This window comes from Flavobacterium johnsoniae (genome assembly GCF_030388325.1).
Classification (GTDB): Bacteria; Bacteroidota; Bacteroidia; order Flavobacteriales; family Flavobacteriaceae; genus Flavobacterium; species Flavobacterium johnsoniae_C.
Window position 1 is genome coordinate 4,959,748 of sequence record NZ_CP103794.1, and the last position, 230,686, is coordinate 5,190,433.

Here is a 230,686-nt window from a genome sequence, read left to right on the forward strand (position 1 = left end):
TGAATTACTTGCAGATGAAAATTGGAGAGTGAAAAATTTTACAACTATAGCTAACAAAGCACCATTGTATATTATAGAAAGAATCAGGGATGATTTCAAGAATGCTGCTGTAACTTATACTCCAGCTAAAAATGATTATTTCCCTATACCATCGGTTGAGAGACAAACAAATAGTCAATTAAACAACTAATTTCAATACCACTTAAATTATGAAAACAAAACTTAAAATAGTAATTGCACTATTTCTTGTTGCAATAGGGTTATATTCATGTAGTGACATTTATGATTCTATCGATTTGAATGCGGCCAACAGCAGAATTATTGTTAGTTCACAAATGGACTATGGAAATAAAATTAGGGTAGGTAGCCACGAAACCTTTGGAGATATTTCAGCGGGGGTTGAGTCAAGACTTTGGACTTTTCCAGAAGGCGTTGTTGACATTGTAGATTCTGACAATGACGTTACTTCAACGGAACAGAATGTTAAAGCTATATTTAACGTTGTTGGAAAACATGAAGTAAAATTACATCAAGTTTTTAAAGGAGAAGCTTATACTACAGGAAGCACAAATCCTGTTGCCAAAGTATTAGATACTACGATAGTAGTAACCGTTTTAGCTCCAATAAGCATTGTTGTTAAAGCAAATTATTTAAATACAGACGGTACTTTAGGAGCAGAACTAAATGTAGTTAATGGTGCAAAAAATGAAGTACTAGCAGGAAGAACGATTAGATATACTTTGATTACTGAAGGGGAACCAGAAGCCTATCTTTGGACTATCGACGGAGGAGATCCTGCGACATCAACAACTGATACTAAAACAGTAGATGTAAGATATAAAAAACTAGGAACATTTGGATTTACTATCAAAGCCAATACCCCTCGCCCATTTGGTGAAGCAACAGTAATGCTTAAAGATTTTATCAACGTAATTCCATCGACTGACCCAGTTACCATGGATGACGCTCAAGTAATAGACGATCAAGGAAATATAGCTCTGAATTACAGTAGAGAAATGAATGCTGAAACATTAAAAGCATCTGATTTTTCTGTTACATTAAAAAACAAATCTGGTGCTACGCTACCTGTAACTATTTCTAGTGCGACAATAAGCCCAACTGAAGGTAATATTGTTCTTTTAAAATTAGCTGGGCAAACCTTGTACAACGACGACATTATTACTGTATCATACACAAAAGGATCGTTAACCACTGCAGATGCTGTTTTTGCTAGTTCATTTACAGATGTTGCTGTATCTTTCAAATCCGTTAATATTTTAGCTTCAACTACTTTTGATTATGGTTTTGAAACTTCAACTAGTGCTGACTGGGTATATCTTGGCTGGGGAGCTCCGTGGAACAAATTTACATCGGCGGTTACAAGTACAAAAGCACATGGCGGCAAAAAAAGCTTGTCCGTTCAAATAGATGCTCGTGGCGGTATGATTTTAGGTTATAATCATGGTGGCGATAAAGGAACTTTTAGACTTACTGCTGGCAAAACCTATTCTATGGGATCATGGGTTTATGTAGAAAGCTTAGGTGACAAAGCCTCTGTTCCTGATCTAAGATTATACTTTACTCCAAATACAGACTGGGGAATAGGTCCAAACCCTGGATTCTCAGCAGATTTTGCAGTTGGAAAATGGGTTTACAGTTCTGCACTAGTAAAAATCAATACAACTGCTGATTATAGTTTTATGCTTAGAAGTGACAACCAAGGTAACTCCTCTGCTTTAAAATTCTATATCGATGACATTACTGTTAGTGAAGCTAAATTAAGACCGTAACTAGTAATGATAATTTTAAACAAATAAGTGCAAGGGGCAGTAAATAATTTACCTATTTACTGCCCTTGCTTTCAAACAGACTTTCTAATACAAGCTATTTTTATACTCTCAAAATACCATGAAAAGAAACAAACGAATAGTGTTTCGTTACGCCATACTACTAGCGTGTGCCTTTCCTACTTATGCGCAAGTAAATGTAAATCTAAAACTTAACGTGAAACATTCCGTAGGAGGCATCTCTACTTTTGATCGTTCAAAATTCATAACAACGCATGCCAATCAAACAGAAACTGAATGGGATGGCGATAATGTTTCGCCCGATTTAAGAAATGAATTTTTAAATGGCCTAGATGTGTACCTAGGAAGAGATACAGGAGGAATTACTTATGTATTAAAAAATCAATTAAATCAAGATCCTGCCAGACCTGGTTTTGCGAATCCTACTCAAATCACTTCTCTAGGAAATTACAGTAAAAGTCAATATGCCCAAAAAACCAACCTTCATCAATACGAAAATAGAAAGAGTTTAGTTTTATGTGCTCAATTGCATCCGTTTTGGACTGGAACAGATCATCAACCCACTAATTCTGGCTGGTATTTAGCCAATGCCACTGCAACGGGTGAATATATGGGGCGTTACATCAACGCATTTAGTGGTGATGGAATTACAGGGCAAAAGAAACCCACTTATGTTGAAGTAATAAACGAACCTGATTATGACCTTTTAGGAGGATTAAAAGAATACACTAAATCGATAAAAGATATAGCCGACTTTCATAATGGTGTTGCTGATGCCATTAGAGTACAGGTCCCAAACGCTAAAATCGGGGGTTACACCAATGCCTTTCCTGAATTTGAAGTAGGAAATTTTCAGCGTTGGAACAATCGCGATAAATTATTTATGGACGTTGCCGGAAGCAAAATGGATTTTTGGTCTTTACACCTTTATGATTTTTCATCGATCAATAACGGAAAAAAACAATTGCGTTCCGGGAGCAATATTGAGGCTACTTTTGATATGATGGACCAGTATAGCGTAATGAAATTTGGTGTTACTAAACCCTATGTAATCTCAGAATACGGAGCTCAAACTCATGATTACAATAACAGTCAATGGAGTTCTTATAGAGATTGGTTGATTTTAAAAGCCATGAATTCCCAATTAATGGCTTTTCTTGAAAGACCCAATACTATTGATTTTGCTATTCCATTTGTAGTTACCAAAGCGGAATGGGGAATGTATAATGGAGTTCCATATTCTCATCGTTTGATGCGAAAAGCAAATGAACCAGCGAGTTATACCGGACAATGGGTTTATACGGACTTGGTAAAATTTTATCAATTATGGAAAAATGTTAAAGGTACACGAGTATATAGTAAGACGGATAATTTAGATGTTTTAACCAATACCTATATCGATGGTAATAAGGCTTATGTGATTCTAAACAATTTAAACTTCCAAGCAACTAAAGTAAACTTAAACCTTTTTAACATCAACAATACTGCCATTACAAGCATTAACAAAAAACAATTAACTCTTATAAATAACTTCGCTACACTAGAAGAAAGTACTGTGCCATCACCACTAACATCAGTTACACTAGGTGCCGAATCAACTATTATTTTAGAGTATACCTTTGCCAATGCCATAACAATTAATGAAACTTGCGACGAAACTAAATATTTTGCAACGACCTATTTGCAACCTATTAGCGCAAATCAGCCTATTAATTTTAGTGTAAATGGCGTTCAGAAAAGCACTTATGGAGATGCCGTATTAAGAATTGGTTTAGGAAGAGATCATGGACAATCTTTAAGTCCGATTGTCAAAGTGAACAATACTATTATCCCTGTGCCAACTAACTTCCGCGGTTATGACCAAGCAGAAAGAGATCGATTTTTTGGCGTTCTAGAAATTCCAGTGCCTTATAATCTTGTTACTGCAAATAATCAAATAGCAGTACAATTACCTGACACAGGTGGTCATGTGAGTTCAGTAGCATTACAAGTATATAATTTTAGTACTAATCTGTTATCAGTAGATCCAAAAACTTTCGAAAACGACAATACAATAACAATTTATCCTAATCCAGTTATTGACACCCTAACAATCAAAAATACGTATGCAAACGAATCAAACTCGACTGCAATGATATATGATGGTGCTGGGAAATTAGTAAAAAAAGAAATCCTTAGTAGTGCTAGAATTAATGTGAGTTCACTTTCAGAAGGGATTTATTATATCGTTTTTTTAAAAGAAAACAAGAAAATAGGGGCAGCAAAGTTTATTAAAAAGTAAAACACTCAATACTTTCTGTCCAGAACCATTTAGTTATCCCCTTCCCCTTAACTAAGAACTATTTGCATGATTTTTTCAAGCGTTTAACGAGTATAATAAAAAAACTTATAATTCATGGGAAATGTTTATATAAATAGTAGTTTACTTTCATTATAGTCTAGTTTTTGTCGAGTAACAAATTTACTTAAAAGAAAATTTAAACAATAATCTTACGAAAGAATAAAAGCATATACGCCATGCTTTTCTCAAAATATTAACAACTAAAACAAAAAAACCATGAAAAAAATTACATTATTATTAATTATGTTTGGCTTAAGTATAAGCACTACAAATTTGACTGCACAAGTTTATTATTCTACAACAATGAACGGAGGCAATACCTATGTTTCTAAGCCAGGTAGCTTTGCTGGTTATGCCTGGGGCGGAATTCCTAACTATACTTTTGATAATACAACTGCCAAAACAATAACTATTGAAATTACTAATTTTGACGCTACTAATCCTTCAGTTGGTAATACTATATATATAAATTTCTCTAGATCTGGTTTCGGAATAGCACCATTGGGTTGGGGTTCAGATAATTTAACTGTTTTAAAAACTTTATCCGCAGCAGACTTTACCAATGGAGCCGCAACTGTTGTTATCAGTTTACCTACTGGCACATTACCTATAGCTGAAACTCCTGGCTATGTACAAGGATATAATTATATTCTGCAAATTGTTGGATCTAATCCTTCAACCGATCAAAATTATGTAAATTACGTAGTAGGTGTAACGGAAACTTTAAGTACAAAAAAAACAAACAGAAACACTGTCGCTTTTTACCCAAATCCAGCTACTGAAGTAGTTACTTTTAATGCTGACTTAGAAACTAAAACTTATAAAGTCTTAAGTATGTCAGGTGCCCTAGTAAAAGAAACAGCAGCAACTAGTTCATTAAATGTATCGGATTTATCTAAAGGAACCTATATCATCGCTACAGATGCAGGTTCTGGAAAATTAATAAAAGAATAATTTCTAAATTGGTCTTTAACCACATAGCTCTGATTCGGTAATTAGAACTAAGAGGTTAAAGACAATTTGGTTTTAAAATAAAATAGCGAAATTCTAAACTACTTAAAAAATAGCACTTCATTCATTTGTCAAAAAGTGCTTAAAATTAACAAAACCAATTTTGTACTACTAAACTATAAATATAATAATCCTAAAATACGAAGCGAAATTCTTATATTTTCAACAATAAAAAAATATCCTTTTAGGATTAATTAGTTAAATTAAATAAAATGATTTTTAAACACGCCCTTACAGAAAAAACAAAATTTTTACTTATAGCTATAACATCTCTAGTGTATCTATGTAGTTGTAGCAGCAATAGTTCTGAGTCAGACATTATTCCTGATTACTCCAAACCTACAGCTCAAGACGATGTCCTTGTTGTTGATGAAAACAGCAGCACTGGAACTTCCAATCAGGTAAATGTTTCTTTAAATGATAATATCGGTCAAGATGGAGGTAAAGGAGATGATTATAGCCTATTATCTACTGCTAGCAACGGTACTGTAATAGAAGTTAAAGACGGTATTTTTGAATATGTTCCAAAAATAAATTTTTACGGATCCGATAGTTTTTCGTATACCTTAACAGATAAAAATGGAGACAAAGCAACTGCAAAAGTAAACATAACGATTAATACCCTAATTAAAGGCCTCACTGCAGAAGATTTCAAAAACATAGATCCAAATTATCCTTCATTTGTTTCAATTACAAATACAACTCCATCTGACATGAAATGGGTGAAGCAGGAAGACATGTCTGATGAATTTACAGCTTGGGATGCTACAAAATGGTATAAATCTACATGGAATTACGGTATACCCGTTTTCATGTCAACATCAAATAGCAACTCTGGTGTTACTGATGGTAATTTATGGATAAAAGCAACTTTAAACGAGAGTAATCCTGATGGAAGATGGTTTCAAACTGCTAGAATACATTCAAGAACTAAAATTAGCTATCCAATGTATACTGAAGCAAGAATAAAATCGGCTCATATTTCTGCATATAATACCTATTGGTTAAACAATGGAGACTCTTATAATAGGAATGAAATCGACATTATTGAGAATAATTCAAAACCATCATGCGGTTGTCAACCCAATTTTCCCACCCAAATGAATTCACAATATTTTCATGCTGATTCGGGAAAAACGCCAGGAGAAATTAGAAATTATGGAAACTTCAATCAAAGTGGTTTACTAGACGTAAATCCGTTGAAAGATGTAAAATGGAATGAAGATTACCATACGTTTGGAGTATGGTGGAAAGATTCCAAAAATATTCAGTTCTATTTAGATGGTGAGCCTGCTGGTAGCGTGGTGGTAGGTGTAGACAAATCTGGAAAAACCTATACCGATCGCGAGTTTACTAGAGATTTAGAAATCATTTTTGATTTATGGACGGCTGATGAAACGTGGTTAGGCGGATTAGCTTCAAAATCAGATCTGAATGATAATAGTATCAATACCATGAAAGTGGATTGGGTTAGAACTTGGAAACTTGAAAAAGACTGAGCGCTCATTCTTTGTCTTTTTCTTGTCAAAAGAAAGTCAACCATATTGCCTAATTTATCTAACAGACATTATTGAGAATAATTCAAAACCATCATGCGGTTATCAACCCAATTTTCCCACCCAAATGAATCCACAATATTTTCATGCTGATTCGGGAAAAACGCCAGGAGAAATTAGAAATTATGGAAACTTCAATCAAAGTGGTTTACTAGACGTAAATCCGTTGAAAGATGTAAATTGGAATGAAGATTACCATACGTTTGGAGTATGGTGGAAAGATTCCAAAAATATTCAGTTCCATTTAGATGGTGAGCCTGCTGGTAGAGTGGTGGTAGGTGTAGACAAATCTGGAAAAACCTTTACTGGACTTGATACTATTTCTGCGACAAAAAGTTAAGGTGGCCTCAATGAAAATTAAGAAAAACGAATTATCTACTTGAACTGAAATGAATCTTCTTTCTGACACAAAAAGCCAATATAATTCAATTCTATTTAAATTACTTAAAAGGTAATAAAATATTTGTCGCAGTTTGTAATAAAAAGGTTTACTTTTGTATTAGAATCAATTAAGAATTACAACTTAAATTTAAACGGATAATTTGCTCCGGAACTTTTCAAAATGCATAAAAACGCATAAAAAGTCCGTGGCAGAATCGTGGCGCAAAACAGAAAAAATATTAGAAATGCAGTATAAAAGCGGGACGCAGAATTTTTGTTCGAATCCCTCTTTCACCGCGGTTGACTTAAAAGGAAACTTTTCAAAAGTCTTCAAAAAGCCAAAATTTATGGCAGCCCTGTATTTAAAAAATTTATAATATATTTGTTAAACACAAAGAATAATAGAACTGCATGTTAATTCGTTAATTTTTAAAGTTTTGTGCATGATTTAATATTGAAATAGTAAAAATTGAATTTGGTGCAAAATCGGTGCACAGAGGTTCAAGACATAAATAAAAGTGGCATTGACAGCGGTTTCAAGCTTAAAGTTCGAATCCTGCTCTCCCCACAAAAATCCTAATCTTTAGATTAGGATTTTTTTTGCTATAAAACAAAACCTGCAATTCCTAGGATTTGCAGGTTTTTTTCGTTTTTAAGGCTGTTTTTCAATATTTATAAAAGCTTACAAAATTAAAGGTGCAGAATCGGTGTACTTTAATAATGCTATTTTCTGTTGTTCAACTAATCCAAGAAATTGATTTATTATTAATTCTTTTTTTAATCAATTAACTTAAACCCCTTATTTCTGATACTGAGAATTTGCACATTTGAATCCTCGTTTAAATACTTTCGAAGACGTGTAATGTAAACATCCATGCTTCTTGCGGTAAACGGACTATTATCGCCCCAAAGAAGTAATAAAGCTTTATTGCGATCTAATAATTGATTTTTATTTTGGATAAGCAAATCCAATAATTCTGATTCACGCTGCGAAAGATTAACAGATTTGCCGTCTATTGTCAATTCTAGTCTATGAAGATTGAATTGGAAGTTTCCTACTTTTATATTTTTGTCGGAAGTTATGGGATTTTCTTCAGCTGTATGTATGTATTTTCGTCGAACTAGCTTTTGTATTCGCAGAATAAGTTCTTCCATACTAAAAGGCTTTTTCATATAATCATCGGCACCTATTTTTAATCCTTTTAAAACATCCGTAATTTCATTTTTTGCAGTGAGAAAAATTATAGGAGTCAGCTGATCTATTATTCGAATATCTTCTACAAGCGAATAGCCATCTTTTCTGGGCATCATAATATCAACAACACAAATGTCTGGTTTCTTTCTCTGAAATAACTCCCAGCCTTCAATTCCGTTTTTAGCAATCGTAAAACTGAACCCTCGCAGTTCAAGAGTTTCTTTTATGATAGTCGACAGCACTTCTTCATCTTCTACCAGCAAAACATGAATTACTTCATTCATAATGGAAATTTAATAATAAAGGTTGTACCTGATCCTAAATAGCTGTTTACAATTATTTCGCCCGAAAGCAAACTAACGAGTTCTTTAACATAACTCAAACCAATTCCGTAGCCTTTTACATCGTGCAGGTCGCCAGATGTAATTCTATAAAATTTGTCAAAAATTAAAGGCAGATTTTCTTCACTTATTCCACTGCCGTTATCCTCAACTTCGAGCTGCCAGTATTTTGACCAACTCAAAATTTTTACACTAATTTCAGGAGAATCAGGACTATATTTTAAAGCATTATCTATAAGATTGGTCAATATCCCATCAATCATATCTTTATCCGTTCGAATGATTTCATTTTCTAATTCAGTACTAATTGTAATCTGATTATGATCATCTACTAGAAATTTTTCTACTATGGCACTTACTAATCCCGCAATATTTACATGAGTTAAATTTACATATTTTACACCTAATTCGTATCTCGTTATGTCCAAAAGACGATCAATATTATAATCCAGTTTATTTAAAACATCTGCATTAATTTTTAAATAACGTTTTGTTTTTTCCGGATTCGCCGCTTCTCCAAATTGTAATAATGCCTCATTAGTCGATTTAAGAATAGAGATTGGCGTTCGCAATTCGTGCGTAATATTGCTTATAAAATTATTCTTTTTTAAATCCAGTTGTTTTTGTCTATAAATTATCAATCCCAAATACCAAAGACTTCCTCCGGTTAAAATGATCAGAATTATAGATATCGAAATCGGAATTATATTATTTAAAAGAAGATATTTTTCCGTTTTAAAAAGTCTCGCTTCAATTACCCAGTTTTTTTCACTTGTTCCTAAAGGAACGCTAACCACTTCTTTAGAATCTAAAACCGATTTTTTTTGTAATGACAATTTATAGTTAATAGAAATTTTTTCTTTGTCGAGTTCTTTTCTAAAATCTTCTCTTACCAGTTTCAAATCAACATTTTGTTTATTTGATGAAGCTATTAATTTCACCAAAAACAAACGTACACTTGCAAGATTTGCCGTATCTATCTTTAGAGGCTGCATTCCTATTTTAACTGGCCCTGTCGTTTTTGGAAGATTACTTTTAAAGTTTACATTTTCTTTTTTATCATCAATAACCTCACTTATGATAGATAAATAAGGATCGTCATTAGATAAACTCATAGGAGTTCTGACCTTTTCTAAAAAGTACAAATCAACACTTCGCTGCAGCGCATTTTTGACTTTCGCCTGAAAATTTGCCTGGCTTTCCTCATAGGTTCTGTAAACCCAGAAAAGCTGAAATAATAAAATACTACAGGCCGTAATAGAAGTGATTAGAATTATTTTAAACTGATTTTTCATAACAAATGATTCTATACAAATATATCTTATTTAAGCAATCTCTCGACTCAGTTAACACTAGTTAACATTGGTTAAGAACGCTTTAACCTCCACACAAAAGATTAAAACTACTTTTGACTTGTACAACTGAAACAATAGAAATCATGAATAATAAAAAACTTTTAATATGTGCAGCTTCCTGTTTACTGTATGTAAATATGAAAGGCCAGACTTCAATTGCAGAAAATACTTCAAAAAAGTCAATTCAGTTTATTTTGCCAAATGGAAAAGTTCTTAAAAACCTCGACAGCCTTCAAAATGCATGGGGAAAAGATCAAATACTTTTTAAACATAATGAAGAAGATGACAAAAACGGCGTGATGCATCTTGTAAAGAAAACTTCAGAATTTAAAGATCAGGAATCTAAAAGTAAAAAAGCTTTAGCAGAAATGCTTAACACTCCTGCTCCTCAATTTGAAATTAAAGATCTTGAAGGTAAAGTTTGGTCTTTAAAAGAACTTCAGGGAAAAACAGTAGTTTTAAATTTCTGGTTTACCTCTTGTGCTCCCTGCATTAAAGAAATTCCGGAACTAAATAAATTAGTAGATGAATATAAAAATAAAGAGGTTGTTTTTCTTGGAATTACTTTCAACACTCCCGAGCATGTAGATGCATTTCTAAAAAAACGAGCTTTCAATTATGTTCAATTACCAAATTCAGATAAAATAATCAGTAAGTATAATATCTTCTATTTCCCAACTAGTTTCGTAATTGATAAACAAGGGATTATTAAAGGTATTCTTGAAAAAAGTGACAACATATATCAGGATTTAAAAAACATCGTCGATAAAGAGAGTTAAAAAAGGAAACTCAAAATTTTAAAATCATTTTCATTCAAAGTAAAAAAGATTTATTTTTAATAATTGTAATTGAAAAACAAAATAGTAATTATTTTAATTTTAACTTCAGCTGCATTTTATTAAAAGGCCGACATTAATTTTTTACTACTTATGAATGAACTGCGAAAACATATTGAAGAAGTTACGCCGCTCACGGATGAAGAATTTGATTATATAAAAACATTTTTTACTGAAAAAAAAGTGAAAAGACATCAATATCTTCTTCAGGACGGAGACAAAGTTTCTTCTGAATATTGGATCATCAAAGGTATTTTTCGGGCTTTTTATATTGATAAAGAAGGAAAAGAACATATTGTACAGTTTGCCTTAGAAAACTGGTGGCTCTCTGATTATAATGCTTTTTTTAATGAAAAGGAATCTGATATAAATATTGTTTGTATGGAAGATGCAGAAGTTTTATGCCTGACACTTTCTGGAAGAGAAAAAATAGCATCAGAACTTCATAAAATGGAACACTTTTTTAGAATGAAACTGACCAAAGGCTATTCGGCACAACAGCGTAGGATAATTTCACTTCTTTCAAACAATCCAAAAAAGAGGTATGAAGAATTTGCCAGTCTTTATCCGAACATTATGCAAAAAATACCTAAAAAATATATAGCCGAATATCTGGGAGTAAGCCGGGAAACTCTAAGCAGATTGTATTCTAACCATTAAAACTTTTTTTTAAAGTTTAATATCAGCACTTCTTTCTCAATAAAACCAATGTTATTTGCTTAAAAACAATAAACATTTAATTATCAATACTTTATACTTAAAAATTCTTAGTATATTTATTGATCTGTACACACCCTTTACTTAATTAAGATTTTTTTTCTTAACCCAAGTCAATGATTCCAAAAGAATCTCAGACCTACTTTTGCCTCATAAAATCATCAGAATTAACAGCTAAGTCTCAATTCTGATTTTAACCCCAAAATCTTTAACTCCTTTACATCTAAAGGCTTGTTTTAAAAATGTGATTCAAATCACACTTTTAAAGTGAGTTGACGCAACCTGTAGTTTTTACAGTTGGCGGAACTTTGTCATGGAAGTAAAGCTAATTATAGATCACAAATTTTGTTTAAAGAATTTAACCAATTAAAAAATAAAAATTATGAAAACAACAGCTTATAAATCAATTTCAAAAAAAGTACTGGCATTTGCAGCTTGCACTTTTTCTCTTATGACCGGAAATACAAATGCTCAAAATTCCTATAGAATAAAAACCGGAGTTTTAACAGAAGTAACTTCTAAATTAACTCAATATGAAGTTAATGAACAAAATACAACAGAAGTTCGTAAAGCATTAACAGATTATGTAACGGCATCGCTTTCGTCAAAAGACAACATTATGGCCGAAGCTTTTTATGAGCAGGACAAAACAAATGTTTTATGGCTGATTGAAAGATGGAACGGAAAACAACAATTGGAAAATTTCAGCAAAAAAGCTCCAGCGAAAGCATTACAATCTTTAACTGAAAAATTAAAAATTTCTCCTAAAATCTATTATGTAAAAGATTTAGAGCCTTTAACTAAAGAACAATGGCGAAAAACTTCTAAAAAAGAAGACAACCAACTGGTAATAATGCTTTTTGTTGACGGAAAAAAAGGAACTGAACAAAATTTTAAAGACACGTATCATATTGCGATGCCGCAATTTCGCAGCGAGCCGGGCGTAGTAACCTATCAGCTTTCTGAAATTGAAGGAGATGAGACAGAATTTGTAACCTATGAAAAATTCAGAAGTAACGATGCTTTTCAGTATCACCTCAACTTTCCTCCTATTAAACCGGTAATTGAATATCTGGAAACAAGTATTAAAAAACCGCCTTTTCAAAACGGAATTCATAACCTAATTGAATTTGCACCGCTTACAAGAGAATAAAACACAAATATAATTTCAAATAATAAATAATTAAAAATTAAAAGTCATGAAAAATTTAAAACAAATTATCGTAGCAAGTGCTTTAAGCGCAGTTCCAGCTTTGAATGCAGAAGCACAATCTTTAGATCACAAATTAGATGTGATGAATAAATTAGCAACACCTTCACATGTTTCTGTGATGCCTGTTTCACAATTATTGAATGCACCCGGAAACGAAGCTTTGAGAGATTTCTTTTTTAATCCTGTAAAAGACAAAACGGTTTTAAAAGGCAAAAAAATCGCAGTGCTTGCCGCAGATGGTTTTGAAGAAATAGAATTAACAGGACCAGTTTGGTACTTTAGAGAATTAGGAGCTCAGGTTGATATTGTGGCTCCAAAATACAATCCTGCTCCGGCAAGATATGGTTTAAGCGCTCCCGAAATGGCACAAACGCATATTATGGCTATTCAATATTTACAGCCTGTTGGATGGATCAAATTTGACAGAACGGCCGATCAGATTAAAGTGAGTGATTACGATGCAGTATTTATTCCCGGTGGAGCATGGAATCCTGATAACCTTCGTTATGATAAAGATGTTATCAAATTCATTCAGGATTTTAATAAATCAGGAAAACTAATTGCGGCTATTTGTCACGCTCCCGTTGTATTAGCTTCTGCTGATATTTTAAAAGGAAGAAAACTTACCGGATACTGGAATATTCAAATTGATCTTAAAAACGCAGGCGGAATCGTATCTGATCAGCCAGTAGTAGTAGATTCTAACATTATTACAAGCAGACACCCAATTGATGTTGCTGATTTTTCTAAAGCAGTTGAAAGCTGGTTAGCAAAAAAATAATTCATCCCATTACAATTAAAAAAATAACGGAAGATGAAAAATGATCTTCCGTTATTAAAACAAAAAATATAAAATTGAATTTTAGACACTAAAAACAATGAAAAAAAATATTTTTGAACCAGTTACTCTTGGTTCATTACAATTAAAAAACCGCATTTCGATGGCGCCTATGACAAGAGCAAGAAATGCAGACGGAATTCCGAATAATGACAATGCAATTTATTATTCGCAACGTGCCGGAGCGGGGCTGATCATTACAGAAGGAACAGCAATTTCTGATACTGCAAAAGGAGTTCTTTATATTCCGGGTTTATATACTGCTGAACAAGTTGAAGGCTGGAAAAAAGTTACTAAAGCGGTACACGAAAAAGGAAGTACTATTTTCACGCAGTTGTGGCATGTAGGTAGAGTTTCTCATACTTCAAATCAGCCAAACGGAATTGCTCCTGTTGGCCCATCAGATATTCAGGCTGCTACTTCTTTTGCGTGGGGTTATGATGAAAACGGAAAAGAAGGTCCAGTGATTTCTTCTAAACCAAGAGCACTTTCTACAAATGAAGTTAAAGACGTCGTTAATGATTTCGCGAAAGCTGCCAAAAATGCTATGAAAGCGGGATTTGACGGAGTTGAAATTCATGGTGCCAATGGATATTTGATTGAACAATTTTTAAATCCGTTTGTAAACAATCGTAAAGACGAATATGGCGGAACTATCGAAAACCGATCTAGATTTTTATTAGAAATTGTAGATGCTGTTATTGAAGTTCTTGGTAATGAAAAAACAGCAATCAGACTTACACCTTACGGTGGTTTAGGAGATTTACCTCATTATGATGAAATCGAATCTACTTATCAATACTTGGCGAAAGAATTAACTAAAAGAAATCTGGCTTATGTTCACTTAATGGATCAGCAGTCTAAAGGAAGTCACGCTTTGCCCGACGGTTTTTTGGAACGCTTTAGAAGTTGGTACGATGGTACGATAATCCTTGCCGGAAGTATGACGCGTGAAAAATCTGAAAAACTAATTAATGCTGGAACTATTGATGTGGCAGGTTTTGGTGAGCCTTTTATTTCAAATCCTGATTTGGTAGAACGTTTAGAAAACAATTGGGAATTGACTCCACCAGACCGAAATCTATACTACGGATTAGGAAATCAAGGTTATACAGACTGGGAGACTTACAAGAAAAATTAATTTAAAAAACATAAAAAAATGGAACATAGAAAATTAGGGGATTCTGATCTCCAATTATCTGCCATCACCTACGGAAGTTTTGCTATTGGCGGTACAATGTGGGGAGGAACAGAAAAAAGCGAAGCCAAAGAAGCTATTTTGGCTTCTATAAATCATGGGGTTACAAGTATTGACACTGCGCCTTTTTACGGATTAGGTTTAAGCGAAGAATTAATTGGCGAAACTATTAAAAACATTGATCGTTCTAAAGTGCAATTGTTGACCAAATTTGGAATGGTTTGGGATGGAAGTAACAACGGAAAAGGAGATTTTATGTGGAATCAGGAACATGGTGGCAAAAGTTATCCGCTTTATAAATATGCTTCGAAAACCAATGTTATAAAAGAAACTGAAGAAAGTCTTAAACGATTAAAAACCGATTATATCGATTTGCTTCAATTACATTGGCCAGATTCTACAACACCAATTGATGAAACTATGGAAGCACTTCAATTATTAATCGATCAGGGAAAAATTCGTGCTGCGGGTGTTAGTAATTACACTAAAAATCAAATGCTGGAAGCGCAAAAAACGATTCAAATTTCATCCAATCAAATGCCTTACAGTATGCTGAACCGCGGAATTGAAAAAGACATTGTACCTTTAGCGCTTGAAAAAAACATTGGAATAATTGCTTACAGTCCTTTGGAAAGAGGTTTACTAAGCGGCAAATATTTTAAAGGTGAAAAATTAAAATCAGACGATCACCGTCAGGATTATTTTGGTCAGTTCAATCCTGAAAAAGTAGAAGGTTTCCTTAAAAAAATTGAACCTTTAGCAGCAGAAAAAAAAGCAAGTCTGGCACAATTAGTTTTAAAATGGACAACGCTTCAACCTGCAATAACAGTTGTATTGGCTGGAGCTCGAAATAAAGAACAAGCCATTAGCAACGCAAAAGCGATAGACGTAAATCTAACAGAAAAAGATGTTCAATACATCAATAGCGAACTTGCACAACTTTCATAATTCTTCTCCATTTTACTTGCCAATCATTCTTTTGCGAAGTCTGCTCAGGGATTCTGGTTTAATGCCAATGTAAGATGAAAGCTGATTCTGTGATACCAGCTGAAAAAGATAAGGTTCTTTTTTTAATATGGTTTTATACCGTTCTTCGGGAGTTTGAAAATGAAGCATTTCTTCTCTTTCGATAATAATAAGGTAAGCAGATTCGGCTATTAATCTTCCAAATTTTGACCAATTGGGAGAACTGTCATACAGGCTTTCTACTTTTTCATATTCTAAAGCAATTACTTTTGAATCTTCCATCGCCCTGCAATAATACTGAGCTGTTCTCTGTGTAATAAAACTCGCAAAATCAACCAGAAAATCATCAGGTTTAGCAAACCTGCAGTTGATTTCGTTTCCTTTATAATCCACATAAAACATTCTAAAAAAACCGCTTTCTATAAAATAGATATGTCGGCAGATTTCTCCTTGCTGTAACAAGTCTGTATCTTTTGAAACTTCCCTTCTTTCTATAATCGGAAGCATCAAATTATACTCTTCATCAGACATAGGGACAAATGATGTTATGACATTTTTAATAGCATCCATAGCAGTACGTTAAGAGAAATAACTTGTTTAAAATTAGATTTTATTCTGCTAAGTACAAAATTCTTTCTCTTTAAAAATCAAAGATTCGTTCTTAACCAAAGTCAATGGCGTTACTGATTTTCCGTCTCTACCTTTGTCATGTAAATAATCTGAAAATCAAATAATTAAACTTTTATTTTAAAATAATCTTATTACTAACAATTAAAAAAACGTAATCATGAAAACCAGATTCAACATCGACACTAAGACAAATAAAAATCTAAAATTAGGATTCAAAATTCATTTTCTTGTCTTTTTATTAGCAACCCCAATAATCTTTATTACTTGGTATTTAACAGACACTACTTATCCATGGCCACTTTGGTCTACTCCTGCGTGGGCAGTTGGAGTTTTTTTTCACTATTTGGGTGTATATGTATTCAAAAAAAGTAAAATCTAAAACGGAGAAACCATGGAAACAAATACAACATTCAGACGTATCGTAACCGGACATAATACAGAAGGTAAAGCGATTATTATTTCAGATGAAGCTCCAACAAGAACTTATATGGTAGGCGGCGCAAACGGAGCCAAATTTCATGAGGTTTGGAACACGAAACAAACTCCAGCTTTAATAGATGCTGTTTCTAAAGATCCTGAAGAAACCGGACTTATTCTGGGGCCTCCAAAACAAGGAACAAGAATACGAGTTATCGATTTTCCGCCAGAAGGTGATGAAATACGAAATCTTACCAAAGAACAAGCTGCTGAGCATTTTAAAACCATGAATGGTGAACATGCTTCAAAAGCGGGCGGAAATGCACCTCACCCTTTAATGCATAAAACAGAAACGATCGATTACGGAATTGTTCTCGAAGGCGAGTTAAGCTTAATTGTTGACGAAGGTGAAACTATAGCAAAAGCAGGAGACATTATTGTGCAAAGAGGAACAAATCATGCCTGGAGCAATAGATCCGGAAAAGTATGCCGTGTTGTCTTCATCTTAATTGACGGGCAATTTGAAGATAATCTTCGTTAAACCTAACAAAAAATTATTATGCGAGTAAATCCTATAAATCCAGAAACAATGAACGAGGAAGTTCGATATGTACATGATGAAGTTTTTAAACTCATAACAAACAGTCAGGGACCGGTTTCAATGATTAATGATGAAGGAGCTTTAACCGGCCCATTTCCTCCCATGCTTCGTTTTCCTCAATTCGGAATTCCTGCTTTAAGCTTTGTACGTTCATTAGATAATCATGCAACGCTTTCTAAAAAAATTCGGGAAGTTGCCATTCTTACCGTTGGTGCTGCTTATGGTGCACGTTTCGAATTGTATGCTCACGAAATCATGGCTCGACATTTTGGTTTTTCTGCGGCAGCAGTAGCATCACTGGCATCGGGAATTCGTCCTGCTGAGTTAAATCAGGAAGAAGCCATTGCTTATGAAATCGCTTCTGTTTTATCAAAAGGCAGAATTATTCCTAACTCCGCTTATAATCTCGCAAAAGAAATATTAGAAGAAGATGGTTTGGCAGAACTTATATTTTTAATTGGAGCTTACACGCTTCTTGCAACAGTTTTAAATGGTTTTGATGTGCTTTCCTAATTCATAAAAGGCATCCAATTTTATAAAAATAAACACTAATATTAAATTTTAAAACAATGAAAAAATCGAAAATTAATACTCAGAATTCTTTAAGAACAATCCCAAAACTTTTTCTCTTATTGTTTACAGCAATTGCATCTGCATCCTGCACTAACGATGAAAATACAGCCAATACCAAAAAATCTCCCGTTGTACTTGTTCACGGCGCATGGCAGGCATCGTACGTATGGGATCAGACAGAAGCCGATTTAAAAGCGGCTGGTTACAATGTTACTGTTGTAAAATTGCCAGGACATGGAGACGACACTACTCCTGCTTACCAAGTTTCGTTTAAAGCTTATGTTGACGAAGTTAAAAAAGCAATCAATAGTTATGACGAACCTGTAATTTTAATAGGTCATAGTTTAGGCGGAGCTGTAATTACTCAAACAGCTGCAGAAGTTCCTCAAAAAATCAAAAAGTTGGTTTATGTGGCTGGTTTTATTCCACAAACTGGAAAAAGTGTTTTAGATTATTCTCAAATGGACAAAGCATCGCTTTTGCCTGCTTCTTTACAATTATCTGAAGACCAGACTTTAGCCGGAATTGTAAATCCCGAAGTTAATCTTCCTAAAATCTTTTCTCAGGATGCTACAGATGCACAAAAACAATTTCTTGTTGCAAAATACAAAGCCGAACCTACAATTCCGCTGGGAACACCTTTAGCTTATAAAACAGAAGATTATAATTTAGGAGGCAAAAAATATTACATTTTTACAACAGCTGATAATACTATAACATATCCTTTTCAGCAGGAAATGGCAAAAACAGCGGGTATTACCAATACTTATACGATCAATTCAGGACACAGTCCGTTTATATCTAAATCTGCAGAATTGACTAAGCTTTTAAAAGAAATTCTATCAAAATAAGCATAAGTCATTTTATCTTTCTACGAAAAAACAAAACCTGCAAATCGAAAGATTCGCAGGTTTTTCTTTATACTACTTTTTAAGTTTTGATAAGTATATTACATTTATCAGAATAAGAACATTACTTAAATATACTTCTAATCGCTTTACCTATTTCTACAAAATCATCATGACTACTTACAGATCTTTTTTCTGTATTATTTGCAGGAATTTTAGAAAAAGGATAAATAAGCATATAGTTATTGTTATTGAATCTCTCATTCAACAGATCTGGAATATCTCTCATTCGAGAAAAATACGAATGCATTCCCCTATCTCCCATCATAATAATCAAACCTTCATTTTCTTCAATGTCAAGCGCAGTTTTTTCTGCATCTTCCCAATTTAAGAAAACATCAAATGTGGATTCAATAGAGGCTTTTTTAGCTATTCTTTTTAAAATATTCAGTGTTTTATCTTTTCCGTAAAAACTCATTTTAGCGCCAGAATTACGACCAATATTCCAGATTCTTAACATCGAGTGAAAAAATCCTGCATCCATTTCTGCATCAGCTGGAATAAAAACTAGATATCTTTTAATAGTCGCTGCTGGCTGAACAGCGTGATACACCATTAAATTTATGCTTTTATTTCGCAAATATCCATTGTACAAATTATATACAAACGAAGCAGAAAAGCCTTTTCCTCCTTCCAATCCTACTATAAGATCAGTAATGTCTTTTTCTTTTATAACATTACTTATTCCGCCCGCAGTATCATTATCATGACGTGTAATCGGATGCAATTCTATATCTGCTGCCGAAGCTGCTTTAATGGCATTTTCTAATATTCTTTCCGCATTTTTTTCAGAAGATTCGTTAGCATCTTCGTTAATCACATTTACGGCATAAAGCTGTTTATTGGTAGCTGATTTAACCATTAGTCCAAGATTTACCATTTTTTCTACAGTAGCCTCATGGTTAACCGCAAGAAGTATATTTTCTTTTTCTTTACTATTGCCCGATACAGTATTATCTTTTTCTGCCTGTGCAATACGCTGTGCACTTGCCATAGAAACAAACGATGAAACGGTACAAGAAACTAGAATAAGGAGAATACTACCGTTAAGTACATGATCGTTTAAAAGTCTGATTGGTTCTCCTGCATCATTTTCGCCAATAATTATATTATATCCAACCATAACAGAAGCCAAAGTTGCTGCCGCTGATGCCGAACTCATTCCGAAAATTAGCTGTCCTTCATCATTGGTAAGTTTAAACGTTTTCTTGGTCAGCATGGCAGCAACATATTTTCCGCCAATTGACGCGACAAGCATAATTGATGCAACCCACAATGTTTCCCAACTTTGTATAAAGGCATTAAAATCTATCAGCATTCCAACACTTATCAAAAAGAAAGGAATAAAAATGGCATTTCCGACAAACTCAACTCTATTCATTAATGATGAAGTATGCGGAATTAATTTGTTTAGAGCTAACCCCGCAAAAAAAGCACCAATGATAGATTCAATTCCTGCGAGTTCAGCAAGAAGTGCTGCCAGATAAATCATTACAATTACAAAAAGATATTGGGAGATTTTATCTTCTACATTTTTAAAAAACCAGCGTGCTATAATCGGAAAAACAAGCAAAACAATTAGAGTAAAAACAATCATTGAAACCGATAATTTTACCCAAAAAGCTGTTCCTACTTCGCCTTGCGACATACCAACAATGGCCGCCAAAACTAAAAGCGAAAGAACATCTGTAATCATCGTTCCACCTACCGTGATATTTACAGAAAGGTTTTTAGCAATTCCTAAACCGCTTACCATTGGATAAACAATTAACGTATGTGATGAGAACAAACTCGCAAAAAGAATTGATGTAAGGAGTGAAAAATGAAGCAAATAATAACCGCCAAAAAGTCCTAAAGTAAATGGGACGGCAAATGTAAAAATCGAAAAAATGATACTCTTCCATTTATTCTTTTTAAAATCTGCCATATCGATTTCCAGACCTGCTAAAAACATGATATACAAAAGACCGGTAGTTCCTGTAACCACGACACTGCTGTCTCTTGAAAGTACTCCAAAACCATTTGGACCAATAATCGCACCTGCAATGATAAGCCCAAGTAAATGAGGTACTTTAATCTTATTTAATAAAAGCGGAATACATAAAATGATGATAATTTCGATAAGAAATTTCAAAAGCGGATCTTCAATCGGAAGAGTTATATGTTGTATACTCAGTTGCATAAATTACTTTTTGTTAGATGGAGTAAGTTCAACTGAAAATTTTGCGGTGCAGTTATCTTGCCCTGTAATAGTTTGGGTACCTTTGATGATATTTTTTTTAATATCGTCGAGCACTACGCTAACTTTTATCTTATTTTTTGAGGAAGTTTCTTTTGCAGAATCAAGTACTATTTTGTTTTCTAAATATTGTCCTGTAAAAACACGTTTAATTTGATTATTGCTGACAACATTAGTATACATTCCGGTGGAGTCGGATATAAATTCCCAAATCTCGTTGCGCTGATCGCCAATAACATAATTACTGCAATTAGATTCTCGGCAAATCATTTTACTGTTCCATTTAATTTTAAGGTTGTCTGGCCATTCTTGAATTTTAGGAACTGTATCTTTTACTGTAGAAATAGACAACAGACTGTCTTTCATTTTTAACAATTTGTCGTATTCTGCTTCTTTGTCTTCAAATTGTTTTTCGCGTTCTAAAAGTGCATTTTCACGAAGGGTAAGTTCCTGTTCTTTTTTATTGCTACAAGAACAAAAAATGAGTACAATAATCAGAAATAAAAGTCTTTTAAAAGTCATAAGAATCGATTTTGGATTCTACAAGTTAAGCAGAAAAATTCTTTTAACCCGCCAAAAACTGATAAAAAGTAGATTTGACTTCTAGTTTTCAGTATAAAAAACCTAGATTTATTTTTTTTAGTTTTTTGATATTCAATTTATTTAAAACAATTTATTCTATTATTAACCATAAAAAAAGCAGAGATTTAATCCCTGCTTTTTTTGTTGCTTCTTATCAATATTTCTGAAAAAGCACAAATACATTTTTTATTTCTAATTCAAGTAATTATAATTTTACATTGATGAAATTACGAATTCGCTTCGGCGGTTTCTAAGATGCTCCTCTTCAGAACATTTTACTCCATCTTTACATTTATTCAGAAGTCTGCTTTCTCCATAACCTTTTCCTTTCAAACGATCTGAAGCAATACCCTTTGAAGTCAGCCAAGCCACAATAGACTTTGCTCTTTTATCTGATAAAATCATATTAGATTTAGCAGAAGATCGGCTGTCTGTATGCGAACGGATATCAATTTTCATTTTAGGATATTCTTGCATTACAGCCAAAATTTTCTCTAATTCTACTGCTGCCTGATCTGTAATATTCCATTTTCCTAAATCAAAATAAATCATAGAAATATTAAGGGTTTTAGCTAAATCTGTTCCCACTTTTACCGTTTTCATAGCTGGAATTGGAATTTCAAAAGCTACAATTCTTTCTTTTTCCAAAGCAAAATCTAATCTGTTATCAACCGCAGATGCAACTGCAATCGAAGCTATCTTAATCGGATACATCTTTCTTTCGACCTTAACTGAATATTTCTTATCACAGTTTACTTTAAAACTGTAAGCACCATCTTTTGCTGTTTCTAAAACTTGCAAAACTTGATTGTTTTCGTCAAGCAAGGTTACATTCGCTCCTTCAATAACTTCATTAGATTTACTATCAGAAATGATTCCTATTAAGTTTCTTTCGCAAACCAATATTTTGGTTTCTGTAAATTTATAAATATCATCACTTCCGATTCCTCCTTTTTTATTTGAAGAGAAATATCCTTTGCGTGTTTTACTGTCAATGATAAAAGCAAAATCATCAAATTTAGTATTTACTGGTTCTCCAATATTCTGAACTTGATCAAAAGTTCCGTCTTCTAAAATTTTTGAAACCACTATATCAAGACCTCCAAGTCCTGGACGTCCATCGGTAGCAAAATATAATTCATTATCTCCTGAAATAAATGGAAAAGTTTCTCTTCCTTCTGTATTAATTCCCTTGCCAAGATTTTCAGGTTTTCCGAAAGTTCCGTCACTATTAATTGTTACACTATATAAATCAGATTGTCCTAATGTTCCAGGCATATCAGAAGCAAAATACAATTTCTTTTCGTCTAAACTCAACGCTGGATGCGCTGTGCTGTACTGATCGCTATTGAATGGAAGTTCTGTAATATTAGACCAGTTTCCGTCTACTAAAACAGCTTTATAGAGTTTTAGCAATGTGATATTTTTACTATCCTTTCCACGCTTCCCATCCAAATAATTATTTCTGGTAAAATACATTGTTTTGCCATCTTTTGTAAAAACAGGAGTAGATTCATTAAACTTAGAGTTGATTTCTTTGTTTAATAGTACAGGATTATTGGTATCACCGTTAGGTTTAATTGTAGCAATATATAAATTGGTAAAATTTTTATTATTCCATTTAAAAGTTTTTCCTTCTTTATTTTTAATTTCTCTTGCAGAACTAAATACCAAACTATTATTTAAAAACGCACTTCCGAAATCTGAATTCTCCGAATTTACATTGGCTGGAGAAATTTCAAAACGCCCAGAATTCATTTTAATCTGTTCCAGATAATTTCTGTTGTGATCAAATAAAACCCCTCTACTATCAGAGTTTTTATTGATATTAAATTGCTCCAGCATTTTGTCTGCTTTTGCATAATCCCCAACAGCTTTTAAAGATTGTGCATATCGATAGAAATATTCTGGCTCTTGTTTTGCATTTAAAGTAAAAAGTTTATCATACCAAACCGCAGCTTTTGTCAATTCGGCATTAAAATAATAAGCATTACCCAATCTCTGAAACATCTTTTCATCTGCTAGTCCTTTTGAAGCAAGCTTTTCATAAATTGCAATTGCATCGGCATAAGCGTAATTGTTATATTCTTTTTCTGCTTGATCCAGCAAAGCTTTTTGGGCTGTTGCATTAAAAAATAAAAAGCACAAAAAAACAGCGTATATAATTCTCTTAAGTTTCATAATTAGAAAAATCTTGGTGATGTAATTCGGTTATAACCTTTCATAAACTCAAAACGAAGGAAGATCTCATGAGAACCTGAATTATAATTATTCAGTTTTGTTGTTTCACGGTCATAAGCATATCCGATGTACATACTTTTGTTAATCTGAAATCCAGCCATTGCACTTAAAGCTGCGCTCCATCTGTACGAAACTCCTGCAACAAACTTATCATTAAACATAAAATTTCCTGAAATATCAATTTGCAAAGGCGAACCTTCGACCATCTTAACCATCGCTGCTGGCTTAAATTTGATCATTTCATAATGATCTAGATTGAAAACATATCCACCAATTAAATAATAATTAATCTGCTCTTTGTAAATAGCATAATCATTATCATCATAACGATTGGTCTGAATAAAATTTGGAACAGACAACCCAATATATCCTCTATCTGAATGATAGTAAACACCTGCTCCAACATTAGGAGTAAATTTATTTCTAAAATTTGCAAACTGCGGATCTCCTTCATTTTCCATTCTCAACTTGTTTGGATCAAGATTAAAAATATTACCTGATCCTTTGATCCCAAATGATAATTTGGCTTCCGCCGAAGTCTGAATAGAATAAGAAAGATCTACTGAAAAATCATTTTCGTTTGTAGGTCCAATTTTATCATTAACTAAAGAAAATCCTAATCCTAATCTGCTGTTATTTAAAGGTGTATTTACAGATAAAGTACTTGTTTCTGGTGCACCATCCAATCCTACCCACTGTGTTCTGTACAATCCAAAAACGCTTACAACGCCTCTCGAACCAGCATATGCAGGATTTATATTGATGGTATTGTGCATATATTGTGTATACTGCGCATCCTGTTGAGCAAAAGCTGCAACAGAACAAAACAATAGTAATAAAGCTAATTTTTTCATTTATATATTTTTAAAATAATGGCTTAACCTATGGCTAAGCCATTTTTATTTATATGGAAATATTATCTAGTCAGATACAGATATCCTGCCTCTTGTTTCGGTTTAGAATTATTATCCTTATATCTCAGGATATAATAGTAAGTTCCTTCAGGCAGTCCGTTTGATTCTTTAACAGTAACTCTTCCTTCTGAGTATCCTTTAAAAACAATATCATTATTGTTATAATGATCTCTTTCGAATACTAGAATACCCCAACGGTTATAGATCTGAACTGTATTTTCAGGATAACATTCAATTCCTCGTATGTAGAATCTCTCGTTGAACTTATCTCCGTTTAAAGAAACAGCGTTATAGATTTTTATGCTACATCCGTTTAGTTCAATAACTGTCGGATTATCACCGTTTACGTTTTCAGAATCTGACTGATCTGTTACCAGAATACCACTTTGAGTACTTCCTGAAACTGAAGCTTGATTAGTTACAGATCCCGCATTTATATCTGCTTGGGTTAAAGTATATGTTCCAGTAAATGTTATACTATCACTTTGTCCAACACCTAACGATATTGGTCCACCATTAATTACAATACCAGGCAGAAGATCAGCAATCGTCAAATTACTTAAAGCGACGTTTCCTGTGTTCGTAACTGTAAATGTATAAGTCAAGGTTTCTCCTGCTTCAACATTACCATTACCATTTTCGTCATTCAAAGTAACTTTCATAATTAAAGAAACTGATGGTGTTTCAACAAAAATGCGAACAGTTGCCGAACTACAGTTATTCTGATTTGCTTTTTCGCAAATCTGGTAAGTTAGAGTGTAGTCACCACCTTTAGTTCCTGGAGCAACATCAATTGTTCCATCTTGATTTAATGTAATTCCTTGTGGGAAATTATTTGCTGTTATAATAACATCCTCAGGATTAACAGGTAAACCATTTAATTTATCATTCGTTAAAACGTTGATAACTTCTAATGAACCATTTAATCCATCTGCTCTAGTTATATCATTATCACTTCCAGCTTCAATTCCGAACTGAGGTTTAGCATTACAACCTAATACCGCTGCAGGATAATTTACAACTACTGACTGAGTTGGATTCAATGTAAACTGCATTGTAACTGCTGGTCTTGTTAATTCAAAACCATCATTTCCTTCAATCCATTGTCCGTTAGTTAATATCCATCCTGGCCAATCTGTAGGCATATTGTTTGCATTTACTGTTGCACCTGGCCACAATACATTGCCACTTAATGGCATATTTGTTTGTGTTGCTACAATTCGATTTGCACTATCAATCCAATTAATAGTCAATAGACCAGTTGGAGTGAAATTATCTGCTTTCACGTTGTATGATACATACGGAGCATTATTTAAACAATAACTTTCTGCAGTAATAGTCATAGTTGGTGCAACCACCGTTACTGTAACTGAAGCCGAAGTACAGTTTCCTAAATTTGCTTTTTCGCAGATTTCATAAGTCAATGTATAGGTTCCCGCTGGAGCATTTGGAACTAACTCTGCTGTTCCATCAGGTTTCAACGTTAATACATTATTTGGATCTGGAGTCAGAATATTTAAATTAACATCATTAATAGTTAAAGGATTATTATCTAATGTATCATTATTTAAAACATTAATTACTTTAACTGTTTCATTAATACCAACAACTGAAATGTCATCCTTAAGAGCAATAAGCGTTCTCTTTTCAACAGGAATAGTAACTACCGCTGGCGTAGCATCTACAGCACCATTATTATCTGTCGCTGTAAAAGTAAATGAGTCATTTCCTGAGAATGTACCGCTTGGATCATAAGTCAATACCGCTGCTTCTACAGGTATTAAAACCTGACCAACAGTCACAGGTGTGCCATTTAAAGCTAATGTTCCATGTAATGGCAAACTCAATACAATATAATTTGCAATTGTTCCATCTGAATCTGTAGCACTCAAAGCTTTAATTGCTGTCGCTCCAGCACTTGATGGAATTGCTGTATTTGTATCATCATTTGCAACTGGAGCATTATTACCTACTGGAATAGTTATATTTCCAGGAGCTAATGCTGTTAAACCTAAATCATCTGTTGCTGTAAAAGCAAATGTTACATTTCCTGTAAATATTCCACTCGGAGTGTACATAATCATTGCTGCTTCAGCTGGTGTCAAGATTTGGTTTAAACTAATCGGATTTCCTGCTAAAGTTAAAGTTCCATTAGCTGGTAAACTCAAGATTGTATAACTAGCGATTGTTCCATCAATATCTGTAGCTATCAAGGCATTGATGGTTGTAGCTCCTGCTGTTGATGCGATTATATTATTTGTATCATCTTTTGCAATTGGTGCATCATTTACTGCCGTAACGGTGATTTCGATATCAGCCGTTGCCGTTAGAGTCCCGTCAGTAATAACATAAGGGAAGCTGATCGGTGCCGTTGAGTTGAAGTTCGCCGATGGCGTAAAAGTGATAACGCCAGCAGCCGAGATGTTCACCGTTCCGTTTGGAACCGCGATTGTCTGTGCTGCGCCTGTCAATGCCGTTCCGTTGATCGATGTGATGGAAAGCGTATCCCCGTCAACATCCGTATCGTTAGCCAGTGGTGTTAAAGTAACCGTGTTGTCTTCGGCAACCGTGTACTCGTCCTTCACCGCAACAGGATTGTCGTTCACGGCAGTTACCGTGATTTCGATGTTCGCTGTCGCTGTTCCGCTGTGCCCGTCATTGATCACATACGGGAAGCTGATTGGAGTTGTCGAGTTGAAATTAGCCGATGGCGTAAAAGTGATCGCGCCCGCAGCCGAGATGTTCACCGTTCCATTTGGAACCGTGATGGTTTGGGCAGCTCCTGTAAGTGCCGTTCCGTTGATCGATGTGATCGAAAGCGTGTCGCCGTCAACATCCGTGTCGTTGGCAAGAGGCGTCAGGGTAACCGCATTGTCTTCGGCAACCGTGTACTCGTCCTTCACCGCAACAGGATTGTCGTTTACGGCAGTTACCGTGATTTCGATGTTTGCTGTCGCTGTTCCGCTGTGCCCGTCATTGATCACATACGGGAAGCTGATTGGAGTTGTCGAGTTGAAATTAGCCGATGGCGTAAAAGTGATCGCGCCCGCAGCCGAGATGTTCACCGTTCCGTTTGGAACTGTTATAGACTGGACTCCGCCTGTTAAAGCCGTTCCGTTGATTGATGTGATCGAAAGCGTGTCGCCGTCAACATCCGTGTCGTTGGCAAGAGGCGTCAGGGTAACCGCATTGTCTTCGGCAACCGTGTACTCGTCTTTCACCGCAACAGGATTGTCGTTCACGGCAGTTACCGTGATTTCGATGTTCGCTGTCGCTGTTCCGCTGTGCCCGTCATTGATCACATACGGGAAGCTGATTGGAGTTGTCGAGTTGAAATTCGCCGATGGCGCAAATGTGATAACGCCCGCAGCCGAGATGTTCACCGTTCCGTTTGGAACCGTGATTGTCTGCGCGTTTCCAGTCAAAGCCGTTCCGTTGATCGATGTGATGGAAAGCGTGTCGCCGTCAACATCCGTATCGTTGGCAAGAGGCGTCAGGGTAACCGTATTGTCTTCGGCAACCGTGTACTCGTCTTTCACCGCAACAGGATTGTCATTCACGGCAGTTACCGTGATTTCGATGTTCGCTGTCGCTGTTCCGCTGTGCCCGTCATTGATCACATATGGGAAGCTGATTGGGGTTGTCGAATTGAAATTAGCCGATGGCGTAAAAGTGATAACGCCAGCAGCCGAGATGTTCACCGTTCCGTTTGGAACCGCGATTGTCTGCGCAGCTCCAGTTAAAGCTGTTCCGTTGATCGATGTGATGGAAAGCGTGTCGCCGTCAACATCCGTGTCGTTGGCAAGAGGCGTCAGGGTAACCGCATTGTCTTCGGCAGCCGTGTACTCGTCTTTCACCGCAACAGGATTGTCGTTCACGGCAGTTACCGTGATTTCGATGTTTGCTGTCGCTGTTCCGCTGTGGCCGTCATTGATCACATATGGGAAGCTGATTGGAGTTGTCGAGTTGAAATTAGCCGATGGCGTGAAGGTGATCACTCCAGCAGCCGATATGTTCACCGTTCCGTTTGGAACTGAGATAGACTGCGCAGCTCCAGTTAAAGCTGTTCCGTTGATCGATGTGATGGAAAGCGTGTCGCCGTCAACATCCGTGTCGTTGGCAAGAGGCGTCAGGGTAACCGCATTGTCTTCGGCAGCCGTGTACTCGTCTTTCACCGCAACAGGATTGTCGTTCACGGCAGTTACCGTGATTTCGATATTCGCTGTTGCCGTTCCGCTGTGCCCGTCATTGATTACATACGGGAAGCTGATCGGTGTAGTCGAGTTGAAATTAGCCGATGGCGTAAAAGTCATAACGCCCGCAGCCGAGATGTTCACCGTTCCGTTTGGAACCGTGATTGTCTGCGCGTTTCCAGTCAAAGCCGTTCCGTTGATCGATGTGATGGAAAGCGTGTCGCCGTCAACATCCGTATCGTTGGCAAGAGGCGTCAGGGTAACCGCATTGTCTTCGGCAACCGTGTACTCGTCTTTCACCGCAACAGGATTGTCATTCACGGCAGTTACCGTGATTTCGATGTTCGCTGTCGCTGTTCCGCTGTGCCCGTCATTGATCACATATGGGAAGCTGATTGGGGTTGTCGAATTGAAATTAGCCGATGGCGTAAAAGTGATAACGCCAGCAGCCGAGATGTTCACCGTTCCGTTTGGAACCGCGATTGTCTGCGCAGCTCCAGTTAAAGCTGTTCCGTTGATCGATGTGATGGAAAGCGTGTCGCCGTCAACATCCGTGTCGTTGGCAAGAGGCGTCAGGGTAACCGCATTGTCTTCGGCAGCCGTGTACTCGTCTTTCACCGCAACAGGATTGTCGTTCACGGCAGTTACCGTGATTTCGATGTTTGCTGTCGCTGTTCCGCTGTGGCCGTCATTGATCACATATGGGAAGCTGATTGGAGTTGTCGAGTTGAAATTAGCCGATGGCGTGAAGGTGATCACTCCAGCAGCCGATATGTTCACCGTTCCGTTTGGAACTGAGATAGACTGCGCAGCTCCAGTTAAAGCTGTTCCGTTGATCGATGTGATGGAAAGCGTGTCGCCGTCAACATCCGTGTCGTTGGCAAGAGGCGTCAGGGTAACCGCATTGTCTTCGGCAGCCGTGTACTCGTCTTTCACCGCAACAGGATTGTCGTTCACGGCAGTTACCGTGATTTCGATATTCGCTGTTGCCGTTCCGCTGTGCCCGTCATTGATTACATACGGGAAGCTGATCGGTGTAGTCGAGTTGAAATTAGCCGATGGCGTAAAAGTCATAACGCCCGCAGCCGAGATGTTCACCGTTCCGTTTGGAACCGTGATTGTCTGTGCTGCGCCTGTCAATGCCGTTCCGTTGATTGATGTGATGGAAAGCGTGTCCCCGTCCACATCCGTATCGTTGGCAAGAGGCGTCAGGGTAACCGCATTGTCTTCGGCAACCGTGTACTCGTCCTTCACCGCAACAGGATTGTCGTTTACGGCCGTAACCGTGATTTCGATATTCGCTGTCGCTGTTCCGCTGTGCCCGTCATTGATTACATACGGGAAGCTGATTGGAGTTGCCGAGTTGAAATTCGCTGATGGCGTAAATGTGATAACGCCCGCAGCCGATATGTTCACCGTTCCGTTTGGAACTGAGATAGACTGAGCGCTTCCAGTTAAAGCTGTTCCGTTGATCGATGTGATGGAAAGCGTGTCGCCGTCAACATCCGTGTCGTTGGCAAGAGGCGTCAGGGTAACCGCATTGTCTTCGGCAGCCGTGTACTCGTCTTTCACCGCAACAGGATTGTCGTTTACCGCCGTTACCGTGATTTCGATATTGGCTGTCGCTGTTCCGCTGTGCCCGTCATTGATCACATACGGGAAGCTGATCGGTGTAGTCGAGTTGAAGTTCGCCGATGGCGTAAAAGTGATAACGCCCGCAGCCGATATGTTCACCGTTCCGTTTGGAACCGTGATTGTCTGTGCTGCGCCTGTCAATGCCGTTCCGTTGATCGATGTGATGGAAAGCGTGTCGCCGTCAACATCCGTATCGTTGGCAAGAGGCGTCAGGGTAACCGCATTGTCTTCGGCAACCGTGTACTCGTCTTTCACCGCAACAGGATTGTCGTTCACGGCAGTTACCGTGATTTCGATGTTTGCTGTCGCTGTTCCGCTGTGCCCGTCATTGATCACATATGGGAAGCTGATTGGGGTTGTCGAGTTGAAGTTCGCCGATGGCGTGAAAGTGATAATGCCCGCAGCCGAAATGTTCACCGTTCCGTTTGAAACCGTGATTGTCTGCGCTGCGCCCGTCAATGCCGTTCCGTTGATCGATGCAATCGAAAGCGTGTCGCCGTCAACATCCGTATCGTTGGCAAGAGGCGTCAGGGTAACCGCATTGTCTTCGGCAACCGTGTACTCGTCTTTCACCGCAACAGGATTGTCGTTCACGGCAGTTACCGTGATTTCGATATTCGCTGTCGCTGTTCCGCTGTGCCCGTCATTGATCACATACGGGAAGCTGATTGGAGTTGTCGAGTTGAAATTAGCCGATGGCGTAAAGGTGATCACTCCAGCAGCCGATATGTTCACCGTTCCGTTTGGAACTGAGATAGACTGCGCAGCTCCAGTTAAAGCTGTTCCGTTGATGGATGCTATTGAAAGCGTGTCTCCGTCAACATCCGTGTCGTTGGCAAGCGGCGTCAGGGTAACCGTGTTGTCTTCCGCAGCCGTGTACTCGTCTTTCACCGCAACAGGATTGTCGTTCACGGCAGTTACCGTGATTTCGATATTCGCCGTCGCTGTTCCGCTGTGCCCGTCATTGATCACATATGGGAAGCTAATTGGGGTTGTCGAGTTGAAGTTCGCCGATGGCGTAAAGGTGATAACGCCAGCAGCCGATATGTTCACCGTTCCGTTTGGAACTGAGATAGACTGCGCGTTTCCAGTCAAAGCTGTTCCGTTGATGGATGCTATTGAAAGCGTGTCTCCGTCAACATCCGTGTCGTTGACAAGCGGCGTCAGGGTAACCGTGTTGTCTTCCGCAACCGTGTACTCGTCTTTCACCGCAACCGGATTATCGTTCACTGCCGTAACGGTGATTTCGATGTTCGCCGTCGCTGTTCCGCTGTGCCCGTCATTGATCACATATGGGAAGCTGATTGGGGTTGTCGAGTTGAAGTTCGCCGATGGCGTAAAGGTGATAACGCCAGCAGCCGAAATGTTCACCGTTCCGTTTGGAACCGTGATTGTCTGCGCGTTTCCAGTCAAAGCCGTTCCGTTGATCGATGTGATGGAAAGCGTGTCGCCGTCAACATCCGTATCGTTGGCAAGAGGCGTCAGGGTAACCGTATTGTCTTCGGCAACCGTGTACTCGTCTTTCACCGCAACAGGATTGTCGTTTACGGCATTAACAGTAATTAAAATATTGGCAGTTGCTGTTAATCTTCCATCTGTAATCACATACGGAATGCTTAATGCCGTTGTCGAATTAAAGTTTGCTGAGGGAGTAAAAGTAATTACTCCAGAAGCTGTAATGTTTATTGTTCCGTTTGAAACTGTAATACTCTGAGCTGCGCCAGTTACTGCTGTTCCATTAATAGAAACCAAACTAATCGTATTACCGTCAACATCGCTGTCATTAGTTAATGGCGTAAGTGTTACGGTATTGTCTTCATTTACTGTATATGGATCGTTTACAGCTGATGGCGCATGATTGACTGTTGGTGTAACCGAACCTGAATTATTTCCAGGAGTTGGATCTGTTTGTTCACCAGAGATTGAAGCCGTATTAGCATATGAACCTGAAGCATTAACTGTCACTGTCATGGTAAGAGTGGTACTTGCTCCGCTGGCAAGATTTCCAATAGTCCAATCTGGTGCGGACCAGCTTCCCGTAGATGGAGAAGCGCTCACAAAAGTATACCCTGCTGGAAGTACATCGGTTACTTTAACTCCTGTTGCCGCACTTGGTCCAGCATTAGAAGCAGTAATAGTAAAAGTAACATCACTTCCGGCATTTGGTGTCGTATTATCAACGGATTTGGTAACCGAAAGATTCGTTCGAACTACTGGTGTAGCCGTTGCTGAATTATTTGCAGTACTACCATCTGGGTTATTTCCAGAAATCGTTGCGGTATTTGCATATGCTCCTGTTCCTCTCACTGTACCTGTAATCTGCAGGGTAGCTGTTGCGTTGCTCGCAAGACTTCCTACGGTCCAGGTTGGAGCGCTCCAACTTCCTACAGAAGGAGTTGCGCTTACAAAAGTATATCCTGTCGGAAGTGCATCATTTACAGTTACTCCAGTTGCTTTGTAGGCTCCGTTATTTTTTGCTGTAATGGTAAAAATAACATTATCTCCAATACTTGGAGTGCTATTATTCGCCACTTTTGTAATCTCAAGATCAGCTGGACAAAGTGCTCCTTCAAAATTTCTGTTGGTTACTGTAGTTCCTCCGCACGATGTAGTAACTGTATATCGAACTTGAACTGTACCTACTCCTGTAAAACTTAAAGTGTTTCCATTTAAAGTTCCCGGACCGCTTATAAGCTCTAATACTCCTCCTGTAGGAGTAGGATTCAATAAAACTGGATCATCTATGCAATATTTAGAATCTGGTCCTCCTCCTAATGAAATAGGCTGAATAACTGGATTTGATTCTGCTCCGCAAATCTGTACATTGGCTGTAGCAAAAGTATAAACTGCTTCTTGCGATGTATCATCAGTACCATCTCCCATACTACCTCTAATTTTATGCCCCGCATAACCATACTTAGCCTCACAGGCTTTAACAATCATTGAAGTATGCCCTCCTGTTTCTACAGCTAAAATTCGATCAGAAGCAGATATACCGCTTGGCATAACAGGATTTACAGAATTTCCTGTAGTTCCAAGTAAATTATAATCATTTTGCCCAAAAGCATATAAATTATAACTACTGTTAATTACATTAATTGCTCCAAATCCAGTATCATGCTCTTGAACACTAATCCATTTAATATTATTCATAACAGGGCCAGCGGCAGATGTATACCTTGGTTGCACCCATGACAATCGATCCGTTGTTGTCCAATCACCTAATTGTCTTCCGGTATTTTCTCCTAATCCATATAAATTGCCATTAGTCGCCAAAACATAGTACGATTTTTCAGCACTAATACCTGTTGAGCCAATCATTTTAGGAGTTATAGAGGCCGGAAGAGTCATCTGTCTAGCAGTAGTTTGGCTGGTTACAATAGCAGTATTATCTCCTAATAACACATTGTTACCCCAAACGTAAACAGAACCATCTGCTCTTAAGGCCATAAGTCCTTCACTATTTCCTCTACATACAACAACATTTGTTAAAAATGGATTACCAGCTGCAGAAGTTCTCACCTTGTACCAAGTTACAGAATCTCCAGTTCCACCATTTCCTCGAACACTTGGTACTTGAGAAATCACCCATAAATCTCCACTACAAGTTGTAATTGCTAATGTTTGAAAAGTCGCAAACATCATTTTCACATCTCCTGGACTAACACCTGTCGGCAATCCATTTGAATTCCCTCCTATTGTTATTTTTTGAAAAGTTGAATTTGTAGTTAATGAACTAGCCAGAACATTTCCTACAGTAGACCAAGCATACAATCCATCTGTTGCCAAAAGTATTCCTTGTGCTCGATTAGCAGAATTACTTCCTAATGCAGCTTTAAGAGGTGTAGCTCCAGAAGTTAATGCAGGATAATTTGTTCTATTTATTGCTTGTGGCACTAATACATTAGCAGTACCATTATTTGCCATTCTTTCTCCCCAAACTTGAAGGGTACCATCTGAAGTTCGAACGATGGTACTATGAAAACTTGAAATAAAGTTATCATATTCTATTGATGATGCATCGTTATTAGAATCGGCACCAAAATTAGATAAATTGGTACCAGAACATCCTTGGACAGGAATGGCACATTGCGCATTCGATACCTGACTGAATATAAAAAAAGCAAAAAACAAAGCAATTGCCTTTTTTAAATTGAGTACGCTATTTAAAGTAAAGTAGTTTTTTATCATAAATAACTTGATTATTTTATTATCTGATGGAAATTGAAAGTCTGAGCCTGATTATTAAAATCATAAAAATCAAACATTAAATAAGTTTCTTGATTAACAACTCCCGATAATTTATATTTCAATAATTGTGTTTTATTGCCAATAACAATTTCTTTTTCTAATGCTTCAACCGTAAATGAAACTCCTAAGCCTGCAACCGACATTTTTGGTACAGACAATTTTGTAATAGAATTGTCTTTTGTAGTGATTTCCGCAGGAACAGTAATTATCAAATCTGTATAATTTCTTCCTCTCTCTATTTTCTCAGAAAAAGTGATTTTAGAAAAATCGAAAGACATTCTTACAGGCTCAACTTTTATCTTGAATCTTTCAGCAAATTGTGGATGATGACATTCTTCATCATGCGGTTTATTTTCCTGAAAATTAATCTCATATTCTCCTGGTTCCTGAAACACGTAATCGTTAATTTCGTTACCTCTCAAAGTTGTGTAGATATTGTTTTTGGCATTAGATACAGTCCAAGTTATGGTCTGGTCTATATTTTCAAAATCAATTTTTTCTCCGAAAGAGATTATTTTAAAATACTGGTTTGAATCTGTGCTGCCTATATTTTGTGCAACAGATTTAAAACTGCCAACTAAAACAAAAAACAAAAGAAATACAGTCTGTAATTTCCAAGACTTTAAACTTTCTTTTCTTATCTGCGTCATATCCTTATCAGCAGATAACAGCAATAAAGAACTGTCGGAAGAGTTTGGAATCCGTTCTTTATTCAACATTAAATTTTTTAGATAAGTAAAGTTCACCATATAATAAATAAATTAAGATTCGGGGCAAAAAAAAAGCACAACAAAGACACTACGCTCGATTTTTATATCGCCGCATTTTTTTTGATGTTTAATAAAATTTATAATGCTGAAAATTCAGCTAAGAGTAAGGATTGACGATCATATTAGCTGATCATGAAAAATGCCAATCCCCTTTTTTTCAGAGCCAAATGTAGCTGAAAATCTGAGCGATAGATAGTCAATTCGGACATATTTTGCAGTTTAGAAAAAATAAATCTAAAGCAAAAAAAATCTCACAAAAAACATATGCCTTAAAAAATTTAAATCACTGAAATACAAAACAGTAACTCAAATAGAAGAATATACTAATTGGTTATAAATAAGTAAGAAATATAATATTTTATGAAAAAAAGTTGGCATTACGTCGAAAAAAAACGTACTTCTGACGGAAGTTTCCCAAATCGTTTTTTGAAACTTGATGCAAATCTTCCCGCAGAATCATAGCCTGTTATAGCAGCTATTTCTTGAATATTAAATTTAGATTTTTCTATTAATTGCATTGCCAGTACAAGATTTTTTTCTTTGTGATATTGTAGCATCGAAAAACCAAAAACAGCTTTAAAATTTGATTTTAATTTCGTTGCAGACATGTTAACTTCTTTGGCTATAAACTCAATTCCTATGAATGGAAGATTTAAATGTTGCAGAATAATTTTTTCCGCTTTCGAAACATTCAAATAATCGATGTTGCTTAATGAAATATTATCGGTAATGCGGCTATCATTAAAAGCATTATCAAAAAAAATAATCATAAGTTTCATAATCTTTCTTCGCATTAATGCAATATCAGATTCTTCATTTTTCTCCCTTTCTAGTAATTGTGATAAATCTGCTGCAATTTCATGTGCTTTAGAAGAAATATCAAGCCAAGTATAAGAGCCTTTTTCTCCATTTAAAAAGTTTAAAATTGCTTTTCGTTCTTTAAACTTTTTAGAAGTAAAATTGTTTTTTACCCATTCTTTTGTCATTGCAATGGTAAAAAATTTACCATCAGATCCTTTATAGAAATAGCTAGAAATCTCCGTATTTGGTTTACTGATAGTCCAACATGTACTTAGAAGAGTTAAAAAATCACCATTTCCTAAAGGAAACTGATATTCGAAAATAGAAAAGGTTAACAGATAATAGTCACTCGATTTACTTTTATCATAACTTGACAAAGCCATGATATTTTCTCTCAGCGTCATGTAAAAAGTGATCAACCAGAAACCCTTTTCAAATTCTCTATAATACATCTTTGCACTGCATAAAGAGGTATTAAAATCAATACGGTTTTTTAATGGGAAATGCTTAATTATAGGAAGTTTCAGTATACTGTCAATCATTATCTGAGGCGAATTAGACAGGTAAGGAAACTGAAAAAAACCGTCTTTCAGCAGAAAAAGATATTTCTGAATATGTTTAGGCCAATTCTCTATGGTCATATAATAAAATTTTATAAAAATCTGCTGTTAGACAAATTTTTAAAGGCGTATAAACTAAAACATAAATTTTTCCTATCTAAGAAAAGAGAGGAACATATCACTAAAATAAGAAAAATTTCGGCAAACCGAAGCATTTCATATAAAAATTGCAGTAGGAAAAGTATTAAAAATATATTTTAAATAAAAAAAACAAACTTTAAATACTATAAAAATCTGGGGGTAAATTTTGCAGCAAAAATAAAAATATTATTTACAAAAATTAAATTTTTTCAAGCTTTATACTCACATTTTTTTTGCGATTACCAAAACAAAAATGACAATTTAAAGCTAACGTTATTCTTCCCACAAAAAAAATCCCAATCGTTTGATTAGGATTTTTAGACAATATTCTAAATATAATTTTTCAAAAGTTCTTTTTAAAACTAAAAATAAAGACTATTGAATCACTTCTTCATTGTATAAGGAATACTAAATTCATATATTCCTGAACCTGCTTTAACCACAATACTATTCTCTTTTTTCTCTACAATTTCAATTTCTTTACTTGCAGATAAATTCTTTCCGCTTTCTGTAATACCTTCCAATGATGACGCAGGAATATTTATGTAAGCTACGGTATTCGGTGGTATTTCGGTTTTTAAATTTAATTTATTGCCATTTATTTTCCAGTTTGAAGAAAGTTTACCATAAGGAGTTTTGTAATCGGCAGAAACATAATTAAAGTCGCCTCCTATATGCGGATGAATACGAATCTTTTTATATCCTATACCATCACCTTCTATATCGAGACCGGCAACAACTCTGTACATCCAGTCGCCAATAGCGCCATAGGCATAATGGTTAAAAGAATTCATGTCAGAATTCTCAAAACTGCCGTCAGGTTTAATTCCATCCCAACGTTCCCATATCGTTGTTGCATCTTTTGTAACAGGATATAACCAAGAAGGATAAGTTTTCTGCAACAACAATTCGAAAGCCAAATCAGTATAATTAAATCGGCTTAGCACATGGCAAAGATATGGTGTTCCTAAAAACCCTGTTGTTAGATGAGTATCATATCTTCTAATATTTGCAGCAAGTCTGTCAGCTGCCTGTTGGCGAAGTTTTTCAGGCAACATATCAAAATGAAGCGCCAAAACATAAGATGTTTGAGTGTCTGAAACTGTAGCGCCATTAGCAGTTGTATATTCGTTTAAAAATGCATCTTTAATTTCTTGAAGCAATAAATTATATCCTTTCACATCATCATTTCTGCCAAGCACTTCTGCCGTATTTATAAGTAATTGAACCGAATGAGCATAAAAACATTGTGCTATCAAATATTTGTTTGTAATAGCAGAATCTCCAAAAAGATCATCTTGAACATTATAAAACAGCCAATCGCCAAAATGTCTGCCTTGCTTCCAGAGATTATTTTTGCTTTGTGATTGAATATAATTTACCCAATTTTTCATGCTTTGATACTGTGTTTCAAGTATACGTTTGTCTCCATAAGCTAAATACATATTCCATGGAATTATCGTTGCAGCATCGCCCCAGCCACTACTTCCCCTTTCAAAATCGGCTAAGACATTTGGAACGACATGCGTAACGCTTCCATCAGGAAATTGATCTGCTGCGAGATCTTTCATCCATTTAACAAAAAAATTATTGACTCCTCTTAAAAAAGAGGCCGTACGAAAAAATACTTGAGCATCTCCAGTCCAACCAAGACGTTCGTCACGCTGCGGACAATCGGTCGGAACATCCAGAAAATTACCTTTAAGTCCCCATTCTATATTATGCTGTAATTGATTGATAAGTTCATTACTAGTAGTAAAACTACCCGTTTTTTCCATATTCGAATACAATGCACAAGCTTCAAAATCTTCTGGCTTAAGTTCTCCAGAAAATCCTTCTAACTTTACATAACGAAAGCCATGCCATGTAAAATGCGGCTCAAAAGTTTCTTGTTTTCCTCCTTTTAAAATATAAATATCTTGAGCCTTCGCTATTCGTAGATTTTCTGTATAAAAATTTCCATCTTTATCTAATACTTCTGCATGAGAAACTGTTATCTTTTGGCCAACCTCGCCTTTAACTTTAAGAGTAACCCAGCCAACAAGATTTTGACCAAAATCTATTATTTGATCACCTTTAGGAGTGGTAAAAATCTTTTTAGGAATAAATTTTTCGTGTCGTGTAACCGACTCATTGTATGTGCCAATTAATATATTTTTAGGAAAAGACTGCACCTTAACTCCAGACCAGTCCTTATCATTAAACTCTGGTGTAGCCCAGCCAATTTTTTCCAGACGCGCATCTATAACTTCACCTGCGTATATATTTGAACTTCTGACGGCACCTGTCGAAGATTTCCAACTTCCATCTGAATTTATAGTTTCTGTACTGCCGTCTGTATAGGTAATATTTAGCTGAAACAACAAACTTATGTCACTACCATAAATGTCTTTGAAATTTCCAAGCGAGAAATAACCTCGATACCAACCACTGCCCAGCATTACTCCTATTGCATTATTACCATTAATAAACATATCACTAACATCATAAACCTGATATTGAAGACGTTTTTTATAGCTTGTCCAACCTGGCGTAAAGTATTTATCGCCAATTTTTTTTCCATTGATCTGTGCTTCGTAAAGTCCGTGTGCAGTAATATAAGCAGTTGCAGATTTTACTTTTTTATTGATTTTAAATTCTTTTCTTAAAAGTGGCGATGGACGATCATTTTCTTCTGCGTAACCCGGAGATATCCATTGAGCTTGCCAGTCATTTTCTTTCAATAAACCCATCTGCCAATAAGCAACATTGCTCCATGTTGTTAATTTGCCTTTATTATCCCATATTCTTACCTGCCAATAATAACGTTTTCCAGCTTCTAAAGGTTTACCGCCATAAGGAATATGTATTGATTGATCGGATATAACTTTGCCTGTTGACCATAATAAATCTTTATTAAATCCAGTTTCACTTTCTGCGACTTTGATTTCATAGGCAAGCTGCATCGTATTACGTTGTTTAGCTATTAATTGCCAGCTAAAATGCGGTTGCAGATTATCAATTCCTAGCGGATTTGTAAGACCTTCTGTAGTTAGGCTCGTTACTTGTGTTTGTGCTTTTACCGTAACTATTTGTAGAAAAAGGCAAAGAAGAATTATTCTCTTAATCATAGAAATTGATTTTAATTTATTATGAAAAAATTATTTAGGATTTTGCTTTTTTGAAATAAGGCATAGAATTAAACACCTCGTATATGCAAAATAAAATAAGATAATCTTTACCTGTATTTACATATCGTGTTATTTTTCAACGAATCATGTCAAAAATCAATTTATTGGTATTAAAAAATGTGGATTTGATATAATTGCTTCGAATCTTGTTCTTAGCGCAAAAAAAAGTCCCAATCAAAAGATTGGGACTTTTTTGCATTCTTAAAGGTTTTCAAATATTTTAAAAATAATCTAAGCGAAATAATATTTCCCTATAAAAACAATACCATTGTAAATTACGTGAGCAATGAATGGCAGCAATATTGCACTTCTTTGATTTTTACCTCTTGTATATAAATAAGCAAACAGTAAACCTGTCACGAATGCATAGGAGAAATAAAAAAAATTGTAGAGATGAAATGCTGCAAAAGCAAAGGCAGACACAAGACAGCAATATTTCAATGCCATTTTTATACTCTTTGAAATTTCAATAACTGCATACTGGAACAACAAAGTTTCAATAAAGGGAGCAACAATAATAAATAAAACTATTTTTTCTTTAATAGTATAATGATCATTAAAACCTTCGTTTAAAGGAACATCAAATAAATCTGAAACAACAGAAAAAATATAGTTGTTTAAAAAATTTAAAAGAATTACAAGCAGTATAAGTTGCCAATGTTTAAGATCAAGTACAAAACTTTTTATTTTTGCAATCATTATGAACTAATTTTTTAAAAAAATATTGGGTTATTAATAATTAAATATTCGGCTTGTTTTTAAATTATATAAAAAAATAGAAGTACCCAAAAAGAATATTGTAGTAATAATTGATCCTTCAAAACCAAATTCACCTCCACTCCAAATAAATGGTTTTTGAGCATTATATTTTAAAATACTTTTAATTTTCATTCCACTAATATTACTTCCGAGTAAACACCCTATTGTAAAATTCCAAAAAGCATGAATTACGGTTACTAAAAAAAGTGAATTACTTTTTAAGTATATTAAACTAAAAAAGACACCCGCAAGAATAATATTAACAGCGCCAATAATAGTAATATTTGGATTGAATAAGTGAAATACACTAAAAAATAACGAAATTAAAAGTATCTTTTTGAGTGTAAATTCATTACTTAAAAAAGAATAAGGTATAAACCTAAATAATATCTCTTCTAATAAAGCCGAAAAAAATATCATTATAAAGAAAAAGAGAATATCAATATCCCAATGAAATTCTTTACTGATTCTTATAAGTTCTAGACCAATCAGAGAACAATAGATTGTAAACGGTAAAAAAAATGAAAATACGTAAGCTCTAAAATCAAATGATTTATAAAAAAGAGCTGTTTTAAAGGAGCCGTATAAATTATTTTTTTTGAATAAGTATATGATGTACACCAACTGAGGAAAAAAAGAACAAATCCAAATTTTATAGGTGAATTCATTTTTATTCAAATCAGGAAAAGCTAAAAAAATAAAAGGTATAGAAATAAAAGAAATCTGCAGAAATGCCTTAATATAAAAGCTGATTATTTTTTTCATACTACAAATATATATTTTGTAGTACGAAAAATACTAGTAATATTTTATTTTTTTTATTTCTATCTATTTCTTAAAACTTAAAAAAAGATTGTTCAATGATGAATTACAATATTTATTAAGAAACAGAAAAATTTCGCAACAAAGAAAAGTTTAAACTAACTCAATAAATCTTCTATTTTAGTTTTTAAGATTTCTAAATTTTGATGACCAAAATAATTTCCTAAAACATTATAATTATCATCAAAAATAACAAATGACGGAGTTCCTTTTAATTGATTAAGTGTAAAAGTTTCTGCTAATAAAGCTATCTCAGAATAAAATTCTTTTACTTTTTGCACTACAATTTCTTTTTCCTTTTCAGGAAAATTTTCAAAATTAGGAATGGCGTTACAAATCAATTCCACCTTATTTGAATTTATAAATTCTTCTGAAGAAATAATGCTATCAAAAGCGACTGGAAAATTCAGCGTTTCTCCATAGTTCGAAATTCCATAGTTTGTCGTGTAATATTTTTTTGTTTCGCCAACTAATGTTCCGTTTTCCAGCAGTAACTTTAGACTTTCTTCATTATTATATTCAAAATCTTCAAAAGCAGTAGCAATTCCGATAAAACCAACTTTATCACTAAATAATCTGTAAAGCTCGTTCGTAATGGGAATTCCGTAGATAAAACAACCGGGACAATTTACCTGAAAAACAAAAGCTATGTTTACTTTGTTTATTTTGAATTCCCCTTGAACTAATTCTTTTATATTGAGATGAAATTTTGACATGATTAAATTTTTTGATAGTAAAATTTTCTATTCAAAATTACTCAAGAACACTAACTTAATAATAGTCCAGTTTTTGCAATTATACTTCTTTTCTGGTTTTTATACTTACTATTTTGTTTTTAACACACCCGCAAAACCACCTCTTGAAAGGCAATCGATCTTAATGGCTTCTCCTTTTTTAACTTTTAATATTTTAGAATCTAAAGATTTACTATCTTTTGCATCAGTAATTAACAGCAACTCATAATTTCCATTTTCTAGAAAATTAAAATTAAGGGTCAAAGTCTGAGCGATGTCTTTTCCATTTAAACCTCCGATATACCAAAGATTATTTTTCTTGCGAGCCATAATTACTTTTTCTCCTGGAAATCCATCTATCAATTTTGTATCATCCCAAGCAGTAGGGAAATTTTTAAGAAACTCTTTTGGTGCTGTAGGCAAATCGTAATAAGCCGAAGGGCGATCTGCAAAATGCTGTAAACCTGACTCAAAAACTACAGATAAAGCTAATTCATGTCCAAAAGATGTAATATGAGGATGTTGGCTATCAGAAAAAGTGACAGGCGTATAATCCATTGAACCGACAACGTTTCTTGTAAATGGAAGTGTTGTATTATGAACTGCCGCCTTATCTGTTAAAACGGCTTTATTATTATACCATTCTGCGCCATAAACAGCTTCTGTTGTCATTAAGTTTGGATACGTTCTAGCCCAGCCGCGCGGAATAGTAGCTCCATGAAAGTTCACTATTAAATGATATTTTGCGGCATCTTTTAAAATATCAATATAATACTTCATCATATCTTGCTGATCTCCAGCAAAGAAATCTACTTTAATTCCGTAAATACCTATTTTATTCAGCCATTCAAACTCCTTTTTTCTTTTTTCGGCTGTAAGTAATCGATCTACCGGCGTTGGTTCTAGCCAGCTTGTTCCTGAATTATACCAAATAAGCGGTTTAATACCTTTGCTTTTAGCATAATTACATGCATCTTCTAAGTTACCTCCGTTAGCCATAACATCCCATTCCCAGTCAATTAACACATATGGCCATTTCATTTCTACAGCTAAATCTACATATTCAACCACTTTTTTATAATCTTTTGAGCCATGATTATACGCCCAATAAATCCAAGAAACAGCGCCTGGTTTAATCCAACTTGTATTTTTCAATTGAGTGGATTCACTAACATCTGTAACCAAATTTGATTCTACGATGTCCGATAAATTCCCAATCGCAAACGTATGCCACGGAGAACTCCAAGGTAATTTGGCTCCAGCTCCAATCTGCTTAAAATCATCTCTTACAGCAGGATAAGTTACTTTGTATTCAGATGGCTTTTGTGAATTATTAAGTATCGAAGCACAATGATTTTCTGTAATTCCTGCCTCAGAAATAAGTACCCAAACTGGCTGTTCATTTACTTTGTATAAAGCAGGAAAACCCCAATCAGCATTTTTTTGAGAATTGAGTCCTGTATTGCTTTGAGGAAAAAACTCTTCATATGAAACTTGATATGGTTGAATCCATCTAGAAGTTCCTTCTGGTATATTATAAGTTGTAAGTTCTTCTGTTATATTAATATTCTTTTCTGATTGATTTGGAAAAACATACTGAAACGCAACACCATTATTGTAAGCCCTAAAAACGACATCAAGCTTCTGGTTATTTTTGTTTTTAAAACTAAACTTTTTTTCGCGTCCAAAATTCTCGCAATGCGCGCGTTTGCCACAAATCATTTGATAATTATCGTGTATATCAATAACTTTTGATTCTCCGATAAATTTCAAACTATCAAAATGCTCATTTTTTTGTACAATTCCAAGTTGAGATTGTGGCAAAACTTCGGTATAAACGTCATTATTTTTATATGATATTTTAAAATAAACCCGATCAGCTTTTCCTTTTGCCGTTTTCAGTTCTACTTTAATTTTCTCATTCGGAGACACCAATTCTTGTGCATTTGAAAAAAAGAAATTCAATACAAAAATTAGAATCAGAATGTTTCTTGCTGCTTTCATTACGAATATTTTTTATAGACAAAATGTCCCATAAGGGACATTTTTTATTTTACATTAATGGTAACCTCAACTGGTTTTAGCCATTGACTTGTGAATTTAACTTTTATAGGTTCTGTCGAATCTCCTTTTGCCTGAATATAAGCGGCAATGTGTCCATGAAATACTCTTTGTACATTATCTGTATAATCGGTCATATCGCTGTTATTTCCTGCTTCAAGTCCCAACAAAGTTCCTGAACCAGAAATTGTACAAGTTACTTCATTATCAGAAAGCATTACTGGAAGTCCGTTTTGGTCTTTAACCTGAACCATAATTTTGGCAACTCCTTTATCTTTACTGATTGTGATATTTTTATCAGCAATCGTTAATTCAACTGGTTGTTGTGTCGAATTTATGGCGTAACGGCTTACTTCTTTATCGTTTTTATCTAAACCAATTGCTTCTAATTTTCCAGCTGCAAAAGGAATATCCCAATAAATAATTCCTGTTTTTTCGTCGTATAATTTGGTTTCTCCTACTACTTTTCCGTTCAATTCTAAACGTGCTTTTGTAGCATTGGTATAACAAACCACACGAATTTTTTGTCCGTTTTCATAATTCCAAATTGCCCACGCATCTTTAGAAATATCTTTTTCATTTACTAAAGGATAAGTTCCCACGTAAGCCATTGGTTTATCTGACCATAAAGACTGACGGAAATAACCTCTAGGTTTAATAACTCCTGCAAAATCAACTAAACCAGAATAAAATCCTCTTGAAGGCCATCTTCCAGATTCTCCTAAATAATCAATTCCTGTCCAAAGAAACTGACCAAAAATAAATTTGTTGTTTTTTACCGCAAGCCAAGGTTCCATGTCATGAACGTTTTCGCTACCGTAAATTACTCTTTTAGGATATTTTTCGTGATCTGATTTGTATTTACTTTCGGTATAATTGTATCCAGTAATATCCAAAGCGCCTGGATATTCTGTTTCGTTAGACATAGCAACTCCCGCTAAACCAGCCGTTGTCGGGCGTGATTTGTCGTATTTTTTTACTGCGGCAACCAAACGTTTTGCAATTGCACCAAGGCGCATGGCATCTGGCGCATCTTTTTTGTAACCGCCATAAGCCGCTTGTCCGAAACCGTCTTTTCCTTTATCTAAAACTGGATGAGAATACGGATCATTTGGATAATCTACTTCGTTACCAATACTCCATCCGAAAACGGAAAGATGGTTTCTATCACGGCGTACAAAATCTTCTAAATCTTTTTCGGCATAATCGGCAAAAATATCAAACGAACCTTGAAAACCTGGAGTTCCATAATTCCAGCCTTCCAGCCATTTACGTTTTGGAAATTCCCATTCGTCATAAGCTTCGTTTAAAACCAATAACCCTAATTCGTCGCAAAGTTCGTAGAAATCTGGTGCTTGCGGATTATGACTTGTTCTAATTGCGTTTACACCTATTTCTTTCAATGTTTGCAATCTTGTTTTCCAAACTTCTCTTGGAACTGCAGAACCTAAAACTCCAGCATCGTGGTGCAAACAAACCCCTTTCATTTTCATTCCTTTTCCGTTAAGGGCAAAACCATTATTTGGATCGAATGTAAAACTTCTGAAACCTGTTTGAGTTACTGTTTTATCAATTTCTTTTCCGTCTTGAAAAACCGTTGTTTTGAGTTCATACAAATTCGGATTGTCTAAATCCCATAATTGTGGATTTTTGACATTGATTTTTGTTGAAATTTTTCCGCTTTGATTGGCAGCAACTTCCACTTTTGAAGAGGTTTTTGCTACTGTTTTTCCGTCTTTTGAAAACAATTCGTTTACAACAGTTAATGCTGATTTTGAAGAAGATCCATTTTCTACATCAACCTCAACATTTAGAGTTCCTGTTCCTTTTTTAACTTCTGGATAAGCGTAAACGCCCCATTGCGCAATATGAACCGGATTTGCATAAACCAACCAAACATTTCTGTAAATTCCTGATCCAGTATACCATCTTGAATCGGCACTTTGACTGTGATCTACACGAACAGAAATGGTATTTTCTCCACCAAATTTCACGAAAGGTGTTGCATCATAAGCAAAAGAAATATAACCATTTGGGCGTTTTCCTAATGATTTTCCGTTGATAAAAACTTCACTTCTATTGTAAACGCCTTCAAAATACAAATACACTTTTTCGCCCGATTTGCTTTGCGGAATATTGATTGATTTTCTGTACCAAGCAATCCCACCAGGCAAATATCCCGTACAACTTGCCAGCGTTGGACTCAATTGCCCTTTTACGCTCCAATCGTGCGGTACATTGATATTCTGCCATTTATTATCGTCAAAAGTGGCATTTTTTGCATCGGAAACATCTTGAAGATTGAATTTCCAATTATCATTGATTTTTTTCGAATCTCCAAACGAAATCTGACTGCTTGCAGACAAACATGAAAAGAGTAAAACGGGGATTAGGATTTTCTTGGTTAACATATTTTTTTGTTATTTTTTTGTTTCAGGTTTCAAGTTTCAAGTTAGGTTTGGACGTGAAACCTGAAACTTGAAACAATTTTTCTACTATTGTAATTCTCCCACAAACGTCACGACCGATTTTGCAGGGATTTCTAAATTATTAATTTTCTGGGATTTGGCTCTTTTTAAATTTGACGTATCAGAAGTTATATAAGGAGTAAACTCGTTATTTTTTACAGTTCCTTTTGATAAATCAAATTTGTATTTCTGAGCTTCTTTTCCACAGTTTACTGCGACAACAATCAGTTTTTTGTTTTGAACATCTTTATAAGCCGTAAGCATTACATCATTTGCTGAGTCTAATTCTTTTTGGTTTGGAATATCAATTCGCTGCATTCCCGGACGTACAAAAAGCGAATAATTTCCTAAAGCCCACAGCAGTTTTGAATCGTGAAATTCTCCATCATTTTTTACATAATTGGGTTCAGTTCCTCCTTTGCTTTTTCCATCATCCAGATAAATTAAACCGTCTTTATAATCTACTCTTGTTATTGAAGTCCACCATTGCCATGAAGCTGCATTTGCTACCGCAATATCATTATGAATTAATCTCGCTACGAATAAAGCGGTCTGCATTCCTAAATCTCTTCCTCCACCCGATCCTCCCGGAATTTCATTTTCTCCTGGATTTTCTAAAATACAATATTCCGACTGCCAATATTTTAATCCTGGTTTTTGTTTGACTTCTGCCGCAATTAATTTACGACTTAAAACCTGTTTTTCAATTGGCCAAGTTGTAAAATAACTGTGTCCTAGAATTACATTTTTTACATTCGAGAATTTTGTCACATTGGTTTTTGCTTTTCCGAAAAAAAAATCGATTTGATTGTCACGATTTTCAGCGTTTACATTTTCATACAAATAATCGATTTGCGCTGCTTCTGCAATCACGATTTCGGTATTCATTTTTTTTGCCAACAGCTTTTCCGAAAGCGATTTGGTCAAATCATAAATTTCCTGATTGGTCGCTGGAGTTCCTTCTTGACTGTTGGTATCTCCACTTTTTGGCATCCATTCCCATTGCGGTTCGTTTATCGGACTTACATAGTCGAATTTGATTCCTTCTTTTTTCTCCAAACCTTGAATACTTTGAACTAAGAAATCGGCAAATTTTGGAATTGCACCATCTTTTAGATTCAGTTTATTCTTTTGAGAAGCGAAAGACAATCCGTTATTAGTCATAAAAACTGGCGGACTGTTAGTGAAAATTAGAAACTTTTCGACACCACGTTTTTTGGCAGCCTGCAAAAACCATCTTTGACCTTCTTGTTTAGAAAAATCATAAGTTCCATCAGCATTCAAGAAACATTCGCTTCTTCTCCATTCGTCAGAAACTTTACTACTTTCACCTTGTTCTGTGCTTCCTGCACCCAAATTAAATCGCCAGATCGAAAGTCCGATTCCTTTTGGATTTCCGTTTGCATCGATTTCTTTGCTGAATAGTAAATCTGCAATGGCATTTTTTTTCTGTTCTGGCCAATTCTTACCTACAAATTGTGTTCGCCAAGCATCAGAACCTCCAAAACCATCCATGGTTTGTACTACATTATCTGTGCTAATAGTAATTGTTCGCTGTGCAAAAGACAGCGAACTGATTACCAATAAAAGTGAGACGTATATATTTCTCATTTATTCTTTTTTTATCTTATTGACGTATTTTTTTATCGTCTAGTTTGTCATTCTGAGGAACGAAGAATCTTCGTAAGTAACTCCGTAATCTAAATCTCCAATCTTTGTCGAGCTACTTGCGGAGATCCTTCCTTCGTCAGGATGACAAGATTGTGGTTAATAGCTTTGTCAAAGTTTAAAACTTTGACAAAGCTTGTATTTTAAAACCTTAGAATCTTAGCATCTCAGAACCTCAGCATCTTATTTATAAGTACCCACATAAGTCACTACAGATCTGGCAGGAATTTCAAAACCAGAAACATCAACCGTTGTTCCTTTTTTCAAACTCAATGTTTCGGAAGTAATATAAGGCGTTAATTTATTATCTGTTAATGTTCCGCCTGCAAGATTTAGTTTATAAGCTTTCGCTGATTTGCTGATGTTAACCGCAACCATAACTAATTTTTTATTTGCTACATCTTTATAAGCCGTAACCATAACATTATTTAATTCTGCTGTATTATCAATACTTGGAATTTGAACTCGAACCATTCCAGGTTTTACGAAAAATGAAAAGTTTCCTAAAGCCCAAAGCGTTTTTGAATCTCTAATATATCCATCATTTTTGCAATAATCAGCATTTCCTGCTCCGTTGCTTGCGCCATCATCTACATGAATTAATCCGTCTTTGTAATCACCACGACTAATTGCCGTCCACCATTGCCAAGAAGTTACGCCTCCAACTGCAATATCAGTGCTAATAATACGTGCTGTCCAAAGTGCTAAAGGCATTCCTAAATCTCTTCCAGCTCCTGCTCCACCTGGAAGTTCTGCAGTTCCTGGGCTTTCTAAAACACAATATTCAGATGACCAAAGGCTTAATCCTCCAACAGATTGTATTCTCGCAGCTGCGTCTTGTCTTGAAGAAATCAAAGTACTTAAAGGCCATGCTTGCCAGTAACTATGTCCAGAAATAGTTCTTTTTACGTTGCTTAAATTTCCAATATTTTTAGAAGAATTTGCGGCAAAGAAATAATCAATCTGATTCGATCTACTTTCTTTTCCTGAAACTGTTTTATAAAGCGGTTCATAAGCTCCAGCTTCTCCTACAACAATTTTAGCTTGTAAATTTTTCGCTTGCAATTTTGGAGATAAAATGTTTACAAAACTGTAAATATTCGTGTTAGTAGCCGGAGAACCTTCTTGCCCCGATCCGTCCCACTCATATTGAGGTTCGTTGAACGGACTTACATAATCGATTGTTAAACCATGTTCTGTTTTTAATTTATCTAAAGATGTTGTCCAAAAGTCAGCTAAATCGGGCATTTTTCCATCCTTTAAATTATAAAATTCTTTGATAGAAGCGTGCGCTTTTCCATTTTGAGTCAAATAGACCGGAGCGCTGTTTGCAAAAGCCAATAGTTTATCAACTCCACGCTCTCTTGCGGCTTTCATAAACCAAACCTGACCCGCTTGTTTCGTCATATCATACGAAACTCCGTTTGTGGTAAAACATTCCGATCTTCTCCATTCGTCTGTAATATCACTGGCATCGCCTTGTTCTGCGCTTCCTGCTCCAAGGTTAAAACGCCATAAGGACAATCCGATTCCTTTTGGATTTCCGTCAGCATCTAAACCTTGGCTGAACAATAAATCGGCTATTTTATTTCTTTTATCAGTTGGCCAATTTTTTCCAATAAAATTACATTGCCAAGCATCCGAAGCTCCGAAACTTTCCATCGTTTGAAGATTCATTTCTAAACTAACATTCAATTCTGTCACAGCATTTTCTGAATCTGAATTTTCAGATTTTTCAGAATCGCAGCTTACAAAAAAAGAACTTGCGAAAAGTAAGCCTGCACAAAGCAGACCTACTTTATTTTGATTATACTGTTTCATCTTAGTATCCAGGATTTTGTTTAATTACACCACCGCTCAAATCGATTTCTAATTGCGGAATTGGCCACAATAAGTTTTTTGCAGGATTAAAATTGATTCCTTTATCCTGAGATTCTCTCAAGTTTGTTGTTTCGTAAGGATCTGTAGAACTCAAGTTGTATTGCACGAAAGTTCCGTTTGGTCCCATCAAAGATTCGATAACCGGTCTTCCTGTTGTTGGATCTTTTTCACGACGAATATCAAACAAACGCAATCCTTCAAAAGCCAATTCTAAACGACGTTCTTTGTAAATCTGTCTTAAAAGTGTAGGTCCTGAAATTCCTGTTTTCGGATCTAATTTTACACGTGCTCTGATAATATTAATATCTGCCAAAGCATCACCGCCCGTATGATAATTAGCTTCAGCTCTTGTTAAATACATTTCTGCCAAACGAATCAGCGGAATGTTTAATGGTAAGTGACCGTCTTTTTTATCTAATGCACGGCGTGTCGCAATTGGAATATAAGATTTACGGCAGATACGACCCGATTTATTATCGTTTAAACTGAATTTATGTGTTGGATTTAAAACCTCATCTCCGTAAGCTGCTTCTCCCCATTTTGTAATCGTACTTCTTCTGCGGATAACATCATTTTCAGACAAATATGCATTTTCTAAATCACTTGTTGGCATACACCATCCCCAACCATCAAGAACGTCGGCAGCATCATTACTTGGAAAATTCTTTTTGTCTTCTCCTCTTGCTCCAGATAAAGTTGGCAATGCCGCGCCTAAACTTCTATCCTGAACAGAAGACGACTGCGCTTCTAAAATAGATTCAATTCCGTTATGATTGTTAACATTCCAGATATTTAAGAAATCAGTTTCTAACTGAAAAGGACCTTCTGTAATTACTTTGTTAGAATATGTTTTTGCTTCTGCCCATTTTTCTTGGAACAATGACACTCGAGCCAATAAGGCATAAGCTGCCCATTTGTTAATTCTACCATTTCTTGCTACAGGAGCACTTTCTAGTTTTGCTGCTGCATCTTTAAGATCGGTTTCTATCTGAGTGTATACTTCTGCGGCTGTATTACGCGATAAGGTTAAATCTCCAGTTCCTAAAGATTTTGTATAAACCGGAACTCCTCCAAAAAGATTTACCAATTCATAATAACAATAAGCCCGTACGAATAAAGATTCGCCCATATACTGATTTTTTTGAGCATCGGTAAGTGGCGAAACAGCCATTCTTTCTAAACCAACATTTGCAGATTGAATCGTATAGAAATGTGCTGTATAGATACTATTCATATCGCCCATATTATCAGGAGTTATGATATATTGCGAACAAGGTCTATGTGCGCTATTGTCTTGACCTGTGTTTCCCATCCAAGCATCATCTGTAGACATTTCGTTGGTTACTCTAGGAGCCGTTAATACCCACCATTCTTTTGCTAATAATAAGCGTTGTGTTAATTCATTTGCATAATTCTCGCATTCTTGTACTGTTTGAAAATAATTTTCTAAAGTCTGAGTTCCTCTTTGATCTTTTTCTATAAAATCACTGCAAGATGCCGAAAATAGAGAAAAAGCTATTATTGATACTATTATTTTTTTCATGATCGTTTTGATTAAAATGCAACATTAAGTCCCATCAAGATTGTTGGCTGAACTGGATAATTCCATCCTCCAAAACCTGATCCTTTTACTCTGTCTCCATTATTTGGATCTCCTGCTCCAACTTCAGGCTCAACTCCTGAATAGTTAGTCCATGTCCATAAATTTTGTCCTGATAATGACAATCTTAATTTATCTAAACCAAATTTGTTGTAGAATGAATATCCAATTTGAAGGTTTTTCATTCTAACAAAAGATCCGTCTTCTACATAAAGAGAAGAGAATTTTGTAAAGTTCTCGTTGTTATCATCCTTTGATAATCTCGGAATATAGTTTGAAGTTCCTTCGCCATGCCAAGCCATTTGTTCCAATCCACTTACTTTGTTGGTCAAACTTGCACCATTGTATAAATCTGAAATGTTTTGATTAACGATTTCATTTCCAATACTTGAATAAAAATTCGCTACTAAATCGAAGTTTTTGTAAGCAAAGTTTAAGTTCAAACCAATATTGTAGTCTGCCCAAGGAGAACCAATTTTAGTTCTGTCTTTGTCATCAATTTTTCCGTCGCCATTTATATCTTTAAAACGAACATCTCCTACTTGCGCATAAGGCTGTAATTTAGTTCCGTGTTCATCAGTATGCGAATTTAATTCCGTTTGATTCTGGAATAATCCATCAGCAACATAACCGTAAAAATATCCAGGCTCATCACCTTTAACCGTTAAGGTTCTATTGCTTGAGCCGTATAATCTTTCTCCATCAGCAGATAAAGAAATCATCTCTACATCTACAGTTGTAAAAGTTAAATCTGCACCATATGAGAAATCTCCTTTTTTATCTTTAAATGAAATCAATAAATCGATACCGCTTGATTTCATTGAACCTACATTTGTCCACATAGTTGAATATCCTGGGAATCCGCTGTAAGTCGGAAATTGTTTTAAGAACAACATATCTTTTGTTTTCTTTTGATAATATTCAATAGATCCAGACAATTTGTTTTTCCAAAATCCGTAATCGATACCAAAACTCATATCTTCTACAGTTTCCCATTTAATATCCTTATTTGCCATAGTCGATGGATAAGAAGTATCTACCACCTGACCATCAATCACATAATATCCTTGTCCGATATTTGATTGATAAACCGCATCAGGCAAACCTTGATTACCTACTTTACCCCAACCTGCTCTAAATCTAAGATCGCTTAAAACATCTTTTGCAGATTCCATAAATCCTTCGTTTAAGATTCTCCATGAAGCTGATGCCGATGGAAAATTTGCCCATTTATTGTTTGCCATAAATTTTGAAGAACCGTCACGTCTAAACGTTCCTGTAAAATAGTACTTTCCGTCATAGTTATAAGAAAGACGTGAAATGTATGACATCAATGAACTTGACCAGCTAGTACCACTGCTATTACGATTTTTAGTAGCTGCACTCACTTCTCTCATTAAATCTGAATTATTAGGAACTCCTTCGCCGTAACCCCAAACATCATTTGCATTGTATTCTTCCATAGTACTACCAACCATAAAAGAAGCATTGTGTTTTTCGGCAAAAGTTCTGCTATAAGTTGCTGTAGTTTGCCAAGTCCAGTCTGCGTTTGTAGTGTTTTTTCTTTCTACACTATTAATTTCTGCTTTTTCGTGCGCTGCATCAATTATAAAATCTGGTCTGAAAATACTTTGTGTTTTATCACCAACTTCAATAGATGCCTGTGTACGAATTACTAAACCTTTTATTGGTTCGTATTGTAAATATCCATTTGTATTTAAGTTGTACTGGTTTGTAAAATCATCATATCTTTTTACTGCTGCAACAGGATTCCAAACATAAGAAGGAGAACGAGCATAAATACTGTATTCATTTTCTAATCCTGTTAACTGATCAGCTGGTTTGTAAATTGGTGTAATTGGATCAATTTTATCAAAATCTGCCCAATTGTTAGGAGAACCCCAAGTTTCGTAACGCGGATTTAAAGTAATTCCTGCTGAGAATTTATCAGAGAATTTGAAATCGTTAGCAATTCTCATTGTCACTCTTTCCCATCCGCCAACTTCATAAATTGATTCTGCATTATAATAGTTTAAACTAATGGCGTAAGTATGTTTATCAGAACCACCTGCCACACCAAAAGAAGCATTCGTCACGGGAGAAGCTTTTCTAATTCCTGCATTCCACCAATCTGTTGTTTTCCCTCTGTATTGAGATGGATTTGGCAAATAATCTGAATAACCCGAGTTGTTGTAAGCCGTATTCATAATCGTTGCATAACCTTCGGCATCAGCCATATTGTATGGATTATTCATCATCTGCATACCTGAACTCAAGTCAAAATTGAATCTTGCTTTACCAACTTTTCCCTTTTTCGTAGTAATTAAAATAACCCCGTTTGATGCACGAGAACCATAAATGGCACTTGCAGAAGCATCTTTCAGAACCTCCATAGATTCAATTTCATTATTACTCAAGAAATTGATGCTCGTTCCCATCGGAATTCCGTCTACTACATAAAGCGGATCTGTATTTAAGTTTAAAGTCGAAATACCACGAATTAAAACTCTAGGTTGAGCTCCCGGTCCTCCAGCCCCCGTAACTTGGACACCGGAAACTTTCCCCTGTAATGATTCTGTTACGTTACCAACAGTCATAGTCTGTAATTCTTTTCCTTTTACAGAAGAAATCGAACTGGTTACATCGCTCTTTTTAACAGCTGCATAACCAACTACAACTATCTCATCTAGTGCTTGACTTGATTCTTCAAGAATAACATTAATCTCTGTTTTATCTCCAATTGACTCTACTTTGGTTGTAAAACCAACAAAAGTAAATTCAAGCTGTGCATTTTTATTTGGAACATTTAGCACATAATTACCATCAAAATCAGTTGCTGCTGAAGTCGAAGTTCCTTTTACCATTACGTTTACTCCTGGAATCGGCACATTGGCTTTATCCTTAACAGTTCCTTTTATTTTTATTTGTCCAAAGGATACAGCAGTACACAAAAGGGCAATAAAAAATCCTATATATTTAAATTTCATATTAAGCTGTTTTATTTGTTAATTGTTACAACAAGAATGTGTAACCAACTATTTTTTTGTTATAAATACTCTTTCTAATTCGGTATCTAAAACCACTTTGTATACGCCTGGAGCCGCTGGATATTTTGCATTACCATTTTCTCCTGGAGACATTGTCGCAATTCCGTTTTTAATCAATCTCCATGATGGACTCCACCATTGACCTGTAAAAGTGGCTTCCATTGTACCTGTCAAAGTATATTCTCCAACTAACTGATAAGGATTTGCCGCATTATTTGATAAATGCAATCCTTTTTGCATCCATGCGTCCCAAGTATCCCAAGTTGCGCCTTGAATTCCGCCACCGCAAACACTTACGAAAGGTTTTCTCTGCGCTTCTACATCATGCCATAAACCGTTTGCAACATCTGCCCAAACTTTACTTGTTGGTGTATATTTTTCGGCAGTATATTTCAGCGTATTCGGATTTACTTTAATTTTATAATATCCTTTTGTTGGTAAAACAATCGCCGCTGAAGCCACATCATCAACCAATTCTCCTGATGCATTTAAACCAAAACAATGTGGCGCAAAATCTGATTCTTGACCTAAGAAATAAATTTCTTTATTGTCTTTATCAGCATAATATTTAAATTCGAAATCTTGTCCTGTTTTTTCGTGGAAATACATCGGAACTCCAACTGCATCTGTCGTAAGATTTGTTCCTTTTGGCTGATCGCATAAGTAAATTGCTGGATACTCATTTGTTGCCACAATATTGATGTTTAATGATCCTGTGTTTGGAATCGCAAATTTATCTTTAGCTGTAATTGTTAAAACATAATTTGCTGCCGTAACTGGTAAAGTATAGGTTTTATTGAAAGTATAAGATTGTGGAGATCCAACTAATTGCACAGTCTCATCAATACCAAGTTCGGTACATTTTATCTGAATATAATCGATTCCTGAATCGTCATTTACCACAAAATTTACTGGCATTTTATTGCTTGTCGACAATAAAATAACGGCGCCTTCTTTTGGAGTAATCATAGAAATACTTGGCGCAGCAAATTCGCCATCAAGACGTAAATTGATTTCTTCGTTTACTACATTTCCTGAAACATCAGTAATAATTAATTTTATTTTGAAAGCTTCAGATGTTCCTCTACTAGCTGGAACTTCAAAAAAGTAACTTAGATCATAAGACTCTAAAAGCGGATTTGTAGCAAAACTGATTGTTTTATCTAATGACAATTCTGGAATTTGAATCTCTACACTTTTTAATCCTAAATCATCGGCAAGGGCTGCTTTGATTTCAAATTTTCTACTTGGCGCTCCGTAAATTTCTTTTGTCGAAACTACCACCGTAGGGTTATCAGAACTTGGAAATCCTGATTCGTTATTTTGGCAGCCGGTAAATAGAATGCCAAAAAGAGCAAGAAAAAATAAAAATACTTTTTTTTTCATTTCTTAAGTTTTAAGGTTTAGTTAGTTAGTTTTCTTTCTAAGCGAAAGTTTTTATTCTCGCAGGTTTAAGTCGAGATTGGTTTTTCTATTTTCATAATACGGAAAACAGTTGCAATTAATTATGTGGTTACTTTCATATTGAATTGAGTTTGGTTAATTGTTTTACTATTTTTTTCTTTTTTATTTCTATCTATTAATAAGTGTTTTTAAATTAACCCGCAGCTTACTTCTAAACTGCGGGTTCAAAAAGTAATGTAACCAACCACTACTTTTAGAATTTTAAAGAGTGCTCAGCTCTTTAAAAAGAGATAAAACTTTATCTTGAAACTAACACTTATGACTAACAGCAATTGTGTAATAACTGATTGCTACAAGTGCAAAGAAATGTTTAATTCACACTTATAAGGAGGGGTAAATTCGAAAAAAAAGGAGGTCAAAATTGTAATTAACCATAATTTTTAAATATTTTTTACTGAGTATTTAAAAATATCTATGGATTTTTGCATTATTTGCAATTATTGAAAAAACAGTATTTTTTCAACCTAAACGATTAAAAGTTGTAGAAGATTTTAATCGTTTAGTCAAAATTTAAAGAAAAAATGCAACAAAAAATAATAGTGATTTTGCTATTTGATGATATTTAAGTCCGAATTGAAGGAACTTTTATATTTTTTGATGTATTCTGATGGAGTCATTCCAAAAAGTTTTACAAACTGCTGTCTAAAATATTTTGGATCTTCAAAACCAACTTCTGCACTTGCCTGCGCAATATTCATTTCTTCCGTCAACATTAACATGGCGGCTCTTCGAATTCGTAAGGAACGAATAAAAGCATTTAAGGTTTGTCCAGAAATAATTTTGATTTTAGTATAAAGCGTTCTGTGGCTCATTCCCATTTCAAGAGCAAACGTTCGAATCGTAAAATCTTTTTTATGAATGTTTGCCTCAACAATGTCAATACATTTTTTCAGCATCTGCTGATATTCTACGGGAACTTTCTGCGTATTTTCTTTTAGCGTAATGCTGTCTAAGAAATAAGCACGCAAATTATGACGGTTTTTGAGTAAAGATTCGACACGCGCAGTTAGAATATCATCATCGAAAGGTTTGGTAATATAATCGTCTGCACCTTCGTTAATTCCTTGCAAATGTGTTTCAGGATTTTTTGAAGCTGTCAATAAAATAACTGGAATATGAGATAAAGCATTGTCTTCTTTAATTTTTCGACATAATTCCAGGCCGTCCATTTCTTCCATAGTAATATCACTAATAACGAGATCTGGCATGTGTTTTTTGGTCAATTTTAATCCTTCTTCTCCATTTTCTGCACTATAAACGATGTAATTTGTCGAAAATAATTTGATTAAATATGTTCGAATCTCTGCATTATCATCAATAATTAAAACAGTGCGTTTTTCAGTTAACATTGTCTTTTTAAAATCGCTTTCTAAAACCAAATTGACAATTGTTGGTTCTTCAATTTCGTCTGGAATTAATTCGTCAAATAATTGGCTTCTCTGCGGTTTTTCGTTTGTTATTTCAGCATCTTCAAAATGATTTCTTCCTTTTAAGAATGCCAATTTAAAAGTGCTTCCTTTTCCTGTTTCGCTGCTACAGGTTACAGAACCTTTGTGTTTGTCAACAAAATATTTAACAATATAAAGTCCTATTCCGAAACCAGTTCCAACAGAAACTTTCGAATTAATCTGTTTGAATTTTTCGAAAATAACATCAATGTCTTTTTTATCGATTCCGTCTCCGCTATCGGTTATTTCAAGAAAAACTTCTTTATCATTTTCAGTAATCGTTAAATTAATTTCTCCTCCAATTGGTGTGTATTTAAAAGCATTAGACATTAAATTAAAAAGAGAAATTTCTACTTTTTCATAATCGCCAATAATTATAATTTCATTAGATGGAATATTTAAATTATACGAAATCTGTTTTTCTTTCGCCTGATTAACAAAACACTGATACACTTCATTTGAAAGATAATTAACATTAATTGGAGACAATCGTAAAGAATCGGCATCATTTTCTGCTTTTCGCAATAAAAGTAATTGATCTACTAAACTTAAAAGTCTTCTTGCGTTTCGGTGCGCAATTGCCAAATCACTTCCTGAAGAACCATTCTCAACAATTTCTTTTTGAACCGCTTTTTTCAGCGGATTGATAATCAGCGAAAGCGGCGTTCTAAATTCATGCGAAATATAGGTAAACATAGATGCCTGTTTTTCAGCTATCTCTTTTTCTTTTTTGCTTTCTAGTTCGGCAATTTTGACTTTATACTTTAGTTTTTCTTTGTTTTTATTATAATCTAAATACAAAAATAAAATGCCGCCAATTGCTGCTAAATAAAGTGTATAAGCCCACCAAGTTCTGTACCAAGGCGGTAAAACTGTTATCGAAACCAAACTGACTTCTTTATTCCATCCGCCTTTAAAATTGGTTGTTTTTACTTTAAAAGTATATTTTCCTTCTGGAAGTCTCGAGTAATTTGCTTTTCGGATTTGTCCGACGTAATTCCATTGTTCGTCCCAGCCTTCAAGAAAATAAGCGTAGTTAATTTTGTCTGAGTTATTATAATCTAATGCGACAAATTCTAGAGATAATGTAGTTTGATCGTATTCTAAACTCACATCTTTTACTTTATCTGAATCAATATCAACTTCGGCTTTACTTTCTTCAATTAATTGATTGTTAACGTAAAAATCAGTCAATAAAACATTATTCTTCTGATTAAAACCTTTTATCGCTTCTGGATAAAAAACATTAAAACCATTAATTCCTCCAAAAAGAAACTCTCCAGAAGAAAGTTTTATTCCGGCATTAAAACTAAACTGATTGCTCTGAAGTCCATCGTTTATAGAGAAATTACGGAAAGTTTTGCTTTTTTTATCGTAGCGGCAAATTCCATTGTACGTACTCATCCATAAATTTCCGTATTTATCTTCGAGTAATCTTAAAATAGTATTTGACGGCAAACCATCATTTATTGTTAATCTTTTAAAAGTGTTCGTTTTTCGATCAAACAATAATAAACCTCCTTCTTGTGTTCCTATCCAGAGATTCTTGTCTTTATCTTCGTAAATGCATCGAATTGGATTTCCGATGGCTTTCTTGGTGATTTTTCTAGTATTTTTTTCAATAGATAAAAGCGAAGTATAATTTCCTGCCCACAATTTTCCGTCTGAAGTTTCAAACATGCATTGCAGATTTTCAATACTTTTATCAAAAAGCACAAAACTATCTGTTTTTCTATCTAAAAAATATAACGAACCTTCATTTGTTGCACTTGCCCAAATATTTGATTTTGAATCTTTAAATACAAACCAGATATTCTTTTCTATCTGCTTTGTAAATGGATTATAACATGCATAATGCGTTAAACTGTTATTGCTTTTTTGCACTTTATTGACTCCTCCCGCCCATGTAGAAATCCAAATATCATTATTATCATCACGGACTATTCCTGTAATAAAAGTGCTTGGAAGTAAATTTTCGTAATCTGTATAAGTATTATTTTTTCTGTTCCAATATTTTAATCCTGCACCATCTGTACCAACCCAAACATTGTTTTTTTCGTCTTCGCAAAAAGACAAAATAAAATTATCGGCTGGATTTTTTGAATTGTATTTGATGCTTTTAAAATACTTTGGCGTATCGCTTAACATACTGATTCCGCCGCGAAGTGAACCAAACCATTTATTTCCAGTTTTATCTTCGTAAAGGCTCCAAACTGAATTGCTTTTTGCCAGCTGTTCGTTATAAAAAAGAAGTTTTTTAGTTTTTTGATCGATATAAAAAATCCCGCACCCATCGGTTGTAACCCAAGTTTTCCCTTTTTTGTCTATTAAGACATCGGTTACGCTGCATTTATTTGAAAAATAATTATCCGAAACAGAACCCGTTTTAGTATTTAAAAGAAAAAGACCTTCATCTGTTCCTAACAAAAGATTTCCGTCAGTTGCCAATTTCATGGCTTTTACTTCTATAGAAAGTGGGAAAACTATTTTTAAATCTTTAGTTCTATAATTATAGCTACAGACTCCAACATTTCTAACATAAATCCAGCATCCAGATTTTTCTTTGTTTTCTTGAATGGCAACAGCATCGTAATTATTAATATTGATTTTATTTTCTAATGCTTTTAACGGAACTTGATTTCCAACGAAAGAGCCATTTTGAAAAGCTAATAATCCTAATTTTTGAGAAGCAACTAAAACAAGATTGTCAGAAACTGAACGCATTTGATGTACAATGCCTTGAAGTAATTCTGTTTTTTTATCTGATTGTCTATAACGAACTGGATGAAATATTGCTTTTTTCTTATCGTAAACACAGATTCCGTTAGTTCCTCCAACCCAAATATTATTCTTAGAATCTCCCTCAACATTATAAATGGTATTAAAGGACAATGATTTTGGATCGTTGATTCGATTTCGGAAGACTTTAAAATTATATCCGTCATATCGGTTTAGGCCATCGTAAGTTCCAAACCACATAAAACCTTCGTTATCTTGATAAATAGAAATGATTGAATTGTTAGACAAACCATCTGATATATCGAGAAATTTTACAGGATAATCCTGTGAATATCCAACTGGACTTAAACCCAGCAGCAAGAAAAGACATAAAACAAAATTCTTCAAAGTATTTTTATTATTTTATTTCAGTAGCAATAGTACAATTATAAGCTAATTTAAGGGGAAAATTGTCAAAAACCGTCAAAAAAGATAAGCCTTATGAGATGTCTTTTTTTTATTACTAAAAGTTAGTTCCACCTAATTTTAATACTACAAAATCTTTATTACCAAAGTTTATTTGCCTTATTTCCATCTTACATTTCTTCACTCTTTTATTAATTCTATTTGCTTTAAAATCTATCAAAAATTCATCTTATTTTACACAATTCCTTAGTTGTTCAAATTCGCAAAAATGGTTGCAAATTATAATCTGAAACATATAAAAATAAAACTCAGATTAATCTTTACGTAAATTTGATAGATTCTCATTTCACTATAAGTAAACTCTAATTTTTTAAAGAAACCAAAGTTTGATTAGCAAATCAACTGCTTTGTCTTTAAATAAATTTCATATCCTTTATGCTTATGGATCAAACTATACCTTATCAAAATTATTTTAAAAAGCTAAAGTTAACCATAACTGCTTTTATTTTTTCTGCATCAATTTATAGCCAGAACTGTACAGTAAATGCTGGAGTTTTAAATGTGACTATATGCGAAACGGATGCATTGGTTTTAAGCGGTAATAATCCATCTCCGATTATTGGAAATGTTTCATGGACACAAATATCAGGACCAGCTGTAGTAATTGATACTCCAAATAACCCTAGCACTATTGTTACTGGATATACGGGAGGAAATACTTACATCTTCAGATATAGTGCAACTTGTGGTGACGGTGTTTTTACATATCAGGATAAAGTTGTTAATGTGCAACCCATTACGATTGCAAATGCAGGCGGTAATATTGCAAGCTGTCCAAATAGTAATGGAAATCTGTCTATTACTGCTAATGCGCCACAAAATACGGGAGAAACTGGTCATTGGGAAATAGTAGGTGCCAATAATGCAGGAGTTGTAATTAATTTTCCCAATTTGCCTACCTCAACGATAACTTTACCTGCAACAAGCTGCGGTGTAACTACACTTCAATGGGTTATTGAAGGTGCTGAATATGCTCCGGGACAACGCTGTAGAACAACTTCTCAAATTACGGTAACTAATTATGGAGGCGTTACACCTGTTTCTGCGGGCGCAGATCAAACCTTAAGCAATTGCTACACTACTACTCAAAATACTAATCTTACTGGAACTTATGGTGGCTGTGGTTTAAACGGAAAAAGCGGTCAATGGACATTTGTAAGTGGTCCAAATACACCAACAATAGGAAGTCCAGGTTCTAGTAATACACAAGTTTCTAATCTTGTTCAAGGAACTTACACTTTTAGATGGACCGTTACGGGACCTTGTGCCTCAGGAAACGACTTAGTGACGATTACAGTTCCTGCTGCAACGCAAGATGTAACAACCTTACCTGGCGGTGATGAAGATATTTTCTTTTGTGATAATACTATTACTCAGGTTACTCTTGTAGCTCAAACTCCGCTTTATGCAGGCGAAACTGTACAATGGACACAGATATCTGGAGATACTGGCGCTGTGATTGTTTCTCCAACAAATCCAACAACTTTGGTGACCAATATTTCGGATTCTGGTGATCCTTATAAATTTAGATATACACTAACCAATGCTAATACGGGCTGTGTTTTTACAAAAGATTATAATATTCAATATAATGGCGCAACACGAACTATTGTGGCTAATAATGGTAACGATATTGCTGGAAGCTGTAATGCAACGGTATTTACAATTCCGCTTACCGTTACAGGAACAGGTGTAAATCAATATCGAATTGTAAACGGGCCAAGTACTTCTCCTCTAGCGCCCTTTCCTACTGCATTACAAAATGTTGGAAATTCATTAACCTTAACACTAACAGAATCAGGAGAATATACAATTGAATTTATCCGAAGTCAAAATGGAACACTTCCTGTTGGTTGTGATTTTGGTTTTGACACATTAAATATTTTAGTTTCCGGAGATCCAACACCTTCAAATGCAGGTTCTGATGTAAGTTTGCCTTGTGGAGATACCAGTACAATGTTGTCAGGAGTTGCAACTGGTGATGGAATGCATTTTTGGAGTCAGCTTAGCGGTCCAAATGAAGCCGTTATATCTGATAATTTTGCTGTGGATACTCAAGTTACAGGACTTATTCCTGGAACTTATGTTTTTCAGTACATAACAAAAGGTGGCGGTGCTACCTGCGGTTTTTCGGTTTCAACAGTAACAATTTATGTTTCTGATAGTTCGTTAGGCACTGCAGATGCTGGTCCAAATCAAGTAGTCTGTGCTAATGCTCAAGTGCGTCTTGCAGCAACACCCGCACAAAGTGGAGAAATTGGAACGTGGAGCCAAGTATCAGGACCAAGCACAATTTCTTTTTCAAATGTAAATGATCCTAATACAGTCGCGACAGGCTTTACATCCAATACATCGCAATATGAATTACAATGGACAGTTTCTTATCTTCATCCAGGGCCATCTTGTAGCGCAGCTGTTTCTGATAATGTGACAATTATAACCAATAATGCTACCGCTTCATCCAATTCTGACGCAGGTCCAGATGCTTGTTATCCTGCTGGCACAACATCTTTTAATCTTAGCGGAAATACTCCAGGAAATTTTGAAGTTGGTCTATGGTCTGTAACTCCTTCTGCTGGTGTTATTTTTGCTGATTCAAGCGATCCTAATACTTTAGTAACTGTACCAGGAAACGGAACTTACACTTTTACATGGGCTATAGAAACTATTACAAGACTATGCGCTCCCAATACAAGTGAAGTTTCTGTTACAATAGCAGACACACCGCCTGCTGCAAATGCAGGACCTGATCAAGATATTTGCGGTAATACTATAACAATGGCCGCAACAACCAGCAGTGGAGCTGTGGGAACTTGGACTAGAATTTCTGGTGTGGGAGGTTATACGATAAGCGATATTCATGATCCTAATGCTGTATTTACATTTACATATAGTGGTTATTATATTTTTAGATGGACTGTAGATGCCGAAGTCTGCGGAGAAGCGTTTGACGATATCAATCTAACAATTGGTATTCCGCCTAATCAGGCAGTTGCTGGACCCGATCAAAATGTATGTAACAATACAAGTGTTACTATGGCAGGAAGTACTTATGATAGTTTCTTCGAAGCTGGACAATGGTCTGTTTTGACAGGTGCTCCAAATCAGCCAACTATTGTTGATCCGTCTAATCCTAATACGGTAATTAACGGACTTGTAGCGGGAACTTACACTTTTAGATGGACAATAACCGCTAAAAGCATCTTTTTGTGTCAAGGCACTTTTGATGATATGATTGTGACAGTAACACCTACGGCAAATGCGGGTGCTGATCAAACGTATTGTGATGTGACAAGTATTCAACTTAAAGGAAACGAAAACTCTACAGGTACTTGGACACTTACAAGCACTACTGGAAATACAGCTGATGTTACTATAACACAATCGCCTCCTAATAGCTATATTGCCAATGCAACTGTAGTTCCCGGAAATGATTATGTTTTTACTTACACTACTAATTCAACAACTTTTCCTAATGGAAGTACCTGTCCAGGTTCTTCAGATTCTGTAAATGTAACTATTTTCAGCGGAGCAAGTATTGATCCAAATGCAGGTCCAGATCAGACACTTTGTATAACTGATGTTGGCGGAATCGCTAATCTACAAGGAAACATGCCGCCTCCCGATGTTTCTAGTGCCCAATGGCGTTTTGCATTTCAACCTCCGGGAAGTGTTGCAGTTATCACTACTCCTTCTGCTCCATTAACAACAGTTACAAATTTAACTGTTCCTGGTTTGTATATTTTAGAATGGGTTTTCTCAAGTAATTCTTGTAGAACTTTATCCGATATTGTTAGAATAGAAATGAATGCCGCACCAAGTACAGCAGATGCGGGACCTGATGATGCTGTAGCTTGTCAAACCACTTATCAGACAGCAGCTGTAGCTCCAACGGTTGGTATTGGAACATGGACAATCACAGGTCAGCCTTCAGGAGCTTCAGCAGTAATAGACAGTCCTAATAGTCCAATTACCACTCTTTCTAATGTTACTGTATTAGGAACTTACACCTTAACATGGACTGTTACAAACGGACCTTTTACAAGTCCGTCTTTATGTCAACCATCTTCAGATACTGTAAATATAACTTTTAACGATGATCCTCCAACGGTAGCAAATGCCGGACCTGACCAAGAATTATGTAATGTGACTTCAGTAAATATGGCCGCCAATACACCAACTATTGGCACAGGAACATGGACTCAAATTTCTGGACCAAATACAGCTACAATCGCATCTCCAACAAATCCAAATTCGTTAATACTACAAATGGTTGCTGGAACTTATGAATTCAGCTGGACAATTGCAACAACAGGATGTACTTCTGAAGATAGAGTTATCATTACAATTTACGATTTACCTTCTACTGCAAATGCAGGTCCGAATCAAATAATTCCGCAATTTTCGCCTGTTAACATGAATGCTTCTGTACCAACAATTGGTACTGGAGCTTGGACTCAAGTTTCTGGGCCTAGTATTGTAGGCTTTACAGATGCAGCGTCTCCAATTACAGCAGTAACAGGAACTGTTGCTGGAGTATATGTTTTAGAATGGACCGTAAGCAATGGTAATTGTGCCGTTTCATCAGACACGATGACATTAACTATATTATCTGTTGCTGATTTAGAATTAACCAAATCTGTTAATCCTGTTACAGGAAGTGCCGGAGATACGGTCACTTTCAATCTTCAAGTTTTTAACAATAATTCATTGGGCGGAACAGTAACTGCAACTGGAGTTTCTGTACGAGATTATATTCCGTCTGGTTATACTATAGTGCCTGGTTCTGTAAATCTTGCGGGAATTTATAATGTAGGTGACAATACTGTAACTTGGAACAATCTTACAATTCCTGTTGGAAGCAGATTAACACTGTCTTTTAAAGCAGTAATTAAATCAACTGGATCTTATGTCAATAATGCCGAAATCATTGCTTCAGACCAATTTGATCCTGATAGTACGCCAAATAATAACATTGCAACCGAAGACGATCAAGATGATGCTTCAATAATTTTAGATATAGCCGATTTATCATTGCAGAAAACTGTTTCACCAGCAACGGTAAGTATCAATGACAATGTTATTTTTACTATTCGAGTGACCAACAGCGGGCCAAATAATGCTAGCGGAATTACAGTTTCTGACCAATTGCCTCCTGGTTATACTTATGTAAGCGATAATGGAGCTGGAAAATACAATAATACTACTGGTATTTGGAATGTTGGAAATCTAAATAATGGAAATTCGCTTGCTTTACAGATTACAGCTAAAGTAAATGTTGTTTCTATAGGCAACGATTACATCAATGTTGCAGAAATAGAAACTGCAAAACAGCTTGATCCTGACAGTACTCCCGGAAATGGACTTCCTGAAGATGATATGGCAAATGCGACTGTTTCTTTAAAACCAGCCGATTTAGAACTTACAAAAAGTGTAACACCAACTTCCGCGTCAGCTGGACAACAAGTAGATTTTACTATTAATATATTAAACAGAGGTCCTGGAAATGCAACTGGAGTTGATGTGCAAGATGTTATTCCGATTGGATACACGCTTATTCCGGGATCTGTCTCCTCTGGAGGAACTTATCAAATTGCAACAGCTAGTTTAGAATGGAAAGATTTATATCTGCCTGCTAATTCTAATGTAAATCTGACTTTCAGCGCACTTGTTAATCCGTTAGGAAATTATCTAAATATCGCTCAAATAACAGCTAGCGATTTACCCGATCCTGACTCAACTCCAAATAATAATGTAGCCACAGAAGACGATCAGGATAATGCCGAAATTACTTTTATTGGTCCTTCTGCTGATTTATCTTTAGTTAAAAATGTTGTCGCTGGCAATACAAGCCCTGTGGTTGGAAGCCAAGTTTCTTTTGAACTTGTTATTACAAACGATGGTCCAAATAATGCAACTGGAATTCAAGTAACTGATTTACTGCCTTCTGGTTTTCAATATGTAAACTATAGTTCATCTGCTGGATTATACGACAGCGCTACAGGAATTTGGAATGTAGGTACTGTAGATGTGGGGGTTTCAGAATCGCTCATTTTGGATGTTAGAGTATTGCCTACAGGGAATTATCTTAATGTAGCTCAAGTTACAGCCAGCAATCTTCCTGATCCTGATAGTACGCCAAATAATGATGATGGCGATCAAAGTGAAGATGATGAAGATAATGCCGTTGTAACCCCTGTACAGCCATCAGCAGATTTATCTTTAACTAAAACAGTAAGCAATTCAAATCCACTGGTTGGTTCGATTGTTACTTTTCAAATCATTACAACAAACAGTGGTCCTCAAGATGCAGCTTTTGTTCGCGTAACAGATTTACTGCCTTCGGGTTATACTTTCAGCAGTTTTAACGCAACAAGCGGTACTTATGATAGCAATACAGGTTTATGGACATTGGATATATTAGCAAACAGCGAATCTGAAACACTACAGATTAATGCAATCGTTAATCCAACTGGCGATTATACAAACGTTGCCGAAGTTACAAATAGTGATACTCCTGATCCGGATTCTACACCAAACAATGGAATTCCGACTGAAGATGATTATGCAACTGCTACGACTACTCCAATTCAGCAGTCTTCAGATTTGTCTTTGACTAAAACAGTCAATAATACAACTCCATTAGTTGGTTCGCTTGCTACTTTCGAAATTGTAGTAACCAATAATGGTCCGCAAGATAATTTTGGCGTTCAGGTAACAGATTTGATTCCATCAGGATATACCTTTGCCGGATTTACTGCTTCAACTGGAACTTATGATTCGACAACTGGTTTATGGACTGTTGGCAATTTAGTAAATGGAGATTCAGAAACTCTTCAACTTATTGCAACGGTAAATCCAACGGGTAATTACACTAATATTGCAGAAATTACGGCTGCCAATCTTCCTGATCCTGATTCAACTCCCAATAATGGAATTACAATCGAAGATGATTATGCACAGGCTACGACTGTTCCAATCCCAACATCAGCAGATTTATCTTTAACTAAAACGGTAAGCAATTCAACTCCTATTGTAGGTTCATTAGTAACATTCAGCATTCAGGTAACAAATTCTGGTCCGCAAGAAGCAAATGGAGTAACCGTTACCGATTTACTGCCAACTGGATATACGTATGCATCATATAGTGCAACAACAGGAAATTATAATCCTGCAACAGGGCTTTGGACAGTTGGAAATATGCCCGTTTCAGATTCTTATACTTTACAAATAACAGCTTTAGTCAATGCTTCTGGAAATTATACTAATAGTGCAGAAATCACAGCCAGCAGTCAGCCAGATCCTGATTCTACTCCAAATAATGGAATTACTACAGAAGATGATTACGCTGAAGCAGTTACTATTCCTATTGCGACTTCGGCAGATTTATCTTTAATTAAAACCGTAAACAATACTACACCGCTTGTAGGTTCGCAAGTAACTTTCAGTCTTCAGGTAAACAATACTGGGCCACAAGCCACAGATAATGTCGCTGTTACCGATCTACTTCCTTCTGGTTACACTTATGTATCTTACTCTGCAACAGCGGGGAGTTACAATGCCACAACAGGAATCTGGACAGTTGGAAGTATGCCGGTGACTACAACTCATACTTTACAAATAACGGCTTTGGTTAATGCAACAGGAAATTATACGAATACTGCAGAAATCACTTCAAGCAGTCAGCCAGATCCTGATTCAACACCAAATAATGGAATTACAACCGAAGACGATTATGCAGAAGCGACAACTACTCCAATATTGCAATCATCCGACTTGTCATTAACTAAAACGGTTAATAACACTACACCTCTGGCCGGGTCTCCAGTTACTTTTACAGTTGTTGTCACTAATAACGGGCCACAAGATAACACAGGTGTTCAAATAACCGATTTGATGCCATCAGGATATAACTTTAGCAGTTTTACAGTTTCTACTGGAACTTACAATCCATTAACTGGAATATGGAATGTTGGAAATTTAGCCAATGGAGAATCAGAAACACTGCAAATAACGGCAATTGTAAATGCTACAGGAAATTACCTGAATATTGCTGAAGTAACGGCTGCAAATATTCCTGATCCTAATTCGACTCCAAACAACGGCATTCCAACAGAAAATGATTATGCAACTGCGACAATAACGCCAACAGCACAAGCAGCCGATTTGTCTTTAACTAAAACTGTGAACAATGCGAATCCGTTAGTAGGTTCTTTGGTTACTTTTGAAGTAGTTGTAACGAATAATGGTCCACAGGATACTTCGGGTGTAACCGTTACCGATTTACTTCCAAACGGTTATACATATTCTAATTTTACAATTTCTACAGGAACTTATAATCCAGTAACAGGATTATGGACAGTTGGCAATTTGATTAATGGAAAATCAGAAACCTTGCAAATTCTTGCTGTAGTAAATCCGACAGGAAATTATCTCAATGCTGCCGAAGTAACTTCGAGTGCACTTCCCGATCCTGACTCCACTCCAAATAATCAAGTTACAACCGAAGATGATTATGCAACGGCTACAGTTACTCCAAATGCCCAAGCTTCAGATTTAGCTTTAACTAAAACTGTAAACAATGCTACGCCTTTAGTAGGTTCGCCAGTTATTTTTGAAATAATTGCAACTAATAATGGTCCGCAAAATACAAGCGGAGTCGAAGTAACAGATTTACTTCCTTCTGGATATACTTTTGTAAATTACAGCGCAACAAAAGGTGTTTATAATGCTACAACTGGAAAATGGACTATTGGATCATTCCTTAACGGAGATTCACAAGTTTTAAGAATAACTGCCATTGTAAACGCAGCAGGAAATTATGTAAATATTGCTGAAGTAACCGCAAGTAGTTTACCAGATCCGAATTCGACACCAGGAAACGGAATTCCTACCGAAAATGATTACGGAACAGCGACAACAGCTCCGTTAGGACAATCGGCAGATTTATCTTTAACAAAAACGGTTAATAATGCTACTCCATTAATTGGATCTTCTGTAACTTTTGAAATCGTTATTACCAATCAAGGTCCGCAAGATGCAACGGCTGTTGAAGTAACCGATTTATTGCCTTCTGGATATACTTTTAGCAGTTTTACTTCTACAAAAGGAACTTATAATAATACCACAGGAAAATGGAATATTGGCTCTTTGGTAAACGGAGATTCACAAACACTGCAATTAACGGCCATTGTAAATGGAACTGGAAATTATCTAAATACAGCCGAAGTTACAAATAGCAGTCTTCCTGATCCAAATTCAACACCAAATAACGGAGTCACAACTGAGGATGATTACGCGAGTGCGATTACTAGTCCAATAGTTCCAATGGCCGATTTATCTCTTGTAAAAGCAGTTGTTGGCGGTAATTTAAGTCCGATTTTTGGAGCAACAATCACATTCGAAATAACCGTAACCAACAGCGGTCCGCAAAATGCAACTGGTGTACAAGTAAAAGATCTTTTACCAAGCGGTTATGAATATGTAGTTTACAGCTCGACAGCTGGACAATATTATAGTACAACAGGTATTTGGGATGTTGGAACAATACCAAACGGAGCATCTGAATCTTTATTAATAGGCGCAAAAGTAAATACCACAGGAGTTTATCAAAACGTAGCCGAAGTTTATGCTTCTAACGAATTAGATCCAGATTCAACTCCAAACAATAACGACAGTAGCGAAGATGACATTAGTTCTGTATTATTGAGTCCAGTTCCAGCAGTAGCTGATCTTTCTATAGAAAAAAGAATAATTAACAACATTCTAACGCCAAATGTAGGATCGCAAATTACATTCTCGATTACTGTAACCAACTCAGGTCCAAGTATCGCTACGGGAGTAACTGTAAGAGATATTATTCCTGTTGGATATGATTATATATTTTACAATTCTACTTCTGGAGCATACGATCGTGCAACAGGCGTATGGAATCCTGGAATTATTTTGCCCGGAAATAGCCATACTTTACTACTAAACGTTAATGTAAAAAGCCCAACCGGAACATCAAATGAATATTTAAACATTGCCGAAATCATGACTTCTGATCAATTTGATCCAGATAGTACACCAGGAAATGGCGTTACTACAGAAGATGATTATGACAGTATTTCTGTGACACCAGTAATTGTTATGGCAGATTTATCAATTACCAAAACGGCGCTAAATCAAAATGCGGTTTATGATGTTGGTTCAACAGTTATTTTTACCGTGACGGTCAAAAATGATGGTCCTGCAAATGCAAGCGGCGTAATGGTTAAAGATTTACTTCCTCCAGGATTCACCTATTTAACAAGTAGTCCGACAAGTGGTTTGTATAATTATGTTACGGGTGTTTGGAATGTTGGCAATATTGCTAACGGAACCGATCAGTCACTCGATATTTATACTCGTGTAAATCCTCCGTCAGGAACAGCAAATGAATATACAAACACAACCGAAGTTATTGCCAGCAATCTGCCTGATCCAGATTCGACACCAAACAACGGCGTTACAACAGAAGATGATTATGATAGTTTAGCCATTAACGTCGCCGTAGCCGATTTAAGTCTGGAAAAAACAGTTAGCAACAAAAACGCTAATGTAAATGAAGTTATAACATTCACCTTACAGCTTAACAATGAAGGACCAAGTGTCGCGACAGGAGTTGCTGTTGAAGATATTATTCCGCTTGGTTACAAAAACATTTCTAACATTAATAATGGCGGTATTTTTAGTTTGAATACCATTAAATGGGTAAACTTAACTGTTCCTGTGGGCGGAATTTCATTAACCTATCAAGCAACTGTTGCAAATCCGCTTGGGCTTGAAAGCGTTGATTATGTCAATATTACTCAAGTAACGGCAAGCAATCAATTTGATCCAGATTCTACTCCTAATAATGATAATGGAGATCAGAGCGAAGATGATGAAGATTCAGAATTTATCAATATTCCTTCTACCGATGTCGCTATTAATAAAGAAGTCGACAAAACCGATGTTCCAATGGGAAGTCAAGTAATTTTTACCATTACCACAGAAAACCTCGGAAACATAACGGCAACCAATGTCGAAGTTCAAGATGTACTTCCAAAAGGATACACATTTGTAGATTCAGCCTTAACTTCAGGAACTTACAATCCACAAACAGGTATTTGGAACATTCCATCAATTAATTCTAGGGCTTTACAAACACTTACAATTACGGTAAAAGTGGTTGATTTTAATGATTATCTCAATACAGCACATTTAATTAAACTAGATCAAATAGATACAAACTCGTCTAACAATCAAGATAGCGCTACAGTTTCTCCAAGTTGTTTGAAAATTTATAATGAATTCTCACCAAATGATGATGGACAGAACGACTTCTTCTATATTGATTGTATTGACAGATATCCGAATAATCATCTTGAGATATTTAACCGCTGGGGGAATTTGGTTTACTATAAAAAAGGCTACAACAATACTTGGGACGGAAAAGCAGACGGATCTGCCAAAACGCTTCCTGAAGGTACTTATTTCTATATTCTTGATTTAGGAGATGGTTCTAAAAAAACCTCTGGCTGGCTTTATCTAAAATAAACCAAACAGTATTTAAAATTAAAAAATCGGATTAACCAAAATAAAATTGGCTATGATTAAAAATATAAAAAAGGTTTTCGCCATAATTACTCTGATTCTATTTTCAGGATACGAAGCCTTGGCGCAACAGGATCCGCAATATACGCAATACATGTATAATACATTGACCGTGAACTCTGCTTATGCAGGTTCATTAGGACATTTAACCATAACTGGACTTTACAGAACACAATGGGTCGGAATTGAAGGCGCTCCAGATACTCAAAGTTTTTCATTAGATACGCCTGTCGGAAAAAATGTTGGTCTTGGACTTTCTATCGTAAACGAAGAAATCGGTCCTTCTGAAGAACAATATTTAGATGCCAATTTCTCATATACCATTAAATCTGGCGAAACACATAAACTCTCTTTCGGAATAAAAGGTGGTGGACGCGTTATTAATATCGATTGGTCGAAAGGAAGTTACAGAGATCCTGATGTACAATTTCGTGAAAATATAAACAACAAATTTCTGCCTGTTGTTGGCGCAGGATTGTATTGGCACGGCGAAAGAGATTATATCGGACTTTCTATTCCGAATTTTATGACTAAAGAACGCTATACTTACGATGATATTAGTGAAGATTTAGTCAATCAGAGAATACACTTGTATCTTATTGGAGGTATTGTTTTCGATCTTTCGGCTCATACTAAATTTAAGCCTGCTGTTTTGGTCAAATATGTTGCTGGCGCTCCTATTATTGCCGATTTCTCCGCTAATTTCATGTTCAACAATGCTTTTACTTTAGGAGCTTCTTATCGTACATCAGATTCTGTAAGTGCACTTGCAGGAATTCAGATTTCACCAATGTTTATGGTCGGATATTCTTATGATTATACCACAACCGAATTACAGAATTACAATAGTGGTACGCACGAAATTGTACTTCGATTTGAACTGGTTTCTCGTAAAAAAGGACTAAAATCACCAAGATTCTTTTAATACGGATAGTCTATGAAAAGAACAATTACTATACTCGCACTATTGGTTTTTCAGATGATTTACTCACAAACCAAAAACAAAACTGCCGATGCGCTTTTTGACAAAATGTATTATGTTGAAGCAGCAAAGTCTTATGAGTTCTCAATAAATAATGGTGATAATTCAAAAGAAATACTTCAAAGGCTTGGAGATGCCTATTATTTTAATACCAAAATGACAAGTGCGTCTAAATGGTATGGAAAATTAATTGCAGAATATCCAAACGAGGTTTCAGCAGAATATTTATTTCGTTATGCACAATCATTGCAGGGAATTCAGAATTATGAACTTGCCAAAAAATGGATGAAAACTTTCGCAGAAAAAAAGGCAAACGATAAAAGAGCGCAAAATTTTTCTCTTAAAAATATAACTCTTGAAGATATTGAAAATATAAAACCGTCTTTTATTCTAGAAAATTTAGAAATCAATTCGACTTATTCGGACTTTGGCCCAATGTATTACAAAGGCGATTTGGTATATTCTACCACAATTGATTCTTCTTATGTAAAAACAGACAAATACGGTTGGAACGATCAGCCTTATTTAAATATGCAGTTAGGAAAAATTAGTGAAACACAATCTAATGTGACTTTTAAAGAGCGCTTCGGAAAGGAAATCACAACGCAATATCACGAAGCTTGCATTGCTTTTTCTCCAGATGAAAAAACAATTTATTTTACGCGAAACAATTATAATGGAAAACTAAAACGCGACAGCAAAGGCATTAATAATCTCAAAATTTACTCGGCTACAGCTGTAGAAAACCAAAATGGAAAAACGCAATGGACAGACATTAAAGAACTGCCTTTTAACAGTGATAATTATTCAGTCGGACATCCTACAGTAAGCAAAGACGGCAAAAAGCTGTATTTTGTTTCTGATATGCCAGGAACAATTGGTTCTACAGATATATTTGTAGTTGATATTTTAGGAAATAATCAATTTTCTGAACCAAAAAATTTGGGCGAAAAAATAAATACAACTGGCCGTGAAATGTTCCCATATATTACCGATCAAGCACTATATTTTTCTTCTGATGGATTCTTAGGTTTAGGAGGTTTGGATGTTTTCGAAAGCAGAATAAATGAAGGTGTTTTTGATATTCCAGCTAACTTAGGCGCGCCATTAAACAGCAATCGAGATGATTTTGGTTATATCGTTAACGAAGCAACCAATAAAGGTTTTGTTTGTTCGAACAGAAAAACAGGAAAAGGAGATGATGATATTTATTCGTTTGAACGCTCTTGCAACCAAGCCATAAACGGTTATGTTTTTGATGCCATTTCAAACAACAGAATAGCTGGTGCTATGGTAACCTTAAAAAATGCCAACGGAATAAAAGTCGCAGAAAGGGTTTCTCAGCTTGACGGAAAATATGATTTTAATAATAATGTAGATTGTAATACATCTTACACAATAGAAGTCTCAAAAGAAAATTACAACAACAATACTAAAGCAGTTGTAACCGCAAACAGTTCTGGAAAAACCGAAGCACTTGTTGGTTTAGATCCTGCATTAATAGCCCGCGAAAATGGTATTCTAAAAATAAAAATCGGAATTATTTTCTTCGATCTAGATAAATCTGATATTCGTTATGATGCCGCAATAGAACTAAATAAAGTGGTTCTCCTGATGACACAATATCCAACTGTCGTGATTAAAATTGAATCGCATACAGATTCCCGAGCCAACGATCAATATAACTTAGAACTTTCCGACCGAAGAGCAAAAGCTACAAGAGATTATATTATTTCGCAAGGTGTCACAGCAGAACGCATAGAAAGTGCCATTGGTTATGGAGAAACGCAATTAATAAATGACTGTTCAAATGGTGTTCCGTGTACCGATGCACAACATCAAATGAATCGAAGAAGCGAATTTATCATTACAAAAATGTAAAATCTAGAATAATTTATAATAAAAAAAAGGACTCGTATAAACGGGTCCTTTTCTTATGACATCAATCTAAAATTAAATAGACTGTTCTTCTTGTCTTCTTTTAGCTCTCTTTTCTTTGAACATTTCCCAGCTTGCTCCCGTAACCCAATAAGATACGAAACCAACTAAGAAAAACATTAACCAAAATCCTATAGTAAGAATGGTTAAGAAAAGTAAAAAGCCTAAGTACTGTGAAAATTCAAACATGTTTTCCGGAATTTTTGAATGTTAGGACAAATGTAGGGTATATATTTTTTCTCAGCAATAAAATCTAAATCAATTTTCGTTAAATAACATTTATACGTATATTTATACTCATTTTAAATAAGGATTTTTTAGAATGCGAAATCCTTTAAAATAAGAGCTTATAGAAAACACAATATTTTTTTTGAGGCTATTTTCTAAGAGAATGATTCTTAAAAGAAGTTTGATATTTAACAGAATACATTTTACAAACAACATATTTACATCCAAATGAAATACAGAATAGAAAAAGACACCATGGGCGAAGTTCAAGTCCCAGCCGATAAATATTGGGGTGCGCAAACAGAACGTTCAAGAAATAACTTCAAAATCGGACCTTCGGGTTCTATGCCAAAAGAAATTGTTGAAGGTTTTGCTTATTTAAAAAAAGCTGCTGCTTATGCTAATTACGATTTAGGTGTTTTGCCTATCGAAAAAAGAGATGCTATTGCCGCTGTTTGTGATGAAATTCTTGAAGGAAAACTAGACGATCAATTCCCACTTGTAATTTGGCAAACTGGTTCTGGAACACAAAGCAACATGAATGTGAACGAAGTAATTGCAAACCGCGCACAAGTTCTTAAAGGTTTTGAAATTGGCGAAGGCGAACAATTCATCAAAGCAAATGATGACGTAAACAAATCACAATCATCAAATGATACTTTCCCGACTGGAATGCACATTGCAGCTTACAAAATGGTTGTAGAAACTACAATTCCGGGAATTGAAAAATTACATGCTACTTTAGTAAAAAAAGCCAACGAATTTAAAGATGTTGTAAAAATTGGACGTACACATTTAATGGATGCAACGCCATTAACTCTCGGTCAAGAAATTTCTGGTTACGCTTCTCAATTAGCATTCGGATTAAAAGCTTTAAAAAACACTTTAGCCCATTTATCTGAAATCGCTCTTGGCGGAACTGCCGTAGGAACTGGACTGAACACACCAAAAGGCTACGATGTAAAAGTTGCCGAATATATTGCTCAATTTACCAATCATCCGTTTGTAACAGCAGAAAACAAATTTGAAGCACTTGCAGCTCACGATGCCATTGTAGAAACACACGGAGCATTAAAACAATTAGCGGTTTCGCTAAATAAAATTGCTAACGACGTAAGAATGTTGGCTTCTGGACCACGTTCTGGAATCGGTGAAATTCACATTCCAGAAAACGAACCTGGATCTTCTATTATGCCAGGAAAAGTAAATCCGACACAATGTGAAGCTCTGACAATGGTTTGCGCTCAAGTAATCGGAAACGATATGGCAATTGCGGTTGGCGGAATGCAAGGGCATTACGAATTGAATGTTTTTAAACCTGTAATGGCAGCAAACTTTTTACAATCGGCACAATTATTAGGCGATGCTTGTGTTTCTTTTGACGAACATTGTGCGCAAGGAATTGAACCAAACTACAAACGAATCAAAGAATTAGTTGATAATTCGCTAATGCTTGTAACTGCTTTAAATACCAAAATTGGGTATTACAAAGCAGCAGAAATCGCTCAAACAGCCCACAAAAACGGAACGACTCTCAAAGAAGAAGCTATCCGTTTAGGGTACGTAACTCCAGAAGATTTTGATGCTTGGGTGAAGCCTGAAGATATGGTTTAGAAATTTTGTTTCAAGTTTTTCTGTTTCAAGTTTCAGGTTTCAGGTTTCAGGTTTCAGGTTGAAATACTGAAAAATCAAATTGAATCTATTTATAAAAAAGGGAGAAAACTTTAAAGTTTTCTCCCTTTTTTATAACCTGAAACTTGAAACTTGAAACAAAAAAAACTATTTCCCATCAACATAATCCTGCAAATAGCTAAATCTCTCTGTCAATTTTCCGTTTTCTGTGATTTTGGCACGTTTTAAAATTCCGTCTTTATCTCCGTTGAAGAAAGCAGGAATTACGTGTTCCATAAATTGTTCTCCGAAACCTATACTTGCATCTTTTGGAATTTCGCAAGGCAAATTATCAACTGCCATAACCGCAACAGCAGCAGGATGAAAAAAGTCCACTTCTTTATCTTCTAAAGGAAAATATCCATATAATGGTTCTGCAATTGTTGAAGAACGTACTGTACAAGCAATTGGTCCGTTTACATCACACGAAATATCGGCTACCACTTTAAGTTTACAATCACTTGCATTTAGCATTTCTTTTGTTAGAATCATCGGCGCATTGCTTGCATAAAAATGTCCAGCAAAATAAATATCGGAAACCTTCGTAAATCTTTTAAAATCAGATTCGTATTCTTCAGGATGCTGAATAAAATCCGTAAAATCTAAAACCTGACCATCTTTTCTTCTATTATATTCTAAAACATCCAACTGCACGTATACAGCTTGAGCATAAGTTTTAGTCAAATAATTATCAAGTGTGATTTCTTTTATTTTAATGGCATCTAAAATTTCTTTAGCTCCGCTCCCCACTTTTCCTGTTCCCGTAACTACAAATTTCAAGGCTGGCATTGTGATACGCTTTAAATGCTTTATTAAATCTTCTTTTCCAGAAAGAGTTTCGGCTTTTGGAAGTTTAAACAATTCGAATTTAATTCCGAAAGCTCTAATTCCGTTATAAACTCCAACCATTCCAGCATATCTTCCAAAACCAATTAAACGTCGATCCAATTCGTCTACAATGGTTTCATGATCGTATAAATCGATATTTTTCTCTAAAATAGCCTGAAGCAATTTTCTGTTATGAGGCTGTTTTTTAATGGTATGAGAAAAGAAAAAATAGGCTTTATTTGGAATTAAATTTTCTATTGGAACTTCTTTCACACCAAACAAAACATCACAGTTTGAAATATCTTCTGTTACTGTAATTCCCATATTTTTATATTCTGCATCAGTGAAAATCCTAATATCAGAACTTTCAACTTCAACTGAAGCTTGATGATAAACCTGCTTTAATTTTGCTAATTCATCAGGAGAAAATACAACTCTTCTATCTGGCGGATTTTTTCTTTCTTTTATAATTCCAAACTTCATTTTGACTGATTTTAATATCTAATAATATAACTTTTTGAATTGTATTTGTTTCAAATATAACAAATTTAGTTAAAATTTTGTTTCTAAAATTCTATTTAGAATGCTTCAAAACCGTTAAAAGCTGAAAAACAAACGACTATATTTTACGATTCTTAAAATTATGTTAAAAATCACAAATTAAAGCCTCAGAATTGAGAAAACAACAAAATTGAATTCGATATATTTGTTTTTAAAGAACGATGCAAATGATTTTCCTTAAAAAAACAAAGATACCACAAATACTTTTCTCAGTATTAGTTTTAAGCTCATGTGGTCAAAACAAAAAAACAGCTACAGATACAACTCAAACAGTCGAAGATACATTACCTAAAATGAAGCCTTTAGGCGCAGAAAAGAAAATTTCTCAGGCCTATATAAATTCGGTTACTGGCAGAATAAATCACTTTTACAATAAAAACTGGCCTAATAACACCATGAATGGAAGCTTTCTAGTAGCCAAAAATGGTCAGATAATTTTTGAAAAATACAACGGATTTGCCAATAAAAATGAAGGAACAAAAATAACGGCAGAAACTCCAGTCCAAATCGCTTCTGTAAGTAAAGTTTTAACTGCAACTGCGATTTTAAAATTGGTAAATGCAGGTAAAATTGATCTAGATCAAAAAGTAAATACGATACTAAAAACTTTTCCTTACGAAGATTGCACGATTAGAATGTTATTGAGCCACCGCACTGGAATGCGTAATTATGCTTATTTTACAGATCGCGACAAATCAATTTGGGATCGTCATAATCAATTGACTAACAAAGACATTCTTGATATTCTGGCGACAAAAGATATTGGTTTAGAATCTAAAACTGGAACACGTTTTAGCTATTGCAATACCAATTATGCAATGCTTGCTCTTATAATCGAAAAAATTACGGGTTTGAAATATAAAGAAGCAATGTCTGAAATGATTTTCAAGCCTTTAGGAATGAAAAACACCTATGTTTTTGATGATGATAAAGACAGAAAAAAGATTGTTCCTTCTTATAAAGGAAATGGTGTAGAAATCGGATTTGATTATTTAGATAATGTTTACGGGGATAAAAATGTTTTTTCAACTGTTCGTGATCTTTTAAAATTTGATCGTGCAAGACAATCACCAGATTTTTTAAAACCTGAATTGCTAAAACAAGTTTATACGGGTTACAGTAACGAACGTAAAGGAACTAAAAATTATGGTCTCGGAATTAGAATGATCAACTGGGAAACGGGACAAAATTTCTATTTTCATAACGGTTGGTGGCACGGAAATACCTCATCTTACATAACTTTAATGAAAGAAGGCGTTACGATTATTGCCCTTTCTAATAAGATGACAAGAAATACGTATGCTGTCCGCAAATTGGCGCCAATCTTTGGAGATTACCCATTTAATTTTAAAGACGAAGAATAAGAAAATTTTTCTGAATATTTTAATAGAAAGTAATTTCAAATATTCTACATTTGCAGACTTATTTTTGGGGTCGACTGGTTTTGACAGCAAGTCGAATTGAACAGTAAGCACGTCGAGCATTGAGACCTTGCTCGTAAATATAAGATCTCAAACTTTTACACGGCGAAAATAATTACGCTTTAGCTGCATAATCCGAATCATAGTACGATTGCGCCACGTCTCTACAAGGTAGAGAAGCTGGATTCTCCTGGAAAGCCTTGGTTTGTGGCGTTCCGTTCAGGGGAACCGTAAAAATAAACCTAGATATCCATGAGCTTCGGGTGGGTTTCGAAAATTAAGAAGATAAGTGTTCGGTGGCTGTTTCTGGCCTAGCTTAACATCGAAAATCTAATCAGGAAATAAGCGTGTAGAAAGCTCTTTAGTTGCTTGTTTGGACCCGAGTTCGATTCTCGGCGACTCCACAAAAAAGCCTGTAAACAATTTGTTTACAGGCTTTTTTTATTCATCCAAATAAAACATCTTATTTTAATACTATTCTTTCCGTAATTGTTTTATTTGAGGAAGCGTCAATTCCGGTAATTTCGGCATATTTTACATTTGGTAACCAAAAAGAACCTCCTTCTATGCGAACAAATATTTTTTCAACTTGTATTTTTTTCTGATTTACATTTACAAAGACATGATATTTTTGATCTGAATCTATCTTTTTTAAAGTTAAGGACAACTTTTTATATGACACAAACTGAAGTTCAAACTCCTCATTATTTACCGTTGTTTTACTTTCAATTCCGTATGCGAATTTGCGTTGCATATAACTAAAATCTTTTTTTTCTCCCTTCTCGGCATATCGAATCCAATACGATTTTATGGGATTGCTTTTGTCTATTTTCCCATTTTCTGAATAGTTTACAGCATAAATAGCAGTGTTTATATTTGGATCACGCTGAATGTAAAACAACATATTATCTACATTTTTAGGCGTTGGGAAATTTAATGGCGATGGATTTTTGGATTGCGCCAATAGATTTCCAGAAATTATATTTATTAAGATCGTTATAACGATTAGTGATTTTTTGAAATATTTAAATAATAATTTATTCATAAACGAAATATTAATATTCTGATTTGAACCAGCTGAGTATAGTTTTTTTTTAACACATAGAATCATAGATATTTTAAACTTATAAAGGCGTTTCACTTGTTTAAATAAACATAGCTATTTGTGAAGAAACTAGTTTATTTTTTATATTCTTTTGCACATTTAAAACCTATGTTTCTATGTGTTATTTTTTTTAATTAAGCAACCGATTAATTTGATTCGATTAGGCTCGGTTTTTCTTTTGCCTTAAAAACCCAATATTTAATCAGCGGGTAATTAAATCCATAAGAAACAAAACTATCCGTGATTAATCTTCCGATTCTGTAATCGATTTGAAATGATTTTTGCAGAATAAGCGTACCAAGTGATTTAAAAAAAATACTTCCTAATACAACCAACGCAAATTTAAAAAGCTGACTATTAATACGGTTCTTATAACCAGATTGATTTTTAAACACCCAAAATCTATTGATACTGAAATTGACAATGGCTCCAACGGTTCCAGAAATTAGAATAGAAAAGGTAAAATGCAGTTTAAATATTTCTGTCAAGAAAATCATTAAGCCATAATCGGTAATACCGCCAACAAATGCTGCAACTTGCGCTTGTAGAAAAGTCAAAATAGATTTTTTTTTGAACATTTCAGTCTTGGTTTTTATCTTTCAAATCGCCCAACTTCAAAAGTTTTAAGCTATCAATGATATTGATTATAAACAATATAATCGTGATTAAGTCCGCCAAATAAGTTATTGATCCTTCAAATAAAACTTCTAGAATTAAAATTAAAGCAATAATAAATCTAAGTTCCGTTGGACCGACAAAGCCAGAATCTATACTATATTCATTTGTAATTTTATAGCGCAACTGACTGATAATAATAGACCAACCATAAAGCGCAACAAAAGCAAAGGCTACTATTTGTGTACCATTTTTAGCATAAATGTAGTAGCCAAAACCAATAAGTACAATACCAATCCAATCGGCGATAATGTCGAGTGCAAAACCATACCAACGACGCGGAATATTTCTATAATAAGCCAGTCTTCCGTCTAAAGAATCGCCTAACCAATTTATAACCAAACCGATAATTCCTAAAAGCAAATACCAATTTGTTACATAAGTTCCTAAAACAAAAGCTAAAAAAACGAATCCCGAACCTAATGTCCCAATCAAAGTGAGTAAATTTGGCGAAATGAATTTAGGCACTTTTGGCAGCAAAAATACAATCGTTAACTGTTCAGCTCTTTTTAGAATATTAGTTCGCTTACGGTCAGAAAATGTTCTTTGTGCAATTGAACTATCATCTTCAATCAGTGTTTCCTTTCCCATTATCAGCTCAGTATTTGTAAGCCAGATAGTATAGCTAATTCTACTTTTGTAATTTTTGCTTTTATTCTTTTCTGAGTATTTTTAAAAAAATCTGTGGTACTTTTTAGCTTACCTGATCTAACCAGATAACTAAATGCGATAACAATCAGCATAATTATTTAACAATACCAGCAAAGCGTTGATAGAAAACCGTTGGGCTGTTCTCGTTTTTAGGAGCATATTTTCCTGCTATAATCGGAATATAAATAACCCTTCTTCTGCTTTCTTCGCCACGAACAGATGATTCTGCAACTCTGTGCCACAAACGACCATCGTGAATCGTCAAATCTCCAGCTTCTGGAATAATGGAAACTTCGTCTGGATCGGCTTTATTATCTAAAAAGTATTTTTTACGGAAAAGCATTTGATAAATACTTTGTTTGTGAGTTCCAGGAATAATTTTAAGTCCGCCGTTTTCTGGTTTTAAAGTACTTAAGTGAATACCCACATTTAACATCGGATTTAATTTTCCTCCATAAAAAATATCTCTCAATCCGTCTGTATGCCAGCCCATTTTAGTAAACTTACTTTCTGGTCCATTTATATAATGATTGAAAACCATTCCGTCTTTTTCTTCAGTTCCTAATCTTGCGCCATCTCCTGCCAATGGCAATAAACCATTAAATCTTGGATCAAGCAGAAGACCGCTCAAGGCTTGATGATGTTGATTGATAAAAGCAAAACGTTGTACAATAGGTGAGCCATCTAAATCTTTTCCGAATTTAATAGGAACACCATTTATTTTTTGAAGATCGTTTTCAATCCAATTTTGCTCTACTTGTTTTGATGCATCAATGATTGATGAAACAGTTTCTGGATTTATAAATTTTTTGAAATGAATGAAGCCGTGTTCGTTAAAAAAGGAAATTTGCTCATTAGTTAATTGCTCAGTAAGGGTAAATGTTTTATATGAAGATACCATGATAAATATATTTAATAGATGAAATAATAGTTTGAAATTTTACACAAAAGATTAGCAGCAACAACAGCAACACATTCGCATGTTTGCGTGCATTTGATCTTTAGTAAAATTAAACTTATTTTTCATATTAGATATACTCTATAGAATTAGTAGACATTTATGCAAATGTAATATAATTTATTATTTGCCAAAATTTTTTTTATGTTTTTTTCGAAAAAAAATTAAACTTTATAAATTCCAGCAGCAGTTTTTTCTATGAAAGCCTTTGGTAGTATACGGTTAGCGTAAACCGAAATGATATTGGTAAAACCCGGAATAACTTCAGATTTTTTGTTAAACATGGCTTTTACCGCCATTTTTGCAACTTCATCTGGCTGCATATTAAACTTTTCAGCCATTTTGTTTAAAGCACTTAAACCAGCTCTTGCAGCAAAACCAGTATCAACCGGACCAGGACTAAAACAGGTTACAGAAATTGAAGTTTTTGCAAGTTCGAAGCGCAAGGCCCTTGTAAATGATAAAACAAAAGCCTTTGTAGCAGAATAAACTGCTAGTGTAGGCACAGCTTGATAAGCAGCTGTACTCGATATATTTAAAATATAAGCTTGCTTTTCGTGTGAAAGTATAGAAACTAATAAATGCGAAAGTTCCACCACTACATTCATGTTAAGTTGCATCATGCCAAGCTGATCGCTTAGAGCAGACTGGCTAAAATTGCCCCAAACACCATAACCAGCATTGTTAACTAAAATTCCAACTGGATAATTATTCGTTTTTACCCAATCGGCAACTTTGTGCGATGCCTCATTTATAGAAAGATCAATTGATAAAATAGAAGCATTAATTCCGTATTTAACTTGAATATCATCAGATAGTGCTTTTAATTCTACTTCACTTCTTGCAACAAGCAATAATGGATATCCTTGTTTAGCCAATTCATAAGCAATAGATTTTCCAATTCCTTTGCTGGCACCCGTTATTAAAGCATACGGTTTCGTTTTTTCGCTCATTTTATTTATTTATATCAAATATAAAGATTAATTGTAATTAGTTTCCAGATGAATCAGATTGGATTAAATTAATTATTCAATCTAAATTACTGAATATAATAAGGTATACTATACAAACATCGCACTCGATTTCCATCTTTTATTGCAGGAATCCATTTTGGAGATAATTTTAAAACCCTTTCCAATTCTTTTCCTGAACCATAACCAATATCACGAATAATTTTTATTTCAGACAAACTACCATCTTTTTCAATTCTTATAGTGGCAAAAACACCGCCTTTAGAAGATTCATCATCATTTATTTCTTCTGGAATAACATAATTTTTCTTTATAAAGGCATACAACTTTTGAATACCGCCAGGATATTTTGGTAGAATTTCTAACTCAAAAGCACTGTAGACTTTATTATCTTTTGTGTTAATTTTACCTTCATCCTTTTGCAACTTTATTCTTTTTTTAGGCACAGTGGTTTCGCTATTTTTATAAGCCGAATCTACAGCCGGAACACTATTATTTTGACAGCTAAACAATAGTAAAAAATTAATAGCAAAAAAAAACTTTCTTATCATAGGTTTTATGTTTAGTAATGAAAAATAGAGTTTTAACTATTTTTTATAAAAGTAAAAAAAACGAAATTTATTCCGTTACTGCATCAATTTTATTTCTTTTCTTGGTTTTCTCCACTCCTCTTTCTTTTATTAATTCTACTGCGTCGAGCATTTTGGTTAAATGAATATAAGGCGTCATCAAGTCAGGATCTGGATCTGCGGCATGAAGCGACAATGAAAACTCAAAAACTTGGTATAGAAATGATAATGTTAATCCGATCGAAAAATTGATTCAACTTCATGAAGAAAAAATTGCTTTGTATGAAAGGATGTTGAAGGAGAAAGAGGAGATGATGGTGAGGTTGGAGAAATTGATTGGGAAATAATAGTTTATAAAACAATAATAATAATTGTAAAAAGAGACTTTTTTAGTCTCTTTTTTGTTCATAGAACATTATTTATGAGTGCGAAGTCAAGAGATATTCGTACAGCCCCATAAGAGCTCTTCGGAGATCTGGGTTATATTGTCTACCTCTATTATTTGTCTTTCCATCGTATTATTTCTAACACCGCTAAAATTATGGCGATAGCAAATCCAATTCTTGCAAACCATTTTGTGTATGGATATTCTTTAAGAACTTTTTTAGCCAATTCTAAATCAACTTTTGATTTCTCAAAATCAACAATTTCTTTTTTCTTTAAAAAATCAATTTTATTGTTTTCATCTTCAACATATTTTAACCATCCGCCATTTGAAAGTATTTCATATCCTCTTGTCGATAATTGGATCCTATTAAATTGGTCTGTAAATATTAAGGATTCAGAACTCAATCTTTTAAATAAAGCTAACGATTTTTCATCTTCCAATATTTTATTATCTACATTCCTAAGTTCTAATGCACGAATATCTAAACCATCTTTCAGTAAGTTTATGTTAAATTCAATAAGTTCGTTAACATTCATATTTTTAGTGTTTTTGAATTCAGAAATGCGTTTCTCTAGATAATAATGAAAATGATTTTGTATATTGAGTACACAAGCGGGACGCTCGCGCCAGCAACGAGGAAGTTTTTAAATGTTACTTTCGAATTCTTATTCCTTGTTCTTGTAATTTTAATAATCTGAGAGTTTCTGACATATCTTTTCCTTTAGAAGAACAAAAATCTATCAAATCATACTCTATTTCACGTTGAATATTTTCTGCTTTGTCTGAAATAGCTTTAATTTTATGAAATAATTCTTCTTTTATATTTCCAGCATTAAAATCTTCCTCGTTTCCAATGATAACTTTGTGAACCAACCAATTTCTTTGCTGTAAAAAAGCATTTAATTCATCTTGCAATGACAAATTATATAGTTTCTTTTTAATTGCAATTTTAATAGCTTTACCTAAAGTATATCTCTGATTTTGTTTTAAAAATTCATCCGCTCGTTCTTTTGTTTCTGTGGGATTCATTTTAAGAGTAATTGAATGACTCAACGCTTGTTCAGCCATTTGTGTTTTCAACATAGCTTCTCCTAGGAAACAATACAAATTAATTTCGTTAGTGTTGGCTGGTGTTTTTATAACATTTTCTTTCATACCTTTTGCTTTAATAAAATTTAGTTTAATTTTTATATAATTACTTATTAGTCAAAGGTATTTCTTTAGTGCGCAATCTTTTTGCGCACTAAAGAAATTATTCAATTGCTCATGAAGTTATTTATCCGATTGCGCAAATTTATAATCTGCACCTGCAAAGTATACCTTAACAAATTTAAAAAAAGAAAATCCAATTTTTATTAATATAGAAACAAACACGAAAAGATCTTCCGAACAATCAACAAATAAATAACCCCTAAAAGCCATTTCAACCGAAATCTCTTTTACTTTTGCCGAATGTTAGAAATTCTTTACCAAGACGAATATATTATTGCCATTAATAAACCAAGCGGATTGTTGGTTCACAAATCATTTTATGCGCGCGATGCAAAAGTTTATGCCATTCAGGAATTGAGAAATCAAATTGGGCAGCACGTTTATCCTATTCATCGGTTAGACCGCAAAACATCTGGCATTTTGTTATTTGCATTAGACAAAGAAGTTCTGAAAATTATGAATGATTGTTTTGCCACACGCGAAGTCGAAAAAAAATATTTAGCCATTTTACGCGGCTGGTCACCCGAAGAACTTACGATTGATTATGATTTAATTAATGATGATGACATTAAACAAAATGCTATAACATACTTTCATCGTTTGCAAAATGCCGAAGTTGCGTTAGCATTTAACAACAAACCTACTTCACGATATTGTCTGGTAGAAGCGATTCCAGAAACTGGACGTATGCATCAATTACGAAAACATTTCAAACATATTTTTCATCCCATTTTAGGAAGTCGACCGCATGGTTGCAACAAACAAAATAAATTGTGGCTAGAGAATTTTGACTTAAAAGGAATGATGCTTCATGCACATCAGTTAGTTTTCAATCATCCGATCAATAATGAACAATTAATTTTGAATGCAAAGGTTAATGAAGAGTTTAGCAGAGTTGGTACTATTCTTAATCTGGATTTGAGTAAGTATCAATAGTATTTCTCTCCAAATTAATAAAATGATCAATTTCTTTTTAAACCTTTAGCTTTTTATTTTTATTTCTACGCCAATAAAACAGATAAAAAACTCCCAAAACTAGCACCAAAATATCAAATCTAATAATTTGAGGAATACGATTAATTTGATCGTTATAGTAAGTTCCTCCTAAAAGAGCACCGCTCCCAATTCCGAGTTCCATTGAAATATACATGGTCGCAACTGCTTTTCCTCGGTGGTCAGGATTACTCATATCAATGGTCCAGGCGCTAATTGCTGGTGATAAAATTCCAGTGCCAGTTCCATAAATTCCTGCTCCAATTAATAGCATCTGAATATCTCTTCCTTGACTAATTACAAAAAGTGCGATAGAAGTGATGATTAATCCCGCTAAGATCACTTTTAGTCTTCCGTGTCTGTCTGAAACTTTTCCTGCAACAAAACGAACCAAAACCGAAGCAACGGTAAATGCTGTAAAAAATATACCTTTATTTGTCGCACCAAGATGTTCACTCCAATCTGGAATCAAGGTTAAAATAATTCCGAAGGCGGTATAAGACAAAAAAGTAATAATTCCTGCTGGAAATACATTTTTATCTACAATATCTTTTCGTCCAATATAAAACATAGACTTGTTAAGTTTCTCTTTTACAGCAAGCGTTTCTTTCATATTAAAAACAATAATAATCGATAAAAATGCAAGAAATGATGAAGCATAAAACATTACATTCATTCCGAAAGCATTTACAATCATACTTCCTAATGCTGGTCCAAGTGCGCCTCCGATACCGAAACATAATCCGTGCATTCCTAAGGCTTCTCCCCATCTTTTCTGCGGAATAATATCGGCTACGTAAGCAGATGTTGATGTCGGTTTAAATCCTGTTGAAAAACCATGAACTAAACGAAGCAACAGAAATCCAGAAACAGAACTTAAAATCGGGTACAGAAATCCGCAAATTACACAAACCGAAGATCCGATTGCCATAACTGGAACACGTCCCCATTTGTCTGTCAATTTACCGCTAAAAGGTCTTGAAATTGCCGCCGTTAAAGTAAATAAAGAAATGATTAAACCTTTGTATTCTGCTCCTCCCAAACTGCTTAAGTAATTTGGAAGTTCTGGAATCATCATATTGAAACTAGAAGAAAACAGCAAAGAACTTAAACAAAGTAAAATAAATTGAAGCGTATAGATTGATTTTTCTTTTTCTAACATTATTGAATTATAAATTAAATCATTGCAAAAGCAAATCGGTATTAAATTGAAATTTTTAAAACAATTCCAATTGATTGTTTGGATTATTTGGTTTGTTCTTTTTGGGTTTTGCATCACCAAAAACGGTTCGACCTCCGTATAAATGAGAATTTTCTCTTTCTCTTTGAATCAAAGCATCGAAATTATTGTTGGGCGTAAAACTTTCTTCAGCATTTCTCGAAATTTCAGATAGTTTTTGAATGGCATTTAGTTTATCACTAATTCCAATTTTTGCTCGATTTATAGCTCTTTGCAAAGTATCGATCGTTTCATCATAAATTTTAACAGGAACGGGAAACGGATGTCCGTCTTTTCCGCCGTGAGCGAAAGAAAAACGTGCAGGATCTTCAAATCGCGTTGGAGTTCCATAGATTATTTCGCTTACTAAAGCTAAAGATTGCAAAGCTCTCGGTCCCATTCCTTTTAGAAGCAAAAGTTCTTCAAAATCTTCTGGTTTATTATCATGCGTTGTCCAAAGCATTGCGCCTAGCCTTTTCATATTTACATCTTCCATCCGAACATCGTGATGCGCTGGCATAGAAAGATGCTTCATTTCTTTTATAATTTTTGCTGGCTCTTCTTTTACTAATTCTAAAATTCCTTCTCTAGATTTTGTAGCAGCATCGGCAGTAAGATTTAAAATATTACCTTGATTTTCGCCGTAAATAAAAGTATGAGGTTCATTGATGAAAGATTTTAAATCTTGCGAATGCCAATGATATCTTCTTGCCGTATGCGAATTCGGATTCATTCCTTGCTGAATAACAGCCCATTGTCCTTTATTATCCACAATAAAATTATGCTGATACAATTGAAATCCGTCTTGAATGGCTGTATTATCAACTTTTGCTGTAAGTCTGCTGCAATTGGCAAGATTATTTCCATCTAAACCAGTTTTTTCGCCTACAAAAAGGAGTTCTTGCGGTGTGAGCATCGAATGTTTTCCTTTTCCTCCGCAGATATAAATTCCTAATTCTTTAGAATGCGGATTAACCGATCTTTTTAAGGCTCCAAGTACAGAAGTTGTAATTCCAGACGAATGCCAATCCATTCCCATAACAGCTCCAAAACTCTGAAACCAAAAAGGATTACTCAATTTACTGATGACTTCAGAAGTAGAAAATTCTAAGGCAATGGTTTCTACAATAGCAAAACCAAGTTTTGACATTCGTTCAGCAAGCCACATCGGAACATGTCCGTAATGTAAAGGAAGATCTGCTGTACCTGAACGTTTCATTTGTCAAATTATATGCTGCAAAAATAAGTAAAATAGAACTGTCTATTTCTTAATAAAGCGGTAAGGTTTGCAGAATGTTACAAAATGAAACAATTTCTATTTTTTGATTCGCTAAAGAAGAATTCAATTATAACGAAACATTCTTCCAAAAAAAAGTCTCGAAAAAACTAATTTTCGAGACTTTTTTTTATTTTACAAATTGGCTATTTATAAATTCAAATTACTTTCTTGGCAAACAAAAATATGCTGTAAACCACTTGTGTGTAATTTTGCAATAGCTTCTTTAATATCATCTAAATTAGATGTTATAATTTTCAAAACCTGTTTTAAATCCTTAAAATTATTCGGTTTAATAAAATAACAAACAGCACCTAAACTTGTTGCACTATCCATATCATTTTTGTGAGAAGAAGTCGAAATCATAATCACAGGAATATCTTTATAGCGCGGATCTGATTTTAATTCTTTAAGACATTCCCAGCCATTCATAATTGGCATATTTAAATCTAAAAAGATAACTCCAGGATTTTCATCTAGACTATTTAGAATTTTTAATGCCTCGCTTCCGTTTTCTGCACAATGACATAAAATATCTTCATCAATATCTGCCAATGCTTCGCAGAACATTTCTGTGTCATCCATATCATCGTCGGCGAGTAAAATTACCTTTTTCTCCATATTAAATGTCATTCTCTTTTTGTTCTAATGGCAACTTTATTGTAAATACAGCACCTTGGTTTGGTATACCCGAAGCGGTTATACTTCCTCCATGACGCTCCGCTATTTTTTTGCAAAGCGACAGTCCTAAACCAGTTCCTTCGTATCGATCCTTAGGATTCAAACGAGTAAAGGTTTCAAAAATATGATTCGTCTGATTAGAAGCAAAACCAATTCCGTTATCTTCTAATCTTATCAAGGCAAAACTTTTGTCTTGCTCATTTATTACCTCAGCCGATATACTAATAATTGGCGGTATTGTTTCTTGAGCAAATTTAATCGAATTATTGATAAGATTATAAAATAATTGATACAGTAATACGGTCGCACCTTCTAATTTTGGTAAATTTTGATACAGAATTTTTCCGTTTGTTTTTTGCAAAGCAATTTCCAAATCCGTTTCGATATTTCTTATAATCTCATTTAAGTCAACTAAAGTTGTTTTTTGCGAATCGGCATTAATTTTAGAATAAGCCAAAACGCCATCAATCATATTAAACATTCGATCTGCGGCAACATGAATTCTTTCAATAAATTTTGTTGAAGACTCATCAAGTTTTCCGTCTAGACGATCTTCTAAACGACTTAGAAACGTCTTAATTTTTCTAACCGGTTCTTTCAAATCGTGCGATGCAACGTGAGCAAATTGCTGTAAATCATCATTAGAACGTTGTAATTCTTTTGTACGATCTGCGACTAAAATCTCTAATTTTTCGGTAATAGATTTGTGCTCATGTATATCTGTACACGTTCCAAACCATTTGGTTATTGCACCTGTTTTGTCTTTTATAGGAACGGCTTTACTTAAAAACCATCTGTATTCTTTTGTATAAATGTTTTTTATTCGAAATTCGAGCTGATACGGATTACCGTTTTCAACACTATAATACCAAAATTCTTTTACTAAAGATACATCATTTGGATGTAAAACTGGAATCCAGCTATTATCTCCATGACCATCTTCTTCTAATCCTGTATATTCATACCATCGATTATTATAGTAATCGGTAAAACCATCTGGTCTTGCTGTCCAAATAATTTGCGGAACCAGATCTGCAAGCTGGCGAAATTTTTCTTCACTTTCTTTAATAACCTCTTGAAGTTCTTTTTGCGAAGTAATATCACTAGCCGTACCAAACCATTCGATTATTTTATCATTTTCATCTAATATTGGAACCACTCTCGAAAAAACCCAGCCAATAGATCCGTCTGGATTTGTGACTCTATGTTCCATTTCAAAAATACTTTTATCTATAATCGATTGAGAAATAAGATTAACAGCTCTTTGCAGATCGCTTGTATGGATAAATTTATCTAGCCAATTCACAACAGGTTCTTCTGAATTAGATAACAAACCATCGCCTTCTAAACTATGCATAATCATCCAATCAGAATCCATTCGATAAACCAAATCAGATGATGCATTTACCAAAGCTCGGAAACGATTCTCGCTTTCTTCCATTTTCTGACGTGCTACAACTTGTTCTGTAACTTCAACAGCTACTTGAATCATTCCCGTTATTTTTCCATCTTCTATAAGCGGACGATAAGCAAGATTATAATAGTAATTTTTTAATTCGCCTGTGCGATTGTGCGGAACCAAAACCTCGCTTTGATCAAACGGAATTCCTTTATTATATACGTTTAAAACCTGTTCCCAAACATATTGACCTTCGAGTTCTGGCAAGACATCAATTAATCGCATACCAATAATTTCTTCTCCGCGCCCAATCATCTGAAGCATATGATGGTTAATCTGTTCGATTATTAAATCATCACCTTTTAGAATTAAAGTTGGTGCTGGAGTCTGGTGTATCATTTTACGAAAACGACTCTCACTTAATTGTAATTTTCCTTCGGCTTGTTTAATTTCTGTAATATCGCGTGTTGTTCCTGCAATTGCCTCGACATCTCCTTTTTCATTAAAAACAGGTGCAAAAATATAGTCGTACACTCGGCGCCCTAATTCTGCGTGCGGAAAAGAAACTGTTCCTCTAATTGATTTCTTTGTAGAAACCACTTCGTCGATTTCTCTTTCGTGCATTTCGGCATGCCATTCTTCATAACCATTTTCTCTAAGTCCTTTGCCAATAGCATCTTCTGCAGATTTGCCCCACATTGTCAATAAGGCCTTATTTGCGTAAGTAAAAATATAATCAAGATTCAATACATAAACCAAATCTGGAGTTGTGTTTATAATCGAATCATAAAGTCTTTTTTGCTTTTCGGCAACTGTAAGCGCATTGTTTAAAGCTGTTTCGGCTTGTTTTTTTTCTGTGATATCTTCTGTAGTTAGAACAATTAAATCGTCTTGTTTAACGGCTGTATATAGAAACCATTTTTTGGTTTCTTCAATTTCATGCCATTGCTCGTAATTTACAGAAATGCCTGTTTCTGAAGTTTCAATAAGCTTTTCTAGAATATCATTTTTAATCCACGGAAAAACTTCTGTGTATCTCTTGTTTTTATAATTAACATCTTTAACCCAACTAATCATAGCAGAATTAAGCAGTAATATAGAAAAATCTTGTATCCTGTTTTTATTATTATATAAAGGCTTTAAAACTGCAATGCCATTTGGCGCTGCGTTAAAGACTATTTCAAAAAGATTTAGATTATTTGTTAGCTCCATTTGTTCGTCAACATATAAGAAAAGCTGTTTTACTTTTTTAAACTTTTAATTATTAATTACTTGTATCTAAAAATACATTCAACTAAAACAAAAACAATTTTTAATGCTGTCCAAAACATTTAATATTAAAATAATATCAGAATGCTAAATAGCCTAATCAAATATAGAGAAAAAGCTTTTCATTTGTTTTTTTATTTTAGCTGAATCTCACAAATTCATATTGTTTTTACAATGAAAAAAGCCAAATCTACTTAGATTCAGCTTTTTTGAATTTTATAATTCTTCGAAATTACTTTTTGATTACAGTATCTTTCTTGACAACAATTGTATCATTTCCAATTTCGTCGATGGTATCGCCCATAAGCGTATCTACTTCTGGTCCAACCGTATCAATTGTGTTTTGAATAGAATCATATGTAGAATCAGCTGGTATATTTTCATTCTTTTTACAAGAAAATGACAATCCAGCTAAAAGAATTAAGAATATAATCTTAGTATTTAACAGCGTTTTCATAAATATTTATTTTTAATTGATATCTCGTAATTAATAGTAATAAAAATAAAACATCATGAGAAAATTCAATTACACAATTTTAGCTTGCATTTATAGAAATCAAACCACATAAATCACTCAAAATACGCTATTTGCACTTTTTATTTTTTCTTTTTGGCAGCTTTTTCCTCTGGTCTTAAACTATCTTTCTGAACGCCTGTAGCAGTTGTATAAGTTGCACCGTCTTTAGAACTTTCTCCTGGTCCGCTTCCTGTTCCTGCCGAACTTTCAGATCCGTTTTTTTGTGTTGTTTCAATATTGGTTTCAATATGTTCCTCACTTTTCAAACTGTCTGTTTTGCTTTCTGCTTTACTTTGTTTGCTGTCCATTGGTGAGATAACAGTATCTATTTCGTCACTATATCCATCTTGATTGTTTTTACACGAAAATAAGATTCCACTGAAAATAATCAAAATCAAGATTATCGTTCCTTTTAATGCTTTCATAATAATTCACTTTTCGGTTTATAAATTGTCTGACTTTCACAATTGCTAAGTAACTATTTATAAAACCGTTAAGGTTATAGCATTTTCAGTATTTTTTATATAAAAAAGATATTACAATCTTTTAAAAATTAGAAAATTAAAAAAGGGAAGATTGCGTAAAATCTTCCCTTTCTGTATATGATATTCTTTGTAAAATTAAAAAGTAACCAATTTTACTCCTAAAGTAAACCATCTTGAAGGCAAAGGCACAGCTCCAACTTCATAATAAGTCGCATTAAATATATTTTGAGCATCTAAGAAAATTGTAAACTTATGAATGTTCTGACTTACTCTAAAATCATTTACCCAATAAGAAGGTCCCGTAATTCTTTCGTTAAAACGTGTTGCAAATAAAATAGAGAAATCTTTAAACTGATAATCTATTGTGTTTGTAACTTGGTGTTTTAGAGAAGAAATAGCATATTTTGAATAGATTTCTGTACGAGCACTTTTGAATTCTGAATCTAAATACGTGTATCCTAAAAGTATATTTAATCTCGAATCTTTGGAGAAATCGAATCTGTAAGTTCCACGCAAATTAATTCCGTTTGTGTTTAAATCTCCAGTGTTTTGACTTTGCCAAGGTTGCGTTGTTGCATTACGCATCCAATCGATATAATTATCAATTTTTCTGTAGAAATAATTCGCATTCAAACTCAACGCTTTTTTATTGTATTTAAATCCGATTTCGCTTTGAAAAGCATTTTCAGAATCTAAATCGACGTTTCCGATATTTCCAGTTTGTTTCAAATATAAATCTGTAAAAGATGGAATTCTCTGGCTTGTTCCAACATTTCCGATAATTTTAAAAGCATCTGTAATAGCATAACTTGCGTCAATTCCTGGATAAATCTGCCACTTATAATCTGAATTATAATTCAAATAAGTTCCTAAATTAACATCTAATTTTTCGAAGAAACTTGTTCTGTATTCTGCGTATAAACCAACGTTATCGCGATCGTGATCTCCAATATTAGAAGAATGAATATTTTCATTTCTAAATTCAGCTCCAAAACCAATTTCTCCTTTAGACAATTTTACAGTCGAATTCAATTCTGCTGCGATCGAATTGGTATAATGCTGGCTTCTTCCAACTGCTAAATTGGAGTTTCCTAAATAACGGTAATCGTCGTAATTGTATCTGTAAGTAACTCTCGGCATAATTTTCCAACTATCTGTAATAGAATGTTTAGACTGAATATTAGCAAAAGTAGTTTGTACAATTTCTGTAGAATTTCTATCGCCAGGCGCAGCGTAAAATCCGTTGGCACCAAATCCGTTGTTGATGTAACCCGCAGAAGCTAAAATTTCATTAGAATCGTTGATTTGAACATTTCCTTGATAGAAAATTTTATTGTTTTCGAATGCCGTATTGTAGCGGTATCCGTTGCTTTTATCGTGCGAAGCAAAAATTAAATGCTGTTGTTTTTCTTTTCCTAAAACAGCTCCCGCCTGAACGCCCGTTCCGTAAAAAGTATCTCCCGTATCTTGCGTATCTTTTTCGAAATTAGAACCTGCATAAGTGCTTACTAAAAATCCTGAATCTGTTGGTTTTTTAGTTATAATATTAATTGCTCCTGTTAAACTGTTAATTCCGTACGTTCTTGCAGCCGGTCCGCGAACAATCTCAATTCTTTCAATAACTTCAACCGGAAGAGGCAAGTTTAACATATTATGAGCTGTTTGCGAATCGATTACTTTTGCTCCATTTAGCAGAACAACTGTTTGCTCAAAACTTCCGCCATCAACGCTAATATCGGCTTGAGTTCCAAATGGCCCACGTTGTCTAATATCTACTCCGTTAGCATATTGTAAAACTTCTTGAAGTGTTCTTCCTGGCAGTTTTTTAATGGTTTCGCTCGAGATGACATACACATTTCTGTTTTGTTTAGAAATTGGTGTACTGAAACGGTTTTCATTAATTACAACCTCGTCCATTTGATTGATGGAATCTTTTTTGGTCTGTGCGTAAAAATTGGTACAAATTACTGTAAAAACAGCAAAATAGATTTTTTTCATTTTGGTTTACTATTTTTTTTGGCAAAAGTACTACCTTGCCGTACTAACAAAGTATACCAGTTTTATAATTATGGATAGTCCGGTTGAAATTCCTTTTAGAAGTTTTATTCATTTAAAACCAGAACAAAATACGGCAATTTATCTACAGATTGTTTTTGAATTTATTAAAGCCATCCAAACCGGATTTCTTCCCGAAGGAACAAAACTTCCCGGCACGCGAATATTGTGTAAAGTATTAGACGTCAATCGAAATACTTTAATTAAAGCTTTTCAGGATTTAGAATCGCAAGGTTGGATTGAAACGCTTCCGAATAAAGGGACTTTTATTTTATCCCAGCAAAAAAGTAAAGCAGAATTTCCTGTTTCAAAAGAACAAAATACATCCGAAACCAATACTGGCTTTAACTTTCAAAAATCGACTATTTTAGAAAATCCAATTGAAACGAGCAATTTGCCTTATCAATTTAATGACGGAATGCCCGATTGGAGATTGGTTCAAACCGATGTTTTGGCAAGATTGTATGTTTCTAAATTAAAAAGAAGAAAAAGTTCTAAAACCTACGAACAGATTCAGCTTCGTTCGCATTCTAATTTTAAAACGCATTTTTCTAATTATCTGAACCTTACACGCGGGATTCGTATTTCGACTTCAAATTTACTCACAACGAGCAGTCACGAAATCAGTTTGTATCTGGTTACAAAAGTACTTATTAATCAAGGCGATAAAGTCGCTGTAGCTTCTCCAGGTTATTATATGTCAAATATGACGTTAACAAATACTGGTGCGCAAATTATTCCGATTCAGGTAAATGAAGACGGAATTGATACCAAACAATTGAAAGAAATCTGCGAAACCTCAGAAATCAGAGTTTTATATCTTACTTCAAATTATCATTATCCAACAACCATTTCGCTTAGCGCTAAAAAAAGAATGGAAATTTTAGAATTGGCGAATCAATACGGATTTATTATTCTAGAAGATGATTACGATTTTGATTTTCATTATGATAATAATCCTGTTTTGCCTTTGGCTGCTTTTGATTCGAATCAGAAAGTAGTTTATATTGGATCTTTTGGAAAATCGCTTCCATCGGGATTTAGTTATGGTTTTGTTGCCGCTCCTTCTGAATTTATTAAGGAATTAGAAAAGCATCAAAATATTCTCGAACCTAGCATTGATGTTTTAAAAGAGCAGGTTTTAACCGAATGGATTACAGAAGGTGAAGTGCATCGTCTTTCTAAAAAAAACAAAAAAATCTACAAAGAACGCCGCGATCATTTTGCTTCGCTTTTGAATGAAAAATTAAAAGGCAAAATTAAATTTAAAATTCCACCAAGAGGATTGGCAATTTGGGTAGAATGGCTAGACAATTTCAATCTTATTCAATTTCAGAAAGAATGTGCCAATCATGATTTGTTTCTTCCAAAAACCATTTTATATCAAACCAAAAACTTGACTGCAACACGTTTGGGTTTTGGGCATTTAGAAAAAGAAGAAATGGAAAAAGCAGTTTCTATTTTAAGCAAATGTTTGGAAATAGTTCTTAGGAAATGAATTTTATAAAAAAAGGCCGTCTTTATAGACAGCCTTTTAAAAGTTTTATTTAAAGCATTTTTTCTCTTTCCCAAAAACGATGTCTTCCTAAAGCTTTTATAAAAGAAGTACTTAGAGTTTTATCAGCGCTATTTTCACTTATCAAAACTCCTGCATCTTTATCTTTTATATCACTTTGATTTTTTACAATTTGAGTTCCCTCAGCTTCTGCAGCAATAAATTTACAGTGATTGTAAGAATCGTTTAAAAATTCTTTGACTTCTTTAATTTTTGAAAGTTCTTTAATTCCTTTTCCTCCTGGAATAAAAACACCATCAAAAAGTACCGAAGCTGCAATTTTATAGGTTTGATCAACTGGAATTTCGGCTCCGTCTTCAGCAACAATTGTCCCCAAATGCGGAGCAATAATTACTGCTTTTGCTCCTGCGTTTTGCAATGCCGTTTTCATTGTTTTTACAGAATTTGCATTTACACCTTCGGCACACAAAAAAGCAATTTGACGTGTTGCAATGGTATTTGAAATCGTTGGGTTTTTCAACATACTCAAAGCATCAGAGTTAGTTGCGTTTTGTTTTACTTTAGTCGGCTCTTGTTTGCCTTCATCATCTGCTCCTACTCCATGATTTAGAGGTTTTTCTACATTTTTGGGAACTGGAATTCCTAGCGATTTAGCAACAGTTTGAGCTAAATTAGCATCAACGTAATTTAAAAGTCCAAGCATTCTTTCTCTAATGGCAACGGTTTCTACTTTTCCCAGTTCAAAAGATAATGCGCTGGCAATATGATTTTGCTCAATTGGAGTTTGACTATTGTAAAAAAGTGTTGCCTGACTAAAATGATCTGCAAAACTGGTACTTCTTTCTCTCACTTTATGCGCATCTACACGTTCGTTAAAACTCGCAAATCCTCCTTCATCGATTTTGGCTTGAAAGGGACATCCGCCGCCTAAAGAATTTGGATGATAACTTACTTTTCCGACAGGAATTTCGTGACGCATATGTCCATCTCGCTGATTATTATGCATTGGAGCAATCGTCCTGTTAATTGGTATTTCATGAAAATTCGGACTTCCTAATCGCGATAATTGTGTATCAGTATAAGAAAATAATCTTCCTTGCAATAAAGGATCATTTGTAAAATCAATTCCTGGAACAATATGTCCTGGATGAAAGGCAACTTGTTCAGTTTCTGCAAAAAAGTTATCTGGATTTTTATTTAAAGTCATTTTTCCGATAATGGTTACGGGAACCAATTCTTCTGGAACTAATTTTGTCGGATCTAGCAGATCAAAATCAAATTTGTGTTCATCACTTTCTGGAATTATCTGTACACCTAATTCCCATTCTGGAAAATTTCCTGCTTCTATAGCTTCCCATAAATCTTGTTTATGAAAATCAGAATTTTTTCCTGATATTTTTTGTGCCTCATCCCAAGCAACTCCATGCGTTCCCAATTTAGGTTTCCAATGAAATTTAACGAAATGAGATTCATTTTTATTATTTATAAATCTAAACGTATGAACGCCAAATCCTTCCATCATTCTTAAACTTCTCGGAATTGCCCTATCGCTCATTACCCACATAATCATGTGCATAGATTCGGGCATAAGCGAAATAAAATCCCAAAAGGTATCGTGAGCCGATGCAGCTTGCGGAATTTCATTGTGCGGTTCTGGTTTTACAGCATGAACTAAATCGGGAAATTTCATAGCATCTTGAATAAAAAATACGGGCATATTATTCCCAACCAAATCAAAAATACCTTCTTGCGTATAAAATTTAACTGCAAAACCTCGAACATCTCTTGCCAAATCGGTTGAGCCTCGCGATCCTGCAACTGTTGAAAAACGAACAAAAACAGGTGTTTTTATGCTAGTATCATTTAGAAAACCTGCTTTAGAATATTTGTCTAGTGGTTTGTAAAGTTCGAAATAACCATGGGCGGCAGAGCCTCTCGCATGAACGATGCGTTCTGGAATTCTTTCGTGATCAAAATGGGTTATTTTTTCTCTTAAAATAAAATCTTCTAAAAGAGAAGGACCTCTTTCTCCAGATTTTAAAGAATTGTTATTGTCATTAATTTTAACTCCTTGGTTTGTAGTTAAAAATTCATTTGTGGCATCTGATTTGTTTTGTTCTAAATCTCGTTGCTTTCCATCAGAGTTGTCTTGATTTGTTTTTTTTGAATTCTTCATTTTTCCTTTGTTTTACATTTATCATTCAATCAACTAATGAATTATGTTACTATTTTAGAGGGATTTCTAAAAATTGCTTAACAAAGATAGAGGGCATTTCAAATTAAAAATTATACAATTAGACTTTAGGATTATAATATTCAGATTAGAAAATATTTAAAAAAACACAACCTTAACATTATTATAATTATATAACTAAAAAACATACAGTTATAAGTATTATATTACAATTATATTTTAACTTTGAGAGGATTAAAAATATTTTGTAATGGACCCATATCTAATAATACAATTAATTTTAATTTCAATTGGTGCAACATCTGCTATGACTTGGTTTAGTTATTTTGTCTCCAAAAAATTTCAAAAATTATACAAAGAACCAGTTCTATTATCTACCGTATTTTCAGAATTACATTATAATCTTTCGACAGGTTCTAAACGGAAACTTGGATGGATGTTACATTATCTCATAGGATTTTTATTTGTTGTTGGATATCATGTAGTATGGGTAAAGGATATACTATCGGTTTCATTGCTAAGTGCGCTCATATTGGGAATTATTAGCGGTGTAATAGGTATAATCAGCTGGGTATTTATATTTAAAATAACCAGATATCAGACCCCAATTGATTTTAAAGGTTATTATATTCAGTTGTTCTTTGCCCATATTATTTTTGCCCTTGTAGCAACATTATTGTACTTTATTACGATGCTTCTTGTAATTGTCACAAAAGCATATATCACATAACAAAAAAAACAGGGACAAAATCCCTGTTTTTTTTATACTTAAAATATTGTTTTACCAGCCTTTTACTGCTCCGCCTTTAAATTCGACTTCAGCTGCTTTTTCTACTTCTGGAGATTGAAAAGCTTGTAAAAACTGTTTTACTTTTTCTTCATTTTTATTGTCTTCACGACTCACAACCAAATTTACATAAGGAGATTCTTTATCTTCAACAAATAATGCATCGCGCGACGGAACTAATCCTGCTTGAGAAGCAAATGTATTATTGATAATCGCAATTGAAACATTTGCATCGTCTAAAGCTCTTGGCAATTGAGGCGCTTCTAATTCTAAGATTTTTAAGTTTTTAGGGTTGCTTACAATATCAGTTACTTTTGGCAACAAACCAACTCCATCTTTCAATTTCAACAAACCATTTTTCTGTAAAAGCAATAAAGAACGTCCGCCATTTGTTGGATCATTCGGAATAATAATCGTGCTTTCGTTTTTCAATTCAGAAAGGTTTTTTATTTTTTTTGAATAAGCTGCAATTGGGTAAACAAATGTTTTTCCGATGATCGCTAATTTATAACCACGCTGTTTCGATTGTTCGTCCATGTATGGTTTGTGCTGAAAAGCATTTGCATCAATATCACCTTGACTTAAAGCTTCGTTCGGAATTACATAGTCGTTAAACGATACCAATTCTACTTCTAATCCGAATTTTTCTTTGGCAACTTTTTTAGCTGCTTCAGCCACTTTTAATTCTGGTCCTGCCGCCACTCCAACTTTAATAAAATGTGGATCATTTTTTTTATCATTTCCACAGTTTGATAAAAGAATTGCTAAAGCCAAAACTCCAGCAGTTTTTAAAATATTTAGTTTCATTTTTTTAATTGTAAATTGTTAATTATAAATTGTTAATTGATGCTTATCTATGGTCGAATCGTTTTGATAATCTGTCTCCTATAAACTGAATTAGGAATACCAAAACAACCAGTAAACCCAAAACCGAATTCATCGTAACGGCATCATAACCAATATATCCATATTGATAACCCACTTGTCCTAAACCTCCTGCTCCAACAGCTCCGCCCATTGCGGAATAACCTACAAGTGTAATTAACGTAATTGATGCCGCATTTATTAACGAAGGCAACGCTTCTGGAAGCAAAACTTTATACACAATTTGTAACGGCGTTGCGCCCAAAGCTCTCGCCGCTTCAATTAATCCAGATGGTAAACCTAACAAACTGTTTTCTACTAAACGCGCAATAAATGGCGCTGCACCAATACTTAACGGCACTAAAGCCGCGCTAACTCCAATCGAAGTTCCAACAATGGCGCGTGTAAACGGAATCATCCAAACGATTAAAATAATGAATGGAATGGAACGGAAAACATTTACCAAAACCGATAAAACTCGGTTTAAAACTGGCTGTTCTAAAATTTGATTTTTACGTGTAAGAAAAAGTAAAATTCCAGTTGGCAATCCCAATACAAAACCAAAAAAACCCGACACAAAAGTCATAACAATGGTTTCCCATGTTCCTTTTAACAATAAATCTATAAGTGAATCAGACATAACCTATTATTTCTGTTTTAATGTGTTTTGAATTAAAATATTGAATCGCCGCATCATAATTTTCGCGTTTTCCTGAAAGTTCAATCAGCATGACACCAAAATTTACTTCGCCCGCCTGATCCATTTGTGCGCTTACGATTTTGAAATCGGTATCAAAAAGTCTTGAAACTTCTGAAATAACTGGTTCATTAACCGATTTTCCAGTCATTTCTAATTTCAATAACGGATTTAAATTTCCGTTATCAACTTGCTGTAACTTGTCTTGATAAACCGATGGAACTTCAATATGTAAAGAAGAAGCAATAAATTCTCTCGTCAATTCTTGTTTCGGATCAGCGAAAATTTCACCAACACTTCCCTGTTCAATTAATTTTCCGTGACTAATAACGGCAACTTCATCACAAATCGATTTTACGACTTCCATTTGGTGTGTAATCAATAAAACCGTAATATTTAATCGTTTGTTAATGTCTTTCAATAAATTTAAAATTGAACGCGTAGTAGCAGGATCTAAAGCACTTGTCGCTTCGTCACACAATAAAACTTTCGGATTATTAGCCAAAGTTCTCGCAATTGCCACTCTTTGTTTTTGACCTCCAGAAAGACTTGCCGGATAATCGTTTGCTTTTTCTGCCAAACCAACCAATTGCAATAATTCTAAAACTCTTGTGTTGATTTCTGTTTTTGATGTTCCTGCCAATTCTAGCGGAAAAGCAACATTTTCGAAAACGGTTCTCGAAGAAAGTAAATTGAAATGCTGAAAAATCATTCCGATTTGTCTTCTTTCAATTGCCAATTCTGCGTTTGATAATTGCATCAACGCTTTTCCGTCAACAATAATTTCTCCTGAAGTTGGTCTTTCTAACAAATTTACACAGCGGATCAAAGTACTTTTTCCAGCACCCGAAGTTCCAATTACACCAAAAACTTTTCCTTGCGGAACTCGTAGCGAGACATCAGACAAAGCAGTAACAATTCTGTCTTTCTGATGAAAAGTTTTGGTTACATTTTTTAATTCAATCATTTCGTAATCGAGGTAAAACAAAAAGCCTTTCAACTATTTATGAAAGGCTTTTTGAGATCAATAATATAGTTTTATATAGAAGCCAGTTCAAAGAATTGCCTTACAACAATACAGCACATCATCGCGCTGTTATAATAATTCTTCATATTCTGGTCGTTTTTTCTCATTGCGATTGCAAATTTAAGCAGTTATTTTCAATTTCAATGCAAAAACTATTAAAACTTTTATTTTCCTATCAATCTAATAGACTACTATATCGTTTGCAAATTTATTAATCATTTTTGGCATCTAATAAAATCGCTAATTGAATGCAAGGCAAATCCGAACGATTACTCCACGCATGATTGGTACCACGTTGAATTACAATATCTCCAGCCTTCAAAATAGTTTCTTCTTCATCTACAATCAAATAAATTTCTCCAGAAATAATAATGATATAATCTAAAGTATCGGTTTGATGCATTAACGGATGCGGCTGACCTTTGGGCGCCACAATTCCTAAATCTTTGTCTGGCGGAATCTGTACGTAACGAAAATAACTTCCGTTTTTGGGCGTGTTCGGAAAAGCGGTATTTTCTATTCTATTTTCTTCGAATTTTGCAGGAATACTATCTGTCGACCAAATATCCGAAATAATCAATCCCGGAAAATGCTCCGAAACATTGGTAACGATTTCATCTTGTTCGATAATTGATTTCCCATTCTTGATTCCTGTAACTACTCGTCTTGGTATTGTTTTCATTCTTTATTGATCTGCATAATTAATTTTTTTCCATACGTTTTGTTTTCACGCAATAACCACAGCGCTTTTACGACCGTTCTTGTGTTTAATTCTCCGATTATGGAAATATTTGGCGGCGTAATAAATTTATTTTCTAATAACTGCGACAACTCTATTAAACCGTTTTTATAATAATCATATCTTTTTTCTAAACCATACGCATAATTTGAAATCGTATGAATGGTTGCTCCTCTGGAAAAAAGAATATTTCGCGATTCTGGAGTTGAAAAATTCGTTACATCTATATAGGTTCCATTTATTTTTAGAAGTTTAGCCGCGACTTCTGCAATTTTATTTCCGACTAAATCTACTGCAATGTCAAACTTTTTATTTCCATTTAATGAAAGTGCCGCTTCGAATATTTCTTCTTTTTTATAATTAATGATTTGCTGTGGTTTTACACCAAGACTAATTAAAAACGTTATACTTTCTTCATTTCCTGCAGTTACTAAAAAGTTTGAAAACCCTTTACTTACCAAAAGTTTGACAAAAAAATTTCCAACTCCTCCAGCTGCTCCCGTAATTAATATGGAATCTGTTAGAGAAGCTTTCATTCTTTTAAAAGATTGCAAAGCCGTTAATCCAGCTGATGGAATTGCAGCGGCTTCTTCAAAAGAAATATTTTTTGGCTTTTTTACCGCAATTGCTTCAGGAACGCAAATGTATTCGGCATAAGTTCCATTAGATCCCATACTTCCAGAACCGCAAAAAACAGCATCGCCAATTTTAAAATCTCTTACATTTGATCCGATTTTTGTAATAATTCCTGAAAATTCTCTCCCTAAAATAGGCGAATGCAAAAGCTTTCTTTCAGAACTATTTTCGGTCATTTGATAATCAATCGGATTAAAACCAGAAGAAACAATTTGTACTTGAATTTGATGCGGTTCTGGTTGCGGAGTTGCAATTGTTTCCAACTGAAATTGACGATTTTCCTGTAATAGAATTGCTTTCATTTTTAAATATTAGTTTCTTAATCCAACTCAAACCATTCGTTTACTTCTCTTTCGATGGTATCTTTAATTCTCGGATTTTCAAATTCGTTTGTTGCAGGATTGTATTCGTAATCTTTCTGCCATTTTTTATAATTCAAAGCCACTTGCTGAATCGCATTACAAATAAATAAAAGTTCTTCGTTTGTTGTAATCGGATGCAATGACAAACGAACCCAGCCCGGCTTATTGGTTTGATTTTTCTCTAATAATTCATTGGTAATTGCTCTCGAACGTTTTTCATCAATATTGAAAAGATAATGTGCATATGTACTCGCACACGACCAACCGCCACGAGTCTGAATTCCGAAACGATCATTTAATAATCTTACGATTAGATTGTAATGAATATCTTCAATTACAAAAGAAACACAGCCAATTCGTTTACTTTTTAAATCTCCTAAAATAGAAAGACCTTGTATTTTTTGAAGTTTAGAAAAGCACAGATCTAAAAGTTCTTTTTCTCTTTTTGCAATCTGTTCTACTCCCATTTTTTCTTTCAATTCTAAAGCCAAAGCTGCTCGAATTACTTGCAAAAATCCTGGAGTTCCACCGTCTTCTCTCACTTCTATCACATCGCTGTAACAATAATTTCCTAACGGATTCGTCCATTTTACATTTCCGCCGCCCGGATTATCAGGAAACTCAGATTGGTATAATTTTTCGTTGAAAACCAAAATACCGCAAGTTCCAGGTCCGCCCAAAAATTTATGTGGCGAAAAGAAAATCGCATCTAAATGTTGTTCTGGATCTTTTGGATGCATATCGATTTTAACGTAAGGTGCCGAAGCAGCAAAATCTACAAAACACAATCCGCCGTTTTGATGCATAATTTTAGCTAATTCATGATAAGGCGTAATAATTCCCGTTACGTTTGAACAAGCCGTAAACGAACCGATTTTCAAACTTCTATCGGCGTATTTTTTTATTTCCGTAGAAAGGATTTTTGGATCTACTAAATTATTTTCATCGGCAGGAAGAATCACAACGTCTGCATTTGTTTCGTACCAAGGAACTTGATTGGAATGATGTTCCATATGCGTAATGAAAACTACTGGTTTGTCTTTTTCATTTTCATACGTTTTTCTCAAACCAATAATACGCTGGAGTTTAGATAATGCAGCAGTCATTCCAGTTCCAGTTGTTACTAAAACATCCGATGCATTTGCATTAACGGATTTTTTAATAATATCTCTGGCGTAATTGTATGCGTAAGTAGAAGTTTTTCCTGTCTGACTAGAAAGTGAATGCGTATTGGCAATCATCGGACCTATTTTATGGAGCATAATATCTTCAATCGGCGTGTATAATCTTCCGCTGGCAACCCAATCGGCGTAAATCAAATTTTGTTCTCCGTAAACCGATTCGAAAGTATGATCTATTCCTACAGTGTTTTCTCTAAATTTAGAAAAGTAACACTCAGATTCTGTTGTTTTTGTAGTTGGCTCAATAGCATTCATTTCCCTAGCATTTTTTTAATTAACAAATTGTATTATGGTTTGAATTTCCATAATCTTGTCATTCTGAGGAACGAAGAATCTTTGTTGCAAAATCGACAAAGATTGGTGATTTTCTGTGTGGAGTTTCTTGCGAAGATCCTTCCTTCGTCAGGATGACAAGATTGTGTATTTTCTTTATTAAATTTTATTTTCCAAAAGCGATTTAAGAGTTGCTTGCAATTCTTCTCCATGAAGATTTTTTGCAACAATAATTCCTTTAGAATCTACCAGATAATTGGCTGGAATTGCGCGTACACCATATAATTTTGCAACTGCACTATTCCAGAAAAGCAAATCTGAAACATGCGTCCAAGTTAAATTGTCATCTTGAATTCCTTTGATCCAGTTTTCTTTCTTTTTGTCTAAAGAAATAGCGATTATATTAAATCCTTTATCATGAAATTCTTTGTAAGCAGCCACGATATTTGGATTTTCTCTTCGGCATGGACCGCACCAAGAAGCCCAGAAATCTACTAAAGTGTATCCGTTTAAGTTTTCAGAAAAACGAATCGCTTTTCCCTCAGGATTATTTGCTGTAAAATCTGGTGCTTTTTTTCCAACTGCCAAACCGTCTAGTACAATAGCCAAATCTTTTAGTTCTTTCACGTAAGTGACATTTTGAAGACTTTTATCTAGCAAAGCAATATTTTGCGTAATCTGTTCTGGCGTTAATCGATACGACCAATTTCTGTATAAAACATAAGCCGAAACAATTGATTTTGGATTTTCTGTAATGAATTTACTGATTTCTACCTCTTTTGTTTTTTTGTACGTTTCAAACAAATCTTGTGTCGCAGAACCTTCAACTGTTGAATTTGTATAGTATTTCTTTGGACTTAATTTAACTGTAATTGGTCCTTTTTCAAGGAAAATATACAACGGAGAATCTGCTGTATTTACACTTAAACCATATAATTCTGGCGTTTTTACTTTAGTTTTAAAAGCAAAACTTCCGTCTTTTACTTTTACCGAATCAATTGTGGTAAACATTTTATTATGAAACTTTTGCAGATAAACATATTTTGCAACGGTATCTACAACTGTTCCTTTTAATTGCAAATTACTTTCCTGTGCCTGAGTTTGAACAGCCGCAAGAAATAAGGCAAAACCTAGTATTATTTTTTTCATTTTATTTTTAGTTTTAGAATTAGACAAAAGAATTTCTCGCCAATGTGCAAGACATCAGCAAATTTTATTAAAAGAAAATTTATGAGATTCGTTAATGCTTTCGCATTCGAAAAACAGCAAGACTATTTTCTTCAAACATCGAATTCAAAAGTTCGTAACTGGCATAAATAGTATCTGTTTTCATTTTAAAAAAAATAAAGATTAAAATAGATGACCTTATTCAGATTGGAGCAATCTTTTCTTATCTGTCCCGCAAAGCGGGAAGGATTTAGCACCTTATTTGGCAACAGGTTGCTAAGACTTCATCGGGCCTATTCCCTCAGTCTTTCTGGATAAGTATCATTTTATAATTTTTCTGTAATACAAATATATACTAATTCTACCAAATTAGTCAAGTTTAAATCTGTTTTTTTTATTTTTATTTTAAAAAGAATTAATTAAAATCAAATAAAGCAATATAAATCAACACTTTAAAACAAAAAATAATATCAAAAAAAAAAGCCTGTAAATAATTTATTTACAGGCTTTAAAACTTTAAAACTAAAAATCAATTAATTATTTTGTTCTGCAATTGTAGACTTATTTAGTTTTATAACTCTGATTTTTTTATTGGTATTATCAGATAAGAAAATACGATCGTTAAGCTGAGCCGTTCCTACGATGGTTCCAAATGCATTTTTTCCTAAAATATCAGACACATTTACAACCGCTTTGTAATTCTTTTTATTAAATTCTTCTTTTGGATACAATCTTAAATAAGAAGCATTTCCAACAATTTCAGAAGTTACCGCCCAATCTTTACTAAAAGAAACTGCGATTGGTTTTATATCTGTAAATTGAACTTTTTCTGGCTCAATTGGCGTTGTTAATGAAGTTGTTGCATTAGCTTTAATATTGGCAATATTGTAATACAAATAACTTCTGGCATCTCTTCCTGCAACTACTAAATTTCCGCCGTAAACATCTAAAGAATAAACTTCTGTGTAACCATTTAAGGTGTTTAATTTGGCAATTGGTTTTAAATTCCAGTCACTGGTTTCTGTGATCTGAGAAGTTTCAAATACTTTTATAGATTTTTCTTTTTCTTTTACGAATACCAATCCATCTTTTGCAACAACGCCAAAAACGTGTACAAAAGTTTGCCACCATTGACCGTTTCCAACTGTACTTATTCCGGCATTTGTAGTTTCATCAAAAACAAATAATCTAGATTCTGTGCTTCCGACGTAAATGCGTCCGTTATCAACAGAAACCGAAGTCAGACTTGTTAGAGGAATCTTGCTTGCTCCTTTTGTATATTCTTTTATTGTTTTAATGTGAACTAATGTTAGAGCATTAAAAATTTCTAAAACATCTCCATTTACAACATATAATTTATCATTCGAAATCGCAATTCCTTTCGGATCAAATCCTACCGCACTTCCTGGAATACTTTCCGTAGCAATTGAAGCTTCATCGGTTGGGTAATAATAATCGTAATTTTTAGATTCGATATCGTCTTTGCTGCAATTTGTAAAAAAACAAAGCACAAGAATTAAGGGCAAAATATGTTTCATATTTACTTTATTTTTTAATTCCATTTTCCTTCACCTTTATATTTAAGCAAAAATGGATTCTTCGGATTGATAGTAAAAACTGGCTTTTTGTAAGTTCCAGTTAAATAATTCGTTTTAGACCAAGTTTTTAAAACGTCTGAATCGGTAAAAGGAAGATCATTTAAATAAATTAAATACTTATAAAAATGAGTCAGCATTTCTTGCTGTCCTCCACCCTCGCCACTATTAGCCAAATTACTGCTGTGGCTAAAACCAATATGATGCGAATACTCGTGTGACCAAACCGACATCTCTCCGACCCAATGTCCGGTTACATAACCAGATTCCCATTGCGAAGCTAAATTTCCACCGCCCCAAGCAGAATCTCCGCCAACCATTGCCATGTAAACGGTTCTTTTGTCTAAATAATTCCAGTAGATTTTTTCGATATCTTCTTTCGTCAGATAATCGTAAACACCGTTTGCATCTTCTGCATTTCCATGCCAATTTAAGGCTCCGTTTACGGTTGTTCCAGCTGTTGCTGCTTGCTCCTGCTTGTACTTATCAAAATTGGTGAAAGTGCTGTAATACAAAGGATGACTTAATGCATAAGAGTAATTAATAATCATTGTAATAGCTTCTTTTGCCAAAACAGGATTCATCGGTAGAAATTTTCCTAGTTCATTAATGTGATATCCATCGTGAAACTGAACCAAATGATGTGATTTGATTTTTTTGAATTTTTGAAATAACGGATCCTCAGATTCTACAGAGAATTCGATTGCTCCAGAAGAAAATCCGTCGATTTTATCAATCGTAACCGTATTGCCGCTTTCTAACAAGTAATCGTTTTTCTTATCAGTCAATGGAATTTTATGAAATGAGCGATGAAAAGCCGGAACTTTAGAAAACCTGTAAAGCAGAAATCGTTTGTCATAATTGGGCAATTTTGCGTACACTTTTACATCTGTAAGTCCGACGGGAGAATAAAGGGAAACCTGTACAGAATCTTTTCCCTTTTGAATAATTTGAAACGGTTCGTTGACTCTAAACCATCGATCTGTTTTATCGTACATTTTTGAGGGACTTTCGTTGTCCTCAAACATTGTCATCGGATGGTTTCCTGCAGGCAAAGCTGTGGCATCAATGCTTGACAGATAATTTGGTTTGTACGAATCGGCATCGTCGCTGCAACCAAAAATAATACCTGCCAAAATAGCAAGTACAAAAAAGTGAGTTTTTTTCCTCATTGTTAAGTAAGTAGGTTTGGGGTTAACTATCATACAAAACTATCAATATGCTTTTTAAAAACAAGCATATTGAAAGAAAAGTATGAATTTAAAAACTACTAAAAGTAAGTTTTATCAACAATACAATACTTAATTATCAGGTTTTAAAGCCTTAAAAAGTCAAATCTAAAGTTTCGATTTTTGATAAATCATTATTGAATTTTACAAAAGAAGCAGGAAATCCTGATTTTATTTTACCTATTTTATCATTCATTCCAATGGCAGCGGCTACTCTTGTTGTTGCCATTTTTACAGCTTCATCAGCAGAAACATTTAAGTTGTTAAAAGCATTTTGCACCGCTTCTGTCATTGATATTGTTGCACCTGCGAGATTGCCGTCTTCATTTCTATAAAAACCATCTACTAAATGAGCATCAAAGTTATCCCATTTGAAATTGGCTATTTTTCGTCCTAAAAAAGTGGCATCGCTAATCAAGAAGAATTTTTCTTGTTTTACCTTGTAAGCAACTTTTGCGGCAGCATAATCGCAATGAACGCCATCTAAAATAACGGGAGCATAAACTTCTTCATTTTCAAAAACAGCTCCAACTAAACCAGGTTCGCGGTGTCCAAACTGTGTCATGGCATTAAATAAATGCGTTACTAAATTTATTCCTTTAGAAAAATAAAATTGTGCTTCTTTATGTGTGATGGTCGAATGTCCGATAGAAATTGTGATTCCGCTTTCAATAAGCATTTGCAATTGTTCTTCTGTAAAACATTCTGGAGCAACCGTAATTACTTTTATAACGTCTTTTCCTTTACTTATTATTTCTTGAAGTTCTTCGTTTGTTGGTTTTCTTACTTGATCAATACTATGCGCACCACGTCTTACCGGATTCAAAAAAGGTCCTTCCAAATGCATTCCGATTACACCATTATTGTGCTTTTTTATGTATTCGCGAATGGCTTCAATTCCTTTTAAAATGGTTTCTTTTGAAGATGAAATCAAGCAAGGCAAAACATGCGTTGTACCATATTTCATGCTTGCGTCGTAAATATCCTGAATTGTTTCTTCGTTTGGAGTTTGGCTGAAATAGTATTTTTCTCCTCCGTTTATCTGAATATCTATAAACCCTGCCGAAAGATGATTTCCTTGCAAATCTATTGTTTCGATATCATTTGGAATTTCTTTTTGAACTGAAATAATTTTTCCGTTTTCTACAATTACAACTCCATTTTCAATTATTTCTTCGCCAGTATGGATGACCGCATTTACAATTGCTTGTTTCATTTTTTGTTTTATTTCTTTCTTCAAATTTAAAAAAGAAGTTGGATTAATTTCTAACAAAAAAAGCTTCAGAAAATATCTGAAGCTTTTTTTTAAATTAAACTCTGAAAATTAATATAGTACAGTCATCGCAAACTGCATATTTTATGTTTTAATCTGGATTTGCCAAGATTTTATACAATTCGGCATTCGAAAGATAAAATTGATTTTCTAAACTTATTTGAGATAACTTAGCACTTACTAAATTATTTTCTCTCGAATTGATTAAGAAAATAGAACTTTCACCAAAAGAAAATAGTTTTTCTTCAGAATTCAGCATCGTCATATAATCATTTACCAAATTATCAATTACCACTTTTTGCCTTCTTAAAGAAGCAATTTCAGTCTGTTGCGCTTTTATTTTATTTTTCAATTCTACTCTCTGCTGACCAATATCAAATTGCATATCTTGAATTTTTAATTTAGCCAATTTCAAATTTCCGCGTTCTTTTCTCAAGAAAATCGGAAAACTAAAGTCGATATTGAATTTATAATCGTCTGCATTAAAAGTGTTCCAATAATTTGGATCTGAAATGTAATTGTAACCTACATTAACTTTTGGCAACAACGAATTGGCTTTCAACTGGCGATTTACTTCCAAAATAGACAATTTAGTTTCCATAGATTGAATTTTCGGATGCGAATCTAAAGATTCAACATCAACCATCATGGCATCAGTTCTTAGAGTTTCCTCGATAGTTTGACCTAAATTCTGCTCTGGTTTTACCATTTCTCCTAATTCAACAGGAACATTTTCAATCCATAAAAAATTAGCTAATTTTAGCTTTGCTTTAGCCAGTTTTAAATTTCCATTTTCAACATTTAATTCTCTGTTTCTTACGGTAATTTTAGCTTCTACACTGTCAATAGCTGGCGAATCTCCCGATTCGATTAATTTCTTAACGCCTGTAAAACGAGTGCTCGCGAAACCTAGATAATTTTTGTAAAGTTCAGCTTCGTTGTAGCTTTTTCTCCATTCAAAATAAGCTTCACTTGCTTGATACAAAACTTCTATGGCTCTTAGTTTACGCTGTGCGTCACTTAGTTTTAAGTTAAGTTTTCCTTCTCTCACATCGGCCATTCGCTGATTGATAAACATTCCCTGACCCAAAGCAACAGTAACCCCAAGCGAAGCTAAACCTGCTTCTGGAGTACGGTTCTGCGGATTGTAATATTGTCCGTCTGTATCATCAAAACCAGCTTTTACTTCAATTCCGTACCAAGTCGGAATTTTGAAACTGCTGTTTAGTAACGAATAATATTCTGTGCCTTTAAATTCTTTCTTATTGTAATCTACTTCAATTTTAGGGTCAAATCCGCCGCGCGCTGCCATTAATTTGGCTTGTGCATTGCTTACTTCAAGATTAGCCTGTTTTACGAGCGGATGATATTTTTTTACATATCCCAAATACTCGATAAAAGTTAGCTCTTCTTCATTAAAGTTTTGACCTTGCATTGTAGAAAAGCAGAATAAGATTAAGAAAGAAAACAATTTTACAAGATTTCTCATTTTACTTTTTCTCCTTTCCTTTTGCTTCCTTTTCTCCTGAATTATAATAGTTTGGCGGAAAACCGTTTAAGTTTCGCCAAATCTCATACCATACCGAAACCGTTTCTAGCAACGCAATACTTTGTGCTCCGGCACCAATGCTCAATTCTTTTGGCCAGTGGCGATCTTCTCCATCTGGAGAAACCAAAATTCTATATTTTCCGTTTGGACTGATAAAGTTTTCTACCGCTACAATTTTTCCTCCATAAGTTCCATAAGATAATCCAGGCCATCCAGAAAATACAATTCTAGGCCATCCATCAAACCAAACACGAACTTTTGCGCCACGATGAACCAACGGTAAATCGATTGGATCTACGTAAGTTTCTACCGCAATATCGTATTTAGAAGGCATAATACTTACTACTGAAGTTCCTTCTTTAATTGTTTCTCCAATACCCGCCAATAAGGCTCGGTTTACATAACCACTTTGAGGCGCTGTAATGTAATACAAACCATTTCTTAATCTATAATTTGTATATTGATTTTCTAATTTATTAACCTGAGCTTCAGTATCGTATTGCGTGCTTAAAGCTGTAAATTTATCACTTCTAGATTTAGAAATTTTTTCAGCATATTCGGCGGTAATTCTATTGATTTCTACTTTTGCATTAATCAATTCGTTTCGACTGCTCAATAATTTATTTTCCTGAGTAATAATGTAAGCTTCAGATTCTTGCAATTTTAATCTTTTTTGCTCGACATCTGTCATTGGTTTTAAACCTTCTTTATTTAAAGCTGTAGAACGATCAAATTGTGTTTTTGCAATTCGAAGCTGTGTTCTAACTGCAACCAAATCCATACTGTCACTCTTTATTTTCAGTCTTGCTTGTTTGATTTTGTTGCTTGCTTGTTCCAGTTTCAACTGCCTTTCTGTATTCAAAGATTGCGCTTGAACGTCTAGAGAATTTACTTTATCACCGTAAGATTCAACAGCCATTTTTTTGGCATCGACTTGCTGTTTGGTATTTCCAACCAAATTTGGATCTAAGTAATCTTCTTTAATCTCTGAAATAAAAAGAATGGTATCTCCTTTTTTTACATAATCACCTTCTTTTACAAACCATTTTTCAATTCGTCCTGCAATAGCATTATGAACAGTTTGCGGTCTTTGATCTGGTTTTAAAGTAGTTACAGAACCGCTTCCTGAAATATTTTGTGTCCACGGCAGAAAAAGACAGCATACAAGGAAAATCAAGAATCCGATTATAACTTTATTTAAAATTCTATAATGCGGTCTTCGGGCAACACTCGTAATCGATTTGTATTTGCCCTCAGTTATAAGTACGTTGTTATCTTTAGATATATTGAGCATGATTAAAGCTTTATGTCGTTAATAATTTTTCCGTCGTCAATCGTAATCATACGGCTGCATTTGCTTTTCCAAATATCACTTTTAGAAGTTACAATTACAGTCCAATCATTTTCTTCGGAAAGTAAAAAATCAACAATTTTATTCGAAGTCAATTCGTCCATTTTATCAACTGGATCTTCTAAGAATAAAATATTTGGTTTGCTCACAATACTTCTTGCCAAAAGAATCTTTTGAACATCAGAAGCAGAAAGTTCACGTCCTCCGGGATGAATTTGATTTTCTAATCCATTCTCGAAAGTTTTGATGTAAGGTGTAAGACCTACATTATCTAAAGCCCATTTTAAATCATCGCTATTTAATTCTTCATTTCCAAAAACAATATTCTCACGAATTGTTCCTGCAAATAAGGTATCGCCTTGCAAAAATGTACCTGCTTGTGCGCGATATGTATCTTCGCTAAGACGATTCATATAATTATCGGTCACATACATCGCACCACTTTCTGGTTCTAAAACTCCTGAAAGTAATCGCAATAAAGTACTTTTTCCTGCACCGTTTGTTCCCGTAAGAATGATTTTTTCTCCTTGAGAGATTTTCAAATTAATATTCTTAAGAGACTTTTTATTGTGTTCTGGATAATTGTAATTGATGCTTTCTGTCTCGATATTGATTCCTTTCTCTGTTTTGTCTGAAGTTTCAGGAATACAAGAAATTTCCATATCGGTTACTTGACCAATTTTTTCGACAGAAGTCAAAACGTCGTAGAAAGATTCTAATCCGAAAATGATTTTTTCTACCGAGTTAATCAATAATACAATTACAATTTCAGCTGCTACGAACTGCCCTATGTTCATTTGGTGGTGAATTACCAGAAAACCACCGATCGATAATAAGGCAGCAGTAACAATTACTTTAAAAATAGTAAGCTGAATATATTGTTTTTTCATTACCTGAAAGTGCTTTTCGCGGTAATTTACGTAGTTACTCACATAACCGTCGTTTCTTTCTAAAGCATATTCGAAAGCTCCTTTTCTGCGGAAACTTTCTCTGTTTCTAGCAATTTCTTGAAGCCACGCTGCAACTTTATATTTAAATTTTGATTCGTTAAGACTGGTTTCTAATCCGTCTTTGTATGAGAATTTAAAAATTACCCATAAAATGACAATGAAAAGAAGTCCGATAACCATAAAGAAAGAATGGTATAAGACTAATAAAATAATACCAAGACCAACTTGAAGAAATGCTGTACAGAAATCTAAAAGCAATTTTGCTGTTCCTTTTTGCACCATTAAAGTATCAAAAAAGCGGTTTGCTTTTTCTGGAGCATATTCTGAATACATTTCCTTAAATTTAATTAAGGGCATTCTATAAGCAAATTCAAAAGAAGATCGAACGAAAATTCGCTGTTGCAGATTTTCTACAATTCGGAGCTGTAAAATGGTCAAAATTCCGCCAAAACCAACTCCAATTGTAACTAGAATTACAAGAACAATCCAAGAAACGCTCAGCTGTCCGCTTTGAATGAAATTAATAATGGCCTGGATTCCTAAAGGCAGGGAAAGATTTACTAAACCTGCAAATGCAGCATAGAAGATAATTTGATATACATCGCGCTTATCAAGCTGCAATAAGTTATAAAAACGTTTAAATGGTGTCATGAATGTAAGTATAAATACAAGATTATTACATAGAATAAATATACGGCAAAAACCGCATTTAGGATAAAGATTTTTCTTCTAATCCTTAAAAAGCAAGTATTTATGAATTTAGCCGAGGAGGCGGTATATCTATTTTACCATGAAAACCAAATGAAAATATTGTATTATCAATATATTTTTTCCCTTCTGATTCTATTAGAAAATAGAAACTAGGCATTAATGATTCTGATGAAATCAAATATTCCATTAAAGGAATTCCTTTTGCTAATTTGGCAGTTTTGGTCTCTTTTGTTTTGTAGTCATCCAGTTCTTCTGGAATTCCGTCACATTTGAATACTTTTTTTAGAAAATTACATGTAATGCCTTTAACGGTATAGGTTTCGGCATTATCACTAATGATTCGCGCCATACTATTTGAGATATTTAAACTGCTGATTAGAAAATAGCCGACTAGTAACGCCTGAAGGCATTTACAAAAAAAGCTATTTTTTATCCTATTCAACATACTCTAAAGGCGAAGATTTAAAATAAACCACTGAAATTCAATTAAAAACTCCAATGATTTAGGGCAATTATCTTGATTTTTCTAAGCGCGCAATTTAGACCTAAATATTTTCTCCAACATTAGAATAACATTAGAATTTGGCTATTTACAAAACTTTAAAAATAAATTAACAGGACATTCTTACACTCAAAGAACAATCGAAATTATATAACATCGACTGGCAATTCTATAACTCTCTCACCGATTTACGCTCTACTTTTGAATTCGATAATTATAAGCATAAAAACAATAAAAGTGTTACTAGAAGTATTACCAATAGAAGAAACTCCATTTATAAACGATTTAATACAAAATCAAGATATGACTTACGCAAAGAATGATTTGACCCGATTTTTAGATGCACAAAATAAATTGTATTTAACTGCTTTTTCTGAAATTAAAAAAGGTAAAAAAGAAACGCATTGGATGTGGTTTATATTTCCGCAAATCAAAGGTTTAGGAAAAAGCAATCTTTCTGATTATTATGGTGTTGCAGATTTAAAAGAAGCTACAGCGTTTTTAAATCATCCAATTTTATCGAAACATTTAATTGAGATTTCTAAACTTATGCTTACTTTAAATAAAAAATCTGCTGAAGGAATTTTGGGCGAACTAGGCGCTAAAAAATTGCATTCTTCTATGAGTTTATTTGTTCAGGTCGAAAATGCGCATCCGGTTTTTCAACAAGTTTTAGATACTTTTTTCTTCGGACATTTGGATCAAATGACTTTAAATTTTACTAAAAAAAATACTGCAAATCTGCCAGTTGCAGTACTTTCTTAATATTCTTAGGACTATAAAAAAAGCGTTTATTTCAATATGAAATAGACGCTTTTTTATTTCACAAAAACTGATCCCAGAGGACTTAATATTTATAGATTATTTATATCTCACCACAAAAACCTTAGAGAGGCGAAATGTATCGCTCTTCCAGAGCTTTAGTAAATTGAGGAAATTTAATTACCTATAAATATTTAGCTTCTCCGAAGCCTTCAATTTTGAAAAATAAAAAAAGGCTGTCTCAAAAGTCGAGACAGCCTTTTCATCAACAATAATAAATATAAAATAAAGGTAAAATTCTGTTTACGAACTTTTCTCAAAATTAGAAACTCCTTTTTGAAGCCAGTTTAAATACTCCTTAATATCAGGATTATACGCCGAAGTCTCATTTAAAGTTTCTCCCTCATGATTAACCAAAACATAAAATGGCTGTGCGTTTGTTTTATAAGTAAGCGTTTGAAATTCGCTCCATTTTTGTCCAATGTATTTTAGTTTTTTTCCTGTAAGTTTTGAAGTAATTTGTTCCTCTGGATTTAATTCTCTTTTGTCATCTACATATAGCGAAATCAAAACCAAATCGCCTTTTAAGATTTTCTGAATCTTTTCGTCAGACCAAACATTATCTTCCATTTTACGGCAATTTACGCAGGCATGACCTGTAAAATCAATCATAACAGGTTTTCCGATTTTTTTGGCGTATTGCATTCCTAAATCATAATCGGTAAAGGCTATAATATTATGCGGACCAAGTTCTGCGCCTTCTGGAAGATTTTGTGCTATTTCTTTCGACGATGAATTATTTAAACCATTCGGAATTTCACTATAATGCATTGGCGGCGGAAAACCGCTAATCATTTTCAATGGCGCGCCCCAAATTCCTGGAATTAAATAAATGGTAAAAGCCAGAACTACAACTCCAAGTCCTAATCTTGGAACACTGATATTCGAAATCGGACTATCGTGCGGCAATTGGATTTTTCCAAATAAATAAAAAGTCAGCGTTCCGAAAATGGCAATCCAAATCGCTAAAAATGTTTCTCTTTCTAACCAATGCAATTGTAAAACCAAATCTGCATTTGATAGAAATTTAAAAGCCAAAGCCATTTCTAAAAATCCTAAAAATACTTTAACCGAATTGAGCCAACCGCCCGATTTTGGCAACGAATTCAACCAACCCGGAAAAGCCGCAAACAAAGTAAACGGCAATGCCAAAGCGAGAGAAAAACCAAACATTCCGACAAAAGGTGCAATTCCTCCGCGCGAAGCGGCTTCTACCAATAAAGTTCCGACAATTGGACCTGTGCAAGAAAATGATACAATTGCCAAAGCCAAAGCCATAAATAATATTCCGATAATTCCACCTTTATCTGCCTGCGAATCGACTTTGTTTGCCCATGCATTTGGCAACATAATTTCGAATGCGCCCAAAAAAGAGAATGCAAAAATCATTAGAAGAACAAAAAAGATCAGATTGAACCAAACATTTGTCGAAAGCGCGTTTAGAGAATCTGCTCCAAAAATCCAAGTCACTATGGCTCCGAGAAAGATATAAATGGTAATAATTGCAATTCCGTAAAAAATGGCTTTTCTAATTCCTTGCGATTTGGTTTTGCTTTGTTTGGTAAAAAAACTCACCGTCATCGGAATCATTGGGAAAACGCAAGGCGTAAGCAAAGCCGCAAAACCTGAGAAAAAAGACAAGATAAAAATTGTCCATAAACTTCTTGATGCTGTTTCTGGATTTTGTTTTTTAAACACTTTTTGAGGCGTTTTTACAATTTTTGACAGAACAATTTCTGCTTTTTTTTCTTGTAAGACTGTTCCAGAAGAATCAACTTCTTCAATTTTTGTTTCTGTATTTACTGCACTTTCAATTAAAGTTTTCGCTTTCGCGGAAGGAACAATGTTAAACTCCAATTCATCAGTTCCAGGCGGAAGGCAATTTTCATCGTTACAAACCATAAACTCAACATCTGCTTTAATTTTTAAAGGGTTCGATGATAGTAATCTAATGCGCTGTCTAAAAGTGGTTTCTTTCTCAAAAAACTTAATCTGCATTTTAAAAACAGGATCGTTTACAATTTTGCCTTTTTCTTCTTTTACTCCTCCAAACAACTCAAATTCAGAACTTTTAGCAAAAGAAAAGCGAGTCGGAATTGGTCCTCCGTCTTGTACATTCTGACTGTATAAATGCCAGCCTGGCTCTATAATGGCTTTTACCTGCAATTCGTATTCATTTCCAGAAATATTCTCGACACTGGTTTTCCATTTTATAGGATTGTAGATTTGAGCTTTAATGAAAGTGGAAAACAACAGGAAGAAGCCCAATAAAAAAATATTATTTTTCATGGGTTAAAATCTTTAATTAAGAGGGCTGAATAGCTAAAACAACCCTCTATGAAATCCGCTATACAAATTAAATTGCTTACTAATTCAAAATATTATTTGATAGGGAATTACAAATTAAACTCTAATAAAAATGGGTTAGATTATTTTAGCGGTTTGAAAACAATTTCCATAGAATCTGCATTTGCTAATAAAGCGTTAGCAAAATCCTGAATGTCTTTGGCTGAAATGTTTTTTACAATGTCTTCAAAATTTTTCGGATCATTTATATTGTAACCTTCTTCAAAATAATTCGAAAGCAAACTCATGCTGTAACTGTTAAAGTTTTTGCTGTCTTCTCTAGATTTTAAGTAATTTTTTCTTGTCTTTTCAATATCTTCTGAAGCAATTTCGCCTTTTTTGATTTTATCAATTTCCTGATATACAATTGGCAATAAATGTTCTACTTTGTCTGCATCACAATCAAAAGTAATTTGAATACCTCCTTTTGCAATTGGATCTTTTACTAAAGAACCTTTAACTTGTGCGCCATAAGTACCGCCTTCTTTTTCACGAAGACTTTCTGTGTAGCGCAAAGTCAGAATATCACCTAAAAAAGAATTCAAAATTCTATTCTTTTGAGAATAAGCGTAATCTTTCATAAAAGCAATATTTACAGAACTTTTAGGAGTTTCCATTTTTATAAAAACATCACGATCAATTTTCTTCGAAGTCCATTCTGGAACATCGATTTTGAATTTTTCTTTTCTTTTAATTCCTTTTATGCTCGCAATATATTTTTCTAATAATGGTTTCAAAACTTCTGGAGTAACATCTCCCACAATATAAAATTGAAAGTTTGAAACGTCTGCAAAACGGTCTAAATAAATAGATTTCATTTTTTCAAAAGATAAATCATCAATATACTTTTGATCTAATGGTCGAATTTTTGGATTATTTTTTCCGTAAACAATATTCGACATACTATCCTGCATTTTTGCATTTATGTCGTTTTCTCTGTTTTTTAAAGAATTTTGAAGTCTTTGTTTTAAAAGATCATACATCTGAAGATCAAATCTCGGCTGCACAAAACGTAAATGAACCAATTCCATCATGGTTTCAATGTCTTTTACATTTGCAGAACCGCTTACTTCTTCTTTTAAAGAGCTAATAGTTACGTAAGAATTTGCAATTTTCCCTTTTAAAACCTTTTCCAAATCAACATTTGAAAGTTCGCCAATTCCAGACATCATTGCCAAACTTGTAGAACGATACGCAGAAGGCATGTCTTCAAATTTATACAAAGAGATTCCGCCCTGACTTTCTGCTTCTAAATTGACTTGTTTTTTGTTTTTATCTGCAAATTTGTAATGTACTTTTACACCATTACTCAAAACAAAAGTAGTCGCATCAATGGCTGTTTCTTTTTTCTCAGAAACAATTTTTCCTGGATTAATTTTCAGATTTCCTAAAAGTGTTTTTCCTTCAAATGTATCTACATAAGCTTGCAATGAAGAATCGTTTTCGGCTTTCTGAATAATATCAAATGCTTTTTCTTGTGTTAAATTTTCTTCGCCTTCAACACCAGTTACCGTTACTACGCGATTTTTCTGTGTATATAATTTGCTAATTTGTTCTTGAAGAATTTTAGTGTCAATATTTTTTAAAATACTTTTTACCATTTTAAATTCAGCAACAGGATCTGCTATTACATCATGTTTCAAATAATCGTCTTTTACCATTCCGATCACTTGTTTGTGCGAAATCTCATTTTGCTTATCTAAATAATTTTCATAACCCGAAATAGTTTCTGTAACGGCTCTTTCGATTTCGCCTTTAGAAAAACCAAATTTATATGCGCGAACCCATTCTTTCATAACCAAAGCAAAAGCCTCAGCTTGTTTTTCTGGTTTTGGAGAAATACTCATTATCCAAATGTCATTTAATCGAGAATAGTTTTGGTATCCGATTTTTGCGCCTTTAAATGGACATTCTTGTTTTTGAGCCATTTCTGCCAAACGATTATTCAAAATAGAAAAAGATAATCTTTGCTGGGTTGTTTTTTCTAATTCGGCATAAGTATTCGTTGATTTTTCAGTTTCATGGCGAATCATAAAACTAATATTCGAAGTCGAAATTTCTTTGTCTAATGCCAATTTGAACGTTGGTTCTAGTCTTTCTGGAATCGCAATTTCAAAACGTTTTTTCGGATTTTGAGGCGTCGGAATATCTGCAAAAAGTTTTTTGATTTTTGCTTCAATTTCGTCTGCATTAATATCTCCAACAATGGCGATTGCCTGTAAATCTGGACGATACCAATCTTTATAAAAATCTTTTAAAACCTGATATTTGAAGTTTTTCACAATATCCATATCGCCAATCGGCATGCGTTCTGCGTAAAGCGAATTATTGTAATAATAAGGCGCTAATTGATTATAAATTCTAGCTCCAGCATTTTGTCTCGTACGCCATTCTTCTGTAATCACGCCACGTTCTGCGTCGATTTCTTCATTCGTTAGAGATAAAAAATTGGACCAATCGTGCAGAACCAGCAAACAAGTATCGACAACTCCGCCATCTTTTGACGGAATATTGTCTAAGTTGTAAACCGTTTCGTCTGTGCTCGTGTAAGCATTGATGTTTTTTCCGAAAACGGCTCCTTGTTTTTGAAGTGTATTCAAAATGCCTTTTCCTTCAAAATGTTTGGTTCCGTTAAACGCCATATGTTCTAGAAAATGCGCCAGACCTTTCTGCTGGTCATTTTCTAAAATAGAACCCACGTTTTGAATGATATAATAACTTGCCGTATTTTTATTTACCTCAGTCGGATAAATATAATACGTCATTCCGTTTGGCAAAACTCCCTTTTTTATCTTTTGATTAACCGCAATTGGATCAGTCGATTTAAAGTTTTGCGCTTTCGCGGATGAAAAACATCCAGCGACAAACAGTAAGATTGCTATTTTTTTGCTGTATTTCATAAAGCTAATTATTAACTCTTCAATAATTTATCCAATTGAACTCTCAATTCTGGATTGGACGGACGAAGCGCATCGGCGTTGATGATATTTCCTTTTGTATCAAATAATAAAAATCTCGGAATGGCATTCACATCATAATTTTTAGCCACATCAGAACCAAAATCTTTGTCAGTCATTAACTGAATTCCTTTTAATTGTTCTTTTGTAACGTAATCTTTCCATTTTTGAGCATCTTTTGCTTTGTCTAATGAAAGGCTTACAAAAACGATATTTTTTCCGTGATAATCTTCCTCGATTTTTTTCATGTGAGGAATCTCAGTTTTACAAGGTCCGCACCAAGTTGCCCATAAATCGATGTAGACAAATTTACCTTTAAAATCTGAAAAAGAAACTGGTTTGTCATTGATATCTTTATAAGTAAAATCTAACCCTTTCTGTCCTACACTTTTATGCAACACTTTTTCGTACTCTAATAAAAATGCTTTACTAGCATCTGAAACCATTAATGGTTTAATACTTGGCGCAATTTTCTCGTATTCTTCGATTTTCATTCTAGAAGTTGCAACGGCATCGCGCAAATAAACATCTTTAAGCGCTGGATCTGTAATATGCGTAATTGCTTCTGTTAAATCTAAACGTTTTGGCGCATCACCAGAATTCATTGTTACATAAAAGAAATAATTTGACATTAGAGAAACGCCATTTTGCAATTTTAATAAATCTGGATCTGTAAACTTTTTATCTGTCTGCCAAGTTTTTATTACGGCAGGACGATCGTCTTTATCTGGAAATGCAGTTCTTGGCATTCTGAAAAAAGTATAAGTCAATTCTTCAACATCTGTTGCAACGGCCAATTTTAATAATTTATTGAATGTCGCGTCTTTCGTTTTTATAGATTTAGAAAATTCATCAGCTTTTGCAACTCCTTTGTCAATGAAAGGATAAAATTCTACGTAAGTTACATTTCCGCCTAATCTCGCAAAAGGTGCAAATTCGTTATAGATTTCATTTGCTTTTTGAACTAAAGCGTTCTGTCCGATATTTTTTCCGCTCAAAACGTAAGAATCTTTACTTATTGCAAGATTGATATCCAATTTTGGCTCTAAATACAAACGAATTAATTGGTTTCTGCTTTTAAATTGTCCATAATCCACATAATAAAAGCCAGCGGCTGAAACTGGTGTCAAAAAGCCAAACTCCCCCAGAGAATTAACTTTTGCGGTAGCCGCAACAACTGGCTTTCCTTCTTCAACATTGTAAAGCGTGATTTCTTTTGTTTTTAAATCTGGAATCGCAATTGTTCCTTTAATTACTGCATAATCAGACAGATTTACAGCATAACTCATTTGAACCATAATAAAGGTCATAATGAAATAAAAAGCATTCTTTTTCATATTTTTTGTTTTTTGTTGATAGTTTTAAATTGAAATTTGCATGGATTGATCGCCCTGCTCGATGATAAAATCTTTGCTTTCCTTAGATTCTTTCAGCTTTTTAAGATTTTCTGGTTTTAATAAATCTTTGGCTTCGAAATCATTTATCTGAGTCACTTTTGCTCCGGTTTTTATTTTCTTTAAATCTTCATTTTGCTGATCTATAATTCTTTTTACTATTAAATTTTGGTTGTCATCAAAATCTAAATCCATTCCGCCTAAGTAGAAATAAGGTGTTTTTTTGAAGTTTTTATTGGGTTCTAAATAAACCGTTTTGTGCAAAAGATCAATCGTAAAATTGAAGCGTTTAATTAAATCGATTCCTAAAGATCCATCGGCGAAAGCCCAGTTTTTATTGGCTTCGTCATATTCTTGAAGCGCTACGGTTACGTTTGGAAAATTATTTCCGTTAATTGCCACATTCGGAATTGCGCCGCCTACGATTTTGGTTTGTTTTCCTAAACTGTAATTCACAGAAGTATATTCTGTTTTGAAGTTTGCTTCCAGATTATTTTTATGATTGAAAGGTCCGTACGCGATTAAATCGTAACCTGCACCAGTATCAAAAGTAAAATTGCCTTCGACTGTTTTTTTGTCTTCAAAAGTCAGATTCATTTTTACGACTGGAAGTCCCGATTTATAATCAAAAACAAATGGTTTTGCTTTTCCCCAATAATTGAAATTTCCAAAATTGTACAAATCGATTGTCATCGTATCAAAATTGACAGACGTAATGAAATTTCGCAACAAGTTTGCGCCAAACAATCCGTCGTAAACACCATGTTTCGGAAAAATGACCAAACCTTGATTTTTTAAAACCTGATCGCCAATATAAATGGTATTGTCCGCAGAATACTTTACTTCTTGACTTCCGCCAACCACAGAAGCCGATTTGGTTTTGGTTACCACAACTCCAGCTTTGTAAGCACTATCGGGATTTAAAGCCATTCCGTCTGCGCCGGTATCAAAAAGCATTAAAAATTCTCTATCGGCTTTATTTAATTTTATTTTAATGGCGATTCCGTTTTCGATAATTTCAAACGGAATACTTGCCACTTCTTTTACTGCTGCATGTCTGTCGACTTTGTATAAACCATCAAAAAATGTTACGTACAATATTTTATTCTCCGAATTGAAAACAAACTGAGTCGGCTTTTTTTCTTTTCCTTTAAAACAAAAATCAGCCAAAACATAGGTTTCGTTTTTCATTTCCACCTTTTTTCCAATTTGAATAGAATCCAAAACAGGAAACGCATTGAAAATTCCGTTCAAATAATATTCGTTTGATGAAGCATCTCCAACACCAACAGTAAACTGTGGTGCCAAAAGATTTTTCATGCTGTTGTAATCTTTATTCTGAAATGCTTTTTCGAAAATTTCAATAGATTTCTGAATGCTATTTTGTGCATTAATCGAACAGCTAAAAATCAATATTGAAAACAAGAAGATCTTTTTCATTTCAATTACTTTTGTGAAGCCGACGGATTAACTACCACTTTTTCTACTCCAAAATCTTTCAATAAAATACCAGAATATTTTTCGAATTCTTCTGGTGTGTAGAGTTCTTTAGAATCATTTACTAATTCTGTAAAACCTTTTAAATCCTTCTTTTTTTCGAACTCTTTTTTCTTGCGTTGCAAAATGGAAAATACGTGAGTTGTCACATTCCATCTTCCATAGTCTTTCGCAAATTTTTTACTGTTTAAAAGAAAGGCGTCATCGTATTGTTTACCGACTCTTAAACCTGTAACGATTACAAAAGAAATTTCGTCGGAAGCGTCTTTAGATTTTAAATACGAATCGATTACTTCAAAAGGAACATTTCTTTTTCCGTCTAAATAAGCTTGTTTGTAAAAATCTGGATAGTCTTTTTCTTGAATTTCTGGGCTGTACTTTTTGAAATTCCCTTTTTTAGCCGATTCTTTAGCGTTTTGAAGCAAGGCTGTAAATTGCTCTACGTTATGAAAACCGCCAGCAATATCAATTATTTTTCCATCGGCATTCATCAACAAAAAAGTTGGAAAACCAGTTACGCCATATTTCATGCACAACTTTTTACCAATTTCTTCTTTCAAAATATCCGATTTGAAAGTGACAAAATCAGCATTTAAAAGAGCCGCTACTTTTGGATCTGGAAATACTTCTTTGTCCATTTGTGCGCAAGGCATACAACCTGTGAAATACAAATCGACAAAGATTAATTTTTTCTCCGTTTGAGCTTGTTTTTTGGCTTGTTTCCAGCTTTCTTCTGTAGATTGTGTCTGTGCTTTTAAGGCAAAAGAATGACAGGCAAGCAGCAAAACTGCGCTTGCGATTTTAAAAAATCGTTTCATAAAATGTGGGTTTTAGAAGCCGAATGAAGCTGTTGCACTTCATTCGGATTTATATATTTTAGGTTTTTAATTATCTCGCACGGTAAGCAACATCAACAATTTTGCATAAACCTGAGTAGCTATAGTCAAGAACCAAATCTCCATTTACAGGCGGAACTGTAAATAATTCTAATTTGCCCGTTGTACCATAACTTCCGACGATTAATTTTTTATTGTATAATTTATTTGCTCTTCCATTACAATCTAAATAAGTGATTACTTCATTGCCTTTGTCTAGCATTAATTTTGCAGATTGAGTTCCGTTATCGTACTCGTATAATTTTCCTCCAACTGCATAAAATAAATATCCAGAATCTGGACTTACCGCGAATTTTGTGGCTTTATCAAAATCTGGTGCGTTTAATATTTCTCTGTAATACGTTTGCGCTAAGGCTTTATTGAATCGAAGCAAATGAAATTTACCTGTTGTAACATTCTTTAGAACCGCAAAATTTTCAAAAGAATTATACGAAGATGTGGTCATGTAAACCAAATCGCAATTGGTATTATTCCAATCCAAAACAGTTGTAGAACCAACAACTGGTGGCATTATAGAACAGTTTCCTTTTACGACATTCATACGCACAAAACGACGCAAATCTTTATCAAATAAAACTGGAGGACTAGAATATCCCTGATTATCCGCTATAAAGGGCGCAGCATTAAACGGTTTTGTTTCTGTATCTAAAATATTATTAGGCAAACCATATCTCACTTGTTGAACTTTTACATAACTGTAAACATTTCCATTGCTGTAGATAAGATTTTCTCCTGCTCCCGCCGATTTCATAAAATCGACCCCAAAATTGGTATCAAAAGCACCGCCTACACTTTCGTAAGCTATATTTTGAGATTGTGTCCAAGCAAAAGAATCTGGTTCTAATCGAGAGGTTCCGCTTTCTGAAGCTGTAACGTAAATTCCGTAAGCTGTAGAAGTCGCAGTCGCATTTCCAAAACATTCTACATCGACTGCTTTTCCGCTTAGTTTTAGAGCTGAGCCAGCCGCATCTAAAACATCATTAATAACACGAGTAGTACCATTCGGAATTATAGAAACCATATCTAATCTCGCTTTTCCATCAACATCTCCGACTACAAGCCAGCCTTCATAAATAGCTGAAACAACATTGAGTGTAAAATAGTTCTGCTGCCAAGTAACTCCCGTATCTTTATCTGTAATTAAATAGTAAACCAGGTATTTTCCAGGCGCTAATTTTACTAAGTCATCAAAATCTCTTTTGGTACTTATAACATTTCTAGCAGTCTTTATTGCTACCCATTCAAATGTATAACGATCAGGATTGGTTCCGTCATCTTTCGTAAACTTCAAAGTTGGAGCTAACTTAAAACGTTCTCCTGTATATACCGTATATTCTTTATCTATGCCCGTTACATTTACGGTGTTGATATCGGTATAATTATAATTGCCTTCATCGCTGACACAACTGTTTGCTAAAATCATTAGAAACAGTAAAGCGATTTTTATTTGTATCTTTTTAATCATTTTTATATGTTTTGATATGAAATGAATTGGATAATTTATGGAAGGAACATTTCTGTACCATCTTCTTCGTAAATAGTATTTCCAGATTTCTTCTGATCGGCCAAATAACGTTTCATGAAATTCTGGTAATACGTCACATCAGGAACTGTTAATCCTGCAGAACCGAGTTTTTGTGCAAACATTTCAGGCTGCAAGTCCATAAGCTCGCACATTAAAAAGAATTTTTTAGGTGTAAAAACTCCCAAATAAGCGGCAAACCATCCTGGAGGTTGTGATAATTTATCATCGAAAGTTATCTTACAACGAATAAAACTTATGGTTTTCTTGGTAATAGAATTCACTATTTTGTTTTGCATTTTTGTTGTAAACCATTCATTCTCTTCAAGATTTAAAACCAATGTATATTGTTTGGTTTTCATATCTGGAGTTCTAAAAAAGACAACATCTACTGTATCTACTCGATGTCCAGCATGAAGATAAATTTCTTTAGGTAATTGAAAATGAGTCCCTTCAATTGCTGTACTTGATGGATCAATAGTAAGTTTAACTTTTCTATCCACATCGCTTAGTTTTCCTTGAACTCTAATAGGAATTCTGAAAAGTCTAGCCGTAATAGTTGGCTTGTCTAAACCGAAACTAAATCCAGTGCTGTCGCGCACAGGTTCACTAATTCCGTTCGGAGCATATAAAGCGTTAGAAAAATAAATATTATCGGTGTCTTCGTAAGTTGCGATTTCTTCTCTCTCGCAAGATGTAAATCCTAAAAAAGAAACGAAGATTATACTTAAAATCAATATCTTATTCATATTTAATCTTTTAAATTATTGATAATTAATTTCAGAATCTGGAAGTGGCACCACATATTGAACAGCACTCATTGTCAAGTTTCCTGATGCAGCCGAACCATTTGGAATAGTGGTAGAATTGATTCTTTTGTAATAGAAAAACAACTGCCCTTCTCCGATAAATTCTTTTCTGTATTCTTTTGTAACCTCAGTTGCTAAAACTGCTGTTGCGGCTAAATTGGTAAGACCTCTATTAAAACGAAGCGTATTTAAGTACGAAATTCCAGTTGCCGGAACAGTTGAAGTTTCGGCTGCGATTAAATACATTTCCGAAAGCTTAAACATCGGAATCTGTAGACGAAACAGTTTAGTTTTGTCGTTAACATCTTCATATTTAAAGAATGTTTTTTGGGTTTTTCCTCCTACAATTGGAATTTTCCAACTTGGAAGACTTCTGTAATCGTTATCATTCGATTCAAAAACAGCATTGATTCTTGTCAATAATGGAGAATATATTTTACTATCTGCCAAACTAGAATCGAACAAATCTTTTTGTTTGGTGTATAAAGTATAATCGCTTAATGCAAAGAAATTTTCTGAAGAAAAAATACGGTCAGGATCTGCCGAATTCGTTGCATCTAAAAAAGTTGTCCAAGGAAAAAGCGTATTCGATTTTGTAAAATTTATTACTTCATTTGCTACAACCGAAGCAGCAGTTTTATTATCAGAATACAAAAGAACACGTGCCTTTAAACATTTTACAGCCAAATAATTCATTCTATTTCCTCTGTTTGCAGCATAATACGGATTACCTCCAAAAGCTCCTGAAGTTGCATATTTTCCATTAGTCAAAACAGGGTCATTTGCTAGCAGAACTAACGCCTGATCCAAATCGGCAAGTATTTTTGTAATTACATCTTTAGCCGGAAGAATCGGATTATTGGTTGGCGCATATTTATCATAATAAGGTATTCCTGGATCAGCAGGAGCTACTTTATAGATTGGCCCATAAAGACGTAGCATATCAAAATGAAGCATAGCGCGAATTGCAATTGCTTCTCCTTTTAACAAATCGGCTTTGTCGCTCGAAATTACCCCAGCGTGTTCATCTATACTTTCTAGAAATTTATTAGCTGATAAAATTGTTGTAAAAGCCGTTTCCCAAATACCTGTAAAAGTTTCTTTAGGCGTTTTTTCTGCATAAGCATATGTCGTCATTGTATATTTTGAATGACTTGAATTCATATTATACTGCTGTGCCAAAATCTCAACTGCGTCCATTGTTAGCTGTTTTCCATAAAGATTATTAGCCGCCAATTGCAGATAAAGTCCGTTATGCACATTCTGAACTCCTGCCTCCGAATTATACAATTGCGATTCTAAGATTTTATCCTGAGGTACCACATCTAGAAAATCACTACAGCCCACAACTGAAAGAGATACTAGAAAAAGGAATGAAATTTTATATAAATACTTTTTCATACTAATTAAAATGATAAGTTTAAATTAAGTGAGTAGATTCTTGAAAAAGGATAATCAATACCTCGTTCTGCTTTGATCGTAGATACTTGGAAAAATTCGTTTGCAATTGCATTAAATCCTAAACCTGTTAATCCAGCTCTTTTTAGCCAAGCTCTATCGGTTACTCGATATCCTAAACGAATAGATTCTCCTGCGATATAATCGTCTTTTTGAATAAAACGAGAAGATATTGGAGTCGAATTTGTTAAACCAATAGCTTTAAATTGTGCTATTTGACCTGGTGTTGTCCATCGATCTGTAAAAGCTCTAGCGTCTTGATTATCAAAAATATTGTCTTTCGAAATATTTTCAACTTTGTTGTATAAAGCACTGTTAAATCTTTCTGCACCAAAGCTATATCTTACAAATAATCCGAAACTAAAACCTTTGTAGGTTACGTTTGTAGAAACAACTCCAGTGGCAATTTCTCTTGAATTCCCCATTACAACCTCGTCACTTTTATCTAATGTGAAAGTCGATTGTCCATTTTTCTTCAAGAAAACTTCTCTTCCCGTTGCAGGGTCAATTCCTAGAGAAGGAACGGCCCAAAGATCGTTGCTGCTTGCACCGTCATAATAACGGGTAAGACTTGATGTTTTTTGAGCTGCCTCGTTTAAAGAAGATAATGCATTATTGAAACCGCCTAATTTATTATCTCCTGAAGCTCCCATTATACCAACTCCCCAGATAAAATTCTTTTGAAGATCGTAGATAAAGTTGTAGTTCAATTTCCATTCTACGCCTTCTGTAGTTAAATAACCAACATTTAACGGATACGCATTTACACCTGTAGAAGCCGCTAAATCGATAGCAACAATTTGTGGAGAAGTTTTACGTCTGTATGCTCCTAATGTTGCGGTTAATCTATTTCTGAACATCGCCAAATCTAATCCAACCGATAAATCTTTAGTTCTTTGTGCTTCTAAATTCGGGTTTGCTAATTGAGAAACAGCCAATCCTGGGCCAAAAACATTCGTATTAATATTATAAGAGTAAACATCGAAAGAGGCAAAACCTACTAGATTTTGGTTTCCTGTCTGCCCAATATTTCCACGAAGCTTTAAAATATTAACAATGTTTTCGTTCATTTTAAATTCATTGTTAATGTTCCATCCAAAACCTACGCCCCAATATGGAGAATATTTTTTGTTGGTTCCAAAGTTCGTTGCTCCCGAAATGGTATGGGTAAAATCGAACAGATATTTTCTGTCATAAGCGTAGTTAATCTGATTGGTTAAATCTACGCTTCGAACTAATTGCGTATAAACTCTAGGTTTTCCGTTTGGCTGGTATCCAAAAGCAAATGCTGGGTTTCCTTCAACACCTAATGGAAATCCTCTTAAAGTAGTTCCAAAAGCATTATTTTGAGTTTCTAATGCCGAAGCTCTAACCGTATAATTGAAAGAATGCACATCTCTAAAAACATTAGAATAGGTTGCGCCAAGATTAGCATTCCATTTATCAGTAATTGCCTCATTTCTATAATATGAACCTTTTTCAGTTGCAATGTCCGTAATATATCTGGTGTCGTCTGGTGATATAAAAACAGTTGCAATTGTACTGTTTCTAGATACTGATATTGCTCCAGTTGTTTTAAGATGCGCATTTACATCATAATTAATAGCAAAGTTATTGGTGAAATTGAAAATATTTGATTTGTTATAACTTCCCAAGAAAACATTGTACAACGGGTTTGGAGCCTGATTTACCACTATATTTTTATCTTCCAACGGCAATGAAGAACCATCCAAATAGCGGGTTATAACTCCATATTCATTATGCTTCGGGTAATACGGACTTACTTTTGCCCAAGTTTCGAAAGAACCATAAGGCGATTCTTGATTATCTCCCCCCGAAACAAAAGTCTGGTTGTTAATATTCCATTTATCTTTTCGGTAAGTTAGTGAAGTATTATATCCCCAAGTATTATGTTCTGTTCCTTTCATAGTACCTGTGACCTTTTTATAATTTCCAGCGATATTGAATCTAAATTCGTCACTTCCGCCGCCAAAATTCAAACTATGCCCAGAGGTAATTCCCATTTGGATTGGTTCATTTAACCAATACGTATTTACACCACTGCGAACCGCTGCCAAACGTCTTTGATATTCTTTTTGAACTTTAAAATCGTACTCAGAAGCAGGATTTGTTGTAGTATAAACTCCAGAAAGTCTTTCGAATTCTAGTTTTTGCTCGGAATTCATTAAATTATAAACACTTAAATCTGCCAATTCGTAAGAAGAATTATAAACATAAGAGAATTGTAATTTCCCCGGAATTGGTTTAGTGGTTTCGATTACTACAACTCCATTTGCAGAGCGAGAACCATATAATGCAGTTGAAGCTGCGTCTTTCAACAAAGTAATACTTGCAATTCTATTAATATCTAAATCGACAACTTGCTGCAAAGTCGTTGGAAATCCGTCTAGAATAAATAACGGCTGATTCGGATCGTCTTTAAACTGGCTATCAACCTGATTTGCTGTTAAGCTCGTCTGTCCTCTCACCTCAATTGTTGGCAGAATATTTGGGTTAGAACCTACTAAATTATTATTAACCACAATAAAAGAAGGATCTAATGATTTTAAAGCCTGAACAGCATTTTGCGTAGAAATCTGTCTTAGCTCTTCGCCTTTAAAAACCGTTACTGCTCCAGTAATCAATTCTTTTTTACGAACTGTAACCCCCGTATTTACAACAACTCCTTCAAGCTGTTTGGTTTCTTGTATTAAAGTAACATTTATTACTTTTCTTTTGTTTACTTCAACAATCTGTGCTTTATGTCCAATGTAAGTAAACAAAACTTGACCGTCTTCTGGTGCGCTAATTGTATATTTCCCATCAAAATCGGTTTGTACCGCTGCATTGGTTCCTCGCACTTTTATGTTAACGCCAGGAAGCGGCTCTTTGGCTTCGTTGGTTACAGTACCTTTAATTTCAATAATTTTAGATTGTAAAACCACTACTTTTTCTGCAGCTCTTTCTTTTACAACAATTGTATTTCCATTAGAAAAACTAAAATCAAAATCTTTATTAGAAAAACTGGCTTCTAATAATTCATTCACTTTAATTTTTCCTTTTTTTAAATGTACTTTAGGTAATTTTTTAAATAAATCTTCCTGATAAATAAAAGTGTAGTTGGTTTGTTTTGTGATGATATCAAAAACTTCGTCAACAGTTACTGTTTTATCAGCCGTAATTACAACTTTTGAGTTCTGTGAAAATAGATTTACGGGAGAAAAACCAAAAATTGTAGTACAAAACAAGAAGATAAAAGTTCTCATAATGTTAATAATTAGCCGATCTCTAAAATAGAAATAGGCGCTGGTTAATTTAAATTTCATAAATTTACATGTTAATTGGTTGGTTGGTTGTTAAAACTGATTAATGGATTAATACATAGAAAGGGATAAAGTGCAGTACGGTGAGAGGTCTAAACTTTAATCCCTTTTCTTTTTATTTGATAATAATCTTATCATCTTTTTTCTCATAGGCATTAATAAAATTAATATTCTTGATTGTCGTTAATATGTCTTCTAATTTTTGATTTTTGTTTAAAACTCCATTAAACTTAACATTCCCAAGAGCCGGATCTGCAAACACAATATCTACATCATACCATCTTGACAGTACTTTTGCAATTTCTTTGAGAGGCATTCCTTTAAATACAAATAAGCCTTTTCTCCAAGAAATTTCGTTGTAAACATCAACTTCAGAAACGGTAATATTTCCGTTGTATTCTGAAATTCTCGATTGTTCATTCGGAACCAAAGTTTTTCTTTTACTTGCATTACTTACTGCAACTACACCTTCGACCAAAGTGGTGTAAATAGTCGATTCGTCTCGATACGCTTTAATGTTAAATTGAGTTCCAATAACTTCAACATTTTGATTTTCGGTTTTAACTTTAAATCTTGAACCTTTATGTTTCGTGCTTGGCGAAACTTCAAAATAAGCTTCTCCGTAAACCAATTCTACTTGTCTGGTTTCTCCATCTACAAAAGCGACCGGGTATTTTAATTGCGATTCCGAATTCAGCCAAACTTTAGTGCTATCTGCCAATTGAACAAAAAATTGTCCTCCTCTCGGAATTGTTAAAAGATTATTGGCAATAGTTGAACCTTTTGAATTATAAATCAACTTTTCTCCGTTACTCGAAGCATTTCCTTTTGTATACGATTTTCCTTTTTCTAAAGCGATAACAGATCCGTCTTCTAAAGTCAAAGTTGCTTTGTCACTTCCAATTAGAATTTCTTTGTGTGCAACCTGCGGAGTTTCAATTTTAAGCGGATTTGTTTTATTGATTATTAATGAAATCGAAATCAACAATAATAAAGATGCCGCCATCGCAACCAGTTTAAATCTGTTTGTGGCATAAAACGGTTTCAGGCGAATAACTTCTTTTTCCTCAGATTGAATCGCATTTTGAAGACGCGTTCTCATTTTGAGTTCCATTTCTTCTTTAGAACCAAGCGCATCATTCCAGTTTTCATCTGTTTGAAAACTTTCGTAAAAATTCAATAGTTTATTATTCTCCTCGAGATTGGTATCACCGGAAAGATATCTATTTAGTAAAACTAAAAAATCCTCTTTTTTCATTTTTTTTGTATTATTCGGGGAGTATATTAAGTAAGTATCCAAAAAGACACCTACCCCCTAGTCCAAATTGTATTTTTTTTATTTTTTTTGAAAAATGACTAAAAAAAGAAGAAAACGCACACACCATCAATCCGACAACAATATTTAATTCCTGCTAAAAGATATTTTTTGTGAGCCATAAAATCATTGCCATACTGATACTTTCTCCCATAGAAGATCGAATGGTATGCAAAGCTTTTGTAATATGATTTTCGACTGTTTTTGTAGAAATGTTAAGTCGTTCGGCAATTTCTTTATGACTAAGCTGTTCTTCTCTGCTTAGTTTATAAACTGCCTGACATTTTTCTGGAAGAGATTCGATAATTAAATTCAATTGTTGCACCAATTCGTCGTGCATTAATTGTGTTTCTGGCGTAGAAGTTAAAAAGCGTTTTTCTAAATCATCAAAAAGTTCGACGTGAATTTTGTCTTTATTTTTTCTTAAATGATTAAAAACCTGATATCTAGCGCAGGCATACATATAACCTTTTAACGAAATATGAATTTCAATTTTTTCACGATTATGCCAGATATTCATAAAAATATCCTGAATAATATCTTCGCATAATTCCTTGTCTTTGATAACATTATAAGCAGACATAAAGAGTGCCTGCCAAAATTTATTATACAATTCTGTCAATGCCGATTCATCGCCGTCGCGGAGACGATCGATTAAAATTTGATCTTGATTTAAGACAGTATTCGACAATGATTGCGGTTTTAAGAGAATTGAATAATTCGCAACAAACATAATAAATTTGCCGATTAATCCTAATTTGTTCTCGACAACACAGCCATATAATTGCAATAGTTCTTAATTTTAATATTTTAAAAAAACTAAAAATTTGACAATTATAACTCTTAATATTATTTATTTTTTCAATTTAAACAACTTCTTTCACTAAAATAAAATGAATTTTACAAAATATACTTCATAAATTCATGTTAAGTTAAAATTGTATTTTTATTAAATTTAGAAAAATTGACGTAGCCAATTTCTTTAAATCTCTAAATTGAAATTCTTTAAGTTTATTTTAAATAAAAAATCAAAAGACTTTACGGAATGTAATTTTTGTAACAAAAAAACAATTCCAAAAAGTCTTTAATTTATTTCTCGATAAAGATTACTCTGATTTTATTTTAACGGATTAGCTTTTACACCTTCATTAGTTAAAACAACCGGTTTAATAAAACCTTTTTCATCAAAAAACATTTCTTCGATGCAAGTTTCTCTCGAATGCATAACTGTTTCTGTCAATGGTCTTCTGTGATACACAATATAATATTGCTCTTTATTCGGCACTTTTATAACAGAATGATGTCCAGCGGCACGCGCAATTTTCGGATCAGATTCTAAAACTTTTCCAATTCTTTTAAAGGGTCCCATTGGCGAATCTGCAATTCCATATGCCACACAATAATCCGGCCCGCCCCAATCGCCTTCAGACCACATAAAATAATATTTATTGTTTTTGATAAACATAAAAGGACCTTCTGTATAATTATCAGGCGTCATTTCTTTGAAAATCGTTTTATCTTCAAAAGGAATAAAACCAGTAAAATCAGATTTCAATTTAGCGATATTGCAATGTCTCCAACCGCCATAAATTAAATAATGCTGACCGTCTTTGTCTTTAAAAACAAATTGATCAATTGGCTGAGCACCATTAATAATTTTATCAACCAAAGGTTTTCCTAAATAATCTTTATAAGGCCCTTCTGGTTTTGAAGCTACGGCAACTCCAATTCCGCCTTTTTCTCCTTCATGAATATCATTCGCACCAAAAAACAGGAAATATTTGTTTTTATTTTTAATGATAGACGGCGCCCACATAGCTCGTTTTGCCCATTTTACAGCCGTTGTATCTAAAATTCTTGGATGCTTTGTCCAATTTACCAAATCTGGCGAAGAAAAAGCATCGAAGAAAACCTGATCATCAAAAGGTGCCGAATAAGTTGGAAAAACCCAATATGTTTTATCGAAAATAATGCCTTCGGGATCTGCATACCAGCCTTTAAAAATTGGATTATTTTGTGCAAATGAATGCAGCGAAGTAAGCATCAGAAAACCGAAGAGAATCTTTTTCATAGTTTTTTTTTATTTTAAAAGTAATAAAACATTTTAAAGTATTGAATTTGAGTTTCAAACTTTTCATAAAATGTACTTTCAATCTATTTTTTGATTTTATAAATATTGTATTTTTGGACTAGAAAATAGTTTTCATTCAATAAACTTAAAACAGTCCAGATGCTTCGTCCTTGGCCATTAGAAATTCAGCTTGACAAAAAATCAGACAAAGCGATTTATCTTCAAATCGCTGATGCAGTTATCGATGCGGTAAAAACAGGAAAATTAGTAAGCGGAAATGCGCTTCCGGGAAGCAGGCAGTTGGCACAATTATTAAAAGTAAATCGCAACACAGTTGTGGAAGCTTTGGATGTTTTAACTGCCGAAGGATGGCTTGAAACTTTTGATAGAAAAGGCACTTTTGTAACGAATTCACTTCCGAAAATCGATCATTCATTAGAGAATAAAAAAGAGCAAAAAACTTCAACTGAAGAACAAAAGAGTTTTTTAGTTTTTGATGATGGACTTCCAGACAGTCGATTGGCGCCAATGAATGATTTGGCAAGAGCTTATCGCGAATTGTTTAGCCGAAAATCGCGTTGGCAAATTATGGGTTACAGCAGCGAATTGGGAAATTTGGAATTTAGAAAATCGATTGCTCAAATGCTCAATTTTAAACGTGGCATGAGTATTTCTCACGATCAAATCTGCATAACACGCGGAAGCCAAATGGCGATGTATTTGGCTTCGCATTGCATTCTGAAATCTGGTGATTTTGTTTTGATTGAAAATCCTGGCTATAAACCTGCTTGGGAAACTTTTGAAAATTCTGGCGCAAAATTGCTTCCAATCGATGTAGAATCAGACGGATTGAATATCGATCAAGTCGAAGAATATTTGCAAACTCATCAAAACATAAAGGCAATTTATGTTACGCCTCATCATCAATTTCCGACTACGGTAACATTGTCTTTAAAAAAGAGATTAAAACTAATTGAACTTTCAAATCAATATAACTTTACGATTATTGAAGACGATTATGATAATGAATTTCATTTTGGTCAACGTCCGATTCTTCCCATTTCGAGTTATTTGGCTTTAAAAAACTATGTTTATATTGGCAGTTTTAGTAAAGTTGTTGCGCCCGCGCTGCGTATTGGTTATTTAGTTAGTTCTCAAGAAAATATCCAGAAAATCGGAAATCACAGAAAAATAATTGATGTTCAGGGCGATAATATTATGGAAGAAGCGATTTTAAACCTCATCAATGAAGGAAAAATAAAACGTCATCTTAAAAAAGCTAATTTGATTTATAAAAGTAAAAGAGATTTTTTTGAAAGCATTTTAAATCAACATCTTAAAGACAAAATAAGCTTTTCAAAACCCGAAGGCGGACTTGCTTTTTGGATTGTTCCAAAAGCTGAAATTGATGTTTTGGATGTTTTTGAAAAACTAAAATCGCAAGGCATTCAGATTATGAGTCCAGATCGATTTAGTTTTGATAAAACAATTAAAGGTTTCCGTTTAGGATACGCTTCACTTTCCGAAAAGCAAATCGAGGAAGGAATTAAGGCGCTTGCTAAATTTTTGTAAAAAGTCTAAAAAAAAACATATTTAAACGCGGATTTTACGGATTTGCTATCGCAAAGACGCGGAAAAAAAACTGATTTTAAAATCTGCGTCTATCAGCCTCTTTGCGATAGCAAATCCGTTTTATCAGCGTCCAATTCATTTAATTACAATTTTCCATTTCAATAATAGAAAAACCATTTGCCCGAACTTGATTTTCGACTTCAATTGGAGCTTTATCAATGTGACAGAAACGACATTCTTTAGAAGATAAAGCTTGTCCTTCTTGATTTACACTTTTTAGGTAAATTTTACCGTATTCATACACTTGTTCTGCATCGTTCACATTTTCGTCTACCAAAATATCAAAATGCATAATTTTTCCGTCTTTGCGGGTTACGTAAGTATCCCAAACTGCTATTTTCATTTCCTAAGTTTCTAAGTTACTAAGTCGCTAAGGGACTAAGTTTTATTGTTTTTATTCGACAAATTTACGCTGGTTTTGAAACTGCTGAATAATCCAGTTTTTTCATTTTTTGAAAGATTCTGGTCCAGTAAGATTTTGAGGTTTCGATTTAATTTTGTGATATGAAAAACGAGATTATTTTTAATTTGATAAAAGTTCATCAGCGAATCGAAGATGCGTGTCGAATCTCTAAAAGAAATCCTAATGAAGTTCAGCTTTTATTAGCGACAAAAACTGTTTCGCCAGAACAAATTCGTATTGCAATTGAAGCCGGAGAAAGTTTAATGGGCGAAAATAAAATGCAGGAATTACGAGATAAAGATGCCGAATTGAAACATCTTCCTGTAGAACGACATTTTATTGGGCATCTTCAAACCAACAAAATCAAAGACGTTTTCAAATATGTGACTTGCATTCAATCTTTAGACCGAATAAGTTTGGCTGATGAACTTCAGAAACAGCTTCAAAATCAAAATAGAAAATTAGATGTTTTTATTCAGGTTAATACTTCTTATGAAGAAAGTAAATTCGGTTTGGCGCCAGAGGAAGTTTTGTCTTTCATTAAAAAAATAAAAACGTATGAAAATCTAAATATTAAAGGTTTAATGACAATCGGACTTTTAGATGTTGAGAAAGAAAAGATGATTCCGTCACTTAGACTTTTAAGAACGATTCGAGATGAAATTTATGCCGAAAAAATAGAAGGTTTACAAGATTTAAAACTTTCTATGGGAATGTCTCAAGATTTAGAACTTGCGATCGCTGAAGGCTCTAACATAGTGAGAATTGGCACTTCGATTTTTGGAAATCGTTTTTTAGGAAAAGAAATATGGAATGAAAACATTGCAGAATAAAACTTAATTTTGCAGCAAATAAAACGCAGATGAACCTGAATGATCTTACCGTAATTGATAACGAAAAAATTGCTTTAGACGATTTATTTTTTAGTGAAGAAAATAAAGCAGCCTTACTTCAAATTATCAAAGAACATCAATATATTGAAGAATTAAAAAAGTACAATCTTAAAGTAGATAATAAAATTTTACTGCACGGAAGTTCTGGATGCGGTAAAACGACAACGGCAAAAGCGATTGCGAATACTTTAAACAAAAAAATTATCATCGTAAACCTCAGCACGGTTATTGACGCGCGAATTGGTGAGACTTCTAAAAACTTAAAAGCTATTTTTGATAAAGCAATTCGCGAAAGAGCAGTTTTGTTTTTAGATGAATTTGATCAAATTGGCAAAAGCCGCGACAGCGACGATAAAGATGTGGGGGAAATGAGACGTTTGGTTAATACTATTATTCAGCTTTTTGATTATTTCCCAACAGATAGTTTAGTAATCTGCGCAACAAATCATTATGAGATAATTGACAGCGCTTTATTAAGAAGATTTCAGCTTCGTTTAAAATACGAAATGCCTTCTGAAAGTCATTTGGATATTTATTACGATAAAATTTTAAGTGAATTCCCAAAACAATTTCAAAATACCGAAAGACGTTATGCTATTTCATACGCCGAAGCTTTAGATTATATTCATACTTCTATGAAAAAACAGATTATCGCTTCTTTAGATATTCAACAATAAATCAAAAAACCCGTTGCAAATGCAACGGGTTTTTCTTTACGGAGTTTTTATATAGAATGAATAGTGTACAAATTTTATAATCCTCTTGTCAACCATCCTTTTTTGTTAGCTGTTGCTATCGCATAAGGCGCAATCCAGAACAAACTGAAAGTATAGAAAACACTGTAAGAGTAAGCCCAGAAAGACTCAGACAAGTTGTATCTTTTTGCATAAAAGATCATAGAAAAACTTGAAAAAATTAAGATTCCTAAAAATGTTGAACTTAAAAATAATATAGGGTGAACTGCAATAAAGTATAACATAAATAAGATAAATGGATATGTCATTGCAATTTTAAAGAATTGGTTTAAGAACAACATTCTCGGACCAAATTTTGAATCTTTTCTAAAATCTGTAAAAACATATTTTGCCATCATCAAGTTTTCGCGAACATTACTTCTCGCCCATCTGATGAACATTTTGTATAAGCCTTTGTATTCTTCTGGAACGTTTGTCAATACAACTGCATTTCTCTGAAATCTAACTTCAAAACCTTGTTTCAAAATCATATTTGTCAAAGCACGATCTTCTCCAATATCTGACGGTTCACCCATAAAAGTTTGGTTGATCCATTCTGGAAGACAGTTGAATACAGCATCTCTTTTGTAAGCTGCCAAAGCTCCAGGTGTGCATAATACAGAACCTAACTGACTTTCTGCAGAACGTTGAAATTCGAAACTCATTACAAAACTAACATTCAACATTTTTGGTAAAATAGCCGATTTGTTGTTTAAAACTTGAACGTTTCCTGCAACTGCGCCACATTTTTCGTTTACCACAAACGGACTAACCAAGTTTCTTAAAGTATCTTTTTTAACGATAGAATCGCTATCTACAGTTACAAATATTTCTCCAGTTCCTAATTTAAATCCTCTGTATAAAGCTTGACGTTTTCCTTGGTTTTTTGGCTGTTGAAAAATCGTTACGCGATCTCCCAATTTTGCTTTTGCTTCTTGCATCCAATACCAAGTGTCATCTTTACTTCCATCGTCAATTGCTAAAAGCTGTAATTTTTCTGCTGGATAATCGCTATCTGCAAGACTTAACAAAGTATCCCAAACTAATTTTCCTTCATTGTAAGCCGGAACGATAATCGTACATGTTGGCAACAATTCATCTGATACAGATTCGATTGGTTTATATTTTAAATACAAATAAGAGCTGTACAAGAAAACTCCTGTTTGATAAAAGAATAAAATCGTTGTAATGATTAAAAATGGCAATCCCCAAGTTGAGGCTACTCTTTCAAAATGAAATTGTTCAAAATCATCTTGCAATAAAAATACCGAACAAACTCCAGCAATCATCAAAAAGAATGTTGCAATAATAATTGCTAATCCTATTGAACTTGTAGGTCGTTCAACGTGTATTTTTTGCGTTTTTTCTTTAGTTCCAAAAATAGAACCGCTTAATGCTTTTTCGCTTAGTACCGAACTACCGTTCGCGTAAAATTGTTTTGAGATAATTGTTTCGCTTTCCATGTTTATACTCCTTTTTAATTTCTTTAATTTGGCTTTTAGTAAAATCTTCTTCCTTTCTCATTAATTTGAAACTCGTATGGGGAGAAACAATTAAAAAACAGATACATCAAAGATTTTGACATAAACACAATTTGCAAGCGTCGTGCCAATACGGTTCTAAGCTGTTGTAGAGGCATTTAAAAAAAAGAGGCGAAAAAATAGTGTATAATTATTTCACACTTTATGGATACGGTATACACAAAAATTGGAAAAATTAAGATTGAAAAGTGCGATTTTTAAAGGGATTTGCGCATTCTATTACACAGAAAAAATAAAAAATCAAGAGCAGTTTGAAGAATAAAAATATCTCGTAATTTTAAAAAACGATAAACTTTAAATTAAATTGTTTGAAAGTATAAAAAAGCCATCTAATTGTTTTTTTCATATTATAAAAAAAACATCTCTCAAAAAAACAGAAATCTTACATAAAAAAGTTAAATTTATAAAATATAATTAACAGTAAATTTTAGGAGACTAAGAATGGTTATAAAGCATTACAATCTTTTATTAGCAGATGATGACGAAGATGATTGCGATTTCTTTAGAGAAGCTCTGAGTGAAACGTCAATCAAAGCAGAACTTTTTATGGTGCATGACGGCGTGCAATTGATGAATTATTTAGAAAATAATGAACTCAAAACTTTTCCTGATGTCATTTTTCTTGATTTAAACATGCCTCGTAAGAACGGTATTGAATGTTTAACGGAAATTAAAGAAAATGAAAAACTGAAAAATCTGCCCATTATTATTTTTTCGACTTCACTTGACAGCGAAATTGTAAATAATCTATATCAAAAAGGCGCTTCATACTACATTCGTAAACCTGGAGAATTTTCTAAACTAAAAACTGTTATTGAAAAAGCATTGACTGTAGCATCTCAAAATAATTTTAACCAGCCCGAAAGAGCCAATTTCATATTGCAACCCTAAATCTTCTTTGGATGAACCGTAACAAAAAGGAACATTACTTTCTGTCCGAAGGTGGAGAAATGGGCAGTTTAATTCGTTCAGAAGACTGGAGCAAAACGTCTTTGGGAGATCCTGAGAAATGGCCTCAAAGCCTCAAAACCATGACAGCAATGATGCTTGGCAATCCTTTTGGGATGTATATTGCTTGGGGGAAAAATTATACGCAATTGTACAATGATGCTTTTCGTCCAATTTTAGGAGCAACGAAACATCCAGAAGCTTTGGGCGGAAGTTCTCAAAAAACATTCGCAGAAATATGGGATCAGATTGGCCCGATGTTCGCCGATGTGATGAAAGGAAATGCAGTTAGTTTTCCTGATTTTAAAGTTCCCCTGCATCGAAATGGATATATAGAAGATTGTTTTTTCGATTTTTCATACAGCCCGATAAAAATAGAAGATGGTTCTGTTGGCGGAATTTTAGTTACCGTTATTGAAACCACCGAAAAGAAAATTGTTGCCGATGCATTGCAAGAAAGTAATGCGCGTTTTGTCAATAATATTATGCAGGCTCCAGTAGCGATGTGTATTTTTAGAGGCAAAGATCATGTTGTTGAAATTGCCAACGAACAAATGATGCAACTTTGGCAAACAAAAGCCGAAGATATTATCAATCAGCCTATTTTTGAGGTTTTACCCGAATTGAAAAAACAAGGTCTTGGCGAAATTCTACAGAACATTTATATCGACGGAAAAAAAGTTACAACCGACGAAACCTTTGTGCAACTAACTCGTAACGGAAAAACTGAAAACACTTATATCAATTTTGTTTACGAAGCGCTAAGAGATTCTGACGGAACTATTTCTGGTGTTGTAGCAATTGCCACCGAAGTAACTGCTCAGGTTTTGGCTCGTTCTAAAGTCGAAGAAAGCGAACAAAAAATTAGACAATTGGTAGAAAACGCTCCTTTTCCGATAGCTGTTTATGTTGGAAAAGAAATGCGCATTGAACTTGCCAATGAATCGATTATAAATATCTGGGGAAAAGGTTCTGATGTAATAGGAAAAACGTACAAGGAAATCCTACCCGAATTACAAAATCAATCTATTTTTGAACAAGTTGCTACAGTATTTGAAACTGGGCAATCTTATCATTCTAGAAATTCACGTGTTGATATTGTAAAAGATAATGTATTGCAACCGTTCTATTTCAATTACAGTTTTACGCCTCTCTACGACACAAGTGGTAAAATTTATGCTGTAATGAATACAGCGGTAGAAATTACCGATTTATTCTTAGCAAAACAGAAAATTGAAGAAAGCGACAAACGTTTCCGAGATACAGTTCGACAAGCTCCAGTAGGAATTACAATTCTCCGTGGTCCAGATTATGTTGTCGAAATGGCAAATGAAGCGTATCTAAAAATTGTTGCTCGCGAAGAGAAGAGTTTTGTCGGAAGACCACTTTATGATTCACTTCCCGAAGTTAAAGAAACTGTTAGCGCATTATTAGACGGAGTTTTGAAAACTGGAATTCCTTTTAATGGATATGAAGTTCCTGTTCCAATTAATAGATACGGAAAAATTGAAATTTTTTATTTCGATTTTCTTTACCATCCATTAAAAGAAGAAGACGGAAGTATTTCTGGCATTTTGGTTACTGTAACTGAGGTTACGGATAAAGTTGAAGCTAGAAAGAAAATCGAACTTAATGAAGATCGTCTTAAAATTGTAGTTGAAGCAAGCGAATTAGGAACTTGGGAACTTAATGTAAAAACAAGAGCACCGATTTATTCTCAACGATATCTTGAAATTGTTGGCGGTTATACCGAAGAAGTTTCTTTAACTCATGAAGAATTATTGGCACATCTTCATCCAGATGATATGCATGTAAGAAATCAAGGTTTTAAAGATGCTTTAAATTCCGGTTTTCTAAATTACGAAGTTCGTGTAATTTGGAAAGATCAATCTATACATTGGATTGAAGGAAAAGGAAAAGTTTTTTACGATGAAAACAACGAACCTGAAAAACTAATTGGAACAATTAGAGATATTACCGAAGAGAAAAAGTATCAGCAAAAAATTGAAGAAAGCGCAAAAAAATTACGCAACCTCATCATGTACTCGCCTGTGCCGATAGCGATTTTGAAAGGAAATGATTTTGTTATCGAAATGGCAAATTATGTTCTTTTGGATAATATCTGGAAAAAACAGCAAAATGAAGTTGAAGGAAAAAATCTTTTAAAAATCTTTCCAGAACTTCAAAAACAGAAATACGGAAAATTATTAAAAAAAGTATACGAATCTGGCGAAGTTTATGCCGAATCTGAATCTTTGCTTTTGATTGAAAATGAAATCGGAAGTAATCAATTTTATGTTGACTTTGAATTTGCTCCGCTCCGCGAAAGCGATAATTCGATTTCAGGAATCAGAATGACGTTGATTGACGTTACGGAAAAAGCAGAAGCTCGTAAAAAAATTGAAGAAAGCGAAACAAGATTTCGTTCATTAACAGAAAGTATTCCGCAGTTAATTTGGGAAACTGATGCTGAAGGAAACGCCTTATTTACTTCTGGAAAATGGTTTGAATACACAGGCATAGAACCAGGTCTAGAAGGTTCTTGGGAAGCCATGATTCATCCTGATGATTTTGATGAAAATGTAAAAATCTGGCAGCACGCGCTTTCAACTGGAGAAATGTATCGATGTGATGTAAGAATGCGGAGAAAAGACGGCTCTTATAGATGGCACACTGTTATTGGAGAACCTGTTTTAGATCCAGATGAGAAAATCATAAAATGGGTTGGCGCTTTTACTGATATTCATACCGAAAAAGCTTTTACACAAGAATTAGAACAACAGGTTACAGCAAGAACAAGAGAATTAATTCAGATAAACGAATCGCTTAGAAAAAGTGAAGAACGTTATCATTTAATGGTCGAAGAGGTTCAGGAATATGCCATTTTATACCTAAGCGCACATGGAATTATTGAAAACTGGAATGCTGGTGCCGAAAAAATAAAAGGCTATAAAGCTGATGAAATTATCGGAAAATATTTTTCTATTTTTTACACCGAAGAAGATCAAAAAAGCAAACTTCCAGAAAAACTTTTACAGCTTGCCATAGAAAACGGAAAAGTAGTTCATGAAGGCTGGCGAAAACGAAAAGACGGAAGTAAATTTTGGGCAAGTGTTGTAATTACGGCTATACATAATAAACAAGATGAAATTATTGGTTTCTCTAAAGTGACACACGATTTAACGGAAAGAAAAAAAGCCGATGATACACTAAAAATTTACGCTCAGGAATTGGAGCAAAAAAACAATGAACTGGAAGAAATGAACAAAGAACTTCAGTCATTTGCTTATATTTCTAGTCATGATTTGCAGGAACCGCTTAGAAAAATACAAACTTTCGCCTCGCAGATTATGGACAAAGAATTTGATAACTTGTCTGAAAATGCAAAAGATAAATTTAGAAGAATGCAGAATGCGGCACAGCGAATGCAAACTTTAATTAATGATTTATTAGCTTATTCGAGAACAAATATTCAGGAACGTATTTTTGTAAAAACAGATCTTTCTCAAATCATAAAAGAAGTAAAAGAAGATTTAACAGAAGAATTAGAGCAAAAAAATGCTGTTATTGAGATCGAGAAAACTTGTAAAGTTGACATTATTCCATTTCAGTTCAAGCAATTATTATATAATTTGATTAGCAATTCATTAAAATTTTCTAATCCTGAAATTCCGATTGTAATTAAGATTAAAAGTGAAATTGCATTTGCAGAAGAATTCGACAACGAAAAACTGATTCCGACCAAAAAATATTGTCATATTCAGGTTTCAGATAATGGAATTGGTTTTGAATCTCAATACAACAAAAAGATATTCGAAGTTTTCCAGCGCCTACACGGAAGAGATCGTTACAACGGAACCGGAATCGGGTTGGCAATTGTAAAAAAGATCGTAGAAAACCATAACGGATTTATTACGGCTTCTGGCATATTAAATGAAGGTGCTACTTTTGACATTTATATTCCAGTAAATTAATTTCAATTAAAAAAGAATTAAAAAAAAACGGAAACTGCTTTTAGAGCTGTTTCCGTTTTCCATTTCAAAGCACATTGAAATTATCTCAAAACAATTTTTCTTATCTACTGTAAACTGTAATAGCTCCAGTTGTTTTATCTTTTAATTTTAATTCTTTGTTTGTCAGATTCATGATATCACTAGTTGTAGTAACACCATTAATTGTAAGAGTTAAATCATTATGAGATCTTACGTAAGTTCCAGTAGTTTCAACTAAAGCACAGTTTGAGCCGTTATAATCTCCGTAAACTGCTGCATTACTCAATCTAAGATCTAAATAATCTGTAGAACAGCCTGGTTGGTTTGCCGCAGCATCAACTAAAACTTCTTGTCCTCCAACAATAGATCCTGTTTGTCTAAGATTATATTTCCCTTGTAACGGAATAATTGTTTCTCCTTCATTATCATCATTGCTGCAAGATGTTGCAAAAAAACCGATGCTTAATAGTCCTAATAATATTGCTTTATTTTTCATGGTAGATTTTTTGTTTTATTTGTTATTAATTTTAATACTGCTAAATTAAATGTATAATCTTACAGAAAATTCCATGATTTTAGGATTATTTTACATAAATCGCATTTTAACTTTATTTTAATGACTTTTTCTTATAAAAAACAAATTGTTCGAATTATACTAAAAACTCTGTATTTTATAAATATTATAAATCACTTTTCATATTTAATTATTTGATAATAATCACTTTACAATAATTTCACATTAGTTTCGGTAATTTGAAATAAAACTAATCGTTATGAAATTATTCAACCTAAATTTTCTAGTATCATTCAAAGAATGGCTTTTTTTAAGAGCAATGCAATCTTCTTTCCTACATTAATAAACCATTTTAAATAAAGGAAAGTACAGATTGAATGAATAAAATTGAAAGCTCATTTTTGAACAAAAACCAATTTGGTGAAGATTTCTTGTGGGGTGTATCAACCGCCGCTTTCCAAATTGAAGGTGCACATGATTCTGACGGAAAAGGTTCTTCTATTTGGGATGTTTTTACGTCTCAAAAAGGAAAAATAAAAAACGGTCATCATGCCCTAACTGCCTGCGATTTCTATAATACTTATCAGGACGATATTAAACTAATTAACGAATTAAATATTCCGAATTTTAGATTTTCTATCAGCTGGCCTAGAATTATGCCAACGGGAATCCACCCAATAAATCAAGCAGGAATAGATTACTACAATAAAATTATAGATTCGCTACTTGCATCTGGAATCGAACCTTGGATTACGCTTTATCATTGGGATTTACCTCATGCGCTTGAAGTCAAAGGAGGTTGGACGAATCGTGAGTCTGTTAATTGGTTTGCCGAATATGTAGAAGTTTGTGTACAATACTTTGGTGATCGCGTAAAAAACTGGATGGTAATCAACGAACCCTCTGTTTTTACTGGCGCCGGTTATTTTTTAGGAATTCATGCGCCAGGCCGAAAAGGAATCACTAATTATTTAAAAGCCATGCACCATGTTACTCTTGCAACTGCCGCTGGTGCCAAAATAATTCGCGAACGCATTCCAAACGCCAACATCGGAACGACATTCTCTTGCACTCATATCGAACCTGCAACAGAAAGTGCCAAAGATCTTGAAGCCTCAAAACGTGTCGATACATTATTAAACAGAACTTTTATTGAGCCAATTTTAGGATTAGGTTATCCGCAGAAAGATCTTCCGGTTCTTAAAAAACTCAATAGCTATATTGCACCCGACGATTTGAATAATCTGGCTTTTGATTTTGACTTCATAGGTCTGCAATGTTATACTAGAGAAGTCGTAAAATCGTCTATTCTGACGCCTTATATTGGCGCAGAACTTGTAAGTGCCGAGAAACGGAATGTAATCGCAACCGAAATGGGTTGGGAAGTTTATCCGCCTGCTATTTATCATGTGCTGAAAAAGTTTAATGAATATAAAGGCATCAAAAAAATTATTATTACCGAAAACGGAGCCGCATTTCCAGATATTGTAAAAAATGGAAAAGTTCACGACATAAAACGAACACATTTTATTCAAGATAACTTGGAACAGATTTTAAAGGCAAAAAATGATGGCGTAAATGTCGACGGCTATTTTGTTTGGAGTCTGACTGATAATTTTGAATGGGCAGAAGGTTACAACGCCAGATTCGGATTAATTCATGTGGATTTTGAAACACAAAAAAGAACCATAAAAAATTCAGGATTTTGGTTTAAAGATTTTCTATCTTAAAAATCGAATATCTAAAATAAAAAAAGCCTTTTGCAATTTAATTGTGAAAGGCTTTTTTATTGAAATTCAAGCAACTTCTAATGAAGCCTGAATTTATATTGCTGTTTCAAAATTCCGATATGCACTTTTCCATTGTCTTTTAAATGAGCTGTTACCAGAACATATTTTTCTTCTGGATAATTTACAGTATAACTAAAAGTTGTATCCTTCGTTTTAACCTCAAATAAATGCTTTCCATCATCCGAAACTGGCAAAGCTAAGGTTTCATAAGTTGTTAATGCATTTGTGGCTTTTAAATTGAGATCTTGAATTTTCTTTTTATCCAGAAATACTTCCAGTTTTAAGTTGTCCAATTTCATATTGGTTGGCTGTTCAAATGAGACAACATACTTTTTACAGCCAAAAATGCATAAAATAATTCCAAAAAAGAGAAGCTTTTTCATAGCAAAATATTTTTAAAATGAATGCTTTTACAAACCAAACAAATTCATTTAATCTTTTATAAATATAAAAAAATATTACAAATCAATTGTCAATAAAAAGGCAAGTTTTATTGGCTTTAAAACCAATAATTTATAGATAAAAAAAGAGCAAAAAAAAGATAAAAAAAAACAGCTAATTTATTGATAAACACTAGGTTTATCAGATTTTTTTTCTTATCTTTATAGTGTAAATAAAAGTAAATATATGCCGAAAAACAAACTTTTTAAAAGCCAAAATTACACTTTAAAAAACCATTCTTTTAAGCATTTCATTTTTCAAAATGCTTCCGAATTTCATTTCAAAATTTTCCAATTCATTCTTATTTCTGCACAAAATATAAGCAGAAAAAAAACATCTGAGCAAACGCTCCAATTACAATCTTAATTATCGCGAAAAGATTTATTTTCTGAATCATTTTTTTTAGAAAATAAAGCTTTTAAATCAAACAAAAGATTTTCTTTCTGGGAACTTCTTTAGATTCTTCATGTTTATTATTCACCAAAATCATTTTTATATGCCATTATTTTTGACTTCTACACTTAGATTCTTTCTTGCAAATTCAATTTTTGTTCAATTCTGTATTATTTCTATATTTTTTAGCGTTTCGAAACCAACTTTTATCGGACTTTTTGCATCTATTAAAATAGAGATTAGTTTCAACTTCAATAACATTTAACAACCAAAATAAGATTTTCAATTTATTTTTCTGGGAATTCTTAGGAATCTCTGGGAAAAGCAGGAATTCTGGGAATCCCTTATAAACAAAGGCTTCAAAGTGCCTTTACTTTGCATCAGAAATTAGATCAAGTTTTGTCTGCAGACTTAAACAATATGTAAAACTAGTTCTAATTAAATTGTGAAAAACCGTAAGACCGAGTTTATTCGGGAAGTATAAATTACGTCTTACAGTTCTACACAACCACTTCCCTCAAAACAATTTGGTGTCGCCAAAATAAACTCTGGAACATTCCGGACAGCCACACCTATGTCTAATTTCTAAATTAAATCAAAATGAAAAAATTTACACTATTGTTCGCTTTTGCGTTATTGTTCACTATATTTTCTTGTACTCCTGATGAGTATGAGACTCAACCAACTAAAAAAATCGAAAAACCATTCGATCACTTAAAAGGTGAAGATTCTGGAACTCCAGGTCCTGGTGACGACCCAACCGCACCAATTAAACCTCCAGTAAAACCAGAGCCTCAATAAAAATTATATTTTTAGTATGGAATTAATTACTATTTTCGGGGAAAGTAAATTTATATGTTACGGTCCCCGTTTTTTTATTTTATTATCTTACTTTCTTTCTTTTCTTGCAAAGAAAAAAAAATTATTAATTCTAATACACAAGCGGTAAGTAAAGAAGCTGGTATTTTAAGAGATAAAGCCGATGAAAATTTTCAAAAACAAAACCTAAATATTGCTTTTTACGAGTTTAATAAATCTAAACTACTTTTTGAAACTGTAAAAGATAGTGCTAACATCTCCTACGTACTCATACAAATGGCTTCAATTCAACAAATTAATGGAGATTATTATGGAAGCAAAGAAACGGTGACAGAAGCATTACCATATGCTAAAAATAACAGAAATCATATCAGTTGTATAAATAGCAGATTGGGTATTGCTGATAAAGAACTTTCACTCTACAACGATGCCATTTTTTACTATAAAGAAACTATTAAATACTCCAATCCTGAAGAGAAACACTTACCTCTAAGTAATATTGCGGCTGTTTATATTCAACAAAAAAAATATGAAAAAGCGATTACCATTCTAGAATCCCTTTTGGCACAAAAATTTATAGATAATAAATCTAAAGCTACTTCTAAAGCTAGAATGCAAGATAACTTAGGTTATGCTTATTTCAAAAATGGTTCAGATGAAAAAGGTTTCCATTTAATGGATGAAAGCCTGCAATTACGAAAAGAAATTAAGGATAATTACGGAAGCATTGAAAGCTATTTGCATCTTGGCGATTATTATTCTAAAAAAGACCTTCAAAAATCAGATGAAAATGCTCTTGCGGCTTACAATGCTGCTACAAAACTTAATAGCGTTGATGAAAGATTAGAAGCATTGCAAATTTTAATTTCTAATAATCATAGTGCTCAAGATAGCAAATATGTAAAAAAGTTTTTTAGTTTAAACGACAGCATTATAAAAGTTAGAAATAACTTTAAAAATAAGTTCGCTAAAATAAAATACGATTCTAAAAAAGAAAAAGACGAAAACGAAAAGCTCCGTTTAGAAAAAGCAGAAAATCAGTTATCGTTGCAAAGAGCTAATTATATGCGTATTGTATTTGTAATTATTTTTGTTTTCTTGGTTATTTTAATTGCTATTTTAATTCGTTATTACAAAAATAAAAACAAGGCAATAGAATTAAAAACTTCTTACGATACCGAAACCCGAATTGCTAAAAAAATACATGACGAATTGGCAAACGATGTGTTTCAAGTAATTGCTTTTGCCGAATCGCAAACTTTAAGTACAGAAAACACAAAAGAAAATCTGCTTCAAAAACTGGATGATATTTACGGACGTGTAAGAGGAATTTCTAGAGAAAACAACAATATCGATACTGGAATAAATTTCACCAAAACTATAAAAGAAATGCTTTCAGCTTATAACACAGCCGAAAGAAACATTATGATAACCAATTTAGAGCAAATAAACTGGGAAGCTATTGATGAAATGAAGAAGATTACTATTAGTCGTATTTTACAGGAATTAATGGTAAATATGAAAAAACACAGTGGCGCCAATCTTGTTGTAATTAAATTTGAGAGCGATCAAAAATCAATCCTAATAAATTATATGGATAATGGTGTTGGTTGCGAAAAAAACACGATTGTTCAAAATGGTCTTCAAAACATGGCAAACCGAATTCTAGCCTTCAACGGAACTTTTGATATTGAAACCGCACCCGATAAAGGATTTAAAGTTAAAATAACAATGCCAGAACAGACGCAGATTAAAGCTTAGACTTTAAAACATAATAAATAAAAAGCCTTTCAGAATATCCCGAAAGGCTTTTCTCTTCAAAAACAATAAATATTATAACCTCTTCAGCTTATAATGTTTCGTTTAAAACGGTAACCGCCTCTTTCCAATTATTCACTCTTAGATGATGCGTTTTGTTCACATTATGAAATGCAGTAAACATTATTGGTTTCCCAATGCAATAATCCAAATTTTTACAATGATCGTCAATCAAATAATCGGTTTTGATTATTCTTTTGCTTCCGCATAAAACTATATTTTCCCATTTAATAAAAGGAAAATGTTCGCCTAACCAAGCTACTTTTTCCGCAAGCGAAAGAGGAAATTCTGTCGCAGCTGATACAATAAATATTTCGAAATTCTTTTGTAATTCTAGAACACTTTTAACGGCATCGTCCATCACAGGCAATGTTCTGAAAAAATTATCTTTATTTAAAACATCAAACATTAATTTTCTGTCTTTAAAAGCTTCTTCTTCACTTAATCCCTGAATACTTTCTTTTGTTAAACTCGTTCCGTACGCTTTGTTGTAATGATTTATTAGCTGTGATTCTACATCAGCCAACACACCATCCATATCGATTGCAATTGTTTTCTTTTCCATCGTAATTATATTTTGCTGCTAAAATACGCAAAAACAGCATTAAATTGCAAATTATTACAATATTTTATTTATTTTTGCAATATAAAACCGCAAAAAAAAATGAAGAAAGAAGAGCGCCAGAAAACGATTTTAGAATATTTATCAAAAGAACATCGTGTAACTTCAGTAGAATTAAGTGAATATCTGAGTGTTTCTGAAGACACTATAAGACGTGATTTGAAAGAACTTTCAGATCAAGGACTTTTAAAAGCGGTACGTGGCGGTGCGGTTGCTCCTTCCCCAATTCCGTTGCATTATAGAAAGAGAGAAAAACACGATCTTGAAAATAAAAAGATTATTGCAGAAAAAGCGATTTCTTATCTCAAAGATGGACAAGTCGTATTTATTGATGGCGGAACAACTTCTTTGGCTTTGGTAGCCAGTTTTCCACATGATTTAAAACTGACTGTTATTACTAATAGTTTTCCCGTTGCAGTTTTGGCAGAAGATTTACCAAATATCGAATTGATTTTTGCTGGAGGAAGAATGTGCAAAACGTCTTTTGCAACTTCGAGTATTGAAACGATTGATTTTTTTAGGAATTTCAGAGCAGACGTCTTCATTTTAGGAATTTGCAGTATTCATCATGAACGTGGCATTACGGGAATTTTATACGACGATTCTATGCTGAAAAAAAATATGATTCAGAACTCGAACTTTGTTATCGCCTTAAGTTCTATCGAAAAAGTTGAAACTGCTGAATCTTATTTTGTCTGCCCAATAAAAGACATCAATGTTTTGGTAACCAATGCTTCTCCAGAAGATGAAATTTTAAAACCTTATAAAGAAAAAGGAATTACTGTTTTGTAATAAAAAAAGCCTTTCAGGATTTTGAACATGTCCCAAAAGCCTTTTAATTATTTTTAAAATCATATAATTAAGATAGAAACTAAATTTAGTTTTCAGCCAAAGTATTCATTAAAGGTCTCAGGTCATAAAACATTTGTCTTGTATCTTCACCTTTGTCATTCTCAGAAAGGAATTTAAACCCAAGTTTTTCATAAAACCCTAGTGATTTGTCGTAAGCATCTACAGTTAGCAACTGACAAGCGCATTTACTGTTTTGCTCTAATGCCAAATCAATAACAAAATTCACTAAAGCCTTGCCAATTCCTTTTCTATCCTTTTTTGTGGTTTCACAAACAGCTAACCGACCAATTTTAATGGCTGGAAATTGTCTTAAATGTCTTTTACGATGACTTAATATTTCTTTTATCCATCTTTTAAAAGCACTTTTAGATGCGAATTGATTTTCTTGAACTGCTAAAGCATCATTATATATACTTAGATATGCAATAGTTTTTTCTTCGCTTTCAAGAATATACGTAGTTGCTAATAAATCTTGTTTATAAGGAATTGCTTTATCATTTAGAAAACCATTCAAATCATTGTCACCACATTCAAAAGGTTTAATTTGTGTAGTGGAATGTAATTCGAAAAATGAAAATCCAGTAAAAGGCATTAATTAACTTTTAAAAGTTCTTTTAGTTTATTCGCATCAACGCGAATTGCTTTTAAAGAGTCTGTGCTAACTTTTTTATCTCTATTTAAATCAATAGTTTTATAAAAGTCAACCGCTTCTTTTCCTTTTAAAATTGGAGTATTTTTAATTGGCTTGGCCATTGTTTTTATTTTTTTAAATAGATATTTTATTTTTCAAAAGTACAAACAAAAAACATACTCGCAATACTTTTAATTATTTTTTAAAAATATTCTTACATTAAAATTTAAAAAGCCTTTCAGGATTTTACTCCCAAAAGGCTTTTTCACTACAAATTAACAGGCAAATTTTATTTCCATCCGCCGCCCAAGTCTCTGTAAACATGTACAGCAGCATTCAATTGCTCTTTTTTAGTATCTACTAATTCTAATTTTGCTTCTAATGCATCTCTTTGTGTCATTAAAACTTCAAAATAATCTACTCTTGCCGATTTAAATAAATCGTTAGAAACATCAATAGAAGTATTTAACGCATCAACTTGCTTCGATTTTAAATCATAACCTTTCTGTAAGTTATCAATCTTAGACAATTGATTTGACACTTCTAAATAAGCATTTAAAACCGTACGGTCATAATTGTATAATGCCTGAAGCTGTCTTGCGTTTGCACTTGCAAATTCTGCTTTAATTGCATTTCTATTAATCAACGGCGCAACAAGATCTCCAGCTAATGAATATAGAAGAGATTCTGGCATTGTAAACAAGTAAGATGGCTTAAATGCATTTACTCCAATTGCAGCAGAAATATCTAACGAAGGATAAAACTCTGCACGAGCTACTTTTACGTCTAATTTTGCTGCTACTAATTCTAATTCAGCTTGTTTTACATCTGGACGATTTTCTAACAATTGAGATGGAATTCCAGAAGTTACAACAGCTGGCAATAAGCTTAAGAAATTATTGTTGTTCGTTCTTTTAATTTCTTGAGGATATCTACCCAACAAAAAGTTGATTTTGTTTTCGGTCTCTTTGATTTGTTGTAGAATATCAAATTCCAAACTTTGAGAAGTTAAAACTTCTGCTTCAAATTTCTTAACTCCCAATTCAGTTGCTCTTGCCGCTTGTTTTTGAGCTTTTACAATTTCTAAAGCGTTAGTTTGCAATTTGATTGTTTGTTTTACAATATCCAATTGATTATCTAAAGCCATTAATTCGTAATAAGAATCGGCAACTTCTGCGATGAGGTTTGTAATTACGAAATTTTTCCCTTCAACAGTAGCCAAATATCTGTTTAAAGCCGCTTTTTTAGAATTGCGTAGTTTTTTCCAGATATCAACTTCCCAATTCGCGTAAGCAGAAATGGTAAAATCTCCAAGCGGATCTGGCATTTCTTTACCTGGTTTAATTTCTGTAGAAGCATCACCAGCACCTTGGCTTGTATATCTACCTACTTTTTCTACTCCTGCGCCTGCGCGAACGCCAACTGTTGGCAACAAAAGCCCTTTTCTAACTCGAATATCATTCTTTGCAATTTCAATTTCTTGTAAAGTGATATTTAATTCCTGATTATTTTTAAGAGCAATATCTATTAAATCTACTAGATTCTGATCTTTAAAGTAATCTTTCCAGTTTAACGCTGCCGTATTATTGTTTGCATCTTGAGTCTGACCCATTCCAAACGATTCTGGAACTGGTGCAGATGGCGTTATTGCTGCCTCAGGTGCAGGGGTTTTACACCCTGCAACTGTAAGACATACAGCCAATGCAATACTATATTGATATGTTTTGAATTTATACATGATTGTTGTCAATTTCTTCTGTTAATGGATTTTCTTCTTCATGTTTCACCAATTTGTATCGTTCTGCAATTTTGGCAAAAATGTAATACAATCCCGGAATTACGAATACTCCACAAATAGTTCCTATAAGCATACCTCCAGCTGCTGCTGTACCAATTGTTCTGTTACCAATTTTACCTGGACCATTTGCAAAAACCAGCGGAATTAATCCGGCGATAAAAGCAAACGAAGTCATCAAAATAGGACGAAACCTCGCTTTTGCACCTTCCATTGCAGATTCTAAAACAGATCTTCCTGCTGCGTGTCTTTGTATCGCAAATTCTACAATCAATACGGCATTTTTACCTAATAATCCGATAAGCATTACCATGGCAACTTGCGCGTAAATATTGTTTTCTAATCCTGCTATTTTTAATAAAAGGAATGCTCCAAAAATACCTGCTGGCAAAGAGAAAATTACAGACAACGGTAAAATGAAACTTTCGTATTGCGCTGCTAAAACTAAGTACACAAATCCTAAACAGATTAAGAATACCCAAATAGCTTGATTACCTTGCGCTACCTCATCGGCAGAAATACCTGCCCAGTCAATATCATATCCTCTTGGTAATTTTTTTGCTGCAATTTCCTGAATTACTTTAATCGCTGTACCAGAACTGTAACCCGCTGCTGGCGAACCACTAATTTGCGTTGAGGTATACATGTTATGTCTTGTGATTTCTGAAAGTCCGTATACTTTTTCTAATCTCATAAAAGCAGAATAAGGAACCATTTCATCACGATCATTTTTCACATATAATTTCAAGATATCATCTGGCTGTGCACGATATTCTGGTGAAGCTTGAACGATTACTTTATAGTTGATTCCGAATTTAATAAAACTAATTTCGTAATTACTACCAACCAGAGTTGACAAAGTATTCATCGCATTTTCGATAGAAACTCCTTTTTGCTGTGCCAAATCGTTGTCTACTTTCATCATATATTGAGGGAAACTAGAGCTGTAGAAACTAAACACGTTAGATAATTCTGGCTGTTTATTTAATTCAGCAACAAAATCATTATTTACCTGTTCCATTCTCTTATAGTCTCCAGAACCTGTTTTATCTAATAAACGAAGCTCAAATCCTCCAGCAGCGCCATATCCTGGTACAGCAGGCGGTTGGAAAAATTCGATATTCGCTCCTGTAATATCTTTACATTTTTCCTCCATTTCATGCATAATCTCCACAACAGATTCTTTTCTGTCGTTCCAGTCCTTAAGGTTCACCAAACACGTTCCTGAGTTTGCTCCCGTACCTTCAGAAAGAATCTCGTAACCTGCCAATGACGAAACTGATTTTACGCCATCAATTTCTTCTGCAATTTTCTGAACTCTCTCTGCAATATTATTCGTTCTTTCTAAAGAAGAACCTGGAGGTGTCTGAATAACAGCATAAAACATTCCCTGATCCTCATTCGGAATAAATCCAGAAGGAACATTACTGCTTATAATCCAAGTTCCAGCACAAAAAACAAGAAGCGCCACAACAGTAACTACTCTTCTGTTTACGATTTTGCCCAATAAATTTTGATATTTACCTTGCGCTAAATTGAATTTTTCGTTAAAAGCATCAATAAATCTGTTAGCTGGTGTTGGCTTTTTAGGTTGTCCGTGATTGTTTTTTAGCATCATTGCACAAAGTGCCGGTGTTAAAGTTAATGCCACAATACCAGAAAGAATAATCGCAGTTGCCATTGTTACAGAGAACTGTCTGTAGAAAACTCCCACAGGACCAGACATAAACGCAACCGGAATAAATACTGCCGCCATAAGAAAGGTAATTGCAATAATTGCCCCCGCGATTTCATGCATTGCTTTCTTAGTTGCTTTGAATGGCGACAGATGTTCTTCTTCCATCTTGGCGTGAACGGCCTCGATAACTACAATCGCGTCATCGACGACGACCCCAATGGCTAATACTAAAGCAAACAATGTAATTAAATTCAACGAAATATCGAAAAATGTCATAAATACAAATGTTCCTACCAATGAAACTGGAACCGCAATTGCTGGAATAACCGTAGAACGCCAATCTCCTAAGAAAAGGAAAACCACTAAACCTACCAGAATAAATGCTTCAACAAGCGTGTGAATTACTTTTTCGATAGAAGCATCAAGGAATTTAGAAACGTCATACGAAATTTCATAATCCATTCCTTTTGGAAATCTCTGTTTGATTTTTTCCAGTTTTGCTTTTACTTCTTCAATAACCTGATTTGCGTTACTTCCAAAAGATTGCTTCAATACGATTGCCGCAGATGGTCTTCCATTCAAATTAGAATAGATATCGTACATCGAACTTCCAAATTCAACTTTCGCAACATCTTTCAATCTTAAAAGCTCTCCGTTTGGATTTGCTTTTACAACAATATTCTCATATTGCTCTTTTGTAGTAAAACGACCAGAATATTTCAATACATACTCGAATGCTTGCGAACGTTTACCAGAACTTTCTCCTGTTTTTCCTGGAGAAGCTTCCAAACTCTGACTTGATAATGCTTCCATAATCTCATCAGCAGAAATTTTATAAGCCAACATACGATCTGGTTTCAACCAAATACGCATTGCATATTCACGTGTTCCTAAGATATCTCCAGAACCAATACCATTTACCCTTTTCAATTCAGAAAGTACGTTAATATCGGCATAGTTGTATAAGAACTTCATGTCGGTATTTTTGTCTGTACTGTAAAGATTCACGTACATCAACATACTTGGCACTTCTCGAGTAATCTTAATACCTTCTCTAATTACCAAAGGTGGAAGTTTATTAGTAACCGAAGCCACACGATTCTGAACGTTTACCGCAGCTTGATTAGGATCTGTTCCTAAATTAAAAACCACTTTAATTGTAGCTTCACCATCGTTTCCGGCATCAGAAGCCATATATTTCATTCCTGGAACACCGTTTAAAGCTCTTTCCAAAGGAATAACAACCGCCTTAACCATCAATTCACCGTTAGATCCAGGATAATCTGCTGTAACATTCACCATTGGAGGTGAAATTGTAGGGAATTGTGTAATTGGTAAATTCAATACCGACAAAACCCCTAAAAAGACAATTATCAGCGATATTACAATCGACAGAACAGGTCTTTGAATAAATTTATTAAACATTTGTATATTTTTTAAATGATTAAACTTATTGAAGTTTAAAATGTTTCAGGTTTCAGGTTTCAAGTTTCAGGTTCAGTATATAACTTGAAACCTGAAACTTGAAACTATTAAAACAAAAAACTATTCTGCTTTTAAACGTAAATGATTGATAACCTCTTTTGGAGATTGGTAATCATATTTGATTTTATCGTTTTCTTTTACTTTCTGAACTCCTTCTAATAAAATTCTATCATTTTCAGAAATACCACTTTTAATTACATATAAATCAGGAATTTCTCCAGTAATAGTAATTTCTCTTGAACTTACTTTATCGTCTTTTCCTACTACGAAAACATACTTTTTATCTTGAATTTCGTAAGTTGCTTTTTGTGGAATCACAATAGCATTTTTCAACGGAACATTCATTTGAACTTGTCCAGTTTCTCCGTTTCTAAGCAGTTTTCCAGAATTTGGGAATCTTGCTCTAAAAGCGATATTTCCAGTTTCGTTATTGAATTCACTTTCTATAACTTCAACATTTCCTTTTTCTTTAAAAATGTCTCCATTAGCCAAAACCAAATTCACTTTATTGTCAGCACGATCTTTAATATTCGTTTCATAACTAATATATTCTGGCTCAGAAACATTGAAATAAGCAAACATCTGGCTGTTGTCTGAAAGACTTGTCAATAATTCGCCTTCATCAATTAAACTTCCTAATTTTAACGGAATTCTATCGATTGTTCCGTCAAAAGGAGCTCTAATTTCGGTAAATGATAAATGAAGTTTTGCTAATGACACTTCTGCTCTTGCCGATTGTAGTTTAGCTTGAGCAACACTTAATTCGTTTTTAGAAACGATATTTTTATCTGCCAACAATTTTGAATTCTGCAATTCGATTTCAGCCGATTTTTGTTCTGCCTGCGCTTTAAGCAATTCAGACTGATACATGTTTGGCATAATTTTAAACAACAGTTGTCCTTTTTTCACAAACTGTCCTTCATCAACATAAATATTTTGTAGAAAACCTTTTTCTTGTGCGCGCAGTTCGATATTACGCACAGATTTTATTTGTGAAACATATTCTTTTGTGAATGAAGTATCGATTTTAACCGGATTAGTAACCGTAAATTTTTCAACTTCTTCTTTTTCTTCTTTTTTAGATGTACAACTAGTCAAGCACACCAAGGCAATTAAGCCTGAGAGAACAATGATTTTTTTCATGATTTAGTTTGGAAATTAAGCTTATGAATGCTTTGGAATAAAAATTCCTTTTGGATGTTAAAATGCATCAGTCGGCCGTAGTCCAGACCTTAAAAGTCATATAAGCGGAAGTAGAAAAAATATACAACAGCAAGATACGCAGAGATCAAAACTCAGGTAACCGATGTATACTTTAAAATCAAATTCTTAATACTTGTTGAGTAATGTATAAAGGATTTGAATGCCCAAAGAAAGGCGTAGAAATTTTAAAACGATTGGAATCTTTTGCAGCAGATTGATCTGAAAGAGCCAGATACAATTCATCTACTAAGCTGTAAGAAGCAGCAAAAATTTTATTCGTAAGTCCATCAACATCATCATTTCCTAGAAGATCTTCTTCAAGATCAATATCAGTAGCATCTTCAATGGTAGAAGATCCACGTTCATGATTCGTAAACTTTACTCGATGTTTCTTTTCAAGATTATGGTGTTGAGGTAAGCCAAAAGTATTTGCATTAAGATATTGGCCTCCGCCGAACAGAAGCATATTCATGAATACTAAAAATACTATTAACTTTCTCATTTGGGTGCGAAAGTAATAAAAGATTGTAATAAAAAAAATAAAATAAGAAAGTCTTAACATTGAATATCAAACGAAAACGTTTTCTATCGAAATAAAACGAAACGAATCATTTAAAAACCTTAACAACAACACACAGTACTAAAAATCAACAACTTACAAAACCTTTTCCATAACTATAAATTCTTGTCCAGCTTTAGTAAAAACATTCTCCGTATCGTTCATACCAAACTTTTCGTAAAATTTTTTCTTTTCCTTTCTGGCATTGCACCAAATTTTTTTAAGCTTTTTTTCTTGAGCTAATGCAAAAATGTACTTTAATAATTGAGATGCGATTCCTTTTCCTTGATAAGAATCTAAAGTTGCTAATTTTCTAAATTGCATTTCTTCATTCGAAATAAAACAAGAAACAATAGAAATCAATTTGTCATTTTCGAAAACACCATAATGAAGACCAAAATTATCTTCTTCCAATTGTACAAATTCAAAAGGCTGATCTGGCCACATCACTTCATGTCTAATCTGCCAAGTGTCTGATGCCTCAATTGCTTTAATTTCCATTTGTAATTGATTTCAAGTTTTTCTTCAAAAATAAATCATTTATTACTAATTAGAAAAGCCAAACATTTATTCAAAATTTAAATAAAAAAGGGAATCAACTGATTCCCTTTTTTTACATTTTAACGTAATAACTTTCTTCGTTATCACTTTTTATTTTTTCAATTCCATCTTCTGTTTTTACCGCAACATTTATTACATGTAAAACATCAGCTTTATCATTAACGCTACAATTCCAGATTGTTCCGTCAGAAAGTATTATTTCTGAAAATAAAGAAGCAGCGCCATTTGCATCATTATAAATTAAATCTTCTTTCTTTAGAAGTTTTTTTTCCTTTGTTTTTTTATTCATAGAATAAAAAACAATTTCATTTTCAGAAATTTCAACAATCTCATCAAAATCAGATTGTTGATTTACATTTGATGAAGCCGTAGCCCAAACTGGACGATTTCCTGATTTTTTCCAGGTTCCGATAGCGTTATCCAGAATTTCTTTTCTTAAAACTTCTCGTAACGTATCTACTTTTTTAATAGCTTCCTGACCAATTTCGTTTTCAGGTTTAATTTTTGCAACTAAAGAAAACAAGTCGATAGCTTTTACAAAATCTGATTTTTTATAATAAGAAACGGCCAAATCATATTTGGATTTTTGAAATGCATCTTTTTGATTAGTCTGTGCAAAACACTGAAGAGTAATCAAAAAAACAAGTAGGGGAAAAGTCTTTTTCATTATTTTTTAGTAGGTTTATTTATTATGCAAACATACTTTTTTTTTAAAACATTTGTACGGTTTTCCTCATTTTTTAAATGCTTATTTTTGTAATAAAAACAAAAAAGTCTCTTTTTCATTAGAAAAGAGACTTTTTACGAGAGTATTTTTTAAAATTATTATTTAATATGCAAAATATTATTTTCTGGAGTTGCATCCATAAAAATGCCTCCGTCAAGTTCTATATGATTGATTTTCTTTGTGCTTTTTAAAATAATTTTTGCTGTTTTTTGATTCTTTTCCCAAATCGCTGGCGTTTGATGAATTGTTGCTTTTGAATTGTCGGCATATGTAATAACAACATCGAAAGGAATTGCAAAACCACCAATATTTTCTATAGTAATAACTTTTTTATCTGTAGAAATTCCTTTTATTCCAAGATCTAAATAGTTATTGGTAAAAAACCAGTTGTTGAAAAACCAATTTAGATTTTTCCCTGTTGCGGTATTAAACGAATTAAAATAATCCCACGGAATTGGGTGTTTTCCGTTCCAAGTATCCATGTAATAATGCAATGCTTTTTTGAACAAATCATCTCCCAACAAATCTTTTAAAGCCAAATACGAAAGAGAAGCTTTTCCGTAGGAATTATTTCCGTATCCTGCTCCAGAAACTTGTGTAGACATCGAAATAATAGGCTGATCTTGTTCTGTAGATCGATCTGAAATATATCTTTTCACCCTAAAATCTTTATAAAACTTATCTGCAGCTTCTTTTCCATGCTCTGCAATTCCGATTAAATATTCGAAAGTCGTTGCCCAACCTTCGTCCATAAAAGCGTAACGTGTTTCATTAATTCCCATGTAAAAAGGAAAATAAGTATGCGCCACTTCATGATCTTGAACTAATTGTGCAAAAACTGGATCTCCCATCTGCGAATCGTTACACATCATTGGATATTCCATATCTGCAAAACCTTGAAAAGCAGTCATTTTTGAAAATGGATACGGAACCCCCGGCCAATTGTTAGAAAACCAATCTAATGCGTATTGATTGTTTTTTACCGAATTTACGAAATCTGTTCCTGTAACATTGTAAGCCGCCTGAACGCTTGCACGACGATTTGTTTTCTTGTCTACAATAACACTGCTTGCATCCCATAAATAATGATCGCTTAAACCGAAACAAACGTCTGAGATATTTTTGGCTTCAAATTTCCAAACATTCCAATCGTATTGTTTGGTTACGATATCGCTTTTCATTTCTTGTTCGTTGGCAATATGCAGAATTTCATCTGTTGTGTATGATTTTTTTAAACGTGAAGCGAATTCTGGCTGTAAAACCTCATCTGGATTTAATAAATCTCCTGTTGCATAAACGACATAATTTCTAGGCGCTTTTACAGAAAAAACATAATCATTAAAATCATTATAAAATTCTTGACGGTCTGTATGAGGCAATTTATCCCAACCATTATAATCATCATAAACCGACACACGAGGATAACTGTAAGCTACAAAAAAAGTGGTTTCGTCAATCTGTCCTTCTCTCCCGCTCTCTTTCGATAACGGATAATTCCATTCTATGTTTAAAGTAATTTTAGAATGAGGTAAAATTGCTTTTTTCAATTTCACAGTTCCAACAGTTCCCCATTTTCTGGCATTTTCTTTATAAACTTCATTTTCTATTTTTAATGAAGTAATTGTCAATCCGTCGCTTAAGAAGTCGTCGCTTACTTCACTTCCACGAGGTGAAGAAGGTTTGTGAAGATTATTTACAAAACGAATAGCTATACTTTTCAATGTGTCTTTACTATTATTTTCGTAAATAATGGTTTCAATTCCGCTTACTAATCTCGTTTTCGGATCAACTGAGATTTCCATGTTATATTTTCCGCGATTCTGCCAATAGTTTTTTCCAGGTTTTCCATCTTTAGAACGCGTTCCGTTTGCGTAAGCCTCTTTTATATTACGTGGCATGTAAAGATCCTGTGCAAAGGTATTTTGAGTAAAAAGAACAAATGCGAGTACTGCAAATTGCAATAATTTCTTTTCCATAAGTAGCTCTTAGGTATTTTAAATTAGTTTTTGATATCGTATTAGTGGATTTTTTTTTACGAATGTTACAAATTTAGTTATTAATTATTAATTGTGAATTGTAAATTGTTAATGATGAAATGCGAAATGTGAGATGTTAGAACTTAGATAAAAGACGAAACAGACAAGAAGCAAGAGACAAGATGAAAAATTTAGAAAGTTTCGGTATTAATATAAGTCTTTTCTCTTGCTTCTTGCATCTTTCTACTCTCTTCAAAAAAAACTTAGAACCTCAGCACCTTATAACCTTAGTATCTTAAAAAGAAAAAACCGCCCGCTACAAAAAGTAACAGACGGCATCTACAATTAATATATAACTTGAATTATTATAAAATATAATCGGTATTGATAAAATTAGATTCTTTACTGTTTAGCAATTCTTGCAGAATCTGATTATTATAATCGATATCTTTTGAAGCTACAAACGTACGGATAGAGAAAGAACGTAAAGCATCTGGAATACTTAAAGTTCCTACAGCCGAATCTTTTCTTCCTGTAAATGGGAAAGCGTCTGGCCCTCTTTGGCAAGAACTGTTTAGGTTTACTCTACAAACTAAATTCACCAAAGCATCAATAAGTGGAGCAAGAGTTTTAATGTCTTTTCCAAACAAACTTACTTGCTGTCCGTAGTTTGATTCTGCCATATCTTTCAAAGGTTCTCTAATATCTTTGAACGAAAGAACCGGAACAACTGGTCCGAATTGTTCTTCATGATACACTCGCATGTCTTTATTTACTGGATATAAAACGGCTGGAAAAATATAATTATCCGTATGTTTTCCTCCTTTTTCATTAATGATTTTTGCACCTTTAGAAGTGGCATCATCAATTAAACCTTGAATATAACTTGGTTTTTCAGTTTCTGGAAGCGGCGTTAAAGAAACTCCTTTTTCCCATGGATTTCCGAAAACTAAACCATCTACTTTTTCAGCAAAACGTTTATTGAATTCTTCTCTAATAGATTCGTGAACATATAATACTTTTAAAGCTGTACAACGTTGTCCGTTGAAAGACAAACTTCCTGTAATACATTCTTGGATAGCCAAATCTAAATCGGCATCTGGAAGAATAATTGCTGGATTTTTAGCTTCTAAACCTAAAATCAAACGCAATCTGTTTTTATTTGGATGCTGATCTTGTAACGCAATTGCCGATTTACTGTTTCCGATTAATGCTAAAACATCAATTTTTCCAGATTTCATAATCGGAGAAGCCACTTCTCTTCCTCTGCCATAAACAATATTGATAACCCCTTTTGGGAAACTGCTTCTAAAAGCTTCTAATAATGGTGAAATACATAAAACACCATGTTTAGCAGGTTTGAAGATTACGGTATTTCCCATAATCAAAGCCGGAATCAGTAATGAGAAAGTTTCGTTTAAAGGATAATTGTAAGGTCCAAGACACAAAACAACACCAAGAGGTCCGCGGCGAATCATCGCGTTTACACCTTGCACTTTTTCAAAATGCGAACTGCGTCCGTTTAATTCTTTATAACTAGCAATAGTATCATAAATATATTCTACCGTTCTGTCGAATTCTTTTTGTGAGTCTCCAAGATTTTTTCCAATTTCCCACATCAAAAGTTTTACAACTTCTTCGCGGGTTTCTTTCATTTGTCTCACAAAATTCTCCATGCTTTTTATACGATCGGCAACTTTCATAGTTGGCCATAAACCTTGCCCCATATCGTATGCATTGGTAGCAGCTTCAACAACTTCTGCTGCTTCTTTTTCTGCCATAAAAGGAATAGATCCTAATAAAGTTGGAGAATACTTTTCTGTCGAAGAAATAGTAGAAAACACAGGTGTGGTTTGCCCTGTCCATTGTTTCAACTCTCCGTTTACAAGATAAGTATCTTGGTTTATCAGCGTAGTAATCTGATATTCTTCTGGAATAAAACTCATAATTTGGTTATTTTAAGGTCTGGTAATTTATTTTCAAAAGAAAAAAGAGGCTTTTGTATGCCTCTTCTTCTTTTATGGTTGTACTGTTTCGCCTTCCCAATCCAGGATTCCTCCAAGCAGATTGTAAGCGTTTTGTATACCCAATTCGTTCATAACTTGGCATGCTTTTGCACTTCTTGCTCCAGAACGACAGTATACGTAATAGTTTTTATTTTTATCTAATTCTTCAATTTCATAAATAAAACCTTGTCCTTTATTGATATCAATGTTCAGAGCATTCTCAATGTAGCCATCATTAAATTCGTCTTCAGTTCTTACGTCAAGTATTACTGCATTTTCGTCAGCGTTTAACTGAGCAACCCAATCTTCTTGTGATAAATTCATAATAAAATGTGTTTTTGTAAAATTACGACGTTTCTATATATAAAAAACGTACCAAATGCGATTTCGATTATTATTCTCAGAAAACGTTTTAGAGAAACAATTATAATCAGTGAATTACAAATTTAGTTACTATTTTTAAAAATTCAGTCCACAAAATCGATAGAAAATAGGATTTTTTCATTTACATAAAATTGATATTAAATCTAATTTTCTGATAATTAATCCCATTTCAATCTATTATCTTTGCAACAAATTATAGCTTTTGATTTCTTTTTGATAAAATACTCTGCCACGAATTACACAAATTTCCACAAATTGATTTGAGTAATTCATGGCTAAAAAATAAAGTCCATGCAAAATTCATTAAAAAACATTTTTCCAAACTTCTCCAACGAACTTATCGAAACCATAGAAAAAAATGGAACACTTCAGGATTTTGAAGCGGGAACTATTTTAATGCGCACGGGACAGTATATTAAAAACACGGCTTTAATTACCAAAGGTAAAATCAAAATTTATCGAGAAGGAGAAGATGGCGGCGAATTTTTATTGTATTATTTACAGCCAGGTCAAGCTTGCGCAATTTCGATGATTTGCACAGTTAAAAGCGAGAAAAGTCAGATTATGGCAAAAGTGGTCGAAGATGTTTCAGTAATGATGATTCCGCTGCAATCAATGGACAAATGGATGATGGAGCACAGATCTTGGTACGAATTCGTAATTGAAACCTACAGAAGTCGTTTTGAAGAAGTTCTGGAAGTGGTTGATAATATTGCTTTCCGCTCTATGGACGAAAGGTTGGAATTTTATTTAAAAAGACATTCTGATGCCTGCGGTTGTTCTGAAGTAAATCTTTCGCATCAGGAAATTGCAACCGAACTGAATACTTCTCGTGAAGTTGTTTCTAGATTATTAAAAAAAATGGAACAACGCGGTTTGGTCAAACTCAACCGAAATCAGATTGAGTTATTAAACACGAATTTCACGAATTAACACGAAGTTTTTTTATTGAACCATTAAGATATTAAGAGAATTAAGTTTTTATTTTCTTTCACTTAATGTTACTGAAGATAATTAAGCGCTCCTACTTAATTAACTTAATATCTTAATGGTAAAATTTATTTCGATTCTGTGATAAATGTTACTGTAGGTTTCTAATTTCCGAAGCAACTTTGCATTAAAATAAATGCAATGGAATATTTAGGCTTTTTTGCTGCTATCATAATCGGAATTTCACTTGGCTTAATTGGCGGAGGCGGTTCTATTTTAACTATTCCAATTTTAGTTTATTTATTTAAAGTAAATCCAGATCAGGCAACTTCTTATTCTCTATTTATTGTTGGACTTACTGCTTTATTTGGAAGTTACAGCCATTATAAAATGGGAAATCTGAAATTGAAATCGGCTTTGTATTTCGCCATTCCTTCAATTATTTCGATTTTAATAATTCGCGAAGTAATTTTTCCTCAAATTGCAAAAACCTTATTCTGCATCGCCTCTTATTCGGTTTCAAAAGATTTTCTAATTATGATAATCTTTTCTGTATTGATGATTACTGCGGCAATTTCGATGATTAAAAAAAATCAGCCTGAAATAAAAAATACCGAAACGAATTATTTACAGTTAAGTTTTATTGGATTTTTGGTCGGAATTGTAACGGGTTTTCTAGGCGCCGGCGGTGGATTTTTAATTATTCCAGCCTTGCTTTTTTTCGCCAACTTACCTATGAAACAAGCCGTTGGAACTTCATTATTAATTATTACAATTAATTCTTCAATAGGTTTTGCGGGCGATTTATACATCGGAACGCCAATCGATTACACTTTTTTATTAAGCGTTTCTGCAATGGCTTTAATCGGAATGCTGATCGGAAGTCAGCTTTCTAAAAAAATAGACGGAACAAAACTAAAACCTCTTTTTGGCTGGTTTGTTCTCGTTATGGGATTTTATATAATTACTAAAGAAGTTTTGTTTTAGAATAAACGCATCACACTGGTCGTGCAGATCTTTGTAGATTTTAATTTATATTTTGAATTTAGTTTTTACTTGTAGAGTAATCTTTGTCAAAGTTTTATACTTTGACAAAGATGAAACTAATTTTATCGCTTCTAAATTTCTCCAAATTTATCTTTATAGCGCTCTAATTCGTTTTCGGTAATATTGAGAAGTTTTTCTAACAACTGTATTTTGTCTTCGTAAAGCTCTTTTAACTCAGATGAATTATCTGCATTAATTAAAATACTTCCGTTGTTATTTCCTGTTATCTTATTGAAATTGTTAAAGTATTTATCGTAATCAAAACTAATAATATCTTCTACACTAACGTCTAAAATTCTTCCAATTTCAACCAGTTTTTCATAACTCAGAGACGTTTTTCCTTTTTCAATTTTGCTATAACCTGCCTGTGTTACGCCTAATCTTTCTGCCATATACTCTTGAGTGTAATTTTTTAACTCTCTAATATTTTTTATTTTGTTTTTAATCGTTGCGGCCATAATTTCGTAATTTGGGGTCCGTATAGTTAAAACAGCCCGCCGTTAAATTCAATAACGGCATAACTATACTTATTTTTGGTATTCTAAAGCTACTTCATAATTAACAATATATGACTTAGCGTTTCGTTAATTTTTTCTTTTTTGTTATAAAATAACCATAAATCAAAGCTACCATTATGACTACTAAATCATAATGGGAAATATCAAATACAAACATTCTATTTAATTTAAGCTGTTTTTTGAATATTTCTTTCGAACTGAAGATCTAAATAGTAGTCTATTTGTTTTCCAACTAAAACACGATCTTTTGATTCAATTTTGGTTTTTATTTCTTTTTGATAAATATCTTTCACAAAAATGAAATACACAAATTCTGTCGGATCACTAAATCTAACAGTTATGATAAGCGTGTAGCATAAAAGCGCCGGAATGATATAATATAAATCCATTATATCAGAAAATATCATACAATAATAAGTTACCGCTGTTACGACGGCAAAAGCTGTATTTTCAAGAAAATATTTTTTTCTTTTTTTCAGCAGTCCAATTTCTTTAATTTCGTCAAAATCGTACTGCCAATTTTTAGATTTATAAGAAAATCTAATCTTGTTGGGTAAAATAGTTAAGGGCATATAATTTGTAGGTAAAAAAGATTTAAGCTTTTAGTAAAAATCAATATCTAAAAATTCTTTAGGGGGAAAAATTCTTAGATACGCAATATTAAGCATTAACTTATTTTTTTTCTTACAATAAAAATTATAGAATATAACTATTGGTTGTAATTAAATCTTTAATAAACGATTACGCTTATAAAGTTTCCTTATTTAGGATATTTTTTGGGCGTTTCCTACGGCCGGGCTATCCGCTTGTATCTTTTTATTTTTAAAGAAAAAATAAAAAGGATACCGCTTCTATCCCTAACGCGAACCTGATACGAAGTAACCTTTTTTCTTAATTTCAATGAATTTCTTCCAGTTTTAACTGTAAGTGAGCAAATTTATATAAATAAAAGGCTTTAGCCAAACTTATTATTTAGCTAAAGCCTTCTGAAAATCAAATAAAAAAACCTCCAGTTAAAACTGGAGGCAACTCTTTTTTATTAAACTCCTATTAAAATTGTATCAGATCCTTGAAAATAATCTATAATTTCCTTTAAATTATCTTCATTTTTTTGATGAACATCTTCAATCTGTCCAGGATAAAAATCAATCCATCTATTATGATCTCTGTACAATTGCTGACCTTCATTCAGATCAGCATTTCTTCTTTCTTCTGATCGAATAAAAACGGTCTTAATTTGTAAATTATTCTTAGCGAATAAAGAATTACAGACCTTAAAATCTTCAACATTATAAGCCGCATTTCCAATCAAAATATCACCCTCCAACTTTTTAATTTCTTTCACCAAATTTTCATACTTCTTAATTCTCTCTCCAGTGTAAGAATCAAAATTGTATTTTTCATTAATTTCATGAATATTAATTTTACAAAAATCCACTAAATCATCAAATACACTTTCATTTACAGGTAAATTAACTGTTAAACAAATAATCTTCTGATCACTCGATTGATTTTCACGAGTCCTAAAAAAATCTAATATTTTCATTAATAAAAAAAATGGTTTTAAAAATTGCCTCCAGAATCAATGTTCCCCATATCCAATATCATCCATTTTTCCGCTAAAAACGCGATATTGAATAATAAAATAAATAATGACCAGAAACAAAGCCACAAAAAACCAGCTTAATCCAGCGTTTAATCCATATTCGTGAGCAGCAGTATTATAAATCGTTAATGACGGATTCACTTTATTGGTTGAAGGCAAAACATTTGGAAATATTGAAACTGCTGTTGAAGCAAATCCTCCCACTAAAAATAAGGTTGAAAAAATAAAACCATGGCCATCTTTTTTAAACGAACGAACTTTAAACAATCCTAAAATTCCAACAAAAGTCATTAAAGGAAAAAACCATAAAATCGGATTTTCAACAAAATTATGAAACGGTTTTGGCTCAATAAAATGCCAAATTTGAAGTGAAATACAAACTAAAACCAGCAAAACAATATTCAAAGCAAAAACAACTTTTTTCAATTTCGGATTCAAAGCAGAATTTGTTTTATAAATAATCCAGTTTGCGCCGTGAATAGTCAGCGCTACTACACTAACAATTCCTAAGAAAAGCGTAAACCAATCGATAATTCCCAATTCATTTGCTTGCGGACTAAAAGTTGGATTCCATAAAGGCAAAAAGAAATAATGTGGTTCTTGTGTAGAAACTCCGTTTTGTACCATTCCGAGATTTACTCCTCGAACAATATTTCCAAGAGCAATTCCGAAAAACAAAGCCAAAAGCAGACTTGCGATTCCGAAAACTTTATCCCAAATGCTTTCCCACATATGATTATGCACTTGTCCGCGCATTTCCAATCCGATCGCACGGAAAATCAAAAGCCATAAGATCATTATTAAAGGCAAATAAAATCCGCTAAAAGAAGAAGCATATAAAGTTGGAAAAGCGAAAAATAAAACTCCGCCAGCCGCAATCAGCCAAACTTCATTGGCATCCCAAAACGGACCAATAGCGTTAGTAATTGCTTTTTTATCTTTTTCTGTGTCGGCAAAAAATAAATGAATAATTCCTGCACCAAAATCATAGCCGTCTAAAACCAGATAAACAGCCAGAATTCCCATTAAAACTACGTACCAAAAAAATTCCATACTTATATTTTTTCTGTTGAAAGTTCCACATTGTGCGGTCCTTTATTGATAATTTTTCCAATTAAAAGCAAAAACAACATTCCGAGCAAAAGGTATAAACCAATAAAACCTAACAATGTAAATAAGGTGTTTCCGGAAGAAACCGTTGGCGAAGCTCCAGCTGAAGTTCGCAATAAATTGTAAACCAACCAAGGCTGTCTTCCTAATTCTGCTGTGTACCAACCTGTTGTATTTGCAATATATGGAAACGGCATCATGAACATTAACGACCACAAAATCCATTTGGTTTCAAAAAGTTTTCCTCTTAGTAATTGAAAAAGTGAAATAACCATTAAGCCAATAAAAACGGTTCCGAGTCCAACCATAATATGATAGGCGTAATACAAACCAGAGATATTAGTTGGATGGAGATCTTCTTCAAACTGATCTAAACCTTTAATTTCCTGATCCCAATTTCCGTAAGTCAAGAAACTCAGAATGTTTGGAACAGCAATTTTATTATCTAGTTTTTTGTCTTTTACGTCGGGCTGACCAATCAAAACAATTTCTGAACCTTTCTTTTCGGTATGAAAAATTCCCTCCATTGCAGCAAAAGTTACGGGTTGATATTTGACAACATTTTTAGCTGCTAAATCTCCCGTTGGAACTGCAACTACAATACTCGAAATCAATCCGAAAATTACACCTGTTTTAAGGAATAATTTTCCGAAAGAAACATTCTTTTTGCTTAAAATATAAAAAGCTCCAATTCCAGCAACTACAAAAGAACTTGTTACTAAAGAAGCCGCTTGATTGTGCAAATAAGAAGGCCAAAGCCACGGATTTAAAAATAAAGCTTGAAAATTAGTCAATACAAATTTTCCGTTTTCTAAAATTTCATAACCAACCGGATTTTGCATCCAAGAATGAGTGGCAATGATTAAAAATCCGCTCGCCCAAGAACCAATCATAATTAATAATCCGGTTACAAAATGCCATTTATGTCCGAGCAGTTTTTCTCCAAATAAAAAAATTCCTAAGAAAGAAGATTCGAGAAAGAAAGAAAACATTCCTTCCATTGCGAGGGTTTGTCCGATGATTCCGCCTGTTAATTCGGAAAATTTCGCCCAGTTGGTTCCGAATTGAAACTCCATCGGAATTCCGGTTACAACGCCCATCGCAAAATTGAGAGCGAAGATTTTCATCCAAAAATGGGTGGCGTGATTGTATGTTTCTTCTTTAGTTTTGAGGTATTTCCACTTGAAGTAAACAATGATCAAGGAAAGACCCATTGTAAGTTGTGGAAAAAGATAATGAAAAGTGATCGTGAAGGCAAATTGCATTCGATCATAAAAGAGCATTTCTTCCATAATGGTAATTTGTTTATGAAGTTCCACAAATTTAACCATTAGAACCCGAATTAACGTCCTTTAAAAAAAGTTTATCGCTTGATATTTGTTAAACTTTTCAACAATTTAAAAGAGTAGAAATGACACTTATGTGCTTAAGCAACTTTGTCAAAGTTTCAAACTTTGACAAAGTTTTTATGCTCGAAACATTATTCTTTCTTCAAAATCCCTTTTTCAACGCTTTCATTAATCAAACCTTCAGCGTAATTCCATATCGATTTTGAACCGGTTTTAATGACGCTTTTCTTTTCATAGACTTTATCGTACTTCACTCCAAACTCTTTCCATGTTCCGCCGTTGTTAGAAGTGTTTTGCAATAAAGGCTCTAATCTGTCCATCGATCTTGCAAATTTGGCTTCGTTGGTTTCTCCAGCTTCAAATTCTTCCCAAATTGAAATTAATTCATCCGCTTGATTTTTAGGCAACAAGCCAAAAATCCTATTTGCTGCCAAACGCTCTTCATCTGTATTATCATGACTTTTTATGGTATCATAAATAAAAACATCGCCAGCGTCAATTTCTACTATATCATGAATCAAAACCATTTTTACGACTTTCAAAACATCAATCGGTTCGTTTGAATGCTCTGCTAAAACAATTGCCATTAATGCCAAATGCCAACTGTGTTCTGCGTCATTTTCGCAACGGTCGCTGTTAAACAATTTCGTTTTGCGTTGAATGTATTTTACTTTATCAATTTCTTTTATAAAAGCAATTTGATCTAATAAGTCTTTCGTGTTCATTTTTTTTTGTTTTGAAATGACATTCGTCATATGCAAAATTAAAGCTTAAAGCGTAATTGCTCAACTTAAAATTAATTTATCTCAACAGAATATGACAAACTCCACATTTTTTTACACAAAAACCTAATTTCTGTAACATAAGTCACCTATTTTTTTAAAAAACAAAGTTACCTTTGTAACCCATCATTTTACAATACCTATCATGAAAATAGAGCAAATTTACACCGGATGCCTTGCGCAAGGTGCATACTATATCACCTCAAATGGCGAAGCGGCCATTATTGATCCGCTTAGAGAAACGCAACCTTACTTAGATCGTTTAGAACGTGACGGAGTAAAGTTGAAATATATTTTTGAAACACATTTTCACGCCGATTTCGTTTCTGGACACGTCGATTTAAGCAAAGAAACTGGAGCGCCAATCGTTTACGGACCAAATGCTGCTTGTGAGTTTGACTGTATTTCTGCAAAAGACGGACAAGAATTTAAACTTGGAAAAGTAACTATAAAAGTTTTGCACACGCCAGGACATACTATGGAAAGCACTACTTTTTTATTAATTGACGAAAACGGAAAAGATCACGCGATTTTCTCTGGAGACACTTTATTTATTGGAGATGTTGGTCGTCCTGATTTAGCTCAAAAAGCAGCGGGAATGACGCAAGATCAGTTGGCTGGAATTTTATTTCATTCTTTAAGAGATAAAATCATGACTTTGGCTGATGATGTAATCGTTTATCCGGCTCACGGTGCAGGAAGTGCTTGTGGAAAAAACATGAGCAAAGAAACCGTTTCTACAATTGGAAACCAGAAAGCAACCAATTACGCTCTTCGCGCAGATATGACCGAAGAAGAATTTATTAAAGAAGTTACAGACGGATTATTGCCTCCTCCAGCCTATTTCAGCATGAATGTCGCTATGAATAAACAAGGTTACGAAAGCTTTGAAACTGTTTTACACAACGGAATGAAAGCCATAAATGTAACCGAATTCGAAGCCGTTGCTGAAGAAACTGGCGCTTTGATTTTAGATACAAGAAGCGCGGCCGATTTTAGTAAAGCATTTATTCCGCAATCTATTAATATTGGTATTAATGGCGATTTTGCTCCTTGGGTTGGAACTTTAATTGCTAATGTAAAACAACCAATCATTTTGGTTACTACAGTTGGATTGGAAGAAGAAACCGTAACACGTTTAAGCCGAGTTGGTTTCGATACGATTATCGGACATTTGGAAGGCGGTTTTGAAGCTTGGCAAAAAGCAGGTTTCGAAACAGATTCTGTAAAACGAATTACAGCCGAACAATTTGCTAATGAAGTTGATATTCAAAAAGACAAAATAATCGACATTCGTAAAGAAACCGAATACGAAGCTGAGCATATAGAAGACGCTTACAGCAAACCTTTAGCTTATATTAATGACTGGGTAAAAGACATTAATCCGAATGAGCATTTTTATCTGCATTGCGCAGGAGGTTACAGAAGTATGATTGCCGCTTCAATTTTACAAGCACGCGGATTTAGAAATTTCTCTGAAGTTGAAGGCGGTTTTGGAGCGATTTCTAAAACAAATGTTCCAAAATCGGATTTTGTTTGTCAAAGCAAAACATTAAAAGCATAATTTTTTCACCATTAAGATATTAAGTTAATTAAGTTGAAAAGCTTAATTTTTCTTAGCCCAACTTTGAAAAGTTTCATAAAGCCAGATTGGCTTAATTTTCTTAATATCTTAATGGTTTAAAATAAAAAAAAAAATAAATTTTAAAAGTAAATGAGTATACTTGAAATTATAAGAGAACCATGGCCTTGGTATGTTGCGGGTCCATTAATTGGATTAACAGTTCCAATTTTATTAATTATCGGAAATAAATCTTTCGGGATTAGTTCTTCGTTACGTCATATTTGTGCGGCGTGTATTCCTGCAAATATTTCGTTTTTTAAATACGATTGGAAAAAAGAAAGCTGGAATTTATTCTTCGTTCTCGGAATATTTCTAGGCGGTTTTATTGCTGCTTATTTATTATCAAATCCAAATCCTGTTGAAATAGCTCCTGAATTGTCAGAGAAATTAGCCACTTACGGAATAACAGATCACACAGGTTTAGTGCCTTCACAATTATTTTCTTGGGAAAGTTTATTAACACTCCGTGGATTTATCATGATTGTAGTTGGCGGATTCTTAGTTGGTTTCGGAACTCGTTACGCGGGCGGATGCACAAGCGGACACGCAATTATGGGATTATCAAATTTACAATGGCCTTCTTTAGTGGCAACAATCTGTTTTATGATTGGCGGTTTTGTAATGGCACTTTTGATTTTACCTTATATTCTTTCACTTTAAAATTTGAAAAATGAATTTAGAAAATAAAAATATTGACGGAGAAGGAATAAACGCAAGCCAGAAAAAAGAAACTGCATTAGGAAATTTTAAATATCTAATTGTTGGAATCTTTTTCGGAATTGTATTCGTAAAAGCAGAAATCATTAGTTGGTTTCGTATTCAGGAAATGTTTAATTTGGAATCATTTCACATGTATGGTGTAATCGGCTGCGCTGTAGCGGCTGGGTTAATATCTGTGCAATTGATTAAGAAATTCAATATTAAAACCTTGCAAGGCGAAAAAATTGAAATTCAACCAAAGACTTTCAATAAAGGACAAATCTACGGCGGATTACTATTTGGTTTCGGCTGGGCAATTACTGGCGCTTGTCCAGGACCACTTTTTGCTCAAATTGGTACGGGAGCAACTGTTATTGTAGTTACACTTCTAAGTGCAATTGCGGGAACTTGGGTTTATGGTTTGATAAAAGATAAACTGCCTCATTAATTCTTTATAAAAATTAAAAAATGAATTCTAAAGAACAGCTCGTATTAAGAAAAGCAGTTATTTCTGAAGTTCCAGTAATTTGGGAAATCCTGCAAGATGCCATTGAACAGAGACGATTAGACGGAAGTACACAATGGCAAGACGGTTATCCGAACGAACTTACTGTTAAAAATGATATCGAAAAGGGTTGCGGTCACGTACTAACAGAAAATGAATCTATTTTGTGTTATGCTGCTATTATGTTCGACAGAGATCCTGCTTACGAAAACATCGAAGGCAAATGGCTGACTGATGGCGATTATACTGTTGTACACCGCGTCGCAGTTTCAAAACTAGCAAAAGGAAAAGGGATTGCAACAAAACTATTTGAAAAGATTGAAGGTTTATCTACAGATAATAATATTTATAGCATAAAAGTAGACACCAATTTTGATAATGTCCCGATGCTTAAAATTTTAGAAAAATTGAAATATACTTTTTGTGGCGAAGTCTATTTAAGAGGCTCCGCAAGAAAAGCATTTGAAAAACAATTAACTTAAAAAGAAAAAGTTAGCAACAATAAAAACCCGACAGTTTATAAAAATCTGTCGGGTTTATTTTTATATTTTCTAATCAACTTGAAACAAAATAAAATCAGAAAATTTTTCTTCATCAATTTTTAATTTGCTTTTGTTAAGTTTGCTTTAAACAAAAAGTCCCGTAAAAATATGAATCGTTCAGAGCAATTATTAAAGCTACAAAATATCGAAAATTGGGACGTAATAATAATTGGCGGTGGAGCAAGCGGACTCGGAACTGCTATTGACGCTGCGAGCCGAGGTTATAAAACAATCTTATTTGAAGCTGTCGATTTTGCAAAAGGAACTTCAAGCCGAAGCACAAAACTGGTTCATGGCGGAGTACGCTATTTGGCACAAGGCGATGTACATTTGGTTAGAGAAGCATTAAAAGAAAGAGGTTTACTGGCACAAAATGCAAATCATTTGGTAAAAAATCAATCGTTCGTTATTCCAAATTACCATTGGATTAGTGCCTACTTTTATACAATCGGATTAAAATTTTACGATCTTTTATCTGGCGGTTTGAGTTTAGGAAGTTCTAAATATCTTTCTAAAAAGAAAACTATAGAAATGCTTCCAAACGTCGAAGAAGAAGGTTTGGTAAATGGCGTTATTTATCACGACGGTCAGTTTGATGATTCGCGTCTAGCGATTAATCTTGCACAGACTGCTGTAGAAAATGGAGCTTGTGTTTTGAATTATTCTAAAATTATCAATTTATTAAAAGATGATAAAAACCAAATAATTGGTGTTCAAGTAACTGATCAAGAAACTGGTTTGAATTATAATGTAAAAGGTTCTGTAGTTGTAAATGCAACAGGAGTTTTTACAAATGCCATAATGAAATTAAATGATACTGTTTACAAAAAATATATTGTTCCAAGTCAAGGAATTCATTTAGTATGCGACAAATCATTTTTACCTGGAGAACATGCATTGATGATTCCGAAAACCAAAGATGGCAGAGTTTTATTTGCTGTTCCTTGGCATAATCATATTGTTGTGGGCACAACCGATACTTTAATAAAAAAGCAAAGTTTAGAACCAATTGCATTAGAAAGCGAAATTCAATTTGTCTTGGAAACTGCACAACGTTTTTTAGCAAAAAAACCTACCCGAGCCGACGTATTATCTGTTTTTGCAGGTTTACGTCCGTTGGCAGCGCCTAAAGAAGAAGGAAAAAGCACTAAAGAAGTTTCGAGAAGTCATAAAATCATTGTCTCTGAAACTGGTTTAATAACCATTACTGGTGGAAAATGGACAACTTATAGAAAAATGGCAGAAGAAATAATTGATAAAGCAATTCTAAAAGGACAACTTCCAAAAAAACCTTGTGTTACGGAACATTTATCTATTCACGGAAATAAACCAACAAATAATCTTGATCGTGAAAATCACTTATATATATATGGTAGTGATATTTCAAAAATTCTGCAATTACAGGAAAACGAACCAGAATTAAAAGAGAAACTGCATCCAAATTATGAATTCAAAATGGCTGAAGTTGTTTGGGCAATTCGTTACGAAATGGCAAGAACCGTTGATGATATTTTAGCAAGACGCGTTCGTTTGCTTTTTTTAGATGCCAGAGCTGCGATTGAAGTTTCAGAAAAAACAGCACGATTGCTAGCCAAAGAACTTGGTCGTAACGAAGATTGGATTGCTAAAGAAGTTTCAAATTTTACCACAATTGCCAAAGGTTTTCTTCTTTCTGAATTTCAATAAACATCAAATTTGACTGATCTTAAGCTATTTAAGTTAATAGCTTTTCAAACTGTCTTACAAAAGTCTTTTTTCAAGCTTTTTTCGATTCGTCAGCTTTTTTCAGTTTTAAATTTAAGTTAAACATCAAAATATCAATACTTTAAAAAGCAAAAATACGTTACTTTTATAATAACAAAAATTCAGATTGTACGCATGAACATTCAGAAGTTTATCAATTAACAAAATTTTAACATGACACTTGTATATACAAATATTAAAAGTTTTACATTTGTATATACAAATTATACACTTACGACTATGACAATTGAAGAGGTTATTAAGAGTACAGTTAAGATGGATAATGCGAAAAAAGTTATTCTGAATATCATGTACACACAAAATGTGATTCAGGATCATTTTAACGAGTTGATAAAACCGTATGATCTTTCTGGAGAACAATACAATGTGCTGCGTATATTAAGAGGACAAAAAGGAAATCCTGTTAATATGTGTGTGATACAAGAACGTATGTTAGCTAAAACGAGTAATACAACCCGATTAGTTGATAAATTATTATTGAAAGAATTCGTTACAAGAAATGTCTGCCCTGATAATAGAAGAAAAATCGAAGTTTTGATTACACAAAAAGGACTAGACGTTTTAAAAGAATTAGATCCGAAAGTAGATGCACACGAACGCGCATTTGCCGAGAATATAAGTCCAGAAGAATTAGAATTATTAAACAAATTATTAGAAAAATACCGAACTCAACAAAATTAATATTATGAGCACAATTTTAGAAAATCTTAATTGGAGATATGCAACAAAAAGATTTGATGCAACAAAAAAAATCTCTGATGCTGATTTAAATACTTTGAAAGAAGCTGTAAGATTAGCCGCTTCTTCATACGGATTGCAACCATTTAAAGTAGTAATTGTAGAAAATCCAGAAATTAGAGAAAAATTAAAAGCTGCGGCTTACGGACAAACTCAAATTACTGATGCTTCTCAATTATTTATTTTCGCAAACGACTTAAACGCAGGACCAGAATCTGTGGCAGCTTATATCAAAAACATTAGCGAAACAAGAGGTGTTCCTACTGAAGCTTTAGGCGGTTTTGAAGATATGATGAACAATGTAATTTCAAATTTATCTCAAGAAAATAAAAACATCTGGACGGCAAAACAAACTTACATTGCTTTAGGAACTTTATTGGCAGCTGCAGCAGAATTAAAAATCGATGCTACTCCAATGGAAGGTTTTAATCCATCTCAATTCAACGAAATTTTAGGTTTCGATAAATTAGGTTTAAACGCTTCAGTTATTGCAACTGTAGGTTACAGACATGATGAGGACGACGCTCAGCATTACAAAAAAGTTAGAAAATCTCAAGAAGAATTATTTATCACACTATAATTATTTATTAATCAAATTCAAATTTTACAACATGAAAAATTTAAAAACAATTGCAATAGCATTATTCGTAGCAGCAGCTGGTATCTCAGTAAACGCTCAAACTAAAAAAATCGACGTAAAAGCGTCTACTATCAAATGGGTTGGTAAAAAAGTAACTGGAGAGCACTCTGGAACTGTAAACTTCAAAGACGGAGCTGTAGTTTTAAAAGGAAACAAATTAGTTGGTGGTAGCTTTACTGTTGACATGACTTCATTAACTTCTACAGATTTAACAGGAGAATACCAAGGAAAATTAAACGGTCACTTAAAAGCTGACGATTTCTTCGGAACTGATAAATTCCCAACTTCAAAATTAGTTATCAAAAAAATCGGTGCTAAATCTGCTGATGTTTACACTGCAACTGCAGACTTAACTATCAAAGGAATTACTAACCCAGTTACTTTTGATATTACTGTAAAAGGAAATACTGCTACAACTGCTTTCAAAGTTGACAGAACTAAATACGGTATCAAATACAACTCTGGTAACTTCTTCGAAAACTTAGGAGACAAAACTATCAATGACGATTTCGAATTGGCTGTAGCTTTAAAATTCTAATTTCATAGCCTTACTAATTCAAAATATAATAAACCCCGACATTATTTAAATGTCGGGGTTTACTTTTTACAAAAACTTTTCACAAGCTTAACATTCTTAATACTAAGCTAACGCATTCGTAATAAACATCAGGACTTTGATTAACATAGGGCTTCTACTTTTGGGACAATTAAAAAAATCAAAAACTAGAAATCCAAATCATAGTTATGAAAACAAAATTACACATTGCTCTTATTATCTTCACAATCAGCTTTTTCGCACACGCTCAACAACAACCAAAAGGAATCATTGGTACAAATAACTGGATGAACAATTGGACCAATTTTAATCCTGCAAAAACAGAATACAACGAAGCAACAAATATTATTGCTGGAACAATAGATAAAGACACTAGATTAGTAAAACGAAATACTTATCAATTAGTTGGTGTAGTTTATGTTACCAATAATGCCGTTTTAACTATCGAACCTGGAACAGTTATTCGTGGAGACGATAAAACATGTGGAACTCTTGTAATTACGAATGGAGCTAAAATTCTTGCCGAAGGTTTAGAAACTGATCCTATCGTATTTACTTCGAATAAAGAAAAAACTATCAGAAAACCTGGAGATTGGGGCGGAATTATTGTCTTAGGAAAAGCTCCAATAAATTCTCTAGGCGGCGTTCATACTTTACCTTTTGATTTAGAAGCAAACTTAAATCATTACGGAGGTCAAGATGCAGAAGACAATTCGGGAATTTTAAAATATGTTCGAATTGAATATGCGGGAAGAAAATTAAGTTCTACAAAAGAATTAAATGGTCTTTCTTTGGCTGGTGTTGGTAGAAAAACACAATTAAGCAACATTCAAATAAGTTTTTCGAATGATGATTCTTTCGAATGTTATGGAGGCGATTTGAATATGACTAATTTAATTTCGTACAGAACTACAGATGATGATTTTGATTTTACTCAAGGAGCTCAAATTAATATTTCTAACAGTATTGCAGTTCGCCATCCTTTTTCATCAGATATTTCAGGATCAAGATGTTTTGAAGTAGATTCGTATGAGAAAGTCGCAACAACAGATATGACTAAAAAAATGACTAAAATAAATGCTAACAATATTACTTTAGTTAATTTAGAAGAAAACAATCAAGGTTTGGTTAGAGAATCTATTTTTGTGAGAGAAAATACATTTTTCAATTTAAGCAACAGTATTGTTTCTGGTTTTGCGCCTTTCGTTTTATTAGAAGGAGCTATTGGAAATGGAGATGTAAATCTTTCTAAAATGAGTTTTAAAAACACAATTGTAAACAATTGCAATGGCGGAATTACAAGCGAATCTGCAAGTAGCAATGATTCAATTCAGAATTATTACAATCCAAATTCTGGTTTAGAATACACAAAAATGAAAAACACAGAATTGTTTGCAACGCCTAACATAAAAGGAAACCCAGATTTTAGAGCTAGCACAAACAATACAATAGCAATTGGAAATTAAGCTTTTACAGCAATCTTAGTATTTAAAATTTAACAAATTTTCAGTTTTAGAAAAGTTTTTTTTTAATTTTTATATACTACAATTCAAATTACATTTATATCTTTGTCTCAACAAAAACAAATATGAGAACATTATTAAACAATTCTTGGTGGTGGAACAATTTACGTCAGACGTCGTGAACAAAGCTTCCTATGGTATTGTAAAACTATAAATATAAAAGGCTTGTCATCACGACAAGCCTTTTTTTTTGGTCCAAATTGAAATTAAAAAATTAACGAAACAACATAAAACTAAATATTTTGAAACCTTTTATTCTTAATACGCATTACAAACAAATTCTTGCAGATACGGTTACTCCTGTTAGTATTTACTTTAAAATCAGAGATAAATTCCCGAACAGCTTATTACTGGAAAGTAGTGATTATCACGGAAATGACAACAGTTTTTCTTATATCTGCTGCAACCCTATTGCTACTATAAAAATCGAAAATGAAGTTATCTCAAAAACTTTTCCAGACGGAACTTCAGAAAAAACAAATATTGATGCTACAACAAACATTCCGCAAGTAATTCAGGAATTTTCAAGTCAGTTTCAATCAGAAAAGAATGATTTCAAATTCATCAATAATGGTTTATTCGGATACATTTCTTATGATGCTGTTCGTTACTTCGAAAAAGTTTCAATTGCAAAAAAAGATAATGCAACTTCGATTCCAGATGTTTTTTATGCTGTTTATCAAAACATTATTGCAATTAACCATTTTAAAAATGAAGCTTACATTTTCTGCCATAGCGTTGACGGAAAAAACAATATCGCAGAAATTGAACAATTGCTTCAATCTAGAAATATTGCTTCTTATAAATTCTCTAAAGAAGGTGAAGGTTTCTCTAATTTAACTGATGAAGAGTTTAAGCAAAATGTAGCTCTTGCAAAAAAACACTGTTATAGAGGCGATGTTTTCCAATTGGTTCTTTCACGTCGTTTTACACAAGGTTTTAAAGGTGATGAATTTAATGTTTATAGAGCTTTAAGAAGTATAAATCCTTCTCCGTATTTATTCTTTTTTGATTATGGAGATTTCAAAATATTTGGTTCTTCGCCAGAAGCACAAATTATTGTAAAAGACAGAAAAGCAGAAATTCATCCGATTGCAGGAACTTTCAAAAGAACTGGAAATGATGAGCAAGATGCGCTCTTAGCCAAAGAACTTTCTGAAGATAAAAAAGAAAATAGCGAACACGTTATGCTTGTTGACTTAGCAAGAAATGATTTGAGCAGAAATGGTCACGATGTAAATGTGGAAAAATATAGAGAAGTGCAGTTTTTCTCTCACGTAATTCATCTAGTTTCTAAAGTTACGGGACATTTGCATGATAAAGCTACGACAATGCAAGTTGTTGCAGATACTTTTCCTGCAGGAACTTTAAGCGGTGCGCCAAAACACAGAGCGATGCAATTAATTGAAGATTGCGAAAAAACAAATCGTAATTTTTACGGCGGCGCAATTGGTTTCATGGATTTTAACGGAAATTTTAATCACGCCATTATGATTCGAACTTTCCTTTCTAAAAATCATCAATTGCATTGTCAAGCTGGAGCCGGAATTGTTGCAAGCTCAGATGAAGAAAGCGAAATGCAGGAAGTTTACAATAAACTAAGAGCTTTAAACACAGCTTTGGAAATTGCAGAAAAAATATAAGTTTTTTTTGTTTCAGGTTTCAGGTTTCAAGTTATTGAAACGCAAAGCAAACCTGAAACTTGAAACTTGAAACCTGAAACAATAAACTAACAAATCTTAAAACCCATGAAAAAAGTAGTTTCAATTTTAATTTTAATCATTACCATTACGTCATGCAATTCAGAAAAGAAGAATCCAATTGAAGGAACCTGGCGTCTTATATCAGCAGAAACAACCGAAAAAGATTCTACTTTTTCAACTTTCAATAAAAATGCTAAAATGATTAAAATTATAAACGAAACTCATTTTGCTTTTTTAAATCATGATTTGAAAAACGGAAAAGATTCAACAACAGCATTATATTTTGCAGGAGGCGGAAAATATACTTTAAAAGATAGTATTTACACTGAAAATCTAGAATATTTTAATAACCGCAACTGGGAAAACAACAAATTCGAATTTGTAGTAAAAGTTCAAAACGACACCTTAATTCAAAAAGGAATCGAAAAAGTAGAAAAATTAGGCGTAGATCATATTATAATTGAGAAATACGTTCGAGAGAAATAAGAAAATTTTGTTTCAGGTTTTCTTTGTTTCAGGTTTCAAGTTGTTGGAACGTGAAACTTGAAACCTGAAACGTGAAAAAAACAAGACAATGAAAAAAATACTAGTTATAGACAATTACGATAGTTTCACTTACAATTTAGTGCACTATTTAGAAGATTTAAACTGCGAAGTTACCGTTTACAGAAACGACGAATTCGATATCGATGAAATTGCTTCGTTTGATAAAATTTTACTTTCGCCAGGACCTGGAATTCCAGATGAAGCAGGTTTGCTAAAAGCCGTAATCGAAAAATACAGTCCGACAAAAAGCATTCTTGGCGTTTGTTTAGGACAACAAGCAATTGGAGAAGTTTTTGGCGGAACACTTTCTAACCTTGATAAGGTTTATCACGGTGTTGCCACAAATGTAAAAACCGTTGTAGATGACGAAATTCTTTTTGAAGGTTTAGGAAAAGAATTTGAAGTTGGACGTTATCATTCTTGGGTTGTAGACACCAATCTTCCAGACGAACTTGAAGCAACTTCATTTGACGAAAACGGACAAGTAATGTCTTTAAGACACAGAAATTATGACGTTAGAGGCGTTCAGTTTCACCCAGAAAGTGTCTTAACTCCAAACGGAAAAAAAATGTTAGAGAATTGGATTAAGAGTTAGTGATCGGTGATCAGAATTTTAGTATTCAGTCACAGTTTACAGTCAGAGTAAAAAACTCACGACCTTAGAATCTCAGCAACTTAGAACCTTAAAAAAAATGAAAACTATATTAAACAAATTAATCAATCACGAAGTTCTTTCTAAAGAAGAAGCAAAACAAGTATTGATTAATATTTCAAGCGGTCAATACAATCCGAGTCAGATTTCGGCATTTTTGACTGTATTTATGATGCGAAGCATTACAATTGATGAACTTTCGGGATTTCGCGAAGCTTTATTAGAATTATGTATTCGTGTCGATTTATCTGCCTATAACACTATCGATTTATGCGGAACGGGTGGCGATGGAAAAGATACTTTCAATATTTCTACTTTGGCTTCTTTTGTTTCAGCTGGAGCTGGAATTAAAGTTGCAAAACACGGAAATTACGGAGTTTCATCAATTTCTGGATCAAGCAACGTGATGGAAAAAATGGGAATTAAATTCAGTAACGATCCTTCTTTTTTAGAAAAATGTATTGATCAGGCTGGAATCTGCGTTTTACATGCTCCTCTATTTCACCCAGCGATGAAAAATGTCGGACCAATTAGAAAGGAATTGGCGGTAAAAACCTTCTTTAATATGTTGGGACCAATGGTAAATCCTTCATTTCCGCAAAATCAATTAGTTGGGGTTTTCAACTTAGAGTTGGCAAGAATGTATGCTTATTTATACCAAAATACAGATACTAATTTTACGATTTTACATTCGCTTGACGGATATGATGAAATTTCGTTAACAGGCGCAACCAAAACAATTTCAAACCATATGGAAGGAATGCTAAAACCAGAAGATTTTGGCGTTCGTCTTTTATCTCAAACTGAAATTGAAGGCGGAAAAACTATCGAAGAATCGGCAGAAATCTTTACTAATATTATTTCTGGAAAAGGAAACGAAGCGCAAAACAATGTAGTTTGTGCTAATGCTGCAATGGCAATCGCAACGGTTACAAAATGTTCTCCAAAAGAAGGTTTTAAATTAGCAAAAGAAAGTCTACTGTCTGGAAAAGGACATCAGGCGTTACAGAAATTACAAGAACTTAGCAGGTAAATAAATTGTTTAAAGTTTCAGGTTTAAAGTTTCAAGTTGTTGGAGCGAACCTGAAACTTGAAACTTGAAACAACATAAAAATGAATATCCTAGATAAAATAATAATAGACAAAAAAAGAGAAGTCATTCTAAAGAAATCAATCATTCCGGTTTCTCAATTGGAAGCTTTTGTATTTTTTGGAAAACAGACTATTTCTCTTAGTCAGAAATTGAAAGAAAGTAATTCTGGAATTATCGCAGAACACAAACGCCGTTCTCCTTCAAAATCAATTATCAATAATAATTTTACTGTTGAAGAAGTAGTAAAAGGATATGAAAATGCGGGCGCTTGCGGAATTTCTGTTTTAACAGACGGAAAATATTTTGGTGGATCTTTAGACGATTTACTTTTGGCAAGAGCTTCAGTAAATATTCCGCTTTTGCGAAAAGAATTTATTGTTGATGAATATCAGATTTTGGAAGCAAAAGCACACGGAGCGGATTTAATTTTGTTAATCGCAGCTGTTTTAACCCGCGAAGAAATTAAATCTTTATCTGAATTTGCTAAAAATCTAGGCTTAGAAGTTTTGTTAGAAGTTCACAATCAAGAAGAATTAGAAAAATCGATTATGCCAACTTTAGATATGATTGGCGTGAATAACAGAAATTTAAAAACATTCGAAGTTAGTTTAGATTTCAGTAAAGAATTAGCATCGCAAATTCCAGACGATTTTGTAAAAGTTTCAGAAAGCGGTATTTCGTCAATTGAAGCCATTCAAGAATTAAAACCTTATGGTTACAAAGGTTTCTTAATTGGAGAAAACTTCATGAAAACTGATAACGCTGGACAAGCTGCAACGGAATTCATTAGTAAACTATAATTTAAGTTCGCCACAAATTACACCAATTAACACGAATTTAATTAGTGGAAATTCGTGTAATTCGTGGCGAAAAATCAACACAAAGCTTTGCGAACTTTTTCGCATTTTAAACATATTACAAAAGAAAAATCTTAGCGCACTTTGCGTTAAAAAAAAAACACACACAATGAAACTTAAAATATGCGGTATGAAATATCCTGAAAATATTCTCGAAGTAGGCGCACTATTGCCTGACTATATGGGATTTATTTTCTGGGAAAAATCCGCGCGATATTTTGATGGAACGATTCCTGAACTTATAAAAACTGTCAAAAAAGTAGGCGTTTTTGTAGATCAGAGTCAGGAAGAAATTCTGGAAAAAGTCGCAAAATACAATTTACAAGCCGTTCAATTACATGGTCATGAATCCGTTGATTTTTTAACCGAATTAAAAGAACAATTACCTAAAAAAGTCGAAATTATAAAAGTCTTTTCGGCTGATGAAAATTTTGATTTTGAAGTTATAAAACCTTTTGAACCATTCAGTGATTATTTTTTGTTTGACACCAAAGGAAAATTACCAGGCGGAAACGGAACAACTTTCGACTGGACGATATTAAAAAAATACAATTCCAAGAAACCTTTCTTTTTAAGCGGCGGAATTGGAATGAAGGAATTAAAAGCCATTGAAGAAATTTCAAAAACCAATTTACCAATTTATGCTGTTGATGTAAATAGTAAATTTGAAATTGAACCAGGGCTAAAAAACAGAAATTTATTTAGCAATTTCAAACGCAAATTTGATGTTGCCAACTTTTAAAATTTAAAAAAATGAGTTTTAACGTTAATGAAAAAGGATATTACGGGGAATTTGGCGGAGCTTATATTCCAGAAATGTTATATCCGAATGTAGAAGAACTACGCCAGAAATATTTAAGTATAATGGACGAACCAGATTTTAAAGCTGAGTTCAACCAACTGCTTAAAGATTACGTTGGACGTCCAAGTCCGTTGTATTTTGCAAAACGATTATCTGAAAAATACAACACCAAAGTTTACCTAAAAAGAGAAGACTTAAATCACACAGGAGCGCACAAAGTTAATAATACTATCGGACAAATTTTATTAGCAAAACGTCTAGGCAAAAAAAGAATTATTGCCGAAACTGGCGCTGGTCAACATGGTGTGGCAACTGCAACAGTTTGTGCTTTAATGGGAATAGAATGTATCGTTTATATGGGAGAAATTGACATTGCACGTCAAGCTCCAAACGTAGCACGTATGAAAATGTTAGGCGCAGAAGTTCGTCCAGCGCTTTCAGGATCAAGAACTTTAAAAGATGCTACAAACGAAGCAATCCGTGATTGGATTAATAATCCTGTAGACACACATTATATTATCGGATCGGCAATTGGACCGCATCCATATCCTGATATGGTAACTCGTTTTCAGAGTATTATTTCAGAAGAAATCAAATGGCAATTGAAAGAAAAAGAAGGTCGCGAAAACCCTGATTATGTTGTAGCTTGTATTGGTGGCGGAAGTAATGCGGCTGGAACTTATTACCACTTTCTTCACGAACCAAAAGTTGGAATTATTGCCGTGGAAGCAGCTGGAAAAGGTGTTGACAGCGGACATAGCGCGGCAACAAGCAAATTAGGAAAAGTTGGTGTTATTCACGGTTGCAAAACGCTGTTAATGCAAACTCCAGACGGGCAAATTACAGAACCTTATTCTATTTCTGCTGGATTAGATTATCCTGGAGTTGGACCTTTACACGCGCATTTAGCACAAAGCGGACGCGGTGAATTTTTCTCTGTAACGGATGATGATGCTATGAATGCTGGTCTTCAATTGACAAAACTTGAAGGAATTATTCCAGCAATCGAAAGTGCTCATGCCTTTGCTGTTTTAGATCAAAAGAAATTTAAGCCAACTGATGTTGTGGTCATTAGTCTTTCTGGTCGTGGCGATAAAGATTTAGATAATTATATTGATTACTTTAAATTGTAATAAAAATTGTAATTTGCAGGTTGGTTTTTAAAAATTGCCAACGCTAACAAATAACGAGAAAAATCATAATTATGGAACTATTATTCTCATACGGAACACTAAGATCGAAACAAATTCAGATGCAGATTTTTAATAAAGTTTTAGTGGGAACTCAAGATCAAATTTTGGGTTACAAACTAAAAAGTTTGCAAATTGAAGAGGAATTTGGAATGGCAGATTATGTTGTTGCTGTACCAAGCGAAAATCTGGAAGATATTATACACGGCGCTGTTTTTGAAGTTACTAATAATGAATTATTAAAAGTAGATCAGTTTGAATCTAATTCTTATAAAAGAGTTCAGGTAAAATTAAAATCTGGAAGAACGGCTTGGATTTACACAGAAAATAAATAATCGCTAAATATATTACGATAAAAAACTTAACCTATTTTGGAAATCGGTTAAGACAAAAAATACATATTAATGAACAGAATAACTCAAAAATTACAAGAAGATAAAAAAATCCTTTCTATCTATTTTTCTGCGGGATATCCGAATTTAAACGATACCGTGCAGATTATTCAGGATTTGGAAAAAAATGGAGTTGATTTAATTGAAATCGGGCTTCCTTTTAGTGATCCTTTGGCAGACGGACCAACGATTCAGGCAAGTTCTACTCAGGCGCTTCATAACGGAATGACAACTCAAATTCTTTTTGATCAACTAAAGAATATCCGCGAAAGCGTAAAAATTCCGTTGATTATTATGGGATATTTTAATCCGATGTTACAATATGGCGTTGAAGCTTTCTGTAAAAAATGCGCTGAAATCGGAATTGACGGTTTAATTATTCCAGATCTTCCAGTTGATGTTTATGCAGATGAATACAAAGCGATTTTCGAAAAATATGGTTTGATAAATGTATTTTTGATTACGCCACAAACTTCTGACGAAAGAATTCGTTTTATTGACAGCGTTTCAAACGGATTTATTTATATGGTAAGTTCTGCAAGCGTTACAGGATCTCAATCTGGTTTTGGAAATACTCAGGAAACTTATTTCGAAAGAATTGCAGAAATGAATTTGAAAAATCCTCAAATCGTTGGTTTCGGAATTTCTAATAAAGAAACTTTCAATCAGGCTACTAAATATGCAAAAGGCGCTATTATCGGAAGTGCTTTTATTAAACATTTAAGCGAAAGCGGAAGTGGGAAAATTGAGGAATTTGTTGGAGAAATTCGATAAGAAATTGTAATTAAGAATATAGTTTACGCTTAGTTTGTCATTCCGACGAAGGAGGAATCTTCGTTGCTAAATCTACAAAGATTGACACATTTAATAGCGGAGTTACTTGCGAAGATTCCTCCTTCGTCGGAATGACAAAAAAGACTGAAAAGCTGAAATACCTTAGTATTTCAGCTTTTTTTATTCAAAATTATCGAAACCGTTTTATGTTAATATTGTGTTAAAATAAAATTAAACAAGTGTTTAAATTAAACAAGTGTTTAATTTTGCATTCGATTAGAAACAATACCATGTCACAGATTGAATTGAACGACAAAAAAATTCAGATTCTTAACGTTGCTGAAAAGCTGTTTTCTGAGAAAGGATTTGAGGGTACATCTATACGGGACATTTCCAAAGAGGCAAAAATTAATATTGCCATGGTTTCGTATTATTTTGGTTCAAAAGAAAGACTTTTGGAATCTTTGATTTTTCACAAAACTGTTGATTTAAAACTACAACTCGAAAATTTATTACAAGAAAATCTTGAACCTCTTGAAAAAGTCAATAAATTAATCGAAATTTACATTAACAGAATTTGCCTTAACAAAGGGATTTACAGGGTTTTACATTTTGAACTTTACAATAAAAAGAGAGAAAAAAGCCTTCAAGCATTTACTGAACTTAAAAAAGGAAATTTAAAATCGGTTGAAAGCATTATCAAGCAAGGTCAAGCTGAGGGAGTTTTTAGAAAAGATATTAATATCCAACTCATTACACCAACAATTATTGGAACCTTTTTTCACTTTCACATGAACCGCTCATTCTTCGAAGAATTACTGGGTTTAAAAACAGAAGAAATGTTTAACAATTACATTAACAACGATCTAAAAAAGCACATTCAACAAACTATAAAAGCGCTACTTGTTTATGAAAATTAGTCAATTAATGCTCTTTGGGGTTTTCTTTATTGGAATATCTTCAATAGAAGCACAAGAAAAAACAAGTTTAACTTTAGATGAAGCCGTAAAAATGGCTTGGGAAAAGAGTAACGAAGTTACGCTTGCCAACACTAAGGTAAACACAAAAAAACACGAGTTAACAGCCGTAAAAAACAATCAATATCCTGATCTTAAAATTTCTGGACAATATCAGCGACTAACAAAAGCTTCGATTGATATGCACAACGAAGGGGAAAGTGCTGCTACTTTAGCTTCTCCAGACCGTGCTATGTTAGGAATGGCAAGTTTAAGTTTACCAATTTTTGCTGGATTTAAAATTCAAAGCAGTATTGATGCTTACGATAATCTTTATGAAGCTGAAACCGCAAATGCTGCAAAAACAAAAGAAGATGTAGCTTTACGAGTAATTACTTATTACACTGCATTATACAAAGCACAAAAAACTTTGGATGTTCTAAACGAAAATCAAAAAAGTGCTAAACAGCGTGTAACAGATTTTACAGAATTGGAGAAAAACGGAATTATTCCGAGAAACGATTTGTTGAAAGCGCAATTGTTGGTTTCTAAAACACAATTATCTATTGATGAAGCAACTAACAATTTAAATAACATCAATTTCTATTTGACTACTTTATTGAAATTAGCTCCTGAAACAAAACTTCAAGTTAATGAAGATGATTTCTTTAATTTGAAAACAAATAATGCTCCAACAACAGATGCATTAGCATTAGAAAGCAGAAAAGATTTGGAAGCAATTCGTTTACAATCTAAAGCTTCTGAAGCTAATGTTAAGATTGCAAAAGCAGGTTATTACCCTACTCTTTCATTACTTGGAGGTTATACAGCTTTGGATCTTAAAGATATCATCACTGTAAAATATGCTATGAATTTTGGTTTAGGTTTATCTTATGATTTATCAGGAATTATAAAAAATAGCGCACACGTAAAAGAAGCTGAAAGTAGAGCACTTGAAGTAAAAAATACAGAAGCTATCATGACAGACCGCATTAAAGTTGAAGTTCAGAAATCTCTTGAAGATTATGACTTAGCAATTAATCAAAGCGTGGTTTATGAAGAAGCGCTTCAACAAGCTGCTGAAAACTATAGACTTGTTAAAGACAAATTCGATAATGGATTAGCAGATACCAATGATTTGGTTGAAGCTGATGTTGAGCAATTAAGCGCAAAAATAAATACTGCGGTTGCAAAAGCATCAATCATTCAAAAATATTACGAATTACTTTCAGTATCAGGACAATTATCACAATCATTCAATCTTTCTAAAATATAATCGATAGCTCTCATGGAAAAGAAAAAGACAAATAAAAAATTCATCATCATATTAACCGTTATGGTTTTATTGGGAGGAACTTACGGAATCTCTAAATATTTACATTCACAAGCTCACGAAGAAACAGATGATGCTCAGATTGAGAAAAGAATGAACCCGATTATCCCGAGAGTTTCTGGATATATCAGCAAAGTTTATGTGAAAGATAATGATTATGTAAAAAAAGGAGATACTTTATTTACTATCGATAAGAGAGATTATCAATTGAAGATTGATGAGGCTAACGCTGCATTATTAGGAGCTGAAGGTCAGTTTGAAGCTGCAAAAGCAGATATTGGAAGTGCTTATGCAAGCATTTCAGTTTCTGACGCTCAAATGAGATCTGCAAGCGGTTCTATCGAAAGTGCTAAGATTAGATTGAGACAGCTTACAAACGATTATAACCGTTACAACAACTTGTACAAAACTCATACGATTACTAAACAACAATATGAGCAGGCTTTAACAGCAAAAGAAGAAGCTGAAAATCAAGTACGTGTTTTAGAACAACAGCAAAAAGCTACTTCTTACCAAAAATCAGTTATTCAATCAAAATCTAAAGTTTCTGATAAACAAACTGAAGTTGCTGCAGCAAACATCAAAAAAGCAAAAACAATGTTAGATGTTGCGCATTTAAATCTTTCTTACACTGTAGTTACTGCTGCAATTGATGGTCAGGTTTCTAAAGTAGATATTCAGCCAGGACAATTGGTTCAGCCAGGTCAATCTTTATTCTACATCATCAACAATACTGAAGCTTGGGTTGTAGCTAACTTTAAAGAAACACAATTAAATAAAATGGTTGTGGGACAAAAAGTAGGTTTAAAAGTTGATGCTTATCCTAATTACGAATTTCAAGGAACTGTATCTTCTTTCTCTCCTGCAACAGGATCTCGTTTTTCATTATTACCTCCTGATAACGCAACAGGAAACTTCGTAAAAACAATTCAGAGATTACCAGTAAAAATTACGATTGACGCATCTAACGATCCTGAAAAAGTAAAACTTTTAAGACCAGGAATGAACGTTGACGTTGATGTACATTTAAAATAAAATATGGCAGGAGCAGTACAAGCAGACGACGATTTAGTAGAATACGGTTTCAGACGTGTTATCATTACGATTACGGCAGTACTTTGTGCATTGCTAGAAATCGTAGATACAACGATTGTAAACGTAGCGCTAACGGACATGCGAGGAAGTCTTGGGGCGACCCTTACCGACGTAGCATGGGTAATTACAGCATACGCAATTGCGAATGTTATTGTAATTCCGATGACGAGCTGGCTATCACAGCAATTTGGACGACGTAATTACTTTGTGGCTTCCATTATAATATTTACAGTCTGTTCTTTTTTGTGTGGTAATGCCACCAATATTTGGGAACTTGTAGCCTTCCGATTCGTACAAGGTATGGGTGGTGGAGCGCTACTTGTAACAGCCCAAACGATTATTACAGAAAGTTACCCCGTAGCCAAACGTGGAATGGCGCAGGCTATTTACGGAATGGGTGTAATTGTTGGGCCAACTTTAGGTCCGCCTTTGGGAGGATATTTAGTTGATAATTATTCTTGGCCTTATATATTTTACATCAATATTCCACTAGGAATTATTGCTACGATTTTGGCTTTAACTTTTGTTAGAAGTCCGAAATATGGAGAAAAATTAAAAGCCAATCAGGTTGACTGGTGGGGAATCATTTTGTTGAGTGCCTTTATCGGATCTTTACAATTCGTATTAGAACACGGTCAGCAAGACGATTGGTTTAATGATTCTCTTATTGTAACACTAAGTGTTGTGACAGTTTTAGGATTGGTTTTATTTATTTGGAGGGAGCTTACATATAAATACCCAATTGTAAACTTAAGTGTTCTAAAAGACGGAAATTTAAGAATCGGAACTATTATGTGTTTCATTCTTGGATTTGGATTGTACGGTTCAACGTTAATTATTCCGATTTATACACAGTCTATTTTAGGATGGACCGCAACTGATGCCGGATTATTATTAATTCCTGGATCTATCACAACGGCGATTATGATGCCGTTTGTGGGTAATATGATTCAGAAAGGTGTTCCGCAAGGTTATATGGTAGGAGTTGGATTTTTAGTTTTCTTCTTCTTTACCTTTATGATGTATTCAAGAATGACGCCTGATACTGGTGTAGAACATATGTATTGGCCATTAATTTTGAGAGGAATTGGTCTTGGATTACTTTTCGTTCCAATTACTACGCTTTCACTTTCAACTTTAAAAGGAAAACATATTGGTGAAGGAGCTGCTTTTACCGGAATGATGCGTCAATTAGGAGGATCATTTGGTATTGCTATCATTACCACTTTTATTACACGTTTTAGTCAATCACACAGAGTAGATTTAATTAACAATTTAGATCCAGCAAAGTTTGATGTGCAACAACGCATTACAGGGATGCAACATGCCTTTATGGCAAAAGGATATAGCGCAGATGTTGCTTTGAAAAAAGCTTATCAAGCCATAGAATATTCGATAATGAAACAAAGTACTGTAATGGCCTACATGGATATTTTCATGTATTTAGGAATTATGTTTTTATGCTGTATACCGATTATTCTCTTTATCAAAAAAGGGAAGAACAAAATTAATGCAGCCGACGCAATGCATTAATAATAATAATAATTTTATAATACGCAGAAACGCCGAATTCATCATTTAGAATTCGGCGTTTATTTTTTAGTCGCAGTTCCCAGTAGCAGTATTCAGTTTATAACCTTTGCGTAAAACTTTATGTTTTATAGTTAAAAACTCAGAATCTTAGCAACTTAGAACCTCAGCATCTTTAAAAAAATTATCTTGTAAAAACCAAATGATTTCCTTTTGAAAGATTGGCATCAAATCGGTATCCTTCGTAATTGAAACCTTTTAAATTATCTATTGTTTCAGCATTTGTGTCTATAATATAACGCACCATCATCCCCCTCGCCTTTTTGGCAAAGAAACTGATCATTTTTAATTTTCCGTCTTTATAATCTTTAAAATCTGGAGTAATTACAGGAACTTTCAACGCTTTTACATCAACAGCAGAAAAATATTCGTTACTTGCTAAATTCACAAATAATTCTTCTTTTTTCAATTCTTTATTTAGAGCTTTTGTTACTGTTGGCTTCCAGAATTCGTGCAGGTTTTTAGATTCACCAACAGGCATTTTAGTTCCCATTTCTAAACGATACGCCTGCATCAAATCAAGAGGTTTTAAAAGTCCGTAAAGTCCAGATAAAATTCTCAGTTTATCTTGCAAAACATCTAATTTTTCTAACGGAATGGTATAAGCGTCTAAACCTGTATATACATCACCATCAAAAGTATAAATTGCCGGACGTGCATTTTCTGGTGTAAAAGGTGTTTTCCAGTCTTGATTCCTTTTCCAGTTTAAATCGGCTAGTTTGTCTGAGATCGACATTAGTTCTGATAATTCTGCCGGCTTTTTTGTTTTTACAACTTTATGAACCACTCTTGCTTCTTTCAAAAATGAAGGTTCAGTATATTGCGGAGTTGGTAATTCTTTTTCGAAATTCAAAGATTTCGCTGGAGATATAACAATTTTCATGTGTGCTTTTTTCTATGATTCAAAAATACAAATTGCATTTCTAAAAATTATTATTTGCAATTGATTTGTTCTATTGTTGTATTTTTTTTCGCCACGACCCGAGCGATAGCGAACAGGCGAAGCAATTACACAAATTTCCACGAATTGTTTTTTTTATAGCCACAGATTACAGGATTAAAAAGATTAAAAAAAATCTGTGTAAATCTTTTTAATCTGTGGCAAAAAAACTGTGCAAAAAAATAAATTCGTGAAAATTCGTGTAATTCATGGCAACCCTTTCTCAATTCACAAAAATCAATATCAAAAACTATTAATTTCTTCAAAAAAGTGAGCTCTAGATTATAAAAGGCATTTTCTATGTTGTAAATTTGCATGCATTTTATTTCGATTGAAATTTGAAATGTATTTTTTATTCAAAAATTGAATTCGTGGCGATACAAACAAACCATAAAACTGCTTTACAAAACAAAATCTTCGATATCATTTCGAAAGCTTCTCAGGAATTAAAAGTTGACTCTTATGTGATCGGCGGATTTGTTCGTGATTTGCTTTTAAATCGAGGTTCTAAAAAAGATATTGATGTAGTTGCTGTTGGAAGCGGAATCGAATTGGCTCTTAAAGTTTCAGATTTACTTCCGAACAAACCAAAAGTTCAAGTTTTTAAAACTTACGGAACAGCAATGCTTCGTTTTGAAGATACCGACATCGAATTTGTTGGAGCTCGTAAAGAATCTTATACTCGCGACAGCCGAAATCCAGTTGTAGAAAACGGAACTTTGCAAGATGATCAAAATCGTCGTGATTTTACGATTAATGCATTGGCTTTATCATTAAATGAAAATAATTTTGGAGATCTTTTGGATCCTTTTGACGGTTTAACCGATTTAAAAAACAAAACAATCAAAACGCCTTTGGATTCAGATATTACCTATTCTGACGATCCTTTGCGAATGCTTCGTGCGATTCGTTTTGCTACGCAATTGAATTTCGAAATTGAAGAAAATTCATTGAATGCCATTACAAAAAATGCAGAGCGTATCAAGATTATTTCTGGCGAAAGAATTGTAGACGAATTAAACAAAATTCTTTCTACTCCAAAACCTTCTACAGGATTTTTACTTTTATATAAAACGGGACTTTTAGATCTTATTTTACCTGAATTAACAGCTTTAAATCAAGTAGAAGAAATTGAAGGTCATACGCATAAAAACAATTTCTATCATACGTTAGAAGTTGTAGATAACATTTGCCCAAACACAGATGATGTTTGGTTGCGATGGGCAGCTTTATTGCACGATATCGGGAAAGCACCAACAAAACGTTTCACAAAAAAACAAGGATGGACTTTTCACGGGCATGAATTTCTAGGTGGAAAAATGGCGAAGAAAATCTTCGAACGTTTGCATATGCCTTTGAACCATAAAATGAAATTCGTTCAGAAAATGGTTATTATGAGTTCACGTCCAATTGTATTGGCGCAGGATATTGTGACCGACAGCGCAGTTCGTCGTTTGGTTTTTGATGCCGGCGAAGATGTAGAAGATTTAATGACTTTGTGTGAGGCCGATATCACAACCAAAAATCCAGCGAAATTCAAGAAATATCATAAGAATTTTGAAGTTGTACGCAAAAAGATTGTAGAAGTAGAAGAACGCGATCATGTACGTAATTTTCAGCCGCCAATTACGGGTGAAGAAATTATGGAAATGTTTGATTTGAAACCTTCACGCGAAATTGGCGTTTTGAAAGAAGCGGTAAAAGAAGCCATTTTAGAAGGCGATATTCCGAATGAATATCAGGCGGCTTATGATTTTGTGATTAAAAGAGCTGAAAAACTAGGCTTAAAAAAAGTTGAGAAATAAGTATTATTTAATAAAATGAAAAAAGAGAATAAATCAGTAATCATTTGGTTACTATCGGGTTGTGTTTTATTATTTTTAATGGTTGTTGTGGGCGGAATTACACGTTTGACCAATTCAGGTTTATCTATGACCGATTGGCATTTGGTAACCGACACATTTCCACCTTTAACAGAAGCCAAATGGCAGGCCGCTTTTGACGAATATAAAAAGTTTCCTGAATACCAAAAAATCAATATTCACAACGATTTCCAATTAGCCGATTATAAATTTATTTATTTCTGGGAGTGGTTTCACCGTTTTATCGGTCGTATTATCGGATTGGTTTTCTTTGTTCCATTTGTTTACTTTTTAGCTAAAAAGAAATTAGATACGCCAACCATAAAAAAATGCGTAGTTCTTTTGGCAATGGGAGGTTTCCAAGGCTTTTTGGGTTGGTTTATGGTTCGCAGCGGATTAATCGACAATCCAGATGTAAGCCATTTTAGACTTTCTTTACACTTAACTTTTGCTTTTATCACTTTCGCCTATACGCTTTGGGTAGCTTTAGATTTAATTTATCCTGAAAGAAATATCAATAAAATATTACCACTTCGAAAAATTGCACGTTATGCTTTAGTTGCACTATTAATTCAGATTATTTACGGTGGTTTTGTTGCGGGATTAAATGCAGGGTTAATTCACAATCACTGGCCTTTAATGAGCGATGGAGAATTTATTCATGAGTCGGTTTTTATTGAGCAATCTTCTTTAATCAAAAATTTAATTGAAGGAAAAAGCGGTGTTCAATTTGTACATAGAACTTTTGCTTATGTAGTTGTTGCGATTATTCTTTTTCTTTTCTTTAAAAGCAAAAAATATACGCTTACAAGAACTCAAGCAAACGGAATCAATACTTTAGTTGTTTTTGTATTCATTCAATTTTTACTGGGAGTTTTCACTTTATTGTACAGCGTTCCTTTGGCTTTAGGATTAATTCACCAGATTATGGCATTTTTCCTTTTGAGTGCGATGACGTTTACTTTGCATAGATTGAGCAAATAAAATCGAATATATATTAAAACATAAAAAAGCTGTCTCAAAAAGACAGCTTTTTTTGTAAGCTTCAGAGAAGCGAAATATTTATAGAAAAAGAAAGCTCCAGCGGAGCGACATATTTTTTTCATCCTTAATATATGCCGCTCCGCTGGAGCTTATTTTAATTGTTTATTGTAATTCTATAAATATTTCACCCCGCTGGGGTTATATTGAATTAAAATCTGTTGGATTTCTAATTTTAATAAAATCTATTACCCCAACCAAGCCTTAAAATCCTGCACTTTTTCTCGGCTCACAATTACCTCATCTTCTTTGTAAGTTGGTAAAATCACTTTAAGTCGAGAATTGGTATAAACCTGAATTTCTTTAATCGCTTTTAGCGGAACAATAAATTTTCTGCTTACGCGAAAAAAATCCTTCTTGTCTAATTCTTGCTCCAAAATTTCTAAAGTCGAATCAATCAAATAATCGCGATTGTCGTATGTATGAATGTATGTTCCTTTGTTTTCGCTAAAAAAACATTCAATTTCCTCAGTTGTAATTACTTTTAGATGCTGACCAATTTTTACCGTAAATCTCTTTTTATATTCCTTTTCAAAAGGATTTGAAAGCATTTGGCGAATCTGTTCAAAATCTAATTGCAGGTTTGAAGTTTCTGCTGTTTTCGGAATTCGCGTTTTATATTTAGAAACCGCAGTTTCCAAATCATCTTCATCAATTGGCTTTAGTAAATAATCTATGCTATTTAATTTAAAAGCCTTTAAAGCATATTCATCATACGCTGTTGTAAAAATGATTGCACTTTTGATATCAATCTTTTCAAAAATTTCAAAAGACAAACCGTCGGATAGCTGAATATCCAGAAAAATCAAATCCGGATGTGGATTGTTTTCAAACCATTCGATAGATTCTTCAACCGAATGAAGCATGGTTTCTACCGTAACATCTAACTTTTCAAGTTTTCTTTGCAGCAATCTTGCCGCTGGTTTTTCGTCTTCTATAATTAATGTAATCATTTACTATATGCTAAAATTTGAAAAAATATTAGTTCAAAGTTACTCCCATTTATTTTTATTTGCGGCGTCTTTATCCATATATTTCTGGATTTTCTTTTGCTCCCAATCCGAGTTAAAGAACCATTCAGAAGCAAAAACAGATAATCCATGTGCTACCAAACCAATTCCCCAAAAGAATGCTGTAGAATAAGTATGCCATTCAGATAAACCGCTGAAATCGATTCCGCTTCCTAAATGATTTCTACTTAAACTTGATACAATAATAATCATATTTACAATTACATAAACCTTCAAATGGGAATAAAATCCTTTTATTTTTTTTACTTTTTGATAGGCTGCATTGTAACTTTCGTCGTTAGTATATTCTCCAGAATGCTGTTTTGCATATTCTTCGTACATATCTCTTCTAAAACGTCCCATAACTATATTTTTTAATAAATTATTGCCACTTGTTTTTATTCTCTTTTTCTTTCTCCATAAATTCCTGGATCTTTCTTTCTTCCCATTCTTTGCCCATTCCAGGAAAAACTTCAAAAACTTTTAATCCATGAAAGATAACACCAACTCCCCACCACAAAAGCGGCCAGAAAAACCATAAATATTGCGGTGATGTATATAAATTGATAAAGATTAAAATCGCGTTTACTAATATATAAGAAACCAGATTTCCATAAAATCCTTTAATATTTTCGACTTTCTTTTTAGCCGCAATATATCTTTCCTCTTCGCTTAAATTCCTTTCCATGACTATTCCCATTTTTGTTTTTTATATTTTTTTTCTAAGATGCTTTTCAATTTACGTTGTTCCCATTGTGTGCCAAAAATTTTGTAAGATGCAAACATATCAATAGCAGAACCAAGTATTACCGCCGACCAAATAATCATAACCACCCAATTGATGTATTTTATTGGAAAAAAATGAAGTGGCAGATTGGTATATTCTTTCAGAAGAAATACAATCATCGAAATTACATAAACGAATAAATGATTGTAAAAAGACTTCAGCTGCGTCACTTTTTTGCTGGCCATTTCCTTCAAAATAGTTTGTTCCTGATTGTTACTCAAATTTGTTTCCATGATTACTTTCAAATCTACGTTTATTTTCTTTTTCTAAAAGTTCTTGTATTTTTTTATCCTCCCATTTTCTATTAAAAAAAGGCGGATATTCAAAAGCTTTTAATCCGTGTAAGATTATCGCAATTCCCCAACCCATTACCGACCAAATCCACCAGAGATATTCTGGAGAAACCATGTAATTGACCACAATTACAATTGGGTTGCACAAAACATATACGGTAAGATGTTCATAAAACTCTCTTATTTCTTTTACTTTTTTCCGAGCATCATAATAACGGTCCGCTTCAGTAAAATCTTTATCAGTCATTATTTCCACGTTTTTTGTTTATTATCTCTTTCCAAAATTTCTCTTATTTTACGTTCTTCCCAGTCTGAACTGTATCCAAAAACTTTAAAAGCATGCATGACAACTCCAAATCCCCATCCTAAAGCTGAAAACCAAAACCATTGAAATCCTGGTGAAAATTTTAAGTTGATAAAAACTAAAAACGGAATCACACAACAGTATGCTATAATATTTCCGTAAAAACCTTTTAGTTCTTCTACTCTTTTTTTGGCTCTATAATATGCTTTTGCTTCATCTGTATATTCTGCACTCATTTCCATAACTGTAATTTGTTTGGTTAAAATTGGAATTCTAACCGTGAAATTCTTTTCGTCTTGATCAATTTTCACTCTTCGGTCGGTTACAATTCCGTAACGGTTTACAATATTCTGCAATCCAACACCTTGTCTGTCTTGCAAAACTTCTTTTTTCTGAAGATCATTTTGAATTGCCAGATAATCTCCATCAATAAATATTCTAATATGCAATGGTTTTTGTTCGCTTACAATATTGTGTTTTACTGTATTTTCTAATAAAAGCTGTAAAGAAAGCGGAACCACTTTGGCTTCTGGATTACTATTTTCTGTTGGCAATTCGTAAAACAAACTATTTTCGAAACGCATTTTCAGCAAGTTCATATAGGTTTTTGCGAATGATAATTCGTCTTCAACAGAAACCAATTCTTTATCTTTTTGCTCTAAAACATATCTGTAAATTTTAGATAAAGAAGTAGTAAAACGTTGCGCATTATCAGGATTTTCTTCGATCAAAGAACTTAAAACATTTAAACTATTAAATAGAAAATGCGGATCAATCTGGTTTTTTAAACTTTCGAATTTTGCGCTGGCAGTTCCGGCGATAATTTTTTGCTGTGTAATTTCAACTTTTGAAGCTTTTTTCCACTTTACCATGAAACTTCTGGCTTGTAAAAAAGTGGAAACTCCTAATGATAAAATGATATAAAAAAGATGTACCCATATCATTCTTCCTCCCAAAAACACCTCTAAACTTACATCTTGCAATACCACAAAAATGAAATAGTTTATGGCTAAAACTACGGGAACGGTGTACAAAACAGTTACTAGAATTCCGTAATAAACTCTAAGATTTGTTTGTTCTAGCCAATCCCATTTTTTATCTAGAAGTACATTAAGAAAACCGTTTCCAAAACCCAATCCGAAAGAATAAAGACAGCTTATAAAGAAAGTTAAAAGAACATTTCTAACATTTAAATCATCTCCTAAAGAAGCAGAAAATATTACGGCAAAGATCATAGAAATCTTGAAACAGACTATTGTTCCACTTTTCAGATCGGTAAATGTTCTTTCTTTCATTATATGCTGCTTATATTAGTTTGTTATTTACAAGTTTTTTGAATTTCCAAAGCTCTTTCTAATCCCCATTTTGGAGAAAAAGGTGTTGCTGGTTTAAATGTATTAAAAAGTTCAATAGATTTATCAATTTGCGCGCATAAAGGTTTTGTATCAACTCCTGTCCATTTTGCGCCTCCTAATTGGTAATCAGCTTCTCCAAAAACAGCTCTAGGATTGTTCGGATCTAACGCTTTTGCTTTCGCGTAAGCTTCCATAACTTTACCAGAATATTTCATTCCATTTGTCATAGGATCTGCCACAACATATCCAGTGTAGATTAGAGCCTGCATTACGTATAATTCTGAATTGCTTTGATCTTTTATCAATTCTACATCCAAAGCGTCTTGTGCTTTTGTCAATAAAAGAGTAATTTTTGTTTTGTCTTTTTCTGTAAATACTGCCGTTGTATTGATTAAAGCGATGTAATAGTTTGGCAGATAACTGTTTTTTTCAGCAGCAGCAATTCTTTCAAATAATTGAGAAGCTTCTGTATTTTTTCCTTCTTTCCAAAGCCCAAAAGCTTTTGTCATTCCTTGTTCAAATTGTGTTTGTGCAGATAATAAACTGCAAACAAATAATGTAATAACAGTGATAATTTTGGTCATGATTTCTTTTTTTTAAAGTTACTAAGGTTCTGAGGTTCTAAGTTTTTTTCTGATTGATAATTAAAACTTCTTTTTTAGGTTCAAAGGTTCAGAGTTGCAAAGGTTCAGAGGTTTGATTTTCTTATTATTAACATTCAAAAAACTTTGAACCTTTGTTACTTTGCTTCTTTGTTCCTTTTAATTTATACTTCAAAAGTATATCGGTTTTTACTCTTATAAAATTAAATAATACTGAGTTGTTGATTTTGGTTACTGAATTGTTTTTTTTTGAGGGGCAAAGGTTTAGAGGTACAAAGGGACAAAGGTTTTTCTACTAAAAATCAACTCATTTCAATAACCTCTGAACCTTTTTCACTTTGTACCTTTGAACCTAAAAACTATAAGTTTTTTAACTGATTCTCATTTTTATTCTGACTAATCGTCCAGAAGAAGCCTACGAAGAAAAACCTGTCTGCTGTCGGAATTATAGCTTGTCTTTGATAAACTCCACTTGCGTCTGGTGTTCTGGCATAATCGTATCCAAAAACATTTTGAGTTCCTAAAATATTTGAAACTGAGAAATAAAGGATTTTTTGCGTTGTCAATAAATATGCCCAGTTGAAACTCAAACTATTGTACGATTTTGTTTTTCCGTTCATAAATTGTGTTTGGTTCGGATCATTGTACGGTCGTCCTGAACTAAAACTATTTGTAAATCCGATTTGTGATTTCCAATCTGTAATGAAATATTTTGTCACCACAGATAGATTATGATTGGCAACAAAACTAGGAGTTACCATATTTGGAAAGTTTTTATACTGTCTTTCTGAATCGATGTAAGAATAAGAAATCCAATATTCTAAGTTTTTGTACAAATTACTGTCTCTCCAAAGCAAATCAAAACCTTTTGCATAACCCGATCCGTTGTTATTAAAAACCGAATTGTATTGAATATCTCTTGTATCGTACTGAACCAAATTGCTATAATCTTTATAATATAATTCTGTTCTAAGCAATTGTCCAGGTTTTGTAAACGTATAATTCAAAATATAATGTTTTGCTTTTTCACTTTCAAACTGATGATATTTAGAATATTTAATATAATCTACAACCGGTGTCTGCGTAAAATCTCCGTAAGCAAAAGAAAATTGACTGCTTTTTGAAACTTTATATCCTAAAGAAGCCCTTGGCGCAATGTTATTTTCATTTAATAAACTATTGTTAGAATATCTTAAACCAACTTTTAAAGCTAAATTTTTTGAGAATGCAATATCTCCTTCTGCATAAGATGCAAAAATATTAGAGTCGTAACCGTTGGCAACATTTAGAGAAGCGTTGTCAGCAATATCTTCATTAAATTTTGTAATGAAATAATCTGCTCCAAAAGAAAATTTAAAATAGTTTGAGAATTTCTTTGAGAATTTTAATTTTAACTGTGCTGCATTTTCCTGATTATTAATTCCAGTAATATCATATTTCAATTTGTTTTTGCTGTAACCATAACTAACTCCAGAAGTTAATTGCCAACCTGGTCCGATACTTCCTTTGTAAGATGAATTCAAATAGAAGTTATTATTGTTCATATCCGTTCTAATCGGATTTTCAAAATTGATGTTTTTCTGATTTAAATCGAATCTTTCAGAATCAAAAGAAGCATATAATTTAAATACTCCGTTTGTAAATTTATATCTGTAAACCGTTTCTCCTCCAAGCGATTGATACGGATTATTCCAATCTACATTTTGTGGAATTACAGCTTGATAAGGTGCAAGATTTACATACATTGCATTAACACTCAATGAGCTTTTTTCCCATTTTTGAGTATTTCCTAAACTCAAACCAACCGTCATAAATCCGATATCTGTTTTTTCGTGATCTTCTTCGTCATTCGTATTCAAAAGCAAAACACTCGATAATGCTTCGCCGTATTCTGCAGAATAACCTCCAGTAGAAAATGCGATTCCGCTAAATAAGAAAGGAGAGAATCTGCTTCGAGTTGGTAAATTATTTGTAGTTGCACCGTATGGTTGCGCTACACGAATTCCGTCTACAAATGTTTGTGTCTCATTTGCTTCTCCTCCGCGCACAAACAAACGTCCGTCTTCACCCACGCTTTGAGTTCCAGGCAAAGTTTGTAAAGCAGCCACGATATTTCCAGCTGAACCTGCCGTTGTTACAATATCTAGTGGTTTTAAAACAGAAACTCTTGCTTTTTCTCCAGATTCTAAAGTTCCAGCGGTAATAACAACTGCATCTAAGGCATTTACATTTTCTCTTAATTTTACAGTTTGATCTTTATAATTCGCAACATCAATTTCTTGTTTGAATGTTTCAAAAAGTAAAAAACTAACCACTAAAAATTTATTTCCAGTTTCAGTAGTTTCAAAAGAAAAATCTCCTGTTTCAGAACTTGTTGCTCCGTCGTAAGTTCCGTCAATATAAATATTAGCACCTACAACTGGTTTTCCTTTTTGGTCTACAACTTTTCCCGAAATAGTATTCTGAGCAAAAATTAAAGCTGTAAAAAATAAAAAGCTAATGGTAAAAAATAATTTGGTTTTCATATCATCTTTGGTTTTGATGAGGCAAATATATTTTAACATTAAACGTTAAAAAATATATAATAACCCAATTGTAGAATTTCGAGGATGAGTTGTAAATGACTAATTTGTATCTTAGCTAGGAATTCCAAAAAATTACCATTTATGTCAGAAAGCACAAGAATTTCAAATTTATATCAATCCATTTATAATGGAAATCCTTGGCTAGAAGTTAATCTAGCCAACACTTTACAAAATGTAACGGCAGAACAAGCTTACAAAAAAATAAATCCAAATTTGAACACGATTTGGGAAATAGTGAATCATTTAATTCAGTGGAGAAGAAATATTTTAGAACGTATGCAAGGAGAAGTTATCAAAACTCCAGATCATAATTATTTTGTTCCCGTTATAGATCCTTCAGAAGCTGCTTGGGAACAATCGCTTCAAACATTGGCAAAATCGCAAGAATCTTGGAATACCTTTTTTGAAACTTTTGATGACGCTGATTTAGCAAAAATCTATGTTAATAATGGTCATAGTTATTACGAACATTTGCACGGAATTATTCAGCACGATGTGTATCATTTGGGGCAAATTGTTATTTTAAAGAAACTGCTTTAGTTAAGATAAGATTTCCATAATATTGTCATTTCGAGGAACGAGAAATCTTCGTAAGTAATTCGACAAAGATTGACGATTTCCTCACGGAGTTTCTTGTGAAGATTCCTCCTTCGTCGGAATGACAAAAATGAGACTCAGATTAATTTTAAAACTTAAATTATAAGATGAAAACCTCAATTTTTATTCTAGCCTTTTTACTTTTTAATACTGTCGCTTTTTCACAAGAAACCGAGGCGAAATATGATGAAGCTTTAGCAAAATCGCTTCACGCCGACGAATACGGAATGAAGAAATATGTTTTTTGTCTTTTAAAATCTGGAAGCAATACAACGGCTTCAAAAGAAGAAAGCAAAAAGTTGTTTGAAGGTCATATGGCTAATATTAATAAATTAGCTAAAGAAGGAAAACTAGTTGTTGCTGGACCTTTCATGAAAAATGACAGAAACTATCGAGGCATTTATGTATTTAATGTAGAAACTGTCGAAGAAGCAAAAAAATTGGTAGAAACAGATCCTGCTATAAAAGCCAATTTACTCGAAGCAGAATTAACGCCTTGGTATTGTACCGCAGCTTTGCAGGAAACGGTAAAAATACATGATAAAATTGCCAAGACGAAAATGTAAATAATGAAAACAGAAAAAGAAAAAATGATCTCTAGCGAATATTACAACGCTTTTGATCCAGAATTACTAAAAGGTCGTCGCGCCGCAAAAAACCTTTTACACAGCTTAAACGTAAAAGAATATCGAGTTACCAAAAAAGCAAAAGAAATTTTAAAAGAACTGATTCCAAATGCTGGAGCTGGTTTATATATAGAACCTCCTTTCCATTGCGATTATGGTTATAATATTTTTGCTGGTGAAAACGTTTATTTTAATGTGAATTGTGTGGTTTTGGATTGCGCACCAGTAAATATTGGTTCAAATGTATTTATTGCACCAAATGTTCAAATTTATACTGCATCGCATCCGCTTGACGCTGAATTAAGAAAAACATTAGAAAATGCTTATCCTGTCACAATTGGAGATGATTGCTGGATTGGCGGAAACTCGGTTATCTGTCCAGGCGTAACAATAGGAAAAGGTTGTGTTATTGGCGCTGGATCTGTAGTAACAAAAGATATTCCAGACAACTCGCTTGCGGTTGGAAATCCTGCAAAAGTTATCCGAAAATTAAATCAAGAAACTGAATCAAAATCATAATGCTTACACTTAATAAAGTTCATCATATTGCCATTTTATGTTCTGATTACGAAAAATCGAAATATTTCTATACACAGATTTTAGGTTTAACCATTATTCGTGAAATTTACCGCGAAGAACGCCAATCTTATAAATTAGATTTGGCTTTGAATGGTTCGTATGTTGTTGAATTATTTTCATTTCCAAATCCGCCGCAAAGACCTTCTAGACCCGAAGCAGTTGGTTTAAGACATTTGGCTTTTGAAGTTATAAATTTAGAAGAAACTATTGCTTTTTTAACTTCAAAAAATATAGAATCAGAGCCAATTAGAATTGATGAAACTACTGAAAAACGTTTCACTTTTATTGCTGATCCAGATTTGTTACCGATTGAGTTTTATGAAAGATAAGTTTTTGCCACAAAGGCACTAAGAACGCAAAGTTTTCTCTCATTTTTTGTCATTTCGACGAAGGAGAAATCTCCATAAGAAGCTCTACAAAGATTGGCGATTTTGATTGCGGAGTTACTTGTGGAGATTTCTCCTTCGTCGAAATGACAAACTTTGACTTTAACCATCCATTTTAAAAAAAAACTTTGTGTCTTAGCGCCTTCGTGGCAAAACAACACATCGAAAGAATTTTCTTGTTTATATCCATTTTAACACACTAAAATAAAGATTTCCTAGAAAAAACCGATTTTGATGCTTAATTTTGTAATCCGCAGAAAAAAAATGCGGATTTCTTAATCTTATTCTGATGAACAAAACGGCGCAAATCAAAAAAAATCATCAATTCATTAAATTCCGAAAATTAGTTATTGTTTCTATTTTAATTGGCTTTCTTTCAGCCTTTCTCGGAATTTCACTAAAAAAAATAACCGAATATTACGAAGAAATCTTCTTTCACGAAGTTTCAGTTCATCCTATATTTTACATCATTTTTCCTGTTTTCGGATTATCTGTAATTTATTTTTTAAGACAATACCTTTTTAAGAAAAAAGAAAACAAGGGAATCAAAGAAGTTTTTGAAAGTACTGCTTCAAAATCTAAAAATCTTCCTTCTTATAAAATTCCATCACACTTTATCAACGGATTATTAACGGTTATTTTTGGAGGATCAACAGGAATCGAAGTTTCTACCGTTGTTGCGACGGCGACAATTGGTTCTGTGGCACACGAAAAAGAAAATGTTTTCCGTCAATATAAAACAGAATTAATTTGCGCGGGAGTTGCGGCAGGAGTTACGGCACTTTTCAGCAGTCCAATTGCGGGAGTTTTATTTGCTTTCGAAGTCATTTCCAAAAAAGTAACACGAGCATTCATCATTTCAAATTTAATTGCCGTTTCTATTGCTTTTGGATTATTGTCAATTTTGAAAGAAGAACCGTTGTTTGCAGTTTCAATCACAACATGGCATTTAAAAGCCATTCCGTATTTTATTCTTTTAGGAATTTTAGCAGGAATGAATTCTGTTTATCTAACACGTTGTGTATTATTTTTCAAATCTCAATTCGGAAAAATCGATACACATTATTATAAAATCATTCTAGGATCTGCTGTTTTAAGTCTTTCCTTATTCTTTTTTCCACAATTATACGGAGAAGGCTATCATGCAATTAAAGGTATTTTTGGAAATGCGCATCAAGCTCAATTGACAATTACTTTAGCACTTACATTTATCGGAATTTTAATTCTAAAACCAATTGTTACCTCAATAACATTGGCTTCAGGCGGTGACGGCGGTGTTTTTGCGCCAAGTTTATTTATCGGAGCATTTTTAGGATTGTTATTGGCTTCAATTTTAAATAGTTTTTTTCATGTAAATGTAATTCCGGTTAACTTTATGATTATCGGAATGGCAGCGGTTTTAAGTGCCAGTATTCATGCGCCTTTTACTGCCATTTTTCTAGTTTGCGGATTAACGAACGACTATACTTTATTTTTCCCAATTCTTGTAGTTTGTTTGATTTCAAAATTTACTGCAAAAACGATTTATCCATACACAGTATACAGTTATTCGCCAAGCTTAATCAAATAAACTCAAATTAATTAGCTACAGATTTTCAAAGCAATAAAGTCTAAAATAATATACCTCAAAGTGTATTTAAAAACATAACGAGCAAAATAATACCACACTATGCCCACTGAAAAAATAAAAAGAAGCTATCGCAAAACACGTTATATTCTTTACAAAGAAACCCTAATAGATTATAAAGAACATTTCTGGTCTTTCTTAGGTTCTTTTGTTGGAATCGGAATTTTGGCTTACGTTCAATCTATACATTTTTCTGGTCCAGATGCGGTTTATTTAATTGGTTCTTTCGGAGCTTCGAGTGTATTGGTTTACGGAATTATTCAGAGTCCGTTTTCTCAGCCTCGAAATTTAGTTGGCGGACATGTAATTTCGGCTCTTGTTGGCGTTACAGTCAATAAACTTGTCCCAGACATTATGTGGATTGCGGCACCTTTAGCAGTTTCTTTTGCCATTATTTTAATGCAGATTACTAAAACGCTTCATCCGCCAGGAGGCGCAACGGCCTTAATTGCAGTTATTGGAACAGAAAAAGTAAAAGCCCTTGGTTATATGTATGTTCTTTCTCCAGTTTTTACAGGAGTCATGATTTTACTTTTAACTGCCTTGGTTTTTAATAATATGACTTCAAGCAGAAGTTATCCTAGTCACAGTACTTACCACAAACATTATCATAAAATTAGAAAGAGATTGACTGGGAGGTAATTGTTCTCTTCTATTCAACTTTCACCCTGAGCGATCCCGAGGCTTCGGGAGAAGGGCGTTCCAATTGGACTGGGGCTTCGACTTCGCTCAGCCTGACAATAGAAATCATCTAGTCAAGAAAATCAAAAAATCTTTTCAACAAATCGTAATTCATAATTCGTATTTCATTTTTTATATTTTACCTTTGACCTCTCAATAAAAACAAAGATTATGGTTTATAAATTTAGAGTTATTCTAGACGCCGAAGAAGATATTTTTAGAGACATTGCTATTCTTGAGGAAGATACACTTGAGGATTTACACAATGCAATCTTCAACGCTTTTGGTTTTGACGGATCAGAAGTGGCTTCATTTTATACTTGTGATGATACTTGGAATCAGGAAGATGAAATTCCTCTTTTTGATACAGGCGATGTTCCTGGCGAAATGAGAACCATGAACGATTATCCATTGTCTAGTATTTTAGATAAAGAAAACACAAAAATTATCTATGTTTATGATTTCATCAGTATGTGGACTTTCTTAGTAGAATTGGCTGCGGTTGAAGATGAAACGGTTGGCGCAACTTATCCTGAAACTTTATTCTCTCACGGAGAAATGCCAGACGAAGCTCTTGAAAAAAACTTCGAAGCCGATGATATGCACAACGATATCTACGGAGAATTTGAAGACGATTTAGACGAAGATGATCTTGATATGTTCGAAGGAGACGATAGCTTCGAAGATTATGGATTTGAGGAGAATTGGAATTAGTTTTTGAGGTTCTAAGGTTCTGAGAGGCTAAGGTTCTAAGATTTTTCTTTTGAAAGATTTTTCTTATTTTTATATTTAATTTAAAAATGAAAAATGAGCAATTTTAGAACTTTAATAATTTGGCAAAAATCGATGGCCTTAACGACCAAAATTTATTTTTCAACAAACAATTTCCCAAAAGAAGAAATCTTCGGATTAACTTCTCAAATTAGACGTAGCTCGATTTCTATTCCAAGTAATATTGCAGAAGGATTTGGAAGAGAAAGTGATAAAGATTTTTTACGCTTTCTAAATATTTCTGTTGGGTCTTTATTCGAAATGCAGACTCAATTAGAAATCGCAAAAAATATATCTTTTCTAAAAGAACAAGATTTTAACAATTTATATGAGGACAGCCGCGAAGTAGAAAGAATGTTAGTTTCTTTTATTAATAAAATAAAGGATAGAAACTAAACCGTAGTACCTTAGCATCTCAGAACCTCAGCACCTTAAAAAAAATGATCAACCTTTTCAACACCCACATCGAGACGCTGGCGATACACCGCGTAGGAAACAAAAGCCGTAACGAAGCAATTTTTTTATCGGAGCAGCCATTTAATTTAAATGACGAAATTGTTCCTTTGATAAAAGAATTCTTTTTTAAGCCTTTTAGAGAAAAAGAAGAAAACTATTATCAGTTTGCACACGAAGTGGACTTGGATTACAACGACATGTTCAAATATGCAACTGAGATTTTTGCGAATCCATCTAGTGTACATGAGGTTTCTAAAAACATCACTAAACATTTATACGAGCAGTCAAATCATCCGCATATTAAAAACGGAGAAGTTTATGTAACATATTTGACGAACTTAAGCATTGATAACAATGTTGTTGATGCAATCGGAATTTTTAAAAGTGAATTGCAAGCTGACTTTTTACAATTTGAAGAAAAAAACAGCAACCTTGAAATGATTCTGCAACAAGGAATCAACTTGAATAAATTAGACAAAGGATGTTTGATCTTCAATTATAAAAAAGAAGAAGGATACAAAATTTTAACTGTTGATAGCAACCGTTACGACGCGCGTTACTGGTTAGAGCACTTTTTGTCTGTTGATGCTTTTGAAGATGAAAATTTCATCACTAAAAAATATTTAAAGTTCTGTCAAAACTTCGCAAAAGACGTTGTTTTGCCAGCAGAAGATAAGAAAGAGGAAGTAATGTTTATGAACCGATCTGTGAATTATTTCGCTAAAAATGATCAGTTTGAAGAACAGAATTTCTTGAATGAAGTATTAGACAATCCTGATTTGATTCCTGAATTTAAAAACTATAAAGTTGATAAAGGAGAAAAATACAGCATCGAAGATGTAACCTCATTCCCAATTGCCAACGCTGCCGTTTCTGACGCTAGAAAATCGATTAAAAATGTGATTAATTTAGATACTCACATCCAAATCAAAATGGATTTTATTAATCCTGAAAGTGCAGAAAAATTTGTTGAAAAAGGCTGGGATGAAGAAAAGCAAATGTATTACTACTTAGTTTACTTCAATAAAGAAGAAAAAAGCTAAGAAGTTTTCATTTTCTATTACTTACTTAAAACAAAAAACGGCAGTTACAAACGTAACTGCCGTTTTTACTTTTAGCTTCGGACAAGCGAAATCTTTATAGTTAAGAAGAAATATTTACAATATAAAACTCCAGAGGAGCGACATATATTTATAAATTAAAAAATATATGTCGCTCCTCTGGAGCTTTTTCTTTGGTGTTCTTGAAATTCTATAAATATTTTACCACGCTGGGGTATTTTGACATTTTTTTGTAGAATATTATATTTAAATAAAAAAGGCAATTACGATTTGTAATTGCCTTTTTTTATTTGCTATAATTCTTTCTAAAATAAAGAGAAAATAGCTTTTAGAATATCATCGTAAACTTGTTTGTCTTTCTCGCCTCCTCTCGCCAAAACCCGAATTCCAGAATAATTGTTAAAGATAAAACGGGCAAGCGATCTGGCTTCTTGTTTATCTGAAATCTGACCTGACTCCTGCCCCTTTTTTACGGCATTATAGAAAATATCTTCAACCGATTTTTGATTATCGTGAACAATTTTTCCAATTTCAGGATCGTGCATCGCCAATTCAACAGCAGAATTTACCATAAAACAACCTTTTGTAATGTTGTCTTGAAGACTTTCTAAAACAGCTTGCTTGAAAATTTCTGTAATCGTTGTTCTGATATTTTCAGAGTTTTCAAAAAGCTGAATTAAACTTTCCTGATTTTGCTGCTGATAGCGTTTTAAAGACTTTACAAAAAGCTTTTGCTTATCGCCAAAAGTATCATACAAACTCGAACGGCTTAAACCTAAATGCGTTACCAAATCTTGTGCAGAAGTTCCGTTGTAGCCTTTGTGCCAAAAAATTTCAATTGCTTTCTCTAAAGCCTGATCTTCGTTAAATTCTTTCGTTCTAGCCATCGCTTCAAAATTAAATCAATTTCCAAAGATACTAAAAATACGGAACAATCGTTCCTGAATTAGTCAAAAAAATTATAATACTGTATTTACAGTAAGTCCACCGTCAACAACAATTTCAGTTCCTGTAATAAATGAAGCATCATCTGAAGCTAAAAAACTGATTGTTTTAGCAACTTCTGCTGCTTGTCCAAAACGTTTCAATAAAATTTTGTTTCCTAAAGCTGCGCCTAAACCTTCAACTTCTTCTTTTTCCAAACCTACTTTGCCGTATAATGGAGTTTCAATTGGACCAGGAGAAACTGCATTTACTCTAATTTTTCTCGGTGCCAATTCTGCTGCAAAAATTTTGTTTAATGATAAAACTGCTGCTTTACTTGCTCCATATACACTAGAACCTGGCATTCCTAATTGTGCATTTACAGAAGTATTGAAAATAACAGAACCACCATCATTTAAAATTGGCAATACTTTTTGAACTGTAAAATAAACTCCTTTTACATTCACATTCATGATATTGTCATAATGATCTTCTGAAGCTGAGTCAACTGGAGCAAAAGCTGCAATTCCAGCATTCAAGAATAAAATATCAACTTTTCCGAATTGTGCTTTTACTTGTTCTACTAAACTGTCAATTGATTTTAAATCAGATTGATCGGCAACAATTCCAGTAACGTTTAATTCAGTTTCTGCTTTTGCTAAAGCCTCTTTGTTTCTTCCTGTTACAATTACTTTTGCCCCTTTCGATAACAAGTCAGCAGCTGCTGCGTATCCTATTCCACTGTTTCCACCTGTCACGATTGCTACTTTGTTTTCTAAATTTTTCATTTTATAATTTTTTAAGTTATTGATTATTCAATTATTATGATACAAAGATATAATAACGGAACGATCGTTCCGTTATTATTTATGTTAAAAATAAGTTAATTTTTAAATAATACTTTTTCAAGCCTTTATTTATAAAGGATATAATTATTTAGTTATAAAGGAAAGAAATCGTAAAATGCCATAGATTCTTAATTTATCATTAATTTTGCATTAAAAATAAACTAAGATGGATATTCAATTTTTCAAAGAAAGTCCTTTTGCCACCATAATCTCTTTTCATAAGCTAATTGAATCTTTTGAAGAAATTGCTTTGTCTGATGTTGATTACAGATCAAATTACGCCAAAGCTATTTTAGAACAGATCGATTTGATTCCAGAATTACGAACTGGAATTACCGATTATTCTGTCATTAAAGACAATGAAGCTTTAATCAAAAATATATTAGCCGATTTATTTCCGACTGCATTGACGCACAACGAGATTAAAGCAGTAACGATTCCGTTTCAAAATATTTCTTTTAATTATACAGAGCGTTTCAAGAAAATCTTGAAAAATGCAGGAGATGAATTTTATATGGAAATTCGTGATTTTAGCGAACATCAATTCTATATCAATAACTGCTGTTTGATTCTTAGCTATTATTACAATCAGCATATCGACTTTAATCAGCCTTTTTTCTACGATATTCCAGATGAAAATGGTGTAGAAAGGCATTACAGAATTTTGTACAATGCTGATTTCATGGAAATTATTCCAACTAAAAATGCTATTGAGTTGACTCAAGAAGATATTGATCAGCTTATTGACAATTATAATGATATTGATTTATGGAAATCTAAATTCCCAAAAGGAAGCTGGATTTTAAGAGGTTTCGGAATTGTTTCTTTATTTGACGCTACGACAGAAAGTGCAATTTCTACTTTAAAAAGTAATTTGCTAAAACCTGGCGCAACAACCGCTACTTCAGGAGAGGAGATTTCTAACATATTTCAGTCTATTTTTAATCTTGCGAATCTAAAAGTCGGTTTTATTATTTACAATCCCGAAGAAGAGAAATTTCTCAGACCTGAAAAATATGACACACAACTTAGAAGTTTTTTACTTTCGACCGAACAGGAATTAGATTGTAAAAATGCTTTTTTTGGGTGTTCATTCGAAAATTTATTGGACAAGAATGAGCCTTTTGTAATTTCTAATGTCAAAAAATTCACAGAAGAATCAACAAATAAAAGACTGGGCGAACATTTATTAAAGCAAAATATTCAAAGCTGTATTTTTGCTCCAGTTATAAAAGACGGTCATTTGTTGGGTGTTGTAGAATTAGTTTCTGAAAAGCCAAGAGATTTAAATAGTGTAAATGCCACAAAACTGGATTTAGTTCTGCCGTATTTAACAGACACAATTGATCGTTATAATACGGATATGCAGCATCAAGTTGAAGCTATTATTCAGCGTGAGTACACTACAATTCACCCAAGTGTATATTGGAAATTTAAAAAAGAATCTCAGAATTACTTTCAAAACCTAAATCATACAAAGGATTATATTTTTAAGGAAATTGTTTTTAAAAATGTATTTCCGCTTTATGGACAAATTGATATTAAAGGTTCGTCTGAACATCGAAATGAAACTGTAAAAACTGATTTAAAAAGTCAGCTTACAGCTCTTTTGGAAATCTTTGACAATCAAAAACCTAACTCTAATCTAGTTCTTTTAGAACAAAGAAAGTTTGAATTAGAATCGCTTAGAAGTGAATTGGATTTTCCTTTAAAAGCAGATACAGAACAACATATTCAGCGTTATATTGAAGAAGAAATTCATCCGATTTTAAAAAACACAAAAGGCAGCGCTAAAGACGAAAAATTAGCAGAACTTTATTTTGAAAAGCTAGATGAAAAAACTGGAATGTTTTATCATGAAAGAAAAAAGTTTGATAACGCAATGTCTATTATCAATAAAAGACTTGCAACTGTTTTAGATAAAAAACAAGTTGAAGCGCAACAAATATATCCACATTATTACGAACGTTTTAAAACGGATGGTGTAGAACATAATTTATACATTGGAGCTTCAATTTCGCCAACTAGACCGTTCGATATTATGTATTTGCATAATCTTCGTTTGTGGCAATTGCAGACTTTATGCGAAATGGAATTGGAACATCACGAACTTAAAGAATCGCTTCCATACGAATTGGATGTTACTTCACTGATTTTGGTTTTCAGTTCTCCGCTTTCTATTCGTTTTAGAATGGATGAAAAACGTTTTGATGTTGACGGAACATATAATGCAAGATATGAAGTCGTAAAAAAACGAATTGACAAATCGAACATTAAAGGAAGTAACGAAAGAATTACTGAAAAAGAGAAAATTACAATTGTTTATTCTCAAAATAGTGAAGAAGCTGAATACTTAAAATATATAAAATACCTGCAACACAAGAAAATTTTAGAACCTGCGATTGAGCAATTTGAAGTAGAAGATCTTCAAGGTGTTTCTGGCTTGCGAGCGATTCGAGTTAAAGTAATTAATAATACTTCAAATTCGAAGACCAAAAAAATAACCTATCAAGATTTATTAGATGAGCTCAACTAAAAGTTGAGCTTTTTTTTTAAACACATAGAAACATAGATTTTGAAACTTAAAAAAGGCGTTTCACTTGCATCAATTCACATAGCTATGTGTGAGAAACTAGTTTCTTTTTTAATTCTTTTGTAGATAAAGAGAAAACTATGTTTCTATGTGTTTAAAAACATTTCTGTATAAAAAAAGCTTTGTCAAAGTTTTAAACTTTGACAAAGCTGCTAATCTTTAAAATATGTTTTAAAATTTAAATCGATTTAAAAGCAATTACAAACGAAATAACCGTTATAATTAATCCGAACATAAAAAAGTTATAGGCAATTCGGAGTAGATTGTATTTTCGTTGCAAAACCAATCCAAGATAATATAAATCTTTAATCATAGTTGAATAAAGATAATCTCTGTCTTTCATCATTTCATTCATTGCCCAATCGTAATCTTCCAAAGGCATTTTATAGAAATTCCCGAAGAACATTAAATTTACTTTTTTAGCTTCTACATCTCCTCTTGTAAAAAATCCTGATGTTACTTTTGGTCTTGTTGAAAGTATTGCAAAAATAATCGTAATTACACTAGACATCAACATAATAAAAGTCGGAACAACCAAATGTGCATTTTTTGGACTATCCAATTTTGGGATAATTGACGAAAGTGCAATCGAAATAATAATAGCATTTACAGACAATAAAATATTCGCTTTACTATCGGCAATTCCGCTTAAACGTGTGTGATTTCCAAGTGTAACACGAAACAAAGTATCAATTCCGCGATCTGGTTTTTCTGTTTTGTCTTTCTTTTTGTTTTCTTCTTCGATCGCAGCGGCGGCTTTTAATTCTTGTTTATTGATTTTCTTCTGAATTAATAATAGATTTTTTTCTTTTAATGGTTGCCATTTTTTTAAAGCGTGATCGGTATAAAAACGATGCTTATTCAATAAGAAATTTAAATTTTCTCTCGTCCATTCGGCGTTAGAAAAACTTACAATTCCAGTATTTTTTAATTCCAGACGTAATAATTCGCAAGTTGTAGTGTATTCAGTTCCCATTAAATGCGCATAATCGGCGTCTTTAATGATTTTTTCCAAATGTGTTTTCGGTTCATATTCTTTAGCTGTAGCTAAAATCAAACTAGAAACAAGTGCTATAAATTCGTCTGATTTTCCTTTTTCTCGCAAAAAGTCAGCAGCTATTTTGGTGCTTGTATTTTCGTGATTTTCATATCCATGAACATATCCTGTATCGTGAAACCACGCCGCTACTAAAAGCGCCTCTTTATCATCAGCTTCGACATCTTCTTTTTTACAAAGTTCTTTTACCGCCGTAACCACAGTGAAAGTATGGTTAAAATTATGGTAAGAATATAAATTAGAAAGTTTATCTTTGAGTAAATTACTGACGAAATCTTCGGATTGTTCTATTAGATTCATAAAGAATATTTTTATACCACTAAATTATGAAATTGTTTTTGGATAATCATTTTATTGCAAAAATTAAAACGAGAGCTATTGCTTTGGCAATACTTTTTCTTGTTTATTCTTGTGCAACTCACAAGCCTCAATATGGAAAAAATGTAAGCGCGAACGAAAATGAAAACGCTACAGATACTATAAAAATTGCGCATACTTTTTATTTAGTTGGCGATGCTGGAAATGCTGATGAAGAGCAAGCACAGCAGACACTTGAACTGTTGCATAAAAGACTGAAAAAAGCCAATAAAAAATCGACGTTGCTTTTCTTGGGAGATAACATTTATCCGAAAGGTTTTCCGAGTGATAAAAATTCTGGAGACAAGGCTTTAGCCGAAACTAAGCTGACTAATCAATTAAAATTAGCCGACGGTTATCGAGGAAAAACCGTTTTTATTCCTGGAAATCACGATTGGTACAGCGGCATTAAAGGGCTTGAATTACAAGCAGATTTTGTTACAAAACACTTAAATGATAAGAAGGCATTTTTACCAAGAAAGTCATGCCCAATTGAAGATGTAAAAATAGATAGTACCACAACGTTAGTAACTATTGATAGTGAATGGTTTTTGGAAGATTGGGACGATCATCCAACAATAAATGATAATTGTGAGATTAAAACCAGAGAAGCTTTTTTTGAAGAACTGGAAAATATTTTAAACAAAAATCAAGAAAAAACAGTTGTCCTTGCTATTCATCACCCTTTATTGAGCAACGGAACACACGGCGGACAGTTTTCATTAGAGAAACAATTATTCCCGTTAGAGCAAAAAATTCCTTTGCCAATTATTGGTTCGTTTATTAATTTATTGAGAAAAACTTCTGGTGTAAGTCCGCAAGACATTCAAAATAAACAATACACAATTTATGCTAAGCGAATAAAAACGCTTTTGCAAAAGCAGAAAAACGTAATTGTGGTTTCTGGACACGATCATAATCTTCAATATATCAGCAAAGAAAATATTCAGCAGATTATTAGCGGTGCCGGATCTAAATCTGAAGCGGCAAGAGCAATAAATGAAAATGATTTTTCATACGGCGGAAATGGTTACGCAACTTTAACTCTTTTTAAAAGCGGCGATGCTAAAGTTTCTTATTATGGAAATGAAAACAATAAAGAAAAACTACTTTTTGAGCGTGAAATTATAAAAGCCAAAGAAATTAACTGGGCTTCAGATATTCCGAATAAATTTCCATCTAAAATTACAACCTCAATTTATTCTTCTAAAATGACTGATAAAAGCTGGTTGCATAGCTTTTTGTTCGGAAAACATTATAGAAAATATTACAGCATGCCAATTGAAGCCACAGTTGCAACTGTTGACACTCTAAAAGGCGGTTTGAAACCCATTCGCGAAGGCGGCGGGCATCAATCTGTTTCTTTGAGAATGTCTGATCCAAAAGGTCGTGAATTTGTAATGCGCGGCATGAAAAAAAGTGCCACAGTATTTTTACAGTCTGTTGCTTTTAAAGATCAATATGTGGTAAATGATTTTGAAGATACTTATGCAGAAAGTTTCTTATTCGATTTTTACACCACTTCTCACCCGTATGCGCCTTACGCGATTGATGGAATGTCTAATAAAATTGGGCTTCTTCATACAAATCCGATACTTTATTATATTCCAAGACAAAATGGTTTGGGCGAATTCAATGCGGGTTTTGGAGATCAATTATATATGATTGAAGAAAGACCAGCGGATAATCATTTGGATGGAAAAAATTTCGGAAATCCAAGTAATATAATTGGAACTGATGATTTGATGCTAAATCTTCATAAAGATGAAAAATATTCAGTTGACGAAAAAGAATACATAAAAGCTCGTTTGTTTGATATCTTAATTGGTGATTGGGACAGACATAGCGATCAATGGCGCTGGGCGGAATTTAAAAAAGATGGAAAAGTAATTTACAAACCTATTCCGCGCGACAGAGATCAGGCATTTGTAAAATACGATGGAGCTTTGCTTTCTATTTTAATGAATATTCCTGCATTGCGCCACATGCGTACTTTTAAAGATAAAATTGGCAATGTAAAATGGCTAAGTAGAGAACCTTACCCTCAGGATTTGGCTTTCTTAAAAACGGCTGACCAAAAAGATTGGATTGAACAAGCAAAATATATTCAGGATAATTTATCGGATGCTGACATTGAAAAATCTTTTAAAAACATGCCAAAAGAAGTTCAGGATGAAACCGTTGATGAAATCATTCGAAAACTAAAAAATCGCAAAAAAGAACTTCAAAAATATGCTGCAATTTATGCTAATGTTCTAAGCAGAACGGTTATGATTGCCGGAACGGATAAAAAAGACAAGTTTGTTTTGAACCATAACGCTAAAAAAAGTATTGAAATTCAGGTTTTCAGAGCTAAAAAAGAAGGCGACGAATTGCAATATACCAAAACGGTTACCGATGCTAAAACCAAAAACTTATGGATTTATGGTTTAGATGATGATGATATTTTTGAAGTTAAAGGAAATTACAAATCAAATATTAAAATTCGATTAATTGGTGGTCAGAACAATGACACTTACAACATTGAAAACGGAAGAAAAGTTATTGTATATGATTTTAAATCAAAGCAAAATACTTATAATTTATCCCGAGGCCTCGGGACTAAAACACAGACTCAGTTAACAGACGATTACGATGTTAACTTATACAATTATGAAAAACCAAAATATAACGTAGTTTCTGGTCTTCCAAATATTGGTTTTAATCCTGATGATGGTGTAAAAGTGGGTATTAATTTAAATTATACTGTTAATAATTTTAAACAGAATCCGTACACGCAGAGACATGTTTTAAATGCTTTTTATTACTTCGCAACTGGAGGTTTAGAATTTAATTATGCGGCACATTTCCCTGGATTATTAGGGAAATGGGTTATTGATGTTGAATCACTTTATACAACTCCAAATTTTGCAATGAATTATTTTGGATACGGAAATGAAGCGCAATATGATGATGATTTGAGTTTGGATTATAACCGAGTTCGTATTAGAAAATTTAATGCTTCTGGCGCGATTAGACATGTTGGAAGATATGGAAGTGAATTTAGTATTCAGCCAATTTTCCAAAGAATGACGGTTGAAGAAACTGAAAATAGATATATTAATATTCCGGGAATTGTAAATCCAGATGTTTTTAATACTCAGAATTATGGAAGTTTGAAAGTGAAATATCTTTTCAAAAATTCTGATTTTGCAGCGAAACCAACTTTAGGAATGTTTTTTATGATTGCTGGAACTTGGACTGCTAATCTTGATGAAACTAGCAAAAACTTTCCTACTTTAGAAAGTGCTTTAGGATTTACGCATAAAATTGATAAAAACGGAAAACTGGTTTTGGCAAGTTATCTTAAAGGAAAAGCTATTTTCAATAATAATTATGAATTTTATCAAGGTGCAGCTTTAGGCGGCGATACTGATTTAAGAGGATTTAGAAATGAGCGTTTCTTAGGAAATTCTTATTTTTCACAAAGTTCTGATTTACGTTTGAGTATTGGTAGAATCAGAAAAACTATTGCTCCTTTCACATATGGAATTTTAGGTGGTTTTGATTATGGAAGAGTTTGGCTTGATGGTGAAGATTCTAAAAAATGGCACCACGATTACGGCGGCGGACTTTGGTTAAACGCTATTAATGTTTTGACTGCCAGAATTTCATACTTTAAATCTCCTGACGAAATTGGAAGGGTGATTTTTGGAGCGGCTTATAGCTTTTAACTTCAGGCACAAAGGTTCAGAGTAACAAAGGTTCAAAGGTTTTTATTATTTATCTTAATAGAAGCCTTTGAACCTTTGTGCCTTTGCTACTTTGAGCCTTAAAAAGTCAATTTAAATTCGTAGACGTTCCCTCCTATTTTATCGGCTTTTTCATCGGCGATTAAAAGGGTATTGTTGTTTTTAAAAACGATCGCTTCTTTTTGTGAGAAGAGATTTAATTCTATTTGCGTTTGGGTTCCTTTATGAAATAAATCTCCTTTAAAACCTTTGAACAAAAGCACTTTATCATGACTTAATAATGCAACTTTTTTTCCGTCTGGGCTAATTGTCGCACTTGTTAAAACACAATGATTGTAATTATTGCAGGTTTTAAATTCTCCAATTTTAACTGCTTTTTGAGTTCCTGGAGCGTTTTTGATTTTGTAGATAAAAGCTGTTCCGTCAAAGCCTTTGCTTCTGTTTTTGGTAAAAAGATAGAAATAACCTCCTTGTTCGAAGAAACTTTCAACATCATAAAACATTTCTTTTTTCTTTGGCGGAAATTCTTTTTGTTCCGGATACGAAAATGAAATTTTATATTCGGCTTTTGCTAAATCATTATTCAATTGATTTTTAGCAACTTTATAAATGCATAAATCTCTTCTTTCGTTGTCATTATTTCCAAAATCACCAATGTAAATATTTCCTGTTTTGTCTTTTGTAATGTCTTCCCAATCTACATTTGTCGCGTTCGAAATAGTTATCGTTTTAGCTAATTTTCCTTTAGAATCAATAGCATAAATCGCATTTTTATTTCCGCTGTCTTCCAAAGTATAAAGAATATTGGTTTCAGGAAAATAAGCAATTCCAGAAACTTCTTTTAATTTTTTCGGAAGCGAATAAAGCTCTTTTAAATTAGAATTAGATTGTTGCTGACAAGCCAGTAAAACTATTGAAACTACAACTAAAATTGATTTTTTCATAATTTTTTATTTAACCGCAAAGTTCGCAAAAGTTTACGCGAAGATCGCAAAGATGTTTTTTGAAAATATTTTTAAACTAAATGTGTATTTTTAAAATTACGTGTAATAAATTCGAACGCTGCGTGCATAACGTGCCCCATTGATTTTGCATTTTTAAATTTCATATCGTTGGTATATCGGTACAATTCCATTTTTAATTGTAATAAATGTTCATGTGTCGAAATTGTATCGTGGCACATTATATTCAACAATTTATGAATTCTGGTTTCTGCCGAATGAATACGTTTTGCCAAAATCGCTCTTTCTTCATCTTTATACTGAATGATCGAACGTTCTTCTAACTTTTCTTTAATCAATTGAATCATCGGAAAGTTTTCCTTGAAAAATTGCGGACGATATACTTTAAAATTCCCTTCATAACATTGCTGATCAAAATCGATTGGTCGAATTTTATAAACCACTTGATCAAAATCGTGAATCGGGACAATCACATAATTGTAAGCGCGCATATCTCCCAAAAGACGAATCATACAGCGTTCGTTAAACTTTACAAACTCTTTTGCAATTTGTGCTTTTTCGGTTTCAGAGCAGCTGTCCAACAAAGTATCCATAAAAACATCGCCTGGAATTCCGATAATATGTTCTTCTATCAAAGTATCTTTATAAACCAAAAAATTGATTTTATCTGGCGAAAGAATATCTTCCAACTCTAATCCATAAATTCTGGAAGCATCGGCTTTTTTGATGTAAAAATGAACGTAATTGTCATTGAGAATATTTCTGACTTTGATTCTAAAAGGTTTCGAATTTCCGAAAGTACAATAATCAATTGCGTCAACATTTAGATACTGAATGATTTCACTATTTCCGTCAGAATGCAAAAGCGAATAAATTTTCTTTAGGTTTAAATCAATTTCGCTTCGTTCAAATTCTCCATAATAAACACGAATCCAAAGCGTGTCTGTATCATTTTTATCGTAAACATTAATTGAACCCGAAAAACGAAGCAAATCATCATAAAACACAGAAACTTTAGAAATACGTTCGTATCGTTCTAAATAACTTAAAAGTGGCTGTGTTAAAGGATATGAAGGTTTTTTTAAAACCATTAAAGGCTCGCTCATTTTGAATATCTTTAATACAAATTTACATCAATACGATTTAAAGTTAGAATTTAAAGTAACAAAATTCAAATTGACTCGTCATACTTAAAACTAAAACCTGAAAAATTTGGAAACCATATTAACCATTGAAAATCTAAATAAAAGATACGGCCGAATTCAGGCTTTAAAAAATGTATCTTTTACCATACAGAAAGGTCGCGTTTATGGCATTCTTGGCCCAAACGGCAGCGGAAAATCGACTACATTAGGCATTGTGCTAAATGTTGTAAATAAATCATCTGGAAATTATAAATGGTTTGATGGAAAAGTGGAAACCCACGAAGCCTTAAAAAAAGTCGGAGCTATTATAGAAAGACCAAATTTCTATCCTTATATGACGGCTGAACAAAATTTGAAATTGGTTTGCAAAATCAAAAACATCAATTATTCTAAAGTAAACGAAAAACTGGAATTAGTTGGTTTAAACGATAGGAAAGACAGCAAATTCAGTACTTTTTCTTTAGGCATGAAACAACGTCTGGCAATTGCTTCTGCTCTATTAAACGATCCTGAAATTTTAATTTTAGATGAACCAACAAATGGTTTAGATCCGCAGGGAATTCATCAGATTCGAGATATTATTAGAAAAATTGCGTCGCAAGGAACTACAATTTTACTCGCATCGCATTTATTAGACGAAGTAGAAAAAGTATGTTCTGAAGTAATTGTATTAAGAAAAGGGGAAATTTTATATTCTGGTTCGGTTGATGGAATGGCATCAAACGAAGGTTTCTTTGAAGTACAATCTAATGACAATTTGCTTTTGAAAACAGTTTTGCAAGAACATCCTGCTATAGATCGAATTGCTGAAGAAGATGGAAAAATTTTAGTTTATCTGAATTCTGAGTTATCTGCTTCAGATTTAAATCAGTTTTTATTTTCTAAAAATATTGTTTTAAGTCATTTAGTAAAACGCAAAAACAGTTTAGAAGCTCAGTTTTTAGAATTAACCAAAAATGCAATTGCTCAAAAAAACTAAACCATGAAAAGACTTCTCTCTATAGAATTACAAAAAATCTGGATGAATAAAGCCAGTAGAATTTTAACTTTAACTTATTTCATATTACTTTCTTTTATAGCGCTTATTGCTGCCATAAAATTTGATATTGGTCCATTTAAATTTCATTTAGCCGAAATGGGAATTTTTAATTTCCCTTTTATCTGGCATTTTAATACGTACGTAGCAGCTTGGTTAAAATTCTTTTTAGCAATTGTAATTGTTTCTATGATGGCTAATGAATATAGTTACGGAACTTTAAAACAAAATCTAATTGATGGTTTGAGCAAAAAAGAATTTATACTTTCAAAATTCTTGACAGTGACTTTATTTGCATTCGGATCTACAGTTTTTGTTTTTATAATGAGTTTGATTTTAGGATTATCTTTTTCATCTTATACTGAATTTGGCATCATTTTTAGCGATTTAGATTACCTCTTAGCCTTTTTTGTAAAACTAACTGGTTTCTTTTCTTTCTGTTTATTTCTAGGAATTTTAGTAAAACGTTCTGCCTTTGCATTGGGATTTCTTTTGGTTTGGAGTATAATTGAAGGAATTATAAGAGGAACTTTAGCTTTTAAAATTTTTCCTGAAAGCGATACTGATGAAATGATTACACAGTTTTTGCCTTTAGAAGCAATGTCCAATCTGATTGTTAACCCAGGTCCAAGATTATCTGTTATTAAAAATATTGGCACACAAATGGGCATTAGTACGGATATTGATTATAGCGTAAGTTATTCAGCAATTTTAATCGTATTAGTATGGACTTTGGTATTTATATCTTCTTCGTATAAATTATTAAAAAATAGAGATTTATAGTATATTTGCTACTATGAATTATCCAAAAATACCACTTTTTATATGCCTTTTACTCTGTGTCTGGTCTAAAACTAGTGCCCAAAATATTATTGTTGATCCGAATGTAACTCCAGAAGATTTAGTTAAAAATATTTTAATCAACAGTGCTTGCTTAAGTATAGAAAATATAAATGCTTCTGGAAATCCAATACCAGGAAAACAAAGTTATGGTTCTTTTACAGCGGGAAACAATTTTCCTTTTTCTAGCGGACTTGTTTTAAGCACTTCTTCTAGTAAAAATGCTGAAGGACCATATAATCAGGCAACTTCTATAGGAGAAAAGATTATGTCTTGGGATGGTGACGAAGATTTGAACACTGCTTTAGGAACTTCTACAAGTACACAAGCAACTGTTTTAGAATTTGATTTTACGCCTTCAACCAGTTCAATAAGCTTTAATTATTTTTTTGCTTCGAATGAGTATCAATCTTTTTACCCATGTTCTTATTCAGATGGTTTTGCTTTCTTGATTAAAGAAGTCGGAACAACAGAACCTTATAAAAATTTAGCTGTTTTACCCAACACAACTACCGCTGTTTCTGCCACAACGGTCCATCCTAGAATCAATAGCACCATTGTTCAAGGAGTTCCAAAACCAGGATGTGATGCGATTAACGAAAATTACTTTAACGGTTATAATTCACCATCAAGTCCAATTAACTACGCAGGACAAACTGTAGTTATGAATGCTTTTACAGATGTAGTTCCTAATAAAAAATATCACCTGAAATTGGTTGTTGCTGATGATTTAACTAGAAATTTCCATTCAGCAGTTTTTATAGAAGGAGGCAGTTTTTTAAGTAAAATCAATTTTGGAGAAGATAGAACATTTGCTAATGACAATCCGGTTTGCTTTGGCGAAAATTTTGTTTTAGACACAAAATTAAACGGCGCCAATTATACTTTTAAATGGTACATAAAAGACGCTTCTAACAATTATGTGTTATTATCTGGAGCAACAACGCCAACCTATGCTGTAATAACGCCAGGAACATACAAAGTTGAAGCAAGTTTAAACAATGTTTCCTGTATAGCAACAGGAGAAATTTCGGTAGAATTTACCCAAGAAATAAAATCAACAAATACTTCTATATTACAATGTGACGATGATACTGATGGAATTACATTTTTTGATTTAACTAAAGTAGCCAATATTGTAAAAAACAACGTTTCGCAAATCACCAATCAAGGTTATTATGAAACTTTAGCAAATGCGAGAAACAAAGTAAATCCAATTCTTAATCCAAAAAAATATTTCAACAAATTTCCGAATCAAACTGTATATGCTAGAATCGAAAATACTTTTGGTTGTTTTGCAACTCCGCAAATTTTGCTAAATGTATCTCCTTATATTATTCCAGATCAGCCTCCATTTGCAACATGCGACGAAGATTCAGAACAAGATGGTTTATATCAATTTAATTTGGCCGATCAAGTAACACCGCAAATTATGACAACACTTCCTTCTGGATTGGTTGTCAATTACTTCTTAACGGCAGATGATGCTTTATCCGAAACAAATCCGTTGCCGAATATTTTTAAAAATACAATTCCGAATAATCAAACAATTTATGTTCGAGCTATAAACGGTCCAGATTGCTATGATATCGCTCCTATACAATTAGTTGTACACACTTTTGATCCTCCAAATTTTGAAGACGAGACTTTATATTTGTGCAAAGGTGAACAAATGACTTTATCGGTTGCAACTGGTTTTAAAAGTTATCAATGGTCAAATGGAGATAATGTTAACTCAACAATAATTAATACAGCTGGAGATCATAAGATTGTGGTAACTGACTCAAATGACTGTCAAAAAACAAAAACATTTAAAGTAATTTTATCTGAACCAGCATTCATTACTGGAGCTGACGTAAAAGATTTTTCTGGAATAGATAATTCTGTTCAAGTTTTATATACTGGAGTTGGTAATTATGAATTCTCGCTTGACGGATATACTTTCCAAGACGATCCTACATTTAGGCAAGTAAAATCAGGCATTTATAATGCAACAGCTCGAGACAAACATGGATGTGGCATTTCTAATTCATTTTTGCTTTATGTTTTAGATTATCCTCGATTCTTCACTCCGAATGGAGATGGTTACAACGAC

The 230,686-nt window shown here is 33.6% G+C and carries 177 protein-coding genes, 1 other RNA gene, 1 pseudogene and 1 riboswitch (2 of these 180 running past the window's edge); of the genes and pseudogenes, 76 read left to right on the top strand and 103 right to left on the bottom strand.

All coding sequences use genetic code 11. From position 1 onward, the window contains the following. The 6 genes from NYQ10_RS21020 to NYQ10_RS21045 all read left to right on the top strand — a co-directional run. Positions 1–190, top strand: partial view of a RagB/SusD family nutrient uptake outer membrane protein gene (locus NYQ10_RS21020; RefSeq protein WP_276174777.1) — the 3' end only. The gene continues 1,541 nt to the left of window position 1, outside the view; only the last 190 of its 1,731 coding nucleotides appear in the window; the start codon falls outside the window, past its left edge; its stop codon occupies positions 188–190. Positions 191–209: 19 nt separating this feature from the next. After that, the gene (locus NYQ10_RS21025; RefSeq protein ID WP_276174778.1) at positions 210–1,790 is read left to right on the top strand and encodes a hypothetical protein; all 1,581 of its coding nucleotides are present in this window, start codon (positions 210–212) and stop codon (positions 1,788–1,790) included. Between the two features lie 118 nt (positions 1,791–1,908). Continuing rightward, positions 1,909–4,089 carry a T9SS type A sorting domain-containing protein gene (locus NYQ10_RS21030; protein ID WP_144219270.1) on the top strand — a complete coding sequence of 727 codons (2,181 nt, stop codon included), beginning with the start codon at positions 1,909–1,911 and terminating at the stop codon, positions 4,087–4,089. 276 nt (positions 4,090–4,365) lie between these two features. After that, positions 4,366–5,103 (top strand): T9SS type A sorting domain-containing protein, encoded by a 738-nt coding sequence (locus NYQ10_RS21035; protein ID WP_276174779.1) that lies wholly within the window; start codon positions 4,366–4,368, stop codon positions 5,101–5,103. Positions 5,104–5,372: 269 nt separating this feature from the next. Beyond that, positions 5,373–6,659: an Ig-like domain-containing protein gene (locus NYQ10_RS21040; protein ID WP_276174780.1), complete on the top strand. Its 1,287-nt coding sequence runs from the start codon at positions 5,373–5,375 to the stop codon at positions 6,657–6,659. 124 nt (positions 6,660–6,783) lie between these two features. Then, positions 6,784–7,056: a hypothetical protein gene (locus NYQ10_RS21045; protein WP_144219267.1), complete on the top strand. Its 273-nt coding sequence runs from the start codon at positions 6,784–6,786 to the stop codon at positions 7,054–7,056. Between the two features lie 818 nt (positions 7,057–7,874). On the opposite strand, the gene NYQ10_RS21050 is transcribed toward NYQ10_RS21045, so the two are convergent. Then, a complete protein-coding gene (locus NYQ10_RS21050; protein ID WP_289878082.1) occupies positions 7,875–8,576 on the bottom strand; it encodes a response regulator transcription factor in 702 nt (233 codons plus the stop codon). After that, positions 8,573–9,928 (bottom strand): sensor histidine kinase, encoded by a 1,356-nt coding sequence (locus NYQ10_RS21055; RefSeq protein ID WP_289878083.1) that lies wholly within the window; start codon positions 9,926–9,928, stop codon positions 8,573–8,575. The genes NYQ10_RS21050 and NYQ10_RS21055 overlap by 4 nt, the downstream gene beginning before the upstream one ends. A 143-nt stretch (positions 9,929–10,071) precedes the next feature. Here NYQ10_RS21055 and NYQ10_RS21060 point away from each other — a divergent pair, with 143 nt between their 5' ends. The 6 genes from NYQ10_RS21060 (at position 10,072) to NYQ10_RS21085 (ending at position 15,738) form a co-directional block, all read left to right on the top strand. Then, positions 10,072–10,767 (top strand): peroxiredoxin family protein, encoded by a 696-nt coding sequence (locus NYQ10_RS21060; protein WP_289878084.1) that lies wholly within the window; start codon positions 10,072–10,074, stop codon positions 10,765–10,767. Between the two features lie 150 nt (positions 10,768–10,917). Next, positions 10,918–11,484, top strand: coding sequence for a Crp/Fnr family transcriptional regulator (locus tag NYQ10_RS21065; RefSeq protein ID WP_289878085.1), 567 nt, complete (start codon positions 10,918–10,920; stop codon positions 11,482–11,484). 439 nt (positions 11,485–11,923) lie between these two features. Continuing rightward, positions 11,924–12,694 (top strand): putative quinol monooxygenase, encoded by a 771-nt coding sequence (locus NYQ10_RS21070; protein ID WP_289878086.1) that lies wholly within the window; start codon positions 11,924–11,926, stop codon positions 12,692–12,694. A gap of 46 nt (positions 12,695–12,740) precedes the next feature. Beyond that, a complete protein-coding gene (locus NYQ10_RS21075; RefSeq protein WP_289878088.1) occupies positions 12,741–13,535 on the top strand; it encodes a type 1 glutamine amidotransferase domain-containing protein in 795 nt (264 codons plus the stop codon). Between the two features lie 97 nt (positions 13,536–13,632). After that, on the top strand, positions 13,633–14,733 hold the full coding sequence (locus tag NYQ10_RS21080) for an alkene reductase (RefSeq protein ID WP_289878089.1): 1,101 nt from the start codon (positions 13,633–13,635) through the stop codon (positions 14,731–14,733). Between the two features lie 18 nt (positions 14,734–14,751). Beyond that, the gene (locus NYQ10_RS21085; protein WP_289878090.1) at positions 14,752–15,738 is read left to right on the top strand and encodes an aldo/keto reductase; all 987 of its coding nucleotides are present in this window, start codon (positions 14,752–14,754) and stop codon (positions 15,736–15,738) included. 12 nt (positions 15,739–15,750) lie between these two features. Here the strand turns inward: NYQ10_RS21085 and NYQ10_RS21090 are convergent, their stop codons facing one another. Beyond that, complete coding sequence (locus NYQ10_RS21090; RefSeq protein WP_289878091.1) at positions 15,751–16,326, bottom strand: Crp/Fnr family transcriptional regulator; 576 nt, start codon at positions 16,324–16,326, stop codon at positions 15,751–15,753. A 217-nt stretch (positions 16,327–16,543) separates the two neighbouring features. Between NYQ10_RS21090 and NYQ10_RS21095 the strand changes: the two genes are divergently transcribed. From NYQ10_RS21095 to NYQ10_RS21110, 4 genes are read left to right on the top strand one after another with little or no spacing between them, the layout of a single operon-like run. Next, complete coding sequence (locus tag NYQ10_RS21095) at positions 16,544–16,765, top strand: 2TM domain-containing protein (protein ID WP_289878092.1); 222 nt, start codon at positions 16,544–16,546, stop codon at positions 16,763–16,765. 12 nt (positions 16,766–16,777) lie between these two features. After that, a complete protein-coding gene (locus NYQ10_RS21100) occupies positions 16,778–17,344 on the top strand; it encodes a cupin domain-containing protein (protein ID WP_289878093.1) in 567 nt (188 codons plus the stop codon). An 18-nt stretch (positions 17,345–17,362) separates the two neighbouring features. Then, the gene (locus tag NYQ10_RS21105; RefSeq protein WP_289878094.1) at positions 17,363–17,917 is read left to right on the top strand and encodes a carboxymuconolactone decarboxylase family protein; all 555 of its coding nucleotides are present in this window, start codon (positions 17,363–17,365) and stop codon (positions 17,915–17,917) included. A 56-nt stretch (positions 17,918–17,973) separates the two neighbouring features. Continuing rightward, entirely contained in the window at positions 17,974–18,828 is an 855-nt protein-coding gene (locus tag NYQ10_RS21110) for an alpha/beta fold hydrolase (protein WP_289878095.1), read from the top strand. A 121-nt stretch (positions 18,829–18,949) separates the two neighbouring features. Here the strand turns inward: NYQ10_RS21110 and NYQ10_RS21115 are convergent, their stop codons facing one another. From NYQ10_RS21115 to NYQ10_RS21205, 19 genes are all read right to left on the bottom strand, one after another. Beyond that, complete coding sequence (locus NYQ10_RS21115) at positions 18,950–21,067, bottom strand: cation:proton antiporter (protein WP_289878096.1); 2,118 nt, start codon at positions 21,065–21,067, stop codon at positions 18,950–18,952. 3 nt (positions 21,068–21,070) lie between these two features. Then, entirely contained in the window at positions 21,071–21,646 is a 576-nt protein-coding gene (locus NYQ10_RS21120; RefSeq protein ID WP_289878097.1) for a hypothetical protein, read from the bottom strand. A 273-nt stretch (positions 21,647–21,919) separates the two neighbouring features. Continuing rightward, the gene (locus tag NYQ10_RS21125) at positions 21,920–23,887 is read right to left on the bottom strand and encodes an OmpA family protein (protein ID WP_289878098.1); all 1,968 of its coding nucleotides are present in this window, start codon (positions 23,885–23,887) and stop codon (positions 21,920–21,922) included. A 2-nt stretch (positions 23,888–23,889) separates the two neighbouring features. Further along, on the bottom strand, positions 23,890–24,801 hold the full coding sequence (locus NYQ10_RS21130; protein WP_289878099.1) for a PorP/SprF family type IX secretion system membrane protein: 912 nt from the start codon (positions 24,799–24,801) through the stop codon (positions 23,890–23,892). A gap of 62 nt (positions 24,802–24,863) precedes the next feature. Beyond that, on the bottom strand, positions 24,864–34,880 hold the full coding sequence (locus NYQ10_RS21135) for an Ig-like domain-containing protein (RefSeq protein WP_289878101.1): 10,017 nt from the start codon (positions 34,878–34,880) through the stop codon (positions 24,864–24,866). Positions 34,881–34,891: 11 nt separating this feature from the next. Beyond that, positions 34,892–35,659, bottom strand: coding sequence for a hypothetical protein (locus NYQ10_RS21140; RefSeq protein ID WP_289878102.1), 768 nt, complete (start codon positions 35,657–35,659; stop codon positions 34,892–34,894). Between the two features lie 428 nt (positions 35,660–36,087). Next, positions 36,088–37,152: a helix-turn-helix domain-containing protein gene (locus NYQ10_RS21145; protein ID WP_289878103.1), complete on the bottom strand. Its 1,065-nt coding sequence runs from the start codon at positions 37,150–37,152 to the stop codon at positions 36,088–36,090. Positions 37,153–37,595: 443 nt separating this feature from the next. After that, positions 37,596–40,322, bottom strand: coding sequence for an alpha-L-rhamnosidase (locus NYQ10_RS21150; RefSeq protein ID WP_289878104.1), 2,727 nt, complete (start codon positions 40,320–40,322; stop codon positions 37,596–37,598). Positions 40,323–40,613: 291 nt separating this feature from the next. Next, entirely contained in the window at positions 40,614–41,081 is a 468-nt protein-coding gene (locus tag NYQ10_RS21155; RefSeq protein ID WP_289878105.1) for a CPBP family intramembrane glutamic endopeptidase, read from the bottom strand. Positions 41,082–41,114: 33 nt separating this feature from the next. Next, positions 41,115–41,906, bottom strand: a complete 792-nt coding sequence (locus NYQ10_RS21160; RefSeq protein WP_289878106.1) for a CPBP family intramembrane glutamic endopeptidase — start codon at positions 41,904–41,906, stop codon at positions 41,115–41,117. Positions 41,907–42,061: 155 nt separating this feature from the next. Further along, on the bottom strand, positions 42,062–42,679 hold the full coding sequence (locus NYQ10_RS21165) for a hypothetical protein (protein ID WP_289878107.1): 618 nt from the start codon (positions 42,677–42,679) through the stop codon (positions 42,062–42,064). A 108-nt stretch (positions 42,680–42,787) separates the two neighbouring features. Further along, entirely contained in the window at positions 42,788–44,701 is a 1,914-nt protein-coding gene (locus NYQ10_RS21170) for a glycoside hydrolase family 97 protein (protein ID WP_289878108.1), read from the bottom strand. Positions 44,702–44,745: 44 nt separating this feature from the next. Beyond that, on the bottom strand, positions 44,746–47,169 hold the full coding sequence (locus tag NYQ10_RS21175) for a sugar-binding domain-containing protein (protein WP_289878109.1): 2,424 nt from the start codon (positions 47,167–47,169) through the stop codon (positions 44,746–44,748). Between the two features lie 84 nt (positions 47,170–47,253). Further along, on the bottom strand, positions 47,254–48,837 hold the full coding sequence (locus tag NYQ10_RS21180; protein ID WP_289878110.1) for a glycoside hydrolase: 1,584 nt from the start codon (positions 48,835–48,837) through the stop codon (positions 47,254–47,256). A 240-nt stretch (positions 48,838–49,077) separates the two neighbouring features. After that, on the bottom strand, positions 49,078–50,715 hold the full coding sequence (locus tag NYQ10_RS21185; protein ID WP_289878111.1) for a glycoside hydrolase: 1,638 nt from the start codon (positions 50,713–50,715) through the stop codon (positions 49,078–49,080). Position 50,716: 1 nt separating this feature from the next. Beyond that, the gene (locus tag NYQ10_RS21190; RefSeq protein ID WP_289878112.1) at positions 50,717–52,318 is read right to left on the bottom strand and encodes a RagB/SusD family nutrient uptake outer membrane protein; all 1,602 of its coding nucleotides are present in this window, start codon (positions 52,316–52,318) and stop codon (positions 50,717–50,719) included. An 11-nt stretch (positions 52,319–52,329) separates the two neighbouring features. Then, positions 52,330–55,362 (bottom strand): SusC/RagA family TonB-linked outer membrane protein, encoded by a 3,033-nt coding sequence (locus NYQ10_RS21195; protein ID WP_289878113.1) that lies wholly within the window; start codon positions 55,360–55,362, stop codon positions 52,330–52,332. 48 nt (positions 55,363–55,410) lie between these two features. Beyond that, the gene (locus NYQ10_RS21200; RefSeq protein ID WP_289878114.1) at positions 55,411–56,808 is read right to left on the bottom strand and encodes a hypothetical protein; all 1,398 of its coding nucleotides are present in this window, start codon (positions 56,806–56,808) and stop codon (positions 55,411–55,413) included. A gap of 626 nt (positions 56,809–57,434) precedes the next feature. Beyond that, positions 57,435–61,460, bottom strand: a complete 4,026-nt coding sequence (locus NYQ10_RS21205; protein WP_289878115.1) for a two-component regulator propeller domain-containing protein — start codon at positions 61,458–61,460, stop codon at positions 57,435–57,437. A gap of 459 nt (positions 61,461–61,919) precedes the next feature. On the opposite strand from NYQ10_RS21205, the gene NYQ10_RS21210 reads away from it, so the two are divergent. From NYQ10_RS21210 to NYQ10_RS21220, 3 genes are read left to right on the top strand one after another with little or no spacing between them, the layout of a single operon-like run. Then, positions 61,920–73,100 carry a PKD domain-containing protein gene (locus NYQ10_RS21210; protein ID WP_289878116.1) on the top strand — a complete coding sequence of 3,727 codons (11,181 nt, stop codon included), beginning with the start codon at positions 61,920–61,922 and terminating at the stop codon, positions 73,098–73,100. Positions 73,101–73,152: 52 nt separating this feature from the next. Beyond that, entirely contained in the window at positions 73,153–74,082 is a 930-nt protein-coding gene (locus NYQ10_RS21215) for a PorP/SprF family type IX secretion system membrane protein (RefSeq protein ID WP_289878117.1), read from the top strand. 12 nt (positions 74,083–74,094) lie between these two features. After that, positions 74,095–76,020, top strand: a complete 1,926-nt coding sequence (locus NYQ10_RS21220; protein WP_289878118.1) for an OmpA family protein — start codon at positions 74,095–74,097, stop codon at positions 76,018–76,020. A 72-nt stretch (positions 76,021–76,092) separates the two neighbouring features. On the opposite strand, the gene NYQ10_RS21225 is transcribed toward NYQ10_RS21220, so the two are convergent. Beyond that, positions 76,093–76,266, bottom strand: a complete 174-nt coding sequence (locus NYQ10_RS21225; RefSeq protein ID WP_026730387.1) for a hypothetical protein — start codon at positions 76,264–76,266, stop codon at positions 76,093–76,095. 267 nt (positions 76,267–76,533) lie between these two features. On the opposite strand from NYQ10_RS21225, the gene fumC reads away from it, so the two are divergent. Next, positions 76,534–77,919: a class II fumarate hydratase gene (gene fumC, locus NYQ10_RS21230; RefSeq protein WP_289878119.1), complete on the top strand. Its 1,386-nt coding sequence runs from the start codon at positions 76,534–76,536 to the stop codon at positions 77,917–77,919. A gap of 165 nt (positions 77,920–78,084) precedes the next feature. On the opposite strand, the gene NYQ10_RS21235 is transcribed toward fumC, so the two are convergent. Continuing rightward, a complete protein-coding gene (locus NYQ10_RS21235) occupies positions 78,085–79,287 on the bottom strand; it encodes an NAD(P)-dependent oxidoreductase (protein ID WP_289878120.1) in 1,203 nt (400 codons plus the stop codon). A 239-nt stretch (positions 79,288–79,526) separates the two neighbouring features. On the opposite strand from NYQ10_RS21235, the gene NYQ10_RS21240 reads away from it, so the two are divergent. After that, positions 79,527–80,729: a serine hydrolase domain-containing protein gene (locus NYQ10_RS21240; RefSeq protein ID WP_289878121.1), complete on the top strand. Its 1,203-nt coding sequence runs from the start codon at positions 79,527–79,529 to the stop codon at positions 80,727–80,729. Between the two features lie 66 nt (positions 80,730–80,795). Beyond that, positions 80,796–81,193: a transfer-messenger RNA gene (ssrA, locus tag NYQ10_RS21245) on the top strand. 56 nt (positions 81,194–81,249) lie between these two features. Here the strand turns inward: ssrA and NYQ10_RS21250 are convergent. The 7 genes from NYQ10_RS21250 to NYQ10_RS21280 form a co-directional block, all read right to left on the bottom strand. Next, entirely contained in the window at positions 81,250–81,831 is a 582-nt protein-coding gene (locus NYQ10_RS21250) for a DUF4833 domain-containing protein (protein ID WP_289878122.1), read from the bottom strand. A gap of 206 nt (positions 81,832–82,037) precedes the next feature. Further along, positions 82,038–82,469: a GtrA family protein gene (locus NYQ10_RS21255; protein ID WP_289878123.1), complete on the bottom strand. Its 432-nt coding sequence runs from the start codon at positions 82,467–82,469 to the stop codon at positions 82,038–82,040. 1 nt (position 82,470) lies between these two features. After that, the gene (locus NYQ10_RS21260; RefSeq protein ID WP_289878125.1) at positions 82,471–83,157 is read right to left on the bottom strand and encodes a CDP-alcohol phosphatidyltransferase family protein; all 687 of its coding nucleotides are present in this window, start codon (positions 83,155–83,157) and stop codon (positions 82,471–82,473) included. Between the two features lie 154 nt (positions 83,158–83,311). Beyond that, a complete protein-coding gene (locus NYQ10_RS21265) occupies positions 83,312–84,118 on the bottom strand; it encodes a phytanoyl-CoA dioxygenase family protein (protein WP_289878126.1) in 807 nt (268 codons plus the stop codon). 221 nt (positions 84,119–84,339) lie between these two features. Continuing rightward, positions 84,340–85,128, bottom strand: a complete 789-nt coding sequence (locus NYQ10_RS21270) for an SDR family NAD(P)-dependent oxidoreductase (protein ID WP_289878127.1) — start codon at positions 85,126–85,128, stop codon at positions 84,340–84,342. Between the two features lie 86 nt (positions 85,129–85,214). Next, a complete protein-coding gene (locus NYQ10_RS21275) occupies positions 85,215–85,697 on the bottom strand; it encodes an energy transducer TonB (RefSeq protein ID WP_289878128.1) in 483 nt (160 codons plus the stop codon). A gap of 67 nt (positions 85,698–85,764) precedes the next feature. Then, positions 85,765–85,911, bottom strand: coding sequence for a hypothetical protein (locus NYQ10_RS21280; protein WP_289878129.1), 147 nt, complete (start codon positions 85,909–85,911; stop codon positions 85,765–85,767). 31 nt (positions 85,912–85,942) lie between these two features. Between NYQ10_RS21280 and NYQ10_RS21285 the strand changes: the two are divergent. Further along, positions 85,943–86,062 (top strand): annotated as a pseudogene (locus NYQ10_RS21285) (XRE family transcriptional regulator); the annotation flags it as partial. A gap of 151 nt (positions 86,063–86,213) precedes the next feature. Here the strand turns inward: NYQ10_RS21285 and NYQ10_RS21290 are convergent. Then, a complete protein-coding gene (locus NYQ10_RS21290; protein WP_289878130.1) occupies positions 86,214–86,639 on the bottom strand; it encodes a hypothetical protein in 426 nt (141 codons plus the stop codon). A gap of 115 nt (positions 86,640–86,754) precedes the next feature. Then, positions 86,755–87,258 carry a hypothetical protein gene (locus NYQ10_RS21295; protein ID WP_289878131.1) on the bottom strand — a complete coding sequence of 168 codons (504 nt, stop codon included), beginning with the start codon at positions 87,256–87,258 and terminating at the stop codon, positions 86,755–86,757. 297 nt (positions 87,259–87,555) lie between these two features. On the opposite strand from NYQ10_RS21295, the gene NYQ10_RS21300 reads away from it, so the two are divergent. Then, positions 87,556–88,251: a pseudouridine synthase gene (locus NYQ10_RS21300; RefSeq protein WP_289878133.1), complete on the top strand. Its 696-nt coding sequence runs from the start codon at positions 87,556–87,558 to the stop codon at positions 88,249–88,251. Between the two features lie 37 nt (positions 88,252–88,288). Here NYQ10_RS21300 and NYQ10_RS21305 read toward each other — a convergent pair whose 3' ends face one another. From NYQ10_RS21305 to NYQ10_RS21335, 7 genes are all read right to left on the bottom strand, one after another. Beyond that, positions 88,289–89,470, bottom strand: coding sequence for an MFS transporter (locus NYQ10_RS21305; protein WP_289878134.1), 1,182 nt, complete (start codon positions 89,468–89,470; stop codon positions 88,289–88,291). A gap of 55 nt (positions 89,471–89,525) precedes the next feature. Beyond that, positions 89,526–90,746, bottom strand: coding sequence for a DUF763 domain-containing protein (locus tag NYQ10_RS21310; protein ID WP_289878135.1), 1,221 nt, complete (start codon positions 90,744–90,746; stop codon positions 89,526–89,528). A gap of 207 nt (positions 90,747–90,953) precedes the next feature. Then, entirely contained in the window at positions 90,954–91,436 is a 483-nt protein-coding gene (locus NYQ10_RS21315; RefSeq protein WP_289878136.1) for a response regulator, read from the bottom strand. Next, positions 91,426–94,095 carry a PAS domain S-box protein gene (locus tag NYQ10_RS21320; protein WP_289878138.1) on the bottom strand — a complete coding sequence of 890 codons (2,670 nt, stop codon included), beginning with the start codon at positions 94,093–94,095 and terminating at the stop codon, positions 91,426–91,428. Before NYQ10_RS21320 ends, NYQ10_RS21315 begins: the two co-directional genes overlap by 11 nt. Before the next feature lie 289 nt (positions 94,096–94,384). Continuing rightward, complete coding sequence (locus NYQ10_RS21325; RefSeq protein WP_276172647.1) at positions 94,385–94,609, bottom strand: hypothetical protein; 225 nt, start codon at positions 94,607–94,609, stop codon at positions 94,385–94,387. 140 nt (positions 94,610–94,749) lie between these two features. Then, complete coding sequence (locus NYQ10_RS21330) at positions 94,750–95,094, bottom strand: hypothetical protein (protein WP_289878140.1); 345 nt, start codon at positions 95,092–95,094, stop codon at positions 94,750–94,752. A 195-nt stretch (positions 95,095–95,289) separates the two neighbouring features. Continuing rightward, entirely contained in the window at positions 95,290–97,152 is a 1,863-nt protein-coding gene (locus tag NYQ10_RS21335) for a TonB-dependent receptor plug domain-containing protein (RefSeq protein WP_289878141.1), read from the bottom strand. A gap of 70 nt (positions 97,153–97,222) precedes the next feature. Here NYQ10_RS21335 and NYQ10_RS21340 point away from each other — a divergent pair, with 70 nt between their 5' ends. Further along, a complete protein-coding gene (locus NYQ10_RS21340) occupies positions 97,223–98,707 on the top strand; it encodes a PLP-dependent aminotransferase family protein (RefSeq protein WP_289878142.1) in 1,485 nt (494 codons plus the stop codon). A gap of 49 nt (positions 98,708–98,756) precedes the next feature. On the opposite strand, the gene NYQ10_RS21345 is transcribed toward NYQ10_RS21340, so the two are convergent. Beyond that, on the bottom strand, positions 98,757–100,901 hold the full coding sequence (locus NYQ10_RS21345; protein ID WP_289878143.1) for a catalase: 2,145 nt from the start codon (positions 100,899–100,901) through the stop codon (positions 98,757–98,759). Between the two features lie 268 nt (positions 100,902–101,169). Between NYQ10_RS21345 and NYQ10_RS21350 the strand changes: the two genes are divergently transcribed. Continuing rightward, a complete protein-coding gene (locus tag NYQ10_RS21350) occupies positions 101,170–101,649 on the top strand; it encodes a hypothetical protein (protein WP_289878144.1) in 480 nt (159 codons plus the stop codon). 51 nt (positions 101,650–101,700) lie between these two features. On the opposite strand, the gene metQ is transcribed toward NYQ10_RS21350, so the two are convergent. The 14 genes from metQ to NYQ10_RS21420 form a co-directional block, all read right to left on the bottom strand. After that, entirely contained in the window at positions 101,701–102,513 is an 813-nt protein-coding gene (gene metQ, locus NYQ10_RS21355) for a methionine ABC transporter substrate-binding lipoprotein MetQ (protein ID WP_289878145.1), read from the bottom strand. 43 nt (positions 102,514–102,556) lie between these two features. Then, positions 102,557–103,210, bottom strand: coding sequence for a methionine ABC transporter permease MetI (locus NYQ10_RS21360; RefSeq protein WP_289878146.1), 654 nt, complete (start codon positions 103,208–103,210; stop codon positions 102,557–102,559). Further along, positions 103,203–104,234: a methionine ABC transporter ATP-binding protein MetN gene (metN, locus tag NYQ10_RS21365; protein ID WP_289878147.1), complete on the bottom strand. Its 1,032-nt coding sequence runs from the start codon at positions 104,232–104,234 to the stop codon at positions 103,203–103,205. Before metN ends, NYQ10_RS21360 begins: the two co-directional genes overlap by 8 nt. A gap of 271 nt (positions 104,235–104,505) precedes the next feature. After that, a complete protein-coding gene (locus NYQ10_RS21370) occupies positions 104,506–104,976 on the bottom strand; it encodes a cupin domain-containing protein (protein WP_289878148.1) in 471 nt (156 codons plus the stop codon). Continuing rightward, a complete protein-coding gene (locus NYQ10_RS21375; protein WP_289878149.1) occupies positions 104,973–105,971 on the bottom strand; it encodes an NADP-dependent oxidoreductase in 999 nt (332 codons plus the stop codon). The genes NYQ10_RS21370 and NYQ10_RS21375 overlap by 4 nt, the downstream gene beginning before the upstream one ends. Before the next feature lie 17 nt (positions 105,972–105,988). Further along, positions 105,989–107,467, bottom strand: coding sequence for an aminotransferase class V-fold PLP-dependent enzyme (locus NYQ10_RS21380; protein ID WP_289878150.1), 1,479 nt, complete (start codon positions 107,465–107,467; stop codon positions 105,989–105,991). Between the two features lie 177 nt (positions 107,468–107,644). Continuing rightward, on the bottom strand, positions 107,645–108,634 hold the full coding sequence (locus NYQ10_RS21385) for a TlpA disulfide reductase family protein (protein WP_289878151.1): 990 nt from the start codon (positions 108,632–108,634) through the stop codon (positions 107,645–107,647). A gap of 238 nt (positions 108,635–108,872) precedes the next feature. Further along, positions 108,873–108,973: riboswitch (SAM riboswitch) on the bottom strand. A 212-nt stretch (positions 108,974–109,185) separates the two neighbouring features. After that, positions 109,186–110,214 carry a hypothetical protein gene (locus tag NYQ10_RS21390; protein ID WP_289878152.1) on the bottom strand — a complete coding sequence of 343 codons (1,029 nt, stop codon included), beginning with the start codon at positions 110,212–110,214 and terminating at the stop codon, positions 109,186–109,188. Beyond that, positions 110,205–111,419 (bottom strand): hypothetical protein, encoded by a 1,215-nt coding sequence (locus NYQ10_RS21395; protein WP_289878153.1) that lies wholly within the window; start codon positions 111,417–111,419, stop codon positions 110,205–110,207. Before NYQ10_RS21395 ends, NYQ10_RS21390 begins: the two co-directional genes overlap by 10 nt. A 151-nt stretch (positions 111,420–111,570) precedes the next feature. Next, the gene (gene nagA / locus NYQ10_RS21400) at positions 111,571–112,692 is read right to left on the bottom strand and encodes an N-acetylglucosamine-6-phosphate deacetylase (RefSeq protein WP_289878154.1); all 1,122 of its coding nucleotides are present in this window, start codon (positions 112,690–112,692) and stop codon (positions 111,571–111,573) included. Between the two features lie 148 nt (positions 112,693–112,840). Continuing rightward, the gene (locus NYQ10_RS21405) at positions 112,841–114,238 is read right to left on the bottom strand and encodes a TolC family protein (RefSeq protein WP_289878155.1); all 1,398 of its coding nucleotides are present in this window, start codon (positions 114,236–114,238) and stop codon (positions 112,841–112,843) included. 1 nt (position 114,239) lies between these two features. Then, positions 114,240–115,592: an HlyD family secretion protein gene (locus NYQ10_RS21410; RefSeq protein ID WP_289878156.1), complete on the bottom strand. Its 1,353-nt coding sequence runs from the start codon at positions 115,590–115,592 to the stop codon at positions 114,240–114,242. Positions 115,593–115,594: 2 nt separating this feature from the next. Then, positions 115,595–117,250, bottom strand: a complete 1,656-nt coding sequence (locus NYQ10_RS21415) for a peptidase domain-containing ABC transporter (RefSeq protein WP_289878157.1) — start codon at positions 117,248–117,250, stop codon at positions 115,595–115,597. Positions 117,251–117,350: 100 nt separating this feature from the next. Beyond that, the gene (locus tag NYQ10_RS21420; protein WP_289878159.1) at positions 117,351–117,659 is read right to left on the bottom strand and encodes a hypothetical protein; all 309 of its coding nucleotides are present in this window, start codon (positions 117,657–117,659) and stop codon (positions 117,351–117,353) included. A gap of 456 nt (positions 117,660–118,115) precedes the next feature. On the opposite strand from NYQ10_RS21420, the gene NYQ10_RS21425 reads away from it, so the two are divergent. Further along, positions 118,116–118,577, top strand: coding sequence for a DUF1810 domain-containing protein (locus NYQ10_RS21425; RefSeq protein WP_289881061.1), 462 nt, complete (start codon positions 118,116–118,118; stop codon positions 118,575–118,577). 300 nt (positions 118,578–118,877) lie between these two features. Here NYQ10_RS21425 and NYQ10_RS21430 read toward each other — a convergent pair whose 3' ends face one another. The 12 genes from NYQ10_RS21430 to NYQ10_RS21485 form a co-directional block, all read right to left on the bottom strand. Beyond that, positions 118,878–120,923: a protein-disulfide reductase DsbD family protein gene (locus NYQ10_RS21430; protein ID WP_289878160.1), complete on the bottom strand. Its 2,046-nt coding sequence runs from the start codon at positions 120,921–120,923 to the stop codon at positions 118,878–118,880. Between the two features lie 140 nt (positions 120,924–121,063). Then, positions 121,064–123,880: a M16 family metallopeptidase gene (locus tag NYQ10_RS21435; protein WP_289878161.1), complete on the bottom strand. Its 2,817-nt coding sequence runs from the start codon at positions 123,878–123,880 to the stop codon at positions 121,064–121,066. A gap of 11 nt (positions 123,881–123,891) precedes the next feature. Beyond that, positions 123,892–125,274: a TlpA family protein disulfide reductase gene (locus NYQ10_RS21440; RefSeq protein ID WP_289878162.1), complete on the bottom strand. Its 1,383-nt coding sequence runs from the start codon at positions 125,272–125,274 to the stop codon at positions 123,892–123,894. A gap of 24 nt (positions 125,275–125,298) precedes the next feature. After that, positions 125,299–126,771: a retropepsin-like aspartic protease gene (locus NYQ10_RS21445; RefSeq protein WP_289878163.1), complete on the bottom strand. Its 1,473-nt coding sequence runs from the start codon at positions 126,769–126,771 to the stop codon at positions 125,299–125,301. 5 nt (positions 126,772–126,776) lie between these two features. Further along, positions 126,777–127,646 (bottom strand): thioredoxin family protein, encoded by an 870-nt coding sequence (locus NYQ10_RS21450; RefSeq protein WP_289878164.1) that lies wholly within the window; start codon positions 127,644–127,646, stop codon positions 126,777–126,779. Between the two features lie 70 nt (positions 127,647–127,716). Next, on the bottom strand, positions 127,717–129,189 hold the full coding sequence (locus NYQ10_RS21455) for a PKD-like family lipoprotein (protein ID WP_289878165.1): 1,473 nt from the start codon (positions 129,187–129,189) through the stop codon (positions 127,717–127,719). Positions 129,190–129,224: 35 nt separating this feature from the next. Next, a complete protein-coding gene (locus tag NYQ10_RS21460) occupies positions 129,225–129,995 on the bottom strand; it encodes a DUF4843 domain-containing protein (RefSeq protein WP_289878166.1) in 771 nt (256 codons plus the stop codon). Positions 129,996–130,010: 15 nt separating this feature from the next. Continuing rightward, a complete protein-coding gene (locus tag NYQ10_RS21465) occupies positions 130,011–131,456 on the bottom strand; it encodes a RagB/SusD family nutrient uptake outer membrane protein (protein WP_289878167.1) in 1,446 nt (481 codons plus the stop codon). Positions 131,457–131,461: 5 nt separating this feature from the next. Further along, entirely contained in the window at positions 131,462–134,779 is a 3,318-nt protein-coding gene (locus NYQ10_RS21470; protein ID WP_289878168.1) for a SusC/RagA family TonB-linked outer membrane protein, read from the bottom strand. A gap of 172 nt (positions 134,780–134,951) precedes the next feature. Further along, complete coding sequence (locus NYQ10_RS21475) at positions 134,952–136,094, bottom strand: FecR family protein (protein ID WP_289878170.1); 1,143 nt, start codon at positions 136,092–136,094, stop codon at positions 134,952–134,954. A gap of 154 nt (positions 136,095–136,248) precedes the next feature. After that, positions 136,249–136,842 carry an RNA polymerase sigma factor gene (locus tag NYQ10_RS21480; RefSeq protein ID WP_289878171.1) on the bottom strand — a complete coding sequence of 198 codons (594 nt, stop codon included), beginning with the start codon at positions 136,840–136,842 and terminating at the stop codon, positions 136,249–136,251. A 426-nt stretch (positions 136,843–137,268) separates the two neighbouring features. Further along, complete coding sequence (locus tag NYQ10_RS21485; protein ID WP_289878172.1) at positions 137,269–138,222, bottom strand: glycoside hydrolase family 43 protein; 954 nt, start codon at positions 138,220–138,222, stop codon at positions 137,269–137,271. 159 nt (positions 138,223–138,381) lie between these two features. On the opposite strand from NYQ10_RS21485, the gene NYQ10_RS21490 reads away from it, so the two are divergent. Further along, positions 138,382–139,794, top strand: coding sequence for a PLP-dependent aminotransferase family protein (locus tag NYQ10_RS21490; RefSeq protein WP_289878173.1), 1,413 nt, complete (start codon positions 138,382–138,384; stop codon positions 139,792–139,794). A 139-nt stretch (positions 139,795–139,933) separates the two neighbouring features. Here NYQ10_RS21490 and NYQ10_RS21495 read toward each other — a convergent pair whose 3' ends face one another. Continuing rightward, complete coding sequence (locus tag NYQ10_RS21495; protein WP_289878174.1) at positions 139,934–140,197, bottom strand: DUF2024 family protein; 264 nt, start codon at positions 140,195–140,197, stop codon at positions 139,934–139,936. A 161-nt stretch (positions 140,198–140,358) separates the two neighbouring features. Here NYQ10_RS21495 and NYQ10_RS21500 point away from each other — a divergent pair, with 161 nt between their 5' ends. Both NYQ10_RS21500 and NYQ10_RS21505 read left to right on the top strand, forming a co-directional pair. Next, on the top strand, positions 140,359–141,090 hold the full coding sequence (locus NYQ10_RS21500) for a YggS family pyridoxal phosphate-dependent enzyme (protein ID WP_289878175.1): 732 nt from the start codon (positions 140,359–140,361) through the stop codon (positions 141,088–141,090). Positions 141,091–141,119: 29 nt separating this feature from the next. Continuing rightward, positions 141,120–141,827, top strand: a complete 708-nt coding sequence (locus NYQ10_RS21505; RefSeq protein WP_289878176.1) for an AAA family ATPase — start codon at positions 141,120–141,122, stop codon at positions 141,825–141,827. 74 nt (positions 141,828–141,901) lie between these two features. Here the strand turns inward: NYQ10_RS21505 and NYQ10_RS21510 are convergent, their stop codons facing one another. Beyond that, a complete protein-coding gene (locus NYQ10_RS21510) occupies positions 141,902–143,347 on the bottom strand; it encodes a glycosyltransferase (protein ID WP_289878177.1) in 1,446 nt (481 codons plus the stop codon). A 519-nt stretch (positions 143,348–143,866) separates the two neighbouring features. On the opposite strand from NYQ10_RS21510, the gene NYQ10_RS21515 reads away from it, so the two are divergent. Both NYQ10_RS21515 and NYQ10_RS21520 read left to right on the top strand, forming a co-directional pair. Beyond that, positions 143,867–144,316, top strand: a complete 450-nt coding sequence (locus NYQ10_RS21515; RefSeq protein WP_276172611.1) for a response regulator — start codon at positions 143,867–143,869, stop codon at positions 144,314–144,316. A gap of 11 nt (positions 144,317–144,327) precedes the next feature. After that, positions 144,328–148,347 (top strand): PAS domain S-box protein, encoded by a 4,020-nt coding sequence (locus NYQ10_RS21520; protein ID WP_289878178.1) that lies wholly within the window; start codon positions 144,328–144,330, stop codon positions 148,345–148,347. A gap of 100 nt (positions 148,348–148,447) precedes the next feature. Here the strand turns inward: NYQ10_RS21520 and NYQ10_RS21525 are convergent, their stop codons facing one another. After that, positions 148,448–148,861: a lipocalin family protein gene (locus NYQ10_RS21525; RefSeq protein ID WP_289878179.1), complete on the bottom strand. Its 414-nt coding sequence runs from the start codon at positions 148,859–148,861 to the stop codon at positions 148,448–148,450. A 395-nt stretch (positions 148,862–149,256) separates the two neighbouring features. Between NYQ10_RS21525 and NYQ10_RS21530 the strand changes: the two genes are divergently transcribed. After that, positions 149,257–150,609, top strand: a complete 1,353-nt coding sequence (locus tag NYQ10_RS21530) for a GH1 family beta-glucosidase (protein WP_289878180.1) — start codon at positions 149,257–149,259, stop codon at positions 150,607–150,609. A 77-nt stretch (positions 150,610–150,686) separates the two neighbouring features. Here NYQ10_RS21530 and NYQ10_RS21535 read toward each other — a convergent pair whose 3' ends face one another. Beyond that, a complete protein-coding gene (locus NYQ10_RS21535; protein WP_289878181.1) occupies positions 150,687–151,052 on the bottom strand; it encodes a hypothetical protein in 366 nt (121 codons plus the stop codon). A gap of 1,051 nt (positions 151,053–152,103) precedes the next feature. Here NYQ10_RS21535 and NYQ10_RS21540 point away from each other — a divergent pair. Both NYQ10_RS21540 and NYQ10_RS21545 read left to right on the top strand, forming a co-directional pair. Further along, entirely contained in the window at positions 152,104–152,304 is a 201-nt protein-coding gene (locus tag NYQ10_RS21540; RefSeq protein WP_289878182.1) for a hypothetical protein, read from the top strand. Positions 152,305–152,598: 294 nt separating this feature from the next. After that, the gene (locus tag NYQ10_RS21545; RefSeq protein WP_354669344.1) at positions 152,599–154,083 is read left to right on the top strand and encodes a tetratricopeptide repeat-containing sensor histidine kinase; all 1,485 of its coding nucleotides are present in this window, start codon (positions 152,599–152,601) and stop codon (positions 154,081–154,083) included. 88 nt (positions 154,084–154,171) lie between these two features. Here the strand turns inward: NYQ10_RS21545 and NYQ10_RS21550 are convergent, their stop codons facing one another. Beyond that, positions 154,172–154,705, bottom strand: coding sequence for a 5' nucleotidase, NT5C type (locus NYQ10_RS21550; protein WP_289878184.1), 534 nt, complete (start codon positions 154,703–154,705; stop codon positions 154,172–154,174). Between the two features lie 99 nt (positions 154,706–154,804). Here NYQ10_RS21550 and NYQ10_RS21555 point away from each other — a divergent pair, with 99 nt between their 5' ends. Next, positions 154,805–155,554: a DeoR/GlpR family DNA-binding transcription regulator gene (locus NYQ10_RS21555; protein WP_289878185.1), complete on the top strand. Its 750-nt coding sequence runs from the start codon at positions 154,805–154,807 to the stop codon at positions 155,552–155,554. Positions 155,555–155,639: 85 nt separating this feature from the next. On the opposite strand, the gene NYQ10_RS21560 is transcribed toward NYQ10_RS21555, so the two are convergent. From NYQ10_RS21560 to NYQ10_RS21610, 11 genes are all read right to left on the bottom strand, one after another. Continuing rightward, entirely contained in the window at positions 155,640–156,206 is a 567-nt protein-coding gene (locus NYQ10_RS21560; RefSeq protein ID WP_289878186.1) for a GNAT family N-acetyltransferase, read from the bottom strand. Beyond that, a complete protein-coding gene (locus NYQ10_RS21565) occupies positions 156,206–156,367 on the bottom strand; it encodes a hypothetical protein (RefSeq protein WP_289878187.1) in 162 nt (53 codons plus the stop codon). The genes NYQ10_RS21560 and NYQ10_RS21565 overlap by 1 nt, the downstream gene beginning before the upstream one ends. Before the next feature lie 167 nt (positions 156,368–156,534). After that, positions 156,535–157,983 (bottom strand): TolC family protein, encoded by a 1,449-nt coding sequence (locus NYQ10_RS21570; protein WP_289878188.1) that lies wholly within the window; start codon positions 157,981–157,983, stop codon positions 156,535–156,537. Beyond that, on the bottom strand, positions 157,976–161,143 hold the full coding sequence (locus tag NYQ10_RS21575; RefSeq protein WP_289878189.1) for an efflux RND transporter permease subunit: 3,168 nt from the start codon (positions 161,141–161,143) through the stop codon (positions 157,976–157,978). The genes NYQ10_RS21570 and NYQ10_RS21575 overlap by 8 nt, the downstream gene beginning before the upstream one ends. A gap of 120 nt (positions 161,144–161,263) precedes the next feature. Next, positions 161,264–162,346: an efflux RND transporter periplasmic adaptor subunit gene (locus NYQ10_RS21580; RefSeq protein WP_276172576.1), complete on the bottom strand. Its 1,083-nt coding sequence runs from the start codon at positions 162,344–162,346 to the stop codon at positions 161,264–161,266. A 178-nt stretch (positions 162,347–162,524) separates the two neighbouring features. Further along, on the bottom strand, positions 162,525–162,908 hold the full coding sequence (locus tag NYQ10_RS21585; protein ID WP_289878190.1) for a hypothetical protein: 384 nt from the start codon (positions 162,906–162,908) through the stop codon (positions 162,525–162,527). 153 nt (positions 162,909–163,061) lie between these two features. Beyond that, positions 163,062–163,466 (bottom strand): GNAT family N-acetyltransferase, encoded by a 405-nt coding sequence (locus NYQ10_RS21590; RefSeq protein WP_289878191.1) that lies wholly within the window; start codon positions 163,464–163,466, stop codon positions 163,062–163,064. Between the two features lie 112 nt (positions 163,467–163,578). Then, on the bottom strand, positions 163,579–164,193 hold the full coding sequence (locus tag NYQ10_RS21595; protein ID WP_289878192.1) for a hypothetical protein: 615 nt from the start codon (positions 164,191–164,193) through the stop codon (positions 163,579–163,581). Between the two features lie 158 nt (positions 164,194–164,351). Continuing rightward, on the bottom strand, positions 164,352–166,229 hold the full coding sequence (locus tag NYQ10_RS21600; protein WP_289878193.1) for a M1 family metallopeptidase: 1,878 nt from the start codon (positions 166,227–166,229) through the stop codon (positions 164,352–164,354). Between the two features lie 365 nt (positions 166,230–166,594). After that, a complete protein-coding gene (locus NYQ10_RS21605; protein WP_289878194.1) occupies positions 166,595–168,175 on the bottom strand; it encodes an NADP-dependent glyceraldehyde-3-phosphate dehydrogenase in 1,581 nt (526 codons plus the stop codon). Positions 168,176–168,247: 72 nt separating this feature from the next. After that, on the bottom strand, positions 168,248–168,559 hold the full coding sequence (locus NYQ10_RS21610) for a rhodanese-like domain-containing protein (RefSeq protein ID WP_229349347.1): 312 nt from the start codon (positions 168,557–168,559) through the stop codon (positions 168,248–168,250). 351 nt (positions 168,560–168,910) lie between these two features. Here NYQ10_RS21610 and NYQ10_RS21615 point away from each other — a divergent pair, with 351 nt between their 5' ends. Both NYQ10_RS21615 and NYQ10_RS21620 read left to right on the top strand, forming a co-directional pair. Next, positions 168,911–169,552 carry a Crp/Fnr family transcriptional regulator gene (locus NYQ10_RS21615; RefSeq protein ID WP_289878195.1) on the top strand — a complete coding sequence of 214 codons (642 nt, stop codon included), beginning with the start codon at positions 168,911–168,913 and terminating at the stop codon, positions 169,550–169,552. Positions 169,553–169,750: 198 nt separating this feature from the next. Then, positions 169,751–170,536, top strand: a complete 786-nt coding sequence (locus NYQ10_RS21620) for a sulfite exporter TauE/SafE family protein (protein ID WP_289878196.1) — start codon at positions 169,751–169,753, stop codon at positions 170,534–170,536. 131 nt (positions 170,537–170,667) lie between these two features. Here NYQ10_RS21620 and NYQ10_RS21625 read toward each other — a convergent pair whose 3' ends face one another. From NYQ10_RS21625 to NYQ10_RS21650, 6 genes are all read right to left on the bottom strand, one after another. After that, positions 170,668–171,054, bottom strand: coding sequence for a helix-turn-helix transcriptional regulator (locus tag NYQ10_RS21625; RefSeq protein ID WP_184160094.1), 387 nt, complete (start codon positions 171,052–171,054; stop codon positions 170,668–170,670). Between the two features lie 227 nt (positions 171,055–171,281). Beyond that, positions 171,282–171,686: a hypothetical protein gene (locus NYQ10_RS21630; protein ID WP_289878197.1), complete on the bottom strand. Its 405-nt coding sequence runs from the start codon at positions 171,684–171,686 to the stop codon at positions 171,282–171,284. 467 nt (positions 171,687–172,153) lie between these two features. Continuing rightward, positions 172,154–172,660 (bottom strand): hypothetical protein, encoded by a 507-nt coding sequence (locus tag NYQ10_RS21635; RefSeq protein ID WP_289878198.1) that lies wholly within the window; start codon positions 172,658–172,660, stop codon positions 172,154–172,156. 36 nt (positions 172,661–172,696) lie between these two features. After that, positions 172,697–173,773 carry a cytochrome d ubiquinol oxidase subunit II gene (cydB, locus tag NYQ10_RS21640; RefSeq protein WP_289878199.1) on the bottom strand — a complete coding sequence of 359 codons (1,077 nt, stop codon included), beginning with the start codon at positions 173,771–173,773 and terminating at the stop codon, positions 172,697–172,699. A gap of 2 nt (positions 173,774–173,775) precedes the next feature. Beyond that, the gene (locus NYQ10_RS21645) at positions 173,776–175,122 is read right to left on the bottom strand and encodes a cytochrome ubiquinol oxidase subunit I (protein WP_289881063.1); all 1,347 of its coding nucleotides are present in this window, start codon (positions 175,120–175,122) and stop codon (positions 173,776–173,778) included. Between the two features lie 188 nt (positions 175,123–175,310). After that, positions 175,311–175,904 carry an HD domain-containing protein gene (locus NYQ10_RS21650; RefSeq protein WP_289878200.1) on the bottom strand — a complete coding sequence of 198 codons (594 nt, stop codon included), beginning with the start codon at positions 175,902–175,904 and terminating at the stop codon, positions 175,311–175,313. A 202-nt stretch (positions 175,905–176,106) separates the two neighbouring features. On the opposite strand from NYQ10_RS21650, the gene NYQ10_RS21655 reads away from it, so the two are divergent. The 22 genes from NYQ10_RS21655 (at position 176,107) to NYQ10_RS21760 (ending at position 197,478) form a co-directional block, all read left to right on the top strand. Then, on the top strand, positions 176,107–177,525 hold the full coding sequence (locus NYQ10_RS21655; RefSeq protein WP_289878201.1) for an MBL fold metallo-hydrolase: 1,419 nt from the start codon (positions 176,107–176,109) through the stop codon (positions 177,523–177,525). Positions 177,526–177,675: 150 nt separating this feature from the next. Beyond that, positions 177,676–178,245, top strand: coding sequence for a YeeE/YedE family protein (locus NYQ10_RS21660; protein WP_436836299.1), 570 nt, complete (start codon positions 177,676–177,678; stop codon positions 178,243–178,245). Positions 178,246–178,255: 10 nt separating this feature from the next. Continuing rightward, complete coding sequence (locus NYQ10_RS21665) at positions 178,256–178,732, top strand: DUF6691 family protein (RefSeq protein WP_289878202.1); 477 nt, start codon at positions 178,256–178,258, stop codon at positions 178,730–178,732. A gap of 20 nt (positions 178,733–178,752) precedes the next feature. Further along, a complete protein-coding gene (locus NYQ10_RS21670) occupies positions 178,753–179,271 on the top strand; it encodes a GNAT family N-acetyltransferase (RefSeq protein ID WP_289878203.1) in 519 nt (172 codons plus the stop codon). 168 nt (positions 179,272–179,439) lie between these two features. After that, positions 179,440–181,017 carry a glycerol-3-phosphate dehydrogenase/oxidase gene (locus NYQ10_RS21675; protein WP_289878204.1) on the top strand — a complete coding sequence of 526 codons (1,578 nt, stop codon included), beginning with the start codon at positions 179,440–179,442 and terminating at the stop codon, positions 181,015–181,017. Positions 181,018–181,314: 297 nt separating this feature from the next. Further along, the gene (locus tag NYQ10_RS21680; protein WP_289881066.1) at positions 181,315–181,776 is read left to right on the top strand and encodes a MarR family winged helix-turn-helix transcriptional regulator; all 462 of its coding nucleotides are present in this window, start codon (positions 181,315–181,317) and stop codon (positions 181,774–181,776) included. 4 nt (positions 181,777–181,780) lie between these two features. After that, positions 181,781–182,413: an NAD(P)H-dependent oxidoreductase gene (locus tag NYQ10_RS21685; protein WP_289878205.1), complete on the top strand. Its 633-nt coding sequence runs from the start codon at positions 181,781–181,783 to the stop codon at positions 182,411–182,413. A gap of 31 nt (positions 182,414–182,444) precedes the next feature. Then, the gene (locus tag NYQ10_RS21690; RefSeq protein WP_289878206.1) at positions 182,445–183,011 is read left to right on the top strand and encodes a YceI family protein; all 567 of its coding nucleotides are present in this window, start codon (positions 182,445–182,447) and stop codon (positions 183,009–183,011) included. A 206-nt stretch (positions 183,012–183,217) separates the two neighbouring features. Continuing rightward, positions 183,218–184,495 (top strand): hypothetical protein, encoded by a 1,278-nt coding sequence (locus tag NYQ10_RS21695; RefSeq protein WP_289878208.1) that lies wholly within the window; start codon positions 183,218–183,220, stop codon positions 184,493–184,495. A gap of 299 nt (positions 184,496–184,794) precedes the next feature. Further along, the gene (locus NYQ10_RS21700) at positions 184,795–186,195 is read left to right on the top strand and encodes an anthranilate synthase component I family protein (protein WP_289878210.1); all 1,401 of its coding nucleotides are present in this window, start codon (positions 184,795–184,797) and stop codon (positions 186,193–186,195) included. A gap of 105 nt (positions 186,196–186,300) precedes the next feature. Next, on the top strand, positions 186,301–186,741 hold the full coding sequence (locus tag NYQ10_RS21705; protein WP_289878211.1) for a hypothetical protein: 441 nt from the start codon (positions 186,301–186,303) through the stop codon (positions 186,739–186,741). Positions 186,742–186,829: 88 nt separating this feature from the next. After that, entirely contained in the window at positions 186,830–187,396 is a 567-nt protein-coding gene (locus NYQ10_RS21710) for an anthranilate synthase component II (protein ID WP_276172553.1), read from the top strand. Positions 187,397–187,493: 97 nt separating this feature from the next. After that, positions 187,494–188,486 carry an anthranilate phosphoribosyltransferase gene (gene trpD / locus NYQ10_RS21715; protein WP_289878212.1) on the top strand — a complete coding sequence of 331 codons (993 nt, stop codon included), beginning with the start codon at positions 187,494–187,496 and terminating at the stop codon, positions 188,484–188,486. An 80-nt stretch (positions 188,487–188,566) separates the two neighbouring features. Then, positions 188,567–189,346 (top strand): indole-3-glycerol phosphate synthase TrpC, encoded by a 780-nt coding sequence (trpC, locus tag NYQ10_RS21720; protein ID WP_289878213.1) that lies wholly within the window; start codon positions 188,567–188,569, stop codon positions 189,344–189,346. A gap of 166 nt (positions 189,347–189,512) precedes the next feature. Next, entirely contained in the window at positions 189,513–190,145 is a 633-nt protein-coding gene (locus tag NYQ10_RS21725) for a phosphoribosylanthranilate isomerase (protein WP_289878214.1), read from the top strand. Between the two features lie 11 nt (positions 190,146–190,156). Beyond that, positions 190,157–191,338: a tryptophan synthase subunit beta gene (gene trpB, locus NYQ10_RS21730; protein WP_289878215.1), complete on the top strand. Its 1,182-nt coding sequence runs from the start codon at positions 190,157–190,159 to the stop codon at positions 191,336–191,338. Positions 191,339–191,409: 71 nt separating this feature from the next. Next, positions 191,410–191,730 carry a gamma-glutamylcyclotransferase family protein gene (locus NYQ10_RS21735; RefSeq protein ID WP_109194532.1) on the top strand — a complete coding sequence of 107 codons (321 nt, stop codon included), beginning with the start codon at positions 191,410–191,412 and terminating at the stop codon, positions 191,728–191,730. A 69-nt stretch (positions 191,731–191,799) separates the two neighbouring features. Continuing rightward, the gene (trpA, locus tag NYQ10_RS21740; RefSeq protein ID WP_289878216.1) at positions 191,800–192,561 is read left to right on the top strand and encodes a tryptophan synthase subunit alpha; all 762 of its coding nucleotides are present in this window, start codon (positions 191,800–191,802) and stop codon (positions 192,559–192,561) included. 290 nt (positions 192,562–192,851) lie between these two features. Then, on the top strand, positions 192,852–193,481 hold the full coding sequence (locus tag NYQ10_RS21745; RefSeq protein WP_289878217.1) for a TetR/AcrR family transcriptional regulator: 630 nt from the start codon (positions 192,852–192,854) through the stop codon (positions 193,479–193,481). Beyond that, entirely contained in the window at positions 193,471–194,793 is a 1,323-nt protein-coding gene (locus tag NYQ10_RS21750) for a TolC family protein (RefSeq protein WP_289878218.1), read from the top strand. Before NYQ10_RS21745 ends, NYQ10_RS21750 begins: the two co-directional genes overlap by 11 nt. A 12-nt stretch (positions 194,794–194,805) precedes the next feature. Next, positions 194,806–195,885 (top strand): HlyD family secretion protein, encoded by a 1,080-nt coding sequence (locus tag NYQ10_RS21755; protein WP_289878219.1) that lies wholly within the window; start codon positions 194,806–194,808, stop codon positions 195,883–195,885. A 3-nt stretch (positions 195,886–195,888) separates the two neighbouring features. After that, positions 195,889–197,478, top strand: a complete 1,590-nt coding sequence (locus tag NYQ10_RS21760; protein ID WP_289878220.1) for an MDR family MFS transporter — start codon at positions 195,889–195,891, stop codon at positions 197,476–197,478. 181 nt (positions 197,479–197,659) lie between these two features. Here the strand turns inward: NYQ10_RS21760 and yaaA are convergent, their stop codons facing one another. Then, positions 197,660–198,418, bottom strand: coding sequence for a peroxide stress protein YaaA (gene yaaA / locus NYQ10_RS21765; RefSeq protein WP_289878221.1), 759 nt, complete (start codon positions 198,416–198,418; stop codon positions 197,660–197,662). A 428-nt stretch (positions 198,419–198,846) separates the two neighbouring features. Between yaaA and NYQ10_RS21770 the strand changes: the two genes are divergently transcribed. Both NYQ10_RS21770 and NYQ10_RS21775 read left to right on the top strand, forming a co-directional pair. Beyond that, complete coding sequence (locus tag NYQ10_RS21770; RefSeq protein WP_289878222.1) at positions 198,847–200,280, top strand: CCA tRNA nucleotidyltransferase; 1,434 nt, start codon at positions 198,847–198,849, stop codon at positions 200,278–200,280. A gap of 15 nt (positions 200,281–200,295) precedes the next feature. Continuing rightward, complete coding sequence (locus tag NYQ10_RS21775) at positions 200,296–201,321, top strand: COX15/CtaA family protein (RefSeq protein ID WP_289878224.1); 1,026 nt, start codon at positions 200,296–200,298, stop codon at positions 201,319–201,321. 245 nt (positions 201,322–201,566) lie between these two features. Here the strand turns inward: NYQ10_RS21775 and NYQ10_RS21780 are convergent, their stop codons facing one another. The 8 genes from NYQ10_RS21780 to NYQ10_RS21815 all read right to left on the bottom strand — a co-directional run bounded on the left by NYQ10_RS21780 (position 201,567) and on the right by NYQ10_RS21815 (position 208,254). Continuing rightward, positions 201,567–202,331, bottom strand: a complete 765-nt coding sequence (locus NYQ10_RS21780) for a LytR/AlgR family response regulator transcription factor (protein WP_289878225.1) — start codon at positions 202,329–202,331, stop codon at positions 201,567–201,569. Between the two features lie 39 nt (positions 202,332–202,370). Continuing rightward, positions 202,371–202,751 (bottom strand): 2TM domain-containing protein, encoded by a 381-nt coding sequence (locus NYQ10_RS21785; RefSeq protein WP_289878226.1) that lies wholly within the window; start codon positions 202,749–202,751, stop codon positions 202,371–202,373. Positions 202,752–202,770: 19 nt separating this feature from the next. After that, positions 202,771–203,076: a 2TM domain-containing protein gene (locus tag NYQ10_RS21790; RefSeq protein ID WP_289878227.1), complete on the bottom strand. Its 306-nt coding sequence runs from the start codon at positions 203,074–203,076 to the stop codon at positions 202,771–202,773. A 2-nt stretch (positions 203,077–203,078) separates the two neighbouring features. Continuing rightward, entirely contained in the window at positions 203,079–203,408 is a 330-nt protein-coding gene (locus tag NYQ10_RS21795; RefSeq protein ID WP_289878228.1) for a 2TM domain-containing protein, read from the bottom strand. Beyond that, on the bottom strand, positions 203,389–203,715 hold the full coding sequence (locus NYQ10_RS21800; RefSeq protein WP_289878229.1) for a 2TM domain-containing protein: 327 nt from the start codon (positions 203,713–203,715) through the stop codon (positions 203,389–203,391). Before NYQ10_RS21800 ends, NYQ10_RS21795 begins: the two co-directional genes overlap by 20 nt. After that, on the bottom strand, positions 203,715–205,067 hold the full coding sequence (locus NYQ10_RS21805; protein ID WP_289878230.1) for a histidine kinase: 1,353 nt from the start codon (positions 205,065–205,067) through the stop codon (positions 203,715–203,717). Before NYQ10_RS21805 ends, NYQ10_RS21800 begins: the two co-directional genes overlap by 1 nt. 23 nt (positions 205,068–205,090) lie before the next feature. Then, positions 205,091–205,711 carry a hypothetical protein gene (locus NYQ10_RS21810; RefSeq protein ID WP_289878231.1) on the bottom strand — a complete coding sequence of 207 codons (621 nt, stop codon included), beginning with the start codon at positions 205,709–205,711 and terminating at the stop codon, positions 205,091–205,093. A gap of 377 nt (positions 205,712–206,088) precedes the next feature. Beyond that, positions 206,089–208,254 carry a TonB-dependent receptor gene (locus tag NYQ10_RS21815; RefSeq protein WP_289878232.1) on the bottom strand — a complete coding sequence of 722 codons (2,166 nt, stop codon included), beginning with the start codon at positions 208,252–208,254 and terminating at the stop codon, positions 206,089–206,091. Positions 208,255–208,395: 141 nt separating this feature from the next. On the opposite strand from NYQ10_RS21815, the gene NYQ10_RS21820 reads away from it, so the two are divergent. The 9 genes from NYQ10_RS21820 (at position 208,396) to NYQ10_RS21860 (ending at position 215,080) form a co-directional block, all read left to right on the top strand. Further along, the gene (locus tag NYQ10_RS21820) at positions 208,396–208,854 is read left to right on the top strand and encodes a DinB family protein (protein ID WP_289878233.1); all 459 of its coding nucleotides are present in this window, start codon (positions 208,396–208,398) and stop codon (positions 208,852–208,854) included. A gap of 164 nt (positions 208,855–209,018) precedes the next feature. Continuing rightward, positions 209,019–209,477 (top strand): YciI family protein, encoded by a 459-nt coding sequence (locus NYQ10_RS21825; RefSeq protein WP_289878234.1) that lies wholly within the window; start codon positions 209,019–209,021, stop codon positions 209,475–209,477. 3 nt (positions 209,478–209,480) lie between these two features. Beyond that, the gene (locus tag NYQ10_RS21830) at positions 209,481–210,056 is read left to right on the top strand and encodes a sugar O-acetyltransferase (protein WP_289878235.1); all 576 of its coding nucleotides are present in this window, start codon (positions 209,481–209,483) and stop codon (positions 210,054–210,056) included. Then, positions 210,056–210,445 (top strand): SMU1112c/YaeR family gloxylase I-like metalloprotein, encoded by a 390-nt coding sequence (gloA2, locus tag NYQ10_RS21835; protein WP_111363319.1) that lies wholly within the window; start codon positions 210,056–210,058, stop codon positions 210,443–210,445. Before NYQ10_RS21830 ends, gloA2 begins: the two co-directional genes overlap by 1 nt. 346 nt (positions 210,446–210,791) lie before the next feature. Continuing rightward, entirely contained in the window at positions 210,792–212,072 is a 1,281-nt protein-coding gene (locus tag NYQ10_RS21840) for a chloride channel protein (RefSeq protein WP_289878236.1), read from the top strand. A 99-nt stretch (positions 212,073–212,171) separates the two neighbouring features. Then, positions 212,172–212,771 carry an HPP family protein gene (locus NYQ10_RS21845; protein ID WP_289878237.1) on the top strand — a complete coding sequence of 200 codons (600 nt, stop codon included), beginning with the start codon at positions 212,172–212,174 and terminating at the stop codon, positions 212,769–212,771. A gap of 210 nt (positions 212,772–212,981) precedes the next feature. Continuing rightward, complete coding sequence (locus NYQ10_RS21850) at positions 212,982–213,524, top strand: IS1096 element passenger TnpR family protein (protein WP_289878238.1); 543 nt, start codon at positions 212,982–212,984, stop codon at positions 213,522–213,524. 93 nt (positions 213,525–213,617) lie between these two features. Then, positions 213,618–213,977, top strand: coding sequence for a four helix bundle protein (locus tag NYQ10_RS21855; RefSeq protein ID WP_289878239.1), 360 nt, complete (start codon positions 213,618–213,620; stop codon positions 213,975–213,977). Positions 213,978–214,021: 44 nt separating this feature from the next. Next, positions 214,022–215,080: a nucleoid-associated protein gene (locus NYQ10_RS21860; protein WP_229349243.1), complete on the top strand. Its 1,059-nt coding sequence runs from the start codon at positions 214,022–214,024 to the stop codon at positions 215,078–215,080. 323 nt (positions 215,081–215,403) lie between these two features. On the opposite strand, the gene NYQ10_RS21865 is transcribed toward NYQ10_RS21860, so the two are convergent. Together NYQ10_RS21865 and NYQ10_RS21870 are read right to left on the bottom strand one after the other, a co-directional pair. Further along, a complete protein-coding gene (locus NYQ10_RS21865) occupies positions 215,404–215,985 on the bottom strand; it encodes a TetR/AcrR family transcriptional regulator (protein WP_289878240.1) in 582 nt (193 codons plus the stop codon). Positions 215,986–216,057: 72 nt separating this feature from the next. After that, positions 216,058–216,810, bottom strand: coding sequence for a glucose 1-dehydrogenase (locus NYQ10_RS21870; RefSeq protein WP_289878241.1), 753 nt, complete (start codon positions 216,808–216,810; stop codon positions 216,058–216,060). A gap of 226 nt (positions 216,811–217,036) precedes the next feature. Between NYQ10_RS21870 and NYQ10_RS21875 the strand changes: the two genes are divergently transcribed. Continuing rightward, the gene (locus NYQ10_RS21875; RefSeq protein ID WP_289878242.1) at positions 217,037–219,406 is read left to right on the top strand and encodes a GAF domain-containing protein; all 2,370 of its coding nucleotides are present in this window, start codon (positions 217,037–217,039) and stop codon (positions 219,404–219,406) included. A gap of 235 nt (positions 219,407–219,641) precedes the next feature. Here NYQ10_RS21875 and NYQ10_RS21880 read toward each other — a convergent pair whose 3' ends face one another. Next, positions 219,642–220,820 (bottom strand): Pycsar system effector family protein, encoded by a 1,179-nt coding sequence (locus tag NYQ10_RS21880; protein ID WP_289878243.1) that lies wholly within the window; start codon positions 220,818–220,820, stop codon positions 219,642–219,644. Positions 220,821–220,846: 26 nt separating this feature from the next. Between NYQ10_RS21880 and NYQ10_RS21885 the strand changes: the two genes are divergently transcribed. Continuing rightward, complete coding sequence (locus NYQ10_RS21885; protein ID WP_289878244.1) at positions 220,847–224,590, top strand: metallophosphoesterase; 3,744 nt, start codon at positions 220,847–220,849, stop codon at positions 224,588–224,590. Positions 224,591–224,688: 98 nt separating this feature from the next. Here NYQ10_RS21885 and NYQ10_RS21890 read toward each other — a convergent pair whose 3' ends face one another. Continuing rightward, positions 224,689–225,552 (bottom strand): hypothetical protein, encoded by an 864-nt coding sequence (locus tag NYQ10_RS21890; RefSeq protein WP_289878246.1) that lies wholly within the window; start codon positions 225,550–225,552, stop codon positions 224,689–224,691. Positions 225,553–225,623: 71 nt separating this feature from the next. Beyond that, a complete protein-coding gene (locus NYQ10_RS21895) occupies positions 225,624–226,676 on the bottom strand; it encodes a hypothetical protein (protein WP_289878247.1) in 1,053 nt (350 codons plus the stop codon). A 106-nt stretch (positions 226,677–226,782) separates the two neighbouring features. Between NYQ10_RS21895 and NYQ10_RS21900 the strand changes: the two genes are divergently transcribed. The 3 genes in view from NYQ10_RS21900 to NYQ10_RS21910 are tightly spaced (at most 13 nt apart) and all read left to right on the top strand, a layout consistent with a single transcriptional unit that may run on beyond the window. Beyond that, the gene (locus NYQ10_RS21900; RefSeq protein ID WP_289878248.1) at positions 226,783–227,694 is read left to right on the top strand and encodes an ABC transporter ATP-binding protein; all 912 of its coding nucleotides are present in this window, start codon (positions 226,783–226,785) and stop codon (positions 227,692–227,694) included. 3 nt (positions 227,695–227,697) lie between these two features. Next, positions 227,698–228,534 (top strand): ABC transporter permease, encoded by an 837-nt coding sequence (locus NYQ10_RS21905; protein WP_289878249.1) that lies wholly within the window; start codon positions 227,698–227,700, stop codon positions 228,532–228,534. Positions 228,535–228,547: 13 nt separating this feature from the next. Further along, a protein-coding gene (locus NYQ10_RS21910; RefSeq protein WP_289878250.1) for a T9SS type B sorting domain-containing protein crosses the window boundary here: on the top strand, positions 228,548–230,686 show its 5' portion. It continues 210 nt past the right edge of the window; 2,139 of the gene's 2,349 nt are visible here — the first part of the coding sequence; it begins with the start codon at positions 228,548–228,550; its stop codon lies beyond the right edge, outside the window.

Coding starts and splice junctions, on each gene's coding strand:
- NYQ10_RS21025 (WP_276174778.1), top strand. CDS start 210: ATGAAAACAAAACTTAAAATAGTAATTGCACTATTTCTTGTTGCAATA.
- NYQ10_RS21030 (WP_144219270.1), top strand. CDS start 1,909: ATGAAAAGAAACAAACGAATAGTGTTTCGTTACGCCATACTACTAGCG.
- NYQ10_RS21035 (WP_276174779.1), top strand. CDS start 4,366: ATGAAAAAAATTACATTATTATTAATTATGTTTGGCTTAAGTATAAGC.
- NYQ10_RS21040 (WP_276174780.1), top strand. CDS start 5,373: ATGATTTTTAAACACGCCCTTACAGAAAAAACAAAATTTTTACTTATA.
- NYQ10_RS21045 (WP_144219267.1), top strand. CDS start 6,784: ATGAATCCACAATATTTTCATGCTGATTCGGGAAAAACGCCAGGAGAA.
- NYQ10_RS21050 (WP_289878082.1), bottom strand. CDS start 8,576: ATGAATGAAGTAATTCATGTTTTGCTGGTAGAAGATGAAGAAGTGCTG.
- NYQ10_RS21055 (WP_289878083.1), bottom strand. CDS start 9,928: ATGAAAAATCAGTTTAAAATAATTCTAATCACTTCTATTACGGCCTGT.
- NYQ10_RS21060 (WP_289878084.1), top strand. CDS start 10,072: ATGAATAATAAAAAACTTTTAATATGTGCAGCTTCCTGTTTACTGTAT.
- NYQ10_RS21065 (WP_289878085.1), top strand. CDS start 10,918: ATGAATGAACTGCGAAAACATATTGAAGAAGTTACGCCGCTCACGGAT.
- NYQ10_RS21070 (WP_289878086.1), top strand. CDS start 11,924: ATGAAAACAACAGCTTATAAATCAATTTCAAAAAAAGTACTGGCATTT.
- NYQ10_RS21075 (WP_289878088.1), top strand. CDS start 12,741: ATGAAAAATTTAAAACAAATTATCGTAGCAAGTGCTTTAAGCGCAGTT.
- NYQ10_RS21080 (WP_289878089.1), top strand. CDS start 13,633: ATGAAAAAAAATATTTTTGAACCAGTTACTCTTGGTTCATTACAATTA.
- NYQ10_RS21085 (WP_289878090.1), top strand. CDS start 14,752: ATGGAACATAGAAAATTAGGGGATTCTGATCTCCAATTATCTGCCATC.
- NYQ10_RS21090 (WP_289878091.1), bottom strand. CDS start 16,326: ATGGATGCTATTAAAAATGTCATAACATCATTTGTCCCTATGTCTGAT.
- NYQ10_RS21095 (WP_289878092.1), top strand. CDS start 16,544: ATGAAAACCAGATTCAACATCGACACTAAGACAAATAAAAATCTAAAA.
- NYQ10_RS21100 (WP_289878093.1), top strand. CDS start 16,778: ATGGAAACAAATACAACATTCAGACGTATCGTAACCGGACATAATACA.
- NYQ10_RS21105 (WP_289878094.1), top strand. CDS start 17,363: ATGCGAGTAAATCCTATAAATCCAGAAACAATGAACGAGGAAGTTCGA.
- NYQ10_RS21110 (WP_289878095.1), top strand. CDS start 17,974: ATGAAAAAATCGAAAATTAATACTCAGAATTCTTTAAGAACAATCCCA.
- NYQ10_RS21115 (WP_289878096.1), bottom strand. CDS start 21,067: ATGCAACTGAGTATACAACATATAACTCTTCCGATTGAAGATCCGCTT.
- NYQ10_RS21120 (WP_289878097.1), bottom strand. CDS start 21,646: ATGACTTTTAAAAGACTTTTATTTCTGATTATTGTACTCATTTTTTGT.
- NYQ10_RS21125 (WP_289878098.1), bottom strand. CDS start 23,887: ATGAAACTTAAGAGAATTATATACGCTGTTTTTTTGTGCTTTTTATTT.
- NYQ10_RS21130 (WP_289878099.1), bottom strand. CDS start 24,801: ATGAAAAAATTAGCTTTATTACTATTGTTTTGTTCTGTTGCAGCTTTT.
- NYQ10_RS21135 (WP_289878101.1), bottom strand. CDS start 34,880: ATGATAAAAAACTACTTTACTTTAAATAGCGTACTCAATTTAAAAAAG.
- NYQ10_RS21140 (WP_289878102.1), bottom strand. CDS start 35,659: ATGTTGAATAAAGAACGGATTCCAAACTCTTCCGACAGTTCTTTATTG.
- NYQ10_RS21145 (WP_289878103.1), bottom strand. CDS start 37,152: ATGACCATAGAGAATTGGCCTAAACATATTCAGAAATATCTTTTTCTG.
- NYQ10_RS21150 (WP_289878104.1), bottom strand. CDS start 40,322: ATGATTAAGAGAATAATTCTTCTTTGCCTTTTTCTACAAATAGTTACG.
- NYQ10_RS21155 (WP_289878105.1), bottom strand. CDS start 41,081: ATGATTGCAAAAATAAAAAGTTTTGTACTTGATCTTAAACATTGGCAA.
- NYQ10_RS21160 (WP_289878106.1), bottom strand. CDS start 41,906: ATGAAAAAAATAATCAGCTTTTATATTAAGGCATTTCTGCAGATTTCT.
- NYQ10_RS21165 (WP_289878107.1), bottom strand. CDS start 42,679: ATGTCAAAATTTCATCTCAATATAAAAGAATTAGTTCAAGGGGAATTC.
- NYQ10_RS21170 (WP_289878108.1), bottom strand. CDS start 44,701: ATGAAAGCAGCAAGAAACATTCTGATTCTAATTTTTGTATTGAATTTC.
- NYQ10_RS21175 (WP_289878109.1), bottom strand. CDS start 47,169: ATGTTAACCAAGAAAATCCTAATCCCCGTTTTACTCTTTTCATGTTTG.
- NYQ10_RS21180 (WP_289878110.1), bottom strand. CDS start 48,837: ATGAGAAATATATACGTCTCACTTTTATTGGTAATCAGTTCGCTGTCT.
- NYQ10_RS21185 (WP_289878111.1), bottom strand. CDS start 50,715: ATGAAACAGTATAATCAAAATAAAGTAGGTCTGCTTTGTGCAGGCTTA.
- NYQ10_RS21190 (WP_289878112.1), bottom strand. CDS start 52,318: ATGAAAAAAATAATAGTATCAATAATAGCTTTTTCTCTATTTTCGGCA.
- NYQ10_RS21195 (WP_289878113.1), bottom strand. CDS start 55,362: ATGAAATTTAAATATATAGGATTTTTTATTGCCCTTTTGTGTACTGCT.
- NYQ10_RS21200 (WP_289878114.1), bottom strand. CDS start 56,808: ATGAAAAAAAAAGTATTTTTATTTTTTCTTGCTCTTTTTGGCATTCTA.
- NYQ10_RS21210 (WP_289878116.1), top strand. CDS start 61,920: ATGGATCAAACTATACCTTATCAAAATTATTTTAAAAAGCTAAAGTTA.
- NYQ10_RS21215 (WP_289878117.1), top strand. CDS start 73,153: ATGATTAAAAATATAAAAAAGGTTTTCGCCATAATTACTCTGATTCTA.
- NYQ10_RS21220 (WP_289878118.1), top strand. CDS start 74,095: ATGAAAAGAACAATTACTATACTCGCACTATTGGTTTTTCAGATGATT.
- NYQ10_RS21225 (WP_026730387.1), bottom strand. CDS start 76,266: ATGTTTGAATTTTCACAGTACTTAGGCTTTTTACTTTTCTTAACCATT.
- fumC (WP_289878119.1), top strand. CDS start 76,534: ATGAAATACAGAATAGAAAAAGACACCATGGGCGAAGTTCAAGTCCCA.
- NYQ10_RS21235 (WP_289878120.1), bottom strand. CDS start 79,287: ATGAAGTTTGGAATTATAAAAGAAAGAAAAAATCCGCCAGATAGAAGA.
- NYQ10_RS21240 (WP_289878121.1), top strand. CDS start 79,527: ATGCAAATGATTTTCCTTAAAAAAACAAAGATACCACAAATACTTTTC.
- NYQ10_RS21250 (WP_289878122.1), bottom strand. CDS start 81,831: ATGAATAAATTATTATTTAAATATTTCAAAAAATCACTAATCGTTATA.
- NYQ10_RS21255 (WP_289878123.1), bottom strand. CDS start 82,469: ATGTTCAAAAAAAAATCTATTTTGACTTTTCTACAAGCGCAAGTTGCA.
- NYQ10_RS21260 (WP_289878125.1), bottom strand. CDS start 83,157: ATGGGAAAGGAAACACTGATTGAAGATGATAGTTCAATTGCACAAAGA.
- NYQ10_RS21265 (WP_289878126.1), bottom strand. CDS start 84,118: ATGGTATCTTCATATAAAACATTTACCCTTACTGAGCAATTAACTAAT.
- NYQ10_RS21270 (WP_289878127.1), bottom strand. CDS start 85,128: ATGAGCGAAAAAACGAAACCGTATGCTTTAATAACGGGTGCCAGCAAA.
- NYQ10_RS21275 (WP_289878128.1), bottom strand. CDS start 85,697: ATGATAAGAAAGTTTTTTTTTGCTATTAATTTTTTACTATTGTTTAGC.
- NYQ10_RS21290 (WP_289878130.1), bottom strand. CDS start 86,639: ATGAATGTTAACGAACTTATTGAATTTAACATAAACTTACTGAAAGAT.
- NYQ10_RS21295 (WP_289878131.1), bottom strand. CDS start 87,258: ATGAAAGAAAATGTTATAAAAACACCAGCCAACACTAACGAAATTAAT.
- NYQ10_RS21300 (WP_289878133.1), top strand. CDS start 87,556: ATGTTAGAAATTCTTTACCAAGACGAATATATTATTGCCATTAATAAA.
- NYQ10_RS21305 (WP_289878134.1), bottom strand. CDS start 89,470: ATGTTAGAAAAAGAAAAATCAATCTATACGCTTCAATTTATTTTACTT.
- NYQ10_RS21310 (WP_289878135.1), bottom strand. CDS start 90,746: ATGAAACGTTCAGGTACAGCAGATCTTCCTTTACATTACGGACATGTT.
- NYQ10_RS21315 (WP_289878136.1), bottom strand. CDS start 91,436: ATGACATTTAATATGGAGAAAAAGGTAATTTTACTCGCCGACGATGAT.
- NYQ10_RS21320 (WP_289878138.1), bottom strand. CDS start 94,095: ATGGAGCTAACAAATAATCTAAATCTTTTTGAAATAGTCTTTAACGCA.
- NYQ10_RS21325 (WP_276172647.1), bottom strand. CDS start 94,609: ATGAAAACGCTGTTAAATACTAAGATTATATTCTTAATTCTTTTAGCT.
- NYQ10_RS21330 (WP_289878140.1), bottom strand. CDS start 95,094: ATGAAAGCATTAAAAGGAACGATAATCTTGATTTTGATTATTTTCAGT.
- NYQ10_RS21335 (WP_289878141.1), bottom strand. CDS start 97,152: ATGAAAAAAATCTATTTTGCTGTTTTTACAGTAATTTGTACCAATTTT.
- NYQ10_RS21340 (WP_289878142.1), top strand. CDS start 97,223: ATGGATAGTCCGGTTGAAATTCCTTTTAGAAGTTTTATTCATTTAAAA.
- NYQ10_RS21345 (WP_289878143.1), bottom strand. CDS start 100,901: ATGAAGAATTCAAAAAAAACAAATCAAGACAACTCTGATGGAAAGCAA.
- NYQ10_RS21350 (WP_289878144.1), top strand. CDS start 101,170: ATGGACCCATATCTAATAATACAATTAATTTTAATTTCAATTGGTGCA.
- metQ (WP_289878145.1), bottom strand. CDS start 102,513: ATGAAACTAAATATTTTAAAAACTGCTGGAGTTTTGGCTTTAGCAATT.
- NYQ10_RS21360 (WP_289878146.1), bottom strand. CDS start 103,210: ATGTCTGATTCACTTATAGATTTATTGTTAAAAGGAACATGGGAAACC.
- metN (WP_289878147.1), bottom strand. CDS start 104,234: ATGATTGAATTAAAAAATGTAACCAAAACTTTTCATCAGAAAGACAGA.
- NYQ10_RS21370 (WP_289878148.1), bottom strand. CDS start 104,976: ATGAAAACAATACCAAGACGAGTAGTTACAGGAATCAAGAATGGGAAA.
- NYQ10_RS21375 (WP_289878149.1), bottom strand. CDS start 105,971: ATGAAAGCAATTCTATTACAGGAAAATCGTCAATTTCAGTTGGAAACA.
- NYQ10_RS21380 (WP_289878150.1), bottom strand. CDS start 107,467: ATGAATGCTATTGAGCCAACTACAAAAACAACAGAATCTGAGTGTTAC.
- NYQ10_RS21385 (WP_289878151.1), bottom strand. CDS start 108,634: ATGAAAAAAATAATACTAGGTTTTGCCTTATTTCTTGCGGCTGTTCAA.
- NYQ10_RS21390 (WP_289878152.1), bottom strand. CDS start 110,214: ATGGAATTAAAAAATAAAGTAAATATGAAACATATTTTGCCCTTAATT.
- NYQ10_RS21395 (WP_289878153.1), bottom strand. CDS start 111,419: ATGAGGAAAAAAACTCACTTTTTTGTACTTGCTATTTTGGCAGGTATT.
- nagA (WP_289878154.1), bottom strand. CDS start 112,692: ATGAAACAAGCAATTGTAAATGCGGTCATCCATACTGGCGAAGAAATA.
- NYQ10_RS21405 (WP_289878155.1), bottom strand. CDS start 114,238: ATGAGAAATCTTGTAAAATTGTTTTCTTTCTTAATCTTATTCTGCTTT.
- NYQ10_RS21410 (WP_289878156.1), bottom strand. CDS start 115,592: ATGCTCAATATATCTAAAGATAACAACGTACTTATAACTGAGGGCAAA.
- NYQ10_RS21415 (WP_289878157.1), bottom strand. CDS start 117,250: ATGACACCATTTAAACGTTTTTATAACTTATTGCAGCTTGATAAGCGC.
- NYQ10_RS21420 (WP_289878159.1), bottom strand. CDS start 117,659: ATGGCGCGAATCATTAGTGATAATGCCGAAACCTATACCGTTAAAGGC.
- NYQ10_RS21425 (WP_289881061.1), top strand. CDS start 118,116: ATGACTTACGCAAAGAATGATTTGACCCGATTTTTAGATGCACAAAAT.
- NYQ10_RS21430 (WP_289878160.1), bottom strand. CDS start 120,923: ATGAAAAATAATATTTTTTTATTGGGCTTCTTCCTGTTGTTTTCCACT.
- NYQ10_RS21435 (WP_289878161.1), bottom strand. CDS start 123,880: ATGAAATACAGCAAAAAAATAGCAATCTTACTGTTTGTCGCTGGATGT.
- NYQ10_RS21440 (WP_289878162.1), bottom strand. CDS start 125,274: ATGAAAAAGAATGCTTTTTATTTCATTATGACCTTTATTATGGTTCAA.
- NYQ10_RS21445 (WP_289878163.1), bottom strand. CDS start 126,771: ATGAAAAAGATCTTCTTGTTTTCAATATTGATTTTTAGCTGTTCGATT.
- NYQ10_RS21450 (WP_289878164.1), bottom strand. CDS start 127,646: ATGAAACGATTTTTTAAAATCGCAAGCGCAGTTTTGCTGCTTGCCTGT.
- NYQ10_RS21455 (WP_289878165.1), bottom strand. CDS start 129,189: ATGATTAAAAAGATACAAATAAAAATCGCTTTACTGTTTCTAATGATT.
- NYQ10_RS21460 (WP_289878166.1), bottom strand. CDS start 129,995: ATGAATAAGATATTGATTTTAAGTATAATCTTCGTTTCTTTTTTAGGA.
- NYQ10_RS21465 (WP_289878167.1), bottom strand. CDS start 131,456: ATGAAAAAGTATTTATATAAAATTTCATTCCTTTTTCTAGTATCTCTT.
- NYQ10_RS21470 (WP_289878168.1), bottom strand. CDS start 134,779: ATGAGAACTTTTATCTTCTTGTTTTGTACTACAATTTTTGGTTTTTCT.
- NYQ10_RS21475 (WP_289878170.1), bottom strand. CDS start 136,094: ATGAAAAAAGAGGATTTTTTAGTTTTACTAAATAGATATCTTTCCGGT.
- NYQ10_RS21485 (WP_289878172.1), bottom strand. CDS start 138,222: ATGAAAAAGATTCTCTTCGGTTTTCTGATGCTTACTTCGCTGCATTCA.
- NYQ10_RS21490 (WP_289878173.1), top strand. CDS start 138,382: ATGCTTCGTCCTTGGCCATTAGAAATTCAGCTTGACAAAAAATCAGAC.
- NYQ10_RS21495 (WP_289878174.1), bottom strand. CDS start 140,197: ATGAAAATAGCAGTTTGGGATACTTACGTAACCCGCAAAGACGGAAAA.
- NYQ10_RS21500 (WP_289878175.1), top strand. CDS start 140,359: ATGAAAAACGAGATTATTTTTAATTTGATAAAAGTTCATCAGCGAATC.
- NYQ10_RS21505 (WP_289878176.1), top strand. CDS start 141,120: ATGAACCTGAATGATCTTACCGTAATTGATAACGAAAAAATTGCTTTA.
- NYQ10_RS21510 (WP_289878177.1), bottom strand. CDS start 143,347: ATGGAAAGCGAAACAATTATCTCAAAACAATTTTACGCGAACGGTAGT.
- NYQ10_RS21515 (WP_276172611.1), top strand. CDS start 143,867: ATGGTTATAAAGCATTACAATCTTTTATTAGCAGATGATGACGAAGAT.
- NYQ10_RS21520 (WP_289878178.1), top strand. CDS start 144,328: ATGAACCGTAACAAAAAGGAACATTACTTTCTGTCCGAAGGTGGAGAA.
- NYQ10_RS21525 (WP_289878179.1), bottom strand. CDS start 148,861: ATGAAAAATAAAGCAATATTATTAGGACTATTAAGCATCGGTTTTTTT.
- NYQ10_RS21530 (WP_289878180.1), top strand. CDS start 149,257: ATGAATAAAATTGAAAGCTCATTTTTGAACAAAAACCAATTTGGTGAA.
- NYQ10_RS21535 (WP_289878181.1), bottom strand. CDS start 151,052: ATGAAAAAGCTTCTCTTTTTTGGAATTATTTTATGCATTTTTGGCTGT.
- NYQ10_RS21540 (WP_289878182.1), top strand. CDS start 152,104: ATGAAAAAATTTACACTATTGTTCGCTTTTGCGTTATTGTTCACTATA.
- NYQ10_RS21545 (WP_354669344.1), top strand. CDS start 152,599: ATGGCTTCAATTCAACAAATTAATGGAGATTATTATGGAAGCAAAGAA.
- NYQ10_RS21550 (WP_289878184.1), bottom strand. CDS start 154,705: ATGGAAAAGAAAACAATTGCAATCGATATGGATGGTGTGTTGGCTGAT.
- NYQ10_RS21555 (WP_289878185.1), top strand. CDS start 154,805: ATGAAGAAAGAAGAGCGCCAGAAAACGATTTTAGAATATTTATCAAAA.
- NYQ10_RS21560 (WP_289878186.1), bottom strand. CDS start 156,206: ATGCCTTTTACTGGATTTTCATTTTTCGAATTACATTCCACTACACAA.
- NYQ10_RS21565 (WP_289878187.1), bottom strand. CDS start 156,367: ATGGCCAAGCCAATTAAAAATACTCCAATTTTAAAAGGAAAAGAAGCG.
- NYQ10_RS21570 (WP_289878188.1), bottom strand. CDS start 157,983: ATGTATAAATTCAAAACATATCAATATAGTATTGCATTGGCTGTATGT.
- NYQ10_RS21575 (WP_289878189.1), bottom strand. CDS start 161,143: ATGTTTAATAAATTTATTCAAAGACCTGTTCTGTCGATTGTAATATCG.
- NYQ10_RS21580 (WP_276172576.1), bottom strand. CDS start 162,346: ATGAAAAAAATCATTGTTCTCTCAGGCTTAATTGCCTTGGTGTGCTTG.
- NYQ10_RS21585 (WP_289878190.1), bottom strand. CDS start 162,908: ATGAGAAAGTTAATAGTATTTTTAGTATTCATGAATATGCTTCTGTTC.
- NYQ10_RS21590 (WP_289878191.1), bottom strand. CDS start 163,466: ATGGAAATTAAAGCAATTGAGGCATCAGACACTTGGCAGATTAGACAT.
- NYQ10_RS21595 (WP_289878192.1), bottom strand. CDS start 164,193: ATGAAAAAGACTTTTCCCCTACTTGTTTTTTTGATTACTCTTCAGTGT.
- NYQ10_RS21600 (WP_289878193.1), bottom strand. CDS start 166,229: ATGGAAAAGAAATTATTGCAATTTGCAGTACTCGCATTTGTTCTTTTT.
- NYQ10_RS21605 (WP_289878194.1), bottom strand. CDS start 168,175: ATGAGTTTTATTCCAGAAGAATATCAGATTACTACGCTGATAAACCAA.
- NYQ10_RS21610 (WP_229349347.1), bottom strand. CDS start 168,559: ATGAATTTATCACAAGAAGATTGGGTTGCTCAGTTAAACGCTGACGAA.
- NYQ10_RS21615 (WP_289878195.1), top strand. CDS start 168,911: ATGCAAAATTCATTAAAAAACATTTTTCCAAACTTCTCCAACGAACTT.
- NYQ10_RS21620 (WP_289878196.1), top strand. CDS start 169,751: ATGGAATATTTAGGCTTTTTTGCTGCTATCATAATCGGAATTTCACTT.
- NYQ10_RS21625 (WP_184160094.1), bottom strand. CDS start 171,054: ATGGCCGCAACGATTAAAAACAAAATAAAAAATATTAGAGAGTTAAAA.
- NYQ10_RS21630 (WP_289878197.1), bottom strand. CDS start 171,686: ATGCCCTTAACTATTTTACCCAACAAGATTAGATTTTCTTATAAATCT.
- NYQ10_RS21635 (WP_289878198.1), bottom strand. CDS start 172,660: ATGAAAATATTAGATTTTTTTAGGACTCGTGAAAATCAATCGAGTGAT.
- cydB (WP_289878199.1), bottom strand. CDS start 173,773: ATGGAATTTTTTTGGTACGTAGTTTTAATGGGAATTCTGGCTGTTTAT.
- NYQ10_RS21645 (WP_289881063.1), bottom strand. CDS start 175,122: ATGGAAGAAATGCTCTTTTATGATCGAATGCAATTTGCCTTCACGATC.
- NYQ10_RS21650 (WP_289878200.1), bottom strand. CDS start 175,904: ATGAACACGAAAGACTTATTAGATCAAATTGCTTTTATAAAAGAAATT.
- NYQ10_RS21655 (WP_289878201.1), top strand. CDS start 176,107: ATGAAAATAGAGCAAATTTACACCGGATGCCTTGCGCAAGGTGCATAC.
- NYQ10_RS21660 (WP_436836299.1), top strand. CDS start 177,676: ATGAGTATACTTGAAATTATAAGAGAACCATGGCCTTGGTATGTTGCG.
- NYQ10_RS21665 (WP_289878202.1), top strand. CDS start 178,256: ATGAATTTAGAAAATAAAAATATTGACGGAGAAGGAATAAACGCAAGC.
- NYQ10_RS21670 (WP_289878203.1), top strand. CDS start 178,753: ATGAATTCTAAAGAACAGCTCGTATTAAGAAAAGCAGTTATTTCTGAA.
- NYQ10_RS21675 (WP_289878204.1), top strand. CDS start 179,440: ATGAATCGTTCAGAGCAATTATTAAAGCTACAAAATATCGAAAATTGG.
- NYQ10_RS21680 (WP_289881066.1), top strand. CDS start 181,315: ATGACAATTGAAGAGGTTATTAAGAGTACAGTTAAGATGGATAATGCG.
- NYQ10_RS21685 (WP_289878205.1), top strand. CDS start 181,781: ATGAGCACAATTTTAGAAAATCTTAATTGGAGATATGCAACAAAAAGA.
- NYQ10_RS21690 (WP_289878206.1), top strand. CDS start 182,445: ATGAAAAATTTAAAAACAATTGCAATAGCATTATTCGTAGCAGCAGCT.
- NYQ10_RS21695 (WP_289878208.1), top strand. CDS start 183,218: ATGAAAACAAAATTACACATTGCTCTTATTATCTTCACAATCAGCTTT.
- NYQ10_RS21705 (WP_289878211.1), top strand. CDS start 186,301: ATGAAAAAAGTAGTTTCAATTTTAATTTTAATCATTACCATTACGTCA.
- NYQ10_RS21710 (WP_276172553.1), top strand. CDS start 186,830: ATGAAAAAAATACTAGTTATAGACAATTACGATAGTTTCACTTACAAT.
- trpD (WP_289878212.1), top strand. CDS start 187,494: ATGAAAACTATATTAAACAAATTAATCAATCACGAAGTTCTTTCTAAA.
- trpC (WP_289878213.1), top strand. CDS start 188,567: ATGAATATCCTAGATAAAATAATAATAGACAAAAAAAGAGAAGTCATT.
- NYQ10_RS21725 (WP_289878214.1), top strand. CDS start 189,513: ATGAAACTTAAAATATGCGGTATGAAATATCCTGAAAATATTCTCGAA.
- trpB (WP_289878215.1), top strand. CDS start 190,157: ATGAGTTTTAACGTTAATGAAAAAGGATATTACGGGGAATTTGGCGGA.
- NYQ10_RS21735 (WP_109194532.1), top strand. CDS start 191,410: ATGGAACTATTATTCTCATACGGAACACTAAGATCGAAACAAATTCAG.
- trpA (WP_289878216.1), top strand. CDS start 191,800: ATGAACAGAATAACTCAAAAATTACAAGAAGATAAAAAAATCCTTTCT.
- NYQ10_RS21745 (WP_289878217.1), top strand. CDS start 192,852: ATGTCACAGATTGAATTGAACGACAAAAAAATTCAGATTCTTAACGTT.
- NYQ10_RS21750 (WP_289878218.1), top strand. CDS start 193,471: ATGAAAATTAGTCAATTAATGCTCTTTGGGGTTTTCTTTATTGGAATA.
- NYQ10_RS21755 (WP_289878219.1), top strand. CDS start 194,806: ATGGAAAAGAAAAAGACAAATAAAAAATTCATCATCATATTAACCGTT.
- NYQ10_RS21760 (WP_289878220.1), top strand. CDS start 195,889: ATGGCAGGAGCAGTACAAGCAGACGACGATTTAGTAGAATACGGTTTC.
- yaaA (WP_289878221.1), bottom strand. CDS start 198,418: ATGAAAATTGTTATATCTCCAGCGAAATCTTTGAATTTCGAAAAAGAA.
- NYQ10_RS21775 (WP_289878224.1), top strand. CDS start 200,296: ATGAAAAAAGAGAATAAATCAGTAATCATTTGGTTACTATCGGGTTGT.
- NYQ10_RS21780 (WP_289878225.1), bottom strand. CDS start 202,331: ATGATTACATTAATTATAGAAGACGAAAAACCAGCGGCAAGATTGCTG.
- NYQ10_RS21785 (WP_289878226.1), bottom strand. CDS start 202,751: ATGGGACGTTTTAGAAGAGATATGTACGAAGAATATGCAAAACAGCAT.
- NYQ10_RS21790 (WP_289878227.1), bottom strand. CDS start 203,076: ATGGAAAGGAATTTAAGCGAAGAGGAAAGATATATTGCGGCTAAAAAG.
- NYQ10_RS21795 (WP_289878228.1), bottom strand. CDS start 203,408: ATGGAAACAAATTTGAGTAACAATCAGGAACAAACTATTTTGAAGGAA.
- NYQ10_RS21800 (WP_289878229.1), bottom strand. CDS start 203,715: ATGACTGATAAAGATTTTACTGAAGCGGACCGTTATTATGATGCTCGG.
- NYQ10_RS21805 (WP_289878230.1), bottom strand. CDS start 205,067: ATGAAAGAAAGAACATTTACCGATCTGAAAAGTGGAACAATAGTCTGT.
- NYQ10_RS21810 (WP_289878231.1), bottom strand. CDS start 205,711: ATGACCAAAATTATCACTGTTATTACATTATTTGTTTGCAGTTTATTA.
- NYQ10_RS21815 (WP_289878232.1), bottom strand. CDS start 208,254: ATGAAAACCAAATTATTTTTTACCATTAGCTTTTTATTTTTTACAGCT.
- NYQ10_RS21820 (WP_289878233.1), top strand. CDS start 208,396: ATGTCAGAAAGCACAAGAATTTCAAATTTATATCAATCCATTTATAAT.
- NYQ10_RS21825 (WP_289878234.1), top strand. CDS start 209,019: ATGAAAACCTCAATTTTTATTCTAGCCTTTTTACTTTTTAATACTGTC.
- NYQ10_RS21830 (WP_289878235.1), top strand. CDS start 209,481: ATGAAAACAGAAAAAGAAAAAATGATCTCTAGCGAATATTACAACGCT.
- gloA2 (WP_111363319.1), top strand. CDS start 210,056: ATGCTTACACTTAATAAAGTTCATCATATTGCCATTTTATGTTCTGAT.
- NYQ10_RS21840 (WP_289878236.1), top strand. CDS start 210,792: ATGAACAAAACGGCGCAAATCAAAAAAAATCATCAATTCATTAAATTC.
- NYQ10_RS21845 (WP_289878237.1), top strand. CDS start 212,172: ATGCCCACTGAAAAAATAAAAAGAAGCTATCGCAAAACACGTTATATT.
- NYQ10_RS21850 (WP_289878238.1), top strand. CDS start 212,982: ATGGTTTATAAATTTAGAGTTATTCTAGACGCCGAAGAAGATATTTTT.
- NYQ10_RS21855 (WP_289878239.1), top strand. CDS start 213,618: ATGAGCAATTTTAGAACTTTAATAATTTGGCAAAAATCGATGGCCTTA.
- NYQ10_RS21860 (WP_229349243.1), top strand. CDS start 214,022: ATGATCAACCTTTTCAACACCCACATCGAGACGCTGGCGATACACCGC.
- NYQ10_RS21865 (WP_289878240.1), bottom strand. CDS start 215,985: ATGGCTAGAACGAAAGAATTTAACGAAGATCAGGCTTTAGAGAAAGCA.
- NYQ10_RS21870 (WP_289878241.1), bottom strand. CDS start 216,810: ATGAAAAATTTAGAAAACAAAGTAGCAATCGTGACAGGTGGAAACAGT.
- NYQ10_RS21875 (WP_289878242.1), top strand. CDS start 217,037: ATGGATATTCAATTTTTCAAAGAAAGTCCTTTTGCCACCATAATCTCT.
- NYQ10_RS21880 (WP_289878243.1), bottom strand. CDS start 220,820: ATGAATCTAATAGAACAATCCGAAGATTTCGTCAGTAATTTACTCAAA.
- NYQ10_RS21885 (WP_289878244.1), top strand. CDS start 220,847: ATGAAATTGTTTTTGGATAATCATTTTATTGCAAAAATTAAAACGAGA.
- NYQ10_RS21890 (WP_289878246.1), bottom strand. CDS start 225,552: ATGAAAAAATCAATTTTAGTTGTAGTTTCAATAGTTTTACTGGCTTGT.
- NYQ10_RS21895 (WP_289878247.1), bottom strand. CDS start 226,676: ATGAGCGAGCCTTTAATGGTTTTAAAAAAACCTTCATATCCTTTAACA.
- NYQ10_RS21905 (WP_289878249.1), top strand. CDS start 227,698: ATGAAAAGACTTCTCTCTATAGAATTACAAAAAATCTGGATGAATAAA.